The organism is Emticicia fontis (assembly GCF_054779675.1).
Genome location: NZ_BAAGXU010000021.1, coordinates 57,672 through 262,760, shown reverse-complemented (window position 1 = coordinate 262,760; position 205,089 = coordinate 57,672). Strand labels below are relative to the sequence as shown.

Below are 205,089 nucleotides of genomic sequence, written 5' to 3'. Positions count from 1 at the left end.
AGAAGAATTTCAAGATAGCTAAATCCTACCCAACTGTAGCGAATCTATTGAACCTTCACACTTTAACTAAATTCAAACCAAACAGTAGTAGTTCCTTTGCTTTTGGCGTAAATTAAGAATTTTTCGAAGTTTCGTAAATCTTTACCAAAATAATGATAGCGATAGTATTCTTCATCTTCCCCTAATGAAAAATCTGCATAATATTCTTCAACTATACGCGGGTGTGGTGGCATTAATTTGGGCAGATTTTGAACTGAATTTAAAACTGAAATTAATTTTTGAATAGTTTCAAAAACTTTATCAATATTACCCTCAAGTGCCGTTCTCTTCGTTTCTTCTTCATGCAAAAATTTTTCTTTTTCTGCATCTGATTTAATACTTTTCAAAGTAATATCTAAATGATAATCATCATAAGGAGCCTCTCCCATCTGGTATAAACAAGATAAGTCCAGACCTGATATAAGCTCCAGCTGACGAAGCTCCTGTCCATCACCTCTTACACTGTTAAGAATTAAATAGCAAAAACTTCTGCTTAAGTGGTATGGATTATAATCTCTATTTACTGGCAAATCAAAACTTTCAGGAAAAACCTGATCATAATTGTTTACTAAAACATCAATATCTAATCCCATATAAGTATATATAAAAAACAGTTAACCCTTATCACATTAATCTTATTTCAGCTCCAAAATACTAATGAAATTCAAAAAAAAACAATTATAAAATCATCGACTATATATCATTGAAATTAAAGATTTTATTCCTTTAACCAAAATCAAACATCATTGAAGTCTTTCCCATACCAACCAGGTGTGGAAACAATGAAAGCTCAAAAAAACCAGAGAAGCGAGTATAAAATAATAAGCACGGTAAGGGATTTTGAAATAGAAAGATTTGCCTGTCAGGGCTATACCTGTGAGCCATAACAGAGGAGTATAGGCAGGGGCCATAAATCCTAAAAGGCTTTTACTCCATGCACTATCAGGATAGTCAATTAAAAGTATCCATGCAATGAAATAGAGTGCTAGCCCAATCAGATAAATCCAGAAACCGGTTATTTGATAAAGTTTTTCCGTAGGTAAAGGTATCAGAAAGGCCATCAGAAAAACTAAGCCTCTTGAGATATTTTCTCCATATCCTACCCATACTGGAATATTGTGCCAAAAGATATCTGGTTGGTAAACTGCCGGTAGTTTATTGGTCAATAAGCCATTCCAGAGCATAACCGGAAGTATGAGCAGAAAACAGTTGAGCAGGTATTTTTTCATTGTGTATTTGCAATTTTAGATAAGCGCTAATATATTCGATTAAATATCACTTTACTATGATACCGCTCATATAGTAAGATTACTTAACTACTTTAACTGCACAGATAGCACATTTTTCTAATAGACTATTGAATTTTAACCAATTTGTATACTATATTAGCGGCTCATAACATCACTTCCTCCTTATTTATACAAATTGTTTAGAAATTCTTCTGTTTTTCTACTCAAACGCCAAATAGAAATCTATTAAAACACGATAACTTTATTAGTATGGAGGAAGGTATAAGTATCAGCAACACAGAATGGATTGAGCGAATTGGTTTTGACGAATCAGTGGATTATGTAGCGCTGGAAATTGATGAATTTATGGGAACATTTCGTGATTTAATTAATCGGCTGGAAGTAAATTGCACAGCTGATTGTTGTGGGGCTGATGCTTTTAGTTTTTGGGCCGCAGATATCAAATCGGTGTCTTCAAAGATGGATAAGAAAGCAATTCTGTTTGATACTAAAAAATTAAACGCGTTTATTAAGGATTCAGATGCAATGACAATTGTGAGTGTTCGGTTAAATGAGACATTTCATAAGTCCGTTTTTCTTCAATTGCTTAATCATATGATTGTGGCTTTGGAAGCGTAGATTTATGCAAACTCAAGATATTTACATTCTCTTTTAATTTGTTTTATTTCTCTATATTTGTCTGACCATAAAATAACTGAGACTTCCTGCTAAACAAGCGTTCTCTGACTAAAAAAGTACTACCTGATTTATGAAAAAACTCATCTGTCTATTGCTTCTTATCGCATTTTTTTCATGCGAAAGAAAAACTGTTAATGCTCCGGAAACAATACAAAAAATCAATAGAATTTATAGAAAATATAGCGATTTTAGTAATTTTACGCCTATTACTTATTCGGAATTCGTATATGATAATGCAGGTAAATTGTTGAAAGAAAAAGTAAGAGGTTATTGGGGAGATGTTGACTATAAATATAATTATCTAAGTGATCGACTTGATAATGTTAGTATTGAAGATCCTTTAAATAATAAAACTACGGGAATTCTTTATAAACTAAAATATGATGCAAAGAATAGGCTCATTCAGCTAAGTGATGAAAATGAAACAACTATTGAAACATTTGAGTATACTGCTGATAGCAATTTACCTAATAAGAGAACAATTACAATCTTGAGTGAGTTAAGAAAATACTCTGAATACACCGTGCAAAACGGTAATATTGTTGAAGAAAGAGTTTTTGATAAATCAAAAGAACTATTGCACATTATTTCATTCATCTATGATACTAAAACTAATTATCAGGATGATATATCACCAATTTATTATATCTCTCGTTTGGATGGCCCTGCTATCTATTTTTCTAAAAATAATATCATCGAACGCAAAGTGGAATTAAAGAAAGAAAATCCTCCTAGAAAAAGCGTAGTAAAAACACAATTGATACTTAATGAAAAAGGACAGATTTATAGGATTGCAGAAGACGATTTAATTCCAAATTCTTCCGGATTATATTATGAGATTGAATACACAAGTATTTTAAAACACTAAAAGCTATCATTCGTTTAAATATAAGCAAATGGTATATTTTCTTCATAAAAATACCTCCGCCATGGGCAGAGGTATTTCCTTAATCAAACAATTAACAATTTAACTGTCCTATGGAACGAACAGCCTTAATAAGCGTACGTTTATTAAGTTCTTTTCAACCCTTTTCAGGTTATATCTTCAATCCCTTCAGGCTTTATGACCCTGGCGATTAGATTATAGTAGCAATGATTTTATCTTCTAAACTTTGCCAAACTTATTCAATCAAGCCGAGACTACCAATTAAAAAAATATTAAGAGGGTGAAAATCAACCATTTACACCTCATAATAAAATTCTTAACTAGAAACAAAATCAACCTTCTTATTCAGTTAGAAAATAGGTCATAAACTGCTAGCAAAATTTAATATTCAATATCAGTTATCACATTTATCGTTATTTTTCGTTAGAAATGCAGATACGTACCAATAGAAATATTTAATTTGCGAGACTTTTACGTGCTTATACTAAATAAAACCTATTTTCACCATGACAAAGAAGATTTTCCTTGGCGGATTACTAATTATTTGTGCACTCCTTTTTAATTCTTGTGAGAAAGACCCCAACCGCAATTGTCCTGATATTTTTTATAATGACTTAGTCATTACAGCCATCTCAGCACCTAAGATTGTGCCCGGCAGCAGTAAGTTGAGTATGATTCTGAAAGTGAACGAAAATTCCAGTAAGTTCTTACCAGTTTCTGGCCTGACAACTGGGAATTTTAAAGTATATGAACAAGGGACGAATGATGAATGCGCCAATGCGATTTCTGAAAGTGAGGCAAACAAGCAGTTCTCACCAAGTCCGCAGAAATTCAGACATAATACTTTAATTGTGCTCGATTTAAGCGCCAGTGTTACTTCTACTGCTTTAACGCAGCTTAAAAGTTCGACTATCAGTTTTATCAATAATATCATTACTACATCGGGCGATGATTCTTATCTGGTAAGCATTGCGTGGTTTGATGGAGAAGATAAACTCAATACATTGGTTGATTTTACCTCTAATAAAAGCCAGCTGACCAATGCCGTGCAGAACTTGAGTGCGAGTATTTCTAAAGATCCATCAACAGATTTATATGGCGCAGTCATTAAATCTGTTGATAAAGCTGAGCAGCGCCTAAAAGATTTACAGAAGGAGAGTTATATTTCAGCGTTCTCGATTGTCATATTCACTGATGGAACTGACCAGGCAGCCCGTTATTCTAAACAAGTAGCACTAGACAAAGTAAGCAAAGCCAACGCTAAAATATCATTGTTTACGATTGGTTTGGGTACTGAAATTGACAAGCCTATTTTAACTTCAATCGGTAAGAATGGAGCTGTTTTCCCACAGAATAAAAATGAACTGGAAGCAAAATTCATAGAGTTGGCAAGAGTGGTTAAAGGTGAAGCCAACAGTTATTATTTATTTGAATACTGCTCACCTAAAAGAGCCGGGAAAGTGGGCTTGATATTAGTTGTAGCTTATGACGCTAAAAAAGGGACTTATACGACTAATTTTGATGCTACCGGATTGACAAGTAATTGTTATTAAGAAATACCATCTACCAAAATTATTGCCCCGACCTCATGGTTGGGGCTTTTTTATTTATTTTATTGGAAGATTAACCATAAACAAAACCAACCATTAACAGTTATATATACGTAATTATTCACACAAAACTTTAAGAATATGAAACCTGCAATTGAAATCAAGAAAGACCCGAACGGAAAAGAAATGGTGGTTATTACCTTTGAAGATGGCAAAGAGGTAATTACTGCCGTAACACCAGATGGAGATATAAAACTAATGGTGTTTAATACTTCTATCGAAATGAAACATACAGGTACTGAAAGCCTTTTAATCAAGCTGAAATAAGTGTCTGTTTCTTATTTCAGCTTGATTAAAATAGGCTACTGCTAACTATTTTCTTTATACAATCGATTTCAGGATACCACCGTCTACTCTTATGGAAGCGCCGTTTGTAGCTGATGACAATGGGCTGGCATAATACGCTACTGTATCAGCAATTTCAGATACATCCGCAAAGCGTTGTAACAGTGAAGTTGGGCGGGTTTCTTTAAAGAAATTCTGTTCTACTTCATCAGTACTGGTATTTCCAGCTACTGAAAGCTCTTTGATAAATCCACCTACCCCACGTGATTTGGTTGGGCCGGGCAGAATTGAGTTGACAGTTACGTTTGTACCTCTTGTTAATTCAGCCATTCCTCTACTGATTGATAATTGTGCGGTTTTGGTCATGCCATAATGTACCATTTCGCTGGCAGGCGAAAGACCAGTTTCGCTTGAAATAAATAAGATTCTTCCCCAGTTTTTTTCTAACATTTTAGGGAACAGGTGTCGTGATAAGCGTACTCCGCTCATCACATTGATGTCAAAGAATCTATACCAATCTTCATCCGGTATTTCAGCAAATGGTTTGGGTTCAAAAATTCCTGTATTGTTAATCAATATATCTACATAGGGCAATTGACTAATCAAGGCGTTTACTTCTTCAACTTTTTCAAAATCGGCTGCGATGCCTGATACTTTTGTATGATTAGTAAGGTCTTTTAATTCTTGTACTGCTTTGTCTACACTTGCCTGTGTTCGGCCATTAATGATTACCTCTGCTCCTTCCGTTAATAATCTTTTAGCGATGGCAAAACCGATTCCTGCTGTTGAGCCACTGATAAAAGCTGTTTTATTGTTCAAATGTAAGTCCATGATGATTATGAATGGTTAATTGTGAGTGAATGAATGAATAATTAGTTGTTTAACTCTTTTAAAATGGCCTCTCCTACTGCTTTGGCCGATTGTGGATTTTGTCCGGTTACGACGCGGCTATCAACGGCCACGTGTGATTGCCAAAGGCCTGATTTCTCGAATTTTGCACCTCTTTCAATTAATTGGGTTTCCAATGCGAAAGGAACTACTTTTTCCAATCCAACTGCTGTTTCTTCCTCGTTTGTGAAAGCATTTATTCTCTTTCCATCTACCAGATATTTACCATCACTTAGTTGAATATTTACCAATCCGGCAGGACCGTGACATACTGCTCCTACTATACCTTTGTTTTCATAGATTCTGGCAGCTATATCTGCTAAAGCCTTGTTATCTGCAAAATCCCACATGGCGCCGTGGCCGCCTGCATAAAATATAGCCGCATATTCATTGGGTTTTACTTCGTGCGGGGTCATGGTATGTTCCACTTTATGACGATACTCTGCGTTATCCCAGAATTTTCTGTTAGTAGCATCATCTAAATTAAATCCATCTACAGGAGCTTTACCACCTTTGGGGCTCACAAAATCTATTTCATAGCCTGCTTCATGCAATACTTCCCACGGATGTGAAACTTCTCCTAAATAATACCCTGTTGGCTGATTGGTGCTTCCTTTTTTGCTGTGGCTTGTTACCACGAATAAAATTTTCTTTTTCATTGTATTGATTGTTTTAGCCTGTGCCATAGTTGTCTGATTAACTCCGACTGTTAGCGCAGCAATTACTGACATTGTTTGAATAATTTTTCTCATGCTTGTGTTTGAATGACAATGCAAAATTGACAATAAAGCATGGGGTGGCACAGGAGGTATGTCACAGATTTGGTGTGATGTATGTCACACTAAGCAGAAAGGCGGCTAAGGGTTTCTCTGGAAACACCCAGATAAGAAGCAATCAGGGTTTTAGGTACTCTTTGAAATAGTGATGGGTATTGTGTTAATAGCTGCTCGTAGCGTTCTTTGGCGTTATTATTAAGCAAACATAAAATTCGACGCTGTAAAGCAACATAGCCGGAATTAGATTTTCGTCTGAAAAAATGCTCAATTTTATGCAATTCGGCACAGAGTTTATCACGGTTATGCAACGAGAGGCAAAGAACTTCTACCTCTTCAATGCAATCGATATTCAGCGTAGCCTCGGTTTGGTTGAAATAGGCCTGATAATCAGAAATCCACCAGTCTTCCATGGCAAATTGCAGGATATGTTCTTTGCCATCTTCGTTGATATAATAAGCTTTGAGTAGACCCTTTATGACAAAAAAATCGAATGGAGCCGTACCTCCGGCTTGAATCAGAAACTGATGCTTTTTGAGTTTTCTGGGAGTAAAATGTGACATGATGTATTCAAACTCCTGATCGGTAACAGGAGTTATTTTTTCAAAATGTCTTCTTAATTCTAAACTCATTTTTTATTTTCGGATTTATCATTTGTGGGGCGAACTTCTAGTTCGCCAAAATTCGGAAGAATTTTATCAGCCACAACATCATGCTACACACTGAAATAGATTAATTAACCAGCGATAATTCAATAATGGCTCCGGTACTATTATTGAAATCGCGCATGGATGAGATAAAAGGTAAGTCTATTTCTGCGCCTAATAATTTTCGTAGAATCTCATGTTGACGTTTATATTCTCTTTTCATGTATTGATTCTGCGCTATCTTCTTATCTAAATATTCATCAATCGGGTCTAATTCCTCAGACTCCTGAACAAACATATCAATTGTTTCCTGTGCAATAGAAACTATATTTATCAAATAACTCTGGTCTTCACTTAAAAGGAATTCAACAGCATCAGATACGGCCGAACAGGTATCAAGTGCATAAGAAGCCAAATCTCCTTTAAAACGCTCAACGTCGGGTGTTATCTCGCTGATTTTCTCATAGGCTGCATCCAGTTCTTCGTCGTTTACTTCTATATCCTGCAAATATTGATAGATCATTACGATAGCATCTTCCAGCACTTCAATATTTCCCCATTTCTCGGTATCGCTGAACTGTCTATAATTAGGGAGTAGTTTTTCGCAGGTCAACACGGCAAATAAAACCTGTTGTTTAAACGATAATTTTACTATTTTCTTTTCAATACTTTTCAGGAAATCGTCCATCGTATTACGCAATTAAATTTAAATCGTCACAGTTTTTCTCTGCACAAAGTATGCAAGTTAATCATAATTTGAAATTATTCGTAATTGACGAAGATTGAATGTATTGAATTATTGACGCCACAGAGGGAATAAGATAGAGTTTAGCCTTAAAAGCTTTTCAAAAACCTGAACTATACTCCTACTAACATTTATTCTAAAGATATATTCACTTTGATACGCTTCACAATGGGGCAGAAATAGGCGTAATAATTGATATTTTCGGCATTGAGATAATGAATAAAGTGCTGAAATCTCCGGGAATCGTTTTTGCGTGCAAGTGTGATAGTCACTCCTTCGCTGCTTGCATTGGGTGTAATCTCTTCATGAAGTAAGTCGTACTTCTCAAGCATAAATATCACATCACCTTTTAAACTATTCATTGTTCTTTTCATAGCCGATACTATTAAATGATTCATATCTGAAAAATTATTCATTGACCAGAAGCCCCTTGACATCATCAATCAGTAAAAGCACTTATTGGGAGGGATAGAAAGAGAAGTAAATGTAAACTATTATTAGTTAGCTTGCAAAATTGATTTTATAAATTGCACTTCCAATTTTCACCATATTTTAATGTAACAATCCATCAACTCAGTTGTTTTATTAATAGGATACCAAATCTAGCTTCAACTATGAGTTATCAGAAAATTGTTCATTACTTAGGCAAAGACGCCGATTATTTACTGCAACATACCAGTAAAACTATTGATAAAAACTTATTGCATTCTCCTTCACCCAACTATCTGGATGAGATTTTTCAGGGCAGCAACCGGAGTATACCGGTGTTGAGGAACCTGGCTGCTTTATATGGGCACGGACGTTTGGCTAATACTGGCTTTTTATCAATTCTTCCTATCGACCAGGGCATTGAGCATACAGCAGGAGCTTCATTTGCCAAAAACCCGATGTATTTTGACCCAGAAAATATTATAAAGCTTGCCATAGAAGGCGGTTGCAATGCCGTAGCTACTACCTTTGGCAATCTGGCGATTGTGGCGCGTAAATATGCCCACAAGATTCCATTTGTAGTAAAAATCAATCATAACGAATTACTTACTTACCCGACCAAATATGAGCAGATAATGTTTGGCTCGGTTGAAGATGCCTGGAATCTAGGGGCGGTAGCCGTTGGGGCAACTATCTATTTTGGTTCAGAGGGTTCAAATCGTCAGATTATAGAAGTTGCCAAAGCTTTTGAGAAAGCGCATGAGTTGGGTATGGCCACTATTCTTTGGTGTTATACCCGTAATAATGGCTTTAAAAAAGATAATATCAACTACGAAACGGCAGCCGATATTACAGGGCAGGCGAATCATTTAGGCGTTACAATTCAGGCGGATATTATCAAACAGAAAATGCCGGAAAGTAACGGTGGTTTTACGGCCATTAATTTCTCCAAAAGCGCGCCACAAATGTATACCGAGCTAGCCACAGACCATCCGATTGATCTTTGCCGCTATCAGGTAGCCAATTGTTATATGGGGCGTATTGGCTTGATTAATTCTGGAGGCGAATCGAAGGGCGAATCAGATATGGAAGAATCTGTTCGCACGGCTGTCATTAATAAACGTGCCGGAGGTATGGGGCTTATTCTGGGCCGTAAGGCATTCCAACGTCCATTTGAAGAAGGAGTAAAGATCCTGAATGCTATTCAGGATGTATATCTGGCTAAAGAAATTGAGCTTGCATAATATATATTAAACTGTTTAATTACTAAAGGCTCCGGACAATGTCTGGAGCTTTTTTTAAATTCTTACTTTGGGAAATCCGATTTTTCCGTCCGGAACACTTGTTTAACTTTTTTAATTTTTCTTTAGGAAAAGTCTAAACAATATCCTACATTTGGTATAGACTACTGCGCCCCCTCATAATCCTATTGTTTAAATCCTTTAAATTTTCTTTCCCAATATCTATAAATCACTTTTAGTGATCGTTTTCCCTTTACTTAGCTTATTCTACCATGAAGACTTACGAAGAATTTAAAAGAACTGTTTATGATGCTCTGGAGACTAGCAATATCATACCTCAGGAAATTATAGAGCATGATACAGCTATTACGGTTTCTATGATGAATGACGACGAAATGCCTGAATACTTAAAAAACTTTAGTAATATATTAGAATCCGAGCACCTTCGGTTTAAATCATCAGTTTCAGTTCCTTCACACATTCAAACCATCAGTATTTCAATATTTAATCATTAATTGAGCAGGAAGAAATAGGTATTATATCCCGTTAGCCATCAATAACCCCGTTAAATAAGTTTAGTATCTTCTGCTTGATAACTTCTGTTCTAGCTTCTATTTTTGATTCAGTTTAGTTTCCATAGCCTGCACGCTCCCTTGAAAAGGGCCATAAAACTTTTGCTAAAAAATTAAGCCATGCCGCTTAGAAACAATTAAATTCATGAAACAACTTAAAAATCTCAATTGGAGAGTTCTTCATACTTTGCAGGAGTATGAAATCATTTATGTAAAAATGGATGGCAGCTTGCAGAATAACAGCCTTACGGTCATTCTGGATCATAAAACTAATTCATCTAAACTCAAAAAACTAATCGATTCATTAAAAGCACAAAGGTTGAGTTGTCAATGCTCTTTCAACCCCGAAACCTGGGAGCTAGCAGTTACTATTTCCAAATAAATAAGATATAAACGAAAATTATTTATTAAAATGAATGATATTTTCAGCTTTATAATGATTCCAAATTAGCTAAACCGCTTGTAAAATCGGATTGAACTACTTATTTTTATTGCAAGGCTGGTACCGAATTTGATATTTTATGTTTAATTAACTTTGTTGTAATCTTCTGCCCTATTTTTTTTTAACCATCGGCTATTGGTAATTTTATTGGTAATGTTTTTATAAATGCTTGGTTACAAGCAGGGAATGCTGTTTAGAGAAAATAGTGGCATAACCTATACGTATACATTATGGTAAAAAAACTTCTGTGTGTTGATGACGATAAAATTACCCTGACATTGATTAAATTAATAGTTGGGAAAGCCGCTTTTGCTGAAGAAATTATCACAAAAATGAATGAGTAGGAAGCTCTGGACTACTATCTTGAACTACGCAATACTGACGCAACAGAAGATTATCTCAACCTGATTTTTTTAGATCTGAATATGCCAGTAATGGGTGGTTGGGATTTTCTCGAAGAATTCGTCAAAACATTTTATCAATATTTCAACCAGACTCAAATAATTATTCTTTCGTCGTCTACAGACCCGATAGAGAAAGCCAAGGCAAAGAAATACCCTATTGTAATCGATTATCTATCCAAGCCACTTGCTATTAACGCCTTAAAAAACATAACAATTTAATTATCAGCACTTTGCTGCTTTTTTCACCCTTCTTAAAAACATTTTCAGTCATATACAATTAACTTTTTCTCTTATTGAAATCTTGAAACACAATTTAAGGATTTCAATTACAAAACAACTTTTTGCTAAAATGAGTATCAATAAATTAATAACAGGAAAGGGTCTTTCGGAGCACCAATCCCAAAACATACCTAAAAAAGCCTACCCTAAAAGCCAATTAGATAGTAGCGATTTAATAAAGCATTATACCGAAGAAAGTTTTTTTGTGGTAGATGCAGATCTAAAAATTATTACTTTCAGTGAAAAATTTCAAGAAAAATATACCCGATATCTGGGCAGAGATATCATTAAAGGGCAAAATATCCTGAGCTATGCTCCTACTATGCGCCTTGAAATTGCAAAAAATATTTACAACCAAGTATTGCAAGGCCAGACACTGGAATTAGAAGTTGCACTACCCGGCCCAGACAACACCATATATTCTACAATCAATAAATATAAACCTATTTATGATAATCAAAAACATATTATTGGTGTTTTTGTAGCCTGTTCTGATATAACACCAACACGAAAGGCGCAAAACGAAACACAAAAAAGCGAAGAAAACTATCGGGCCATTGTCGAGAATTCTGTTAATGCGTTTTTTTTTAGTGATCATGATGGTTCGGTGATTGATGTTAACGATGCTGCTGTTAAAATGTTTGGATATAGCGTAGAGGAATTTAAGCGCTTAAACCGAAATGATTTAATAGACCATACTGATTCTAAGTTTGTAAAGGATTTAGAAGAACAGGAGAAAACGGGAAGTATGAAAGGAGAAGCCATTGGAATTCGCAAAAATGGTGAAAATTTTGCCGTTGAAATTTCTTCTACCTTCTATAAAGATTTCAATAATGAAATAAAAGCAGGCACATTTATCAATGATATATCGGCACGTAAAAAGGCTGAACGAAGAGTTGAACTGAATGAGAAAAGGTTCAGGTCGCTGGTAGAAAACTCTACCGATATGCTCATCATTTCAGACAAAGACGGCATAATAGAATATGTAAGCCCAGCATTTGAGAAATTGACAGGATATGAACCATCTGAAGTAATCGGAAAGCGCAATCTAGACTTCCTGCATCCTGAACAAGCCGAAGAAATAAAGGAGATAACACAAAAACTATTAGAAAATCCTGGCATCTCAATTCCCCGCCAGAACCGAATTAAACATAAAGGTGGACATTTTATCTGGATAGAAGGTTGTGTCAAGAATTTATTGCTCGACGAAAATGTACATGCTATTGTTTCTAATTATTATGATATTACCGAACGTTTGAAAGCCGCAGAAGAATTGAGACGATCTGAAAACAGCTTAAAAACGATTTTCGAAAATACTACAGAAGCCTTCTTACTAATTGACGGACACGGCAAAGTAAAAGCTTTTAATAGTAATGCCAGAATATTTGCGTTCTTGAACACCCCTAACGAAATAGAAATTGGTCAAGATGCACTGAATTTTATTGCAGATGATAGAAAAGAAGTGGTTATGGCTCTTTTCGAAAAAGCTTTTGCTGGAGAAATCATTCAGTTTGACCGCTTATATGAAAAAGAGGACAGTAAAACCTGGATAGATTTTTCAATCAGACCAGTAGTAGAGGATGACATAATAACAGGGGTCTGTGTAACAGGGGTAGATATAACAGGTCGTAAAAAAGCTGAAGAAGAACTCAGGAAGCGGGAGTTGAGATTCAGGTCTATTCTGGAAAATAGCCATGATATGCTTTTTTTATTTGATGCTGATGGTAAAGTAGAGTTTTTGAGTCCGGCTATTGAAAAGGCGTTTGGCTATACCAATGGAGAAGAAGAAATACATCACATACTCGATAGTATCCATCCTGAAGATTTACAATATACCATTGAACAATTAAAACACGTATTTGAATCTCCTGAAGTACCTGTTTCAATGACTTTCCGGAAAAAGAAGAGGGCTGGTTCTTATATTTGGCTCGAAGGCACATTGACCAATCTACTTCACATACCAGATATTAATGTAGTTGTTGCCAATTTTACAGATATAACCGAACGAAAACATTTTGAAGAAAATCAAGCATTATATGTATCAATTGTCAACTTGTCAGAAGATGCCATATTCAGCCAGTCCCTTGAGAATAAAATCATTACCTGGAATAAAGGCGCTTCCAAATTATTTGGTTTTAGCGCTGATGAGGTACTTGGGAATGACTGTCATCTGATCATACCTCAGAATAGATTGTGCGAGGAGGATGAGATTTTTGAAAAAATCAAGCAAGGGATTTCGGTTGAAAATTTTGAAACGCAAGGCAGAAAGAAAAATGGTGAATTAATCTATATCTCATTGACTGTTTCGCCAATCAGAGATAGCAAGGGAAATATCAAGGGAGCATCTAAAATTGCACGTGATATATCTGATAAAAAACGTGCGGAAGACGCAATCAGCAATAATGAAAAACGATTCAGAAGTCTATTACAGAACAGTAATGACGGCTTAAGTCTGATGAGTATTGATGGTGTAATGTTGGAGATCAGTCCGGCCGGAAAAAAGATTACCGGATTTGATGAGCATGAGATGATAGGACAAGCCAGATATGACCTCATTCACCCGGATGATTTGCAGGATGTTTCGCAGGCTTTTATTGACGTTATTGAAGACCCTGAAAAAACGAGAAATTTTGAATACCGCAGCCTCAGTAAAGATGGCACTTATAAATGGCTGGAAGCTTCGTGTACCAATCTCCTGCAAGAACCTGCCGTAGGTGCTATTGTTATCAATTATAGAGATATAACTGAGCGAAAAAATCATGAAATAGAGCGTGAACAACTGATAAAAACGCTTCATCAGAACAATAATGACTTGCGGAATTTCTCCTACATTACTTCTCATAATCTGACAGCACCGCTATCAAATCTGATGGGATTCATCGATTTATTACAGGATATTAAAATTAAAGACGCTACCCTGCGAACGATTATCGAAGGTTTCAAGACTTCTACCATTCAGCTGAATACTACAGTCAATGACTTGATAAAAATTCTGATTATAAGAGACAGCGATTCTATTGAACAGAAAGAAATTTTGTTTGGACAAATCTTTGCCCAGATCAAAGGCCAGCTGGGAAACCTGCTTGAGGAAGTAGAGCCGGAAATTGAATTTGATTTTACAGGTGCGCCTAGTGTGGTTTTTAACGAGACTTATCTTGAAAGCATTTTCATGAATTTATTGACAAATGCCATTAAATATCGGTCTTATGAACGGAATCTCAAAATAAAAATTGAAAGCCATAAAGAAGCAGATACCGTAATTCTGACTTTTAGAGACAATGGTATTGGCATAGATCTGGATAGGCATAAATCAAAAATATTTGGCTTATATCAACGTTTCCACGACCGCCCCAACAGCAAAGGTCTGGGCTTATATCTCATCAAGTCTCAAATGGAAAGCCTGGAAGGCAGCATTAACGTTGAGAGTGTCGTTGATACCGGAACTACATTTACATTGAGGTTTGCCCCCAACCCCTAAAGGCGAACTAAGACTTATACAGCTAACTTGGGTATAGGGTTTATACAAGGTTTGTACACATAATTGTATTACCTTGCGGGTCAATTGTGGCAATCTCAATCAAAATGAAAATAGTTCTTAATATATTTAAATGGATACTGATATTAGCATTGGTAGTGCAGTTAACACTTACAATCTCTTTGTTTTCGAGCGGATATGAAATATCTGCAGACAGAACTTTTCATGTTGTCCGGGATAATTTAATTCTTCTGATACTATTAGGAGGTGTAATATTATGGAAAAGAAAACTAAAGTAAATATTGATTGCAGATTGTTAAATTGGTTTATAATTCAACAATCTGCAATCGACATTCGACAATTCTTAGAAGCTAAACTGAAACATCTCTGCTAATCGGTTCTGATATTTTTTTATATCAATCCCAAATTCTTCCTGCAGGCATTTGACCAAGTCAAACTCACTCTCAAATGTAAAAAAATGCCTTCCACTTTCATTTCTTTCAAGAAACTTATGGTTAAAAATCGTTTTTCTTCCACTTTCGGTTGGTTTGGTACAAATCAGGTTTTTAACAAAGTGAGAATCTTCTGAGGTCTGTTTTAACTGACATTGTGATTCAAATTTTTCTAATGCTACTCCTGATAAACTGAATACATATCTCTCTTTAAAATTGGTTTCTGTAGCCGACATCATCAGACTGTATTTATCATCTCCCAATTCTTTAATCATGAAATAGTTTACCCCGTCGTATTGCACAACATCAGGTTTAATTTCGATTGGATTAATAAATAAATCGCCATAGCCAACGTCTAAAAGCCAATTAGATTCCATTTTGACACAGATGGCCATGTGGTCATACTCTGGTCCGGGTTGGTTATTATTAACAATCTGTGCTGAAATCATGCTGGCTTCATACCCCAATTGATTGAGCAACCAATTGAATAAAGTATTGAGTTCGTAGCAAAATCCTCCACGAAAATAATTAACTACTTTCTTATATATAGCCTCTACATCTAATGTGATGGGGATTCCCAGATGAATATCCAGACACTCAAACGGAATACTATATATGTGTGACTGATGAAGTTTAAAAAGGCTTGAAAGGCTCAGTTGATGAAAATCAGGATAACTGATTCGGGCTAAATAGTTTTCTATACGCATAAAGTGTGAATTTACGGTACTTAATTCGGTTTGTTGTTAAAGTGATGATGTTGTAATTATATCCACAAAGGTTTTTCCGGCTTAACTAACCCCTATTTATTGCAAATAGATTATTCCCTGTGCATAAATGAAGACGAAATTTTTACCCATAACGCTGTCATAAAAATGGGGGTGGTACGCAATTTTAGATATACAAGCCGAAAGAATCTACCAAAATTAAAAAATAATATTGATGGCACTCAAACTCTCTTCCTCCCAAATACTTTCTTGTATAGTTGGCTTATTTATAGTTTTACTTCTGGCCTTATTGGTTTATTCTATTAAATTGATGAACAGCAGATATGATGAATATAAACTAAGGGTAATCATGAATAGCCCTTATGAAAGCACTGCCAGAATTATTGATAAATATGGCCTTGGAGGGGGTTTTGAAATTGAATATCAGTTCAAAGGAAAGCCTTATGGTGAAGTAATGAGAGTTAAAGGAAACACTTATAGACAATATAAAACAGGAGATAAAATTCCAATTACAATATCCCGTAATAATCCGTCTTTAGTGAGTCTTACTACTGAATTGAATGTGTATAAGAAAGAAAATCATCTCTAGCTAAAGTTAATAGTCTTTCAAAATATATAGATTTAAGCTCCAAATGATGTTTTATAACTCTACCTGCATATCGATGTAGAATTAAACTTTCCTTTCAAAACAAATAAAACCATATAAGTCCCGAAAAATCACCTTTTGTTAAATATTCTTATTATTCAGATTAAGATAATATAGATATTTATGTCAGCCATTGTACGCTTGCACAAATATTAATGAACCTGATTCAATGAAAATGTTAAAAAGGTGGTTTGACTATATGTTTTATTGCATGTATTATTTCCTTCCAAGACACCGTCATAACCAATACGGAATCCCAAGTCCTATAAGTAGAGCCTTTATAATGGCTTTAATAGTTCCTATTCTATCTACGGTGTTTTTAGTGTGGATAGCTATATTTGGAGAGGAATCTGTCACCGTTCCAATAAATTGGCTAATTATACTACCAATCACAGTTCTAACAGGTGCAGTAGTTAGTTATTTTGTTGATTCTTATTTTGAAAGAGATAAAAGGTTCTTGAAAATTATAGATTATTATTCTGAAAAAGATAATGGCTTGTATGGATTTTTTGGTCTTTTATTCTTCATTCTTTTAATGTCTATGCCATTTATTATCCCGTTATGCGTGCTTTTCTTTATGGGTAAATTATAATGTTGATCACCCCATTATTTTATCAAAAAGCAAGATTTTACTTTGTCTGAATCTACCTGTTAGAATGTCTGTTTTACACCCTCTCTGAATAAAATTCAGACCTTACCTTTGCTTCATAAATCCATTAATAATCTAATACCATAAATAACCATGCAAAATCAGAGTTTAACTATTACACTTTGGGCAGATAAATCTGCTCATGAAATTTATAATGCCATTAATAATGTAAAAGAATGGTGGTCTAAAGAGTTTACTGGCGATTCTCACCATTTGAATAAAGAATTTGAGGTAAGATTTGCAGATGTACATTATTCGAGACAAAAGTTGGTAGAATTGATCCCTGACCAAAAAGTTGTTTGGCTGGTAACTGAAAGTTATCTGAGTTTTTTAGAAGATAAAAGCGAATGGACAGGCACTAAAATCAGTTTTGAAATTTCGGAAGAGAATGATAAAACAAAAATTGAGTTTATACATTGGGGGTTAACTCCTGAAATTCAATGCTTTACAGACTGTTCTAGTGGATGGAATTATTACCTACATCGTAGCCTGAGCCCATATATCAATACTGGCATTGGTAATCCGAACATATTACAAAATGAGATAGCAGAAAAATCAGCACAAAAATAGAATTGGTCGTTATTAATATGACACAAACAAATGAAACTTCTGTTTTTGAAAAAATCCCTCTGAAATGTTCGAGTCTATTTTTAGAAGTTGTTGCGGACTTAACTTATATTTTAAAAATAAAGGTGTTTTGAGTAAGCCAAGTCATATGATGAAAACATAGATGAGCTATGGAATTCTATTCTGAATGGTGGTATCAAGTATGCAGATAAAACCTGGTGTGGTTGAAGGCTTACCAGCTTTTCCCGCACCTGATTTAACAGACAATGATGCGCAATATATCAGAAACTGGTCTTTAACAAAACTTACTGATTTACCGGCGGGTAACGAGGTAACTCCAGCCAATCTGCCCAAGCCGGAAACATTTACAGAGGCCATCATGGCTGAGGCCAAAGGAATGGTTAACCTCAGCAGAAAACTGGGCGGAAACAATACCAGAAAAGTAGTTTGGCTTAAGGCTAAAATCAAGGTTGCAGAAAATCAGAAGAATGCTTTGCAATTTGGTTTCAGCGATGATGCATGGGTATTTCTCAATAACCAAATGGTATTTCTAGATAAGAATACTTATTTACAAGCTCCGATGCGTAAATATCCTGAAGGGCGTATCTCTATACAGAATGCCAGAGTAAACCTCAACTTAAAGCAAGGCGAAAACGAATTGGTAATTGCCGTTGCCAATGATTTTTATGGCTGGGGTATAATTGCAAGATTAGAAAGTATGGAAGGAGTTGAATTTGTGAAGTGATTCATATAATTTTATCTATCACAGCAAAGTAGCATTCAAACTACTTTGCTGTGATAGCATTATTATCAATACCCTATACTTGTATTATCTCCTCTTGGGTCAGAGCCTCCCTCAAGTTTACCATCAGGGCGAAGCATGATGCAATCCATACGCCCTAATGACCCAGTCATAGGTACCATATTATAACCTTTGGCTTTCAGGTTATTGAGAGTAGTTTCACTGAAAGCATTTTTCTCATAAGTCGTATTATCTGGCAACCATTGGTGATGGAATTTCAGAGCATTAACCGATTGTTGCATCGTCATGCCATGCTCTAGTACATTCAATATCGTCTGGAAAACTGAAGTGATAATAGTTGAGCCACCCGGAGTACCAACAACCATAAATAATTTACCTTCTTTTTCAACAATAGTTGGAGTCATCGACGAAAGCATTCTTTTGCCCGGCACAATTTCATTCGCTTTATTACCAATCAAACCAAACATATTGGGCACACCTGCTTTGATACTGAAATCATCCATTTCGTTGTTCATCAGAAACCCTCCTCCTTGCACTACCACTTTACTACCGAATCCGCCATTCAAAGTGGTAGTAATAGAAACGGCATTCCCATCTTTATCAACTACCGAGTAGTGTGTTGTTTCGTTGCTTTCGTAGCCCGGCACTGCTCCACCACTGATAGCTTTGCTATCTGTGGCTTTGGCAAAAGAGAAATCGCTCATACGTTTTTTCAGGTATCCTCTATCTGTTAGTTCTTTTACAGGTACTTTTACAAAATCAGGGTCGCCCAGCCATTTAGCACGGTCGGCATATACACGGCGTTCTGCCTCAATTATCACCTGAACCGTTGAATCTGAATTCCAACCCCATTTTTTTAATGGATATGGTTCTACAAACTTCATCAACTGCATGAGAGCCACGCCTCCACTTGAAGTTGGGGGCATTGTAATAATTTTAAAATCTTTATAATGGTCAACGATCGCGTCGCGCCAAACTGAATGATAATTTTTTAAATCCTCATGCGAAATAATCCCCTTGCCACGTTCCATTTCTTTCACCAATAAATCAGCACATTCGCCTTCATAAAATCCGGCACGCTTCTTTGTCTGAATCAGACTTAATATTCTGCCTAAATCTTTTTGAATGAGTGTATCCCCCCTTTTCCATTCCTGTTTATCGGGGCGAATATAATAAGGAGAATCCGGTGCATTTACTTTTACTACATCAGCTTTTACGCGGTTCAAGCCTACGGCTTCCCGTTCTGTCAATACGATTCCTTTCTGTGCAAGGGCAATCGCTGGTGCAACTACTTTATCCCATGATAATTTACCGAATTTTTCGTGCATAGTTACCATCCCATCTACCGAGCCTGGGACACCGCTTGCCAGATGTCCTAAAATGCTTAAACCTGCTATCGGATTCCCACTGGCATCAAGGTACATATCCCTATGCGCTTTCAGAGGGGCTTTCTCACGGAAATCAAGTGTAAAAGTACCGCCCTTTTTATCACGATAAACCAAAAATCCACCTCCGCCTAAATTACCTGCCCAAGGATAAACTACTGCCAGAGCAAAGTGAGTCGCTACAGCAGCATCAATGGCATTTCCGCCCGCTTTCAATATCTCAACGCCTACTTGTGAGGCTATCGGGTGAGCCGAGGCTACCATACCATTATCGGCCAACACACCTTTTTTATCATAAAATGTCTGAATTCCGGGTACATCTACCGCATATTCGCTGAGACCTTTGATTTGTTGGTTTTGTGTTGGTTTATTTTTGCAGGAAGCTACTGAAACTAGAAGAAAAAGCAGAATTTTTTTCATTAAATTGGTTTTTAGGGTAATGAGTGTATTGCCAAAAACAAATTTAAGTTTTTAGTAGAAAATGTAAATGATTGCAGCGTTTTTTTTGTAGAAACTCTCGGTTATACAACATTTTTTAATCTCAGCCTTATCTAAAAATCCTATTTCGTTTTAGAAGCCATCAGATTATCCATACTAAATCCGTAAGTAGTATTTGCACTTAACAAAAATGAGGGAGAAAGCGCCAGTCGTAGAAATAGTCGTAAGAATCTGATTGAGATAATGTTCATCTGTCTTAATATTTACTATCGCAAAAGTATCAACCGATTATCTATAATTTCTTAAACTTGTTTAAGAAACTATCCCGTTTCTTTAAATACATTGACGAGTATCCTATTTCAAACTTTGCTGACAAGCATAAATAATACTTTTTACATTAGCTGCATATTCGTCAAAATTATACGGCTTGGTTTTAAATATATTTGCCCCTTTTTTCAGGACATCTTCTTCTAAATGTTTGTTGCTGGCGGTAGTAAGAATGGCACAAAAAGTCTGTTTGTGCGTTTTATCGGCGCGTATTTCAATTAGGGTTTCAACGCCATTTTTCAGATGCATATTTACATCCAATACAATCAAATCAAACTTGTCGGATGTTTGCAAAAGGTGCATTAACTCTAATCCGTTTTTCACGGTTGTCAACAAAGTTGGTATTTGTGTGAGCTGGACGGCCTCCTGAAAGAAATCTCTGTCGTCCTCGTCATCATCGGCTAGAACAATTTTCAATATTTCCGGCATTAGTAATGTTTAAATTGATGGGCAGTTTGTAAAAAATGTTCTTCGGATGTCAGGTTAACCCTCAAATATACTAATAGAAAATCATTTTTCTTTAATCTGATCGATTTAAAGCTTTTCTATCCAAAAGGTAAAATAAACCCTAAAATCTGGCAGGCCAACAGATGCTAAGAGTGCTTTTGCAAAAAGTTAATGCGCACTACATAGTAAACGATTTTCCATCTATGTATAAATACTCTGAAACAAATTTTTCAACAAACTGGTTAATTAATTTTCAAGGCTATTATTTATCGGATAAAGTTGTTTATTAACGAGCTTTTAACCTCAAATATTTTAAGAAAAGCTTTGATATTTGGACTAATTTATTTTAAATTTCGTTAGCAATTTAATAGCCTGAAAAAATTTTGTTTATCAGTCTTACAGACTGTCTGTTTTTCATAAGGTATTGTCTGTAATCTTAGTGGCTGTAAATCTATACAGCTTGAGCACGGCAACGATAAAGCATTTCTTCAATTAACAATTTCCTGATTACTTACTGATGGCAACTGTTTTTAATCTTAAAGGCAAGGTATCAGAGGCACTCCAGTTGAGTAAACTGATGGCGCAGAATACCTTTGGTAATGACTTTTTTGTGATGATCAAAATCAAGGTTGAGGGAGAAACAACCATGAGTGCTTTGAATAAATTCAAGGATTTTTTAGAAAAAGAGCGTCTGCGTTATGTATCGTCATTCTCCTCGAAAATGGGAATTATGAATATATCGATTTATAGTTATTAGCAATTAGCAGGGGGTAAGGGCATGGGGCAGAGGGAAAGAGCTAATAAAATATTCAAATAAAAAGTGCTATATCTGGAATTCAGATATAGCACTTTTTTATGTATCACGATTTTTCAAATCGTATAATCAATTGCCACAACGCATTATATTGAAGTGAGTCAGTCAAAATTTCAAAATCAATTAATTCTATTTTCCTGCTCCGTTTTCTCCATTTTCCAATCACTTCTCCGATTTCCTTAAAGAAAAATAGAAAATACTACCTTTTCGTTCTTCGCTTTCAAGCCAGATTTTTCCGCCGTTTGATTGAATAAATTCTTTAATCAACAATAAACCTAAGCCTGTCCCCTTCTCCCCTTTTGTTCCGTAAGATACGTCAATATTGGTTCTCAGGAACTGTTGCTGTTGTTCCTGACTAATGCCGGCTCCTGTGTCTTTTACTGCGAAAACAACAAAGTCTTTATCGGTGCTTTCTTGGGTGCGTACATCAATTATGCCACTCGGATAACTAAATTTGATGGCGTTTGAGAGGAGATTCCGGATAATGAAATCGAAATGGGAGGCATCGGCAAATACACTTAAATCGGCCGGGACTTCGTTGGTGATAGTTATCATTTTATCCTTTGCCTGATTTATGAGTACGCCTATGTTTTTGTCAATAACCCCTTTTGGCTGAAAATCAACCATACTCACGGCCACGCCTTGCAATTGTATTTTTCCCCAATTGAGTAATGAGGTTAATACTTCAAACGAGGCTTCACTTTGTTGTCTGAGAATGCCCATGATTTCTCTTTGCTCTTCTATCGGAATACCGTCCATTTCAAGAATGGATAGTAGTTGAGACATATTGCCAATTGGGCCGCGCAAATCGTGGCCTATGATAGAAAACAAGCGGTCCTTTATCTGATTTGATTCAGCCAGTTTGATATTCATGGCCGTAGTTTTCTTGGCATTCGACCAGGCAAAGAAAGCGATTAATAATACGGCGAGAATGATTATGACTGCAATGGTTATTTCAAACTTACGCTCCTGATTAACAGAATCCAATTTCTCTGTTGATTCGAGTAAGGCATTTTTTGCTTGTAAACCCGCTAATTCCTGCGATTTATTGATGATGAAAAGGCTATCCAATAAAGCGTGTTGTTGCTCTAGTGTAAATAAAGCATCATCATAACGCTCTTGCTGGCGATAGATTTCTGCAATGGCCCGATATACTTCAGCCGCTAATTTGGGTTGAGAAATCTCTTTGGCAATAGAAAGCGCATTTTGGAGGTGCGCAAGACTTTTATCAGTGCTTGATTTTTTAACTATATCTGCAATCTTTATCAATACCCGTGCTTGTTCTTCAGGCAAAGAAAACTTTTGCGCTTTAGAAAGGGCATCTTTATGGTAAATCAAAGCACTATCATCATTACCAGATTGTCGGTGCACTTCTCCGGCTTGGGTCAGAAATTTAATATGTTTGTGTGCATTTTCGGCATTATCTGTCTGGGCAATGCCTTTCTTAATATGAGACATGGCTTTGTCATGATTCCCTTTTTTCAAATGGACTTTACCGATATGATGCAGAATAGTTAAATTAAGCTTGGATAATGGTAATGCCTTGTTTAGTTCTTCTGCCGTTTTGTAGTAAGATAGTGCTTTATCTGTATTATCGTTTAGCTCCTCAATACAGCCTAATCTTAGATAACTTTGCACCATATCTACTGTATCCTTGACGTCTCTACTCAGCTTTATGGCCTTATTGAGATATTCGGTGGCTTTAGATACGTTTCCATTTTTGCCCTCTATCACTCCTAGTTCTTCGTAAGACAGAATAGTATTTTTTCTATCTTTCAGAGATAAAAAAATGTCTAATGCCGCTATCAGATGCTGATGTGCTGTGGATAGGTTATCATGTTCAATATTAATGACACCCATTTGATAAAGCATTTGTCCCTGTGCTTTTTTATCATGTAAAACGGTTGCAGCTTTAAGCCCCTTGATAGCATAAAAAGTAGCTGAATCAGCTTGTTTCTGCTGGTAATACTGACTTATGGATAAATAAACAGGTATTTTATCTTTTTCAGATCTGGTTTTTCGAAGTTTGCTTTGTAGTTCCAGGATATTTGCACGGTCCGGCACCTGTCCCATGATAGATGAGGATACCCCAAACAACAAAATAAAAACTAGTTTTTTATACATTACAGACAAATGATATTTTCATATAATCAAAAATCAGCAAAAAATGTACCTTTTTTTGTTTTTTGTGGAGGAATATTTAGGAAGGGAAGTGGAATTTAATATCCTATTAATACAATTGAGGTCTCAGCTTATACTTCCTGTCCGAATTGTAAAAGGTAGCCATTATTATCATACACAGCAAATTCTCTCATACCATACTCGAAAGTTTCAAGCTCATAGCAGATTCTGGCTTTGTCTTTCAGTTGTTCCCACCAATCATATACGTTGTTTGTATTGAAATAGAAGCTACCTGTGAATGTAGGTTTATCAAAACGCTCGTGTTCATTTGGCGTTGCCAGCATGATTTCGATACCATCTAAACTTAAGGAAGCCCAACCCCATTCTTCATCATAATTATCCAGATTGAAGCCTAATATTTCTGTATAAAATTCAACTGTTTCGGCTATTTGATGAGTTCTCAGAATAGGGCGAAGTGCACTAAGTTTCATGATTTTTTCGGTTTAGCTTTATACGGAAAATCTTCTCTTGTGGTAAAATATTCCAACCCTAATACCCATAAGATAATTATGAAATGGTTGATTTTCTGAGCAATTGGCAGAATAACCAACCACTGCCCTGAATAATATACGAAAGCATTGAAATACAAGGTAATGAGGCATAGCGCAGTAATTATCTTTAAATATATCAGGCGCGACATAAAAATAAATACTGATAGATAAAAAATGGCTAACATGGCAAAGGTGACAGCAATACTTATCACTATATCGTGGTAACGGGTAGTGACAAAAAAAGCAAAAAACATGGCTATCATGCCGCAATAGCGGATAATCAAGGCGCTGCTTCGATGTTGTATTTTGGCTGATGTCCGATAGAAAAAGATGCCGAGGCTCAGACATAGAAAAAACATTCCCACAAAAGCCCAGAGCATACCCGGATTATCCGCTCCGTTTATTCCTTTGGCGTCAAACAGGTTACAGAGATAATTATTCGCCCAATCGAAACCAATGGTTTGCAGGCTTGCCTGTGAGCCACCCGGGTATAAGAAAGTAGCTGTCAGCAAAAATATTGTTGCTAACGCAAGACAAATAGCTATTGAGTGCTTCTGGAACATTTGGGCTTGTGTTTTGCTCTTAAAGTTCGTAAAGTTTTTTGGGAGTTCTGTACCCAAAATCATGGTTTTAATCTATCCTTCAAAACGTGTTTAAGAATTACTGCATACTCAAATAATGCTCATTTAGGCATTAATTCTATTTTCTTAAACTAAAGCAACCGTAGAATAAAATTATTCAATATTTCTCAATTAGCAATAGTAAATTTAATTGTCATTTTTGCTAATACAGACATTTAATTATTTTTTGAACCAGATTAACAACTTCTAAATCAATCCAATTATGGCATTAAAATTCAACGATCCAGAATTTAGTATTCTTAACCTTATTGAAAAGAGTGATATACCCCCATCTTCAGAAATAAGTGGTATAGAATTAAGATTAACCGATGTTTTTATTATTGACAACGATACACATGCTTTATTGAATAAGGCTAAAGACAAAGCTGCTAATCTATACGTATTAATTATAACAATAAATGATTTAGGAGATGTTGTTCAGACATTGAACCTTGAAGGATTCCCTAAAGTACTCGATAAGACTAGTTTGAATATCAACAGAACTATTCATTTTTGGCAGAAAACAACAAATACACCTAATCCTCCAGCTCAGATTCATACTTTTATATCTATTATAAAAAGTAAACAAAACCTAAGAGATACCGGACAAGTATTGGCTAATGCAAAAAATGACCAGGAATATTCTGCCTTAATTTCCTCAATTAAAGGTATTGTTACAAATGCAACACCTGTTGGTCAGGTAGCTGATCTGGTTTTATCACTTGCAAGCATTGTCGGAAAGCTTTTAGGTAATGTTAAAGATGTTCCGTTGTTTACATGGTTTCAAAGTTTTACTAATCTAGGGGGTGATTTTGATAAAGAAGGAATAGAATCAGTTTCTCAGAAAAACAACTTCGTGAGCGTTAATATTAATAGAATTATAAGAGACTCTGGCGATGAAGACTAATATGAAAATATTTTAGGTTTAAGAAACTGTTTGAGTTCATATAAATTATGTTCAAAATGATTCATAAAATTCAATTCAAACAGTTTCTGAGTATTTCTTAAAATAGCCTGAAAAGTACAATAAATTGACGTCCATGAGTCCGGTGTCAGAATCGAACTGACTACGTTTGGTTTGCAGGCAAATGCCCATCCATTGAGCATACCGGACTTATCAGCACATCGGGTAGGAATCGAACCCACAACTCAGGTTTTGGAGACTAACGTTTTACCATTAAACTACCGATGTGTATAAAATTCTGCCTTTATTTTTGAAATAAAAGGCAATAAAAAAGCCGCCTGGTGTTCACACCAAGCGGCTCAGTATATCTTGAGAAATGGATATAACTATCTTGCTTGATGCGGACTAAGCCCGTACCAACAACAGATAGTATTATATGCCATTTTATTTTTCATACCACAAAGGTAAAATGTTTTTTATGATACAAACAAGTTTTTTCTTAAAATTTTCTTAAAATCAAAACTACCCTAAATCCTTTGTCAGCTTGATATTCATATAGGGTATCCAGCTTTTATCCTGGCTTAACTGATCCCAGACACCTGAAATCACATTATCGTCTTCACTAAATTTTCCTTTAAATAGCATCGATTCTCCTTTAAATATCCAAAGGTCGTCTGCTAATGTTGCTGACATAAGGCTGGTCTTTCCCTTATTATCAAACGACTGCATGGTATAATGGTTGGCATCCTTATCGAAACCAATGATTTCCAAAGTCTGCACTTTCTCGTCACCTACGGTTACATCTATCTTATGAAGCAGAAAGAATTCGCCCGGGAGCCATTCATATGTGTCTGTTCCTTTCACTTCTAAGCCTGCGCTGGTGGCTGTTGGTAAAACCATTCCCTCGGTATTCCACTTACCTACAAATTTATCAAGATGGCTGTGTGCTATTTCTCTATTTTCCATTGTTGTGGGGATTATTGTTATGTACTTGCACTTAACACTTCTTCCCTATTGATTGTTTGTCAGAATATCGCTAAAATTCTGTCTTTAAACTTTTCCCATCTCCTGCACCAATGCATCTATCAAAACTTTGGCGTCTTTGTGTTTGAGCAAGGATGCAGACTGTCGGGCCCACAACGTAAGACTAAGATTTGTCTCTTTCTTGTCTGAATATTTATTGTGAACAAAACTTATCTCTTACCATTTTCCGCAATTAAAATCAGCCAGTAAATAATGACGGGCAATAAAATGGACGACACCCGGGAATCAATTGTAAATTATGCCTCAAAATTGCTTTGATAAAGCTTGGCATAAGTTTTTTGCCTTAGTAATCACTGGAGTAACAATTTTGAACTAAATCAAATTGAGTCATGCAAAATCAAAAAGACACCCAGAGAAGAGACGATGATAAAAATACGTCCACTCAACAATCAGGTAATAGAAATACCACACAACAAGGCCAACAAAGCAATAGCAATCAAGGCCAGCAAGGACAAGAAAACTGGAACCAAGGACAAGAAGGTAGCAGCCAGCAAGGAGGAAATAGGAATTCGCCTCAACAAGGCCAGCAAAATAGTTCAAGCCAAGGCCAGCAAGGACAAGAATGGGATGCTAACGGCCCATCGAACAGAGACCAGGACAGAAATAAAGAAAATCGGGATAATCATTATGACAAACCTGAGATAGAGCCTCAAACGGATACTAATCAAAGAGAAGTGAATGAGGTGTAGGAAATAAATAGAATATATAGCAAGCCATCTTTTTAGATGGCTTGTTTTGTTTTTAGTCTACTGATTAGTACGATTAAGTGTTGTATGGAATAGCTTTAATAAGCCTTAGTCCATTTAATTCTTCAACTTCTTTCACATTTTCAGGAGGAATAATACCTCTTCTAATCCAATTGGTTACAACCTGCGTATCATTGATACCGAAGTGCTCGCAGTATCTTTTTATAGTAAGCCATTTATCCAACTCAACAGGCTCACCCTTTAGCAATAGATAATTCTTTGCTTCATCAATCAAGGCGCGGCCTTCCTGTAAATCTTCCTCAATTGTTTTTCCATTTATTTTTATTTGTTCCTTAACCATTATTGTATATTAAAATTTATGTAAGGAGTTATTCTAATCCTTTTTTGAGTTTTTCAATCAGTTCTTCAATTTCAAAAAGCTCTTCTAGATAACTATTTATTTGCTCTTCGGTTAATTCATCCTGCAAGTTTTTAAGAATTTGCTTGATGTGCGCTCTCCTGAATAATAGCCTTGCAATTAGTTGTTTTAATTGTTCCACTTTATCTATTTATGATTGCTATTTAACAATATAAAGTTACACCTTGTTCCGCTACGGAACAAGTAATTTAGATTTTAATTCCTAAATGGTGCAATTAAAAGATTTGTAAAAGAACTCGAACGCCGTTGGAATGTCCAGTTTCAATTCTTAATTGGTACAATTAAAAGGTTGTAGAGGGACGTAAGTCTTTTTATAAGTGTGGCTGGTTTCAATTCCTAAATGGTATAATTAAAAGTATTATAAAATCTACTATTATTTTATCATCTGACTCGTTTCAATTCCTAAATGGTACAATTAAAAGTGTTTTTGATTACATAAAAGCCCGTTTCATAATATCAAGTTTCAATTCCAAAATGGTACAATTAAAAGTAAAGATGGAGGTGTCTCGGCTGCCAAATTAGCCTTGTTTCAATTCCCAAATGGTACAATTAAAAGCCCTTTATAAAACGGCTTTGAGAATACTATTTCCGCGCTTTTCTAAAAGAAAAACAAATAAAAAAAATCGACATTTTCTTGTCTGATGAGACTTTATGCCCTTTGGCATAGTCTTTTAAGTTATTGTTGCACAAATATCTATTTATATGATACACACAACAACAAGCCAGAATATTTTCAGGGTATTATTGGGGCTAATGCTCATTTTTACGGGTACAGGGCATCTTACTTTTTTAAGAGCTGATTTTCCGGCACAAGTGCCCGAATGGGTGCCTTTAGATACAGATCTGGTGGTAGTTTTATCTGGTGTTGCTGAGATTCTGCTCGGTTTAGCTCTGCTATTTATTAAATCCAGAAGAGTAGAGGTTGGCTGGATTGTGGCCCTATTCTTTGTACTTATTTTCCCCGGTAATATTTCGCAATATATCAATCATAGAGATGCTTTTGGCCTGGATACTGATACCAAGCGTTTGGTGCGTTTGTTTTTTCAACCTTTGTTGGTTATCTGGGCTTTGTGGAGTACAGGAGCATGGACAGCCTGGCGAACACGACAAAGAACGCATCAGTTAAGAAATGCGCATTGATAAGCGTATGAGTGAGGATTCTTCGCCACAATTTTAAAGGTTTTAGTGTAAGCCTTGCCATTCTGTTTTTGATTCAGCATCGGCATTTGGCTGGCATACAATTTTTATCGGAATCATTATTAAACCATTACAACTATGCAGAATATAGAAAATACTCCAAGAAGAGAGGACGACGACACAGCAACTCAACAACAAGGCAACCGCAACAGCAGCCAGCAAGGTCAACAAAATAGTTCGAACCAAGGACAACAAGGACAAAGCACTCAGCAACAAGGGCAGGGTGTCAATGATTCGAAACAACAAGGGGGTAACCACAATAGTGGAGAACAAGCTGACCAAAGCAGTACTTATAGAGGACAAGACGGTCAGGAATTCGATGTAGATGCCAGCGATGCGGTGAACCGTCAGGCTGATTATTCAGGTAATAGTCAGAAAGATATTGAAGATTCAACACTAGATGAAGACAGAGATATGGCAAACCAGCACGATTCAGACCAGAATATAAATCCGGGAGATACAGCTCCTAATAAGGATTTTAACAGATAAAAGAGTAGAGTTATTATTCCACACACAAGAAGATGGTGAATCCTGTAGGGTTTACCATTTTTTTTGAGTGCTTCTACAGGGTTGGCCGCCTGATTTCTGTGTAAATGTTCATAATGATTCATATACATAAAAATCTCCCAACCAAAAGGAAAGGAGATTCGGTACCTACACTATTAATTAAACCAAGCTCATTCTACCCAATGACTTACATAAATATCTGTATCAGTGCTTGTTAATTTCGTACTGCCTATCTGAACCTTATCTTCAAAGAGCCCTGTAAAAAACAAATGATTATCTGTACCAAAGGCCAAAGACGCCACTGTTCCCTGGTTTACCTGCTTATATACCATTGTGCCTGTTCTGGTATATTTGGTAAATGCATTATTATATCCTTGAGCATAAGGAGGATTAGACATGGCGGTGTATTGGCCCAGATTTTTCCATGTATAAATATCTCCGAGGCTATTAATTTTAAACCCGTCGGCATTTTCAACTACTTTTGCCCATTTAACAGCTCCACTAACGGGATCGTAGGTGACTAGAAACTGATTCTGCTCACCAGTAGCATAAATCGTAGGGCCGGCATAAAAGGTAGCTGAGCTTGAGATTGCTCCTAAGATTACTGGTTGATTAGTGGGTGATAGCTCAATTTTTATACCTTTGTCGGGTCCTGTTCCTCCCCCATTGCGTATCCACTCAAAAACACCATCTGTTTTATATTTCACTACAAAAAAATCTGTGGCATCTACTGCATTGGCTATGTTCCCGTCAAACAAGGCTGCTCCTGAAAAACTTCCGATGGCGTATACTTCACCTGTATTGCCGATAACCAGGTCAGTCGCTCTGTCTTGACCACTCCCGCCTGCCTGTTTAAGCCAGACCAGTGAACCATCGCTGTTGTATTTGCAAACCAATATGTCGTCGTCACCTGCCGAGCTCAGGTTATTTCCTTCTATGTTGATATTCCCATTGAAAAACCCTGCGTGATAAGTTTCACCGTTGGCATTAACTTTGGCTATACCACCACCTTTGGCAATTTTCTTCAACCAGGTAGCACTCCCGCTAGCTGATAATTTCAAGGCATACGCCTCACCACCAACACTACCTGTAATCGATAAAGAAGCGATGGACATTGGGCCTGAAAAATCACCAGTTACGTAAATATTCTGGCTATTGTCTACAAAAATTCCTTTGCAGGTCTGCTGCCATCCTGACCCTGATTGGCTTGAAGTGTTAACACCCCAGGCAACGGTGCCATTAGCCTGAAGTTTGACAATTTTCAGATAAGAATAGGTACTGGCATTTACGCTTGTGGCCGCGTACACATTATGATTTCCATCAACTGCGAGCGATACCCCCCCATCGGCATTATAAAAAGTATCTTTATACTCCCAGATTACAGTCCCATTCGGAGAGAACTTGGCAACGTACATAGTTGAATAATAATCACGTAGATACCCGGCTATGTATACGTTGTTGTCGCTATCGGTCAGGATATTGGTCACATAATCAGGAGCAAGGGTTGAAGCGTTCTTTTTTTGCCAGGCAAAACCTGCCAGTTTTCCGTCTCCTTCGGTTTGTGAAGTACAAAGCCATTTATTACCATTATAGTATTTCAGGCATTTAAAGGTTGTGTCGAAAGCCATCATTCCAGCTTGTGGGTCAGGAATGGACATTATCTGTTCATACGAAAGTCGCGGGGTTTGAATATTCCCCTGGCTGCCCGGGGTAATTGTGGTGGATTGAGCCAACAGCAAGGGGCTGGTTATGGTAATAATAATAATCAATAGAAAGTTTTTCATATAATTTATGGTATGGAATAGTTCTTAATACTTCTTTGACTAGGCGGTATTAAAAAAGGTTGGATAGGGATGGAAAAATTTTGGAGAAAGGAAAATGAAGAATGCAGAATGGAAGAAGGCGCTATAGAAGCTTGACTGATTTACTATAGCTGACAACCATTGTCATTTGTGTGGTGTGTATATCTGTCTTTGCTCAGACAAAATCCACACAAATTTTCTCACTTGTGTAAAAATCTACCCACCAATGATTTACGTATATTTTCTAAAAGAGTGGTATATTTTTTTAATTGATTTTATTAAAAACCATTATCATGAGAAAAAACAGCCTTTACTTATTATTCGCCAGCATTTTTTTACTTTTTCTTAGTGCCGTTTGCCTTGTTAATTTAGCCTGATAAAAAACGGGGCAGAAGTGCGCACGCTATAGTATATTTGTGTTAAAAGTTTCTCGTCAATGCAAGATTTTAACCTGAGGGTTTTATGTTCTAAAAAACAAAGGTTATTTATGTATTTTCTCCAGAATACTTTTAAACTCTTGCATAGTAATATCTCTTGCTACGATTATTCCTTTTTCGTCGACCAGAATATTAGTTGGTATGCCCTGAATTCCTAGATTTTCTGCTAGCGTTAAGCCATTTTTATCTACTTTATCAACCAATTGTTTCCACAACAATTTATCTTTGGCAATGGCGTCCTTCCATTTATTCAAATCTTCATCTGTTGAAATACTAACAAATTCAATTTTCTGAGGGTTTATGTGCATATATAAATCAATCAATTCTGGGTGTTCTTTCCTACAAGGGCCGCACCAGCTTGCCCAGAAATTATAGAAGACGTACTTCCCGATGAAAGATTCAGATGATATTGCTTGTTTATTGGTATTATTCAATACAAAAACAGGTAATGAATCGCCTGCTTTTAATAGGCCTTTTTTATAAATAATTTCAGTCAGTCTTTTGCCTGTGGGTGTATTTTTTAATTCATCGCTGAGATTGGCCAATAGTGTCTTTACTTTTTCTATTTCCATTTCGCCATAATGAATACTTAACGTATACAGGCCTAAAAAACTTTTGCTGTTTTCCTGAATCATTCGGACAATCTGCTGTTTTGATACTGCCTGAAGCGAGTCTGTATTTCTGTCAATGGCTTTTAATTTCAAAGAATCCGCAGGGAGTTTCAATTGATTTCTTTCTACTGAGTTCTGTACGAATTTCATCCGAAGCGGGTGGAAGAAATTTTCGTTGTAATAATTATTCAAATCATTTAAAGCTGAGCCGTTAACTTTACTACTCCACAATGATTCTTTCGAACCATCTAAAGTCATATTGGTATTTTCCACAAAAAAAAGAGTCCCATTTTTATCAGATTCCAGACTTAGCTTTGCCATAAAAGGCTCATCTAAATGTCGCTTAAATACAAAAGCACCGTTTTTACAATGTGTGGAGTCAATTTTCTGGTTGGTATCATAATCTGAGAGGTATACCCATTCTGTATCACAACCCTTTATCTGCCCTTGCAGATAAAAATTCTGAGCCAATAGATTAAGGCAATTCATCAAAAGGCCCACTACTAAATATATACTTTTGAAAGATGAAGAAATAGTCATTTCAGCAAATATTTTTATAGCCGCTAAAGTACATCAGTATTGATTCCCATACTAGTAAATTTATGATATTTTTGAAGTAGTATCCGGGATATATTTCCATAAATTATCTCCTTGTATTTGTAACCTTCGCCTGTATTTATGGTAAGCATATATAACAGGTACTATGATTTTATGTTACCCTACAGTTGAAGACACAAAAATGCTAAACCACGCAACTTTCAACCTTATTACGTGTATTGACTCCGTTAAAAAACTTTTGCTGCGAGATTAAAATTTCAATTGTTATTAAACTTTTATGAGATAGAATTGTCGAAGCATTTATAAAATTTTAATTCTGAAAACATCGAAACAATTTGTACCTTTGTCTCACTAACCTATTATTTGGTAGATTATTATGAAGATAGCTATACAAAGAAATGATCTTAGACATACTGTCGAAGAAGCGTTGCATAAAAGTAATATTCACTCCGAAGAGTTTATAGACAATCAGGATATCAGTAGCCTATCAGTTTTAATAAACGAAACGATTCAACCGTCACAATTAAATATGTTTGTTAAGCTCATTAACGAACAAGATCTGAAATGTAATACCAATACTTACCCTGATATGAGTGTGACTTACATATCAGTGTTTCATTAATATCTATTGGTGAATGATGCATGATAAAAAAGAGATATTAGCTTCGCGTTTTTTCTTGGTATTCATCTTCTAATGTGGTACTCTTCAAAAGCAGGTTTTACGGTTTCTGTTAATGCTTTCAATCTTTAATCCTTCACACTAAAATTCTACAGAATTAATTCAGGATTACCTTCTACATTTGTATAAAGAAAATCTATAAAAGCTTTACTTAAATAAAAAAAACGCATCTTTTTAAGTAAATCAACAATTTGCTATATCTGCAGCTCCTTACATTCGCATTGATAGTAAATCTTTTTCATCTATCCTGTTACAGGAAGACTTAAGATGCGTTTATGAATATACTCCTTAAACTCAAAATCTGGCAATTGTTTTTGCTATTAATAAGTCCACGACTATTGATGCTTCTCTTTCAAGGTAAGCCTTCATATGTCGATATACTTGCGGGTTTGAGTGCCATGCTGTACTTTGGTTTCTTTATACTTTCTTATCAATTTCTAAGACAGTTTGAAAAGGAGCCTAAAAATATTCAACGTTTTTTCTTCTTTCTACTCAATCTCATTTTTGCCTGGGTATTCATTGCCATTGCCTTAAATGGCTATACACTCAATTTTCTTGAAACCGTTCTCGTACTTCCCTTTATTATGTTATTTATGGGGTACATTTTATATGTGCTAGCCAGCAAGCTCAATACAATTGAAAAGACATTAGACGTTACCACTCAATCTACGTTCCTCTATATGCTATTATTTCTTTTATTACCTATTGGAATCTGGTTAATTGCCAGGCAGTTCAAGCAGTTAAAAGAAATACCATAGCTATGCTATTTTCACCACTACCCTTTTGCCATCGGTCATTTTCATATCCCATAGTTTTCCTATATTGTTCATTGCTATGTCTATCGTATCAACTTTCAGTTTATTGTCCAAAGCCAATTGAAACATTTCAGGAATTATACTTGTAATTAACTCCTGCATTTCCGCTTGCGTCCAGCTGCCTAATCCCGAGCCTGATAATTCTAAATCAACACTTCTGAGGATTTCTGCCGATAATTGAATTTTATCTCCGGCCATTGAGCCAATGGTTACGAATTTTGTTTTAGGCGTAAACATCCCTTTGCCTTTTAAAACTTCCAATAGCATTTCTGCCAGATGACCCCATAAATAATCCAGAATAATATCAATCGGCCTGCTTTGATGTATTTCTTTTATTCTGGCAATGAAATCTGTATCATCCTGTTTCAACGAAACAATCTCATCAGCACCCAATAGTTTCAGTTCTTCTAATGATTGCTGATTTCTACCAGTAGCAATAATCTTTTTGGCACCATAATAACGGGCAACCTGGACTGCTACTTTGCCTGTGAATCCGGTAGCGCCATTAATCAGAACAGTATCTCCTTCTTTGATTTTTGCACGGAATAGAAGTGCCATCGCAGAACCTGCTACGGCGTTGGGTAGAGCGGCGGCGACACTATCGTCTAAGCCTTCAGGTATTGGTATAATACTGTTTCTATCCACTATCACTTTTTCAGCCATCATGCCATTCATGCCAAAGGCAAAAGCTCTTGTTCCGTCAGTCAAAACTCCTACCCCGTCGCCGCCTACTATTCTTGCGTTTGAGACATCTCCCTGAGTTGAATAATGCTTACCGCTTGCTCTTGATTTATCTATGTGTTTTACAGCAGATGCCCGCATAGTCAGTAACACTTCATTTTCATTTTGAACCACCGGCTCCGGAAAATCTTCTGTGTATTGTGGCATTCCGCCTTTGTCGTACATTACTATTGCTTTCATGATATTCCTTTTTTATGTTGAAACTTATTTTATTAATATTTCAATGATTTCTTCCGGTGATTTGCCGTTTTTTATGCCTATCTGTTCTATGGATTCTTTTGAGTCTTTGATTACTATTCTATTTTTACCAAGTTTCGTTTTTGCCTGTTCATAATCAATTTGCATCACTTTGAATGAATCTGCCACAGGTGATTGGACTAGTTTTTCCAGTAATTCGCGTTCGAGATTTCCTTTTAATTTGCCTATGGTAATAAAAGCCATGGATATTATGAGAATAACGATGCTTGGTACAGCAAGCAGGCGTTTATTTGAATAATTCAGGATGCTTCTCCAGTTAACAGTGATGTGAAGAATAGCGAAAACTGCGAATATTACGCCTAAGAATTCATGCACTACTGTGGTATAATCATCAAGGAGATGAAAAAACATCAGGAGGCCGGAACAGCTGACTATCAGGAAGATAAATATGAGATATGGGGTAACAATTTCGCGCTTGATTTTCATTTTGCTTTGTTTTAAGACAAGGCAAAATTAGAGTGCCGATTTCTGGAAAACGATAACATTTGTTATTAAATACAGTTTATGATTTCTTTTTAGCCAACTGGCTTTTGATACGGCTCAGGTGAACTGTGGTAATGCCTAAATAGGAAGCAATGTAGTGTTGAGGAATGCGCTGTATTAATTGTGGCCTTTCTTTCAGCAGATTTTCGTAGCGTTGCAGCGGCGTGTCTTTAATAAACGAAAAGGCATATTTCATATACTCGAAAGTACGCTCGAAGAGGGCATCAATAAATCTGTCCCGCAATTCGGGAACCTGTTTTATTTCTTCCAGTATTTTATCCAGATCAGTTTTATGTATCCACCAGATGGTACTTGGCTCAATAGCTTCAATAGTAACAGGGCTTGGAATTTCTTTTCTGAAACTTTCGATGGAAGATACCGTACTATTCTCGAAAAAGAACTGAGAGGTAAGGTCTTTGCCATTATTATTAAACCAGACACGCAAACAACCTTTTTCGACAAAAAACATTTTTTTTGCCACTTCTCCCTCGTGCAGAAGCACTGTTTTGGCCGGAACTTTCTGCTGCTTAAAATAGCTTGCATATTGTCCCCATTTGCCATTGTTGAGGTCGAAATTATTTTTTAGTTGATCAAACATTTGGTTATTGGTTGCCTAAGTGCTTATAAATTACTGATAGCATAAATATAACTAAATACCTGGTAAGATATTGGGAAGTGGTAGCATTCAAAATTTTAAACCCTTTTGAAAATATTATAAAAATTCATTTGTGGATTGAATAAATAAATATTTACTTTGAAACAAAAAGTACTTTTTACTTATTTAAACTTTAACCTCTGATGAATTTCTATTCCAAACTTGACCAGATTCATGCTCAGCTTAGGAAAAACGTATGGCTCCAGTATTTTTCTATTTTCTGTCGGGTTGCGCTGGCGGCGGGTTTTATACCTTCCGGCTTAGTAAAGATTTTTGGCGAACGCTTTACCTCCCTTTCTATCAATCATCCGATGGGGCACTATCTGGAAGCGCTTTATTATACCGGCTATTATTACACGTCTATTGGGGTATTGCAGGTGACGGCCGCTATTTTATTATTAATCCCCCGGACGGCTACGATAGGCGCGCTAATCTATTTTCCGATTATTCTGAATATTACGATTCTCTCTTTAGCCGTTCGATTTGTTGGCTCGCATATGACTTCTCCATTAATGGTATTGGCTTGTCTGTTTTTGATTCTATGGGATTATCATAAAATCAAATACATTCTACCATTCAATGAGCCCGCAGATCATAAGATTTTAAGAGACAAAAGCGAACGCATCAAATCTTTTCCGGTCAAATTTGCTATTGGGTCATTAGCGGTTTTGGTTGTACTTATTTCTACCCTCCTGAATATGTATTCTATTGAGCCTTATAATACGATGCTCGATTGCGAACGACAAGCCCAAAAAAGTAAAAACCCAAAATTAGTAGATGATTTCTGCGATTGTATTCATAATCAAGGCAAGCCTTTGAATAAATGTCTGGATACTTATGAAGCGGCTTTGGAAGGAATGGTGAAGTAGATTTTATTATTAACTAATCTTTCCAGAATAGGCTAAATGAGGGTAATCACTCTCTATTTGTTGAATACATGCTTCCATAGTTTCAATAACAAAGGTTCTTTTTACTTTTATTGACCCTAATTTCCGTCCTTTATGTTTCTTCCAGACATATATAATTTCATCATCCACACTGATTAAATATGATATAAATCTATCCGTAGTTTCATCAATTGATAAGATACACGTATAGTGAAGACTTTCTAAAACTGATAACTCTATGTTGTTTAATAGTAAGGCTATTTTACTATTCTGTTTAAATGATAAACCCTTTGACTTTCTATGCATCATACATAATAGTTCCCAGATTTCTTCATCAGTTTTATTATTGAATAGTGGAGATGATATACTTTTAAAATTATGCTTTATCAAATGAATGTAGTATTCAAAAGCATACTTCCAAGTACTTAGATAGCATATTTCATCTTGAAAGCCTATAATATTTCCACCTAAAACAAAGTGGCAGTAAGCATAATGACTTTGAAATTTCTGATTTTCCATTTGAAGGGAATAATCTGGCATATACCTGATGGCAAAAGTGTTTTTATCTCCTATGTAAATTGCTTTCTCTATCATTGCGCCATTTTCTACTATAAAATGTAAAGATAATCATCTTCATTTTATAAAATAGGGGCTCAAAATTTTGAACCCCTGCCAGAATATTTTTTTTGAAACGAAACTCCACCAGGTTATTGAACCACTGAGTTATACGCTTATTCCGCGCAGCAATATGGGTATATATTTTTCAATTATCAGATATTTCTTATTGTGCTAAATAAGGAATTAAAATTCTGACTTCATCAACCTTTCTCCTCACTCCATGCACCCTTTCTCCATTAATTAAAATATCACTATCCCAAGAAAAACATTACCAAAATTTATTGTCTATTTTTCAGACAATACAATTTTTATTTCTACATTTGTTTCAGTCTATTATCTTTCACCTCAAATCACTCCTACCCTATGAAGAAAATCCTGAAAATCGTGCTTTGGTCGGTACTCGCAATTGTGGTAGTGCTCGGCGGGCTGCTTGGTATATTCATCTACAAGGTCAAATACGGCTTCCCTGTTTCTTATGAAACCGAAGCGCCTAAAATCGTCTTTCCGGCTGGTAAGCCTGCTATTTTACTGTTCTCAAAAACCACGGGTTTTCGTCATGGTGAATCTATCGAAGCCTCCAAACCTGTGATTGCTGATTTAGCAAAGAAGAACAACTGGTTTGTCTACGAAACGGAAGAAGGTGGGGTTTTCAACGAAGTTCAATTAGCCAAATTCAGTACGGTTATTTTCAATAATTCAACCGGAGAAGTGATTAATGATGAGCAAAAACGTGCTCTTGAAAAATATGTAGAAAATGGAGGCAGCTTGATGGGTATTCATGGTGCAGGTGACGATTCTCATCATTGGGACTGGTATGAGAAAAGCTTAATGGGTGCAAAATTCTCTCACCATCCTATCAATCCGCAGTTTCAGAAAACGGATGTAATGATGGATACTCAGGCCGATAGTTCAATTACAGTAGGTATCCCTAAAACATGGAGCCATGCCGATGAATGGTATGTTTTCTTCGAAAATCCTCGTCAGAAAGGTTTCAATATTCAATTTACTATCAATGGCGAATCGATTAATCCAAGTGGCAATATCTTATTCATCAAAGATAAAAATTATGGTATGGGCAAAGATCATCCGGTGGCCTGGTGCAAGCAAATTGGCAAGGGAAGAACTTTTTATACCTCAATCGGTCATAACCATGAAGCCTGGAAAAATGAGCATTTTGTCCGATTAATTGAGAATGCCATTCAGTGGACACAGGCAAAGAAATAGTTTCGGATACTAAAAAATAGTCATATATGAAGAAAATACTTTTCCCTATTGCATTTGTTGCGCTAAGCACCGTTTTATTGTTTTCATTCAAGGCATTTCAGCCTAAGAAAAACAAGAGGCCGAATATTGTTTTTATCATGTCAGATGATCATGCCTATCAGGCCATTTCTGCGTATGATAACCGATTGATACAAACACCAAACATCGACAGGATTGCTAAAGAAGGGATGCTTTTTAACAATGCCTGTGTTACCAATTCAATCTGCGCGCCTTCCAGAGCTGTTATTCTTACTGGCAAGCATAGCCACCTGAACGGCAAAGTTGACAATTATTTCCCTTTTGATACCAATAACGTTACATTTCCGCAGATTCTGCAAGCCAATGGCTATCAAACGGCCATGTTTGGCAAATTACACTTTGGCAATAATCCGAAAGGTTTCGATGAGTTCAAGATTTTACCAGAACAAGGTCATTATTACAATCCTGACTTTATTACTAAAAAACAGGGTAATATGAAAGTGCCGGGTTATGTAACGGATATTATTACTGACATGACACTTAACTGGCTTAAAAACGATAGAGACGATGATAAACCGTTCTTTTTAGCCTATCTGCACAAAGCACCACACCGCGAATGGTTGCCTGCTGAACGACATTACAAAGAGTTCACTAAAAAGACTTTTCCGGAACCTGCTACTCTTTTTGATAATTATGAAGGCAGAGGTCGTGCTGCCAAAGAACAGGAAATGACACTAATGCACCATATGACCTGGGGTGGTGATTCAAAGATAAAGCCTGAGAATATGGACAAGCTGGGGATTAAAGAAAATCACTGGACAGATAAAATGCTTTATAAGTCTAATCTTGCCCGGATGGATGCTGCTCAACGCAAAACCTGGGATGAAACCTACGATAAAGTAAACGATGATTTTGTAAAAAAATATCCTGAAATGACCGAGAAAGACCAATTGAAATGGCGCTATCAACGCTATATGCAGGATTATCTGGGTTGTATTGCCTCGGTGGACGAAGGGGTAGGTAAAGTACTTGATTTTCTGAAACAAAATGGGCTTGACGAGAATACGATTGTGGTCTACACATCTGACCAGGGTTTTTATTTAGGCGAGCATGGCTGGTTCGATAAACGCTTTATTTACGATGAATCGTTTAGAACTCCACTTTTAATCAAATGGCCAAAGGTGATAAAGGCGGGTTCGAAGAACTCTCAGATGGTTCAGAATCTGGATTTTGCGCAGACATTTCTAGAAGCAGCCGGGATTAAAGCACCTGCTGATATGCAGGGAGAAAGCATGGTTCCGATATTTAAGGGTCAAGGCAAAAATTTCCGCGATGCGGCCTATTATCATTACTACGAATATCCAAGTATTCATATGGTAAAAAGACATTATGGCATTGTGACGGAAGAATTCAAACTGATACACTTTTACTATGATGTTGACGAATGGGAATTATATGACCGCCGCAAGGATAAAAACGAATTGAAAAATGTTTATAACGACCCTGCTTATGCTAAAGTCAGAGAGGAATTGCATAAAAAGCTGGCGGCCTTACGCGTGAAATACAAAGACTCGGAAGAGCTTGATAAAATGTATATCGAGAAGTATAAGGAGTTAGAAAAGAAAGGAGCGATATTTAAATAAAGTCTTTTTGTCTATTACAAAGGGTTGCCATGAGATTAAACACTCAATGGCAATCCTTTTTTTGTGCTATTACTCTTCAAATTCTCAGTCTTTTTATCCAACAAGCTCCATTAGTTTTTTAAAATAACACCAAACTTTAGTTTCGTTTAATTCTTAATTCATATATTACCAATGACAAGATGATAATAACTAACCGAGGTTATTATCATTGATATAAATTATACAATTGATGGATTATACTTTTGAGAAATATTTTTTTGCCGACGATGGCACCATTCCTAATAATCACTTGCCCGTGATTGTGTATCATCAGGTAACTGATGCTGAAGATAAATCAGCCTGGCTTGAAGAGCGGTTTAAGGCAAATGACTGGACAAACAACTGGAGGGATATTGTATTGCCTTATGATCATTTTCATAGCACCACGCATGAAGTATTAGGTGTGGGTAAAGGCAGTGTCAAGCTACAAATTGGTGGTGCGGAAGGCATGGCTTTGACTGTAGCGGCAGGAGATGTGATTATTTTGCCGGCTGGTGTTGGGCACTTTTCTCTATCCGACCATAAAAACTATGAAATAGTAGGCGGCTATCCTGAGGGTAAAGACTGGGATTTATTGACTGGCACAACCGAAGAAAGAAAAGAGGCCATATCTCGCATTGAACATTTGCCTGTGCCTACCACAGACCCTGTTTTCGGAAAAGAAGGGGAGCTTTTGAAATGTTGGGATTGATGGTTTATTTTTGACAATTTTTATGACCGAATTAAGGACCAGCGAAAATATCAGAACCATTGAAAAACGTGGATGGAGAACAAGTACAGGCGTTTTAAGCTAAGATTATTCATGAAACAAATCATTTTATTACTCATAGCTACTATCTTATTTGGTAAGGCACAAGCCCAGGAGTCAAGTGTCCCGGTTTTCATTTCAGGCAATGAAGGACATAAAACGTATCGTATTCCTGCAATCATAAAAATTCCCAATGGAGATCTATTAGCTTTTGCGGAGGGCCGTGTAAATGGCAGTGCTGATTTTGGGGATATTAATATTGTGATGAAGAGGAGTTCTGATAATGGCAAGACATGGAGCGGCCTCTCAACTATTGTTGATTATGAAGCTTTACAGGCTGGAAATCCGGCTCCTGTTTTTGATGAGACAGACCCAACTTTTCCTAAAGGTCGATTGTTTCTATTTTACAATACAGGCAATAATCATGAAGGTGAAGTGAGAAAAGGGAAAGGTTTGCGAGAGGTATGGTTTAAGACCTCAATCGATGGAGGCAAAACCTGGAGTGAGGGAGTAAATATCACGATGCAGGTGCACAAGCCTAAACAACCTGAGGTCAATCCGGCTTATAATTTTAAAGAAGACTGGCGCCACTATGCCAATACGCCAGGCCATGCCACCCAGATACAAAATGGCAAATATAAAGGGCGGATATACATAGCAGCCAACCACTCAGAAGGTGAACCGCAAAAACAGGGAGAAGATTATTTGGCACATGCCTTTTATAGCGACGACCACGGCAAAACCTTTAAACTTAGCCAATCGGTTGGGATACCGGGCAGCAATGAATCTACTGCCACTGAAATTTCGGATAATGGTCTGATGCTTAATGCCCGGAATCAGAAAGGTGATAAAAGATTAAGGATTGTGGCTATCAGTAAAGATGGTGGTGAAACATGGGAAAACACCTACTTTGATGAGCAGCTTCCTGACCCTGTTTGCGAAGGAAGTATATTATCAATAGGCATCAAAAAAGGCAAACATCTATTAGCATTTGCTAATAATGACCACACCAGCAAACGGGATAACCTGACTCTAAGAATTAGTTTTGATGAAGGGAAAACATGGAGTATCAGCAAGGTGATTGATAAAAGCCCCGATGGACAAGGCAAGGATTATACGGCGTATTCAGATATAGTAATGCTCGGTAAAAAAACGATAGGCGTTTTGTATGAGAAAGATAGATATTCTCAGATTGTGTTCAGGGCTGTAGATTGGAAGTAAACCTTATTTAAGTGCGACCGGATTAAAACATTTATAGTAAACAAATCATCGGAAAATCTGGTTGTCTTAAAGAGTAAATACCATTACTTTTAATTAATTCATGACTGAAAGCAACCTAGTAAAAGAAAGGTTACCCATCACTTTGGCCATAGCTATCTTTATGCAAATGCTGGATTCTACTATTCTGAATACAGCCTTGCCTGCTATTGCCAAAGACCTCAATCAATCGGCCATTAATATGCACTATGCTATTGTAGCTTATGTGCTTACGCTGGCAGTATTGATGCCCGTAAGTGGTTTTCTGGCTGATAAATTTGGCACAAAACGGGTTTTCATTTTTGCCTTAATTATCTTTAGTCTGGGTTCTTTATTCTGTGCGCTTTCTAAAAACCTGACTCATCTCATCATAGCACGTATTATACAAGGAGCTGGTGGTAGCCTGATGACACCCGTAGGCAAACTGGCTATTATAAAAACCTTTGATACCAAAGAGATTGTAAAAGCTATGAACTTTGCCATTGTCCCTGCCTTGATTGGCCCGGTTATGGGTCCATTGGTAGGTGGCTATATGACGGTTTACTTATCGTGGCACTGGATATTCCTGATTAATATTCCGATTGGTGTGTTAGGGATTATATTGGCGCAAAACTATATGCCTAATTATAAATCAGAGTCTCCGAAGTTTGATTTGAGGGGTTTTGTTTATTTTTCACTGGCCTCACTCCTATTATCATTATCTCTTGAGTTGCTGGGCGATATACAAAATCTGACACTGGTTCTTACCATTTTTATCATAGGTATCTTGTCTTTAGTAGTATATTTTATCTATGCCCGTAAATCTCAGAATGCCATTTTTCCGACGAATCTCTTTTTGGTACGCACTTTCAGGGTTGGTATTTTAGGCAACTTTGCTACCAGATTAGGTATCAGTTCAGTACCATTGCTTTTACCATTGATGATACAAACGGTTTTCGGGCAATCGGCTATTGTATCGGGTTGGATGATTGCTCCTATGGCTTTGATGGCGATTTTTGCCAAGTCAAGGGTTATTGATATTCTTCACAAGTTTGGTTATAGAAATACTTTGGTAGTCAACACAATTATTATCGGCGTGTTAATAGCTTCACTGGCTATTCCGGGTATTCATACTTCTATTTATTGGTTTGTGCCTATCATTGTAACTATTGGCTTCTTCAACTCTATTCAGTTTACCTCTATGAATACCATTGCTATTGCTGATTTGCGTAAGTATCATACTAGCAGCGGCAATTCCTTATTGGCTGTTAACCAGCAATTAGCTATTGGTTTTGGTATTTCGAGTGGATTATTGATATTGAAATATTTTGAATATAACAAAGCGATGATGGATAACAGTATGCATACTGCTTTCAGGTATACGTTTGTTGTTATTGGGCTTATCAGTATTCTTTCGAGCTTTGTATTCAGAAGATTACATACTTCTGATGGGTCTAATTTGCAGTAATTAATCAGATTGAGATTCTTATTCATGGAAGTTTTTAAATATTAGTATTTAATGCTGATATTGCCTGCAAAACTTCCGTCGCAAATGACTAATATCAAAGAATATCTAACAAATGTTTTAAAGGAAAATAACATCAATAACTATTCTCTTGCAGTTTGGTTATTAACCGTATCAAAAGACCTTCTGAGGATTGAATTAGCCATAAAAGAATGTGAGTCGCATTTACTAAATAGATTTGAGAAAACGGAAACTTATCTTAGACAAGCTGGCCTTATCTCGTATGAAGGTTACGATATCAATATCATTGATAATACCCTTGTAAGAATTGAGTTTTTTTATGGAGTAGATGGCCCAGAAATTGATTTTTGTGAGGTACCATTATTTATGTACAAAGCATTACTGGAAGATTATTATCTGAGTATAAAACCCAGTAACTTTTATGATAATGGACAAATCAGAGTAAAAGGACAATCCTATAATTATTTACGTCAAGGTGTTTGGGTTGAGTATTATTCCAATGGTCAGATTCTTTCAAATGGAGAATATAAAAATTCGTGCAAAATTGGAACCTGGCAATACTATTATGAAAATGGGGCACTAAAAGCTATAGAATATTATGACGGGAATAACTATAGAGAAGGTCATTGGGAAACCTGGTTTGAAAACGGACAATTGCAATCAAGTCATTTTTTTAAAAGAGGGCAAATTGTAGGCGATGGCAAGTTCTGGTATGAAAGCGGACAAATAAGCAGATTTACGCCCTATTCAGAAGAAAGAGCCTTTGCAGATGGAGAATATAAAGAATGGTATGAAAACGGAAATCTGAAAACCGTTATGGTTGTGAAGGATGGAAAATCAATTCAGTATAGATATTATGATGCGGAAGGTAATTTAACAAAAGTAACTGACCAGTAAATATCTTTGAATCAAATTAGATTGAGCGTCTCTGTTTCATCCATTTCTGCATACCAAAATAAAATAATACATAAGCTAATCCTAAACAAAAGCCCCCTACTACATCGCTGGCATAATGGTAACGTAACACAATTCTGCTTATTCCAACGGCGAAGGTCGTTAAGAGCAGGAAAAAACTGATTATCCATTTCCAATAAACAGCTAAAGCTGATTCCCAGAGTTCACGAATCAGAATACAGACAAAGACAAAAGAACCCATCGAATGACCGCTCGGGAAACTATAACTATCCAGTTTATCGAATAAGGGCAAGTCGGGTCTTGGTCGGGCAAAAAATAGTTTTGAGGAATAAATGATTAGTGTACTTGTGATAGCTAATATACTTACATGAATGGCGTCTGCTCTACGTCGTAAATAGAATAACAATACAACCAAAACGATATAGGCAGGAAACAAGAAAGCACCAGACCCAAAGAAGGTAAGAAACTTGAAAAACCCAATAACCGATGTAGAAGAGTAAGTCTTAATAAAGGTGAATACGGTAGTATCAAACCAGTCTTCATGTTCATACACAATCTCATGCGCAATGATGCTGAATAGGCCCAGAGAGATAATGAATAAAAGTGGTGGAATAACGAATCGTTTCAAAAAGGCTCTGTTTTCTTTCATTCTCTATCTCAATTGTTTTATGTGGATCTGAATCAATACTGAGCAGCAAATTACCGAAATAATTCTGTAGAAAGTCTGAATTCTCACTCTAAAAAAGGAGAAGTATTAGATTTAACTCATAGTAGGAACATAAATATATAAGCAGACGTTTGATTTGATAAACGAACCAAAATTGACCGCTATATGAATCCGAATCTTTTTACTCCTCTTGAAATCAGAGGTATTACACTCAAAAATCGACTGGTTGTTTCTCCGATGTGCCAATATTCGAGCGAAGATGGCTTTGCCAATGACTGGCATCTGGTGCATCTGGGTAGCAGGGCTGTGGGTGGTGCAGCGCTAGTTTTAACCGAAGCGACAGCCGTTTCACCGGAAGGTCGTATTTCACCGGGTGATCTGGGCATCTGGAAAGATGAACATATTCCATTCTTAAAAAGAATAACTGATTTTATTCATCAGCATGGAGCGGTATCGGGTGTTCAACTGGCACATGCAGGGCATAAAGCCAGCACACAGGCTCCTTGGGAAGGAGGTAGATTTATTCCGATAGAAGATGGTGGCTGGCAGAATTTTTCATCCAGTGAAGTAATATTAGGTGACGGAAAAGGGAAAGCAGAAGCCCTGAATATAGACGGTATTCAACAGGTCATTAATGATTTTAAAGCAGCTACCCGCCGTGCATTAGAGGCCGGTTTTAAGGTGATTGAAATCCATGCGGCGCATGGGTATCTGGTTCATGAATTTCTTTCTCCTTTAATTAATAAGAGAACTGATGAATATGGAGGGAGTTTTGATAACCGTATCAGGCTTTTATTAACGCTTGTGGATGAAGTGAGGGCAATTTTACCAGAAACCAATCCTCTATTTGTACGAATCTCGTCTACAGACTGGGAAGAGCATGGCTGGACACCTGAAGAATCGGTACAACTGGCTACTATTCTTAAAGACAAAGGTGTTGACCTGATAGATTGCTCATCGGCAGGTTTAACATCTCCTGCTAATATCCCCGTTGGCTTAGGTTATCAGGTACCATTTGCTGAAAAAATAAAAAATGAAGCGGGTATTAAAACCGGAGCAGTAGGTTTGATTGTGACGCCTGAGCAAGCCGATGAAATTATCAAAACAGGTAAAGCGGATTTAGTATTTCTGGCCAGAGAATTGTTAAGAGACCCTTACTTCCCACTAAGAGCGGCTTCTGAACTGGCTTATGAAACCCAATGGCCTTTGCAATATGTGCGGGCGAAACGCACGAAGAAATAGATCAGGTATTGTAGGGGTTCAAAATTTTGAACCCCTACAATATTTCTATAAAATGTTCTAATCTCCATAATCACACTCATCCGCTAAAAGCTACATTCAACCCTTTGAATTGTCTGCTCTTCTTGTTTTCTTTGATAGAAGAGAACACTCCTCCTACCTTTGCCCATCTTTAAATGTGTATGTATGGCTAATTTATTGACAGCTAAGCAAAAATGGCAATTAGCCTTTCGCTTATTAATATTCTACTCTCCGGTTTTGTTTTATGTAAATATGCCTAATACCGAAAAAGACCCCATTTTTTCGCCGCTTTTCATCGGAATTTTAGTCATTTTTACTGCATTAACTATGGGTATGTATTTTGTCTGGATCACATTTACCGACTGGATTCAGTATCAGATAGGCATTTTATGGGGTAAAGATTTCCTGATGAAATTCAGTATAGCGGCTTTGCTGGTTTCGATTGCCATTGCGCTTGGTTTATCTATTGCCTATACTTTTACCTTGAGGTATACCATCAAAGGTATACTGAGTGTGGTTTTTCCTCTGTGGCCCTCATTGATTCCGCAAAAAAGACCTACGGAGTTTTCGCCGGATATGTGGTCTTATATCACCCGATTCAATCAGGGGTTTTCGGTGGTTATTATGTTTTCAGCCTTTTATCTTACGCTTAATTTCAGAGCCTATCAACAATTAAAAGATGTGCAAATCAAAAGTGAACAATTGGAAAAAGAGGCTGTGCTGGCACAGTTTGCAGCCTTGAAAAGTCAGGTAAATCCACATTTTTTGTTTAATAGCCTGAGTATTCTTAACTCTCTGATTCATGAAGATGCTAACCTTTCATCAAAATTTGTTCAGCAATTATCTAAGGCTTATCGATATATTCTGGAACAACGAGACCAAGAGTTGATTTTGCTTAAAACAGAATTAGATTTTATTGAATCTTACACTTTCTTACTCAAAATACGCTTCGAGAATAAATTTGATGTGCATATTCATATTCCTGATGAGATAAAAAATAAATATCAGATTACCCCACTCGCTTTACAGATGCTGGTAGAGAATGTTGTCAAACATAATAGAATGTCAGTCAGTGAGCCGCTTGTGGTGAATATCTATTATGAAGCCCCCTATCTGGTGGTTGAAAATCCTCTACAGCCACGAGATCAACCTGATGTATCAACAGGTGTAGGTTTAAGCAACATTGTCAACCGATATGCCTTGCTGACCGATATGAAAGTCAGCCATGAAATCATTAATCAATCTTATGTAGTCAAGATTCCCCTACTCAGATGAAAGTAATTATTATAGAAGATGAAGAACGCACAGCCAGAGCTTTAGTCAGAATGCTCCTGACTTACGACCCAACCATTCAGATACTGGCTCAATTGCCGTCAGTAAAAGAATCTGTGGCATGGTTTCAACAAAATTCCTTGCCCGATATTGCCTTTATGGATATTCATCTGGAAGACGGACAGGCATTTGGTATCTTTGAACAAATCAATCTCAACGTTCCGGTCATATTCACTACCGCTTATGATGAGTATATGCTAAAAGCCTTTAAGGTGAATAGCATTGATTATTTGCTGAAACCTATTGATTATGATGAACTGGTAAAAGCACTGGAGAAATTCAAGTCTCTGCAAGCAAATAATGGTTTCGATATCAATTCATTATTACAACTGGTACAAAAGCCCAGAGAATCAGCCTTCAAAGACCGGTTTATGGTAACTATCGGCACCAAAATATATAGCATTGAGACAGCGGATATTGCCTTTTTCTATTCAGAGGAAAAATCAACTTTTCTGATGACAAAGGCAGGGCAATTACTACCGCTGGAATATAGTCTGGATGGTCTGGAGAATCAATTAAACCCAATGAATTTCTTTCGGGCAAACCGCCAGTTTCTGATAGCACGAAAATCTATTAAATCTATCCAGATGTATTCACCTACCAAAATCAAGCTCGATTTAGCGCCTGAGTCACGAAAAGAAGTATTTGTGAGTGTACATAAAGTGCCCGATTTTAAAGATTGGCTCGGCAGATAAATATTCATCGGCCAATCGTCTACATTCATCCAAAAATTTCCGACACTCAGCCAATTCATTTTTCCCGTGCTTAACTCATTCATTAATTTTATTGATCAATGTAAGTGCCGCTATATATTGATTCGTTTATTAAGGTGGCTATTGTTTCAATAGTTTTGTTTTAGTTGGAAAAAGCCATCTTGTAGGTGGCTTTTTTTGTGGGCATACGCTTAGTGCTTTTACTTAAATGAACATAGGTACTAAGAAAATATCCTCTGACATTAAAATTTCAAGCCACATTCACTATCAATTAATTTTATACACCTGTTTAGTTATAGTTTTTCCACTATTTCTTATTTGGAAGGCTTTTACTTTTTTTACCTGAAAAAAAGTAAACAAAAAAGCAGGCATCATTTAAACTCACACAATTAAAAATCCGATAATATCCTCCTTTTAGAATGAATTCTTCCCCGATTTTTAATTGTGCTCAAACAAGAAATGATGTTTTAAGGATACAATTTTTAGTTGTTATTTTTGTACCTATACTTATGCCTCTTTGAAATACACTTCTATTTGCAGTATTTTGCATATCAATTATGAAAAACTATTAACGTTTAGCAAAATGCCATCAATCAAACTTATCAAAGACCATCCTTTGTTTTATTCAAAGTGGTTTACTAATCAACGCATCTTAATTAAGAAATTTAGCCTGCCTATTTTAGGTATTTTCTTATTCTTTTCCAATCATTTGATATATGCGCAACAAACCCTTGAAGCCCGATTAAGCCATGCACAATCTGAGTATGATATTCAGGATAGTGTATTGATAAAAACCCGAGACGGCGCCACTATTTCGGCAATGGTAGTGCGCAAAAAAGGCGATACTGAGCCCAAACCTGTTATTTTTCAGTTTACAATCTATGTGAGAGATAAAGGCAGAGATATGAGGTCGTTGAAAGAATCGGCGGATAGAGGCTATATAGGAGTCATAGCTTATACGAGAGGGAAAAGATTTAGCCCAAACGAGATTTATCCGTATGAAAATGACGCCAATGATACCTATGAAGTGATAGACTGGATAAGCAAACAAGCCTGGTGTAAAGGAAGTGTAGGTATGTTTGGCGGGAGTTATAATGGATTCACGCAATGGGCGGCTACCAAAAAATTACATCCGGCTCTTAAAACCATTGTGCCTTATGTAGCCAACCGCCCGGGAATGGGTTTACCTATGGAGAATAACATATTTGTGAATCCTAATTATGAATGGGCTTTTTATGTGGCGAATAATAAATATCTGGATACGCTAACGGCCAATGATAGACAAAGATTCAGAAAACTACAATCTCAATGGTGGCAGACAGGCGTTGCTTATACTCAATTTGATAGTCTGGATAATGCACCGAACAAATGGTTTCAACGTTGGATAAGCCATCCGTCTTTTGATAATTACTGGCAGAATATGGCTCCTTATAAAGCAGATTTTGCGCATATCAATATCCCTGTTTTAGCATTTGATGGATACTATAATGATTCCCAGAATTCGAGTCTGTATTATTTAAGAGAAATGGCTAAATATAGCCCTAAAACTCCACTGTACTTAATCATCGGGCCATACGGTCATTTTGGTACGCAGATTGGTGGTGAGCCTGTGGTAAATGGGTATAAAGTTGCCCCTACTGCTTTAATTGACATCAAGAAAATCACCTATCAATGGTTTGATTATATTCTGAAAAATGGTGCTAAACCAGATGCGTTAAAAGACAAAATCAACTATCAGGTGATGGGAACAGAAGAGTGGCGCAGTGCTCCTTCTCTTGAGAAAATGAGTAATCAGCATGTAACATTTTATCTGAGCAAAGAAAAAACAGGAGATTTTTATAAGGCTGATACTCAAAAGCCAACAAAGAAAGACTTTCTGGCTCAGGAAATTGATTTTGCTGATAGAGACCATAGCAATAATGATTATTACCCTGACCCAATTATCCGCCAAAATCTAAATATCGGCAATGGCTACTTTTTTATAAGCGAACCAATCAAAGAACCTATGTTGGTAAACGGCTCTTTTTCAGGTGAAATAAAAGTAGAAATTAATAAAAAAGATTTTGATTATGGTATTACCCTGTACGAAGTAATGCCCAATGGAGAATACTTTCACCTATCTTATATTGTAGCCCGTGCAAGTTATGCAAATGATATTACCGAAAGAGCCTTGTTAATGCCTAATCAGCTCACTACCATAGCCTTTTCAAATACGCATTTAATAAGCAAGCAATTAAGTAAAGGAAGCCGTTTGCTGATAGTTGTGAATGTAAATAAAAATTCATTTTCACAACTAAACTATGGAACGGGTAAAGATGTAAGTATGGAAACCATTAAAGATTCTGGCGAGCCATTGAAAGTAAAATGGTTTACTGATAGTTTTATAAAAATTCCGGTTTTGAAATAGAAAATGCACTCCGAATTTGTGATTGCATTACTTTATAAACCCTGAAAACAAAATGTTCCCTTAGAACCTGAAGTTGTAAGGGAACATTTACTTTCATTTCAGAATACCAGATAATCTAGCTTATTCATTCGTTACATTGAGCTTTACTTCGATGTTACCTCTGGTAGCATTTGAATACGGACATACCTGGTGTGCTTGCTCTACCAGTTTGGTTGCTTCTTCGTGGCTTACTCCCGGCACATTTACTGCCAGTTCAACTCCCAATCCGAAACCTCCGTTTTCAATCTGTCCGATACTTACTTTGGCTGTTACTGAGGTTTCACCGGTTTGTATTTTCGATAATTTAATTACTCGATTCAAGGCACTATCAAAGCAGGCCGAATATCCCGAAGCAAATAATTGTTCAGGATTGGTGAAATCATCATTGGCTCCACCCAGGGCTTTAGGCATTCTTACCTGTAAATCCAATATACCATTGTCGGTTTTTACGTGTCCGTTTCGTCCACCGGTTGCTGTGGCAGTTGCTGTGTATAAGGCTTTCATTACTACTGATTGTTTTTTTGTTGTCGATTTAAAATTTTATTTGTTATACTTTTTAATTGCACTAAATCTTCTTCTGAAATTCCCAGTGAATTGGTTATTCTTTCAGGAATACACAAGGCTTGATCTAAAAGCGCTACACCTTCATCTGCTAATGAAATAAAAACCACGCGCTCATCTTCCGAACTTCTTTCCCGATTAATAATACCTTTTTGTTGAAGACGTTTCAATAGAGGTGTAAGTGTACCACTATCTAGCATCAGTTTATCTCCCAGTTGGTTCACTGTCTGAATTTTCTCTTCCCATAGTACCATCATGACCAAGTATTGCGGATAAGTCAGATCCATCTCATCAAGTAATGGTCGATAATGATTGATGATTTCTCTTGATAATGCATATACCGGAAAACAAATCTGATCTTTTAATAGTATTGAATATTCCATCATTTAAAAATTTACGTATATTACATATAGTGTAAATCAAGTTGTGTGCAATATAATTTTTCAAAATATTATTTTACAACACTTTTTATAGTAAAAATGTTACAATTTTTTTGCCATAAATATTTAAAGTGAGATTTGAATACGATAATTTTCGCCGATAAAAAATTGTTAATCTTCTGATCACCTCCGCTTATACCTATTTTCATCGACATATTTCACCAATATATCTCAATTCAAGTATCTTTTTTTAATTTTTTATAGTCCAAAAATTATTTATTTTTCGTTTAAAAAGTTTTGGATTGATTTTTGAATATTTAAAAGCATTGCTATTGATTATTTAAAACCTCAGATATTTAACCAAATATCTAATCAAATCTTGTAGAAATGTCTGATAAATAGGCATTATTGCTTCATTTTAGCCTTAAATAAGAGCATCACAAGAATCTTTGGTATTAAAATTCAATTCTTTAAGGTTTACAATTAATATTCATTTTTTTACAGATTAACCTAATTTTAATACCATTAATCGAAATGCCAAAATGATATAGAATATTGATATTTAAATTTATATCAGTAAAACACAAGTATATATTCTAAAAGTCCATTTCAAGGGCATTTTTAAAATTATCATTCGGTAATAGTATTTCCTGGTCACAAACATTTATGAATGTTTAGCGTAGTTATTTTTCTACGCCTGAAAAACACGTCCTATTTGGCAGGAAATATTAATATAGCTTAGGTATTTATACAAAATATTATGAAAAATTTTCTATCTATAATTTCAAACTGTTAAGATTATGCTCACTCGTGATGAATTTGAAAAACTGCCAATTTTTGTAGCTACCATGTCTCGTTGGGACGGTGAAATTTCATCAGCTTCGTTAGCATTGGCAAAGGTGTTTAGTAAAAATAATCCGGTTTACTACATTGATTTTCCTTACACTTTAAAAAGCCTTTGGCAGGAGCGTAATTTGCCTTCTGTTAAACGAAGATTGCCCGCGCTTTTATTAGGGAAAAACTATCTGACTAATATTCCTAATCAGTCAGAAAAATTAGTGGCAGCTACTCCAAATGTAATGCTTCCGGCCGGTTCATTACCAGAAGGTATTTTGAGTACCATTTTTACCAAAATCAACAATTTTATCTTTGCCAGTTTAATCAAACGCATTTTGAAAGAAAAGAATATCAAAGATTATATCATGCTGAATTCTTTTAATCCTTTTTACTTATCAGACCTGCAGAACTATTTAAACCCTACTTATAGTGTTTATCAAAGCAGAGATAATATAGAGGCCATAAAAGAAAACGGTGCAAGCAAAGAGGATGAATGTGCCAAAAATTATAATATGATTCTGGCTACTTCGAAATGGTTGAGCAAACATATCAGCAAACGCACTGGCGAAAAAGTAGAGTATTTCCCTAATGGCGCTGATGTAAGCTTATTTAAAAAAGCCAACGACACTCAATTGCAAAGACCTGCTGATTTAGAAAACATCAAGACCCCGATTATCGGTTATACAGGCGCTATATGCCAAAGAGTTGACTATGATTTATTAGTGAAGGTAGCCAGGTCTAATCCTGATAAAACGATTGTGATGGTTGGCCCAAGAAAAGATAAAAAATTCAGCCATATTGATCTGGATACTATTCCAAACATCGTGTTTACAGGTCCAAAAACCATTGAAGAATTACCAGCTTATCTACAACATTTTGATTGCACTATTATCCCTTTTGTTTATAACAATTTTACAGCAGGTATTTACCCGCTAAAAATCAATGAATATTTAGCTGCGGGCAAACCTGTGGTAACCACTAATTTTTCAGAAGATATTTCTTCTTTCGGAGAACATGTGTATTTATGCAATACACATGATGACTTCCTGAAAAATGTATCGCGCGCTATCGAAAAGAATAATGAAGCGATTGCCAATGAAAGAACAGAAGTAGCAGAAGAAAACGACTGGACACGCAGAGTAGCTTATTTCTGGGATATGGCATGGACTTCTTATGTGTCAGGCAATGCACCTAAAACAGCTTATGTAGGTGAGCGCCAAATGGTTGAGACTTATGACTTATACTGATCTATCTACCTGATTCATTCATAAGAGGGCTATAGGCTTAAATAAACCCAATTCTCTATTTGACCATAGCCCTATTAAATTTACTGATTTTATCGAGCACTTCATCTAATTTTGCTTTGTCTGACAAAGAGTCAAAAAAAGCGTAATACTCTGGGATAAATCCTTTAAAAAAGGCTTTAAAATCATATTTACCCAGCTCATTTCTTCTTACTTCCAACCATTGGGCATAATCGTCATATCCTAATTGAGCAGCATAGACAGGTGTTCTTACATTGCCATTAGGCCCACTCATCAGGTCAATAAAATAATAGACTTTTATGTATCCCCTCTGGATAATATGCATGAAAACATGTTTTTTATCTGCCCCTCCGAATAAGTTTGTTGACACCACTTTTACCGAGACAAAATGAAGTATATCATCCTTGAGGTAAATTCCGAAGGCCTTTATATCCTCAGGCATGAAGTTTCGCTTTTTCCCATTCTCCAGCACTACTCTGATTCCATATTGAAACGAAGCAATATCGACTCCGGTAAGCACCGCAAAATTCTGTACTATTTCACATTTCAGTGTGTCAGACTCTTTTGTTACGATATAGCCTTCTAATTTTCTGGCATAGGTATTCAGGCAGAAAAGCAGGGCAAATACATTGATCAGGTATTTCATATACTTGTTATCTCCATTAAAAGATGCAAAGTACACAAAAAATACTTGATGTTTGGTTATTAAAAATAAACCATTCGCATCATTTATGAAATAGTCGGTTTTAATGCCCGCACTATTTAAACTGCTCCAACAATTCTCTTCTGTAAGTAAGCCCAACTGGCAACGAAATATCATTGATATACAAGGCATTGCCACTAATGCGGGTTACACGCTTAATGGCCACTAAATAAGATTTGTGCACCCTCACAAATTGTATCCTGGGTAATCGCTGGTCGAGTTCAGAGAGTGTCAGGGCAGTAAGATAGATTTGTGAATCAGTAAAAATCTTTACGTAATTGCCCCAGCTTTGGGCATATCTGATCTCATCCATTTCTACTCTTAACCAATCACCATCTACCCGAATCACAATCGAAGTTTCATATTGCGCCGATGGTGGAGTATTAACAGTTTTGTCTGGCAAACCTAAACCATAATGATAAAAAGCTTTATCAACGGCTTTCAGAAAGCGGGTAAACTGAATGGGTTTCAACAAATAATCTACCACATCGTAGCTATAACTTTCCAGCGCATAATCAGAATGGGCTGTGGTAAATATCACAAGTGGCTTATTTTTTAGCGTACTGAGCATTTCCAGGCCACTCATCTGAGGCATATTAATATCCAGAAACATCAGGTCTACCTTGATATTGTGCATCAGGTTGATAGCTTCCAGGGCATTGTCGCAGCTCCCTACCAATTCCAATCGGTCTATTTGCGAGATATAATGTTGCAATACCAGATGTGCGCCGCGTTCATCATCAACGATTATACACTTTAAACTCTTCGTATGTGTATTTTCAGCCATTATTTCTTCGGTTAAGGTCTAAAGTCAATCGGGTTTTGTATTGACTATCGGCTTCTTCCAATTGGAGTGTATAACTCCCCGAATAAAAAGCCTCGAGTCTCTTTTTGGTGGTAGGTATTCCTACACCTGTTGAGATTAACTTTGGTCTATGCACAGGTACTGAGTTCAGAATATCCATAATTAAAGTATTGCCGAGCATAGAAATATCAATAGATACAAAACAGCTTTTTACTGTGCCACTGCTATGCTTAAAAGCATTTTCGATGAGCGGTAGCAAGAGAAGCGGTACGATCTGATAAGTAGCTAATGACTCAAGCGGCTTAGGATATTGATAAGTAACTGTACATCGCTGTCCTATCCGCTCTTTTTCGAGATGAATATAGCTATTCAGGTATTCGATTTCTTCACTCAATTTTACTTGTTGTCGTGATGCGGATTCTACCTGATAGCGCATCAGTTGTGACAATTGCATAATCATTACGGGCATCCGGCCTGGCTCCTGAATACTGATGCCATAGAGATTATTAAGGGTATTAAACAGGAAATGAGGATTCAATTGCGCCTGTAATAATTTGGTTTGTGCCTCACTCAATTGCAACATCTGATTACTGCTTCTGATTTGTTGCCTATAAAAGTGTTCAAGCAGGAAGATGGCCTCCATTGTAATCAGACTTACGGCTGTGTTAACAATATAGAGCAGCCCCATTTTCGTCCAGGTCTGTGATTTGTGAAACTCAGGATAAAACCAGAAATAATCGGCCGCAAAGAGAAATATACCTCCTGAAATCAGAACGATAACTGTAAAAATCAAAAAGCGGTTGAGTTGGCCTTTGGTAAACAACGGAAAGACAACTATCCGATAGAATATCGCGAAGACATAGAGGATAAGGAAGTGCAAAAACCCTTCGGTGATTTCTTTAACCGATGAGAGGAAATTCCAATGGCTGAGCGACATGAGGATAAAAAAGCCCCAGAAAAAGATTAGTTCTCTGATCCAATCAATCTCAACGCTTGTCCTTCCGGTTTTTTCCATCTTTTATCCTTTTTACAAAAAAAATTAAATCATGATTTATCTCAAAAAACAAATGATGAACGTAGAATATCATCAAAAAACAAGTGTACATCATTCAAATTTTCAGAAAAAGCGTTTCAAAATTATCTTGTGGGGATAATTTTAATTCTTTTTTAAGATTAATTCTATTATATTTGTATAAATGACACTTAATAGACTTCTTTTAATGTATCAAAATGATACATTATTGTTTATCTAAGGCTAGTGACAAATATAGATGAAAAAGTTATTGACTGCTTCGCATAAGTTCAAGAGCCCTGTAAGTCAATCCAATTGAGCCATATATAGCCAAGACCGATGAATAGTGTTACATCGGATACAACATCATTAGAAAATCAGCCAGGAAACAGAAGAGATTTGAGCCTTTGCAGGTTCATCAAGACGTTAGATTCTACATGAATCTTTCATACGCTTGTAGCAAAATGCCCCTTATTTTAGGGGCATTTTTGTATACATCCGGGTTCAAAATTTTGAACCCCTACCTTAGATAATAAAACAATAAAATCTCATCGGTCAATTATATACATCAAAAAAGACCTAAGCTCGCCAGCTTAGGTCTCAGTAGGAATGTTTAAATTCCCAACCAGACCTGCGATAGGGATTCGTGTCTTATTGATTAGCATTTTTTCAGCAAAATTACTCCTGCCAGAAAGGTACATCTCTACAAGAAACGTAAAGTATGTATTGAAACGTCTATCTTCGCTAAATATCCTGGATATTTATGTCTGGGATTCTAATCAAATTAACAAAGGAGTATTAGTATTTCAAAAAATTCAACTGTTTATTTTTCAAGCGTAGCCAAAAGGTCAGAAAGCATAGCATATTGATTCAAAATTTTGAAAAACAAATTGCTCTTCTATGCGTGACACGCTCTTTTTCGGACGAGTATAAGCGTACCACACTAGCTTATATTTTTACTTGCAAAGTCAGATAAAAACTTCTTCCATCTGATGGCAAAATTCCGGGACCGGGATAACCAGTGGCGCGGCGCGTAAAATACATTCTGTTTGCCAGATTATTAAGGCTCCCCTCTAAACGAAAGCGTTTGAATTGATAAGATGCGCTTACATCCATAATATCATAGGCGGGAATCAAGCCCACAACCGCCGAAACGCCTCCATCAACTGCATTGGTAGCCTCAGAATACTGGTCTGATAAATAAGTGTATTGAAACGAAGCTTTCAGATTTTTATAACCGAGGCGTATCCCGCTTTTCAGATTCACGTTCGGCACAAATTCTACCTGTTTGCCTTTAATACCCGGCAATTCGCTTTTCTTATAAGTAGAATGGATTAAGGCTACATTGACAAATACTACTCCACTCCAGGATTCAGCTTTTGGTTGTGCGAGTTTCAATAAATCGGCTTCGGCATAAGATTCTAAGCCAAAGATAACTGCCTGCCCGATATTTCCTCTACGGCGTAATACGCGATTGCTTTCATCATAAAACTGTACTTCACCTATGCGGTTATCATAATTCAGAAAAAAGCCACTTATATCGAAATTATAGAGTGTAGTCTGTTGTGTTCTGATACCTAAATCAATCGAATAGCCTCGCTCGTCTTTCATATTCGGGTCAATTACAGACGATGGGTTGGCTGTCCGCATATCGCTGAATGTGATTGAGCGATAATTTTGTGAGATATTCCCATAAATATCCAGTTTTGAGGTAGGCTTATAACTTATCCCCACTCCTCCAAGTACAAACTGACGACCATTGTTGCGCACCTCAGGCGTTCGTGTTGCACTGATGATATTTCCCGCTAAATCGAATAAAATAGTGCCATAGAAACCGTCAGCTTTGGTATGAATGTATTCAAAACGCACACCCGGAGTGACTGAAAACTTATCGCTTAAATAGAAGATATTCTCGGCAAACAGAGATACATTATTGTTCGGAAAAACATAATCATTGGCAATGCCTTCTTCCTGATTCAGGAAATTAAAGTCAGCATCTTTGCCTCTGCTACCCAAACCTTGAATACTATGATTGAAACCATGATAATAGCGGGTACCTGCCAAAAAAACAGAGAGCTTGTCTTTAATAAAATAACGTTTCAGGTAACGCGCTTCTGCACCCCAGTTATTAAAATCTCCCTTGATTAAATCACGTTCACTATTATCATCAATACTTGCTACGCGATTGGGACGGAAACCTACTGAATAACGATAAGCAGACAGACCAAATACACGCAGGTTAAACTCATTCAGGGCATTGAATTTATGATCGAAATGCGCTGCCCACAGGTTCCAGTTTACTTTAAACCAGTTACGCTCGCGGTTAGTCTGGCGTGGGTCTGCTGCAAACATGGCGTCAGTTAAGCCTCCGGGTTGATGAGCCAGATAGCTCATGTGGGTAAAGTCTATGCCAACTGTGGTCTTCTCACCTAATTTATAGTCTATATCTGCATAATAGGTGTAACTATTAAAATCAGAATTGGCACGCCAGCCATTGCCTGTTTTGTATTGGAAATACGTATAATAACTTAATTTACCAACTGTACCACTGGCGCTCGTAAAGGCATTATAGAAGCCAAAAGAGCCTACACTTTGCCGGGCAGTGAGTTCCATTTTCCGGTCAGTTACGGGCTTTTTCATTACAAAATTGATGAGGCCACCAAATTGTGTCCCATATTGCAAAGATGCTGCTCCACGAACTATCTGAATTCGCCCAACTGCTTCAATAGGGGGTGTATAATAGCTTTCAGGATAACCCAGAGCATCAGCGCTAATATCATAACCATTCTGACGAACGTTGAAGTTCGAACTTCGATTGGGATCAAGCCCTCTCCCACCGATACTTAGTTGTAGACCTGCCCCATCATTTTCCCAGATGTTTAATCCTGCTACGCGGGCATATATCTGCCGGGCGTTGTTAGTTGCCAGATTAGCCACCAATTGTTCGGGCAAAATTACTTCTGTTTTTTTTCCTTCATAAATCCCCATGCTTTCTACTGCACGCATACGGGTAAAGCCAAAATCAGTTTGTTTATCTTTTATTATTACTTCATTGAGCGTTGCATTCAATAAATCAAGATAAATGGTCAGATGAATATCTTTCTCAATAATATTGACTTCTTGCTTATATGATTGATAATCGGCTAAAGAAGTTTGTACTTGATAAGTACCCTTAGGTAAATTTCTGAACCGGAAATTGCCGTTTTCGTCGGTGCTAGTAAAGGGTGAGCCTGCATTGAGTATAATGCGACATTCTTTGGCAATGGTGCTATCCTTACGAAAACGTACAGTACCTGTTATCTGGTATTGTGCCCAAGAAACAGAAACAATTAAACAGAGTAGAAATGTATTAAAAACCTTTGATAGTGTCATTGAATGGTAAAATCCATGATTTATGTTGAAAAGAATCTTGTTCTCTGGCCAAATCTGTGTCTGGGCTTACCAGAGGTTTACCCATCCGGCCATTGAGTGTTACATAGGAATCGACATATACTTGTGGCGATTCAAAGCCATGTTTTGCATAGTAATTGCGCAGGATATGTGCATATTGCAGTAACATATCCGGCTGTGTCGACATCATTTTTTCCTGCAAAGTTGACAAGAAATCGTTGTTGTTCACGACCATTTGCTTCCCGTTCTTATCTTTTATTGTAAACTGCGTATAGCCTGCCTTTTCCATCAGCATTACCCGCCATGAAAAACGATAGCCTTCTTCTGTCCAGAATAATTCGCCGGGATACAATAGATATCTGAACGGAAACAATATCTGAAAAGTAAAAAAGACAATAAAAACAGGTAAGATAAATGAGGAAGCAATGTATTGACGTGTATTTTCTGTGAGTTCCAGCGGAATCTTTAAGCGATGGCTGATACCGCGGATGATGCCTTTATGAAAATTGGGCGAGAAAAATATCAAAGCTGCCACAATCATAATATGCGGAAACATACCAATCGGAAACAGTAATGCCGTGAGCAAATGAAATACAATAACTGCCACGTAGGCCAGCCAACGGGTAGACGAACGCCATAGTAGGAACGGAATGCTGAGATCATAGATGCAGCCAAACCAGCTAAAGACATAAGGTACCCAATCTTTATTAAACAATGGCCCTATAATGGGCATATCATTGCGGGCAGGTAACCATATTTTCAGTGGCTGAGCGTGAAATAGCCAATCGGAGTTTAGTTTGGCAAGGCCGGCATAAAAGTATAAGATACAAATCATCAGCTTAATGGCATCGACACACCATTGAGGAATATATTGAGCTGAGATTTGTCTGTTACGATAGGCATCAAGTGAAAAATAGACATGAGCTGGTAAGAAAATCATCAGGAAACAAATCAGACTGATGAAATAGTAATGATTGAGATAAGTTGATTTATCTATCAGCTCGATATAAGTAAAGCTCAAAAATAAGCCTATACAAGCTAACCGATAAAACAAGCCCAAAGCTACCAGCAAAGCACAAAGCCCACATATAAAAAATAATGCATAGGTATAATTACCAAGCGGCTTCACGAATTCGAACCCATAGAAAGGGAAAAAGTACCTGGGTTTGATATATAAATCAAAAATCCAGCCCTTACTCCAGAACCGGATGATACTACCCAGCAACATTAACCCAAGGCCAATCCTGAAAACCGCTAAGGGTGCAGCAGATATTTTTTGTTTAAGGTATTTTTGCAATTTGAGAGAGTTTTTAACCCCACCCCAGCCCTCCGCGCGGCGGACCGTCCCAAAAATAGGAAGAGCGCCAAGAAAGCCCCTCCGCTCGGCTTCCGCTCCCTATTGTTGAGACACGGTCCGCTGCGCGGAGAGGGGTTGGGGTATGGGATCAATCCCCATCATTGTCGGTATAAGTAATTGTGATACTCATGGCTGAGGTCATATCTACTTTCAGCATACGTACTGCTTTTTGCAGTTCGTTGTAAGTAGCAACCATCGCCTGGTTATTGGTTTTTACTTCCTCATAAAAATTCGGTTTCAAAGCATCTATTTTAGTCTTGCCGGCTGCAAACTGATTATTGATAATCTCTGCCAACGACTGACCTGTAGCACTATCTTTGGCTCCTAAAGCTACCAGGTAGGTTTTAAAAGACGGGCCGTCTGCTCCAGTCTTGATATTCTTACCATTGAAGAAATCAATCACCGCCTGATGAGCAGTCTGAGCCAATGTGCGCGAAATATCTTTTTTATAAAAAGCCTCTACTTTTTCGGGAGATACCACTCCATTAAGCATGGCTCCTGATGGAATACCAAATTTACCGGAACGGATAAAACGCTCATAATGCAATACAAAACTATTGACCATCAAAGAAGTAGAAGAGCCGATATCTAAACCAGTTTTGCTGATGAAAGTATCCCGATAGCTTGTCCATTCTGTGGTTACTTTATCCAGAAGTGTATTCATCCTGCTTGTCAGGCGTTTCACGTAGGCTATTCTTTTAGCTGCATCTGGTGCTGTGGTATAGAAAGTCAGAATGATGGCATCTGAACTACCCAAACCATTTATTAGATAATCTAAAGCCGGAAAACCTTGCTGTGCATAAGAAGCCGGAACTTCCAGATTAGCAGACGGATCGGCAACATTAGCATTGATACCTTTTTCGCTGGCAGGATAAATATTGAAAAAATTACGAAGTGTTTGTCTTTCAGCCGGGCCAAAGTCAAATAGTTCAACTTTCTGCCATTCTGTATAGGCTTCAACCCACGCAGCACGAAACTCAGTTAATGTTGTCTGGTCTGGCTTAGCTGCAAAAGCATCGCCTTTTGTTACCATCAGGTCAAGTTTTGCTTTGAAATTGCCATACGCAGGAATAATGATATTATCAGCCAGATGTGTAAGAATAGTCTTTCTATCTTTGCCATCATCCACAGGTGTTGGGGGGTCGGTAGTTCCGCCGTTACCACCGCAAGCCCATAAAAATCCTGTTACTAACAATAATAATATCTGCTTTTTTCCAAGATTATACCTCATGATTTTTAAATGAAATAGTGGATTGACAGCATTTTTAGCTATCAACCCACTTATTTATAATAAAGAAACTATTAATTAGTCAATTTGAATTTCGCAGTGATGGCATCAGCCGCGGCATTGATTTTTTCATTGGTTAAATCCCAGAAACCATTTGTAGAACCAACTAATCCCGCTAGTAATGCATCTGAGAATGCAGCATCTGCACCATTAATAGAGCAATAACGCAAAGAATAGATAAATCCTAGACCTTCGCCGATAGCATGTGCGCGAGCAGCATCAGTTGTACCTGTTTTCCATTTACCCAGGTAGCCCAAAGCGGCCTGAGCAATTGCTCTTTCCATTTCTGTTCTGATAAACGTCGCCTGAGTTTTTAATTCAGCCATGTCATTATTAACGATAGCCACACGACCTTTTACAAATGCAGGGTGGATTTTCGCATAATTTGCTTTGTTATATTCCCAGATATAAGAACCTAAGAAAGACTCTGAAGTACCACGCACAGCATCAGTAGAGTTTGCCAGATAAATTGGGTTTAAAGTCAAAGTAGCGTAGGCATCGTCCCAGTTATGCTCTAACTGAGAGTATTTTTTACCAGATACAAGCGTAGTGTTATCGGCCTCTAAACCTTTAGTCAGCAATACATTGCTGATATAATCAAGCTGGTAAGCACCGATTAGAGATTTTTGTACGATTTGTGCAATTTCAATACCTTTTGCATCTACCAGATAAGTACCTGTTTTTCCGGCAATACCTTTAGCGGCATTTACTCCAACAGATTTACTTGCCTCTACCATTTGAGCAAAAGTCGCTTCTAATTTTACTCTTTCTGCCTCGGCTTCAGCAGCTGATTTAGAAGAAGCTGTCATTGAGCGTAGTTGCACGCCAGAAGCATTTAATTTAGCTCCAGAAATATTCAATGACGGAACATCAGTGAAAGGGTTTCCGGTGTTGGCATACATGTTTTTCATAACAGTTGCATCAAGTGTCTTATTATCTCTCACGGCACTACCCAGATAATAATTCAATGCCTGATAGATTCTGTACCGATTGTTACCGTCTGTTAAATCAACAGTTGTATCGCCCGTAGCACTTACAAAAAGTTTTTTGTAAGGAGTAGTAGCTGTTACGTTAGCATAATCAATTTTTGTGCGGAGCGGAGTAACCTCTTCTGAATCTTTACAAGCAGAAACTGCTGCAACAATTACCGAAGCTAAGATGATTCGTGATTTACCGAAACGTTTAAACATGAGTGGAAACAATTAGATTAAAAGATTAGATTAGGCCACAAAACTACTGTAATTAGACTTAATCTAAATAAGAATTAGTTAAATATTTTTTCAAAAATTCATAAAACATTGAAAATCAATCAATTACAAAAGTACAGAATTATAAATATCAAGTATGAATGATTGAGTTAGACATAAGATTTCCCAAAGCAGTGCAGTTGCTAAAACTGCCTGTGAGCGTAGATTTTTTTGAAAGCAGATAAACGAGTTTTTACCTGTACGGAAAAAGAGAAAGTAAGGTTGCGGGTAAGAAAAAAAAATGAATAATTAATGTGACTGAGATTAAATGGTTTTTCCAAATACTGATAGATTTTGTTAAAACTTTCTAAGTTTGTAAAAACAATTGTTTTATGCTTTACAAATCCCTTTATCACCTCTGCTATTTTATTGTCTCTTTTGTTGCTGCGGCTATTTTTGCCATGGCTATGTATACCTTTGAATGGGGAAAATTAACGATTAGTTTCTATGCTGCTTTTGCCTTGCTAGAGGGAGTGCATATAGGATTGGCCCTGAGCAAGCAATTTCAGCAAAAGCAAAGAGCTTTGATGCTTAATAACATTCATTTTATTGTATTAGCCATTGTATCAGTTTCTGTGATTGTTTTATACGCCAATCTTGATTCGTGGAGAAATAATGGAGATAATAGTATAGAATTTCGGGCTTTTTCTTATTTTTTTGACAATATCTTCCTTGTCAATTTTGTGGTATTTATTATTAATTTCTGGGTTCTATGCAGGAATTTGTTGGTTTGGGGTTTTAAAAAATAATTTAAATCGTTTTTATGATTCATCCGGAAATTATAAGCTATATCGTAGTTTATTACTCACATCTTTTCACAGAGCTGGAAAGGAAAGCCATGAGACATTATCAAACTGCATTTAAGTTAGATTTTAACCTAAGTGATTCTTCTCCAAGAGTACAGCTTTATTTTAAAAATGGCTGGCTAAGCAACGATCCTCAGGTACTTGACCTACTAAAAGATGGCTATGAGGCGTTTGAGTTTAATGTGGTTAAAAGAGTTATGAGCCAAACCCCTGAAAAGGTATACTTTAATAATTGTCCTAAGTGCGGACAATTGGCAAGAACACCTTACGCAAGGCAATGCCGTTGTGGGCATCAATGGAGAGATAAAATAGTAGCTCAGTTTCTCTTAGATGATGCTTTTCAAATAACTGGCAGACCATTTTTTATTGTCGGTAAGATTCTGGAAGGCCGCATTGACAAAGGTAATTATATAGACCTTAGAAGAATAGGGATAAATCGGAAACCAATTATTGAAGCCGTAGAAATTGTAACTAAACGAAGAGAAGGAATTGCTGAAGCGTATATTGCTTTAGGAATAAAAGACCCTAGTGAAGACGAGAAAGACCTTATAAAAAGAAAGGATTTCCGTATTAAGCCTCTTGACATTGTAAATGAACGATAAACTTCCCTACTTCCTTTTATAATAAGCAATCACCCGATCATCTACAATCACATCGCTTGGGCGGATTTCTTTGTTCAGAACAATGCCTTCTAAAGTTTTGCAGCGGCTCAGGGCTACATAAGTTTGCCCGTGGCTGAAAGCGCCGTAGCCGATATCAATCACCACGTTATCAAAGGTTTTGCCCTGACTTTTGTGGATGGTCATAGCCCATGCCAGTTTGATTGGAAATTGAGTGAAGGTTCCCTGAATATTTTCTTTGATTTCCTTGCGCTTCGCATCATATTGGTAGGTAATATCCTGCCAGGTTTCCTGTTCCATTTTATAGCTATGTCCATCAATTTCGACCCATATGTCATGGCTGGTTAACCGGCTGATGATACCGACAGTGCCATTGACCCAACGTTTCAGGCTATCATTCTTTATCATCATGACCTGCGCACCAATTTTCAGTTTCAGAAATACATTGGTCGGAAATTTGATTTCAATTTCATCTTCAAACTCACTTTCGCCGATTTTTCTATTAGCTAATTGATCCTTCAATTTCTCAAATTCTTCTCTGATTTTACCTGTCAGCACCGCTTCAAAGACAAACTCTTTTCCTTCCAGATTTTCAAGATTTTCCTTATTAATTTTCTTGACATTTTTATTAGTAGTGGTCAGGAAAATGGCGCTATTATTATCTCCTACATTATCTCTGTGGCGTGCATTTAGCAGTACAAAATCATCAAATTTTGCTTCATTTACTCTTATACGATTCAATACTTTTTTGAATTTCTCGTCTTTCTGGCGGAAAATATGCGTCAGCTCTTTTCTATGATACCTGAACCCGGCCTTAAAGACGGGGCTATCAAAGAAATAATTACCTCCATAATTAACATTAAAATACTCCTGCAAATCGCTTTTGACCACCGGAGGCAATTGAAACAAATCGCCGATAAATACCATTTGCAGACCTCCGAAAGGTTCATCAGGTCTATTGCGGTTGAGTCGTAAAGCCATATCAATGGCTTCCATCAGATTGGCACTTATCATCGATACTTCATCGATAATTACCATATCCAGGTTTTCATACAATGCGTTTTTAGCGTATTCAGGTTTTAGCTTATCCACCTGAATCAATCGTGGCGGTAGTTTGAAAAATGAATGAACTGTCTGCCCTTTCACATTCATGGCGGCTATGCCTGTTGGTGCAAGAATTACATATTTTTTAGAGGTATGCGCAGTAAAATATTGTAAAAGACTCGATTTACCTGTTCCGGCCTTACCACTGATAAAGATAGACTCGTCGGTGTCGTTGAGGATATGTAAAATATCCTTAAACTCATCGGTTAATACGAAAGCATTCTTTTGTCGGGAATATATAAAAAAGCAAACGGCTATCACTAAAACAAAAACACCTAAAACAATTAATCCTTGCATGTAGTTAGAAAATCTGAGACGAGATAATATTATGCAATTTAACAGAAATTATTGTTTTGGCAGAAGTTTTATCCAAACGCCTTGGCTATTATATTTTACTCATACGAGGTAACGTTAATGAATTAATGCAACTAACATTCACTTTTGTTGTCATCAGGTAACAAGTAACCCAATACTATAAAATTATGAAAACCGATTTTAAAAGCCTTTATTTTAACACTGTTGACACCTTTCCAAGTTTATCAATTAGTATTCTCAAATCGTCTGTATTCTTAGTTTTTGTTTTTCTTCTACTGATTCATTCAGTGGCTAGTGCGCAGAAAACGCGCATTGATACATTGGTCAATGTTGATGGGCACCAATTGCATTTTACGATTATTCCCGGAAAAGGTACCCCGATTTTGTTTGAAGCCGGAGGAGGAAATGATGGACAAGTTTGGAGCAAAATTACTAAACCTATTGCAGAGATTACACAAGCACCGATCATTACTTATGACAGGATGGGTTTGGGCAAAAGCAGTAAAGCTGATACTGATTTGAGTATTGAAAAAGAAGTAGACGGACTGAATGTTGCACTTAAAAAATTAGGTTTTGATAAAGACCTGATGCTAGTATGCCATTCGATAGGGGGATTTTATCAAACGCTTCTTGCTAATCAAAACCCCAGAAGAATAAAGGCAATGGTAATGATTGATGCTAATCTGCCTTGTTTTTTTACAGATGAGCAATTGACTAAAATGAATGCTTCTGCTAATTTTCGGCATACGATTGAGGTAATGAAGCAAAATCCGTTATCAGTAAAGATTCCTGTCATAGATATTGTATCAGAACTGACTTTGTTTGAAGGCACACCTGATGCCCAGCGTTGGAAAGACTGTCATAGCAATTTTGTAGCACCTTATGCTAACCGCTCTTCATTGATTGCATACCAAACCGGACACTATGTGTTTTTTTCTAATCCTCAGTTAGTGATTAATACGATTGTCAGGCTTTATGCAGCTAAAGTAAGACCGGGCGCTAGGGCGGCTATTTTTGAAAGAGGCTACAAGCAGGAACAGACAGCAGCCAATGAAGACCGACGCAACCTGATGCAGTATATGCATTCAGAAAATGATTTGAATGAATGGGGTTATTCGCTACTCAAAAAACAGGAAATACTGGAAGCAATAGAGATTTTCAAACTCAATGTGATGTTTCATCCAAATAGCGATAATGTATATGATAGCCTCGGAGACGCCTATGTTAAAGCAGGCAAGAAAGATCTGGCGATAGCAAGCTATCAGAAAGCATTGGATCTGAATCCGAAAAAAGAAAATTCAAAGAAAATGCTGAAACTTCTGGGCAATTAGGTGTTTGAAAACAACAAAGCCCCAGAAGGGGCTTTGTTCTATAGTTTCGCTTGAATGCTTATTTGCCGTTAAATATTTTTGAACCCGCTTTTACGGCACCTTCTGTCAGCTCAGAGCCTAATTGTTCGCCCAGGTTAAATAATTTATCGAAAGTGCGTTTAAAATCCGCATTCGCCTCCTGGTTGTCTTTACCTTCTAAAAGACTGATTGTATAATGTGCGCCACCTAGTATAAACGAAGGTGTAAAAGAAGCCATAGCGCCTAAAAAACCACCGAATTTCTTTAAATCTTGCATTGTATGAGTGTTTTTGTTTTTTCTGAAATAAGATTATGAATCAAAGGTATAGCAAAACAAAAACACTCCTGATAAAATATTTATAAGTGGTTGTGAATGTATTTGATGCAAGGAAAAAGGTTGATGGATTATTCAATTGAACTATTGAATAACCTTCAAAACGGGAAATCAGGAAGCAAATCAGTTCTGCTTCGATTATTCCGTAATTAGCTTTTTGTCTGGCGTTGTTAGATTTCTTTCACCACTCTACGGCGAAGAAACTTATCATAATAGCTTCTGCGTGTTTTTTTCACATAAACATATCGGATGGCACCAATAATCAGGCAGAGAACAGAAATGGAAATAATAGTATCAACAGTTGTCATTGTTATGATGGATTATTTAACAGTTTCATAATATTAACTAAAAAATTTGAAAGATGTTTTAGCTCACTATTTTTTTTTTCGCTGCTACCGTCTGATAAAAATTCTTGAATTGGTTAAATATCTTCATGGCTTGAAGCTATAACCAATTTTAACAACCATTTCTGATTTAAATCCTGAAGAAATTTATTTTACATACAAAACCATAATTAATCATTTTATTTTACATACATTTACTGAATAAATCATTTTGTTGAAGCCAATGAAAGGAACAAACCTGGGAGAGTTTGAAGAATTAGTGCTTTTATGTATTGCTGCACTGATAAGTGATGCTTATAGTGTAGCCATTTGTGATGAGCTAAGCCGACATGCAGGACGCACAGTCAAGCTGGGCATTGTGCATGCCGTTTTGAATAGGCTGGAAGAAAAAGGGCTGGTAAACAGCCGTTTAGGAGAAGCTACCAGTACACGCGGAGGCAAACGCAAACGCTTTTATGAAGTGACCCATGCCGGAAAAGCAGCTTTGCTGAAAGCTAAAGAAGCGCGTGAGGCATTGTGGCGCATTATACCGGGCTTTAATCTGGAGGGATCTATATGAAACGTTTCAGCACCACCCCTACCCCTCCTGACAAGGAGAAGTCTTTTGAGGAAATTGAACCGCCCAAACTGGCGCAAAGCCTGTTAAAATGGTATTGCAGGGCTGATCTGGCCGAAGACCTACAAGGTGATTTAAACGAATATTTTGAACGGAACCTGAAAGCAAAAGGCATTACCCGGGCAAAAATTATTTACTGGATTGATGTATTAAAATTCTTCCGTCTGTACACAGTCCGTGAACCCAGTTTTACCAATTTTTATATATACTTAATTATGATTAGCAGCTATTTTAAAACATTCAAACGGAGTTTAGTACGGAACAAACTCTTCTCTTTTATCAACATTTTCGGCCTTGCCGTCAGCATTTCGGTAGGCTTGCTTGTGGTAGCCTTATTGCTCGACTTGCGTTCGTATGATGATTTTCAGGTAAAGAAAGACCGTATCTATCGGGTAAACAGTAAGCTTCAGACCCCTACTCAATCACCCATGGATCTGGCTTCCACCTCTGTAAAAGTGGGCAGAAAAATGCGTGAGACTATGACGGGTTTCGAAGACCTGACTATCTTGCGTAACGGTTTTTATGGCGATGCACAGGTGGGAGATAATTACCTGCCTTTAAATGCTTACTATGCCGACGATTCATTTTTCAAAGTATTTTCATTTCCGCTACTCAAAGGCGATCCTGCTACTGCTTTAAAAGAACCTTACTCACTTATATTGACAGAAAAAACATCTAAAAAGCTATTTGGTGATGTGGAAGCCTTGGGTAAAGTAGTAAAGTTTGATACCCTTAATTATGTGGTAACGGGTATAGCCAAAGATGTGAGCAAGTTTTCGCATATGCGCTTTGATGCGCTGGTGTCATTCTCTACTGCCGACGCTAACCTTGGCAAACAAGACCCTAATTTTTATGGCTGGAACAATATCTGGCAGAATTACGTCTATATAACTCTGCCTGAAAATGCCGATAGCAAAACCATGCAGCGTAATCTGGATAGATTATCAGCACAAGAAACAAAAGCCCTGAAAGATCAAACTATTACTGTGTGGTTACAACCGCTTAAAGCCATCGCACTAGGTGGTCACCTTTCCAATTCAATCGGGCCTACTTTACCTCCGGTAGTGCTTTGGGTATTAGGTGGGCTGGCATTGGTGATTATCTTATCGGCCTGTTTCAATTATATGAACCTTTCTATTGCCCGTTCGTTACGTCGGGCGCGTGAGGTAGGTATACGCAAAATTATTGGTGCACCTGTGAGCCATATTTTCGGACAGTTTCTGAGCGAGTCAATTTTTACGGCGCTATTATCTTTGATTTTTGCTTTTTTACTCTTTCTTTTTTTACGGAGTCAATTCCTGAATCTTGACCCACACCTGAGCGATCTGGTTGCGCTTGACCTTTCGTTTAAACAGATCATTTATTTCTTACTACTGGCTGTGGGTGTAGGCGTTGTCGCTGGTTTCTTTCCGGCTATATTTTTCTCACGTATCAATGCTTTACAGGTAGTGAAGGACAATTCGAAATTCAAGGTATTCCGTCATGTTAATATCCGCAAAGCATTAATTGTGGTTCAATATACCCTATCCTTAATTTTTATTGCTACCACTATTGTCGGTTATCGGCAGTATAAGGGTTTTCTGAACTTTGATTTAGGTTTCAAGACCGATAATATTCTGAATATCAAATTGCAGAACAATAATTCTGATTTGTTGATCAAAGAATTATCCGAAATTCCGACTGTGCAAGCAGTGTCAAGAGCTGCAATGGTTACCAGTTTAGGGAGTATGCAAGGCACTAGTATTAAGTATGTGAATCCAAAAGATAAATCGAAAGACTCGTCTATGGTTTCTTTGAATATGGTGGACGGAAATTATCTGCCTATCCATGAGCATACGTTTTTAGCCGGAACGAATTTTAAGTTGCGACCAAAAAAAGGCGAAGAAAGTGAAGTAATTGTAAATGAGCAAGTGCTGAAACGTTTCAATATTGCCGGAAGAGATCCACAAAAAGCTTTGGGCGAACGGGTAATCATGGATAATAAAAGCCTGACTATTGTAGGAGTTTTGAAGGACTTCCATTATGGTACAATGATGAATAAGATTGACCCTACAATTTTCTTGTACTCTACTGAAATGCCCTGGGGTTCTGCTAATGTGAAGCTTCAAACAAATGATTTACCAGCCACTATGGCAAGTATTGAAAATGCCTGGCGGAAGGTTGACAAGGTTCATCCGATAGAAGCACATTTTTATAATGATCAGATTGAGCAGGCTTATGCACAGTTTTCAGTCATGGTAAAAGTGATAGGCTTTATCAGTTTTCTGGCTATCTGTATTGCTTCTTTAGGTTTGTTTGGTATGGTTGTGTTTACAACAGAAACCCGTTTGAAAGAAATCAGTATCCGCAAGGTTCTGGGCGCTACTGAGGGTGGGCTTATCTATCTGCTTAGCAAAGGCTTCTTATTATTATTGGGTATAGCTGCTTTGATAGCCTTACCGGGCACTTATATTTTCTTTGACAAAGTAGTGCTGACGCAGTTTGCATATCATTTACCAATGCAATTCTATGAGTTTCTGCTTCCATTATTGGTATTAGGGGCTTTAGCTTCTATACTGATTGGCTCGCAAACACTAAAAGCCGCGAGGAGTAATCCGGTGAAGAATCTGAAAACGGAATAACATTGGAGAAAGGAAAAAGGAGAACGGAACATGGAAAATGGAGAATATTTTTACTTTCTTCGTTTTCCTTGTTCCGTTCTCCTTTCTGCAAAATCTTCAGACTTCATATCTGATATATCAAAGAGTAAAACGTCTGGAAAATAATTGAGGATAATCTACCACCAACCCTTGCTCATCAACAGTAATATCTGTCTCAAAATCATTGGGTACGTTTTCATAATGATAAACGTTTTCCTCTAATCGGGTATACTTCTGCTGCACAGGCTTAAATTCATCAGCCAATAGGTCTAGGTAAATCACCTTGATTAATTGCGTTTCTCCAACAGCCAGTTTTACTCTATTGATTGGCAAGGTATTGGTAAAAGCTGAGAGCGGAATATCAACGTCTATACATCCCCCAAATTGATTGGCCACTTTGCCATTTTTTCGCCAATTCCCCTGGCAATCTCCTTCAAATTGCCAATGTTGCACACGCTGGTTTATCCTGCTTTCAATCGCAACAAACACCGTCTCCCAATCAGGATTAGTTCTAATCTGGTAATCTACCAGATAGATTTTGCCTTCATACTGCCCCACAATAGTTGAGCTTATCTCGATGCCCTCTTCTGTTGTGGTTATGAGACAGTTTTCTAACGACTCATATTCTATGCCTTTCCAGAGTATGTGCTTCTGCATCAATTTTGTTTAAGGATTTAACTTTTGCCCCGATATAAAATAAACAAACATAGATACTTATATGTTTATTACAACTTCAAGTATTCGGTTTTAAGTATCTCAGCATTTCTCTAAATGTTCAATTTTTCAATTTAAAATTCAACTTTATTTAAAAAATTCTAAATACATTAGTTTCTTAGTATGATTGATTATTAGACTATGCTAAAGAAGGTACTGACCAATTGTAACCTCAATGTCTCTATGAAAAAACTATTACTCACTTTTTTACTTACAATCTTATCTATTACGCTTGTATTTTCCCAAAAGAAAGTAGATTCTCTGGCTATCAGAATTGATGCTATTTTCAAAAAATATGAGGGGAAAGACCGTCCTGGCTGTGCCGTAGGTATTATCAAAAATGGCTCACTTATTTATAAGAAAGGCTATGGAATGGCAAATCTTGAATATGATATTCCGAATACATCAACAAGTGTATTTGATATTGCTTCGGTCTCTAAACAGTTTGCAGGATATGCCATTGCCAAGCTTCTGAATGAAAAAAAGATTGCTCTAGATGATGATATTCACCAATATTTGCCTGATGTTCCTGATTTTGGCAAGAAAATTACCATCCGCCATCTGGTGCATCATATCAGCGGATTGAGAGACTGGCCTCAAACCTTACACGCCGCAGGCTGGCGCTGGGATGAGGCCTTTTCGTTTACAGATATTATGCGCATGGTCAAAAACCAGAAAGACCTCGATTTTGAACCTGGTAACCGATATTCATACTCTAATACTGGATATAATCTTCTGGCAGCTATTGTTGAAAAAGTAAGTGGGCAATCTTTCAGAGATTGGACAGATACCAATATTTTCAAGCCTTTAGATATGAATTCTTCTCATTTTCTGGATGATTACACAGATATAGTGAAAAACCTTGCTTATTCTTATTATCCGACCGATAAGGGTTTTAAGAAAAGTCTGAGTGCCTTGACGGCCTATGGCTCGAGTTCTTTGTTTACTACCGTAGAAGATTTGAGTAAATGGGCTATTCACTTCAACAAATCTATTGCTGCTAAAGACCCGGTATTTATGCAGATGCTTGAAGAAGGTACACTGAATAACGGTGGAAAAGTAAAATACGGTTATGGTTTGTCTTATGGCAGTGATGAAGGTTTCAAAACTATTTCACATACAGGAGGTTGGGCGAGTTATCGAACAGTATTAATGCATTATCCTGACCAACAAGTATCGTTTATCATTCTTGGTAATGCTGGTGATTTTGATTTGGATGGCGCTACCAAACAAGTAGCGCATGCGCTAATAGAGTTTCGAATAAAGCCTTCTAACAAACCGGTTTCAATTGTGAATAAAGATACGCCCAATGCAAAAGTAAATGAGGATATTCTGAAAAAATATACAGGTTCATATCAATTAGGACCTGGATGGGCAGTAACTATTACGCTCGAAAACGGACAATTGCAAACACAAGCCAATGGAGAAGATAAATTTCCGATGGACACCAAATCTGATTCAACTTTCTGGATAAATGCTTATGGCGCCTCTATGACATTTGTGAAAGATGATAAAGGAGAAGTAAATCTTTTGAAGTATAAACATATTCAAGCGAAGAGATTTACTCCCTGGAAACCGGATGCCAGTAAATTTGAGCAATATGCAGGCACTTATCATTGTCCAGAACTGGGAGTAGAATATACTATCAGCAACAATAATGGTCAGTTAGTCATCAATAATTTCAGATTAGGAGAGTCTAATTTAAGTATTGATCCTATCACCGAAAATCAGTTTTCTACCAATATTGGTTCAATCAAATTCTATACGGATACTCAGAATAAAATAGCAGGCTTTAAACTTTCCGGTGGAAGGATACAGAATATTAGGTTTGAGAAGAGGTAGGAGCATGGTAGAAGCAGAATGGAGAAAGGATTTGATTATTTCTTTTAGTGAGAAGGTTTAAAAATCTATCTTCGATAAAAATTCCCTCTGTTTTTCTTTAATTTTACTAATTACCAAAATCAATAAGTATACTTTGGTGCTTTAATTAATTACCTTATTTGATTATAGCAACATGAAATTCTTATTGATTTCAACCTTTGTTTTTCTTTCAGCAATTGGGGTCTTTCAGGACTCCAAAACAAAAATCCCTTCGGTCTGGATTGAGGGAATTACCATAAAAAAGGGAGATACCATAAAACTAGGTAAGGGCTCGGGTAAAAAGGGCGTCTTTACTTATATAGAGGTAAAAGACACCCAAGGCATTCCTGCTATCTGGGCCAATAAACGTTTATTGGTAGAAGAGGTTTTCAAAGCTCCTGGAAACGATAGTGTAAAATACTCTATTAGTCTCAAAGCCTCACCAACTATTAAGTTTACAATGTCTGATTTATACTTAGCCTTACAACAAGACGAAATTGTTGGAGTAAATAAACACCTCTTTTATTGAGAATGTCGATTTTCGAACGGTTCGCTATGCGATTGCAGATTGTCGAATTAGTTTTCCATTCGACAATCTGCATCGCAACGGCGAACCGTTCGACATTCGGCAATCCCTTTATTTAATAGTCCATTGTTCAATAATATACTTCCCAACATTTCTGCCTAGTTGCAGTCCCACTTCGTTATCAGTACGGAAATGAATACCGGCATAGAAGCGTGATTCTGCGCATTCTTCGGCCATTTTATTGAACAATTCTGCATCGGCAGGAAAAAAATGTGCCATGATAACACTGGCGGTTCCGCCGCCTGCCGCATGACCCGAAGGGTATCCAGGAAATGGAGGTGTAGAAATTAAAGGTTTATAGTTAGGGTCATATTGATTAGGTCTGATTCCCCAATATGCATATTTAGCATCCATAATAGCAATGGCAGACTCGTGTGAAGCTGTGCCTAATACGGCATAAATCCTGGCAGCTAAAGGCGCATCTTCATCCATACCATTTTCAAACATTTTTTGTCCTGCCAGTTCAACCCAGTTACTAGAGGTATTGGCCCAATAATAAGCTATAGAAGCACTTCTGAAAGTCTGTTTAAAATTAAGCATTTCCTGCATATCCTTTTCAAAATCGGGTGGAGGCAATGATCTGAACTGGTTATTGGTTTGTAAAAACATAGGTTTAAGAGCCGCCAGAGTAATACCTACCGGATATTTACCTGTCCATTTTTTCGGATCCTTATTCATCTGCCCATCCCATTGCTTATCTGAGCCATCTTGTTTGGCTTTTTCGATAATTTGCATTGCCACTTGTTCTCCCAGTTTCCAACCTGCCTGCGTATCGCTCGGGAATTGTACTCCAGCGTCAATTCTTGATTGCATGGCTGCCTTCGCCAATTGCATTACAGAATCGGCTTGTTTCGGGAAGAAATAAGCTAATACATGCGCTGCTGCTGATGCCGTTACTGAATGTTCGCAAGGATACCCATAAGTTTTAGGAGCATCTATAATTGTTTTAATAGACGCATCTGTTTCGTGTGGACGTTTCCTTTTATATTTCAATTTTTCTTTCCAGGCTAATACTGTTGCATCATAGATGGATAAATTGATCCAGCCTGTCGGAATTCTGAACATTGATTCAGGATTTTTGTCGACCAGTTCAATAATTATCTGATTCCATCGATAGGAAGGCGCACCAGCATTCCAGTAACGAATGGCCTCACGTTTTTTATCATCCAGTTGGCTCATCGCTTGTTTGATACGTTGAATCTCTTCTTTGGTTTGATTTGGTGGAGGAGTAAGACTTATCTTATCCGGTTTATCCATTTGCCAGAGTTTCCAGTTTGCGGCATCATAAGAAACACTTTTTTGTGCCTGCGTAGAAATTTGTAATAAAATAAATGTAATACCGAAAAATAGTTTTTTCATAGTAATGCTTTTGAGAGTTTTAAATTGTTTTTTAGCAATGCTTATGCAATAATAAATCAATCAAATGAACCTATCTGAGCGATGTCAACACATAGCAGATTCGGGTATACAAACGGTAGATTTTCGTCAATGGCGGTATGAATGCCGTAAACGAAAACCTTTGATTTATACGCTTCTGTGCTTTCTCATAATTTTTTTGGTGGAGTTTTTTTCTGTTATTTGTAAAGGTGCTTGGGGCAGAAGGCTAAGGACATAGAGCTGGAATTTTGCATTCTCTACTAATAAACTACAGATGCTAAAAAAACTAAACATAAAAAATCTACAACTCTATTTATGGATAGGTCTGGTCTATTGTAGTCTGGCGGTGTTGTCTGATTTGGCGCGGGATTCAAAGACCATAGGCTTAATGTTCTGGAATGATGTGTGGCGAACTATTTATATAATGGCCTTAAGCATTTTGTTATATGAATACCTCATTCCTTATATTCGAAAGAAGAAAGGCGTTTTAAAAAAAATTATTCTTTCATTCGCTACCTTATTTTTCTACATTTTTCTATTTACACTCGGAATCTATGCGTGGCGTGGTATCGGTATTATCTTTCATATTTTTACACCACTTACTGAATTTGATTCTGTCTCAGAAGCCGCATCCGAACTGTTTGGACTGTGCTTATTTTCGGTATTTTTCTTTGGTATTATCCGTCATACCTATAATCATTTTCAGCTTAGGCGAATTGCGCAGCAATTGCGAATTGAAAAGCAGGAAGCAGAGCTGAACTACCTGAAATCGCAGACTAATCCTCACTTTTTATTTAACACACTCAACAATATTTATTCGTTGGCAAGAGATAAATCTGACCTTGCACCGGAATCTATTTTGCGTTTATCGAAGATATTACGTTATATGCTATACGAGACCTCGGGTGCTTATATTGCTGTTGAGCAAGAATTGAAAATCATTAATGATTATATAGCTCTCGAGCAATTGAGATATGATGAAAGCCTGAATGTTGATCTCAATTATGATATCGAAGATATGAAACAGGCGTTGCCCCCGCTCCTATTGATGCCGCTGATTGAAAATGCTTTCAAGCATGGCGTTTCTGAGACCCGCAATGAGCCTTTTATAGACATTCATTTATCTATCAGAAATCGGCAATTAAGATTTGTTGTTCGAAATTCGTCTGAACTATCGACAGAGGAAGGAAAGGTAAAAGAAAATATCGGCTTATCGAACCTACGTCGTCAGTTAGAATTACTTTATAGCGATTATAAACTTTCGGTCGAACAAGATAATTCAGTGTTTACCGCTGTTTTAAAAATCAACTTAGGGAGCCATGTCTAAACTCAATTGCATTATCATAGAAGATGAGCCACTGGCTGTAAAGATTTTAACAGATTATATTTCTGAAATACCTTTTCTATCTTTACAGGCCACTTTTAAAGATGCTATTCTGGCCACAGAATACCTGCATCAACATACACCTGACCTTATTTTTCTGGATATACATCTACCCAAACTCAAAGGCATGGCCTTTCTGAAAACACTTAGTAATCCTCCGGCGGTAATTATTACAACGGCTTATCATCAATATGCGGTTGAAGGATTTAATCTGAATGTAACGGATTATTTATTGAAGCCATTTGAGTTTGAGCGCTTTTTAGTAGCTGTCAATAAGGTCAGAACCGCACAAAGAGAGAAACCTGTTGAAGTGCAAGAAGTAAAGGATTTTATTTTTCTGAATGTGCAGAAGAAAAAAGTAAAAATCCTGTTTGCTGACATTCTTTATATTGAAAGCCAAAAGGAATACATCAAGATTGTGACCACTAAAAATACCTTCCTATCTAAAATGAGTACGCACGAAATTGAAGCTTTGCTCCCTCCCACGCTCTTCAGGCGCATTCATCGATCCTTCATTGTGTCTATCAATAAAATAGATTCTTATACTGCTGAGATGGTCGAACTCAACGGACTTTCCATCCCTATTGGGCGAGGGTATCGGGAAGTACTTGAGGGGTTGTGAGAATTGAGTGATTGAGTGAATGAGTGAATGAGTGAATGAGTGAATAGATATTTTAGTTTAAATAAGAATCAATTAGTCAAATGAATTCAAGTTTTTCCTAGCTAAAGGTAAAAATCACTCAATCACTCATTCACACAATCACTCAATTCTTACAATTTTGTGTTCCTTTTTAAAGAATCTATATAATTTACCATAGAATATTACAAATTATTACTCTACTAATTTGGTATACTATATAGGTTTTATATTTTTGCATCATCAATCAATTAATTAATCATTTTACACCAATCAGTTTGTTGTCTTAGCCATCAACTTTTAAAACAAAACACGAGTAAAATCAAAACGAAAACCGGCTACTAACAATAAATAATCACTATGCGAAAAAATTCTATGTTTATGAAGAAACTAATAAAATCCTCTTTTCTGATAGGTCTGCTGTTATTCCCTTTCTTTTTATCAGCACAAAATGATCCAATCGTCAACGCAACCATAACAGGGAAAGTAATTGATGGCAGCACAAACGAGCCACTTATAGGTGCTACAGTTTCTATTAAAGGCACAACCAATGGGGCTGCAACCGATGTAAATGGCGAATTTGCCTTGATTACAGGGCAAAAACTTCCATTTACCTTAGTCATATCCTATGTAGGGTACATCAAAAAAGAGCTGGTTATCAACGAAAGTAAGATAGAAATCAGATTGGATGCTACCCCTAATCAATTAAATGATGTGGTGATTACTTCTCGTCGTCGTTCAGAATCAGCACAGAACGTCCCACTTCCTATCTCTATTATCAGAGGTGTGAGTGTAGAAGATGCCGGAGCTTTCAATGTGAATCGTCTGAAAGAGTTAGTACCTAGTGTACAGTTGTATGCTTCAAATGCCCGTAATACAACCCTGAATATCCGTGGTTTAGGCTCTACTTTCGGTTTAACCAACGATGGTATCGACCCGGGTGTGGGTTACTATGTAGATGGCGTATACTATGCGCGTCCGGCAGCTACGGCGCTTGATTTTATCGATATTGATCAGGTGGAGGTTTTACGAGGACCACAAGGAACGCTTTTTGGGAAAAATACGACATCTGGCGCTTTTAATATCACCTCTCGTCCGGCCAGTTTCGAGCCTGGTGCCAGTTTTGAGTTGAGCTATGGTAATTATGGTTATATTCAGGCAAAAGGTTCATTAACCGGCCCATTGAGCAAAAAACTAGCGGCAAGAATCTCATTTACTGGTACCCAACGTAATGGAACGATTCTGAACGTACACAATAACCAATACATCAACGATATTAATAATATAGGTGTAAGAGGGCAAATTCTTTATACGCCAAGTGATAAAGTAAAAATAACACTTATCGGTGATATAACAGACCAGAAACCAAATGGTTATGGTTGGGCTGTGGCAGGTGTAGTAACCACCAAACGCGCCGCTTATCGCCAATTCAATGCTATTCTGGCCGATTTGAACTATCAATTGCCTTATTCGAGCGCATTTGAAAGAAAAGTTGATCTTGATACCCAATCAAAAGCAGATAATCAATTAAGTGGTGTTTCGGCCAATGCAGATATTAAAATCGGTAATGGGACATTGACTTCAACTACGGCTTATCGTTACTGGAGATGGGTGCCATTGAATGACCGTGATTATACAGGCTTACCAATTTTCACGATTTCATCGGGTAACTCTGTTCATGACCAATGGTCGCAGGAAATCAGATATGCTGGTAAAGTTTCTTCAAAAGTAAGTGGTGTTGTCGGGGTTTTCGGTCTTTGGCAGGATTTGAATTCAGACCCGGTACAAACCGAAGAAGCTGGCTCTGCACAATGGCGTTTTGCGCAAAACTCAACCAGTGCTTTATGGAAAACACCGGGCTTATTTGATAACTTCGGTATCCGTACCACCAACCGTATCCAAAGTACCAGCTTAGCTGCATTTACTCAGATTGACTGGGCCATCACTGATAAATTCCATGTATTGCCAGGTTTAAGATACAATTATGATAAGAAAATAGCTGATTATAAACGCGAAACATATGGCGGATTACAAACCACCGACCCTGCCTTGATTGCCCTTAAGAATGCTATTTACACGAATCAGGCATTTAATACTACTGCCGAAGCAGGCAATTTCTCTGGTGGATTAACTATACAGTATAAATCAAGCGATAGATTTAATGCTTTTGCTACGTATTCCGTTAGTTATAAACCAGTGGGAATTAATATCGGTGGATTGCCAACCGCCAGCGGTAGAGTACTTACCGAATTGGCTACTGTAAAACCTGAATTTGTAACGCATAAAGAAATTGGTATTAAAACAAAACCTTCGCCAAACTCGGTTGTGAACCTGACTATTTACGATACAGAAATTAAAGATTATCAGACTCAGGTACAGACACCGGAACCGGGTGTAAACAGAGGGTATCTGGCTAATGCTGAGAAAGTAAGAGTATTTGGTGCAGAATTGGATGCAAGTTTACGAGTAAATAATAACTTATCGCTTAACGGTGCTGTTGCTTATACAGATGGCAAATATGTGTCTTTCAAAAATGCCCCTGTACCACTAGAAGAAGTAGGTGGCGAACAAGCTTTTAAAGATGTTTCAGGTGGTGTATTGCCGGGTATTTCTAAATGGGCAGGTTCAGTTGGCGCAGAAGGTACTGTGAAGGGCGTTTTCTTCGGTTTAAAAGGCAACTATTTCTTAGGTGTTGATACGTATTTCCGTACACAATTCTCATCAAGCCCATCGCCTTCTCAATACCTGAACATCGACGGTTATAACCTGACTAATACACGTTTAGGCTTCAGAGCATCAAATGGTATTACCCTTTATGTTTGGAGCAGAAACTTGTTTAATACCAACTATTACGAGCAATTATTGGCTGCTCCTGGTAGTGCAGGTAACTATGCAGGTATCATCGGTGATCCTCGTACACAAGGAGTTACTTTGAGATATACGTTTAATTAAGAATTGAGCGAATTAGTGATTTAGTGATTAAAATGGCATGCCTCTACTTATTGAATAGAAGCATGCCATTTTTTGTTTTAGGGATAATTCTTAAGGAATGTTTATCTTTATTGCTCAAATAAAAATATTGAAATGCAGGTATTAGCGTATGATGAAAATAATCCACCAACAATGCTATCAATATGGGGGTTGAGAACGTTCTTCTGGTTTAGTGTTTTTCTAATAGCTATCCATGGGTATAGGTCTTTGTCTATTCGGATACCCTCAATTGAGGAGTGGTTCTTTCTTATTATTGGAGTTGTGATTTTAATTATCTCTTTCGACTTATTTGTTCTTAAAAGCATTGTTCGTCTCTCAGAAAATAGCATAACCTTAACAAGCGTTTTGGGTAGAACCAGAACCTACGCATCAAAAGATTTTGTCAAAATCTCTGTCTATAATACCTGGCTATCTGTGACATTTATTGAATTTACTGATGGCAAAAAATATCATATACTTACCAGAGAAGCTCGTTTTTCCACCTCTTACAATTCTACACACAATTATTTATTTAAGAACTTCACATCTATTGCTAAGGAATTGGATTGTCAGGTTCGTGATTATTTAAGAAAACCTGCCCCCCCTCAATAAAATACTTTTTTAGCCGGTTTTGTATTTTTCTTACATCTACCTCTCCTTTCTCCTATTCATCCTCTCGATTCGATTATTCTTCCAATCGTTAGGATATTTTTGAATTGCATTCGGGCTTGAACTACTTTTGTTTCATCAATCGAAACACAATTATCACAGCCATGAAAACAAATACTATTTCAAACCGGGTTGTACTTTTTATCTCTATCAGTTGTTTACTGACCGGGGTTATGATTTGCATAAAATTCTCTTGAACTTCTCTAGTAATTTATTTAAAATCGTTATCAGGCCTGTTCTGACAGGGATGACTATGTCAACCGAACGAATTTCATAAGAGCTATTTGGAAGTTCCACTAAACTTTCTATCCATATTTTATTAAAACTATTAAAAAAATGAAAAAATCATTACAATTGCTTTGTTTTCTTTTACTCAGTACAACTTTCGTATATTCACAATCGGCAACTATTTTACCAGACCAATCTGACTTCGTTAATGCTAGTAGTTTAACAGGAGCTTATGCAATAAAAGGGGTAATGTCTAATAAAGATGGTGGGGTGGGTTCTGTCGCGCTAAGGGGGATGAATAACAGTACTTCTAATGCTGGTATGGGAATATGGGGGTCTCATGATGGAGGTGGGTATGGCGTATTCGGTACTTCAATCACAGGCAAAGCTGTTTTCGGATCAAGCACAAGCGGGGTAGCAGTCTACGGTTCATCAGCGAATGGGAATGCAGGGGTATTTGAAATAACTGGCCAGAATAGCACCGCGCAGGGAGTTAAAATCGTTCATGCTGGTTGGGGAACAGGATTAGATATTAATTTATTGAATAGTGATAACAGTGGCAGAGGAATAAATGTTACACATAGCGGCAGCGGTACTGGTGTATTTTCTAATTCAAACGGTGGAAACGGTGTATGGGGTATTACCTCAAGTTTAGGTGCTGCCGGAGTAATAGGCGACAATATGTATGGAGAAGCTGTGGTGGGTCGTAGCAAAGGGGGATTAGGAGTTGGAGCAGTAGTGGGTCGAAGTGACAGCACGGGTTATGGCGTAAGGGGTTTCAATACTAAAAACGGTATAGGTGTACTTGGGCAATGCGGTATTAATAGCGGCACCGGAGTGGGTGGTAGATTTGAGAATGTGAATAGTTCGAATCCGTCTACGGCCTTAGAAGCTTTTACCAACGGTGCAGGCGCTGCTGCTTACTTTACAAATACGCATATTACAGGCGGCGGTGCAGGTTTGGTGGTAACAAAGAATTCGGCTTACAGTGGCGCTTATACCAATAATCCCAAAGCAGACTTGGAAGTAAGACATGCTTCGGAGATCACAACTGGGATGAGTGGGTTAAGAATTCTTAATACATCGGCCAATAAATCATGGACCTTGTATACTGTTAAAACCAATGGGAATCTGAATCTATATGCTGATGGTGTTTACAGAGGTTCATTCAATGCTGCAACAGGCTCTTATACCCCCGTTTCAGATGCACGTTTAAAAGTAGATATCCGTAATTATACAAATACACTTGATAATTTGCTGAAAATTGCAGTAAAAACTTATAAAGGTATTAACTCAGATAAAACCGAGATAGGGCTAATCGCTCAGGAAGTAGCGGTGGCTTTTCCGGAAATTGTATACAGTAATACAAACGACAAGGGTGAGCAGTTTTATACAATGGATTACTCACGTATTGGGGTGCTTGCTGTAAAAGCTATTCAGGAGCAACAATTGATTATAGAAAATCAGCAGAAAGAAATTGAAATATTGAAAAAACAGGTGAAATCCCTAGAAAGCCTGAAAGCAGAAATAGAGCAAATCAAGAAACAAATCAATAAATAAACCATGAAAATTCTCTTAACCAGTATACTACTGGTGCTGGTAAGCATTATGGTGGCAGAGGCCCAATTAGCCAGTGATAGCCCAGCACCAATGCCTGCCGCACATGCAAAAGCCCGGGTAACCTCATCAACTACAACCCATAAGTTATCATCTGATGCGCCCATTGGTATACCAAAAGATTCGGTTGCCAAGGCGCAAGTACCAAAAGTAAGCCAAGCTTCAAAACTACCTTCGGAAGTTGCTCTATCAAATAAAAAAGACTAACTTGATAGAGGTTGGTATTGGATACGTTGTGACAAAACCAATTATTGACACAACGTATCCTATTGACATTCAGGGTTTCAATCAGATTTGTTGATTTTCGCAGTTAATTCTGTTTTTATATTGATTGATAATCTCTTAAACCTTTTTGCTTTTCTACATTGCACACTCTATATTGCTCCCGATTAAAATTATCGCAAACTTCGCAGGCAGTATATGAAAAATAAGCTTTACTCTTTTTTGTCAGCAAAGGTCTCTCCTAGGCTAATTATCCTGATTTGTTTTTGCTTTGTCAGTCTAGCTCAATATGCTCAAAAAAACAAGGTATCTCTAGCCTATGAAGTTTCTATGAATGACCCTTCCACGCATCTGTACCATGTAGTTTTAGATGGCAGAGGATTTGAAGTAGGAGGCGTTCAATTAACTATGCCTGCCTGGATAACAGGGTATTATCAGTTAATGAATTTCGCCAACAATGTCGAAAATTTTCAGGCTTTCTCTACTGATGGAAGACCTTTGAATTGGGAAAAAAGTGGAGCTAATACCTGGACGATTTCTAAAGGTAAATATAGCGACATCAAAGTTACGTATGATGTCAAAGCCACAAGGAATTTTGTGGCTGGTAATTTTCTGGATGCAGAAAGAGGCTATATTTCACCAGCAGGTGTTTTTATGTATCCTGTAGGAATGTTAAAAAATGAAGTAATTATCAGCGTTGATAAAAATCCAAACTGGTCGAAAATTGCCACAGGTTTGCCAAAAGTGAAAGGCAAAGAAACCACCTATTATGCCAAGAATTTTGATATTTTGTACGACAGTCCGATTCTGATCGGCAATCTCGAATCATTTCCCTCTTTTACGGTCAAAGGTATTCCTCATTATTTTGAGGCTTATAAAGCCGGGAAATTTGACCGCCAGTTATTGATGAATGATTTACAGAAAATTGTCAGTACGGCTTCCGGTATTATTGGTGAGATACCTTATACTGACTATACTTTTATTGCAATCGGGCCTGGTGGTGGTGGTATCGAGCACCTCAACTCTACTTCTATTGCGTTTAGTGGTGATGAACTGAATAATCGGGAGGGAAAGATAAGGACATATAATTTTCTGGCGCATGAATATTTTCATCATTATAATGTCAAGCGCATCAGACCTATTGAACTGGGGCCATTTGATTATGAAAACGGTAGCCGTACAAAAATGCTCTGGCTTTCGGAAGGGTTAACAGTTTATTATGAATATCTAATTCTGAAAAGAGCAGGCTTGACAACGACCGATGAAATGCTGAAAACTTTTCAGGAAAGCATTAAAGCCTACGAAAGCAAGCCTGGTCGCCAGTTTCAGACACCTGCCGAAGCAAGCTGGAAAACCTGGGACGAAGGGCCTTTTGGCCGTACAGGCGATGAAGTCAATAAAACCATTTCACCTTATGATAAGGGCGCATTATTAGGGATATTGCTTGACTTTAAAATCAGGAATTCGACTAAAAATGAGAAGTCGTTAGATGATTTGATGCGTTTGCTCTATCATAAATATTACAAAGAAAAAGGCAGAGGATTCACAGAAGAGGAATTCAGAAAAGAGGCCGAAAAACTGGCAAGAACTTCATTACAAGATTTCTTTGACTATATCTATACCTTGAAAAGGGTCGACTACCCTACTTATCTGAACTATGCCGGATTAAAAATAGACACAGTTGCTAAAGCGCTACCATCTGCATGGGCAGGCTTGAGTGTACGAGATAGAAATGATAGTCTGACAATAAGTAATGTAGACTGGCAATCTCCTGCATGGGAAAGTGGATTAAGAAGAAGACATACCATTTTACAGGTTGATGCCAAAAAAGTTGACGCCAAAGCATTAAACGACATTGTCAGCAAGTCGAAAGCAGGAGATAAATTAAAAATCAGATTTGAAACGCCAAAAGGAATTAAAGAAGAAGAGCTTACTTTTGCTATCAGGAAAGATGCCTCCTATGCTATTGTTCCTATCGAAAACCCTACCCCACTTCAAGCCAAGATATTGAAGAGTTGGTTGGGGGAATAATTAATTTACCGAGGCTCGAATCCAATTGGTTTTTCAGTAACCATAAGCGTATCTATTTGCATATCTCTAATACTTACAATTGTAGTTTTAATAGCGTTAAATGTGCCATTATGAACTAATCTGGTAAATTGAAAATCTTTACTCCCATCATCATTAAAATCGACTGATTGTATTTCAGGCGTTTCAATCTTGAACTGTTCCTTTAGATTTGATACTTTTAATTGTCCGTTGTAATTATTATAAAGTGCAAAAAGATTGAAATCAAAAGTTCCAGGAATAAACTCTTTTGTTTCATTATCATAGAATAGAACTTTACTATTTGTATATCCGGTAAGATCCCTTAATAATATCAAGAAAATAGTTTGAGCCTCTGTTGGTAGACGAACAGTTGATATATGGCAATTTTCTTGCAAGTGATTAGAAAGATAATTCTCTTTATAATATTCATGGATAGTTGACTCAATTGTGGTCTCTATCTGATCATTCACCTGATAATTATATTTCTGATTTCCCCAATCGATTTCAGTCAACTTCAGAGGTAATCTACAATTTATAATTTTGGGGTTAAAGGATTTCTCAAAGGTTTGAGAAGTATTACAAGAAGTAAAAATAGTCAATAGCAAAAGATAGCTAAATAGTCGCATTTTGTAATTGGAAGATAAAACCTTCTCAAATTAAGAACAAAATATTAATAAAATTATTGGTAAATCAACAATACCAATTCCTTCTCTCAATTGATAATTCATGTAAAGGTTAGGCTTTGACCCTACTGAATAGTAGGACGTTTTATTGGGCATAGAAATATGGTATGAGTTTAAAATACTAAAACGCAATATTATTTCTTCTAATGGTCGATTAATCAGCAGAAACCAAGAAATCTGGTGACTAGTTTTATTTATTAATTTTAGGGGAATAATTTATTGAGTGAGCGAGTAAATGAACGATTAATGATATTCTCTCAATCAATTAATATTCTACACTTACCTATGATGTACAAGCGGCAAGAGCATAGTATAATCAGGTATTGGGTACTAAGCCTCGTTTCCTAAAACCGGATGCTGTAAATCCGGCGTTTATCCATTCTCCGTTTTCCTTGAGCCATTCACCCATTCAAATGTTTTTTCCATAAACCTTATTATAAATTTCAACTTTCACGGCATTGACATCAACGGTATCAGTAGCCATCAGGTAAAGATTGATACTGTTTTTGGTAGAATCATAAGCCGGCTGGATATAATCAGGGTCGGCAATCTGAAATCCGTTGCGCTCGTAAAACTCTATACGTTTTTTGGCTATGCTGCCCATAGAGGGAGGTTCAGTTTCCAGAACCAGCACCTTATATTGGTTTTTTAATTCTTCCAAAGCCCTTGCGCCTAGTCCGGTGCTTCTGTAAATCTGATAAATTTCAAAAAATTCTACAAACAAGAAATTGCTCATAGGCCATGTGACAAAGTAGCCCATTGCATTATTATTGGCATCAATACCAAAGATGCGAGTATGTTCGTTCTGAAACAAAGCATAAAACTGTTCTTCATTTCTTCTTTCATCAATCGGGAAAGTCAGGCAGTATTGGCTGTAGATAAATTCCCACTCCCGTTTCGGAGTGCTTTTTAAGTCTCGGAAATGCATAAGTTATATCTTTTGTGGTAGGAAAGTGCTAATTTACATTCGTTCCTGAAAATTTCAGTAATGAATCTATAAAATTAAAGTTAAAAAAACGCAAAAAAAAATCATTATCATTAATAAAGGCGGCTTAGATTAGTCAGCACTCAAGAATCCGTAAGTATATAATGATCGAGAATGAGGTTTTATATAATTTTCTCTTCCAAATTCGGTTGTATGCTTATGCTCATTCACCATGTATTAATTTATCAAATACTGCTATATTTGCTTTTTAACCTTTAACACGAGACAACAAAATGAACAAGCTATTTTTGGTTTTATTATTTAGCTGTGCACTAATCCAAACTCATGCACAAAATACCTTAACATCAGAAGAAAAAAAAGCAGGCTGGAAATTACTATTTAATGGAAAAGACCTGAAAGGCTGGCATGCCTATGGTGCAAAAGAACCCGGTTCAGCCTGGCTTATCGACCAGGGCGCTATCAAGTTAAATGTGCCCGAAAGAGCCGGGAATAAAGCCAAGAATGGTGGTGACATTGTAACTGATGAGGAAGTAAAAGGAGATTTTGAATTGAAAGCAGAATGGAAAGTAAGTAAGTTTGCCAATAGTGGTATTTTCTTTTTCGTAAAAGAAACACCCGAGTACAAAAATATGCATAATACGGGTCTGGAGCTGCAAGTTATTGACGATAAAATTTATGAAGGGGCGGCTGAAAATACCCACCGTGCCAGCGATTTCTTTGGTGTTGCCAATGCTCGCCTGCGCGAGAGCAATCCACAAGGCGAATGGAATCAGATTCATTTCATTGTTAAAAAAGGGAAATTAACTGTTTATCAGAATGGCTTTATGGTACAAGAACATGACCTGAACAGCCAGGACTGGAAAGACAAAATTGCTAAAAGTGGTTTGGCTAAAGCACCCATCGGCAAGGGCAGCTATTCCGGAAGAATCGGCCTGCAAGACTGGGGCAGCACTGTCTGGTATAGAAATATCAAGATTTTGAAGTTGTAAAATCTTCGTTGTACTATCACTCTTTTGATAAAGCCGGAAACCTGCGCAATTCAGTTGGGTTTTCGGCTTGTCTTACCAGAAAATCAGCTACATCAGCACGGCTTATTCCCCCTATTTTTACTCCTTTGAAAAGTCTGTTTTCTACCCTGTATTCTTCAGTCAATTCTCCATCATTTAAAAGTCCCGGTCTGGCAATCACCCATAGCATATTTGAGGCTGAAATGATTTCTTCCATTCTTGTTTTGTCGGCGTATACTTTTCTTAGTGCCACAAAAAAAGCTATCTGCAGAAGCAAACTATTATACCTGCCACTATTACCTGCCCCGAAACCTGTGAGTACTATAACAGGAATAGCCAACTCATTTTCTTCATGAATCTCTACTAATAATCTGGCGAAATCAGAGTATAAAGTAGTTGCCTTTATACTTTTGCCCGTGCCTAATGTGACAATCAATGCCTCTGCACTACTCAATGATTTTTTCAAGTCTTCCTTTCTTGTGGCGTCACCCTTAATTTTTATAAGATTTGTATCATTCAGCAACTGCCCCTCTGAACGTGATAAGGTAGTGACCCGGTGGTTTCTTTCCAATGCCCTCTTAACCGTCTGTAAACCTAAGCCCGACGATGCACCGATAATCGTAATATTCATTCTAATTACATGAATTGTTTTAGGCAAAGGTATAGTGGCAACCAATAAAATCTGTTAAATTGCCTCAAAAAACAAGTATACTTCAGGATACTACCTCACAATGAAAAATAAACAAAAACAAGGGCAATTACGCGATGTGCAAGATGTGATTGATATTATAGGAGGGCGGTGGAGAGGTGCAATCTTAGCAAGTCTGTGCGACAAACCTAAACGATTTAATGACTTGAAACGTGATATAGGTGAGATTACTCCACGTATTCTGACGAAAGAGCTTAAATATCTTGAAATGAACAAACTGCTAAATCGTGAAGAAGAGAAGGGCAGTGTACTTTATAGCCTCACCGACCATGGTCATTCGCTAGAACCGCTTATTGGTTCAATTGTTTTATGGGGGCAGAAACATCGTAAAGTAGTTTTAGGGGATTCAAAAGAAGCAACTATGGACGCAATGAGTACTAAAAAAGCCTCTTAATCTCTTTGCAAGAACATTTTTATCAACGAAAGCGACCTACTGTTTTTCAATTGTTCCGCTATTTCATTAACCATAATTTAATCCTCAAAATGAACGTTATAGCGCAGAAAAACTTTCTATAAATAAGGGGTTTTATTATTAATCATCAAACAAGCGCTAATAATGAAATACAATTATGTAGGAGAAACCGGATTGATGGTTTCAGAACTTTGCTTTGGTACAATGACTTTCGGTGGACAAAATGCCGGTATATGGGGAAGTATCGGTCAATTGCAACAGCAGGAAGTAAACGAATTAATAAAAGCATCTGTTGATGCCGGCATCAATTTCTTTGATACAGCCAATGTGTATTCTTTCGGTCAGTCAGAACAACTATTGGGACAATCTATTAAAGATTTAGGCTTGCGCAGAGATCAACTGGTGATTGCGACGAAAGTACTGGGAAGAATGGAGCAATCGCCTAATAGTCTGGGGCTTTCGCGCTACAATATTTTCAATTCTGTTGATGCCAGTCTGAAACGTCTGCAATTAGATTATATTGATGTTTTATATGTTCATGGAGTTGACCCAAAAACCTCTGTTGAGCAAATTGTGCATACCCTCAACGACATCGTTAATACTGGTAAAGTGCGCTATATTGCTATCTGTAACTGGCCTGCCTGGATGGTAGCCAAAGCACAGGCCATTGCCAAATATCATGGCTGGCAACAGTTTATTGGTTTGCAATATTATTATTCTGCCGTATCGCGCGATATTGAGCATGAGTTAGTTCCGATGGCAAAAGATCATCAACTGGCTATTTTCCCGTGGAGTCCGTTGGCGGGAGGTTTCTTAAGTGGAAAATTCACCCGTGAGCAATCAAGTTCAGGTTCGAGAAGAGAGAACTTCGACTTCCCTCCTATCAACAAAGAAAAAGCGTATGATTTAGTAGATGTGATGAAAGACATTGCTACCCAACATAATGCCTCTGTGGCACAAGTGGCATTGGCTTGGGTAAGGCAACAGCCTGGCATTACCAGCACGATTATCGGAGCTAAAAGTATTAATCAGCTTAATGACAATATTCAATCAACTGCAATCGATTTAAGTGCAGAAGATTTGAAGAAAATTGATGAGGTTAGTCCATTACCTTTACAATATCCGGGTTGGATGGTGCGTCAGCAAAGTGGTTATAGAAGCTAGAAATATGCCATCCCAAAGCTAAGCGTGCCACACTCTTTTGCGGACGAGTATAAGTGTGACACGCTTGGCATTATCCATTCTTTTTTCTGGCATCGGTATAAGGCATATTAAACAAACTATTAGGTTTCAAGTATACATAATTCTTCTGAAAATCCAGAATAGTATTAAAGCGCTTCAATACCTCATTACCCATGATATGTGTTTTGAATCTGGCCGGATTAGCGGTTGCTAATAATTGTACCGGAATATCGTACAATATATTTTTACCCAGATTCAGTCTTTCATTATTAACCGTGTAGACCGGAATCTCTTTGCCCTGTCCGTTTTTCATTACCACTTTTTTTATCACTTCAAGGTCCTTCGGATAATTCTGTTCATGCATCAGCAGGGTATCCATCATAATGGTTCGCTGGTAGCCGTTATCAAACAAAAAGCGGTTCTTAAATTTCTGGTCTTTTATCTGCAATTCGCCATTGATGCAAAATAAGGTATGCGTATACTCAATCGGGAATTTTGAATAGCCTTTGCCTAACTCAGGCATTCGGGTATGTACAATCATCAGGTTTTTATCATAATCTATCTCCACCACTTTGCCATCAAATAAATCCCAACCAAAACGGCCGTCTGTTCCCTGTCCTGATATGGCTACGGGAAATACTTCCAGATTACTCCAGTTTAGACTGCCAATCTGTAAATGATTTTCCGCCTTATCCGGATCCAGATTATGCGTTTTTTCTTTAATGGCATCATGAGTCAATAATAATCCGGTGGTACCTGAATCAAATTTTAAATCAAGGCTATCTCGTCTGTTGAGTACTGCTTTAAATTTGATATTGTTATAATCCGTCAGTACGAATGGAATAGTATCATGTTGCACAGGTTTCTGATTGGCATAATTCTTAATCTGAGGGCTTTCGATACTGATTCGGCAGGTATCTTTATCGGCAATTACTACCCTGAACGCTAGTTTTTCGCCGGGCTTAAGGAGTTTTTTGATTGAGTCGGTATCAGTAATAAATCGTACCCATTTGCCTTTCGGGCTTTTGGAAATACTATAATCCTGAAGTTTATCTTTCGGATTCAACAACCATTTCTGGCGCTCTTCGTTGCCTTCAATAATTGTTGCATATTTGGTTTTAGATTTAAGGATGGGTGTGGTTTGTGCGTGTGAGATAAGCGCTCCTGATAATAGAGCAAGTGTCATGAGTTTTTTCATAATTTGTTTATTTGCGAGTGAGTGGTACTTATTTTATTGGCAAGATACTCACAAACTTATTAAAGACAAAGATGGAATAAAGAGAGAACTATTTCCTCAAAATCGCCACTCTGGTTTTTCTCAATTGCCGTTCGGCTTTCCGATGTAATTTCTGGTTATGCAATAGCCAGCCTCCTGCCACTCCAATCAGACTGCCAATGAAAATATCAAGGAACCTCGTAGTAATTACCCTATTGGGGTCAACTCCTCCACCTCGGCTTAGTTCTATCAGGAAGACTGTCATTGGGGTGATAAATATCACCGCCAGTGCATAATGCCGCACTACCAATATCTCAATAATAAACTGCAAGACAATGATGCTGATACAGATTTGCAGTGTATTGAGGTTGAATTGTAATAAAAGCCATGAGAAACCCATGCCTATAAACGTTCCTACAATCCGATGAAAACTTCGCTGGCTTACCTGTGTCACATTCATACCCTGCATAATGGCCAGACAAGAGATAGGTATCCAATAAGGATTATCAAATTTGAAGATATGACCAGTCAATAATGAGATAGTAATAAATAGACCTACAATAATCGATTCAGTCAGGTTGGTATAATGTCGTTTTCTTATGCCCGAATCTTTTATTTTATCCGGGTATTTTCTGACAATATATAGGCTATATCCCATGGCAAATATAAAACCTCCGATAGTCCCGAGTGCTAATAAGCCAATTTTGGTTGGAATGGCCATCAAATCAAAAGGCATACAACTAGCCATTGAAGCAAGCATTACAAAAAAGAAATTGCCGGGCGGCGAAAGTCTGAAATAATTGGTGAGCCAGTTAATGCCAAAAGCATAGACACCCAATATTGCTGCCGACACATAATGATTAAAACTAAAGGCAATACCTACGGTAAAGCTCATGATAAACCCAAATGCACAAACCAGTAAGGTAAGCATCCGGTTTTCGAGACTGGTTGATGGTAGATAGAGAATAACCAAACCACCCATACAGGCTAGTGTCCCATAATCAAGCCTGCCCAGATAATAGCCAATCAATAAGGGTAAGCCTGTACACAGTGAAGCCAATACCGGAATATGCCATAAGCGCTCCGATTTCTTTAGCTGAAAAAATAGCTTTGCCTCTCGTTGGATAATATGTTTTAGTTGGGCTAACATAGGGCAAAGATAGCAGATTATTCACAAGTCGTGAGTCTGTATTCGAGAAGATATAATTCTATAATCATGCAATTGCATACGCAAATTAGACAGAAACTTAATACAAATAGAGCTTATAAAAACCTCGACAAAAAGTTTACAATAATTCTATCTACCTTTGCTCGCAAAAAACAAATATATGTCTGAGCAACAGGTAGATAATATTCTTGAAAAATTAAGTGAGGATACTTTGCTAAATCAAATTATAGGTATCAATCATGATGGCGATTTGCTTCATGTATTCTACAAAACTTTTACCTTATTGCACTACGAATCTCTGGTTGAGTTTTGTGCAGAGGAGGAACTGTTTTTTTATTCGGCGCCTAATAAAGACTTATTTCAGTTAACTTTATTGAACGACCCTGTCTACAATAATCAATAAATTTCTTCAATCGTTACAAAGACCAGTTTACTGTAATTATGCTTTCATAAAACATTTAGCCCTGTTGATAGCTTTATCATAACTCAATAGATGAATCTGATACTATCAATCGAAACATCTGGTGGTAATGACGCAGAAAAAAGCTAAGATATATTATAGATTATTTCTTGTGTCTATTGCCAGATGATGAGAGTTTAGCTATTTGTTATACCCTGACACAAACCATTATGATTTAACACTCGTCTCTATCAATCGCATTACTTCTGCCCCTTCAAAACCTGTATCAGGGTTCGGGCCTTTATCTAAAAAATAGTTAACAACAGCTTCAATCATAGGTTGTTGAACATGAAGAAGCGGATCAAACGTAAGTGTTTCTGCTTTACCATCCATTTCTACTGTAATGCTATCCGTGCTGAACACAGTAAAGCCAATTTTGCCTTTGGTGCCTTGTATCTCACAATAATCAGCGGCCTTTCCGGCATTGAAACACCAGGTTCCGTTAAAAACAGTGCCGTTTTTAAACAAGACATTAGCCACTACCATATCATCGGCCTCATAAAATCCTCCCTGATTTGTGGCCAGACCCGTTACTTTTTCTACTTCTCCAAAGAAATAGTACATCAAATCTAGTTGATGTGGAGAAAGGTCGTGAAACATCCCTCCACCCGCCGTAGCAGGATCTATGCGCCAGGCAGTTTTAGGGTCTGCCATTTCCTGTGGAGTCAAAGGCAATTTGGCTAATTCAAGGCGCACGAGACGAACATCGCCAATGGCCTTTTCTTCTATTAATTGTTTTACTTTCTTGAATCTTTGCTGCTGGCGGCGGTAATGTGCTACTACCAGTTTGATATTTTTATCTCTGGCAGCCTCGGCCATACGGATAGCCGCAGCATAATCGCCTGCCATAGGCTTTTCTACATAAACCGGTTTTCCGGCCTTGATGGCTGCTAGTGTATATTCTTCATGGGTTGAAGGTGGAGTAGCTACATAAATGGCATTGATTTCGGGGTCATTAATCAATTGCTGAGCATCGCTATACCATTTAGGTACACCATGCCGACGGGCATAATCTTCTGCCTTGGTGGCATCGCGGCGCATAACGGCTATTAATGATGAGTTGGGTACTTTATTAAAAGCGGGGCCACTTTTGAGCTCGGTTACATCACCGCAGCCGATAATTCCCCAGTTAATTTTTTCCATGTTGAATAGGTAGGTTTTGGAGCAAGGCAAATATCGGAGATATTATTGAAGGAAGGTATAATAGTGGTACGTAATTTTTAGCGTGCCAATAATTATATTCGCACGCTGATGTTATTAGCCTTCTAAAATCTTTAATAATCAATTAGCAGATATCGACAAAAACCTGGTTTTACAATCAAATATTCCTCCGGTTTCTACAAGAATTTTCATACACGTGGTCAATTGTTCTGGCTGATTAAGACTTATTTTATGACCACTTTTAATGATTACCTCATCAGAGTTGCCTGGTATTCTTCCACAATCCCACGAAGAACTGGAATGCCAGTTACCTGAGGTAATACTGGTACAAATATTCGATGAAGGCGTAAAACTAAAAGTATGGGTACTGGTATTAATTGCAATTTTACCAAGATTAGTAAACCGATAAATTTCATTTCCGGCTTGTTGAACCGCCGAAGTATAAGAAGACCCTATGTTTACATTAGGTCTTGCCCTAAATGGCGACACTCCATTGATAGGATCACAGCAAGAAAAAAGATATTCTCCCCAGCCAATGGCTTCATGGTTATCAATAGCTGCTCCATACCAGGCATAAAAGAAGCGATTCTGATCATAGTTTTGTTGGTTTGCCGCATTACTTGTGGTAAGAGACAACACTTTAAAAGCAATGCTTTGCTGATAATTTCTTAATTTATCAGCTTTTGTTTTCCATGCAGCTATATTGGCTTCATAATCCCAGGTATTTATCAGATAACTTTCACTCAGATAAAAGTCACCTGCATTTAATACAGTGGCAATGCTTGTTGGATTATAAGTTCCATCGACCGTATTACCAAAAACCTCATCAGGGTTCCAGCCATTGGCAACTACTTTCAAGGTCTGTCCATGTACATAATTGACCGCATCATTTTGTCTTTGACGGCTTACACCATAATCATAACCGAAATCATCAAAGAAAATCCCTGTTATGCCCATTGCTTTCCAGGCATCTACCCTTTGCTGAATCTCGCTGATAGAGAAGTTTTTGCCTCCATTGGTAACACCCAAATCAATATAGCCAAATACTTTAGTTGATGAACCCGCCATCTTGTTTAGTATAGTAATAGTTTTGGCATGGTCTCCATGCGAGGCCAATTCAAGGTCAGCACCCAATACCAGGTAATCATATTGCTTAAAATCATTAGCGACTTTATCAAGGTCTCCTTGATTAGACGCAGAATTCAATCCAGAAGGCCAGCTATAGTATACCAGAAGTTTTTTGGGTGTGATTTGACCAAAAGTCTTGGTCATAAATAATAGACAAATGCAGAGTTGGGACAAAAGTTTCATGGGTGAATTTGTTTTAATGAGAAAGTATGTGAGATACTATTTATAAATTCGGTGCATACTTACGAAATAATCAGGTAACATCAAAACATTCTTATTTATGGGTACTTTTCATTTTTAATAATCTCTTTTCTATTTTGGTAAAACCTAATAAGTAAGTTCAAAAAAACTGTTCTTCATTTCGTCCAGAAATGGACTAAAACTGTCCGTTTCTGGACACGTCCATTTTTTCTATCAATCAAAAACCCTTCATTTTGAACCGTAGAGGGCATTTTCCATTTCTGGCACCCTATTTGTTTTCTATTATTATAAGAAATCATTCTTAAGATAAAAAATTATGAAAAGAACCTTTTTAGGAGAGTTTGAAGAAGTAGTTCTTCTGGTTATTGCGGGCTGTTCGGAAGAAGCCTATGGCGTAACTATATGGGAACGTCTGCAACAGCAAACGGGGCGCGCCATTACCATGAGTGCCGTTCATGCCACCCTTTACCGACTGGAAGAGAAAGGCTATCTGGCCTCAGAACTGGGCGGGGCAACCGCCGAGCGCGGTGGTAGACGCAAACGTTTTTTTGCGCTGACAGCTACCGGAAGCAAAGCCTTGCTTGAAATACAGGAAATGCGGGCAAACCTCTGGCAGGAGATTCCGACTGGTAAGTTGCAAGTGATTATCAAATAAAAAGAAAAAGCTATTATGACCGATAACCAAACTCCCCAACCACCCCGCTGGCCTGACCGTTTGTTAGAGTGGTTTCTTTCGCCTGATCTGAAAGAAGATGTACAGGGCGATTTGCATGAATTTTATCAGAAGCGCCTTACGCAGGTTAGCCAACGTCAGGCCAATAAAGATTATTGGTGGGCTGTGCTTCAGTACCTGACTCCTTTCTTTTTCCGTAACCAATCATCTAATCATTATTCATCTATATCCCTCTCTCCTACTATGATTCGTAACTATCTGAAAATTGCCTGGCGTAATCTGATGCTTCGTAAGGCTTACACAACCATCAATATACTGGGGCTTGCCATTGGCTTAGCTTCCTGCCTGCTCATTGTTTTGTTTGTTCAACATGAATTGAGCTATGATAAATATCATGCGAAAGCCAATCGTATGTATAGAATGACGATCAAAGGGATGCTGGCAGGCAAAGAAGTAAGTGGTGCGTATTCGAGTGCTCCGGCAGGGCCTGCATTAATCCGGGAAATTCCGGGTATTGAAGCTACTACCCGACTGATTTCTCAAGGAACATTCATTGTAAAAAAAGACAATGAGAGTTTTAAAGAAGAGCGCATTACTTTTGCCGATTCCAATTTCTTTGAGGTATTTTCTATTCCATTGCTAAAAGGAAATCCTAAAACTGTTCTGAAAGAACCGAAAACAATAGTAATTACAGAAACTACGGCTGACAAATATTTCGGTAATAGTGACCCTATCGGAAAAACACTGACCTTTGGTGAAAATGATATCTATCGGATTACCGGAATTTGTGAAGATATACCAGCTAATACCCATTTCCATTATGATATATTTGGTTCTATTAATAGCATTCAGATGCGGGAGAAATGGCTGTCCAGCGCAGCTCTAACATATGCCGTACTACGTGAAGGATATACCATTGAAAAACTAAATGCTGCTATGCCTGCCTTAGTTGAGAAATATATTGGCCCCGAAATTCAGGAGTTTTTGGGTACTTCACTTACTGAATTCAGAAAAAGAGGGGATGATTTTCGGTTTGTCTTTCAGCCTATCACAGACATTCATCTGAAGTCTCATTTAGATGGAGAAGCAGAAGCCAATAGTGATATTAAATACGTCTATATTTTCTCGGCCATTGCTATTTTTCTTCTGCTAATAGCCTGTATCAATTTCATGAATCTATCCACCGCAGGCTCTGCCAATCGGGCTAAGGAGGTGGGTATCCGCAAAGTATTGGGGTCAGTACAATATCAGTTAATCGGGCAATTTCTGAGCGAGTCTGTATTGGTTACTTTTATGGCTTTATTTGTAGCATTATCGATTGTTATATTGGCCTTACCTTATTTTAATCAGCTATCGGGCAAAGCATTTGAGGCAGGCATTTTAGTCAAAGGCATGATGCTGCCAGGTATTCTGCTTGCCTGTCTGTTTATTGGCTTACTGGCAGGAAGTTATCCGGCATTTTTTCTATCGGCTTTCAAACCTGTAAGTGTATTAAAAGGCAAAATCAGCGCCGGATTTAAAAGTAGTTGGTTGCGCAGTACTTTAGTTACTACCCAGTTTGTGGTTTCTATCGGCATGATTATCGGCACTATTGTGGTTTATCGTCAGTTGAATTTTATTCAGAGTAAAAAGGTAGGGTTCGACAAAGATCAAATCCTGGTTTTACATGATACTTATACGCTAGGTAAAAAATTAAATTCTCTTAAGGATGAAATAAAGCAACTATCGCAGGTGGCGAATGTCACGATGGCAGGCTATATCCCTGCAGGAGCGTCTAATAACGGCGCCGATGGATTTATCATTGAAAATGGTTCAGATCATCCGGTTACTTATCGTGATAAGACTTATAATATTGATGATGATTATTTGACTACTCTGGGTATTGGTCTGGCTGCGGGACGCAATTTCTCAAAAAGTGTACGCTCAGATACAGCAGCAATATTGATTAACGAGGCCGCCGCCAAAGAGTTTGGTTTCAAGAACGCAATCGGCCAACGATTGAAAACCATAGGTAATGGAGATCCATCAAGCGTAAGAACGTATACGGTAATTGGTGTGGTAAAAGATTTTCATTATGAATCAATTCATAATTATATTGCGCCTCTGGTGATGTATTTTGGCGCTGATACCTATCAAATGGCTATCAGAGTACGTACTAGTGATATACCGGGGCTATTGAATATTTTAGAGCAGAAGTGGAAAGCGCAAACGGATAATCCCTTCGCTTATTCATTCTTGAATGACAGATTTAATAAGATTTATCAGTCAGAGCAACGTACGGGGCAATTATTCAGCATTTTTGCTACTTTGATTATTTTCATTTCGTGTCTGGGGCTATTTGGTTTAGCAATGTTTACAGCTCAGCAACGCACAAAAGAAATTGGTGTTCGTAAAGTATTAGGTGCTTCGGTGATGAGTGTAGTGGTCTTATTATCTAAAGATTTCATCAAACTAATCCTGATTGCTATTCTGATTGTAAGCCCGATTGCGTGGTACGTCATGAATCAATGGTTACAGGATTTCGCCTATCGTGTTGAACTCAGCTGGTGGATATTTGCAGTTGCAGGCTTATTAGCTATAGCAGTGGCGCTATTAACTGTGAGCTTCCAGAGCATAAAGGCGGCCTTGATGAATCCAATCAAAAGTCTGAGAAGTGAATAAGTTTTAGGTGGCGCGAACCTCCCGGTTCGTCGCTCGTCGAACCGGGAGGTTCGCGCCACAAATATAACTACTCGCTTTGCAAGCTTTTCACTGGGTTAACTACCACTGCTCTGATGGCCTTAAAGCTAACCGTGGATAAGGCAATAGAGATGGCCATTATGCCTGATAATACAAAAATCCACCATTCTATATCCGTTTTAAAAGCAAAATCTGCCAGCCATTTGTTCATTACAAACCAGGCTGGAGGTGAGGCAATCAATATCGCTAGTACAACCAATCGTAGGAAGTCTTTGGATAATAAAGTGACAATATTGGCTACTGTAGCACCCAATACTTTGCGGATACCAATCTCTTTGGTACGTTGTTCTGCTGTGAATGTAACTAAACCTAATCACGAAACGAATATTGCTAAGGCTGAAAAATAAAAGACTACTCGACCCATGCTTATAAAAGCATTTGTCTGAATCGCCCAGTAATGCCTTTTTCTTCTAGCCTTTGCATCGTGCGATGCACTGCTCCCAAACTCATCGGGCGTTCCAGGCGTTTGGTATCCTTTCATACTTCTGATTTACGCAATGGGGAAGTTCTATTCTTTTACGATTTTTAGTACATACGCCTTCCCTCCATCAAATAACTGAACCAAATGAACTCCTTGTGGTAATTGTTTCATATTAATGCCTTCCTGTGAAGATAGATTCCCCTGCATCAGCAATTGCCCTCTGGTATTGATTAATCTATAAGGCAAAGGTTTTTCTGAATTGAGATAAAGCCAATCTTGCGTGGGGTTTGGGTAGATAGTAAAATGATCTAAAAAAGGCTCAAGTGGAGATTCTGTATCCGTAATAATTGCTTTGGCATCAGACATCTTCCAGACCTGCCAGCCGCTGATATAAGTGAACCCATAGACATACACCTGGTTGTTATATTCGAAAACACTCCTTAAATCAATTCCCTCCGTTCCTTTCACGATTTCCGGAAAAGCAAAGAGAGCATCACTTCCCAATTGATATAATTCCATTCCGGTTTCAGGCGTACCTATAGCGGTATATACATTGTTATTGTATCTAAAAATTCCTTGTGGACCATACTCAGGTAACAGGTAACTTTCTATAAGCTCCGTTCCATTAAAATACCAGTAAGATTTACGGATACTATTGCTACGATATGACAATACGCCTTTACTATATAAATTAGTAAACGATTTTATCCCTGGGTCGAAGGCTCTCAATCTCTCTTCTACTACCGACCAATAAGCCCATCCCGTTGGCTCATAGCTTTCACTTGCACCCAAAGGAATTACAAAGAATTCATTATCTTTTAGCCCCGAATTAATAAGCCATTGATAATTATATAATTGATCTTGTAGAACCCTGATACCTCTATCTCTCGCAAAATCGTAATAGGTAATATTCTTATAACCCAATATCAACACGCCCTTATTAAATTGGATAACTCCATAGTCGGCATTAAATCCGATATTATACTCTCTCATCAAGCCATTCTTTATTATCACCAGATTTGCCCCCTGGTACATCACAATGGCATCATTCAGATATTGTATTCTTCCATTAGGGCTACTTTTAGCTTTATTTACTTCGACTTTGTTTGTAGACAAATCAATTACCGAGAAAACATTATTCTGATTGATAACCTGAGTATAGAGTAATCGAGTACCAAATATGTTAAAACTACTGATGTTATCAGGCAAAAACCGCGTAGAAGTATCGGTAGGATTTATAGTAAACAAACCCAATAGATTATCTTGCACAGCCACAACCCGTCCATAAAATAATTGATCATTATAAATAGCCAGATTAGCAATACTTTGGTCAATCAACTTAAGTGTATCTCCAACTACTTTGAATAAGTTCTGAGCATAACCATTAGTTTTAGTAATATAAACATCGTTCAGCGTCAGATAAAAATCATAATAGGCTAATATCTGAAAACTCACCAGTTTCACGTTACCGTTTTTAATAATAAGGATATTGCCTTTTCCGTCTGTATCAGCTAATCTTATAACCAATTGATTGGTATTCAACTGTACATTTTGCACACCGGTTCTAAAAAGAGGACTACTTTCATAGATTTTCTTTGTTCCTTCCTCTGTCCCATCTATCTCATAAAAAGACATTCCACCCGATACATTATAGCTATAAAAATAAATTTTAGCTCCTTGTGTAAATACATTATCTCCAAAAAAATCAAATCCTCCTTTCAAACTTACCAATAATTGCAGATCGTTCTTTTCTCCTTTACTTGCCCATACGTCGGTATTTCCAGTAGCAGGATTATACTTCCAGTAAAAAATTCGATTATTAAGTATTCGGAACTTAAAACTCTCAGTCCCATCAAGTTGATACAATTGTTTTATCGGAATAAGAGGAGTTTTTATGCCATTCATATAATTGTAAACACTCCCTGACAATAGCACAGTCTGTTTAGGGAGGACTATCAAAGAATCATATTTCAATGGATAAGATTTGACAGAAATTACCGAGTCTTTCAAAAAACTATAAGTAACTCTTACATCCGCCTGATTATCCAATACATAAGTATTGGTATCCAGCACACTAATTTTCAGGTGTGAATAATACCGCCAGAAATGTTCTACCAGATTCTTACTCTTTTTATTGGCACCCGTTTTCAGGTCAAATACATTCAGAAAATAAGAATTGATACCTTCCCCGCCTAAAGTTGAATTAAAAATAAGTTTATCTCCTACAAGCAAAAAATGCCAATATGCCGCACTATTGCCCCAGATATCATTATTGCTGAGATATATTTTGCTGATAGATACATTCCATTTCTCGGTCAGTTCATTACTTTCTGACAAGGCAAAAATTGATACCGTGCCGTAATGCTTCAGAAAATAGATATTTTGCAAACTATCCTTTATCACAAAAGGCATGAATGATTGCCCACCCCAATCTATCAATTGTACATCACTTTTACTATCATAGGGCTTCGAGACCATCTTTCTTCCTTTTTCACCCTCGAAGAAATAATAATCTATGCCATTATGAGAGAGATACTCAAACTTATTTATAATACCTGCGTTTGAATCGGCTATGATATTCTTGGTAAGAAGTCCGTTTTTAGTAAGCCTACCTATTTCATAAAGCCTTGTCTGATAATTGAATTTAAGGTAGTGCAAAGTAGAATCGATGAATTTATACTGCAGCACATTTTCATCCCATTTGGTACGGGTATTATCTTCATTCAGCCAATCGAACTCAGATATATTCATATTCTCAACGCCATTCGATTGATAATTGCGATAATACAGCAGGACTTTTCCATTGAACGCATGAAAGCCTTCAAGTTCACCTATATTTCGAATCACGCGCTCCAGTGTGTCACCTTTGGTACGATAGATATATTCTCGTTTCAGATACAGATAGCCATATTGTCTGACACTTGCTTCGCTCAAATCAGGCGACTCACCCGTGCTATCCGACAGCAAATGGGTATTTTCCGGCGTACCATCTGTTGTCCATAAATTGCTCCTCCCAGTTTCAGTTCGGTAGATATAAAAAACTAACTTACCGTTAATGGTATCCACCTTTTGCACATAGCGAAGACTTGGAATCTTCATATTTGCAAAATCAGTCACCTGCTCCTGAGCCATAGCTCCGAGCCCAACCAGCCAACAAGTAAAAATCAGTAGTTTTTTCATAGATTAGTCTTCAAAACATGAGCATGACTTGAAGAAAGGCTAATCGGTTGTAATGGTATCCCGAAAATAAACCTTTATGATGCGAACATGGAGATTAGCGCCACAAATTTGTCACCCAAAGTTTCTTATTTCAAAATAATTCCTTTTCTTCGCCATCTTATTCAACCAACCTTATATGAAATTATTCTCTGCTTTTTTTATTACATTCTTGATTTTTACTACTGCTACGTTTGCACAAAAGCGAGGCCTGCGTCCAGTTAATACTTATAGAAACCCGGTTATTGCCGGAGATTTTGCCGACCCATCAGTGATTCGTGTAGGTGATACCTATTATGCGGCAGGAACCTCGTCAGAATGGGGGCCGGCTTATCCGATGTACGCTTCAAAAAACCTGACAGACTGGGAATACATCGGCCCTGTGTTTCATGAAATGCCAGAGTGGACGATGGGTAGTTTCTGGGCACCGGAGCTATTTTATCATAATGATACTTATTTTTGCTATTATACTGCCCGTCGCAAGTCAGACAAACGCTCTTATATAGGTGTGGCCACTACTAAAGACTTGAAAAAAGGTTTTACCGACCACGGGGTAATTATAGAATGGACGAGCGAAGCCATTGATGCCTATGTGATAGAAGACAAGGGCAAACTATTCATAACCTGGAAAGCTTATGGGCTAGATAAAGGCAAGACCATAGAATTATTAGGCGCCGAACTATCTGCCGACGGATTAAAGATGATAGGCAAAGAATTTAATATCATTACAGCCAATAAAGAAGACTGGGAAGGAGGTGGTGCCGAAGGACAGGCTATTTTTAAACGAGGCAAATACTGGTATATGCTCTATTCGGGTAATTCTTGTTGTGGCAGCAAATGCAATTATATGGTTGGTTTTGCAAGGGCTGAAAAAATTCAAGGCCCATGGGTGAAATACGCCGGGAATCCGGTACTGGTAAGTGATGATGTATGGAAATGTCCGGGGCATGGTACAGTAGTTACTACACCTGATAATCGTTATTTTTATCTGCACCATGCATACAGCGCTGCCGATTTCACATTTGTCGGGCGCCAGGGTGTATTGAGTGAACTGGTGTGGGATAAAGCCACTCAATGGCCTGTTTTCAGATATGGTAAAACTACCCCTCAGCAAGCAGAAGCACCTGCTGGTACAAGTATCACCAATTATGCGGGTTTCAATATCAATTTTAGTCAGCCGGTGCCTAATCTGCGTTGGATACACGATGTGCATTATCCGGAACCAAAATATGCTGTACAAAACGGCGCATTGCAGATTGAAAACACTAATCTGCTTGAAACAGGCAATTTTATCGGGTTTAATATCAAAAAAGGAAGCTATACTTTCACGGTTGAGGTAACGCCCAAAGATGAGCTTATGCAAAGCATCGTGATTTATGGAGACACAAAAAATGCGCTGGGCTATGGTGTGCGCAAAAACACCGTAGAAGTATGGCGTATAAAAGATGGTGTACATGAAACCGTTAAAACGCAACCCATTGCCACCGGAAAAGATATTACGCTGAAACTACAAAGCTATAATGGCCGTTTCTACGAATTCAGTTATGAATTGAAAGGCGAAAAGCCTGACGCTGCCAACAAAATTGCCGAAGTAGATAATCTCTGGCTACCACGTTGGGACAGAGCCGCAAGAGTTGGTATCAATGTATCGGGCAAAGCTGCTGGTAAAGGTGAGATAAAGGCTATGCAGTTGAAGTATGAGTAGTTTTCTAGCGTATCTTAGGAATTTAAATTAATATACTCTAAATTCCTAAGATACGATTACTTCATTTAAAATGTACTAAAAGCAACCAGGGCCACAGCATATTTCCCATTTACAAGTCCTTCTATTAAAAACATGAGTGCATTGCCCATCTGAAGGTATCGGTGGTCTGGGAGGTATTGGCCTACCATTACATAAATCTCTTTCAATTTCTGTATCAGCAGCTAAAACTCCTCTTGATTCTACCCTAAGCCTCGAGTCTTCTAGAAGAGAATCTCTTCTCTCTTCTACTGAAAATTTTATTGTTTCGATTTTACTTTGGGCAATTCCCTCAATTTTACCATCAGCAATTAACTCGTTAATTGATACAATCAATTGTTCTATGGAAATATTTCTTGCAGTTTTTTTCCATATAGTTTTATTTGTATTTTTATTAGCCATATAACATTATTAAAAGTTAATTAGTAACACTTATTTTATTTGGTTTTAGGTCCTTAAATCCATTAAATAATTTTTCAAGCTCAAAATCAAGAGACAACCCAGCAAAGTTCATATTAGAAAAATTTCTTATTCCATTAGTATCAACATTAAAATACCACATTTTACCACCTACTAATCTTAGAGCATTTCCAAGTCTAAAGCCAAAACCTGTTAAAAGAGAACTATTTTCAAAAAAATCTAAACGCTTACTACTTTCTACTTTTACCAATGTCCACCCGACAAAAATCGACAGAAAATGAAATAAGTTTTTGTGCTTATAAGACCAGAAATGCAAGTCCTTATTAATTGGTCTAAGATTAACATGAAAACCTAGGTATGGCATAAATTTATAATCATTTTCTCTACCATTTGCAAATAATCGTGTGTTTACCAAGCCAAAATCAGGTACTATGGAATATGCACTTCTTGCTGCAAAATTAATAGCGAAAGAATGACCCTCTACAAGTTCTGCTACATTGAACTTCGGATCTTTAGAAATTTCATTTTTAATATCTGTAAGTAGCTTTTCAATTTCTTTTAGTATTTTCTTACTTGTTCTAAGTTCTTTCAGATAGGCGCTAATATTAATGCTTATACTAATTTGAGAAGCAAAATTCACTGAAAGGCTTCTTGAAAGAGTTTCTAGTCTTGAGAGACTATCAATTGATTTATCAATCATCTTGATTCTTTCAGAGTATTTCAATGTATCTATTGCCTCACAATATCTACAACCAATCGATAAATATCCATTAAGTGTTTTTTTATAAAAATCTATATCGAGTCTGTGCAACTCATTAATCATATTAAGTGTTTCGTTATTTAACATAAACTTTTCTCTGAATTTTTCGTCAATTGCGGCATTTGCTGAAGCAATTATTTTCAAAAAATCATTCAAGTTAGGATTACCATTAAATAATACATGCAAATTTGAAATTGCGATTGAGCTATCAAGAGAAGTCAATAATGCATCAATTTTATCATATTTAATCTTTAGACTTGCATTATACAAACTGTCTACGTTTTTCTTCGCTATGTTAATGTCAGTAGTGTAATTAAATCTTAGACCGTCAAATCTATCAGCAATCGCATCTGATAAATCGAGATATTTTTTTTCAAAGACAGAATCAGTAGTAAGACCACGTTTAAGCTTTCTGTATGAATCAAAAATTTCATATGTTTTTTCATTTGGCCCTGCAGAAAAAATAAGTGTATATCTTTTGTTTGGTTCTAATAAAAATTTGCTCTTAAAATCAACAAACAAATAGTTCTTTTTCTTCTCATCAATCTCTACTTTAAAATAACTCTTTGGAAATGTTTCGTATGCTTTTTGATTATTTAATAATCTTTGCTCAACCGATTGCTTTAAATCAAAATTCAGTACTTGCTGTACTATATAAACGAAACTAACTTTTTTACCTGTAATTGGTATTTTAAGAGTAAAAGCTTGGTCGAAAGGTAAAGGTTCTTTGGGCGTAAGCGTAATTGAGTCTATCTCAATTACTTTAGAAGGTAACTGCGCATGCGTTACAATAATTGTTAAAAATATTAGGGCAGCAGTAAATATTATTTTCATGAATATTAGATATTTTCGTCTAATTTCAGAATTTAATCAGAATATTAATATTTTTTTTATTTTACGGCTTATTTATTTAATTTAGGGATCAGAAATGCTCATATTTGACTTAATATTAAAGTTAATATTGTTTTAATTAAGCTTTATCTGGAGGAGAGATTTGACTTTAACAAATTTTTTCCATTTACCTTTGACAACTCAGAGTAAATTCATTTTAGGATAGCATAGGCTCTCTAATTATAACTTTTCCGTTGTCTATTTACAGTTTTGAATCAACCTAGTTTAAGATAGGACATTCGACAATACTTCATCTACTCAACAACTTACTTTTCACTACAATTTCTATTACCTGCTCACGCATGGTGCGGCTGATGGGAATCAGGTGGCTTTGAATGGTGATGTCGTTGTTTTCGATGCTTCCGATTTTGGCAATGGCTACCAGATAGGATTTGTGCACACGTAGAAAACGAGTTGGGTCAAGGTATTCTTCTACGGTTTTCAGGGGGAGCAAAGTCATATATTTGCCTCGGGTGGTGAAGATAATTACATAATTCTGGAGGGCTTGTACAAACAGAATTTCATCAATCAGAATCTTTTCATACTTGCTTTCGCATTTGATAAACAAGTAGTCTGGCTCTGAATTTTGTGGCTGAATATCTGTTTTCAGGTTTTTCAGAAAGTGTAATTCCTTAGCCTTGTTGGTAGCTTTAAAGAATCGATTGAATGTAATGGGTTTTAGTAGATAATCCACTACATCAAACTGAAAGCCCTCTAAAGCGTAATTGGGATAGGCCGTTGTAATAATGACCATTGGCAGATTAGTCTTGATTTTCAGAAAGTCCAGCCCTGTCATGTGCGGCATTTGAATATCCAGAAATATTAGGTCGATGCGTTCATTTTCCAGTATTTTATTCAGTTCTAGCGGATTCTCGGCAATGGCTACCAGTTCGAAGTAGTCAATTACCTCGATATACTTCATCAAGCCTTCGCTTGCCAATGGCTCATCATCTACTATGACACACCTGAGTTTCATTTTAAATCTATCGTAAGCGCTACTTTATAGGTTTTAGCATCATTTTCAACCTGAAGTTGATGGTGGTGCGGATAAATCAGATTCAATCGGCGTTGTACATTCTTTAATCCTATACCCGATGAGGGTGAAGTGGACTCCCCTCCCCGACTGTTTTCTATGTGCATTTCCAGTTGTTTATTGTCTTTTACCGCCAGGCACATCCGTATGAAATTCTTCTGTGTTTTTCCTTTAGATACGTGTTTGAAAGTATTTTCAACAAACGGAAGAAGGATAAAAGGTGAAATACTTACCCCCTGTGCCGAAGCATGGTTAATCTCAAATTGCAATTCGGTCTGGTTCTCATTCAGGCGAAGTGACTCTAATTCTATAAAATTCTCTAAAAAATGCAATTCTTTACTTAGTGGAATCTCCTGATCGTTGCATTCGTATAATTGATAGCGCAACATTTCTGAAAATGAGGCCAGTGATTCAGATGCTAAATCAGGATTTTTATGTATCAATACAAAAATAGAATTAATGGTATTGAATAAAAAATGAGGGTTTATCTGAGATTTCAGGTATTTCAATTCGGTTTCGAGGTTGTCTTTTTCTAAATCACGGCGTTTTTTCTCAGTTTCCAACCAGTTTTTGCCTAGTTTTATACTCATGGCCAATGTCATGCTGCCGACAGTAGATGGAAAGGCGTTGGAAGTAAAAATAAGCAGGAATTGGTCAGGGCGGCGGCCGAATATCTGTTCAAAAGTCAGATCAGAGAAATAGGGAGCCAGATAGTAGCCTCCTACAATAAAAGCAGAACAAACCATTATGGTAAGGATAACCAGTGCAATATAAGTTTTATACTTACCTAAATATAAAAACCTCGGTATAAGGTAATACAGATTAAAATAAGCGCCTAAGGCCTGAAAAACGATATAACCGTAGAATTTAACAGGAAAAGCTCCCAGAAAAAGATAGGCATAAGCATCATGAAGATTGCCGATGTTAATCCACATCCACAATAAATGATAGCCTATCCAGAAAAGAATGTGATGAAGCTTATATCTAAAAAACCAGTTTTGCATCAAACGGACAAGAAATTAGCGATTCAATTATTTTAAACGAATGTAGTATTAATCTTGCTTGCTCCAAAAAGCAGTTTGACGTAATGTAGGAAATAATTGATGAAATGCAGAGGTGTAGCTCATAAATCATCTCAGATATTATTTTTTATGTTTTGACGATAAAGTTAAAATATGAATAGTTAATATTGTTTTCCATTTGATGTTTAAGAGAAATGAAGTTTGATATTTATTTATCCTCACGCAATGTTATAATAATTGACCCCTTATTTCTTAATAGAAAGGTCTTAGATTATTTTATTCAATGGCCAATTGAAGAGCAAATTACGCCTGCTGAAGCAGAAAAAATCAATAAAGAGTTGTTTCCATATGGTCGTTCTATTATTGGTTTCTACTCGATAAATGACTTTGTTGAAGGTAAATATGAAATAGATGTTTCAGAAATATTCAGAATTTTCAAAGAAGACTTTGAAGAATATGATTTATCGGAAGAATGCTTATTTGGTGTGGATAGTGGTGAAATTCTGGTAATAGGGCTTGAATTTTTAAAAGCTTTGTTAGCTGAATATTCATCAAAAATTAACGACGAGTTTTCTTTAAAAGATTTATTAGGAACCCTTAATTCTCCTAAAAGTAAATTCAGGTTAATTGAAGCATTTGATATTGATAATACATTTACTGAATTTATAGGAGATGGAAGATATGCTGCAAGCCAAGATTTTATTAAAACTTCAAATTCTCTTTTTTAAAATATCAACAATCAATTGACTAATTCGCAAGCGCCTCCAATGTCTCAAATACCGGAATCATCGTTTTTCCTTTGTCTGTCAGATAGTACTCAATATGCAAGGGTTTCAGTTTAATCGTTACTTTTTCTAATAATCCTGTCTCTTCCAGTTCTTTCAGAGCTATTGCCAATGTCTGCTTGTTTGAGCCTTCTAACTGGCGCAATAGGCTACTGAAACGCAATGGTTCTTTCACAGCCAACCGAAAGATTTCGGGCTTCCATTTGCCTGATAGTAGTTTTAGCAATGTCTGCGCAGGGCATGTTTCTGAGGTTTCATCCATCTTTTTAGTAGTCATGTTTTTTTGACTTATTGACTGTGTTCGTAAGGTTTCAGACCTTTGTGCAATCATATAAAATAATTCAACTGAAAATGGTTCAACAAATTCAGACATGAACATTAAAACAATATTATTTCTCTTAATTGCCGGCATTTTTAGTTGCCAGGCACAAACCAAAAAACAAATGACAACAAATAATAATCCACTACTTTGCGACCCTGAAACAGGTATCTGTGAAATTCCCGGAGTGGCAAATACTACTGATAATCAAAAGATAAATGCGGTAAATAAGCCTGTAAAGATTATCTATTTCACAGACCCTATCTGTTCTTCATGCTGGGGGATTGAACCACAACTGAGAAGACTAAAACTGGAATATGGGCATGACGTTGAAATTGAATATCATATGGGCGGGCTTTTGCCTGACTGGAGTTATAATAGCGGTGGTATCAGCAAGCCTTCTGATGTGGCGCATCATTGGGATGAAGTAAGTCTGCATTATCAAATGCCGATTGATGGGGATGTTTGGCTGGAAGACCCTCTGGATTCGTCTTATCCGCCTTCTATTGCTTTCAAAGCAGCACAATTGCAGGATGAGAAAAAAGCGATTGTCTTCTTAAGAAATATGCGTGAAATGGTGTTTCTGCAAAAGAAGAACATTACCAAATGGGAAGTATTGAAACAGGCAGCCATAAAGGCAGGTCTGGATTCGGAGAAATTAAAACAAGATTATGAGGGCATAGGTAAAGAACTTTTCCAGGCTGATTTAAGTCTTGCTAAAAAAATGGGTGTCAGAGGGTTTCCTTCGATTTTTGTTACTAATAGTGCTGGTGATTCTGAGTTTATCTATGGCACTAAGCCTTACTCAGCTTATGAAACCTGGATTAATAAAATCTATCCTAAAACTGTCAAAATCACTTATGCAAAAGACTGGGAAAGCCTGTTTCATAAGTACCCTACGCTTACTTTAAGAGAATTTTCAGAATTGGCGGAGGTTTCTTTTAAAGAAGCAGAGAAAACGCTGGAAAAGCTGGTAGCGGAAAACAAACTTAAAAAGTTTACCACTAAAAACGGGGCAATCTGGATTAAGCAATAGATTGGTTTGATTTTGCATCGGGGGCTTCCGCAAAGCCCCTGATGCAAAATCAAATATTAACAAAAAACTCTATTGATGCGAGCATACCCTCTATTCCTATAAAGTCCCCCTTTAAGAGTCAGGAACAGTCTTCTTACATTCTCCCTCTGTATATTTCATTATCCCTCTGGCTTCTGCTTCGCACGAATTACCGTAGGTTTTGTTATTGCAACCGCATACAGGTTGATAAATGGCCGTACACATTCTGCCGTCGCTGGGCTTTTCAGTACATTGTCCTACTGAACTTGCTTTTTTATTACAGCACAAACAAGTCAGCAATATCGCTCCTATAAGAATGGATTTTCTGGTTTTCATGGTTTTTCTGTTTTGTTAAAGCAAATATAAAAAACCCATGCCACCGCAATAGTATCTATTGTTTCTTTTTAACCGCTGGTTTTGATTTATTTGCCGCAGGTTTGGGCTGATTATTTGTCGATTTAGGTGGATTAGTGATTGATTTAGAAGTATTGGTTGTGGTTCTGGCAGTATTGCTGACATTGCCGGATGTATTTGTTGAAGCTTTCCTTCTTATTTTAGAAAGGAAAAAGTATTTCACCCAGATACTATGATACTTAAAATCGGTAACATCTAAGGCATCCCGCTGATAGCCCAACATGATTTCGGGTTTGGGTTTAAAACCTACACCGAATCGCTGAACACCTGTGGTGCTGAAATTAAAGTTTTTTACACTCACGGCTCCATTTACATAAATCAGGTCTTTATATCTGAAAGCTATATCTGCTGCCAACAATTGTCCGGGACTTGTGGGGCCATATCTTTTATTTACATCAACCTGCAGATAAGCCGACGGAATAAACTTTATATCGTGCGACATATAGAAGGTGTACCCTCCTTGCAAAATCAGAGCTTTGTAGGGTGCATTAGTAAATTCGCCTTTCTCAACGGAAGTGACTATATGTGGAAACGAAAGCCCGATATAATTCTCTTTATTTTTATTCTGCAAGGCAACTCCTAAGCCATATCTGAATATTTTTCCCTCTTTAAATTCCAAAGGGCTATACATACCCAGATTTGCGCCGATTGCCAGGTTGGTATGCCTGCTGATGGGCATTTCGTAGGCGTAATCGAGCACGAGGGAGTTACTGGCCTGTTGTTGTCCCCAGATATATCCTCCAAAATGATGTGGACTTTTATCAGGGTGATAGGTACCAGAAGCCAGAAACTGATAATTGTTAAAGGAATAAGAACTGCCGGGATACTTAATTGTATAGTTCCCCGGAGAAAACGATAATAAGGCATTATTGGCTGTTGCATTTACCAATAAAGCGGGATTGATGATTTGTTTATCGAGATACCATTGCCTGAACTCGGTAATGGTTTGTGCGTTTACGGCACGAGCGGTAATCAATAGTAAAATGATTAGTCGTTTCATTGGGTATGTACGAATGTCAAGTTTGTGGTTATTATTCTAAACAACTCGTAGAAGTTTATATTGTTTAAGGAGAGAGATAATTGAGGGATTGAGGGATTGATTGAATGAGCGATTGAGTGAATGAGTGATTAGCCAAATGCACTCATTCACTTAATTCATTTATGCTTTTTTTACGAATTCGGATTTTAAACCCATGGCTCCGAAACCATCGATTTTACAGTCGATATTATGGTCTCCATCCGTCAGGCGAATGTTTTTTACTTTCGTACCAGCTTTCACGGGTTTAGGCGCACCTTTTACAGGCAAATCTTTGATAACTACCACGGTATCACCATCTTTCAGCTCATTTCCATTGGCGTCTAAAACCTTTGAGCCGATCTCTTCGGCCACTACTTCATCAGGGTTCCATTCATAAAAACATTCCGGACAAATCAACAGGCCATCACTAGGATACACGTATTCACAATTACATTTCGGGCAAGGTGGGAATTCTGACATAGTATTTTTTTAATTATTGAGGATCACAAAAGTACGGATATTTTTTAAGAATAAGGGTGGAACACCTAGAGCGACTCATATTTTCATTCTCAATTGTATACATTTCAACCCCGCATTCCTGCACATCAGCACCCGCATCCTACATTTCATGGCAAGAAAGATTTTCATTGGCAATGGTGGGTCGTAGTTTTGACCCAACAATTATGAAAAGTAGCTTATTTACCTAAGCTGAGTACTAAAAATAAAATTATGAAAAAGAAACAACTATATCTCACAAAAGCACACAATCTCATTACCTCATCTTATTTCAATATCATCTCTAAAAACAATTGATAGCCATGTCAATCTTATACATTTTCCGTTCTATCCTCGTTTCTGCTTGTTTGTTCGCAAGTGCAACTGCCTGTACTACACCAGAAGACAATGATCCAAGCCCCAATCCTGACCCAGGACAAGGTCAGGCTGGGTTTCTGACAGGGAAAGTAACCGACCCTGGCGGCAAGCCACTTGCAAAGGCTACTGTTTATATCAACAATACTGTTATCAAAGATAGAAGCGCCGAAACTACTTCGTCAGCCGATGGCTCTTATAAAATAGCAATGGTCGCTGGATTAGGCCAATGGGTAGCCAAAGGGTATATTCTGAAACAATATAATGGCCGTGTATATAAATTATTGCTTGACCCTGAAAATGATGAATCTTTTACGCAAGAAGAAAAGCCTGTCAGAAATTTTCAGTGGAAATTGCAGGGGCATGTGCCTGATTTAAGTCTGAATCTGTATTATGGGGGTTTGGCAGAATTATACAAAGACCCGAATGAAGAAAATATGAATGATACCGAGAATGTGGAATTTACATTTCAACCGGAAGGTGCGCTGATTGATGGCTCGCAGGGAAAAACCCTGAAATTGAGAGGTGGAAAAGCGGGCACACAAAATCGTAATAAATTGATTGATATTCCGATTGGTCGGTATAAAGTATCAGCCGTATATCTACCAACAGGCAAAGCGCTTAGAGTAAAAGATGCCTGGAATGATGATACTTATGCAAGCTCAGCTATTATCGAATTTCATGGTACTGAAGAATCTTATAGAGCCAATCAGATGGGGATTGCATTTAGGGAGTAGGCTCCCCCGCCCCTGAAGGGGAGCTAACACAGTGTGGCGCGCCGCGTTAGGGTGTACCACGCTGACTAGGTAGGTGAAAATCAGGCACTTTTTCCTTGTCCCGTTTTCCATTCTCCTTGTTCCATTATCCATTTTCTGACTCTGGAACAGTTTTTTTGTAGTATTTATTACCAAATGATATTACTATGAAAATGATGCAGTTATTGGCTTTTTCGCCTGCGCTGATGTATAATGCCAGATTTCTTAATTTTTTTCTGAATCCGGGAGATGGTACTTCTTATAATGGTGGCGAGGTAGATGATGAAGATGTGCTGGAAGACGAGAATCTGGAAGATGAGGAATTACCGGATGAAGAACCTACGCCTAAAGAAGATGATTTCAGCTATGTAGCTGACGATCAGAAGACTCCCCCTGAAAAAGAAGAAAGTAATTTTGAGCCTAATAATATTGATGAGAAATAGTGTTTAAGGGGTAATTTTAATGAGAGCGTCTCAAAAGTTTTTTGTACCAAATAATATTTGGCAGCGCTCAACCCCACACCCTAAATCCCTCTCCCCAACAATGGGAGAGGGACTTTTAAGCCCTTCCCCATTGTTGGGGAAGGGTTGGGATGGGGTGGACGCCGCGAGGTCTTTTTCCAAATATTATCGCTACGGCGCACCGTTTGGCGTACTTTACTTTTGATACACTCTCCAATACTCATTTATTTCTTTTTCTTCTCAATATCAGGTAAAAAACCTGTCAGAATACCTATTAATGGCAGATAAGAGCAGACGTCGAACATGAAACTGATGCTGGTGTGGTCGGCTAGTGTGCCTAATAGGGCTGAACCAAGCCCACCCATGCCGAATGCCAGACCAAAGAATAAGCCTGAAATCATACCCACTTTACCGGGCATCAATTCCTGGGCATATACCAGAATGGCTGAAAAAGCCGATGAAATCAACAAACCGATGAATATAGCCAGCACAGGCGTAAAAAACAGGTTGGCATATGGCAATAATAAAGTAAATGGCGCTGCTCCCAAAATAGAAATCCAGATGATATACTTCCGTCCGAATTTATCGCCTAATGGTCCGCCTGCAAAAGTGCCTGCAGCAACCGCAGCCAGAAAAATAAATAGCTGTATCTGCGCATCTTTTACGCTCAGCTGAAATTTATCCATCAGATAAAAGGTATAATAACTGGTCATACCTGCCATGTAGAAAAACTTCGAGAATATTAATAAGAGTAATATAAACAGGGAAATAGCTATGCGATTTTTGCTTAAACCTACACTTGTTTCTTCTACTGCCTTTTTTACTTTCGGCAGGGCTACTGTTTTATACCATTTACCTATATTAAATAGTAAGATGATTCCAATCAGTGCAGCAATACCAAACCAGAGTACACTATGCTGCCCATAAGGCACGACAATTAAAGCAGCCAACAAAGGCCCTAAAGCGCTTCCGGCATTGCCTCCCAGCTGGAAAATTGCCTGCGCCATTCCGCGTTTTCCTCCTGAGGCAAGATAGGCTACACGCGAGGAATCAGGGTGGAAAATAGACGAACCCACACCAATGATACTGACCGATAGCAGAATCCAGTAAAAATTAGAGGCATAAGCCAGATTAAACAAGCCAAACAATGAAATAGCCATACCGATAGCCAAAGAAAAAGGCTTTGGGTAGCGGTCGGTATAAAGTCCGACGAAGGGTTGCAGGATAGAGGCTGTCAGCTGGTAAGCTAAAGTAACCAGCCCAATCTGAGAAAAATCGAGGTGAAAACTTTCTTTAATGAGTGGATAGATAGCGGGAATAACCGCCTGAATCATATCGTTGAGCAAGTGCGCAAAGCTGATTGAATATAAAACTGTATAGACTGTCTGCTGAGCAAGTCCCGGCGCTGAGTGGGTGGTTGGTTTTGTTGTATTCATCATATCATCTGATGATTTATTATAAAAAAATTTAATTCAATCCATTGCTCAATGTCTGAGAATCAGAGTAGCATAGTGCAATGCTTTTTCAGCGTTGCGGTCTTTGATGCTCTGAAATAAAGAGGCGTGCAGGTCGTTGGTCTGGATAAAAGCTTTGGTATCGGCATGTATATTTAAAAACCAGCTTTTCAGATGGGTTGAGAATGCCTCGTACATATCAGCCAGAATTTCATTGCCAGATGCCTTTGCAATGCTCACATGGAAATTAATGTCAGCTGTTATACATTCTTCTAATAAACCGGCACGTGCTTTCTGGATCCGTTGGTTCAGATACATTTCTATCTGAGTCAATTGTTGAACATTGCGATTTTCTGCGGCTTTCTGGGCTATTTTAATCTCCAGCATCTGCCTTACTTCATCAATATCTTTGGCTTGTGCCCGTTTCAGTCTTTGATTCAGGGTTTCATTGCCAGATGAATATTCTTCGATGAATGTACCTACACCCTGTTGCACACGCAATAGCCCCGAGTTGGCCAACATACGTACGGCTTCACGGATGCTGGAACGACCCACACCAAATTGTTTCATCAGTTCGGGTTCGGTAGGCAATTTTTGATTTACCACATAATGACCCGACTGAATATAGGCACTAATCTGATTGGCTACCTCTTCGGCTAATGAGCGTTTATGTATCTGCATAGTCATCATATCATCTGATGACAAAGGTAATACTGATTATGAAAGTAAGCAAATACTGTGGATTAAAATTCTGTTTCATTATAGCCATCAGGTCATGAAGCAAAAGGTTGAGCCTCTGGACACCACCTTTTACGTCCAGTTTACTCAACTATGTCCCCTTAGTTAAATGAAGCCCGGAATTCTAAAGGTGTAATGTGGGTCTTGCTCTTGAAAAGTTTATTGAAGGATTGAGAATATTCAAAGCCCAGATAATAGGCAATCTCGCTTACGGTGAGGTTCGATGAGGCCAGCATTTCTTTAGCCTTCTCAATCAGTTTATTATGGATATGCTGCTGGGTGTTTTGTCCTGTCAGATTACGTAATAAGTCGCTTAGATAATTGGGAGAAAGGTTCAGTTGGTCGGAGATATACTTGACTGTTGGCAGACCCTGTTCTTCTATTTTGATGGTATTGAAGTAATCGTTCAGAATCATTTCAAGCTTAACCAATAAATCGCTGCTGACGTGTTTGCGGGTAATAAACTGGCGATTATAGAAACGATTCGCATAACTCAAGAGAAGAGATAGGTGCGAAAGAATAATGTCCTGACTAAAGTTATCAATATTGGTATGGTATTCTTCGTGAATGTGTTTCAATAGCCTTTCTATCATCTTTTCTTCCCGCGGTGATAGATGCAAGGCTTCATTGACGGCATACTGAAAGAAACCATATTCTTTTATTTTCTGCTCCAATACATGGCCTCTCAGAAAATCAGGGTGAATGCTGATTGCCCAACCGGTTGCGGGCATTTCATCGTCTTCATTCCAGCTCAGGATTTGTTCAGGTGCAAAAAACGACATCATGCCCTGGTCATAATCATAGTCGTTTTGCCCATATTTGGTTCGGCAAGTACATTTCCGTTTGACCGCAATTGAATAAAACTGATTAGTAAAATACCCTGTTTCTTTTACGGTAGTTCCATTTGAATCCTCAAATCTGCTGATACTCATTAAAGGATGTTGCGGTTGCGGCAAACCCATGAGTTGGTGCTGCAAAGCGATGGAGTCAATCGTAAACAGTTTTTTGCTTCTCGTTTTCATCACTGCGTCTTTTGTAAGGTTGAACGCGCACTATTCGCAATAAATTTCATAATCATTGAATTTGGTATCAAAGCGCCCACTTTTGCCCCAATCTTATTCATTAAGCCAGATACTACAATTCTTTTATTGCTTTTCAAACCTTTCATGACTTCTTCCACAACCATTTCGGGCGTTTGTATGTTCGCCTTGCCAAGTAAAGCTTTTTTATCCTCCTGACTTATTTTGGCTGTTTCAAAAAACCTGGTTTCAGTTGCTCCCGGGCATAGCAGCATAATGCGGATATTGAAAGGACGATTTTCTTCTGTTAATGCTTCTGTAAAAGACTTTACAAATACCTTACTCGCCGCATAGGCAGCCATAAATGGTGCCGGCATAAAAGCCGCCATTGAGGCTACGTTTATGATAGTCCCACTGTTTCGCTCACGCATTTGCACGAGATAACGATGGGTTAAAGAAACTAAGGCTACAACGTTCAATTGAATCATGGCTTGTTCGTCGGCAAGTGCAATCTGTGTAAAATCACCTGCCGTGCCTATTCCGGCATTGTTTATCAGGCATTCTACAGTTAACTGGCGTTTTTCTGTTTCTTCAAATATACGCAAATCAGCATTGGGTTCAGATAAATCCATGGCGATGTATTGCGCTGTAATACCATATTTCTGGCTCAATTGTGTGCATAAGGTTTTGAGTTTATTTTCAGAGCGTGCCACTAACACAAGGTTATGTTTTTCAGCCGCTAATCTATCTGCCCAGGCCTCACCTATCCCACTTGAAGCCCCGGTAAGCAATGTAACTTTCATATTATTCTGATTGATGTTTAATACTTTGCAAAGGTCTTGAATCTGACCCAAACAAAGGTATCCAAATCCCTGCGTGTTGTATCCAAAATAAGGAAGATGAAGAAAGGACCAAGGGAAACGTTGAAAGGAGGATAAATGGGATTTAAAACTGAGTTCATCTGTCAATCATTACGCTTCATCAACTATCATTTACAGTTTATCAACTCTTAAATTAGTGTATATAAGGCAAGCGTAAATTCATTGAAAAATTAAAGAAACAATGAAAACGCTATTACTACTATTGACAACACTTTGTTCGGTCACGGTCTTCGGGCAAATAACAGGTAAAGTAATTACAGCTAAGGCAGAGGCTGTTCCTTTTGCCAATGTGGTTTTACTTTCGGCACAAGATTCTACCATTATCACTGGGTCGGCCAGTGATGAGAATGGAAACTTTCAATTAAGTCCTTCCAAAACGGGTGAGTTTTTCCTGCGGATCAGTAGTATAGGTTATCAGAATTACCAATCGAAAGCCTTTACTTATACTAATTCATCTATTCAAATCTCTCCTGTCAGTCTGATAGAAGAAAATAATGCACTTAATGAGGTGACTGTTTCGGCCAAAAAAGAACTTATTCAAAATACGCCTAATGGCAAAGTAATCAATATCCAGAGTAGCCTGATGACCAAAGGCAGCAGTGCACTACAAGTATTAGAACGGCTTCCGGGGGTAATAAGTGACCGACGCAATAACCAGTTCAGTCTGAATGGGCAAAGTGGGGTAACTATCCTCTTTAATGGCAGAAGAGTACCTATGTCGATGGAAGAATTGATGAATTTATTAGAAAGTACCGTAGCAGATAATATTGAGAAAATAGAGTTAATTACCTCGCCTACTGCGCAATATGACGCCGATGGCGGCGCAGGCATTATCAATATTATATTCAAGAAAAATGAAAACGAGGGTACCAGACTGAACCTATCTGCCACGGCAGGCTATGGCTATCGTGAAAAAGCGCTTACCTCACTCAATTTATCACATGGCTTTAAGAAAGCTAATATCAATGCTTCGTACTCGTTTGGCCATAATCATGATTACTCGGGTTATAAAGGGCACGGCACTTCTATTTTCCCTTTTATGGGTGGTTTTAATAGTACCATTTTTGGGGGTATGACTGACCGTGTGCAACAAGTACATAATCTGAATCTCTTGGCTGAGTTCAGGCCTACGACCAAAACTTCTTTTGGTGGTGAAATATCACTTTCAGCAGGCAATACGCATAATCTGGTTGATATTACCGGAGACCGTACTATGCCTGATGGCAGTTTTTTAGGTTCAAGAGGCTTATCAGATGGAACTAACGAGAGACAGAACTTTATTTCATCTCTTTACCTCAACCAGAAACTTTCAGGTAAATCGCAGCTAAACTTTGATTTGAGTCATATAGGTTATACCAATGATAGTCCGAATCTGGTTACTTATCAATACTTCGACGAACAGGGCAATATCATCCCTCCTACCAATGCGATATTCAATTATGGTAATCGGGGACAAAGTCATTCAACGATTCATGTGGGTGTTCTGAGGGCTGATTATGTTTTACAAATCAATGCTAAAATACAGGCAGAATTGGGGGTAAAAGGTAGTTATACTACCAATGCTAACGAGAGTAATGTGGAGCGTAAAGTAAGTGACGTATGGGAGATTGACCCGCGTACACAAAGTAATATTCATGGTGACGAAAAAATCTTTGCGGCCTACTCACAATTCCGTTTCCTGCTTAATCCTAAATCTACTTTGCACGCAGGCTTGCGTTATGAATACTGGCAGCGGGAAATCAATATTTATACAAATGGATTTATTATTGCACAATTGTTTCCTTCTTTACTTTATACTTATGCCATTAACGATAAAAGCAATCTGAATCTAAGTTATAGCCGGCGTATCACCCGCCCTGCTTATACTGATTTAATTTCTAACCTTTTCTACACTGATGCTACTTTTGTTTTCTCTGGGAATCCGCTACTAAAACCAACTATTACTGATGTTGTAAAAGCAGAATTTAATAAGAAAGGATATAATATTGGCTTATCATTTCAATATGATTTGCACCCGATACTGCGCTATCAGATTACGGCCAATCCTCAGAATGATATTGGCGTATCCTCACCACAAAATCTTGATTATCAAAAAGGCGTCAGCTTATTTATGAGTGCACCTTTGCAGATTGCTTCCTGGTGGAAATTGACTTTGGGTAGCAATACCGCCTTGCGCAAATACAAGATTTCGTATAGTTTAAATCCGGCAGAAAAAACCTATCTTTTTCAGAATCTGAACTTTACACAGACTATTTCACTCCCTAAAAACTTTGAAATAGAACTATCCGGCTGGCAGACTTTCCCGTTTTTTGATGGAGCCAATCGTCTGAATGGCTTTGGTGTGGTTAATATGGGAATTGCCAAAAAACTCAAAAACGATAGAGGCACGTTTCAGTTATCATTACCAGATTTATTCCAGACTACTTCATACTATACACACATAGGCAGCATGACCCCTATTGCTTTTAATATCAGAAGTGAATCGAAATGGAAAGATGAAACTGCGCTTTATAGAGTTATTAAACTTACTTATTCAAGAAGCTTTGGTAGAAATACCCGCAGTATCAACCGAAATACGGATGATGAAGAGAGAGAACGGGTAAGGAAATAAAGGAAGGCATATTTTTACGAGCAAATAGAAATAAAACATAGCGAGTTTGCCCAAAGACAAACTCGCTATCTTCTATTCAGAAACTGGTTTTATAGTTTTCTATCTAACCAATGCATAATATTTAAAAGGAATTGCGCATTTTGTCTGGCATTAGGATGATTCATACCTGCTTTTACTTTTACAGGCCCGGATAATAGCGCCGAAAACATAGCTGCCTCTCCCATTACGACCAATCGGCCTTTACCATAATTCATAAATGCTCCATTAACAAGATTCTGCCCTGATATGCGTGGAGTTGCTTCATTAAATCCCCAGGCTTTCGCTGGCATTAATACTTCATAATTCTCATTAAGATTTGTCAAAATTGTTGCTTCTTTGGGTGCAATAAATCCCTGACCTGTAAAAACCATCAACGAATCAATCTGTTCATCCTTTGTTCTGCCTTTCGTAATGATATTCTGATTAAGGTTATTTCTTTTAAATGAAAAAACCTCTGGCTTTTTATCTTTTCTTAGTGCAAATCCATCTATAAAGTTAAAACCAAAAGCCATTGAGAGTTGTGCGGCACAGCCGGAAAATGGCATATGATCAGCAATAAGCATCAGGCTTCCGCCCTCTTCTACCCATTGTTTCAAAGTCGTAATTTCATTTTCTGTAAAGGCCGATTTAGAAGGCAATTTCCATTCGATAGTGCTATCAGTTAAAGCATTGGCAATGACTAAAATTTTAATATTGGCTAAATAATCGGAAGTAAATCTTTCATTGCCAGATTGCAACATATAACCGTCACTCTTTAATAATTGTCCGAAAGGGGCATATCTACCCGCCAATGTATGATAATTGAAATGTGCTTCATCTAATACAATGGTCGAACCTTTACCGGCTTCATACATCGTTTTTTTAATCGGATAATTATATTCCATATCTGCCACTTGTTGCGCATGTAGAGGAACAATAGAAAAGGAAAAAACCAGCAGGAAACTCAATAAAGTAAGATGTTTCATAGTTGACAGGTGATAAGAGTGGTTATGGTAAGTTTGAATAAATAGTTGATTTATATAAAATTAATCAGCCCCTTGTTCGGGGGCTGATTAATTATTTTTTCTATATGATTCTTAACAATTTAATTTCCTGATAAAATGATGGATGACCTGATAAATAATTCTGAAATATATCAAGGTCTTATTCTTTAAACAAGTAACTGTGGAGTAAAATTGTATATTAATTTTAGTTTTTAAATAGAAAGGTATTTAACATGATGTTCTCCAGTCTCTAAATCTATTATCAATAAACCCTCGTTGCTGTCATTTAAAGCTCTCACCAATTCTCCTTTAGCATTCCAATATCCAGTTCCACCGACACTCTCGAAATTATCACAATAGCCTACGCAATTGACCATTAATACTGGCATCTGGTATTGTTGGGCAATTATTGGGTAATGCAAGTAAGCTTTATCTACTCCTTTTTGAGATTTTGCTACACTTGCCAGATAAATCTTTGCATCGAGTTTATGGGCATTTTCTGCATGATTGGTTTGCAGAGATTCATAGCAAATGGCAGGAGCCACTTTCAGGCTATCAGGCCAAAGCAAAATCTGTTGGTTTCCTTCAACAAAATACGGTAGTTCATCAGTATGCAATTGTTGTTTGGCATAGGTTTGTAAAGGTTGATTTGGCTGGAAAATCAGCATCATAATTTCTATCCCTTTGGGAGTTCTGATTGGCATACCAGCACCAATTGTAATGATATGCTTACTACTTATTTGTTGAAATATCTCAAAACGCGCATCTTCAGGTGTTGTGGCTAGTGAGTCGGCTAATTCAGGTTCATATCCTGTCAATGAAAGCTCAGGAAAGAATATAGCATCAACCATTTGGGCAATTGCCTGATTGATGAGTCGACAATGATTCTCAATATTAGCCTGAATATCTCCTTTGATTGATTTTGTTTGTGCCAGACAGATTTTCATAATGGGTGCTCCTAACCCCTGAAGGGGGATTTACTTTTACTCTAGAAAATATAAAGATATGTTATTTAAAAGCAAGACTCAAAAAAGTATGCAAAAGTCCTATCCAAAAATAGTCTCTCCTCTTTTGAATAAAGTATATTATTTTTGTAACACTATTTCATCAGCAAAAACCACTTATGACTTTATTTAAACGTTTACTTTTTATACAATTACTTACTATTTCTACCGCTTTTGCACACTTGGGTATAATTGTAGGTAAAATAACTGATAGCAAAACCAAACAGCCAATCCGTGGGGCAAGCATTGTGCTGACGGGATTGAACCGTGGAGCTATTTCGGATGATGCCGGGTATTTTCAGATTAATAACCTTTCTCCCGCTCCGTATACTGTCGAAGTATCTTTTATGGGGTATATAGCACAGGCACAGACAGTAATCGTTAAAGCTGATGAAGCATCTGTGATTAATTTTATACTCGCCGGTACTGAGTTATCCTTAGAAGAAGTAAAGGTGTCTGCCGCTAATCCTCAGCATCAACAGGTGATCTCCAGCCTGGATATTAAACTGCGCTCTATCAACAACTCGCAAGAGGTGCTTCGGATTATTCCGGGTGTGGTTATAGGCCAACATGCCGGAGGTGGTAAAGCTGAACAGATTTTCCTTCGTGGTTTCGATATTGACCATGGTACTGATATTCGGCTTACAGTAGATGGTATGCCTATTAATATGGTTTCTCATGCACATGGACAAGGCTATGCTGATGCGCATTTCATCATTCCCGAACTGATTGATGGAGTTGATTTCAAAAAAGGTTTATATGATGCCGACAAAGGAAATTTCAGTACAGCAGGCTGGGCCAATTTCAGAACAAAAACAGTTTTAGACCAGAATTTCGTAAAGGCAGAAGTAGGGCAATTTAATACTTTCCGATTGGTAGGTGGTGCCAATATGCTTGGTCAAAAATTACCTGATAAAAATCAGAATGCCTATCTGGCTGGAGAATATAATTATTCAGATGCCTACTTTGAAGCGCCACAGCGTTTTAAGCGGCTGAATCTTTTAGGGAAATATCATGGGCATATCAGCCAAAACACCAACCTGACTTTTACGGCGTCTACCTTCTGGAGTAAATGGGATGCGTCAGGGCAAATTCCAGACCGGGCAATAGAAAGTGGCATGATTGGTTTCTTTGGTGCGATTGACCCTAATGAGGGCGGAGAAACAAGCAGAACAAATCTGAATGCCCAGTTTGTAACACTCACCAAACGTAATCATGTCTGGAAAAATCAGTTTTATTATTCCAATTATAATTTTGAGCTCTATTCTAACTTTACTTTCTTTCTGGAAGACCCAGTAAATGGCGACCAGATCAGACAAAAAGAAGCACGTAATTTATGGGGTTATAATAGCAATTATTCTATTGCACATGGAATCGGGCAAAAACAGTCTACGTTTAATATAGGCGTAAATTATCGCCATGATTTAACTAATAATTCAGAACTATCTCATACCAGAAATCGCTCCGAATTATTAGAAGCTGTCAAATTGGGAGACATCAACGAAGCAAATGTTGGCTTATACGCTGACGAAACTATTCAGCTGAGCAATAAATTATTAGCAACAGTGGGTGTCCGTTTTGATTATTTTCATAATCAATATCTCGACCACTTGCAGGCAGATACCAAAAGTAAAGCAAAGGCTACTATCCTATCGCCTAAGTTGAATCTATATTATACACAAAACAACCGATTACAATTTTATCTGAACTTAGGTAAGGGATTCCACTCTAATGATACGCGTGTAGTAGTAGCGCAAAATGGCTTGGATATTCTACCACCAGCCTATGGTGCTGATTTCGGTACAACCTGGAAACCTTTTCCGAAATTATTGATTAATGCCGCTTACTGGTATTTATGGCTACAACAGGAATTTGTCTATGTAGGAGATGCTGGTGTAGTTGAACCATCAGGGCAATCAGTCAGAAATGGTTTGGATGTATCGGTGCGTTATCAGCTGACTAAAAATCTCTTCGCCGATTTCGATGCCAACTGGGCAAAACCACGTGCCGTTGGTGAAGCAGAAGGACAGAATTACTTACCACTGGCCGTGAAGTTTACAAGTATTGGTGGACTGACATTTAAAAATAAAAATGGTTTCAGCGGAAGTCTGCGTTATCGCTACGTTGGTGACCGTCCTGCTAATGAAGATGGCAGCATTATAGCCAAAGGGTATTTCGTAACCGATGCTCTAGTGAGTTATACCAAAGGTCGCTATACAATGGGCTTAAATATCCAGAACCTATTTAATACCCGTTGGAAAGAAACACAATTTGCCACCGAAAGCCGTCTGAAAGATGAAAAAGAGCCAGTAGAAGAAATACATTTCACACCGGGCACGCCTTTTAATGCCAGAGCATTTTTCCAGGTAAGTTTTTGAAAAACAGCCCCTAGCCGATAAGTCGGACCTCCCTAAAGGGTAATTATACTCAGGAATAGATAATTATGTACCCTAAACCATTATCCTTGTAGCCAAAAGTTTTCGCATTTTTAAAGTTCCCTTTAGGGGTTAGGGGTAGCAGTTTAACGAGTTTTAGGATACATTTTTCTAGCCTCAACATATCCTCCCTTGGTTTTCATCACTCTTTTCGATTTCCGAAGCGGAAATTTAAATATCAGATAGTTTATATAAAAGAGCCGTCAATCTAATTCATGATTGTACGGCTATTTTGTTATTTTACGGTGAGAAAACACCCCTAACCGATAAGTCGGACCTCCCTAAAGGAGGAATTTATTAAAAACTTTCCGACATAAAAACTATCGGAATTCTCTCATTTTACTTTTCATAATTATTGAAAAATCTCTGTAACCTTTTTTCAAAGTCAGAGTATCCACAAAAAACACTTTTAATTTATTTATGAAAAAGCTAATTACTGTATTGTTGCTGATTACGCAACTGGGATTTGCACAATCGAGAGAAAAACAAGTAGAAGATTTTTTGCTCCGGCAGATGAAAGACTTCAAGATTCCAGGTATGCAGGTGGCCGTGATGCAAAAAGGTAAAATTGTATTAAACAAGTCATTGGGTACAGCCTATATTCAGGATAATATTGCGGTAGATAATCAAAGTATTTTTGCTATTAACTCCTGTACTAAATCTTTTACAGGTGTAGCTGCTATGCAACTGGTTGAAGAAGGTAAACTTGATCTTTCAGCTCCTATTTCACAGTATATAGATAGTTTACCAGTCCAATGGCAACCAGTCAAAATTCAGCAGTTATTAGCACATATTTCAGGTTTGCCTGATATTCTGCGCCTTGAAAACTCACCGGGTGGCTATAATGAAGCCCAAAACTGGCAAAAGATAATGACTTTACCAATGGATTTTCCAACCGGAGACCAGTTTAGTTATAATCAGACTAACTATGTACTATTAGGTAAGGTTATCAGCAAGTTAAGAGGAAAACCCTTTGTAAAGGTATTTCAGGAAAAACAGTTTGATGTAGTAGGAATGCCTCATACCGTCTTTGGAGATTCGCGCGATATTATTCCGCATTATGCGCCTACCTATGCTTTCAAAAAAGCGATGGATGGTCAGGTATTACCGGAAGAAAAATTGACCATCAATTATGCAGAGTTTCAACCTTCCAGGCGAACGGGTTCTGGATTGAACAGTACAGCTGAAGACATGGCGAAGTGGTTGATTGCTTTGCAACAAGGTAAATTGCTCAAGAAAGAGACACTCAAAACCATGTGGTCGCCTATTACTTTCAATAATGGCAAACCTACCAACTGGGCCTTGGGTTGGGGTGTAAACAAATTCCGTCCGAAACATTGGGCTGTCGGCATGAGCGGTGGTGGACGCTCAGCCTTCTTATTATATCCTGACGATGACCTGGCCGTAATTGTATTGACAAATTTACAAGGCTCTTCTCCTGAAAACTGGTTAGAGGAATTAGCAGGCTACTATAATCCTGAAATCCCGGCCTCTGACCCTATTACCATGTTAAGAATTGAGCTGGATAAACGTGGTTACGACAAAGCTATGCAGGTGATAGAAGAAGCCCGTAAGAAAGACCCAAGCCTCAAACCAGATGAAAATGAGCTTAATGAATGGGCTTACCGGGTTATGAGTAAAGATAAATATAAAGAGGCATTGGAACTCTTCAAACTAAATGTAGCGCTTTATCCTGATAGCTGGAATGTGTATGATAGTTTAGGAGAAGTCCTGTTAAAATTAGGAAATAAGGAAGAAGCCAAAAAGATGTATCAGAAATCGGTAGAGCTTAACCCTAATAACAATGGAGGAAAGCGGGTATTGGAGCGATTGAGTAAATAGATAATTAATCTCGTACCAGCTAAAATATCTGTGTGCCTCAGTGCAATTACTCTATGCAACTCTGTGATTAAAGGGTTGCATAGAGTAAAAAGCCCCAATTTAAATAGTTTATTTTATGTGATTCATTAAAGAAATATAGCTTCTTTTCTTTATCTTTGTCAAGACTCCACTCTATTGACGCTAAATAAAGAAAAATGAAAAACCTCACTCTTATCCTCCTGATTATCATTAGCTTAGGCTGTAAAAAAGAATCTGCCGACCCTAAAACTCCTACTGCTCCCGGCAAAAGATTCGCCAGTCTTACACTTAATAATAAGCCCTACGTCACTTTCGAATTTCAGAAGGGTTTATTGGTAAAAGAAAACTCCTTTACCTTTTGTGAAACCAATCCTTCTGATGAATATACTTATGAATATAACGCAAGCGGACAGTTAAGTAAACTGAAGACCACTACGCGTAGCATTTATTCAAGTATATCTGCTTTATGCAATCCGGCTTTAGGATTAAAAGGCGAAGAGGTATTTACCTATAATAATCAAGGAAAATTAATGAAAGTTACCCGAAGTATGGACGGTGTCTCTGGTACAACTACTGAATATGTTTATAATTTAAAAGGCTTTGTTGAAAAACAAACCATACTGGCGGGGCAAAATTCATTAGTTACCAGTTTTGAATACGATTCAAAAGGTAATTTAATTAAAGAAACAGATTCGGACGGTCAGGTTGCTTATTATGAATATGATGATAAAGTGAATCCTTATTACGAAATCAATCAAAGACCGGCATGGGTAAGTGCTTTTAATAAAAGCCCGAATAATGTAATCAAGGCTACTGGTAGATATAATTTTACCCGCACTTTTAAATATGATGCAGATGGTTATCCAACTGAAGTATCAGAAGATAATGGGTTTACTTATAAGTATAATTATACTACCCCTAACCCCTAAAGGGGGATTTTTTCACAATTTCACACATCATATACTATTAAGTTGTTGTATATATTGTTGAAAAGCGACTCACTCTATTAAAGCTTAAATCTGGCTAAAGGTTGATTATTCAATAAATTGTTAGCATATACTTGGTATTTTTCTAATATTTTCTTTGTAAAACCTATTGCTTATGTATAAATCTTTCCTCGCCTTATTTATGGTTGCGTTGGCTTTTACTGCAAATGCCCAAAGTACTAATCCGAAGTTCAGACAAGCTTTAGCAGATTCATTAGGTGCTGATGAATATGGGATGAAAATGTACTCATTAGTCATTCTGAAAACAGGGACTAATACAACTACTGATAAAGCTGTATTAGACAGCCTTTTCAGAGGCCATATGACGAATATGGGAAGAATGGAATCGGCAGGAAAATTGGTAGTAGCAGGGCCACTAAGTAAAAATGATAAAAATTATAGAGGTATATTCATTCTTAATGCTAAAACCCCCGAAGAAACTAAAGCCTTGTTAGAAACCGACCCAGCTATAAAAGCCAAGGTGTTAGAAGCAGAAATCTATCCATGGTATGGATCTGCGGCGCTTCCACTCTATATGAAACATCATGATGAAGTGAAGAAGAAAGATTTCTAGTCTTAATCTAACCCCATAGTTGCTCTTCTATGATTCAATCCCCAATTAAGCATACTATCTATTACATCAGATAATCTTTTTGCTGACTCTGTCAATTCATACTCTACCAGTACAGGCGTGGCATCATAAACCATCCGCTTCACCATGCCATTGAGTTCCAGTTCCTTTAGCTCTTTTGATAACATACGAGGTGTTATTTTCGGGATATTCCGCTGAATATCTGTAAATCTTTTGATACCAAACATTAATGAGCCTAAAATAGGCAATTTCCATTTGCCAGTCAGTACATTAAGCGTATCGTTCAGAGCCAGAACAAATTGTTCGGGGCATGATTTTGCATCGGCAAAATCCATTATTTTTTTGGTTACCGTCATGTTTTTTCAGATTACTATACTTTTGTATAGCACTATACTTTTGTATAGCACTATACTAAAGTATATCACTATATTTTATATAGCAAATATAACTACTTTTGCATCAATAAAACAATTTCTATTAATAAAAACACGAAACAATGATTTTAATAACAGGTGCAACAGGACATTTCGGTACTGCAACCATAGATTTTTTATTAAAAAAAGGTACTCCAGCCAAAGATATAGCAGCCTTGGTAAGAGATGAGGCCAAAGCCGGAGATTTAAAAGCGAAAGGCATTACCATTCTAGTGGGTAATTATGATGATTATGATTCTCTTGTAAAGGCATTTAACGGTATTGATAAATTACTTTTTGTATCAGGCAATGATGTGGTGAATCGTGGACTGCAGCAAGACAATGTGGTTAAGGCTGCAAAAGAAGCCGGTGTCGGACAGGTAGTGTATACCAGTTTTGTCCGTAAAAACGAAACTGAGACTTCTCCTATTTATCTGGTAGCTAAATCTCATTTATCAACCGAGAAAGCATTGAAAGAAAGTGGTTTAACTTATACCATTCTCCGCAATAATATCTACGCCGATTATATTCCGATGTTTGTGGGACATAATGTAACTGAAACAGGTATATTTTTCCCTGCAGGAGATACTCCTGTGGCATTTACCCTACGCAATGATATGGCAGAAGCAGCCGCTAATGTATTGATTAACGAAGGACACGAAAATAAGGATTATGCCATATCAAATACAGAAGCCGTTACATTCCACGATATTGCCAAGTTTATTAGCGAAGCTGTTGGTAAAGAAATAGGCTATGTAAGTCCTGAGCCTTCGGCGTTTATTGAAGTATTAAAGAATGCAGGACTTCCGGCCGAGCTTATTGGCGTTTCAGCAGGTTTTGCTGAAGGTTTTAAACAAGGAGAATTTGCTTCAACTGAAACTGATTTAGAAAAACTTTTAGGTAGAAAACCAGGTTCGGTGAAAGATTTATTAACTGGTATCTATAAAAAATAACTTATCCTGAACTTTGATTTAGCTGATTTAATGATTGCGCTGATAAAAATTATCAGGGCTATGATTACTAAAATCAGCTAAATCAAAGTTCAGGATTAATCTTCATCTTCTAAGGGCAATTCGCTATCTCAGCCTTAAATGTCTCACTCGCCCCTGCCTGAAAGCCCGGATTCAGTAATATAGATTTTCCTGCATAATAGTTTACACCTGTAGCCACATTGGCCGTACTGGTTATTGATTGAGATGCCCGATAATTGCCAGCAACCTGAGCACCCGACATCGTAAGATTTATATTGATTGTAGCTTGCACCGGAACTCTGGCAGAAGAACAACCATTTACAGTACAACTTACATAATAAGTGGTAGTGTTTGAAATACTAGGCGTGGTATAAGTCCCTCCTGTTCCTACTGAGGTTCCTCCTGTAGTAACTGTATACCAACTTATGCTTCCTCCGGCACATCCTGTGGCAGTCAGCGTTACTGTTCCCGGGCCACATCGGCTAGCACCTGATGGCGTTGGAGCTCCGGGAATAGCGTTGACAGTAGCCGTCGCTGACACTCTCGAAGAAGTACAACTACCAACGGTGCAAGCTGCAAAATAAGGAGTGGTGCTAGAGATACTTGGCGTAGTAAAGCTTGTACCAGTCCCTAAAGACGCTCCTCCACTGGCTCCGGCATACCAGTTAATGGTCCCTCCTGCACAACCTGAGGCAGTCAATGTGACTGTTCCGGTGCCACATCGGCTATTGCCTACAGGTGTAGGTGGAGACGCGGTATTTACTGTAATAGTTGCCACTGCTGAATAAACCTGAGCACAACTGCCATTTTTTACTACTGCTCTATACCTGGTTGTCTGGGTAAGATTTGAGAAGTTTAAGGTAGTAGTTGTATTGGTAATTGATACTATATTACTTGCAAAATTATCGGTAGAAGACTCCCATCTGACAATTGAGCCTGTATGTCCACTTAAGGTAAGCGTACCAGCATTGGTTGGTGCACAGACTGTTGTACTGCCCGCAATTGTGCCACCCACAGAAGGAGGATTGATTATAAATGTGGTTTTCGTACGGCAGCCTGGGTACTTACTATTTTCAACATAAAAATTAGTTGAACCTGGTGTAGCTGTATTAGGTACTCCAGAACCAGCCACCCCTACCGGATTAAAAACGTTACCTGAAAATATAGAAGCCCCACCAGAACTGGCCGTAAACCAATTATTGGTGAGTGGGAAAACAGGTACGCTTGCCCGTAAAGTATAACCTCCGGTCGTTCCGGCTCCATAAGTAGCAACTACTACATAATAGGTAGTTCCTGCTGTCAGATTATACCCTATTTTTGAGCCATATATTTTATCAGCCCTGTCATCATCTCCTATTAAGAAATTGGTAGCTGGTGTGGCTGGCGTAAAGCTATTCTGATAAAGTGACACGTATGTATCAAACCTACAACATCCGGTAAGGGATCCGTCAATGGTTTCAATGACTACCCGACCAGTTATTGGTGAAACAAAACTTGTAGCTTGATAATAAACATTAGTGCCGGAGGCCACATAAGTAGTGGCACTGTCTCCCTTAGCTCTATTATAAGTAGAGCCGGAAACTATCGTTCCTGATAAGTTATAGGTATAGGTAGAAGATACAGCTAACCCTTGTCCAGACGGTACTGAACTATCTTTACAAACTAAATAAGTACCCACCGATGCAACAGGTGCCGGATTAACAGTCACCCAAACTTCTTGCTTGACCGGACAATTACTTGGTGTCAATGTAAAATAATAAACTACAATAATTGGTTCGGTAGTCGTATTTATCAAAGTCTCATTGATAGTAGCAGAGTTACCGCTTCCAGCAGCATTACTGATTCCCGGAACGGCCAGACGGCTCCAGGCAAAAGTAGTACCACTGGCAGAAGAAGTAGCAGTATAGGTAAATGCACTACCTGAGCAAATAGTTGCTGTTTTGACAGAAGTCAAAACTCTGTCTGCAAATGGTGTAAAATCTTCTGTTACTATACGGTCATTGGTAGATGCGCCGGTTGAAGCGAATCTTCCTAAACCCCGTCGGGCAAATGCTTTCCATATAGCACATTTGTATCTTTTATTAAATAAAAGTGAATCAGCCGTCAGGATAGCATCACGTGCCTGAACAAAACTTGGGCTACAGGGCTGTAGTCTAAGTCCTTCATTTACTAACTTAAGCGCCGCAATGTTCCCTCTCATATCTGCAATATTAGTCGGCACTGTATAAATATTATTAGCAATCTGACCGTCCTGCATAATAATTTCCCAGGTCATATCCCATAACATGGTTGCCCATATTGATCCTATACCATGAGGTATGGCAAATTTGGTATCACCTACTTTACCATAGGTCACAACTGAGTTTATATTAGCCATATCATACGAATAACGATAGTTTCGGATACCTGTTCCATTGGTTTGTTTTGCCAACGAATAGGTACCTATCCCCCGTGGAATAATCGCACTGGCAAATGTCGGTGTCAGTTTTGACCAATCGGTGGTTAGCATTAAGGCCAGAAAGTCACTCCAACCTTCACCTCCTTGCTCGCTGTTATTCAAACAACTCGAATTAGCCGCGCCTCCTGTTAATCGGGTAGACCATCCATGTCCGTATTCGTGGGCAATAACACCATTATCAAAATCAGAATCGGGCTCATAAGCAGGTGTACCTCCTGCGGTCCATAAATACATCTGCATCCGTGGATTAAAACCATCAATGGGTGTATAGAAATTAGCATTATCAGTACCTGAGCCATCTTGCGCGTCGGCATTGACAAAATCATTTCCCAACCCTAATCCTGTCTTATTGGTCCTCTGAAAATTTCCTGAAGGTTCGTCAAAACCATATCTATACAAAACATCATGCACCACGTTGTTCCAATAAAAAAGGTTTGTAATAGCGGCATCAAGGTTTGCATTAGCAGTACCTACTCCGTTGTTATAATCATAGTTAAAATCCAGTGTAGCAGAAGTCGGGCTATAGCCTCCTGTATCGTTATCATCTCTATCTTCTTTGGCAAATACATTGTTACCTCTTGTAGTTGTATAAGTACTGACTGAGTCATGATGCCACCCGTTGGTTGCGCCCGGTCCTTTACCTGCTGGTAAAAATCTGGTATATGGGCTTATAACAACTGTTTGAGAACCATGGCTCGGGCTTTCTAAAGGATAATCAAATACTTTATAACTATTAGCGGCGAAGGGTTGAGAAATGCCAAAACTTTCTCTTGTCTGCGATGTTGGCTCATGACTGATAATCGGACCATAATCGTGCTTATGCTCAGGTGTTCCGAAATCACAGTGGATAACCATATCTTTGGTATCAATAATATCACCTGTTAGGGCATCTACCTGTACACTCCAATTATTTTTATGATCTTTTGTATAAATCTGTACATTCCATACCAGATTTATTTTGGATACCATTTGCTGTCCAACCAACGTATCGTAAGGAAACCAGTATAGTTTCACGTTTATATTATCTTTCGATAAATCTGCATTGGTATAGACTGCCTTTTCAATCTGCCCATTAGGTAACCTGTTTACACTTACTTGCTGTGTATTGGCATCATTACCGGGCAATTTCAGACTTGTGGCAGCTTTACTAATGGCATCAGTAGGAGATACAGGAATAAGTGTAATCTTGGCTGGTATTTTAGAAGCAATATCAGTTACAAAGGTATTAGCCACGTTCGCTACATTTTCATTTACCAGAATAGTATTCAGAATCCCGTTATAAACTTCAATTGCCTGGTACTTCTGAACAAAATATACGTGATACCATCCGGTAGATGGTGATAGGTAGGCGCTCGAAATATCCATTTCATCAATATCTTTATTAGATAAATGATATTGCGCAGCATTGGCTTTCAGATAGGTTTTCACTTTCTCTACTTCTTTTTGGGCAAAAGCACCAACGGATAAACCAAGTGTGAGCAAAAGCAGGTAGTATTTGTGAAACCTTCGACGATTAGAAAATAAAAGTTTAAGCATAGGAATAGAATTAAGTAAGGAGTAAAATGGGTACTTATTAAAAATACTGGCTAAAATTGTGGATTCAAATGCCTTTAAATAAGTATTTGTTCACTATTTAAAGGAAGCATAAGCTTAGTTATAAAGATTTTATTAAAGAAGCGGGATTACTTATCTGATGGGTGAATTTTATGCTCAAATACTGATTTAGGTGTATTTTGTGGTTGTTCATGACGTATAGCTAAGTAAGTAAAATTCTTGCACATTTTAAGGCAAAACCATTATAAAACCTACAATAATTTACTGAATGGTCAGCGAAAGGTGATTTTTTAATACGAAGGATAAATCGCATGGAGCAGAGGGCTGGGGGCATGGGAGGAAAAAGCAGTAGAAAATTCTTATTTCTTGAAATGAATTACTATTCTGAAACACAAAAAATGGTAAATTTCTTATATCTCGACTTTCTTCTGCCTTATGTCCAACTTGGTCGTCATGTTTATTAAATACAACTTTAATCACATTTTAATAAGCTCCATATAATACGCACTAAATACCAATATATCTATTTGATTATAAACTAGATATAATATTAAAAAGTAATATTAACTCCATCACAAACCCCTCTATTCTTCTCCAAAAAAATCTAACAATTATTTGAATAATTATATCATCAAACAACCTCGTTTAAACGTAATTTGTTTAAACAAATATAGTCTATACATTTGTACCACTTTTGAAAGAAGATATGGGTAAACAGTATAAAAATCAATACCACGAGCTGATAGCCAACCTGCACATAACGGATGGCTACATCTTTAATTATTTCGATCAGAAACTCGCTCCTTTTAAATTATCGGTTCAACAATACTCTGTACTACGCCAGTTACAGGAGGTTTTTCCGGGAAGCCTTAATGCAGGAGAGCTTAAAAACAAAATGCACGAGCTAAATTCGGACATGACGCGACTGACTGATCGCCTGATAAGCAAAAACCTGATTGTACGAGAAGTTGACCCAGAAAATCGCCGTCGGGTAAAATTACGTCTCACCGAAGAATCAAACGAATTTGTAAAAAAAGTAGCTCTGGAGTTTCAGAATTTCGAATCAATTGTCAGTCATCTGACCGACGAAGAAGTAAAAACATTAAACACACTTTTGACCAAAATCAGAAACAAATAACAATGAAGAAGTACATTACAGCCATTGGATTATTCGGATTGAGCATAGGAAGCGCCCTTGCTCAGTCTACTCCAATGCCACTGAGCCAGGCCATTGATATGGCTATTCAGAATAACAAAGGACTGAAAGCAGCCAACCTGCGCGTGCAAGGTGCTGAAGCACGTGCGCAAGAAGTAAAAGACCGCAACTTACCTCAAGCCAGTGCATCCCTCTCCTACTCCCGCTTTAGCCTGATTACGCCGTTTGCCTTTGGAGAAGGCGAAGATGGCAAGCCATTATTCGGGCTTCCAGCCGGAGGATTCAGCGCAACTATGGGAGCTGTCTCTATCAAAAAAGAAATATTCGGAGGTTTTGCTGAGAAAGCTGCCCAACAATCGGCTGACTTATTATTACGCGCCAGCAAACTGGATGTGCAACGTAACCGTCAGGAATTGGTGTATACTGTTACCGATGCTTATTATAATATTGTAAAGCTTATCCGTTCGAGAGACGTTATCAACCAGAACATTCAGCAGTTTGATGAACGCGAGAAAGATGCCCGTAATTTAGAAAAAGAAGGGGTTATCTTGTCAAACGAAGTATTGAAACTACAATTGCAAAAACATAATCTGGAACTGAGCCGCTTGCAGGTTGAAAAAGCCAAAGAAACCGCTCTTTTCAATTTTGGATTGCTGATTGGTGCTGAAAATGCATCTACTATTGCAGTGGATACTACACTTGCCAATCAGGTAATTGCACTTGAGGCAATAAACAGTTTTATAGATCAGGCCATTCAGGTTCGCCCTGAATTACAGGCAATTGCTCTACGTCAACAATCAGCTGATGCGCAACTGCGTCTGGTTAAAAGCAATAAATATCCGCATGTAGGTTTATCTGCAGGCTATAATTATGTAAACCCGAATGCAAGCCTTATTCCTGAAGCGAATACTTTTATCAATGCCTGGAATATAGGTTTAGGGATTTCATATAATATCGGTTCATTATATAACCTGAAAGGACGTCTGAGCAGTGCTAAAACGGCTATCAACGAAAGCATTATCCAAGGACAACAACAAACTGACCAGATTCGCTCAGAAGTTGTAGCGGCTTATCATAATTATGAATTAGCTATTGAGCAACAAAAGGTTATTAAAACAGCATTAGAGCAAGCACAAGAGAATTATCGTCTGACAGAATCCCGTTTCCGCAACGGTTTGGTAGGTTCTACTGACCTACTTGATGCTAATACATTTTTATTACAAGCACAATTAAACCTGATTAATTCAAAAGTAGACGGGCAACTAGCTTACCAGAGACTTTTGAAAGCTACGGGAAAAAATTAACCCCCTCACCCCAACCCTCTCTCCAACAGTGGGTATGGGAGAAAAAAATCGACTATTCACGTAAAACAATCGTAAATATAATTCCCTCTCCACTGTTGGGGAGGGTTAGGTTGGGGTCAACATTAACATTTAAAAACACATTATTTCATAATAAACAATCATGAATACCAAGATAATTATCAGAGTAGTGGGTGCCATTGCATTGATTGCCGCACTTATTTATGGATGGAAAGAAATCCAGTACTTACAACGTTACGAAACCACAGACGATGCACAAATTGATGGAGATGTAAATGCGGTTACACCTAAAATTGGCGGTTATATCAAAGCTATCCGCTTTCAGGATAACCAGGCAGTAAAAGCAGGTGATACACTTTTTATTATTGATGATGCCGACTATAAGATTCGTGTAGCACAAGCAGAAGCAGGTTTACAGACAGCATTAGCCACCGGAGGAGTGAGCCAGTTTAATATTGGTGTGGCATCAGCTACTATACAGAGTTCACAAGCCAACGTGCAAACAGCCCGTAATCAGGTTGCTACCGCACAAGCCAATGTAGCTGCTGCACAAATTCGTTTGAAAAAAGCTACGACCGATTTCGACCGTTATAGCCGTTTATTAGCCGAAAAAACTATTCCACAACAACAATTTGACAATATACAGGCAGAACGTGATGCTGCTCAGGCGGCACTACAAGCAGCACAATCGCAATTAGAGACTGCTCAATTGCAGGTTAATGCTGCTACGACACAAACAGGTGTAACAAGCTCGCAACGCAAAGCTGTTGAAAGCCAGATTGGTGTGGCGCAGGCAACTGCCAAACAACGTCAGGCAGAGTTAGATTTAGCTAAATTACAATTGTCTTATACTGTAGTGGTGGCTCCGGCCTCTGGTGTGGTGTCAAGACGTTCGGTACAGGTTGGCCAGTTAATTCAACCAGGGCAAGCGCTTTGTTCGATTGTAAATACAGATAAATTGTGGGTAACAGCCAATTTTAAAGAAACACAATTGACTGAAATGCAATTAGGACAACCGGTTGATATTGATGTAGATGCTTATGGAAAAGAGAAATTGACTGGTAAAGTGGAATCTTTTGCCGGAGCAACCGGTGCAAAATTCTCATTGATTCCACCAGATAATGCTACAGGTAACTATGTAAAAGTGGTACAACGCGTGCCGGTGAAAATAGAAATTGATAAAAGTAGTCCGGTTTTTGCCAAATTACGCCCGGGTTTGAGTGTATCGGTAGCCGTTGACACACAAAAGAAATAAACAGATGTTAAAATTAGGATTTGATAAATGGATAATCGTAGCGACTGTTACCACAGCAGCCCTCCTACAAACCATCGACTCATCCATCGTAAACGTTACGTTGAATCAGATGATGGGGAATTTGGGAGCATCGCTTGGGGACATCAGCTGGGTTGTGACGGGTTATGCCGCCGCCAGTGCCATCATGATTACCATGTCGGGCTGGTTAAGTGCTAAACTCGGCCGCCGGAACTACTTTGCCGCTTCCATCATTTTATTTACGGTTGCCTCCGTTTTCTGTGGGCTTTCAACCAATGTATGGGAACTGGTATTCTTCCGTGTGGTGCAAGGTATCGGCGGTGGTGGACTATTAACCACCGCTCAGGCTATCCTGATTCAGACATTCCCTAAAGAAGACCTTGGGCTCGCCAATGCCATTTTCGGTATGGGGGTTATCATCGGGCCATCTATCGGGCCTACTTTAGGAGGATATATAACCGACCATCTTTCGTGGAGTTGGGTATTCTATATCAACATTCCATTCGGGATATTGGCAACATTCCTCACTTTTAGTTATATCAAGGAACCCTCCGAACCTGTACCCGCGGGTAAGATGGACTGGCTGGCGCTGGTAATGCTGGTAATGGGTGTTGGTGGTTTGCAGATTATTCTGGAGAAAGGCCATGAAAATGACTGGTTTGAATCAAGTTTTATTGTCTTCATGACAATTGTAGCTGTGGTTGGGTTGCTGGGCTTTATCTGGCGACAAGTGATTGCGCATATTCCTATTCTGGACTTAAGACTATTGGCTAACCGACGCTTTGCAGTAGCTAATCTCTTTAACTTTATTTTAGGCTTTGGTTTGTTTGCTTCGGTATTTATTGTTCCGGTTTTCTGCCAGACTATCTTAGGGTTCACGGCTAGTCAGACAGGTTTATTGATGATGCCCGGTTCGATTGTCACAGGTTTTATGATGTTGATAGTAGGTGTGCTTATGCGTAAAAACTTTATATCTCCTATCTGGTATTCGGCCATTGGTTTTGCGCTGTTTGTGGCATTTTGTTATTATTTATCAGGTTTGAGTCTTTCAACAGGCCCGGATGATTTTTTCTGGCCGTTGATGATACGCGGGATAGGTATGGGATTAATCTTTATTCCATTAATGACTATTACCGTAGCTGACCTTGAACCGGCAAAGATGGCACAAGGCTCTGCCCTATCAAGTATGATTCGTCAGTTGGGTGGTACATTTGGTACAGCTATCATGACTACTTATATCTCAACCCGTACAGTCTTTCATACGGCGCGTTTGAGCGATAATATCTCTGCTTATAATCCTATCTCAGCCGAGCGTATGAAACAGTTTGTAGGTTTGTTTATGTCGAAAGGAGATGCGCTGGTAACAGCCACAGAAAAGGCTTACAAGATGATGCAGGGAACGGTAATAAGACAAGCATTGGTATTGACTTATAATGATACCTTCCTGGTAATTGGGGCGTTCTTTCTGGTTTGTTTGCCTCTTCTTCTGCTATTTATTGGTGGCAAGAAAATAGAAGCATCCGAACATTCAGAAATGATGATGGAATAGTTTTAAGTATTTAGATAAATTACGAAAGGCACAGGCGCAGGCTTGTGTCTTTTTTTAATTTTAAGATTTGAGAAATATATAAATGCCCCATTGACAAAAACCATATTTATTTAACCCCTAATTTGTCCCAAACACCCCCATCAATTGTCGTTTCAATACATTTCTCAATTATAAATTTTCCACTTACTTTGTAAATAAAAAAGCTCATGGAAAATCAGCAACTTGTATTTAAAACCGAATTATTATTAGCCGGAAAAACAGCCACTGGCGTTGAAGTTCCGGCAGAGATAGTTGAAAAGTTAGGTCAGAGTAAAAAACCTCCGGTAAAAGTTACTATTAATGGCTATACTTATCCAAGTACGGTTGCGGTGATAGGTGGAGTTTTCATGCTACCGGTCAGTGCTGAGGTAAGAGATAAAGCGGGTATCAAAAGTGGTGAAATCATTGAAGTAAGTGTAATACTTGATAATCAGCCACGAGTGGTGGAAGTCCCTGCTGATTTCCTGAGTGCTTTAGAGCATAGTCCGGCTGCCAGACAGTATTTTGAGACGCTATCCAATAGTAATAAAAAATATTTCATTGGTTCAATAGAACAGGCAAAAACAGAAGAAACGCGTAAGCGAAGAATCGAAAAAGCTATTGTAGATTTGGAACAACAGAAGAAAGTATAAAACTCTTATGGAACCTACTATCGTTTATTCAGATTTTAGCACTCTCCGTGCTGCCTACATAGAAGTAAAAAAGTTTGCTAGTAAAGAAGTGGGGGTAAAAAAAATTTCGCTTAAAACTACCGTAGCTAAAGATTTAGGCTGTGCTGGTGATGATAATTTTGAACTCCTGGAAAAATTTGTAACTAAGTATGATCTAGATTTTATAGATTTTGATTATTCAAAACATTTTCTTTCAGAAGGAGAGCTGATGCGCCCGGGTCTAGGCATTGTAAATATTCTACTATTATTTTTTTTCCTGATAACATGGGTAATTAAAATCATCACATTTAATAAAATTGACTTTACCGATTTTCAATTATTGCCTAATCTGCATCGAAAAACGCTTGATATGACCTTTGGGGATATGCTAACTTGGTATCTGACTGGGAAATATAGCTTAAGAACTGATGTTAATTTTAAGATTAAATCCTCAATCTAAATCCTATAATCGCCAATAGTGTAGGTTATTTAAATGAGCAAGCGTTATCATTTCCATAGTAAAAACCAATAGCTCTTACCGAATCAGGGCTATTGGTCTACACAAGCTGAAGTTTCAAGTGTTTCTCTTGCAATTAAGCCAAAAAACTTTTAAAATTTGTGGTCAAATTCCATGGGTACATGGATTGATTTATTTATTGTAATACTATTTGAAAAATCGTGTGATTTTATCGCGCGATTTTTTTTATTTACGATAAATAAACATGATTGGTTTTTAAGCGAAGTATAATTGTGATGCCATTTAGGCGAATAAAACTAAAAGTTACTAAATATCGCAGCCGAATGTCACTTGAAAGCCATTCAGGTCTTTAAAAACAATTTCCTTTTTCCCATACTCAGTTCCGGGATTTACCTCTGTTATTTCTGCATTAGCTTTGATTGGCTCAATCAGTTCGTCAATTGAATCCACAATAATGTATATGCCCGCGTCTTTTGTAATTGTAGCATCTTCTCTACCTTCTGGATATAGCATAAACTGCGCACCCGCCCAATCAAGTAAGGCCCAATTCAAACCGCAACCAGGCTCGGCATGCGTACCCAGACATTTAAACCCTAATTTCAGATACCATTCAATTGTGCTTTCAATATCGGGTACGCGCAGAAAAGAAAGACAGATAGCCATTCTATCAGATATTTATGTGAGATTTGCAGATAAAGATAATTTAGATTTAACAGATTATTTGCTCACTAAGTGTATTAAATTATTTTAAATCAGGCAATAAAAAAAGCCTCTTGTCAAGAGGCTCGTATGAATAATAGCTTAATTCCATTTATTCACCAACTGGAGGTTCAGGTGCAGTTGGTGATTCAGAAACTGGAAAAGCAACCGTGCATGATTGACCCCCAAAATTAATTACAAAAGACGCAGCTCCACCTGCGGATGGTGTCCCTGCAACTGCGTAAGTAATCATACCAGAACCTACAGCCAAAGTACCCGGCACTAAAATAGCTGAAAGACCTGTTACTCCTGTTGAAGATACGCCATTGTCTGAGGTATAACTACTGCCATCTCCCCCACTGTAGGGCACTGTAAACGTTCCATTATAAGTAACACCTGCTTTAGCTAAACCTGTAAAGACTGCCCCGGGACAAGTCAGGTTTGAAATAGTAACTGGTTCTACGGAAACAGCTTCTTTTTCCTTCTCACAAGCTTGTAAGCCTAATAAGGCTAGCAAACCTAAACCAAATAATTTTATCGTTTTCATGACATTAAATTTTTATGTTGTATGGATTCATACAAACGGGAAAATTTTATGCCATAAGAATGTGGGGGTAGGTATTCTACACTTTAAGCTAATAGCAGATTAACAGAACCTGGAATCTATATATTACCTCTTAACTATTTGAACCCCTTGAGGTACTTATCTAAAAAATACTTGATATTCGTACCAAAAACAAAGTTGCGAGGATCTAACTCTGTATAGCCTTTTCTGATAGCTTTCACATCTTCATCAGTGAGCCAACCAGCTTTGTTTAAGGAAGTAATATATAATTCGTTAATCTCTCCAAGTCCGAATTGCAAAACCGATACGATTTCGCCCTTGATATTATAGATGGGTGTTCCGGAAAATCCAACTTTCGAGGAGCCAAACATCACTAATTGATACGACTCCTTGACGTTGTTATAAAATTGAGGTAGTAGATAGATCAATGTATCATTCCTGAGCTGGTTTTCTACATTGTCAAAAGCCATAGTAGGCAATTGGGTATACTTACGTAAATTGGCCTCTGTATTAAACTCACTCGCTTTAACGGGAATTGTCTTCTTCAACTTCAATACAATAAAATCTGTTTCTAATTTTCCTTCCTTAAATACATGCTTTGAGAAATCGTACTGTTTGCCAACATATTTATAGAGTAGGTCTATATCAACTGAGTCATATTTTATATTATTATTGGCATCTAAAGTATAATTATAGTAGACCACCATTCTCTTTGGCTTTTTGCTGAAACCAGATGGACGATAAACGCTATAAGTAGTAGCCAAATATTTGCCGTTTACGGTAAATCCACCGCCGTAAATGGTATATTGTTTTCCCTTATCGTCCACTACAACAGATTTCACTCGTATTAGTTTTTTAAAGAGAAAAGCACTGACCTCCTGCGCAGAAAGGGCAAAAGAAAGAAAGGTGAGTCCCAGCACTAAAGAAAAAAATCGCGTCATAAAAGTATAGGTAAATGGCATTTGTGGATCTATCTTTCTAATAACCACCTCCAAAATTAATTGTTCGGGTTAAGACTATAAAAGTTTTTAGGCTTTATTTTGAGTTTGACAGATATTTAGGACTTGTATTTCTGTATTTTTACTTATCAAAATACGAAGCATGAAAATCACCTGGACTTTTTATCCTAAAAATCAGCCCTCGGTATGTCTTGAATTAATTTATGACTATCGGTTAGATGCTTTAAAGCTGGATTGTGGAGGTATTATCGATAGAATAAAAAATATAGCGGTAGTTGACTGGAAAACCTTTTCGGTTTTCAACAAAGGTGAGAGTAATGAAAAGAAAGCTGCCTTTGCTAAATTAGCTGATGTGGCAGATTTTGTACACGAGAATATTGATAAAAATACCCTTTTACCTTAAATCACTCAATTCTGTTCAAGCTAAAAAGTACTAGTGTAATTACTCCACCCACACAATAGGCAATTGTAAGAGGCACAACTGAATGTACGAGTAAACTATCAATTACAGAGCCACCAAAGGCACCAACTACCAGATAAGAAGTGCCGTAGATAGATGCAGCCATTCCTGCCTTATCACCCATAGGCTCTAGTGCTAACGAACTGCTATTTGGCTCAATAGCTATATTCACGCTTTGCAGCAAGCCCACAATCGTAAATAAAACGTATAAGTGAATCGGCTCTTTCGAAGTAAGTGTTAAAATCATTAACAAAATAGCCAGACAAACATAGATAATTAAAAGTGAACGTAAAGTACGACGCGCTCCAAAACGTTGCACAAGCCGGGCATTGATGAAGGTAAAGACACTCATGCAGAATCCGATAATGCCGAAGATATAGACAAAGAGATGTGGTTGCCCGTAGATAGTCCCTACAATCCGCTCAGAACTACTGACATAAGAACTAAAAGCGGCAAATAGAATGGTAGTTATGGTTGTGTATCTGATAAAGGTACGATTGGCAAATACCTCTCTGAAAGACCGAAAAATGGTAAGTAAATTAACTCTGGGTTGTTCAACTGCTGGTCGGGACTCTTTTAAGCGTAGCGACCAGATAAAAACAATTGCGGCAAAGAATGCAGGTGTAAGAAATACGACCTGCCAGCTACTCACCGATAATATGGCAGCACCCAACAAAGGTGCGACCACTGGAACAATCAGAAAGATTGTAAAAATCAAAGACATGGCACGAGCCATCTCATTACCCACAAACCTATCTCTTACGGAAGCTAAAACACCTACAAACATAGCCGAAGAGCCCATACCCATCACAAAACGAGCTATTAATAACCAGAACATACTTGGTACTAGCACTGTGGCAATACAACCACTTAAATAAAGTGCAAATCCAGTGCGTATCACAGGAATGCGACCGTATTTATCAGCCATTGGGCCAAAGATTAACTGAAATAATTGTCCGAAAAAGAAAAAAGTAACCAGGCGCGCCGTAGCCGTTGATTCCGCGCCTAAATGAAATTCCTGTCGGACGGCATCAAAGGTGGGTAACATAATATCAATAGCCAATGCCGTGAGTAGCTCTATGCACGCCATCATGACTATAAACTCAGTGCGGCCAATATTCTTTGTGGTGGATTGTGGTTGATTCACTTCAATTGCTTGCATGAATGGGAAAGTAGTTTTCTGATAGGCAAAATTACAACCTCATTCCCATATAACAAGGGTATAGAAACGCCAAAAAGAGGGGTAAATCGGACATTTATTTCTTGCTGAAATAATAGTATGTATTTTTGCCTCCTTTCAGCATGCCCCACTCTTCTTTTATAAAATCAAATTGCTGATTCGTCTGGTAGAAACTCTTTAACTCTCAACTGCTTTATGGTGGGTTGTATGGGCATATTAGCTGTCGTAGATTAGGAATTGTGTGCATGGATTTATCTCAAATTCCATTAAGATTTCTACCCCTGAATTTCTTCTTTTTCCGGGGTTTTCACAAGAGTTAATCGATGAAGATTATTTAATGTAGTATTGATTGGATTTAGAATATAGCACCTACCTACAAAAAATCCCCTAAAACAAGGGGACTTTTGCTTTAATTACAATTTATTTTACTTTTTAACTAAAAGTCTTGCTAAAATAGTCATATAAAACGAATTAAAATTAAAAAATTACAAAATTCCGCATTAATTATTAAAAAAATTTAAAAATAATGAAAAAGCATGGGGCATGGTGCAAAGGGCTTGGGAAAATAAATCTAAACTTTTCCTTTTGCCATTCGCTCCATGCCCCATGCTCTCTGCCCTATGCTATTCGCTCTTCAAACTCTTCACCGGATTCATTAAAGCCGCTTTAATGCCTTGAAAGCTAACCGTTAATAAAGCAATAATAATAGCTAATACACCTGCTAAGGCAAACATCCACCATTGTAAATCTATTTTGTAGGCAAAATCCTGTAGCCATTTATTCATGGCATACCATGCCAATGGAGAAGCTATCAGAATGGAAATAAGCACCAACATCAGGAAGTCTTTTACTAGTAGTTGTACAATGCCACTCACAGAAGCACCCAATACTTTTCTGATACCCACTTCTTTTTTGCGTTGCTCCATCATAAACGTTGACAAGGCAAATAAACCCAGACTGGCAATGATAATAGCCAATACTGCAAAGGCCGAAAATATCTGTTGCGTGCGTAGTTCGCTGGCATAAAGGGCGGCAAATTTCTCATCCAGAAAATAGTACTCCATTGGCCCTCCCGGATTAAAGCTATCCCATTGTTTTTTGAGATGGTCTATAAATCCGTTTACATCTTTGGTATTGATTTTGATAACCATACCACCATAATTCTGCCCTAGCACCATCATAGCCGGGGCTACTTTTTGTTTTACTGAAGCATAATTAAAATCCTGCATTACGCCTAAGACCTTAAACTCTCTGTTTCCAGAGCGCACAATGCTTCTGCCAATCGGGTTTTTATTGTTCCAGCCCAATTCACGTACAGCCGATTCGTTAATAATTACTCCTGATGAATCTGTTGAAAACTCTTTTGAGAAGGCGCGACCTTGTTTAACTTTTATGCCCAAGGTATTCATGTAATCATAGTCGATATTAAAAATATCAATATGTATTTCTACTCCATTACCATTCTCATTTACGGGGTGAATCTGGGTTCCGTTCAAGTTATTGTTGCCCGGCACCATGCGTGAAATACTCGCTGAAACCACCCGGTTATCTTTCTTCAATTGCTCCTGAAAAGCCATTTGATTAGTGCCCAATAGTCGGGCATCAGGCATGAATATCACCTGGTCTTTATCATAGCCCAGTTTTTTATTCTGCATATGTTGCAATTGTTGATAGACCACAATTGTGGCAATAATCAGCAAGGTGGATACCGAAAACTGAAAGACTATCAAACTACTCTGGAGTGGGTTTTTATTTTTCCCCGCAGCAAATAATCTTCCTTTCAGGGTTTGGATGATACCGAATGAAGACAAGAAGAATGCCGGATAAATACCTGCAATGATACCCGACATAAAGCTCACCAGAAATAGTGCAGCAATTACTTTATAATCCAGGAAGAACCAAAAACTCACGTTTTTATTAGCCAACTCGTTGAAATAAGGCAAAAACAAAAAGATAAGTGCATACGCAAATAGCATAGCAAGAGAGGTCAGCAGGATAGATTCAGCCAGAAACTGCAAGACTAATTGTTTTTTGATAGAACCCAATACCTTGCGGATACCCACTTCTTTAGAACGTTTAGCTGATTGTGCCGTTGATAAGTTAGTGAAATTGACACAAGCCAGAAGCAGAATAAAGACAGCTAAAGCTGAAAAAACATATACATATTGAATATCTCCACCTGGCTCGATTTCATATTTGGTTTCGCCATATAAATGTATGTCAGTAAGTGGCTGTAATAAAAAGCGGAAAGTCTCTACCGATTTCTGTGCTTCTGCCAGACTGATACCCATGTCTCGTTGTACTTCCGGCACTACATATTTCATCACCAGTTGCTGAAACTTTGCTTCCAGTTTCTTTACATCTGTATTCTTATTTAATTCAAGATAAGTATAAGGCCCCAAGTTACTCCAGGTCGGGTTTGTTATATGCCAGGTAGACATACTCAAAAAGGCATCAAAATGAAAATGCGAATTATCGGGTACTTTATCAAATAGACCTGTTACCTTGTATGCCGCCTGTTGCGTGCCAATAGCTAAAGATTTACCGATGGGGTCCTGGTCGCCAAAATATTTGGTCGCCATTGTTTTCGAAATCACAATGCTATTTGGTTCTACCAAAGCTTTGTCAATATTGCCTTCTAATAATGGAATGGAGAACATTTTCAAAAAATTGGCCTCAGCAAAAGCCATGTGCTGCTCTTTAAACTGGTTATTTTCATATTTCACAAAATCGACTGCCTGAGAGACCTGTGTGAAGTCTTTTATTTCGGGGAAAGTATTCTTCATACCTATCCCTACTGCATAGTCGGCATTGGGGTAAGTAATGATATTGCCGTTTCCGGTTACAGCCAGATTGACACGGTATATCTGGTTGGCATTAGCCACGTGCCGGTCATAACTTAATTCACTATACACAAATACAGCTATCAGCATAAAGCAGCTGATGCCAATGGCTAAGCCGAAAATATTAATGGCTGAAAATGCGGAGTTCCGACGCAAGTTCCGCCAGGCGATGGTAAAGTAATTGCGAATCATAAGTAGTGAAAGTATTGATACAGAATTAGAATAATTATCTTGATAAGAAGCACCTAAACGACGCTTCAGAAAATAAGGCCGACAAAACCGAAGTGCCTCCCATACATATAGCCATCGGGCTTTTTTAAGGCCAAGTTCTTCCACCTGCACCTCAAACTGCTCGTGCATATCTCCTTGTAGTTCTTCTGCTAAATCCTCAGGCAGAAAAGCATTCAGGAGTTTGTCTGCCCATTTGGGAGGAGTTGGATTGCTTGGCATTTTTCTAATGTTTTTGAACTATTTTCTTTATTCACTTCTCAAGCTCTTCACCGGATTAACCAATGCGGCTTTAATTGCCTGAAAGCTTACTGAGACTAAGACAATAAAAATGGCAGATAAGAGGGTAACAATAAAGACTCCTACGCCAATGGAAATGCGATAATTATAACCTTTCAGCCATTGTTCCATTGCATACCAGCCAATTGGGGCTCCAATGGCAAAAGCAACCAACAACAGGCGAATAAAATCTTTGGTTAAGAGTTGTACCACACTTATCACTGGGGCACCTAAGGCTTTGCGGATACCTATTTCTTTGGTACGTTGCTGGGCTGTGTAAGCTGCCAGGCCAAACAAACCTAAGCAGGCGATAAAGATGGTAAGCCCTGTAAATAGACCCGTTAAAGTGCCTGTGCGTTGCTCGTCTTCAAATTTTGCTTTATACGATTCATCGGCAAACATATATTCGAAAGGATAAGCCGGATTATATTTATTGAAAACCTTTTCTAAGGTTGCCAGATTATCAGCAGTCGAATTGGCAGGGTTCAGGCGAATGCTTATCCAACCTAAACCAATCGGACCACCAGGGCCTTCAATTAATGCCGGATTAATCGGGTCGAAAGGAGAAGCATAAACAAAGTCTTTCACTACTCCTACCACATGCCAGTCTGCATTACCAAATTTGATATTCGTACCTACAGGGTTCTTCAGATGCATGGTTTTTACGGCTGTTTCATTCAGTACAACTGCATTTGAATCAGTTGCATATTTATGTATATCTATTTCTCTTCCTGCTACCAGATTTGTACCCGTTATTTTTGTAAAATTGGCGTCAGTTCCAAATCTGTCAAACTCAATATCCTTATCAATGGATGTACTGCCTGGCCAGGTAACACCCCATTGGCGTAGGTTAATATTGGTAATGGGGCCTAAAGATTTACCCATAGAAACCACAGCACCACTTTCGAGTAATTCCGCTTGCAAAGCCTCATAGTGTGAGGCTAGGTCGCCCGGTAAGTCTGTAAAAAGTAAATTATTCTGATTGAAGCCTTTGTCACGGTTCTGTGCATAATCAATCTGTCGGCTGATAATCAGGGTAGACACAATCAGCACAATGGCAAAAGTAAATTGTGTTACTACCAGAATTTTGCGAGGAGTAAAAGCGGCTCTTTGTGAGCGAAGTCCACCTTTGAGTACTTTAGAAGGCTGAAAATTAGCCAGGAAAAAAGCAGGATAGGCGCCGGCAAGAAGGGCTGTAAATAATAGAACACCCATGCCAGCCAACCAGAAATAGCCGGAAGTAAAATTCAATGAAAGGATTTTGCCAGTCAGCTGATTAAACATGGGTAGGCTTAACAAAACAATGAATAGCGCTACAATGCCTGCAAAAAAGGTTAATAAAACCGACTCACCTATAAATTGTAAAATCAATGATATTTTCTGGGCGCCTGCTACTTTTCTTACGCCTACTTCCTTCGCTCTTTTTTCGCTTCGGGCGGTGCTTAAGTTAATAAAATTAACAGCGGCTATCAGAAGAATAAAAGCAGCAATTAAACCGAATAGGCGTACAGTTACGATTTTTCCATCAACCAGTTGCCCATTTTCCTGTTTCGAATACAGATGCCATTTATTGGCCGGATGCAAATAAATCTGACGATTTTTCACATCATCCAGGATGCCTTTCAAATGTTCAGCTGTTACACTTTTAATTTTCTCGTTTACTACCGCTTCATCGGCATGCTCTTTCAATAATACATAAGTAAAATCATTATTTGACTCCCAGGCATCAGTGCCCCAACCCAGGTTAATAAAATAATTATAAGGCAATAAATATGAGATATAATTGAATTTGCTGTTATTAGGTAAATTTTCCAACACACCTGTTACTGAAAAGCTTTCCTTATTATTAATCTGTACTATCTTGCCAACTGCCAGCGTAGTACCGAATAATTTTTCGGCTAGTTCTTCAGTAATCACAATACCATTATTACCTGACAACACACTTTGCGCATTACCCGATTTAAGTGTAAAATCAAATAAATTCAGGAAAGAAGGGTCAACGAAAGCGCCGCTGGCGTTCATTTTTGTATCCCCTACACTTAAGGTAAATCCTGTTGACCGGAATCTTGTTGTTTCCTCTATTTCTGCATAATTCTGTTTCAGGGTTGGTGCCAGGAGCCTTGGAGTTGTCTCCCAGGTTTGCGGTGTTCCACTGAAAATATCCTTGTTATAGACCTGATATAACCGATCGGTTTTGCTGTAGAATCGATCATATTGTAATTCATCTTGTATCCAGAGGATAATCAGCGTACAAGCAGCCAGACCAACTGCCAAACCACTGATATTGATAAAGGTATAGCTTTTGGCACGCATCAGGTTGCGAAAAGCGATTTTCAGATAATTTCTTAGCATAATAAGGTTTATTAAAGAGTAAATATTATTTAAATCATCAGCCTGTGCTGATAAACGACGTTTCAAAAAATAAGGCCGGCAAAATCGTAGCACTTCCCACACATACAAACATCTGGCTTTGAACAATCCAACCTCCTCTACCTGTATCTCAAACTGTTCATGCATATCTCCCTGCAACTCTTCCGACAAATCAGGCGGAAGCATCGCTTGAAGCAGTTTATCTGCCCATTTGGGAGGAAGGCTTGTTTGATTTTTCATATCTACTTGTTTATTGAGTGAATGAGCGAATTAGTGATTGAGTAATTATTTTTAAACCAAACTATAAGGCTAATCACTCATTCGCTCAATCACTAATTCACTCAATCCTCTACTCACTTCTCAGGCTTTTTACAGGATTCATCAAAGCGGCTTTGACACTTTGGAAGCTTACCGTTAATAAGGTTATCAATAAGGCTCCGATACCTGAAGCAGCAAAAATCCACCAGGATAATTCGGTATGGTATTGATATTTTTGTAACCAGTCACTTAAAAAATACCAGGCGATTGGTGCGGCAATGGCAAATGCAATTACTACGAGAATGGCGAAATCTTTAGATAATAAACTCCAGAGATTCAGCGCGCTGGCACCCAGTACCTTGCGCACACCAATTTCTTTCGTACGTTGTTCGGCTACAAATGAAGCAAGACCGAAAAGGCCCAGACATGAAATAAAAATGGTGAGAATAGCAAAGGCTAAAGCCAATGTTCCTATACGTTCTTCGGCTGCAAATTTTCTATCATATTCCTGATCGGCAAACTTATAGTTGAAAATGGATACAGGGCTATATTTCTTAAAAATGGTCTCAATTGTACTGACTGCTTCGCTGGCACTTACATTCGGATTGAGTTTAAAATTCATAAAATTGCCATTGTATTTAGTCAGATAGAAAAATGTCTGACGCGCAGGAGTGTAAGGAGATTCCATCACCATATCTTTAATAACGCCTATTATTTTATATTGCAAGGCATCTTTTCCACTTCCCTCTCTTACAATGGTTCCCACCGGATTTTTTAGACCCATAAATTTCACAGCTGCTTCATTGACTATCAGGCTCGATGAATCTGAACTATAATCTCCCCTGAAATCTCTTCCGTCTTTCAATTGCCAGTCAATTGTTTTGCCGAACTGCGGAGATATGCCAACTACAGCAAAATCAGGACTTTGGGCGGGGTCTTTCCCTTCCCAATCAAAGCCCCCGTTCACATGCCAGACATTGGTTAGCGGACTTTCTGATTCAGCTATTTCTGTTACCATTCCTGAAGCTTTCAGTTCATCCCGAAATGCATTAAAATGGTTATGAATATCAGCAGTAGTGGTTTGGGCATACACCAATCCATTCCGGCTATAACCTATCGGGCGGTTTTTAGCAAACTGAATCTGTTTATAAACAATGATGGTTCCGATAATTAAGGTAACTGATACCGTAAATTGAACAACCACCATCACTTTACGAGGTACAGCCGCAAAACGTCCTACCCGAAAAGTACCTTTGAGAATGCTAACGGCCTGAAAAGAAGACAGGTAAAAAGCAGGATAGCTTCCGGCAATCAATCCTGTAAGTAGGCAGAAAGTCAGGCTGATAAGCCAGAAAACAGGATTTGTCCAGAGCATTGTCATTTGTTTATCTGCCAATTCATTAAAGAATGGCAGCAATAACTGCACACCTAGTAGAGCAATAGCAAAGGCCATGAAAACGACTAATAGAGACTCACTTAGAAACTGACCAATCAATTGCCCACGAACTGACCCGACAGCCTTGCGAACCCCCACTTCTTTCGCCCGTTTTTCGGAGCGGGCTGTGCTCAGGTTCATAAAATTGATACAAGCCAATAGTAGCACAAAAACACCGATAATACCGAAAAGCCATATAAATTGGATCTGTCCACCTATATTAATTCCGTCCTTAAATTCTGAATACAAATGCCATCTGCTCATGGGTTGCAGGAAGATGAGAGGCTTAAAAGACTTCTGAAAATTATCCACTTTCCGGAGTTTAGCATCTTTTATACGGGTAGAGACAGTAGCCATATCGGCTTTATCAGCCAATTGCACAAATACCTGAAATGAGTTATTATCCCATTTATCTTCTGAATATTTCACCCACTCTCTCATGGCTACATTCACCTTCCAGGGTACCATGTAATCCATATTGTGGAACTGGGTATTATAAGGTAAATCTTCATATACACCTGTCACTTTCACAGGTATTATATTATCAATCTTGACTGTCTGATTCAAAGGATCAGTATTACCGAATAAATCTTCAGCCATACTTTCAGAAATCAGCATCGAATTAGGTTCTTGCAGGCCGGCTCTTGTACCTTTCACCATTGTAAGCGATAGCATTTCAGTTGCAGCTGGTTCTATATAATTTCCATCTTTCCAGACTTTTTTATCTCCTATCGAAATCGTATGCCCTTCTGTCCATGAAGACAGAATGATATGTTTGAAGTCATTACCATAGCTATTACGAAGTTCGTTAGCTATCGGGATTGGTACCGCTACACCTGTTCCAATTACACCATTGACCGTCTGCGATTGCATGACCTGTGCAATGCGGTCATAATTTTTAAAGGATTTGTTGTAAGAGAATTCATCGTAAATCCATAAACCAATGAGCATCGTTACGGTCAGGCCAACGGCCAAGCCCCCGATGTTTATGAGCGAATAGCCCTTGTGTATGAGCAGATTCCTCCAGGCGATTTTTAAGTAATTGCTTATCATAATGAGTGAAAATATAGAAACAGGGTTATAATTCTCAGTTTTTCGTATCCAGCGACGCTTTAAATAATAAGGCCTACAAAATCTTAATGCCTCCCACACATACAAACATCGGGCTTTGAACAATCCAACCTCTTCTACCTGCACCTCAAACTGCTCGTGCATATCTCCTTGCAGCTCTTCCGCCAAATCTTCTGGCAGAAAAACTTTTAGCAGTTTATCTGCCCATTTGGGTGGGGTGAGTTTTTGAGATTGTTTGGGCATTTTATGCTATTTATTGAGTGATTGTGTGATTTAGTGAATGAGTGATTGTCGCTCTAATCAATAATCTTTCCGACTTTAGATAACTCACACTTTTAAATCAGGTTACATACCATTTATTCACTTTTAAGACTCTTTACCGGATTGACTAATGCAGCTTTGATGGTCTGGAAACTGACAGTCATCAGGGCAATCAATAAGGCACCTAAGCCTGTGATAGCAAAAACCCACCATGATAGACTAATGCGATAAGGATAGTTTTTGAGCCAGTCGCTCAGGAAATACCAGGCCGTTGGGGTAGCTATCAAGAAAGCAATCAGTACCAATAAGATAAAATCTTTTGAAAGTAGCCCCCAGAGACTTGTGATACTTGCCCCTAATACCTTGCGTACACCAATTTCTTTGGTGCGTTGCTCGGCAATGAAAGAGGTTAATCCGAATAAACCCAGACATGAAATAAAAATGGCTAAGCTAGCTATCAGTAGTGTTAAATTGCCGATGAGTTGCTCATAGCTGAATTTCTTGGCATATTCTACATCAGCAAACTGGTATTCAAACGGAAAAGCCGGATTGTATTTTCCGAGAACATCACCTATTTGAGTGATAGCTTCGCTAGCGGATAAAGTTGGATTTATTCTGATATTGATGAAGTTGGTTTCTTTATCGAAAACAATCGTTAAAGGGGCAATGGCCTGAAAAGGTGAACCCATTTGCATATCGGCTATTACTCCGATTACGCGCAATGGCTTGCCTTCAAACTTTAATAATTCTCCCAACGGGTTTTTCAGATTCATTCTTTTTACCGCAGCTTCATTCAGAATTACTCCTGATGAATCGGAAGAGAATTGTCTTGAGAAATCGCGACCTTCCAGTAATTTTATTCCTAATGTCTGGGCATAGTCAAAGTTTGTTTCTATTCTATTAAAAGGTACGCCTTTATCGGCTTCGGTAGAGTTTTTCCACTCCCAGCCTACTCTATCTCCCCATATTTGTGTGGGCGGAGAATTGGTCTTCGCCATTGACAGCGCCAATCCTTTAGAAATCAACTCCTGCCGAAGCGGTTCGAAATTCTTTATTAAATCTGCCGAAGCATTTACTGAAATAAGTCCCTCGCTTGTGAAGCCAATAGGTCTGTTTTTGCCATGTTCAATCTGTTGGTATATCACAACCGTGGCGATAATCAGCACAATTGAAAAACTAAATTGTATCACTACCAGCACCTTTCGAGGCATAGATGCATTTTTGCCGATATATACAATACCTTTCAGAATTCTGATTGGATTAAATGATGATAAGTAAAGGGCTGGATAGCTCCCAGCCAATAGGCCGGTCAGACAGGTAAATAACAAGGCAATACCCCAGAAAGTCGGGTTTGTCCAGGGCAATTGCATGGTTTTCTGCGTCAGGCTATTAAAATAAGGTAGAGAGATATAGCTGATAATCAGGGCAATAGTTAATGCAAAAAAAGCAAGCAAAAGAGATTCGGATAAAAACTGACCAATTAACTGTTTTCTTAAAGAACCCATTACTTTACGAATGCCTACTTCTTTCGCTCTTTTTTCGGAACGGGCCGTGCTTAGGTTCATAAAATTGATGCAGGCGATTACCAGAATAAAAGAGCCGATAATGGCAAATAGAATCACATATCTGATAAAACCACCTGTATTTTTGCCATTAGCGAAGTCAGAGTAAAGCCGCCAGTCAGACATGGGATGAATAAATACCTCAGGCTTTACACTGGTGCGCACCAAAGAATTAGCCTCTGCATGACTGAGCATTTCATCTTTTATTTTGGCATTCACTTTAGCAGGGTCAACACCATTTTTTAACTGCGCATATATTACAAATACATTATAATCCCAGTGGTCTTTGGTAAAGGTAATTACATCAGGATTAAACGTTTTTATCAGTTCCCAGGGCATCAGGTAGTCAAATTGAAAGCTGGCGTTGGCAGGTTGCTTGGCTACAACGGCAGCTACTTTTACATCAATTTTATTATCTACTTTTACAATCTTTCCGATGGGGTCTTGATCTCCGAAAAGGTCTTGTGCTGTTTCATCTGTTAATACAATGGCATTGGGTTCTTTTAATGGATTTTTATCTCCTTTCATGATATTGAAAGAAAACATATCTATGGCCTCTTTACTTATCAAGCTTCCTTGTTTCTGAATCTTTTTATCGCCTATGCTGAGTACTCTTTCAGCACCCCAATCACAAATGGCTACTGCCTGAAAATCGGGGTAATTTTGCCGTAAGGCATCTATCATCGGCAATGGTGATGCCTCCATTGTAGACCTCACATCTGAATAGGTCTGATGAGACATGATTTTATAAAGGCTATTATAATTGGCATGATGCTTATTAGCCGAAAGTTCATCCTGCATCCAGATACCAATCAGGATTGTAACGGCCATACCAATAGCGAGTCCACTGATATTAATGGCTGAATACGTTTTATTTTTAGCAAAATTGCGCCAGGCTATTTTCAGATAATTTCGTATCATATGAGGGTTTATTAAAAAGTAATAGGCATTATCAGAATTATTTTTTGCTAATAGGCGACGTTTGAGAAAATAGGGTCGACAAAACTTTAATGCTTCCCAAGCGTACAAAATCCGGGCTTTGGTCTCTCCTATCTCCTCCACCTGCCTTTCAAATTGCTCTTGCATATCACCTTGCAGTTCTTCCGCTAAATCTTCCGGCAAAAAAACTTTTAGCAGTTTATCTGCCAATTGGGGCGGCATGTTAGTTTGACTCTTCATATTCAATTGTTTATTGAGTGATTTAGTGAATGAGTGATTTTTAGAAAACCAGATTATTACGCTGTATTTATTAATCACTCTTTCACTAAATCACTAACTCACTCAATTCCCCTATTCACTCTTCAAACTCTTTACCGGATTCATGGTAGCCGCTTTAATGGCTTGATAGCTGACAGTCAATAGGGCTACACCCAGAGTAAATGCGCCTGCTACTACAAATACCCACCACTCAATATCAATACGATAAGCAAAATCTTTTAACCAACGTTGCATCAGGTAATACGAAATGGGGAAGGCTACCAACATGGCTATCCCTACCAATACAATAAACTCTTTCGTCAGTAAAGTATAAACACTCTGGATACTGGCACCTAATACTTTTCTGATTCCTATTTCTTTGGTGCGCAACTCGACCGCATATAATACCAACCCTAACAAACCTAGTGAGGCTATCAGAATAGCCAATGCCGCAAAACTGGTAGCAATCTTGCCTGTCTTCTGGTCGCTTTCGTATTGGCGGTTGAAATCTTCGTCCATAAAACTATAATTCAATGCCTGCTCAGGTACCCGAGCTTTCCATTTGGACTCTATCTGACTGATTAGGCCGGGCAGATTTTTTGAAGAAATTTTTAGCGACATACTTCCATTATCTCTGCCATATAAAAGTGAGAGTGGCGTAATTTCATCGCGCAGACTACTAAAGTTGAAATTTTTGATAATACCAACTACAGTATATCCAATGATTTCTTTGGTATCGATATCTTTGAATGTATAGACTTTTTGCCCTAGTATAGCTTCACCTCCGAACTTCTTAGCCGCTACTTCGTTCAGAATAATAGCAGTGCTATCAGTACCAAATTCTTTCGAGAAATTCCTTCCTTTTTTTAGTTTGATGCCCAAAGTAGGAATATAATCATCGTCTACTGTCCAGTTTTGCATAGAGACAGATCCATCCAGACTACCAGTTGGATTGTTCATGTAGGTATTATTGGAACGACTAAAATTGACAGGTAGGAAGCCACTCATTGAAGCCGCTTCAACTCCTGAAATACCCAATAATTCATTTTTAAAACTTTGAGTCTGCTCGCCCAAAGCACCTATGTTCTGTAAAACCAATACCTGCTCACGGTTATAGCCCAAATCTTTGTGCTTAATAAAATCTAATTGACGATAAATAATGATTGTACCCACCAGCAAAATAATAGTGATACTAAACTGGAATACTACCAGAGAATTACGGAACCAACCCGACTTGAAGCCTTTGGTAATTTTTCCTTTTAAGACCTGACTCGGTACAAATGAGGAGATAAAAAAGGCAGGATACGCTCCAGAAAAAAGTGATAATAAAACCATTAAAACCAATGAAGACCCAATAAGTTGAGGCTTTCGAATTTCTTCAAAAGACAGTGCTTTATTGGCCAGCCCGTTGAAAGAAGGAAGAAGCAAAAACAACAGCGCATAAGAAATAAACAAAGCAATAAAAGAAATAGCGAAAGACTCTGACAGAAATTGCGCAACAATGCTGAGTTTGGTACTCCCCATCACCTTACGCATACCTACTTCTTTCGCTCTGTTAGCTGCAACCGCCGTAGAAAGATTGGTATAATTGAAGCTTGCCAGTAGCAAAATCAGAAAACCAATCACCGAAAAAATGTATACATTGTCAGGATTTCCGTTGCCGTTCAGTTCTCCGATTTTATTAGATTTCAAATGAATATCTGTCAAAGGCATTAGGCTGATATTGGCCGCTCCGCCAGATTTCAGAACTTCCTCTAAAGTCTGGTTAACAGCAGCCTTTAATTCCAAGGACAATTTCTCATGGTTCAGTTTAAACATTTTTGATTGTAAAACTGCCAGATTAGCATCTTTGCGTAGCAACACATACGTATTAAAATTTTCGCTCAACCAGGAGGTCAGCTTACTGCTCTCGTCGTCGGCCATTGGTACAAACACATCAAAATTAAAATGCGATTGCTTAGGCATATCTTCAAAAACACCCGTGATTTTATACGTTTTCTGGTCGGTAACAAAACTCTGGCCTACAATATTAGTCGTATTGAAAAACTTCATAGCCTGTGTTTCATTCAGCACAATAGCATTGGGTTCATTCAACGCGGTGGCGGGATTTCCTGCTAAAAACTTAAAATCAAAAATATTGAAAAGTGTAGAATCAGCATAAGCTACCCTATCAACCGGACGAGATTGCCCATCTTTCTTTAACAAGACAGTCCCCTTCCACCGCACACGTGTATAATTTTCAATCTCAGGGAAAGCAGCCTGAAACACCTGTCCCATTAGTGGCGGACACACCGCCAAATCGAAATAATTCCCGCTGAATTTTATTTCATTGTCAATTCTATAGATTCTGTCCGCTTTCTTGTTGTATCGGTCATAGCTCATCTCATCGTTTACATACAGAAATATCAGCAAACAAGTAGTGAGTCCGGTTACTAATCCGAAGAGGTTAATAAATCCAAAGGTTTTGTTTTTCAGGAGATTTCTCCAGGCGATTTTTAAGTAATTGCTTATCATATAGGGGTTTATTAAAAAGTACCAGGCATTAATAGAATCGGGATTTGCCGAAAAGCGGCGTTTCAGAAAATAGGGTCGGCAAAACTTTAATGCTTCCCAGACATACAGCCATTTGGCTTTGGTCTCTCCTATCTCTTCCACCTGTATATCAAATTGCTCGTGCATATCTCCCTGCAATTCCTCAAATAAATCATACGGTAGCACCGCCGACAGAAGCTTTTCAGCCCAGCGAGGTGGTTGTGGTATTGAAGGGATTTGCTTTTTCATAATTTATCAATCTAATCGTGAATTAGCGAATGGTGAATTAGTGACTATGACTAAAATACTATTACAAGCTATTCGCTAATTCGTTATTCGTTATTCGCAATTTCTTACGAGAATGATAATTTCGGAATGGCGCTCCATAAATCGTTGCGTACATCGCGCATTTCATCAAGGGTGCGTTTGCCTAATCCTGTAATGCTGAACAATCTCTTTCTGCGACCTCCGCGTTCATTTGTTGCGCCACCTAATGCTGAACTTACAAAACCTTTTTCTTCAAGACGGTATAACGCGATATGCACTCCACTCAGACTAATGGTGCGGTCGGTACGCTTCTTGAGCTCAGCTGCAATCGTCACTCCGTAAGCACCGCCTTCTAATACTGCCACGGTCAGCAAAACCAGTTCTTCAAATTCTCCTAAATATGGTCGTCCCATTGTCTCTATATTTAATCAGGTTATTTCCTTATCATTTGCTAAACAAATCAAGCCAGACATTCCAAATTTCTCAGTACATATCTACTTGATTTATTTTATTATTATTTGCTAAACAAATCAGGCCGAATGTCTGCGATTATATAAATTACCAAGCCATGATTCATTTCATTATATTTTGTTAAACAAATGGAATGCCAATTACAAAAAACGCCTCAGGAGCACATTAAAGAGGTTTTTTATCAAGCATGAGTGTCCGAAATCGTACAGTTGATTGTCCGTTTTTGGGCGATGATTAGCCGCTAAAAGAATGAACTTCTTCAAACGAAAAGACTAAAGACAGGGTTTATAAGGATAATAAAATCAAACAATAATGAGCAGAAAAGTCGCACAAAAAATGGGTATAAATCCATACAAATTCTCATGCATAGGGTCATGTTGAAAGTACAGACCCAAGTAGTAATTCTGACTGGTCATTTAATAAGTTCACTCATCCAAAAATGAAAAGGTATAACGTAATTATTCTTATTTGAAGGAAAGAACGACAAGCCGCAGAGATAACATAATCAAAGTTCACCTTTCCCTAATAAGATACCTAATAATAAAAAAGCAAGTAAATAAACTTATTGCTATGGGATTTAAGCTACTTTTGTTTATTCACTCAAATCATAAACAATCTAGCTATGACTTCTCTTCGTACAATTCTCCTTTTACTATATTTCTGCATTCTTAGTTTTACAACCTTCGCTCAGAATGTAACTATTCTTCCAGGTGGCATTACCCCTAATCAAGGAAGTACATATCCCAGATTAAGTTATGATGAGATTGCCTCGCTCACGTCTCCCCAAGATGGAGATATAGCCTATGATGTAACTTTTAAATGTATGAGGCTTTATAATGGATCGAAGTGGGTGAGGCTGGTTAGTGATGATGATTTGAATATACCGTCTATGACTGGTTGGTCGGCAGGGGGAGGTGGACCAGATGAAGGAAAATCTGTAACTACAGACCCTCATGGGAATGTATATGTGACTGGCTATTTTACTGGTACTGCTAGTTTTGGGACAACTATTGTAACAAGTGATGGAGGCCAGGATATTTATATAGCAAAATACCAAAGTAACGGAACGCTAGAATGGGTTAGAACGGCAGGAGGGTCTAGTGATGAAATTGGAATGAAAATGGCCGTGAATAAAAATGGTGATATATTTCTAACTGGTGCCTTTGTAGGGAGTTCAAATTTTAGTGGTACAATTATTAATAGCGTAAGTAACACAACTGATGTCTTTGTAGCCAAATATGATAAAGATGGCTTATTCCAATGGGTTCAACAAGGTGGAGGTAATAGTGCTGATGTTTGTACTGGTCTGGTCATAGACTCAACTGATAATGTTTATATTTCAGGTTATTTTAAATCAACTGCTACATTTGGTCCTGTAAGTATTACAAGTGCTGGGGAAGAGGACGCATTTATTGCCAAGTATAACGCCAATGGAATATTACAATGGATTCAACGAACCGGAGGAGCAAATACAGATTTTGGGCGTAATATTGCTGTTGATAAAAATGGATACGTTTACGTTACAGGATTTTTTGTAGGAGCTTCTACAATAGGTAACAACTATTTTCCCGGTTCTGGAGGGGCTGATATTTTTATAGCTAAATACAACCCTTTTACAAGTTCGTGGGTTTGGTCGGGCAATGGAATAAGTTCAGGTGATGATTCGGGTGTAGACATAATAACTGATGCGGATGGAAACTTCTATCTAACCGGATACTTTGGTAATACTTTAAATCTGGGTGGAGGAATTTTAAATAATTCGGGTAATTTGGATATGTTCGTCGCTAAATTTTCTACAAATCTTGGTTTGATATGGTTAAAAAAAGCAGGTGGCAGTGGTCAGGATATTGGGATGGGTATAGAATTAGATAAATCTGGTAATGTTTATATAGCAGGTGTTTTTCAAGAAACAACTTCCTTTGAAAATACTTCACTTACTAGCAATGGAGACTATGACGTATTCATAGCTAAATATAACAATGTAGGAGTAATGCAATGGGTGCAAAAAATAGGTGCCACCTTAGCAGATCAAACTAACGATATATCTGTTGACAGCAACGATAATGCCTACGTAACAGGATATTTTCAAAATACTGTAAAATTTGGTAATGCTAATCTAACAAGCGCAGGAATCGGTGACATCTTCGTAGCACGAATCAAAGAATAGCTCTTGATAATACTTGCCATATCAGAAGGGTATGGCAAGTATGCTATTTGCACTATATAAATCAGACAAATAGCATAAGTAAAGCATCATCAAAAAAATATTTTTCTTCATTCGTTGATTATTTTGATGTAAATGATTGTTGAGCAAATTGCAATTATAAAATGAAATAAATCCCGTATAAAAGCAATTCTATTTAGAATCAATCTAAACAACAAAACTAAAGGAGTATTCCTGAGAATACAAGAAAAATAAGAAGAATTTCAGGATTATATCATGATCACTAATCATGCAGTAATTTTCAAGTATGATTAAAACGTCCGTTTCATTACCTTAAAAATCTTGTGCACATCATTCAAAGAGAGTTTGAAATCACAGTATTCGGGGCTGTCGTTGCGGCTATGGCAGGTGATAGTAGCGGTTGATCTATCAAAAGCGATAATGTCTTTAAACAATACATTGCGTTTGGTCAGTATAATCCATCCGAATCTTGATTCGCCAAAGCCATCCATCCACAAATCCATTGAAAGCTCTTTCCCTAAAACAGTTGCTCTGTCGGGTGTATCATCAATTCTTCCTCCATTCATACTATCTCCCGAAATACGGAAGGCCAGAAAATTGCCTCTATCTATTTTATCTACTACAAAAGGTACTCTTTCTTCAAACTGAAAAGTACCTGCATCGCTTAACTCATCGAGATAACGGGCAAAGGCTTCGGTTGTCAACAGAGGCACTTCTACAATGAGATCTCCATCTGTATTACTGATAAATTTATTACCATTATTATTAACATAAGCATTTTCTAATCCGGCCTTTTTATAATTCAGAAATACTTCTCTGATGGTTTTTTCTGCGAGGCTCGATACATTCCTGTCACCACTTTCCCAAAGTTGCACAGCCCGCATCGATACACCAACAAGTTCGGCGAACTCTGTCTGTGAAAGCTTATTTTTCTTGCGAAAATTCTTAATTTCTGTTCCACTCACCGGAGGTATGCCAATAGTCATGAGGTGTATTCGTTTAAAAAATAAAAATAATTTCTGATTTCACTTGTTTAATACGAATTTGTTCGCTATTTTTGTTTCATCAAATACGAACAAATAAGTTTTTCGAAACAAAAATAGTAAAAGTTCGTAATTGTGCAATAAAAATTTTAAAGATTCAGCAAAAATTGAATCCACACAACAAAAAACATATTTAATAAATACAAAAGTCTTAGTTGAATCGTCGAATTACCTAAATCCACACATAGGCATTCTCATAGCGATTCAAGCTAAAGTTATCAAAACCAATAATCTGAAAAAGAAAATATCGCTTAGCCTGATTGTGCTGCGAGAGTCTGGTGACCTTCGCTAAGGTGATGGCTATTGGTAGATTAAAAATTTATTGATGCGTATGTAGTGTTTAAATCCTCCTCTTTTTTGGAGGAGGTGTTTTTGAACACGCCATCAGAAATGTATCGTGCATTTATTTCATGACTAATATTTATTAGAAAAGCCTCCTCTGAATGGAGGAGGTATTTTTTGAAGACATTGATTAATTGCTGTGACTATTTATATATTGATTTTTAGGGTTAGATAGAAGAGTAAAACCCTCCTCCAGATGGAGGAGGTGTCTTTTAAAGACATTGATTAATTGCCGTGACTATTCATATTTGATTTTTAGGGTTAGAATAGAAGGGTTGAAACCCTCCTCCATCTGGAGGAGGCGTTTTTCAGAAGAATAGATCACAATCATAAAGGCTTATTTAGTAAGGTTAGGAATATCAAGTAAAACCCTCCTTCGCCTGAAGGAGGTGTTTCTCAAAAGAAATTTAGTTTGTTAAACACGTTTAGTAAAATAGTTAAAAGCCTCCTTCAGTTTGGAGGAGGTATTTTTTGTTTTGCTCTGCATATAATTGAATTGTCAGGATTTGAACACGAAAAATAACTGGAATCTTTACTGAAACAGGAAAAGAATCATAGTTATTCATCTCATATAAACAGATGTCTAGGTTTAGTATTTTAGGAGGATCATCAAACCCTCCTCCGTTTGGAGGAGGTGTTTTTTAAGTCCAAAAACCACGAAAATATTAGCTATTTCTTGCTCAATAAACAGAGCATAGAAAACGTTTAATATTACATCTCTATCGATACTATTATAATTCTGACAATCTGCTTTAGTTTTAAAAAGGAATCAGCAGGAATATTTCTTATCCCAAAAAACTATTCTTAAGTCAGGAACGCATTTTTTCAGTAGTAAACAATCCCAGATTATAACAAATTAAACAAAATGTCAGAACAGTTAACTACCAAAGATTTTTTTGGCAAAACCTCGGTGAAACAGAAATTTGAAGAATTACTAGGCAAACGAGCTCCCGCTTTTATGACTTCAGTGCTTCAGATTGTAGCCAGCAACGAATTACTGAAACGAGCCGACCCAACCAGTGTGTATCATGCAGCAGCTACGGCCGCTACTTTAGATTTACCCCTGAGTAATAATTTAGGCTTTGCTTACCTGGTACCTTATAATGACAGAAAGAGCGGCCGACAACTTGCCCAATTTCTGATAGGTTATAAGGGTTTTAAACAATTAGCCATTCGGAGTGGGCAATACCAGACGCTTGATGCCAAAATAGTTTATGAAGGACAAAAGATTGACGATGAATCGTTTCAGGGTTTCCATTTTGAATGGGATAAGAAAATCAGCGACAAGGTAATTGGCTATGCGAGCAATTTTAAGCTGCTCAATGGCTATGAAAGTACTTTTTTCATGGATGCTGATTCGGTGCATCGGCATGGGAAACGCTACTCGCAGACTTTCAAAAATGGTAAAGGGCTTTGGGCGGAAGATTTTGACAAAATGGCTTTGAAAACTGTTACGAAGCTCCACCTGAATAGTGGCGACGCACCGCTCTCAGTTGAAATGCAGAAAGCAGTTATTACTGATCAATCTGTGATACATAATGTAGAAGGTACCGAGGTAGAATATATTGATAATCAGGCTGAAAATGCTGACCCGGAAGAAACCAGCAAAGAAAGAGAGCTGCAACGCATTGCCAATTTTATTTCTAATGCCATGACCGTAGAACAACTGGAACTGGTTGATGAACACGTCTACGACTTTGGGCTGGTTGAGATGTATGAATCCCGAAAACAGGAATTGTATCGAAAATCAGCTTAAGATACACACTATTGAATCCACACAATTTTTCATATAAAATACAGTCTTATAAACACGCGCCCAATTACGTATATTCAACAAAGTTACTTAAGCATTTCAGGCTTACTTTATTTCACCTCATCCACCACCCGCTTACCTGAAAACTGCGAATGGCTTGTGCGCCAAACAAGACTTTGAAATGTATCTCCCTGTCTTTTTTGAAACGAAATCCATGGGTCTAAGCCTGGTACATAGAAAGTCTTATCATCTAATTGCAGGATATTATATTCCATTTCATTTTGTAATCTTAAATAAGGCATATTCTCTTTCAGGAAAATTTCTACCGGGCCTATTTTGTCGATAGTGTATTTACCAACGATCGACTTGATTTGTTTTGTATCAACTTTTTCTGCTTGTGGCTCTGTGATAACCGGCTCTTTTTTACCTTCCACAATATCTATTAGTGCTGCTGTAAGTTGTGGTCTGACCCATTGTGGTATATTTGTATTACTCACAAAAGCAATGGTGAACTGCTTTTCAGCATCCCAGTAAATGAAACTATAAAATCCGGCTACGCTTCCCCAATAATAATAGGCATTACTATTTCTACCCTGATACCAACCACCCAAACGCAACTGAGAGAGTTTTCCCTGAATTGTTACCCACGAAGTAATGATGCTCATAAGGTTTTCATTTAAAATAGGCTGGTGGTAAAAAGAACTCCCCCATCGGTATAAATCATTTGCCGAAAACCAGATATTACTTCCGCCATAAAAACCTTCGCGGTCGCCGATGTCGGCTATTTCTAACACATCATTCTCATAAGTATATCCTTTTATCCTTTCTCCCGGCCATTGATTCAGTAGTGCAGGTCTTATAAATGATTGATTCATTTTCAGTGGCTCAAAGAAATACTTGCTCAGAAAAGTCTGGTACGACTCTCCACTCACACGCTCTACAATAGCCGCAGCCATATCAAAACCCGGACTATTATAACTGAAATTGGTATAGGGCGAATATTGCAAGGCTGGTTTCTGCTCTTTCAAGACTGCAAGCATTGTTTTGGCATCAAGCACATAAGAGGCGGGTATTTTGCCAAAATAATAATTGTAATCCGGCAGTCCTCCGGTGCTATGTGTTAATAGATTCCAGATTTTGGTATTTGAATAAGGGTAATCGGGGATGTATTGTTGAACTGAATCTAAAAGACTTAGTTTTTGTTGTTCGGCCAACAATAAAACGGCCGTGGCGGTTAGTGTTTCGGCTATTGAACCACCATCTGATGGTGTATTTACCGTAAAAGGCGCATCATTTGAAAAATTAGCATATCCATAGCCTTTGCTTAATAAAATACTATCTCCCTGCCCTACTACTATCGCACCATTGAAGAGATTTTTCTGATTCAATCGATTAAGAAGCGTATCAATAGCTACTGCTTTACTTTGTGCTGATAGCTGCTGACAAACAAGGAGAACAGAAAAAAGTATCAGAAGATAGGTGTGCTTCATAAATTGTCTGGCCAGATAAAATAAACGCTGAATATACAGCATTTTTTTTAATCTGCTGAGAGACTCTAGATTTTGTTGCTCAAAACACCCAATCCACAATAGCTGGCCCCCAGTAGAACTTAGTGAAATAATATGTACCCAAAAGTAAGAAACTGGTCATTCCTAATAGAATTATCGTAAAAACCAGATTTAGCCACATAGAAGTCTTGCGGTTATTCTGTGAGCGGATGAATATCTCGGCCACCAGCAGATTAGGGATATAAAAGAAGAAAGCCATCACATAGTCGAACGGCCCAGAGAAGGTATTGTTATGCCCGGCTTTATCGGCCAATAAAAACCAGAAACCGTAATCCATTCGGTATAGCCATGAGCCGATTGCTAATGCATATAGGCGCAATGCCCAGGCTCTGTGGGTATCAACATTTTTTGCTACCGCGTGCCGATACGTTTCAACGGCTGCTACCAGCATCAGGATACCATACAAACCAAAGCCTATATTCATAACCATACCACCAATGGTCCCTTTGGCAATAATAAAGGTAAGCCCACCGATGGCTACTAATACAGAAGCTACCACATAGATACGCCCTACCCAACGGTGAAAAGTCAGGTATTTGATTCTGATGGCATCTATTAATTGAATACTCCCTAATATCAGAATGATTCCTCCCATGGCAAAGTGTAAACCTATACCGGTTGTGGCTTTCTGAGTACTTTTATCATATAATCCTGGCAATATTTCATTCCATCGTTCCAGATTTCCCTGATACAAAGCTGCTGCGTAGAAGGCCAGGATATAAAGTCCGAAAAGTCCTGCACTTACCCATACGGTAGTCATGAGCAAAATACGTGTCCAACGGAAAATCGTGGCAATGATTTTTTCTGGTTTAGATAAGTTAAGCGGTTGTGCATTGGCAACCGTGCGTGCGTCTGTCATAGGAATAAAAGCTAAGGAGTGTTCTTAAAAAGAGGTTGATGTAAAATTAAGAATTTTGCCGAAGAAATAAATACAAAACTTTATTAAGCGTGTTTCTGATTGAATGAAAAGCTTTTGTGGATTCAATACCAATTTCCATGTTTAATCTTTAATATTGCCACATAAAACGGCCTAATCATGAAAATGTATATTTTAGTGCGAGACGATGTGCCCGATAATTTTGTACCTGTCATTACTGCACACGCTTCTTTGGCCTGTTATAGGAAATACGAAACTGACCCGGAAATGCAGACCTGGATTAACAGCATTTTCAGGAAAGTGGTTTGTAAAGTCAATCTCAAAGAGTTTGAAAATGCTAAAAACGAAGCAAAGAACCTAGTCCTTACCGAATCAGCCTTGAATAATCAGAAGGTATGTATCGCTTTTTGTCCGAGAGAAGAATATTCCAAGCCATTTCGTTTTTTTAAGATGTGGACACCGAATCAGGCTGCAATCTAGAAGATTTAATCAGAGCTGATAGAATCCATACTCAAACTGCTAAAAGAGTTTTAGCTGAAATTCCTAAACCTTGATGAAGTTTGCGTATCATTTCTAAAGTAAGAGGTCTTTTTCTGTTCAATACTTCCGAAACCCTACTACTACTGCCAAAGTAAGGTGCTAAATCTTTACGTTTTAAACCCTCTTCTTCCATTTTAATTTTTATAGCCTCAATTGGATCCGGCGCTTCAATGGCATAATGTTTCGATTCATAATCTTCTACCAGAATAGACACTAATTCTAAAGTCTCTTCCTCTAGAGTGTCTTCTTCACAATCAATCAACGAATCAATAATTTTTAAATATTCCTGATATTGTTCTTTAGTTTTTATTGGTTTTAAACCAATTTTTATCTCTTCTAAATTTTTCATTTTGTGGCTTTTAAATATTCTTAATATCTTCTATCAAATCATACTCTTTATGAGTACCTATAAATCTTATATAAACTGTTTTAAGTTTATAGCGGAACAAAGCAATTAAACGATATTTATTTCTGCATATATTAAAAACTACTCTATTGTTTCCAACCGTATCTGTTCTTGGATTATCTTCTATTACTTCATTAGGTGTCTTATAGTCAGCATTCTTTATTTTATCATACCAATATTTGAGTTCCTGTTCAGAATCAGGATACAATTCCCAAAAATCTCTAAGAGTACCTTTTGTAATGATTCTCATAAACTAAACAATTATATTTCAAGAAAGATTACCAATTTGGTAAATTATATACAAATATGGTATTTTTTTTATTATTTTAAAAATCATTTTTAGCAAAGAATAGTTTTAAGAATTACCCTCGCTGCATATACCAGATTTGTAAAATCCACTAAAATCCCCTACCTTTGCATCAAAATAAAATCATACTCAATGTAAGATACTAAGTAAGAGAGCACTTTGGCTCTCATAGATTCCAATCGGAATGTTTTGATAAAACCCATTGTCAATTCACCAGCAATACATTTTCTGAGTGTTGCGGTCAAACTTAGTAATCATGTAATACCCTCTCATATTTTAGCCTTTTGGGCTCATCTGACGGCAAACATCCTTTCGGTTCGTTTGGCTTGTCCTTCTATATTTTATTTTTCACAAGCTATTTACACATTGAGATATGAGTATTATCCTCAAATCATTATCCTATATACATTCAGACAGAGAAACACTGTTTCAACAGATTAATTTTTCCATTAATGCAGGAGAAAAGGCCGCTTTAGTTGGCAATAATGGCACAGGAAAATCAACCTTATTACAAATCATTGCCGGACATTTGGCACAATCGTCAGGAGAAGTAATGCTTACCGAGAAGCCCTATTATGTGCCACAACATTTAGGGCAGTATGATTATTATACTATTGCACAAGCTTTGGGAATAGAGTCAAAACTCGACGCTTATGAAGCCATTCTGCAAGGTGATGCTTCGGCTGAAAACTTTGAATTATTAAACGATGACTGGGCAATTGAAGAGCGGGTTCAGAATGCTTTTGCCTATTGGCATATCCAACATTTAGCACTCAGGCAACCAATCCATTTATTAAGTGGAGGGGAGAAAACCAAGGTTTTTCTGGCAGGTATCCTGATTCATGAGCCGGGAATTATCTTGCTTGATGAACCGTCGAATCATATGGATGTAGAGAGTCGTAAATTACTTTATGACTTTATTAAAAAGAGCAAAGAAACTATCCTGCTAGTAAGTCACGACAGAACTTTATTGAATATTCTTGACCTTACTCTTGAACTAAGTAAAAATGGTGTAGAAGTTTTTGGTGGTAATTATGAATTCTATAAGGCGCAGAAAGAAGGCAAATTGGAAGCACTTGAAGCAAAGCTGGATGAGAAAGAAAAAACACTGAAACAAACCCAGCAAAGAGCCAGAGAATTAGCTGAGCAACGCCAGAAACAGGAGATACGTGGTAAAGCACATGGTGAAAAACAGAATCTACCTAAAATAGTTGCAGGTAACCTGAAAAGCAAAGCCGAAGTGAGTACGGCTAAGGCAAAGGATATCCAGCAAGAGAAAATGAATGATATTACTGATAGTCTGCGACAAATCAGGAAGCAAATACAAGAACAGCAGGTTTTGAAAATAGATTTAAAGAAATCGGATTTACATAAAGGCAAAATTCTGATAGATGCCCAAGGGATCAATTATGGGTATCAGGACATTTTACTTTGGGAGAATCCTGTGTTCTTTCAAATCCGGTCGGGAGATAGAATCAGAATTGAGGGGAATAATGGCACAGGTAAAACCACGCTGCTCAAATTGATTACTGGTGCTTTGGAGCCATTAGCCGGTGAAATTTATCGGGCTGATTTTAAATATCTATATGTTGACCAGAATTACTCCATCATCAATAATCAACTGACCGTTTTTGAGCAAACCCAGCAATTCAACGAACGGCACCTGCCGGAGCATGAATTAAAAATGCTATTAATTTACCACCAGTTTCCAAAAGAACTTTGGGATAGAAAATGTGTCGGATTGAGTGGAGGTGAAAAAATGAAACTGCTTCTTTGTTGCCTTGCCATCAGCAATCATACACCGGATATGCTGATACTAGATGAACCAACCAATAATCTGGATGTGTACAGCCAGGAGATATTGACTCAGGCTATTAAAGATTTTAATGGTACTCTATTAGTTATTTCTCATGATAAGCATTTTATCCAAGAGATTAATTTAGATGATATAATTAGTATGCATAAAGCTAATTATGTTATATGTCTTAATTGATATTTGAACTGAATATACGCCTTGGAAGTGCATAAAAATAGAGACAGGGAAATACCCTGTCTCCACAATATTCGGAATTTCTCAAAAAGATTATTTTCTGAAATTTCCACAAAAAACAATATAACCTATACTTTCCAGCCTTCGCGGTAAGTTGTTCTGCCTACAAATTGGTTGGCTTCTTCAAGGTTAGTGATACGCATATTTTCACCATCCCACAATAGTTTTTTGCGGGCGTAGAACTCTGCTTGTCCTTTGGCGTTGTCTCTTTTCAACAAGTAGCTTCTGATAGCCAGATTACCCATCAATACGGTTTCTGTCATTGGGCCAGCATAATCAAAAGAAGAGGTTAGTTCTTTATGCTCTTTGCTATTGAAACCTGCTTTACAAGCATCTACCCATCTGCGTTGATGTCCGTATTCTGGCTCAATATCTTTTGGTAAATCAGGACCTACTTCTCTGGTACCGTCGTTCAGGAATAATTTCGGCATCATTGGTGAGCTATCGTTGATATTGGTTGTGATAATTCCTTTTTCACCAATAATCATTACACCATTGCTGCTGTTTGTGCCACCGATATCTTCGTTTGCAGGAATAATATCAGGGTGAGAAGGTTTGATACCACCGTCACTCCAGGTCATTTCAATCGGAGCCTGGCTTTTCTTAGTAGCATCAAAATGAAGTGTGATGAACGAAGAAGCCGGACAACCTTCAGGATTATACTCAGGAGCCCACATTTTGGTATAAACCGCTGCCACACTAGCTTCAGCATCTTTAGGGTATTTCAAGCCTAAAGTTCTGAAAGGAATATCTATTAAGTGACAGCCCACATCTCCTAAAGCACCTGTACCGTAATCCCACCAACCGCGCCATCCGAATGGATGCAGATTCGGGATATATGGTTTGTACTCGTTTGGTCCTAACCATAAGTTCCAGTCTAAATCTTTTGGCTTCAGGCTATCATCTGGTTTTGGCATTGCATTACCTTGTGGCCATACTGGGCGGTTTGTCCAGATTTGTACTTTGGCAATTTTACCTAATTTACCAGAATCAACCCAGCCTTGAACTGTTTTCAATAATGGGTTTGATGCGCCCTGGTTACCCATCTGGCTCACGATTTTGTGTGTTCTGGCCATTTCAGTCAGCATACGTGCTTCACGGATATTGTGCGTCATTGGTTTTTGCACATATACGTGTTTGCCGCGCTCCATCGCAAATTTGGCAGCAGGACCATGTACGTGGTCTGGAGTAGAGATAGTTACGGCATCGATGTCTTTTTCTTTGTCTAACATCTCGCGGTAGTCAGCATATAATTTCGCGTTCGGAAATTGTTTAACTGTCTGAGCGGCAGAACCCGAAAAGTCAACATCGCAAAGGGCAACTACACGTTCTCTACCTTTTACAGAAGCATTGGTTATATCGCTACGGCCTTTACCTCCTGAACCGATAGCAGCCAGATTCAACTGGTCGCTTGGAGAGATAAAACCGACACCACCCAATACATTTCTAGGAACGATAAAGAAAGAAGAAGCAATAGCGCTTTTTTTGATAAACGATCTTCTGGATTCGTTTGATTTCTCTTTCATGTTTAGATTGATCTATTTAGGATTGAAAAATTGTGCTTGAAGAACCCGTGTTCAGGTACATTGCAGTACGTTATGAAGGTATTTCTTTTGCGGTCGCTAAAGTAAATAATTTAGAGGCAAATCCATTGGAAAGCAGTATAAATTTATTGCAAATTTTGCAATCTCGTATTTGATCAAGATATGAGGCTAATATATTATTGGTAAATAGAAAGCGGTGAATTATTGTCTTAGTTCAGAAAATATTAGTAATTGCCACTTGAAAACACTATTTTATTCACCTCTTTGGAACAATTGAGATTTAAAATAAAAATGAAACACAAGGTCAAAGACATATTTGTAATGTCATACGACAGTACTATATTTATAATCGATGATCATGAAGAGTTGCCTGAATCACTTCGTGGCGAATGGCAAATATCAAAAGATTACTTTCTTTATGAAACCATTACTATTATAGCTGAGAATATACCCGTACCACGATCTGGAAAAATTAGAGTTCTAGAAACAAAAACACCATTGGATAGGGAGGATTTAGATACAGAAAAACATCTGATTGAATTGTCTATCGTTGAAGACAAATAATTGAATTTGGTTTTCGCACCTCCCAATCAGCGTTTGAAATTCGATAACAGAAAAAACAGACCCGGTCAATAACCAGGCCTGTTTGTCAGATAGGTTCCATGTTTGAAGTAAAAATAGTTCTTCAAATAATAAAGTTGAGAAATCTAGGGCAACGATTTACAATTATACGCATATTAAAGGTTTAAAAATCCGGGATTTGCTCCTCAGATAATTTTTGTTAAAAACTCACTTTTTCTTTGTTGTTCACATTTGCAGTTGACTTGTTATATATATTCATTAAGGGTACTGATGGGTTCAAGGCGAGTTTGCTTGACAGCGAACGATTGAAGACTCCCTCAAAAAACGAACGTTGTCTGGTTATGGTTACCAGCATATCTGTTTCATGAAAATTCAGGTATTTTGTAATCCCATCCTTGACACTTCTGGCGCAAATGGTATAATCTATTATCTCTATATCATTAAAAAAATAATGATACTCATAAGTAGGCAGAGGTTTAATACAATCATGATTGCTTTTTACTACATTTAATAAAATAAGGGAAGCCGCGTTCTTTTGTAAAATTGTCTTTAAATCAGAAAGCTCTTTCAATGGGTAATCGGCCTGTCCTTCAATCGCCATTAATACATTGTTAAGAGGTTTATTATTTACCTTTTCTGGTACAATTACAGAGTTGGCAGGTACATTCCGTACTATATCTGTAGCTATATTTCCAAAGAAAGTATTTTCCTGCTTACTGGTAGTACCCGCAACTACTAAGTCAAAATCTCGTTGATACCTTAGAAAATGCAAAACTCCAGCAGGTGATAATGGTAATAAAATACTTTTAAATGTATGAATATGATTGTTATCTAATTCTTGTGCTTTTAAAATAAGTTGCTTCATTTTAGTCTTTGAACGACTGTAAATCGTTTCAAAAGATTGGAAAGATGCTTCTGCAAGATTATCACCCTGAAAAGAATAATAACTGTGCAAAAAGGTAAATTCGCTGGCATGGTTACCTAATAAATTAAGTATATATCTTATTGCTTTTTCTGATGCTATAGAAAAGTCAGTTGTAAAAAGTATTCTTTTCATAAATCTCACCCAAAAAAAATGATTAAAATTATCTCCTAAAATCTTAAAAAAAAGACAAGGCATTGCCTTGCCTTTTTTTAATCACCTAACCACTTGATTATCAATCCTAATAAATCAATAAAACCAATTCTATCTGAATGTCATGAAGATGTGTGAAAGTGTATTTTAAGATACCATAAACAGGTTTGGCAACAATAGACCAGCTATTTAGATTATTAAATAAATTAATATTTTTAAATTATTAGAAATTACCACGCTGATTTATGAGCCCCAAAAAAGCATATCAGATACAATCTGATTCAACAGCAGTTTGTACGTATTTCTTTTAAAATCTTAGTTTTCGATGGGGTAAAATCTGGTGTGATGTCAGAAGGCAAAAAAACTAGTCATTAGACCCACAATCTGATATGGATTATGGATTATTCTCAATAGTATTAAATTACCATAGACACGAATTATTTAAGTCATCAAGCCAACCTCGTTTGAGGAAAATACTGAGACATAATGGCAAAATTCATAGACATAACAGGCAAAAGTATAGAAATTTTATAATAGTTAGTACGTGGAGACAAATGTATGGTAAATTTTAGAAAATAAAATATTTTTTGATTTTATTTTTTTTTCAGGAACAAAAACAAAAAAATACGTATATATAATATAGTTCAAATAAACGCTTATTTCTCTACTATTTAATAATGAATTATGCCTATATTTTGGTAAATCAAGAGAGACTGCAAAGGCTTCATAAAAAAATCGGGACACTTACAATAATTCTTTAATACCTATCGGTAATTTAATCAATAAATAACTTATATTTACTTATTATTTGTGAGTAAAAACCTGAACAGAATTACCCGGTGAGGAACACTTCCTCATCCCTATCCTGATATTTGCCTTAAGCATCTTATCGGGGTAACTCAAAGCCTATAAATTAGATTTCCAGCCAATTTCTAATTCTTTGAATAAAGATAAAATAAGTCGAGCTACCAGTCGTTGAATAATTATAGATTTTTGATTGGAAAAGTCTAAACAAAAACTTATATTTACATCAATCCAGCAACTGCACCATAAATTTCTGTCCCAAACGGTTTCCCCTTTTTTTAAGTGTTTTCCAATTAGATAAGCAAATTTTTGCCGTTAATCAGTTTTTACTTTAATTAGACAAGCAATGAAAACTTTCAATGAACTCAATAATGACATCACGCACGCACTAAGGCGTTATGAGATTACTTATGCCGACATCAGCACCAGTGCCTTGCAGACTGCTCTTACGGTTTCGATCAGCAAGGAAGTGTGCCAGAATAAAATGAATGATTTTGTAGATTATCTGAATGATTTGAAAGTGATGTACCAATCGTCTCTTACGCCTGGCTCAGGATTTATCAAACTGACGATTTTTAGCAATTTTATGATTTGATGCGTAGCCGATGTCTCAGGTTGTTTTATATTTTCTTGCATTAAACGAGAAGGGCATTCAATAGAACTCCCTTTGTGTATACACTTTGTTTCTACATTTAATACGCTCTATTGTCTGGCTCTTTTATTCTGAATTAATTCTTCTGCATACTACGCTAATATCAAATAAAAAAAGTGCCCCATAGGAGGCACTTCTGTCAGACAAATTAAGCGAACAAACGGAGACATCGCTTTGTATTTTTACATTTACTATAATCCGCCATAATCTCTTTTTCTATCTCTGTAAACTGAACGATACTGCACCTCTGCCGGGTTTACTATGGCTGGTCTCACAATAAACTCTATCCAGAGGCTTGGGCCGTCTATTCGTACATAATCACCGATTTGATTAAGAGTAGCATTACCCGAATAAGAAATATAGGTATTTTCCAGCTCTTGTTCGTAGATTTTAAGCATAGCCTCTGCTGTTAAATCATCTGCGTCTAATGTCCACGGTTTAATAGCTGCGAGCACCAATGCTTTTTGCGTAGCATTTAAAGAACTGACTGGTATACCAACTTTAGTAGTTGGAAATTGTCCGTCTTTACCTGCACCCAAACTTACTTCAGTAAAAGCAGTTGTTAATTTAGCTGAAGATAGCTGCGTGGCGGTCAATCCTGCCAGCATGGCAGCCATAGTGTTTTTTTCATTATCTAATGGCGCGTAAGCTGTAGTAGCTTGTAGCCATGTGCGCGGTTCCACTGCCTGAAATGACGGCGTAGTGCCTACCACAGCCCCATTACTGAATGTAATATTCTGGGTATAATTATGTCCTCCAATCTGCAATATCCAGGTTCCGGTCTGGCTTGGTGTACCTATAAAAGCAATGCTATATTTCTTTGACGAGTAATTGGCTTCTGAATTAGCAGCCAGTATATCTTCGGCCATTGTAATCTGTAAAAACTCACTATATCCCTCATCAGCAGTAGTACCTGTGGCGGCTTCTATCACTTTTTTGGCTGCGATAATCTGCGATTCTGTCAGGGTACTGAATTCTAAACCATTACGTGTCACATTTCCTGATTGCACCGACCAGTTGATTGCATTTGGTTTCGTATAAGGTAATTGCAGGGCTGTCCATTGAGCTGCGCTCAATGTAGTTTTAAAAGTATCTATGGCAGCCAATACTCTGCTTACCGAGCCTGTAGAAGGTTTAGGCGTAGTAGTATCTGCCGAAACTGATAGTTCTATATTACAGGTTTGCCCACCAAAAGTAATAGGAAAAGAGGCCTTTCCTGCTGAAGTCGGGGTGCCAGTAATAGCATAAGCAATCGTTCCATTGCCATGCGTTAAAAAACCTGCCACCAGGTGCGCTTTTAAACCTGTAACACCTGTAGAAGCGATACTATCATTTGAGGTATAAGCAATGCCGTTTCCACCAGAATAATTGATGGTAGCTCTTCCAGTAAAGGAGACGCCACTCATAGGAGTAGCCGAAATACTAGCAGTTGAACAGTTTAAGCTTGAAATGAGCGGAGTAGTAACAATCTCATCAGGCTCACATGCCTGAAAAATTATCATTGATATCAACAGGAGTCCTACCCAATAGAATTTATACGTTTTCATGGTAAGTAAAAAAATTAAAGTTGTATGGATTGTTCGCTTGCGCACATTGATTGGTTAATCTCTTCATAAGATTAATAAGCAACGTTTATAAATAGGGAATGCGGAAGCTAAAAAGGTGAAGCGTAAAGGTTAACTGGGTGAGTTTGTATTTAAAACGAGTAAAGAAGCTATTTAGTTTAAAACAGAAGATTAAAATTAAAAGCAAGCCTGAAAAACATATACCATTGCTAAAAAAATGAAGACCAATGGTAAAATCAGTTATCTATTAATTTCTTTATAATTATTCGATTTTGATCAGATGCTGGGCTATTATAATGTTGTTTATGATAGCTAAGCAAAGAAGAATGGAACAACCTGTTCTATAAACATCAAGACCTTCATTTAAGTCAGTTTGAATCATAAAAGAAAAAAACAAATGAAAGTTAAGCAAATGTAAAATTATAAGAGAAGGGCATTTGTTGCGACGAGACAAAAAAAAAGCAGGACAAAATCCTGCTTTTTTAAGTATGTTTTGCTGTGACTAAAAAAGTTTACAAATTTTGCAATAATTAATCATAAAAGTCAAGTCGAAGGGCAAAAAGTTTAATTAAAATTCCATTAGAATTTAAAAAGGCTCTAAAATATCAGGCTTTATTAGTGTAAAAATGAAGATTTTAAAGAAAATAGCTTTTAAAGTGATGAAGCAAGATTAAAAAACAGGTATATACCCATATACTAAAATAAGGGAATCGGCGAATCTACACCTTATCTGCCCCGTAACTATCTTTTCCACACAACAAACTAATTCTTTCCTACTGCCGTTTTAAAGCAAATACTAAAACACAAAATATCCATGCGAACAATTTTTGGGATTATCACTATTGTCTTTATGCTTACTTTAGTCTCATGCACTAAATCTGATTCATTTACTGGCATAATCGAAAGCATTGAGAATGGTAAAGATGGTTATGTGGCTACGCTAAAAGACAAAAAAGGAGAGAAATTTGAGGCCATTTTTTCAATTCCGAATATGGGCACACATTACAAGCGCTGGGAGATAGGTGATGAATTGAGCATTAAAGGAGATACCCTCGGCATTAACAATACCTATCGTGTTATTGCCAGAGAGGCTGAGAAGAAATGATTATTTGTTATAACTTTGATTTAACTAAGATATTAATTTGTTAAATCAAAGTTATAAAGCTTATAGCGTTGTTTCTGCATATCTTTTGAAATTATTCAGAATAGCCTGCCAACCTTGTTGCTGCATTTCGACAGGGTTTTGATTTTCGGCATCGAATGTTTCTTCCACCAGAGTCTCCAGCCCATTGTTTGAAAAAGTAACGCTTACCTTGCGCCCATCTCCAATAGTATATTCAATTTGCTGGTATTCAACTACATTATCATATTTTCCGCCAAAATCAAAACTAAAACTACCATCTTTAGCTGCCATTGTATAAGAAAACTCCCCTCCTACTCTTAAATCATTTGATGCTTTAGGAGTGTGCCAGTCATGAGAGGCGTTGTTCCATTGCATGATGGCTTCGGGTGTAATGAAATCCTGCCAAACCTTTTCAATAGGAGCATTGATAGTGGCACTTACTGTAATTTTTGTTGGTTGATTACTCATAGTATATTTGTTTATGGATTGCTTTGGGCTTAAAATCTATCAATAGGCATTTATTTCCAAGTGATAAATGTATTACAAGTTAAACATTAATTTTAGACAAAATTATTTGCTTAGTAGTATTAACAATTAATTGATTCTCACTCGCGAGTTTTGTACCGATTATACGTCAGATAGTAATATTTTATTAAAGAAGGGTATCAAATGGGTAATATAGGGACAGTGGTCAGTTTATTGAATAGAGCGTTGAAATAGAAAATTATTAATCAAAGTATGTGTGGTTATTTTTGGGGCACGATGGCGGGTGTCACGGCTGCGCATTTATCTCAACACCCTAAAAACCAGATCCTCTAAATATGCAGCAACATAAACCGAGGCAGCTTCATCGGTTTTTACATCTGTCAGTCTTTTCAGATGGGAGCTAAAAAACTGTTGATTGTGTGAGGTTTCTATCAGCATACTGCTTAAAGAATGCGGGTATGGATACTGTGGGTCAATTTCAAGTACAATATGGGCTATGGTATTACACAGATCCTTGAAAGGATTGAATACATTGGCCTGATTAACTTCTTTTATTTCTTTGATCATATATCCTTTACTGCTTTCAGTAATAACGATCTGATTCAGGTAGGGAATGTCATATTTCATCTTGCCCGAGTCGATGGGCATTTCGCGGGTAAGGAGTTGTATTATTTTCTTGATTTTCAATCGCGGGTCGCTGATATTCTTCAGCTGATACATCACCAGAAACTCCTGATAACTCCAATACCAGTTCAGAATGTAAACCAGAAGCAGGTGTTTATTCTTAAAATAGCGGTAAATACTGGCCTCGGTTGTGCCAATTTCCAGCGCCAGTTTTTTGAACGTGAAATGCTCATAACCAAGCTCATAGATTAATTCTATGGCTTTTCTTACAATTTCCCTTCCTAATTCACTACTTTCGGGATCCCTGATGTATATTTTATTGTTTACGCTAAAATTTAACTGGTATTCCATATTAAGAAAATTTAAACAAAGCTAAATAATAATAGTGACTATACAATAAATAATAACTTTACATCATTTAATAATAGTATTACTATCATCAAAAAAAGTTTTATTATCTTTGCAAAAATTATTGAAATCAAATGGCTGATAATCATACAATTCACCCCTTTATAAGGATTATCAATCTGCTAAGGCTTGATAAAGAGGATATTACTTCGCTTTACTTTTATGCTATACTTGCCGGAATCATACAGTTAGTATTACCGTTAGGTATTCAATCAATTATCAACTTTGTAATGTACAATACCGCCTCAACTTCACTAGTTGTGTTGATAGGTCTGGTTATTGTCAGTGTTTTCTTTGCAGGTTTTTTACAGATTAATCAGATGAAACTCAGCGAAAAGATTCAGCAGAAAATCTTTGTCCGCTATGCCTTTGCTTATTCTGACACATTGCCCAAGATACGGCCGGAAGCTACAGAGGGTTATTATATGCCTGAGTTGACCAATCGTTTTTTTGATACAGTTAATCTTCAAAAAGGTTTATCCAAGCTTCTGCTTGATGTACCAACGGCATTTATTCAGATACTTTTCGGAATCCTCTTGCTGTCATTTTATCATACGATATTTATTGCTTTCGGAGCATTACTTCTGCTAATTGTTTACATGATTTTCAGATTGAGTTCTGAAAAAGGTCTGGAAACGAGTTTGAAAGAGAGTGATTTTAAGTATAAAGTAGCTGCCTGGTTACAGGAAATCAGTCGTACGCAGAATACTTTCAAAAACTTTGAATATACTCAGTTAAATATCCAGAAAACAGATGAATATACACAAGGGTATCTGCAAAATCGTACCCGACACTTTGGTATCCTTACTACTCAATACTGGAGTCTGGTAGTTTTTAAAGTTGTGCTCACTGCCGCCATGCTCATTATCGGCTGTGTCCTTTTGCTCAATAATCTGATTAATATCGGGCAGTTTATTGCGGCTGAGATTGTGATTATTGCTATCATGGCTTCGGTCGAAAAACTGATTACCAGTATAGATATTGTATATGACGTGCTCACAGCCGTTGAGAAACTGAACAAGGTATTACAAACACCAACAGAATCAAACGGGAATCTGGCATTAAACAATACAAGTCCATTAAGAGTTGAGTTTAAGAATGTAGGTTTTTCTTATACGCATAAAAACTTTTTGCTTAATGGGATTTCATTTCTGGTAAAACCCGGAGAAAAGGCTCTTTTGAATAAAACTACCTCAGGTGCCGGCACTAGTACAATTCTGAAACTGATTAGTAATAATCTATCTGAACATACGGGAAGCATTCTTATCAATGATATTCCGATAGATAATTATGATATGCTGAGTTTCCGGAAAAACGTCAATTACCTGAGCGGGCAAAACGAAATCTTTAATGGCACACTCTGGGAAAACATCACGATTGGCAACCCAAATGTAAAGCCCGAAACAGCCAATCAGCTGATTAAAGAATTAGGTTTTAATGGATTTATCGAGGAATTTGAAAAAGGTTTTGCCACAGTATTATTTACCAAAGGAGCAAAACTACCCTCTCACCTGATTCAGGAAATTCTTTTGTTACGTGCTTTTGTTCAGCCTTGCCAATTGATGATTCTTGATGAACCATTCAAAAGTCTGAATAAAGCCAAGCGTGAAAAAATAGCTGAATATATCAGCCGTTTGCCTATGACGGTTATAGTTGCCGCCGAGCAAGACGGCATTCAGACACATTTTAATAGAATTATAGAATTAACATAATTAAGGGATTTAGCGAATTAGTGATTGAGTGATTAGTCAAGATTTTGCAAATAGTAAATAGTATAAGCAACGGTTGTTTTTAATCACTCATTCACACAATCACCGCAGCGGCGGACCGTACATTCACTCAATAGACATTTGCACATATGAAATATATAGAAACTGTTTTTGAACAAGAAGATTTAGGCAAGCAGCCTAAATCGTTCAGAGATATTTATTTTATCGACCGGCAAAGCAAAGTAAAATACTGGACTTATGGACTGTTAGGGCTGTTGGTACTGGCAGCATTTTTACCCTGGACACAGAACATTAAAAGTCGGGGGAAGGTAACTACTCTCCGACAGGAACAGCGTCAACAGGGAGTATATAGTGCCATTACCGGAAAAGTAATACAATGGTATGTGAAAGAGGGTGATATGATTAAGAAAGGTGATACCATTGCACGCCTGCAAGAGGTAAAGGTAGAATATCTTGACCCGAATCTGATCGACCGAACACGCCAACAGATTACGGCTAAAGAACTGGCGAATGAAAATTATCTGAGTAAAGCTAATACAGCTAATGAACAAACCCGGGCAATGGAAGAAGCGCTGCGCCTGAAAATTGCACAGATAAATAACAAAATATCACAGACTAAAGCCAAAATACAGGCAGATAGTATGGATATGCTAGCAGCCAGAAATGATTTTGCTATTGCCAGCGAACAGCTGAAACGCCAGAAACAAATGTATGATCAGGGCTTGGTATCGCTTACCCAATATGAACAACGTAATCAGGCTTTTCAGAATGCATTGGCCAAACGGACAGGAAGTGAGATTAAATTTATGAATTCAAAACAGGATTTAATTAATCTTTCGCTTGATCTGAATGCTACTAATCAGGAGTATATTGAGAAAATTTCTAAGACCAGAGGCGAACGTTTTCAGTCACTTTCGCAGATTGCCAGTGGTGAAGCAGACATTGCCAAACTCGAAAATCAATACAATAGCTACAAACTTCGTAATGAATTATATTATGTGATTGCCCCACAAAGTGGACAAGTAACGAGAGCCAATAAAGCAGGTATAGGTGAAATTGTGAAAGAAGGAGAAGAACTGGCTCAGATTGTACCAGACCAGAGTGAAATGGCCATTGAGATATTCGTAAAGCCGCTTGATATTACCCTATTGCAACCGGGTAGAAAAGTAAATGTGATTTTCGACGGGTTTCCGGCTATTATATTCAGCGGCTGGCCTACGCAATCATATGGCACTTTCAGAGGGGTTATTACAGCCATTTCTAATAATGTTGATCAGGCCACCGGAAATTTCAGGGTTTTAGTAAAACCTGATGAAAGAGAACGTCCGTGGCCTAAGACTTTGCGCTTAGGTACAGCCACCGACACATTTATTTTATTAAAAGATGTACCTCTTGGCTACGAAGTCTGGCGTAATATCAATGGTTTCCCGCCAGAATATTATATCGAGGCAAATGCTGATAAAGCAGCCAAGAAATAGTAAAAACAGAATACTGTAGAGAAGGCAATGATTAGTTAAATGATGATGATATCATACAATCAGCACATTGTAGCGACCCAATCACTCATTCACTCAATTATTTACAATGCAAAAAATATTATTATATATAGTCACATTCCTGAGTTATATGCCAATTGCGCAAGCGCAAGAAAAACTGGTGTATGATGAGTTCATGAATATTGTCAGGAAATACCACCCTGTTGCACAACAAGCTTATCTGCAAACCGATATGGCAAAAGCGGAGCTACTAAGTGCACGAGGAGCATTTGAGCCATCAGCTTATTTCAATAAAAACGAAAAACAATTTGGCGGCAAGCATTATTATACCTATCTCACCTCAGAACTGAAAATACCTACGTGGTATGGCGTAGATTTTAAGGCGGGTACAGAAAATAATGAGGGACAATATACCGCTACCGAATTGACCAAAGGAAGAAGCAGTTTTGTAGGTGCGTCGGTCTCTTTAGGGAAAGGTTTATTGATAGATAAGCGTAGAGCGGCTGTGAAGCAAGCGCGTGAAATGGTGGCTTATTCGGATGAAGAGCGTCGTTTGATGCTGAATCAATTGCTTTATGAAGCCACTGCGGCTTATTATGAATGGCAGAATGCTTTTTTTCTGAAACAACTGGCTGATAGCCTTCTGCAAATCAACCAGGAGCGCTACCAGTTTATTAAAAATGGCGTAACACTCGGCGACCGTCCGGCTATAGATACCGTAGAGACGCTGGCGCAATTGCAGAGTTTTGAATTCTCACAGACCGAAGCACAGCAGACGCTCAATAATGCCAGTTTTGAATTAGGGAATTTCTTATGGCAAGATAATCAACAGGCTTATCAATTACCTGCTTTCGTTCAGCCAGACCAGGCACGTATCAATAAACCATTAATGCCTCTGAGCGATTATCTGAATGCGGCAATCACCCACCCGAAATTACAACAGGCGCAAATCAAGAGCAATGTATTGGATATTGAGAGGCAACTCAAATTCCAGAGTTTGTTGCCTACGCTTAATCTGAATTATAATATGCTGAATAAAGATTATACCTTCTTTGCCGAACCTAATCTTTTTCAGAACAACTATAAATGGGGCTTTACGATTGGTTTACCCCTATTTCTTCGTGAGGCACGCGCTGAATATCGCAAGGCTAATCTGAAAATAACCCAACAAGCCTGGGAAAACAGAATCCTGTTTACTGAACAACAAAACAAAGTAAATCAGTATTTCAATGATGCCGTGCAATTGCAACGCCAATTAGAAATTTACCAGCAAACAGTCAATAACTATCGCCGACTTTATCAGGCTGAACTTACCAAATTTATTAATGGTGAAAGCAGTCTGTTTTTAGTCAATAGCCGTGAAAACAAACTCTTTGAAGCCCAACAAAAATTGATTTCTCTCCAAACCAAAGTAGCGAAGTCTATTATTGGCGTTGATTATGCCGCAGGACGCTTAGCCCAGTAAAAGCTTTTTGTATTCAGAAACAATGGGCAAATTATGACTCAAACAATTCTTGTGAGCCTACTGCTCACAAGAATTGTTTTTTAACTCTCCTTCAGGGGTTGGGGGCTTGTTTTACAATCTTATACCTAAACCCCTTATCTCCATTACCCAATATACTTACCGCAATCGTTTGAGCATCAAGTGCTTTATACTGAATCTTTTTGGGGAAATCGTGGCTTAAGTTTTCAAATGATAATAGGTCTTTTACGTTTGTATTCAGTACAAACGTAATTGTTTCTCCGTTGTTCTGATTGGGCACTCTGGCCTGATAAGTAAGCTTGCCATCAATCATTTTTAGTGTCAGATGCTCAGTTATTACTTTTTCTCCTGCTTTCATTTTATAAGAATAGCCTTCCATTGTACCATCGGCATTCTTTTTCCATACTTCGTAGGTTTCTTTACCTTCTATTTTCCAGGTTCCTTCTAAAAAGCTTGCCTGATCGAGGCCATCTTTTAGAGTATAAGAGAATAAAAGGAAGGTACCTAATAGGCTAATAAATGTTTTCACCTTGCTTGTGTTTAAATGGTTTATCTCGTTTCTATCAACAAAAATGAAACATACATAATAGTCAAAATTGTAAAATTGCGACAAGCTATTCTTTATCTATAAATAAGGCTGACATCCGGAGATTATTGGCATAAAACTTTTTCGGGCTTACTCCTGTAAACGCTTTAAAATCTTTGATAAAATGTGCCTGATCATAATAATTCCCCTCATAGGCAATAGCAGTGAGGCTTTCTGAATTTTGTGCGGATAGCATTTTAAGCGCTTGCTGGAGTCTGATGATTTTGGCTAATTGTTTCGGACTCAAACCTATCACCGACGAAAATTTTCTTTCCAGTTGTCTTCTGTTGATTTGCAGATTATCTGATAGTTCATCAACCGACACTTGTCCGCCCAGATGGATAATCATTTCAATACTTGATTTAATCAGTTTATTAATTGATTCAGGCGTACTTAATATTTGCCATAGAAATGACTCTATCAAGGCAATTCTGTCTTCTGTAGTTGTAGCCTGTAGAATATCTTTTTCCAGGGTAGTTCCGGTTTCTCCAAATAATTCATTCAAGGATACGGCACGGTTTTCCATCTGGCTCACAGGTATAGTGGCAAAAGCGATAAAGCCATCCGGCTGAAAACGTACCGAGAAAATATTGGTTTCTCCGGTTGGCTCAATATCTAAGGGTTTTGTGATTTGTCCGAATACAAAACTTCTGGGTTGAATCAAGCAGCTCCCATCTTGCAGGTATTGTTTATATAAATCTCCGCAATGAAAAACCATTTCCATACAGCCGTCAGGTACTATTCTTTGCTTTTGAGGCTCTGACTCTTCAGGTGCAAGCAATGTCCAGTAGCATTTAATAAAAGGCAATAAATCAATAGACGGTGTATAGATTTTATAATCCATCGAAACTATTTAAAATGGGATGATATAAAGATAAGTTTCTCGACCCCTTTTTCATATAGTCATCAGGTTAATTTTTCATTATCAAAAATCCTATATTCCTTAGTTTGCTGATTGGCATTCACAAAATACATTCTATGTAACTCAATCTTTCAATTTCTTTCGAAAACAACCTCACAACATACAATCAATCATCAATAAAAAGAAGTTAAATTCTGAACTACTCTCCTCTTTGAGAAATCAGTCTTTCGTGTGTCAGTTTTACAAAACGATAGCCCTTTGCTTTTAATTCAGGAATAGCCATTTGTAATGCCTGCAACTCATACCATTGCGGATGATTAAAGTGCATGATTACGATGGCGCCGGGTTTGGCATTTTTGATAATATTGTCTTTGATAACTTTTGGGGGAGTAAAAGGGATGGCATCGCCACTTAGAATATCAAAATTAATGACTTTCATGCCTAGTTGATTGGCAAGTTTGGCACAGGTTTCATCGGTATAAGCTGTAGCTGACCGAAAGAACTGAGGTCTTTTGCCTGTCAGTTGGGCTATTTTTCGTGAATTGAGCTCCATTTCGTCTATCACTTCCGAAATGTTCTGGGTTGAAGCTATTCCATATTTGGTTTCGCCATCAACTGAGCAAAGCCGATGCAATAAGCCATGATTACCGATTTCAAAGAGCGTATCAGCGGCCAGTTTTCTGAAAGTATCCATATTATCGTCAATCCAGAGACCACTGGTAAAGAGCGTGGCTGGGATATGTTCTTTGCGAAGAAAATCTATTAATGGGGCATTATAATCATTTCTTTTACCGATACAGGCATCAAAAGTAAAGGCAATTACTTTATTCTTGTCGTCTACATCTTCAAATACATCCTTAATCACCATGCCAAATCTACCGGGTTTCGCATCAGGAAATTCGCTCATAATCTTATCCCTGAATTTCAGGTATTCGGGGGTATAATACGATTGTATTTTTGTCTTGTAATTCGTCTCAGCAATCTTTGCGTTTTGAGCGTATGCTAAAGCAGGTGCAAGCAATACAAGCAAAAGGTATTTTTTCATAAATGAATAGGTAAAGAGGTTCAAATCGATTCTTTAGATTAAGCATATCTGAAACGGAATCAAATTTACAAATTTCTCTGAATTGGGATTGCTTTTGAGAGTTCTGTTAATTATCTAATTGCAAAACAAACTAAACTTAAACTGATTCTTTCATTATCTTTGAAATACCAATTCAACCTGAACCCTACCCATGTCTTTAAGCAATAATTCGCCTACCGATCTATCCGAAATCGTTAATCTGTTTGATTTTGAACCAATGGCTGCTTCCAGAATGTCGCGCATGGCTTATGAATACGTAGCCAGTGGTGCAGCAGACGAGATAACACTCAGATGGAACAGGGAAGATTTTGATAATATTAAACTCAATACTACTGTATTGAATGATGTTACTAAACTTGATACTTCTCTCTCTTTATTTGGGCAGGAATTAGCTCATCCTATACTCATTGCGCCTACTGCCTTTCATAAAATTATGCACCCTGATGGAGAAATCGGTACTGCTAAGGGGGCTGGATTGGCTTCGGCTACTTATGTGGTGAGTTCATTTACCACTACTCCACTCGAAGATATAGTTCAGGCAGCTACCGAACCTTTGTGGTTTCAGTTATATGTAAGAGACGACCGTGCCTACACCAAAGACCTGATTCAGAAAGCTGAATCGCTGGGTTTCCAGGCGCTTTGTGTTACGGTTGATACTCCGACACCGGGTATCCGCGACCGTCAGGTGAAAGTGGGTTTTGCCTTGCCGGAAGGCGTGATGGCTCATTATTCGCTTGGAGAGATAGGTGCACCTAAAAATCCAATCACCTGGAAGGATATTGAATGGCTGCAATCATTTACCAAAATTCCTATTTTATTGAAAGGCATTCTGAACCCTGAAGATGCGGTAAAGGCTGTTCAAGCTGGGGTCGATGGCATTATTGTATCCAATCATGGGGCACGGAATCTGGATACTGTTCCATCAACTATTGAGGCATTGCCTCGTATTGCTGAGAAAGTAGATCAACAAATACCTATATTGCTGGATGGGGGAATCAGACGGGGAACTGATATTATGAAAGCCCTTGCTTTGGGTGCAAAAGCCGTATTGCTTGGCAAACCCATCTGTTATGGCCTGGCCTGCGGTGGTGAAGCAGGGGTAGCCAAAGTGATACAGATTTTAAAAGATGAATTTTTATTAGCTATGATCCTTACCGGAAGAACTAGTTTAGCGAGTATTGACCGATCTGTGATCTGGGAGTAATGTGATTTCGTAAAATTATTATACATCGCATAAATCTTTCTTATTTATCTGATAAATCGCTTGCATTATAACCTCCAAAAACCCTCAAAAAGTGCCCTAATTAATCGATTTTACCATTCGATAAAAATTTTTGACCGTCTGATACATTAGCCATATCTTACCAGCCAATTACAGCAAAAGTTGTTTTGGATAGGGCTACTTATTTTTAGTAGCTCCTATTTTCTGTGAAACCCATTTGCTGTTTTAAGCTTATTTTTTTATCAATTCTGTCTTTCTCCAATACAATAGCATAAGCCATCAGGGGCAACTACAAAGAATACCTTCCATAGGGTTGTGCCATGACTTTGAGAGCTGAAATCGGCATCAATCTTTTCAAATCCCGATGCTTTCAGTTCTTCGAATGCGTCTTGTACATCATTCACTTCAAAGAAACAACCGTCCTGGGTTGGGTCTCCGCCATTTTCGGCCAGACCAATTTCAATGTCATTTCTTTTTAAGACAACTGATTTATAAGGAGTAGTGCTTTCTGATACTTTTTGAAAACCCATAATGGTTTCATAAAAAGGTAACGCTGAATCTACGTTTTCAACCGGTAAATTCATTTTATCCTGTTGATAAGGCCAGGCATTTTTGTAAATTACTTGTGATGGTTTCATAGTTTTATTTATGGAAAATGGGATACGGAACACGGAAAAAGGAGAAAGTAATTGTTTATATTTTTAGAATTTAATTATCATTTATTTAATTGCGTAACCTTGTGCTTTATCGTGTACATTGTGGCAAAATAGGTATTAAATTTTTCCACAATGTACACCAGGTACTTAAAGTTACACAATTTAAAACTATACTTTAGTATGCTGAAATAGCCTTTAATTATGTTCTGTGGCTTTTGTCCAACGCATTACCCCTCCTACTAATACCAGCCAACTCACTAAGCCAAAAATAAAGATTCGGAAGCCGTAAACACTGATGAAATTGAAATTGGTGAAGACGCCTATTAAGCCAAAGGCAATGATGATAAAACCATAATACCCTATCCATTTGGGCAATCGGGCTTGCATGACAATCATTACAGACCATAAAGCGATGGCAAAAACACAGGCCGAAATAAAGATGTAATCCATGGCAGCATTGATATACCTGCCATAGCCGATGATGGCTTTCAGGACAGACTCATCGATGTCTTTATTATAATATTTTTCTACAAAATACGGTAATACAATTCCATTGATTGAGCCTGCTATCATGATAGCGATTAATCCGGCACAAAAAGTAAAGAAAGCCAGCATAGAAATTCTATTGGGGGTTTGTAACAATACAGATAATCCCCAACTACCAAAACCTATAAAAGGCAAACAAAAAATGGCTAATGCATGTGAGAAAACAATGGCAGTTTTGATATGATTGATATGCTCCAGACTTCCGCCGCTTGGGTGCAGAATCATGGTAATAGTGGCTAATAATGAGCCTGTCAGCAGGCATAGGGCGGCAGTTTTTCTGAATTGAATTTCCATGTGATTGTTTGTCAGATTTGAGGCACAAAAATGCTTCATCAGGCGCAAACCATCACTTGATTCAAATCAAGAAATACCTCGTATCAATACATTCCTCTTACTCTGCTCAGTGTTTCAGGGGTAATTTTGAGGTATGAGGCTATCATTTTGAGGGAAAACTGCTGGAGTAATTGTGGTTTGGTTTCTAGGAGGTAGTTATATTTTTGCAGAGGTGTGAGCGCATTATCGAAATAATGGATCCGGGCCATGCCTTGTTCCATTACCTTGCCCAATTGAAAAAACACAGGCGAAACTTCTATCAGATGATGTACTACATGAATGGTAAGCTCTAAAACTTCACAATTGGTATAGGCTTTGATTTGTGTAGTGGAAGGTTTCTGTCCAACGAAGCTTGGATAATTCATTATCCATTCATTTTCAAGATATAAATCAATCACGTTTTCATCAATATCATTCATCGAAAGCTGATATGCTGCTCCTGAAATCAAAAGATAAGCAGATTGAGAAATGGCTCCTTCGGCTAATAATAATTCATTCTTTTTGAATTGCCTCTTTATTAATAGTTTTTCGGCTAAAGTAATGTCTTCATCAGAAAATCTCCCTATTTTTTTTAATGCTGCCTGAAGCATGATTTTATTTTCCAATTATAAGAATCAGCAGAAATATACTGTCAAAGTATGCTTTAACTAATTCAGCATGTGATTTAATGAGAATCGTTATAGGTTTTGGAAACTATTTTCCAATTATTGATTGATTTGTCCCAAGAGTAATTCTTTGTGAAAATTACAGAATTTGAGGTATCATAGATAAGTTCTCTCTTTTCTTCTCCAATAATTGCCTGAATATCATGATTCCATCTATAATTAATTTCAGAAATCAGGTGTCCATTTTTAAATGTTCTTTCAAGTTTTGAAGAGTTTCTCATTTCATGTTTTTTTTCATCCCAATAGGACAAGAAAACAGTTTCTTTCTCGCCTTCATACATTATTTCTGTCTTGTCAATTATATGCAAAACAGGTTTATTGTTTTTGTGGGAATGGATTTCTAAAATCATTTTACCGGCGTCGTTATAAGTCTTTTCATACTGTTCGAGCTTACTCCATTTTTTTAACTTACTATCCCACTCATAAGCAATTAATAAACTTATCTTTCCTTGTGTGTTATATGCCCGTTCAAATTTGGACAAAGGAGACAACACAACTACAATTCCATCATAACCATTAATAGTATGTGAGATTTCTTTGTTATTCTCATCAAAAGAAAAATCTTCCTTTCGCGTCTTTATCCATAGTTTTCGTGCAAAATCAAATCCATATTTTACTTCCGAAACCTTGTTATTGTTCTTATCATAAACAAACTCAAACTTTGTATCATCAATCCAGTTGTCATTCCCACTAAATCCTCTCCATTCCATTCTAAATATTTCGTTATTATGGGCATCATAAGTATGTTTACTTTTTTTACTCTTTTTCCACATTTTCCTATCCTCATTCCAATAATGACTTTCGAATGAAGCTATTTTATTGGCGACATTGTAAGTTGCTGATTCCTTATAAGTACCTTTCCAGCCGTAGTGCCATTCATATTGAGACTCTACTATTTTATTTCCATTGGTATCGTAGGCATATTCCGTTTTCTCTTTAAGCGTCCATCTGCCTACTTCACCGCTTGCCTGATATATTGTAGTAAGCAGGAGATTCTTATTCGCATCAAACTTATTTTCAGTCTTGGCAAATTCATACCAGGCGTTTTTTTCCTCATACCACTGGTATCTGGCATTCAAGGTTTGCATCCGGTTTTTATCAAGCACCTTTTCATACCTTTCAGAGTTCTCCCAGATTAGTTTTGAAGTATTCCATTTTTGTGAAATTGATACATTGATGGTATCCTTTTCAATACTGTATAGTGTTCTCAGGCTGGCAATAGAATCTTTATCTGAAGAAAAATTATAGATAGTGCTTGATTTATAACGGCTGTCTATGTTTTGTGCAATTATAGATGTAGTACATAAGCAACACAACAGGAATAAATACTTTTTCATATCACAAGTAATGTATTGGGTTAAAATAATCAAACAACAGTTTTTATTTTAGGAAATATTGACCATTTATTTTGTTAATCAGGCAATTATTCGTGCGGCTCCACATGAATCAGTATCTGCTCTAATTCCGGTATTTCTGCTTGTAGATAATCTTTCAAATTATGTGCTACTGTATGCCCTTCTTTTACACTCATATTGGCATCTACCACGATATGTAAATCTACATGGTATTTCATACCAGCTTTTCGTACAAAACACTTTTCGGTATCTATTACGCCTTTTACTTCTAAAGATTTTTCTCTGATCGTAACGATTATGTGATCATAAAGATTTTCGTCCATGATTTCGCTTAGAGCCGGGCGGAAAATCAGATAGCAATTATAAAGGATAAATCCGGCAGCAAATAAGGCTGCCCAATCATCGGCCGATTCGTAGCCTTTGCCTAGAATTAAGGCTATAGAAATTCCGATAAACGCCGCTACTGAAGTGATGGCATCGCTGCGATGATGCCAGGCGTCTGCTTTTAATGAAGAACTATTGGTTTCTTTACTCCGGCGTATAACTATCTGGTAAGAAGTTTCTTTCCAGATTATGATCAGGCCCAGCACAATCAATGTCCAGGCTTTGGGTAATTCATGTGGTGTCTGGATTTTTTCGATACTTTCATAAGCAATCAATGTTGCCGAAATTATCAGGAAGCCTACTACCATAAAGGTAATCAGTGGTTCGATACGGCCATGCCCATAGGGATGATTCTTATCAGCAGGACGGCTTGCATATTTTATTCCTAGCAATACAAAAAGCGAAGTAAAAATATCTGTAGTAGACTCAATAGCATCGGCAATCAGGGCATAAGAGTTACCAAAAAAACCGGCCAGCCATTTTGTCCCAGCCAGCACTATATTACCAAAAATGCTAAAGTAAGTAGCCTTTATCGCTTTTTCTTCAGGAGTATTTGACATTTATATGGGATTGTTGAAGAGTAGAATCTTTGGTCAATGTTTCTGCAAAGGTAGGGCAAAAGATTGAATATTGTCGAATTGAAAATTCTTTATTCGACAATCTCCATCGCAACAGTTAACCGTTCGACATTCAACAGTATTCTTTACTTCAACACATATCCCATTCCAAAAACCGTATGAATTAGTTTTCTATCAAAGTCTTTATCAATTTTCTTTCTCAGATAATTGATATACACCTCCACATAATTGGTACCTTTATCGAAGTTAATATTCCAGACATTATCGGCAATCTGAACTTTAGATAGTACCCGTCCCTGATTCCTTAAAAAATACTCAAGCAACTTAAATTCCTGTGCTGTCAGTGTAATTGGCTTATCTTCCCGCCTGGCACTTTTGTCTGTAAGGTTTAGCTCCAGGCCATCGTATTTCAGTATTTCTTTGGTAACAAGTGTTTCGCACGAACGTCTTGTCAGCGAGCGAACTCGTGCCAGAAGTTCTGAAACCTGAAAGGGTTTTACCAAATACTGGTCGGCTCCTGCATCAAATCCTTTGATTTTATCTGCTGTTTCGCCCATTGCAGACAGAATCAAAATAGGGGTCATATTTCCTGCCTCCCGTAGTTCCTGAATTAACATAAATCCATTGATACCTGGCAGAATAATATCTGTAATAATACCTGCATAAGAATTGCGCATAGCCAGTTGTTTGGCTATCAATCCATCATAGGCGATGTCCACTTCGTAGAAATGGTCTTCTAAGGCTTGCTTAATTACCTTGGCGGTTTTGGGCTCATCTTCTACCACTAATAGTCTCATTGAAAAAAATTTAGCCCTCTAATGAAATTCTAATAATCTCTTAAGCCATTTCTAATACTAACAATAGAAATTTGCTTTGATCAATTAAAATTGTAGTTCATTATTAAAGTTAACTATCAATATCAATTGCCAATTCTAAGCTTATTATAGTGGAGGTATAAATGCTTCTAGTTAATAGAGGAGGCTTCTTGTTTTAAATAAAGTGGAGTTTATTTACAGCAAACAATCTAGTTCCGGTTAGCAAAGATAATAACTATTTTTTAATTCGATTATTTTCCTGTGATTTTCTGAAATTTCTTTTGCTTTAATTCAAAAACAAAAATCCTACCTTCGGGTAGGATCTTTTCAGAAATCTTACATTGAATCACTAAAAAGGCTAATGCCTTATCAAGTGCTGGTGCTCTAGTGTCTGAAACATCAGCGCACCGCATTGGTCTACCTCAGGCAATAATATGGGTCTTTATCAGATGTCTCATCTGTTGCCAGGTAATATCCCACGAATGTGTTTTCAGGAATTCATCAATATTTTTCTTCCATTCTTTGCGTTTATCGTGCAAAAGGACCTCTTCAATGGCTGTTTCAAATTCAAATACGTTCTCGGCTGTGTTCACTAAACCCATTTCCTGATATGGGCTGATAATGTCAGGTACCGGAGTAGAAATAATAGGTTTAAATGCTGCAAGATATTCTGGTGTTCTGGTGGGTATATGCGCCTGCGACGCTATTGATGTTGATACGAGTAATAGGGCTGCATTCCAGCCACTGATATAAGAGGGCATTTCCTGATAAGATTTTGTACCCAGATAATGAATATTCTCTGCCTTTGGTAGTTTATCTTCATCTATGCCTACTATCGGGCCTATCAGAACAAACTGCCAGTCTGGGCGGCGGTCTGAAAGTGCTCTTAGTAGTTCTACATCAAAGCATTCATCAATTGCCCCGTACAGACCCAATCTTGGTAACAGGATTTCTTCCTGATCAGCTGGTTCAGGCAATTCTATGCGGGCTTGCATGAAATGCTCTTTATCTATGCTACTCGGGAAATTATATACCTGCGGGTGCCAGTTCTGCTTGGCTTCGTAGAGTGATTTGCCATTGGTAAATACCAGATCGCTTTGCGAGATTAATTCATTTTCAATGTCTATCAAGGCAGGCTGTGTGCTTCTGATAGGCGTACAACAATCATACACGACTACTCTTGGATATAGTTCGGAAGTATATTGAATGACCGTCGGCGAATAATACCATGTTCCATAATTCAGAATTTTATAATCAGCACAAAGCCTGGCTAATAACTCCTGCATGATTTTATCAGTATCTTTCTTTGATAAATCTTTGGAAAGTTTCGGGCTGACCACCAAAAGATTTTTATGTTTTTTGAGTTCTTTGATACCCAACTCTGGTTCTTTGATTTTTTCTTCAAAAGATGGATCTTCTATATAAAAGACTCTCCACTTTTTGGCGGCATGGCTCATCAGATGCTGTGGTCGCTGAAAAACAGACTCCCATTTGATAGGAGAAAAACAAAGCAGCGTATCTATATTATCTTCCTCATGTACTTCTACAATCTGCGTATCGTGAGGAAACGGGAAATCTTTGGTATCGAAACTTTTCATAATTAATCTACTTTTGGCTGTATATATACACTAAATAAATGTACCTGAGGTAATTCAAATAAATTGATAGTATCCAGAGAATTAATAGTGATAACTTGTGGAATATTGGGGCTTAAAATACCCGTGGATAAATGTGATATGTATGGTTATTTTATCCGGTTTAAAAGGGTCGGTTGAATGATAAGGAATGAATTGCTAATCAATTTTCGAATAAAGGCATCTGGTATTGACGTTTTACCCTTATTTAGTTGCTCTTCCGACCGTTCAGTAAATTATGGCATAGGTTTTGTCATTACTCTATCAGTATAGCTCTCAAAATGCTGTTATCATTAAAATTATTAAAATCATGTCAACACAACAAAACGAACATAAGAAGCTATTGGAAGATGCACATCTGCGGCTCTTGAAAACCAAAGCCTTGATTCTTGATGCGCAGATGCAAGTAGTGAAAATGAAAGCTTTAGCTTTAAGAGCACGTATGCAAGCGCTTAAAAATCTGACATTAATCGGGCGTGTAGATTTTCATACAACGCATGAGTAAAAAAAATAAGCTTTGCATTACACAAAGCTTATTCTGACCAAACTTTCTTTCTTATTCTTACACTTGTTTTCTTATTCCTGAGCGGCTTCTTCGTTGATATGCGATTCTGCCAGATTTGTTAATTTTTTATCTGCCGCACCTTCTTCGTCCAGTATCTGCTGCAATACCTCTGCTGCATCATAATGCCCTAGCATACGAGCCAGCGTTCTGAGTGTACCATAAGAAGCGATTTCATAATGCTCTACTTTCTGTGCAGCCATAATCAGACCGCAGTCGCGCACTTCGGTACCTTTGTCTGTAGAACTAATAATCTCTTCTCCTTCTTTTATCAGACCTTCCATAGCCGCACAAACCTTTGTATGTGCCTTTTCGCCAATAAGGTCAAAAACTTGTTCAACTTTTTCAACGTGGCCTTCCGTTTCGCTCAGATGTGATTCGAAGGCATCTCTCAGATCTTCTGATGTGGCTGCTTTTGCCATTTTTGGCAATGCTTTTGTGAGATGTTTTTCTGCCCAATAGATGTCTTTCAGACCATCCACAAATAATTCTTTTAGTTTTTCACCTTCTTGTTCTGATGCTGCATAATTTTTCATAGCAATTTGGTTGTTTTAAGAGTTTAATAAAAAGAGGAATTGCTATTTAATGCAAAAAAAATGTGCCACTTCAATATTAAGAAATGAACCATATTTTCTGGGAATTATGTTACCTGTAAAACGAGAAGAGTTTTTAAAAGCGAGGTAAAAAAGTTACATAATTTAATCTAATGTGAAGCCGCAGAAAGGTATATCTTTTTATAGGTTGTCATTAAAAAGATACCAAAAAGTGTCATTTTAATTAAATTTCAGTTAAAAAATCATTTTTTTTATCGATAAAGACAATTTTTGCATAAAAAATCCTATTTTTATAGAACTTACTAAACCCAACATAACACATGAATCAATTGAATCGAAAAAGAAGTTTTAATTAGCCATAGAAAACAAAGCTTCGCCTCTTATCACCCCATTGCGAAAGACTTGAATGATGGTTCTAACAGAGCCATCCGAATCATGTAAAATCCGGAACTGCGTAAGCAATCAGGCAGATTTTACGGAATATTTATGTGTCAGTCTTATCAAGAATATTTACAAATACTATAAAAGACCTTACTATGCACGTATCATTAAATGTAGTCCTGGCGGAAGACGACAAAGACTATCAGGAAATATTTAACAATGCACTCACAGAGGTGAACATCCCAACCACGCTTACGGTTGTAAGCGATGGTGTAGAACTCATGAAAACCTTACAAACTCCTGGCTCACCCGCTTATAATATTGTTGTTTTAGACATTAATATGCCCAAAAAAGATGGGATTGAGTGCCTGAGAGAAATCAGAAAAGATAGAAATCTGAGTAGTACATTTTCGGTGATTCTAACGTCGACTTTTGATCCGATTATCAAAGCAAATGCATATGATGCCGGAGCCAATCTGTTTCTGACCAAGCCTGAAAATTTTGATGAATATGTCGAAACTGTCAGAAAAATATTGACTTCTGACTGGCAAATGAATCTGCCTATTTTCTTTTAAGCGATAGTTTTTATTACGATATTTTTAAGGGTGATAAGGCATCATTTATGCCATTATCACCCTTATTTTTTTCGCACAAAGCGTTTTATTGACTACTTTTCTACCTCAATCTATACTAAGTACGCTACTTTATCTGTTATACTTACATACTGCATCATATAATCATAATCTCTCACCCTTTATATTTTTAACCTAATTAAATACGCTTAGAAAAATTTCTAAGCCATAACACTTACCGATTATGATACTCATGACTCAAATCAATAATATAAGAGAGTTTATCAAAGATGCTTTGCAGCAATTTGGTATACACTACGAAGAAATCACGGCAAGCAGCACAGATGAAGGGAAGACTATTGTTTTAGCCCGGAAGAATTGCCCTGAGATGTTCGACGATTTTATTCAGTTCATTACGAAACAAGGCTTTAAATATAAATCGTACTTCTGCCCGACGAGGAATCGGATTAAGGTAGATGTGTCGATGTGAATTATGAATGTTGAATTAGTGAATCGAGAATAACTATTCGCTGATTCACCATTTGTTTCCAAACTCATCACTCACCAGCATCGAATGGTATCTCTTGAAAAACCTGTTTTTTTGACTAAATCTCCTATCAACATAAGCAGACTATTTAAGAGCATGTTTAAAAATTATGATCCGACCTACAAAACTCAAATTTTTCGGTCAGAATAAAAAAATTTAAACATGCTCTAAGATTTTCTGACTATTATTTCTTTATTTTCAATCCCTTCTGTAAATATACAATTTATACTGCACAACTCTTCCTGATTTTATTAAATGCCTTTTCACTATTGCCTGTCAGTTTAAAGATTGATTTTTCTCATATTATCGCCAAACATTCTCCGCTATTTTTGGTATTTATTTAATACTATCAGTAGTTTTTAGATACCTGATTAGCTCAAGCTAATATCCATCATTAGTCTGATAATTAACGGATTATCAATCCGTGCCACCCTATCTGAATCGTTTTATGACACATACTTATTACATTCAGGGCATGTCTTGCGACGGTTGCCGTACAAAAGTCGAGAAAGCCCTCAACACAATTGAAGGAATACACGCTCATGTAAGCCTGGAGCCACCACGTGCAACTATAGATATGCAAAAGCATATTCCTACCGAACAATTACAGGAGGTTCTTACCGCTATTGGCAAATATAAAATTAGCTCTGACAAACCCCTGCCAGAAGTACACACCCATAAAGACTCACAAGTCATTCATAAACATAAACAGACACCTGAAAGTAGCAAAGGCAAATACTATTGCCCGATGCATTGCGAAGGCGATAAAGTATACAACCAGCCCGGTAATTGTCCTGTATGTGGTATGAATCTCGAAAAACTACCTGAAATATCTGTTGATACTCAATATACTTGCCCGATGCATCCAGAGGTTGTTCAGGATTCCCCGGGCAATTGTCCGATTTGTGGAATGGACTTAGTACCCCTTGCTCCCTCAGAAACAGACGATAATCAGGTATATCTTGACCTGCGAAGGAAAATGACTGTGGCATTGATATTCACTATCCCGGTTTTCCTGATTGCTATGATAGAAATGATACCCCAGAATCCATTACTTCATATGATGGACATACATTACTGGAACTGGGTTCAGCTGGTATTATCGCTTCCTGTTGTATTTTATGCCGGCTGGCTATTTTTTCAGAGAGCAGGGCAATCAATCATCAATCGGCATCTCAATATGTTTACTCTGATAGGATTAGGCACGGGTGTCGCATTCGTGTTCAGTATTGCAGGTGTATTTTTTCCTGGTGTTTTTCCTGATGAGTTTAAAACTGAACACGGCACTGTCACCCTCTATTTTGAAGCAACAACTGTTATTCTAAGCCTGGCCCTTTTAGGGCAATTAATGGAAGCGCGGGCACATACCCAGACCAGCAGTGCTATCAAAGAATTACTCAAGCTTAGCCCAAGCCAAGCCACCAGAATTATGGATGGACACGATGAAAAAGTATCTGTTCATGCCATTCAAAAAGGTGATTTATTACGTATCAAACCCGGCGAAAAGATTCCGGTTGATGGCAGGATAACGGAGGGAGAAAGCAGCATTGATGAATCGATGATTACGGGTGAGCCGATTCCGGTAGATAAAAAAATCAACGATGTGGTCAGTTCGGGCACTATCAATGGCAATAAATCTTTTGTCATGATAGCTGAAAAGGTGGGCTCTGAAACTATTCTTGCACAGATTATCAATATGGTCAATACTGCTGGCCGTTCTAAAGCCCCAATTCAGAAACTAGCTGATGCTATTGCAGGCTACTTTGTTCCTATTGTAATGATTATTGCAACTATCACGTTTGTGATATGGGCCAATTGGGGACCAGAACCACCCCTTAGCTATGGTCTGATTAATGCCATTGCTGTATTGATTATTGCTTGTCCGTGTGCTCTGGGGCTTGCTACACCTATGTCGGTTATGGTAGGTGTAGGTAAAGGAGCCCAATCGGGTGTCTTGATTAAAAATGCTGAGGCACTCGAAAACATGAATAAGGTAAATGTATTGATTATTGATAAAACCGGAACCATTACAGAAGGGAAACCATCAGTAGAAAAGGTTTTTGTACAGCAATATCCTGAAGATGAGATTTTATCTTACCTTGCTTCGCTGAATCAGAATAGCGAACACCCACTTGCACTTGCAGTAGTGAATTATGCTAAAGCCCGTAAGCTTTCATGGCCAAAAGCTATAAGTTTTTCTGCCGTAACTGGCAAAGGCGTAACCGGAATTGTAGCAGAAAAGCAAATAGCTTTAGGCAATAACGCGCTTATGAAAGAAATCAAAGCCCAAATTAATCCGGACATTGAGCAAACCATAATAGCAGAGCAGAAACTCGGCAAAACGGTATCCTATATAGCCGTTGATGGCGCCTTGATAGGTTTTGTAAGTATTGCAGACGCTATTAAACCTGATAGCAAATCTGCTATAAATGCATTAACAGATGACGGAATCGAGGTAATAATGCTCACAGGAGACAATGAAAACACGGCTGCCGCAGTTGCTAAAGAGTTGAGCCTATCGGCATATAAAGCATCTTGTTTGCCGGAAGATAAGCTCAATCAAATAAAGCATCTGCAAAAGACAGGTAAAATAGTGGCAATGGCAGGCGATGGCATTAATGATGCTCCGGCTTTAACACAGGCCAATATCGGAATCGCGATGGGTACAGGCACAGACGTAGCTATTGAAAGTGCCCAGATTACTTTAGTGAAAGGAGATTTACAGGGCATTGTACGAGCCAAGCGACTAAGCCATATGGTGATGAAAAATATCCGCCAGAACTTGTTTTTTGCCTTTATTTACAATGTTCTGGGAATTCCGTTGGCAGCAGGTTTATTGTATCCTTTCTTTGGCATCCTGCTTTCGCCTATGATAGCCGCTTTGGCTATGAGTTTCAGTTCAGTATCTGTTATTGGTAATGCTTTGCGTCTAAGGGCAAAAAGTATATAATAAATTGATTTTATTAGTGGCTATTTCCAGATAAATAAGCTGGAAATGGTAATTATTTTAATCAGCTGCGGTGTCAGGTGTCTTATTCTTAAATCTGTACAGATAAGGGGCTTTATTGGCTGCTCCGGTAAATTTCTTTTCCAGCCGTTCCAGTATATCCAGATCCAGTATCATTTTCTGGAAATTATTCCGGCGGAAAGGTTTATCCAGCACATTTTCGTATAAATCCTGTACTTCTTTCATGGTAAAGGTTTCGGGCAATAGATTAAAACCTACGAGTTTATGGTTTAGCATCAATCGCAAGTAATCAAGGGCTTTTACTACAATTTCAGCATGGTCAAATGCCAAAGGAGGAAGCTCTCTTATATCAATCCATTCACAGGATTCATCTAGTTCCGAAATCACCGGCACTACTTTATGAATATCTACCAGTGCATAATAGCCTATCGAAATAAAGCGGCGTTGAAGCCATTGCAGGTCGTCAGGGCTTATTCCAGTCTCAGCAAATTTATCTTCATGAATTTCCATTACATTCTTCATCAATTCGGGTGAAGAACGTTCCAGACTTCCGAACACCCTGAATTGCTCCAGATAAATGTCTTTTATACCTGTACGCTCGGCAAGGATTCTCAGGGCAGCATCGTCCAGGCTTTCGTTTTGTAATACGAAACCGCCAGGCAATGTCCAGACATTTAAGAGTTTAAGTTTAGGCAATAAGACTCTTAATTGTCTGTCCTGAAATCCAAAGATGACACAGTCAATTGAAACCTGTTCTATATAATTTTCCTTCCTGAAAATGTCCATAAAGTGTTGCTTGGTGTTTAGTATAAAAGTAAGGGCAAATATAATTTTTTTCTAATTTTTCTAAAATGTGTACTATTTGTTCTGTGATAGATACAAAAGTAGTCAAAATTTCATTATTGTCTTAAAAAAAGACAATATATCTTGTTTTCTATTTTTTAAGTATTCACATTTGTAGCCTGAATAGTATGCCTATTTATACTATGCTAATAAAATTCAATTACTCAATCATGATGAAACGCTTAAAGACTATTACCCTTCTTTTGGCTTTGCTTCTCTCTTACGCTGGATTACAGGCGCAAGTCAAAAAGCCCAATCTTTTAGTTTTCAGCAAAACTGCTGCTTTCAGACACGCCTCTATTGAAGCAGGAAAAAAAGCCCTAGCCAAAATGGCCGTTGAAAAAGGCTTTGCTGTAACTTTTACGGAAGACGCCGAGGCGTTTAATGAAACCGATTTAAAGAAATACAACGCTGTGCTTTTCCTGAGCACTACCGGCGATGTATTGAACGACAAACAACAAGCTGTTTTCGAGCGTTTCATTCAGGCTGGTGGCGGATACGTTGGTATTCATGCCGCAACTGATACGGAATATGACTGGCCCTGGTATGGTAAACTGGCAGGGGCTTACTTCCTTGACCATCCGATGGTACCAAGCAATGTACAAAAAGGTAAATATACGGTTGTACAAAAAAACTGGGCTACACAAGGTATGCCAGAGACTTTTGAAAGAAGTGATGAATTTTACAGCTTTAAAGATATTTCGCCTAAAATCAATGTATTGATAACCATTGATGAAAAAACCTATCAAGGTGGTAAAAACCCTGATTATCACCCAATGAGCTGGTATCAGGAGTTTGACGGTGGTCGTTCGTTTTATACAGCCATGGGCCATACGGACGAAACTTTTGTAGAACCTTTATTTTTAAATCACCTATATGCCGGTATAAACTATGCAATGGGTGGGCCAAACCCTAAACCTTTGAATTACGCCAATGCTCGTCCGGAAGAGAACCGTTTTGCCAAAGTGATTCTGGAAGAAAAACTGGACGAGCCAATGGAATTAAGCGTGTTGAACGATGGACGAATCCTTTTCATAGAGCGTAAAGGGGCGGTAAAAATCTACAATACCAAAACCAAGCAATTAAAAACTATTGCGACGATTCCGGTGAGCATGAAGTATAAAAACAAAGAAGGCAAGGAATCAACAGCAGAAGATGGTTTACTGGGGCTAAGCAAAGACCCGAACTTTGCACAGAATCATTGGATATATTTGTATTATTCAACTCCTGAGAAATCGTCTAATATTCTGACTCGCTATGAATTGAAAGGTGATGAACTGGTACTTTCTTCTAAAAAAGTATTATTAGAGATTCCGACTCAACGTGAAGAATGTTGCCATACGGCAGGTTCGATTGCCTGGGATAAAGTAGGCAATCTTTACCTATCGACAGGTGATAATACCAATCCGCATGGTTCAAGCGGGTATAGCCCAAGTGATGAAAGACCGGGCAGAGAATCTTGGGATGCGCAGAAATCATCAGCTAATACGAACGATTTAAGAGGAAAAATCATCAGAATTAAACCAACTGCTGATGGTAGTTATACTATTCCGGAGGGCAATTTATTCGCGAAAGGCACAGCAGGTGCTCGTCCTGAAATCTATACGATGGGACATAGAAACCCATTCAGAATTTCGGTAGATAATAAAACAGGTTTTGTGTATTGGGGAGAAGTTGGCCCTGATGCCAGCAAACCTGCGGACGACAGAGGCCCAGCCGGACATGATGAGGTAGGACAAGCGCGTAAACCAGGCAATTTCGGTTGGCCACACTTTGTAGGTGATAACAAAGCATACAACAAGTTTGATTTTGTAAACAACAAATCATTGGAAAAATGGGATGTAAACGCCC

The 205,089-nt window shown here is 37.7% G+C and carries 178 protein-coding genes, 2 tRNA genes and 1 pseudogene (1 of these 181 cut by a window edge); 85 read left to right on the top strand and 96 right to left on the bottom strand.

The window, feature by feature from the left end; genetic code table 11:
* Window positions 1-62: 62 nt before the first annotated feature.
* Both ACYVFA_RS13295 and ACYVFA_RS13290 read right to left on the bottom strand, forming a co-directional pair.
* Entirely contained in the window at window positions 63-632 is a 570-nt protein-coding gene (locus ACYVFA_RS13295; RefSeq protein ID WP_460472317.1) for a hypothetical protein, read from the bottom strand.
* 150 nt (window positions 633-782) lie between these two features.
* On the bottom strand, window positions 783-1,268 hold the full coding sequence (locus ACYVFA_RS13290) for a hypothetical protein (RefSeq protein WP_460472316.1): 486 nt from the start codon (window positions 1,266-1,268) through the stop codon (window positions 783-785).
* A gap of 270 nt (window positions 1,269-1,538) precedes the next feature.
* On the opposite strand from ACYVFA_RS13290, the gene ACYVFA_RS13285 reads away from it, so the two are divergent.
* From ACYVFA_RS13285 to ACYVFA_RS13270, 4 genes are all read left to right on the top strand, one after another.
* Complete coding sequence (locus tag ACYVFA_RS13285) at window positions 1,539-1,907, top strand: DUF6331 family protein (protein WP_460472315.1); 369 nt, start codon at window positions 1,539-1,541, stop codon at window positions 1,905-1,907.
* Between the two features lie 130 nt (window positions 1,908-2,037).
* Window positions 2,038-2,835, top strand: a complete 798-nt coding sequence (locus ACYVFA_RS13280; RefSeq protein ID WP_460472314.1) for a hypothetical protein — start codon at window positions 2,038-2,040, stop codon at window positions 2,833-2,835.
* A 524-nt stretch (window positions 2,836-3,359) separates the two neighbouring features.
* Entirely contained in the window at window positions 3,360-4,406 is a 1,047-nt protein-coding gene (locus tag ACYVFA_RS13275; protein ID WP_460472313.1) for a vWA domain-containing protein, read from the top strand.
* A 138-nt stretch (window positions 4,407-4,544) separates the two neighbouring features.
* Window positions 4,545-4,730 (top strand): hypothetical protein, encoded by a 186-nt coding sequence (locus ACYVFA_RS13270; protein WP_460472312.1) that lies wholly within the window; start codon window positions 4,545-4,547, stop codon window positions 4,728-4,730.
* 54 nt (window positions 4,731-4,784) lie between these two features.
* Here the strand turns inward: ACYVFA_RS13270 and ACYVFA_RS13265 are convergent, their stop codons facing one another.
* The 5 genes from ACYVFA_RS13265 to ACYVFA_RS13245 form a co-directional block, all read right to left on the bottom strand.
* Window positions 4,785-5,579, bottom strand: a complete 795-nt coding sequence (locus tag ACYVFA_RS13265; RefSeq protein ID WP_460472311.1) for an SDR family NAD(P)-dependent oxidoreductase — start codon at window positions 5,577-5,579, stop codon at window positions 4,785-4,787.
* Between the two features lie 41 nt (window positions 5,580-5,620).
* Window positions 5,621-6,388, bottom strand: a complete 768-nt coding sequence (locus ACYVFA_RS13260) for a type 1 glutamine amidotransferase domain-containing protein (RefSeq protein ID WP_460472310.1) — start codon at window positions 6,386-6,388, stop codon at window positions 5,621-5,623.
* A gap of 89 nt (window positions 6,389-6,477) precedes the next feature.
* The gene (locus tag ACYVFA_RS13255; protein WP_460472309.1) at window positions 6,478-7,041 is read right to left on the bottom strand and encodes a Crp/Fnr family transcriptional regulator; all 564 of its coding nucleotides are present in this window, start codon (window positions 7,039-7,041) and stop codon (window positions 6,478-6,480) included.
* 100 nt (window positions 7,042-7,141) lie between these two features.
* Complete coding sequence (locus ACYVFA_RS13250) at window positions 7,142-7,744, bottom strand: YjaG family protein (RefSeq protein ID WP_460472308.1); 603 nt, start codon at window positions 7,742-7,744, stop codon at window positions 7,142-7,144.
* 188 nt (window positions 7,745-7,932) lie between these two features.
* Window positions 7,933-8,175, bottom strand: coding sequence for a hypothetical protein (locus ACYVFA_RS13245; protein WP_460472307.1), 243 nt, complete (start codon window positions 8,173-8,175; stop codon window positions 7,933-7,935).
* Window positions 8,176-8,415: 240 nt separating this feature from the next.
* Between ACYVFA_RS13245 and ACYVFA_RS13240 the strand changes: the two genes are divergently transcribed.
* The 5 genes from ACYVFA_RS13240 (at window position 8,416) to ACYVFA_RS13220 (ending at window position 14,646) form a co-directional block, all read left to right on the top strand.
* Window positions 8,416-9,474 (top strand): class I fructose-bisphosphate aldolase, encoded by a 1,059-nt coding sequence (locus ACYVFA_RS13240; RefSeq protein ID WP_460472306.1) that lies wholly within the window; start codon window positions 8,416-8,418, stop codon window positions 9,472-9,474.
* 269 nt (window positions 9,475-9,743) lie between these two features.
* Window positions 9,744-9,986, top strand: coding sequence for a hypothetical protein (locus tag ACYVFA_RS13235; RefSeq protein ID WP_460472305.1), 243 nt, complete (start codon window positions 9,744-9,746; stop codon window positions 9,984-9,986).
* Between the two features lie 202 nt (window positions 9,987-10,188).
* Complete coding sequence (locus tag ACYVFA_RS13230; RefSeq protein WP_460472304.1) at window positions 10,189-10,425, top strand: hypothetical protein; 237 nt, start codon at window positions 10,189-10,191, stop codon at window positions 10,423-10,425.
* A 410-nt stretch (window positions 10,426-10,835) separates the two neighbouring features.
* The gene (locus ACYVFA_RS13225) at window positions 10,836-11,108 is read left to right on the top strand and encodes a response regulator (protein ID WP_460472319.1); all 273 of its coding nucleotides are present in this window, start codon (window positions 10,836-10,838) and stop codon (window positions 11,106-11,108) included.
* A gap of 130 nt (window positions 11,109-11,238) precedes the next feature.
* Complete coding sequence (locus ACYVFA_RS13220) at window positions 11,239-14,646, top strand: PAS domain S-box protein (RefSeq protein WP_460472303.1); 3,408 nt, start codon at window positions 11,239-11,241, stop codon at window positions 14,644-14,646.
* Between the two features lie 361 nt (window positions 14,647-15,007).
* Here the strand turns inward: ACYVFA_RS13220 and ACYVFA_RS13215 are convergent, their stop codons facing one another.
* Window positions 15,008-15,802, bottom strand: coding sequence for an arylamine N-acetyltransferase family protein (locus ACYVFA_RS13215; protein WP_460472302.1), 795 nt, complete (start codon window positions 15,800-15,802; stop codon window positions 15,008-15,010).
* Between the two features lie 232 nt (window positions 15,803-16,034).
* Here ACYVFA_RS13215 and ACYVFA_RS13210 point away from each other — a divergent pair, with 232 nt between their 5' ends.
* The 4 genes from ACYVFA_RS13210 to ACYVFA_RS13195 all read left to right on the top strand — a co-directional run bounded on the left by ACYVFA_RS13210 (window position 16,035) and on the right by ACYVFA_RS13195 (window position 18,427).
* Window positions 16,035-16,409 (top strand): hypothetical protein, encoded by a 375-nt coding sequence (locus ACYVFA_RS13210; RefSeq protein WP_460472301.1) that lies wholly within the window; start codon window positions 16,035-16,037, stop codon window positions 16,407-16,409.
* Window positions 16,410-16,749: 340 nt separating this feature from the next.
* Complete coding sequence (locus ACYVFA_RS13205) at window positions 16,750-17,058, top strand: hypothetical protein (protein WP_460472300.1); 309 nt, start codon at window positions 16,750-16,752, stop codon at window positions 17,056-17,058.
* A 150-nt stretch (window positions 17,059-17,208) separates the two neighbouring features.
* Complete coding sequence (locus ACYVFA_RS13200; protein WP_460472299.1) at window positions 17,209-17,685, top strand: SRPBCC family protein; 477 nt, start codon at window positions 17,209-17,211, stop codon at window positions 17,683-17,685.
* A gap of 199 nt (window positions 17,686-17,884) precedes the next feature.
* Complete coding sequence (locus ACYVFA_RS13195; RefSeq protein ID WP_460472298.1) at window positions 17,885-18,427, top strand: hypothetical protein; 543 nt, start codon at window positions 17,885-17,887, stop codon at window positions 18,425-18,427.
* Between the two features lie 65 nt (window positions 18,428-18,492).
* Here ACYVFA_RS13195 and ggt read toward each other — a convergent pair whose 3' ends face one another.
* Complete coding sequence (gene ggt / locus ACYVFA_RS13190) at window positions 18,493-20,250, bottom strand: gamma-glutamyltransferase family protein (RefSeq protein ID WP_460472297.1); 1,758 nt, start codon at window positions 20,248-20,250, stop codon at window positions 18,493-18,495.
* Between the two features lie 372 nt (window positions 20,251-20,622).
* Window positions 20,623-21,024 (bottom strand): response regulator, encoded by a 402-nt coding sequence (locus ACYVFA_RS13185; RefSeq protein WP_460472296.1) that lies wholly within the window; start codon window positions 21,022-21,024, stop codon window positions 20,623-20,625.
* Between the two features lie 535 nt (window positions 21,025-21,559).
* Here ACYVFA_RS13185 and ACYVFA_RS13180 point away from each other — a divergent pair.
* Window positions 21,560-21,799, top strand: a complete 240-nt coding sequence (locus ACYVFA_RS13180; protein ID WP_460472295.1) for a hypothetical protein — start codon at window positions 21,560-21,562, stop codon at window positions 21,797-21,799.
* A 219-nt stretch (window positions 21,800-22,018) separates the two neighbouring features.
* On the opposite strand, the gene ACYVFA_RS13175 is transcribed toward ACYVFA_RS13180, so the two are convergent.
* The 3 genes from ACYVFA_RS13175 to ACYVFA_RS13165 form a co-directional block, all read right to left on the bottom strand.
* A complete protein-coding gene (locus ACYVFA_RS13175; protein ID WP_460472294.1) occupies window positions 22,019-23,980 on the bottom strand; it encodes an ATP-binding protein in 1,962 nt (653 codons plus the stop codon).
* Between the two features lie 128 nt (window positions 23,981-24,108).
* The gene (locus ACYVFA_RS13170; protein ID WP_460472293.1) at window positions 24,109-24,468 is read right to left on the bottom strand and encodes a VOC family protein; all 360 of its coding nucleotides are present in this window, start codon (window positions 24,466-24,468) and stop codon (window positions 24,109-24,111) included.
* Window positions 24,465-25,154, bottom strand: coding sequence for a hypothetical protein (locus tag ACYVFA_RS13165; protein ID WP_460472292.1), 690 nt, complete (start codon window positions 25,152-25,154; stop codon window positions 24,465-24,467). Before ACYVFA_RS13165 ends, ACYVFA_RS13170 begins: the two co-directional genes overlap by 4 nt.
* Before the next feature lie 217 nt (window positions 25,155-25,371).
* On the opposite strand from ACYVFA_RS13165, the gene ACYVFA_RS13160 reads away from it, so the two are divergent.
* The gene (locus ACYVFA_RS13160; protein ID WP_460472291.1) at window positions 25,372-26,055 is read left to right on the top strand and encodes a hypothetical protein; all 684 of its coding nucleotides are present in this window, start codon (window positions 25,372-25,374) and stop codon (window positions 26,053-26,055) included.
* A 136-nt stretch (window positions 26,056-26,191) separates the two neighbouring features.
* Here ACYVFA_RS13160 and ACYVFA_RS13155 read toward each other — a convergent pair.
* The 3 genes from ACYVFA_RS13155 to ACYVFA_RS13145 all read right to left on the bottom strand — a co-directional run bounded on the left by ACYVFA_RS13155 (window position 26,192) and on the right by ACYVFA_RS13145 (window position 27,018).
* A tRNA-Cys gene (locus ACYVFA_RS13155) sits at window positions 26,192-26,262 on the bottom strand.
* Between the two features lie 7 nt (window positions 26,263-26,269).
* Window positions 26,270-26,340: transfer RNA gene (locus ACYVFA_RS13150), tRNA-Trp, on the bottom strand.
* 234 nt (window positions 26,341-26,574) lie between these two features.
* A complete protein-coding gene (locus ACYVFA_RS13145; RefSeq protein WP_460472290.1) occupies window positions 26,575-27,018 on the bottom strand; it encodes a DUF1579 family protein in 444 nt (147 codons plus the stop codon).
* Between the two features lie 407 nt (window positions 27,019-27,425).
* On the opposite strand from ACYVFA_RS13145, the gene ACYVFA_RS13140 reads away from it, so the two are divergent.
* The gene (locus ACYVFA_RS13140; protein WP_460472289.1) at window positions 27,426-27,785 is read left to right on the top strand and encodes a hypothetical protein; all 360 of its coding nucleotides are present in this window, start codon (window positions 27,426-27,428) and stop codon (window positions 27,783-27,785) included.
* A 73-nt stretch (window positions 27,786-27,858) separates the two neighbouring features.
* Here ACYVFA_RS13140 and ACYVFA_RS13135 read toward each other — a convergent pair whose 3' ends face one another.
* Together ACYVFA_RS13135 and ACYVFA_RS13130 are read right to left on the bottom strand one after the other, a co-directional pair.
* Window positions 27,859-28,143 carry a BTB/POZ domain-containing protein gene (locus tag ACYVFA_RS13135; RefSeq protein WP_460472288.1) on the bottom strand — a complete coding sequence of 95 codons (285 nt, stop codon included), beginning with the start codon at window positions 28,141-28,143 and terminating at the stop codon, window positions 27,859-27,861.
* A gap of 28 nt (window positions 28,144-28,171) precedes the next feature.
* The gene (locus tag ACYVFA_RS13130; RefSeq protein ID WP_460472287.1) at window positions 28,172-28,342 is read right to left on the bottom strand and encodes a hypothetical protein; all 171 of its coding nucleotides are present in this window, start codon (window positions 28,340-28,342) and stop codon (window positions 28,172-28,174) included.
* A gap of 581 nt (window positions 28,343-28,923) precedes the next feature.
* Between ACYVFA_RS13130 and ACYVFA_RS13125 the strand changes: the two genes are divergently transcribed.
* Both ACYVFA_RS13125 and ACYVFA_RS13120 read left to right on the top strand, forming a co-directional pair.
* Window positions 28,924-29,361, top strand: coding sequence for a DoxX family protein (locus tag ACYVFA_RS13125; protein ID WP_460472286.1), 438 nt, complete (start codon window positions 28,924-28,926; stop codon window positions 29,359-29,361).
* 135 nt (window positions 29,362-29,496) lie between these two features.
* A complete protein-coding gene (locus ACYVFA_RS13120) occupies window positions 29,497-29,907 on the top strand; it encodes a hypothetical protein (RefSeq protein ID WP_460472285.1) in 411 nt (136 codons plus the stop codon).
* 188 nt (window positions 29,908-30,095) lie between these two features.
* Here ACYVFA_RS13120 and ACYVFA_RS13115 read toward each other — a convergent pair whose 3' ends face one another.
* Together ACYVFA_RS13115 and ACYVFA_RS13110 are read right to left on the bottom strand one after the other, a co-directional pair.
* A complete protein-coding gene (locus ACYVFA_RS13115) occupies window positions 30,096-31,709 on the bottom strand; it encodes an NHL repeat-containing protein (protein ID WP_460472284.1) in 1,614 nt (537 codons plus the stop codon).
* A 499-nt stretch (window positions 31,710-32,208) separates the two neighbouring features.
* Window positions 32,209-33,315, bottom strand: coding sequence for a thioredoxin-like domain-containing protein (locus ACYVFA_RS13110; protein ID WP_460472283.1), 1,107 nt, complete (start codon window positions 33,313-33,315; stop codon window positions 32,209-32,211).
* 972 nt (window positions 33,316-34,287) lie between these two features.
* Between ACYVFA_RS13110 and ACYVFA_RS13105 the strand changes: the two genes are divergently transcribed.
* Window positions 34,288-34,770: a hypothetical protein gene (locus tag ACYVFA_RS13105; protein WP_460472282.1), complete on the top strand. Its 483-nt coding sequence runs from the start codon at window positions 34,288-34,290 to the stop codon at window positions 34,768-34,770.
* On the opposite strand, the gene ACYVFA_RS13100 is transcribed toward ACYVFA_RS13105, so the two are convergent.
* The 3 genes from ACYVFA_RS13100 to ACYVFA_RS13090 all read right to left on the bottom strand — a co-directional run bounded on the left by ACYVFA_RS13100 (window position 34,771) and on the right by ACYVFA_RS13090 (window position 36,907).
* Entirely contained in the window at window positions 34,771-35,748 is a 978-nt protein-coding gene (locus tag ACYVFA_RS13100) for a quinone oxidoreductase family protein (protein ID WP_460472281.1), read from the bottom strand.
* Window positions 35,749-35,772: 24 nt separating this feature from the next.
* On the bottom strand, window positions 35,773-36,252 hold the full coding sequence (locus ACYVFA_RS13095; protein WP_460472280.1) for a DUF4405 domain-containing protein: 480 nt from the start codon (window positions 36,250-36,252) through the stop codon (window positions 35,773-35,775).
* A gap of 76 nt (window positions 36,253-36,328) precedes the next feature.
* On the bottom strand, window positions 36,329-36,907 hold the full coding sequence (locus ACYVFA_RS13090; RefSeq protein ID WP_460472279.1) for a Crp/Fnr family transcriptional regulator: 579 nt from the start codon (window positions 36,905-36,907) through the stop codon (window positions 36,329-36,331).
* Between the two features lie 200 nt (window positions 36,908-37,107).
* Here ACYVFA_RS13090 and ACYVFA_RS13085 point away from each other — a divergent pair, with 200 nt between their 5' ends.
* The gene (locus ACYVFA_RS13085) at window positions 37,108-37,833 is read left to right on the top strand and encodes a DoxX family protein (RefSeq protein ID WP_460472278.1); all 726 of its coding nucleotides are present in this window, start codon (window positions 37,108-37,110) and stop codon (window positions 37,831-37,833) included.
* A gap of 9 nt (window positions 37,834-37,842) precedes the next feature.
* On the opposite strand, the gene ACYVFA_RS13080 is transcribed toward ACYVFA_RS13085, so the two are convergent.
* Window positions 37,843-38,445 (bottom strand): hypothetical protein, encoded by a 603-nt coding sequence (locus ACYVFA_RS13080; protein ID WP_460472277.1) that lies wholly within the window; start codon window positions 38,443-38,445, stop codon window positions 37,843-37,845.
* Between the two features lie 387 nt (window positions 38,446-38,832).
* Between ACYVFA_RS13080 and ACYVFA_RS13075 the strand changes: the two genes are divergently transcribed.
* From ACYVFA_RS13075 to ACYVFA_RS13050, 6 genes are all read left to right on the top strand, one after another.
* Entirely contained in the window at window positions 38,833-39,693 is an 861-nt protein-coding gene (locus ACYVFA_RS13075) for a ThuA domain-containing protein (protein ID WP_460472276.1), read from the top strand.
* A gap of 26 nt (window positions 39,694-39,719) precedes the next feature.
* A complete protein-coding gene (locus ACYVFA_RS13070) occupies window positions 39,720-41,354 on the top strand; it encodes a sulfatase family protein (protein WP_460472275.1) in 1,635 nt (544 codons plus the stop codon).
* 229 nt (window positions 41,355-41,583) lie between these two features.
* Window positions 41,584-42,084 (top strand): cupin domain-containing protein, encoded by a 501-nt coding sequence (locus ACYVFA_RS13065; protein WP_460472274.1) that lies wholly within the window; start codon window positions 41,584-41,586, stop codon window positions 42,082-42,084.
* Window positions 42,085-42,195: 111 nt separating this feature from the next.
* Window positions 42,196-43,362, top strand: a complete 1,167-nt coding sequence (locus ACYVFA_RS13060; protein ID WP_460472273.1) for a sialidase family protein — start codon at window positions 42,196-42,198, stop codon at window positions 43,360-43,362.
* Between the two features lie 100 nt (window positions 43,363-43,462).
* On the top strand, window positions 43,463-44,845 hold the full coding sequence (locus ACYVFA_RS13055) for an MFS transporter (protein WP_460472272.1): 1,383 nt from the start codon (window positions 43,463-43,465) through the stop codon (window positions 44,843-44,845).
* A gap of 84 nt (window positions 44,846-44,929) precedes the next feature.
* Window positions 44,930-45,760 carry a toxin-antitoxin system YwqK family antitoxin gene (locus ACYVFA_RS13050; protein WP_460472271.1) on the top strand — a complete coding sequence of 277 codons (831 nt, stop codon included), beginning with the start codon at window positions 44,930-44,932 and terminating at the stop codon, window positions 45,758-45,760.
* A 16-nt stretch (window positions 45,761-45,776) separates the two neighbouring features.
* Here ACYVFA_RS13050 and ACYVFA_RS13045 read toward each other — a convergent pair whose 3' ends face one another.
* Window positions 45,777-46,427 carry a phosphatase PAP2 family protein gene (locus tag ACYVFA_RS13045; RefSeq protein WP_460472270.1) on the bottom strand — a complete coding sequence of 217 codons (651 nt, stop codon included), beginning with the start codon at window positions 46,425-46,427 and terminating at the stop codon, window positions 45,777-45,779.
* 183 nt (window positions 46,428-46,610) lie between these two features.
* On the opposite strand from ACYVFA_RS13045, the gene ACYVFA_RS13040 reads away from it, so the two are divergent.
* From ACYVFA_RS13040 to ACYVFA_RS13025, 4 genes are all read left to right on the top strand, one after another.
* On the top strand, window positions 46,611-47,687 hold the full coding sequence (locus ACYVFA_RS13040) for an NADH:flavin oxidoreductase/NADH oxidase (protein WP_460472269.1): 1,077 nt from the start codon (window positions 46,611-46,613) through the stop codon (window positions 47,685-47,687).
* A 183-nt stretch (window positions 47,688-47,870) separates the two neighbouring features.
* Window positions 47,871-48,980: a sensor histidine kinase gene (locus tag ACYVFA_RS13035; protein WP_460472268.1), complete on the top strand. Its 1,110-nt coding sequence runs from the start codon at window positions 47,871-47,873 to the stop codon at window positions 48,978-48,980.
* On the top strand, window positions 48,977-49,732 hold the full coding sequence (locus tag ACYVFA_RS13030) for a LytR/AlgR family response regulator transcription factor (RefSeq protein ID WP_460472267.1): 756 nt from the start codon (window positions 48,977-48,979) through the stop codon (window positions 49,730-49,732). Before ACYVFA_RS13035 ends, ACYVFA_RS13030 begins: the two co-directional genes overlap by 4 nt.
* A gap of 601 nt (window positions 49,733-50,333) precedes the next feature.
* On the top strand, window positions 50,334-52,157 hold the full coding sequence (locus ACYVFA_RS13025; protein WP_460472266.1) for a CocE/NonD family hydrolase: 1,824 nt from the start codon (window positions 50,334-50,336) through the stop codon (window positions 52,155-52,157).
* A gap of 120 nt (window positions 52,158-52,277) precedes the next feature.
* Here the strand turns inward: ACYVFA_RS13025 and ACYVFA_RS13020 are convergent, their stop codons facing one another.
* Together ACYVFA_RS13020 and ACYVFA_RS13015 are read right to left on the bottom strand one after the other, a co-directional pair.
* Complete coding sequence (locus ACYVFA_RS13020; RefSeq protein WP_460472265.1) at window positions 52,278-52,700, bottom strand: organic hydroperoxide resistance protein; 423 nt, start codon at window positions 52,698-52,700, stop codon at window positions 52,278-52,280.
* 2 nt (window positions 52,701-52,702) lie between these two features.
* A complete protein-coding gene (locus ACYVFA_RS13015; protein ID WP_460472264.1) occupies window positions 52,703-53,143 on the bottom strand; it encodes a MarR family winged helix-turn-helix transcriptional regulator in 441 nt (146 codons plus the stop codon).
* 794 nt (window positions 53,144-53,937) lie between these two features.
* Between ACYVFA_RS13015 and ACYVFA_RS13010 the strand changes: the two genes are divergently transcribed.
* Window positions 53,938-55,221: a glycosyltransferase family protein gene (locus ACYVFA_RS13010; protein ID WP_460472263.1), complete on the top strand. Its 1,284-nt coding sequence runs from the start codon at window positions 53,938-53,940 to the stop codon at window positions 55,219-55,221.
* Window positions 55,222-55,276: 55 nt separating this feature from the next.
* Here the strand turns inward: ACYVFA_RS13010 and ACYVFA_RS13005 are convergent, their stop codons facing one another.
* The 7 genes from ACYVFA_RS13005 to ACYVFA_RS12975 all read right to left on the bottom strand — a co-directional run bounded on the left by ACYVFA_RS13005 (window position 55,277) and on the right by ACYVFA_RS12975 (window position 64,984).
* The gene (locus tag ACYVFA_RS13005) at window positions 55,277-55,885 is read right to left on the bottom strand and encodes a hypothetical protein (protein ID WP_460472262.1); all 609 of its coding nucleotides are present in this window, start codon (window positions 55,883-55,885) and stop codon (window positions 55,277-55,279) included.
* A gap of 112 nt (window positions 55,886-55,997) precedes the next feature.
* Window positions 55,998-56,729, bottom strand: coding sequence for a LytR/AlgR family response regulator transcription factor (locus ACYVFA_RS13000; RefSeq protein WP_460472261.1), 732 nt, complete (start codon window positions 56,727-56,729; stop codon window positions 55,998-56,000).
* A complete protein-coding gene (locus ACYVFA_RS12995) occupies window positions 56,722-57,762 on the bottom strand; it encodes a sensor histidine kinase (RefSeq protein WP_460472260.1) in 1,041 nt (346 codons plus the stop codon). Before ACYVFA_RS12995 ends, ACYVFA_RS13000 begins: the two co-directional genes overlap by 8 nt.
* Window positions 57,763-58,707: 945 nt before the next feature.
* Complete coding sequence (locus ACYVFA_RS12990; protein WP_460472259.1) at window positions 58,708-61,131, bottom strand: TonB-dependent receptor domain-containing protein; 2,424 nt, start codon at window positions 61,129-61,131, stop codon at window positions 58,708-58,710.
* Window positions 61,109-62,446, bottom strand: coding sequence for an HTTM domain-containing protein (locus tag ACYVFA_RS12985; RefSeq protein ID WP_460472258.1), 1,338 nt, complete (start codon window positions 62,444-62,446; stop codon window positions 61,109-61,111). Before ACYVFA_RS12985 ends, ACYVFA_RS12990 begins: the two co-directional genes overlap by 23 nt.
* Before the next feature lie 148 nt (window positions 62,447-62,594).
* Window positions 62,595-63,737, bottom strand: a complete 1,143-nt coding sequence (locus ACYVFA_RS12980; RefSeq protein ID WP_460472257.1) for an imelysin family protein — start codon at window positions 63,735-63,737, stop codon at window positions 62,595-62,597.
* A 71-nt stretch (window positions 63,738-63,808) separates the two neighbouring features.
* Window positions 63,809-64,984, bottom strand: coding sequence for a DUF4856 domain-containing protein (locus tag ACYVFA_RS12975; RefSeq protein WP_460472256.1), 1,176 nt, complete (start codon window positions 64,982-64,984; stop codon window positions 63,809-63,811).
* Window positions 64,985-65,373: 389 nt separating this feature from the next.
* Here ACYVFA_RS12975 and ACYVFA_RS12970 point away from each other — a divergent pair, with 389 nt between their 5' ends.
* Both ACYVFA_RS12970 and ACYVFA_RS12965 read left to right on the top strand, forming a co-directional pair.
* On the top strand, window positions 65,374-65,790 hold the full coding sequence (locus ACYVFA_RS12970; protein WP_460472255.1) for a hypothetical protein: 417 nt from the start codon (window positions 65,374-65,376) through the stop codon (window positions 65,788-65,790).
* A 14-nt stretch (window positions 65,791-65,804) separates the two neighbouring features.
* Window positions 65,805-66,449 (top strand): hypothetical protein, encoded by a 645-nt coding sequence (locus ACYVFA_RS12965; protein ID WP_460472254.1) that lies wholly within the window; start codon window positions 65,805-65,807, stop codon window positions 66,447-66,449.
* 6 nt (window positions 66,450-66,455) lie between these two features.
* On the opposite strand, the gene ACYVFA_RS12960 is transcribed toward ACYVFA_RS12965, so the two are convergent.
* Window positions 66,456-67,868: an ATP-dependent DNA helicase gene (locus ACYVFA_RS12960; RefSeq protein WP_460472253.1), complete on the bottom strand. Its 1,413-nt coding sequence runs from the start codon at window positions 67,866-67,868 to the stop codon at window positions 66,456-66,458.
* Between the two features lie 185 nt (window positions 67,869-68,053).
* Between ACYVFA_RS12960 and ACYVFA_RS12955 the strand changes: the two genes are divergently transcribed.
* Window positions 68,054-69,217, top strand: coding sequence for an alpha/beta fold hydrolase (locus ACYVFA_RS12955; RefSeq protein WP_460472252.1), 1,164 nt, complete (start codon window positions 68,054-68,056; stop codon window positions 69,215-69,217).
* A gap of 58 nt (window positions 69,218-69,275) precedes the next feature.
* Here ACYVFA_RS12955 and ACYVFA_RS12950 read toward each other — a convergent pair whose 3' ends face one another.
* Together ACYVFA_RS12950 and ACYVFA_RS12945 are read right to left on the bottom strand one after the other, a co-directional pair.
* Complete coding sequence (locus ACYVFA_RS12950; RefSeq protein WP_460472251.1) at window positions 69,276-69,512, bottom strand: hypothetical protein; 237 nt, start codon at window positions 69,510-69,512, stop codon at window positions 69,276-69,278.
* 227 nt (window positions 69,513-69,739) lie between these two features.
* Window positions 69,740-69,877: a hypothetical protein gene (locus tag ACYVFA_RS12945; protein ID WP_460472250.1), complete on the bottom strand. Its 138-nt coding sequence runs from the start codon at window positions 69,875-69,877 to the stop codon at window positions 69,740-69,742.
* Window positions 69,878-70,136: 259 nt separating this feature from the next.
* Here ACYVFA_RS12945 and ACYVFA_RS12940 point away from each other — a divergent pair, with 259 nt between their 5' ends.
* Both ACYVFA_RS12940 and ACYVFA_RS12935 read left to right on the top strand, forming a co-directional pair.
* Entirely contained in the window at window positions 70,137-70,472 is a 336-nt protein-coding gene (locus ACYVFA_RS12940; RefSeq protein ID WP_460472249.1) for a PadR family transcriptional regulator, read from the top strand.
* Window positions 70,469-73,150 carry an ABC transporter permease gene (locus tag ACYVFA_RS12935; protein ID WP_460472248.1) on the top strand — a complete coding sequence of 894 codons (2,682 nt, stop codon included), beginning with the start codon at window positions 70,469-70,471 and terminating at the stop codon, window positions 73,148-73,150. The genes ACYVFA_RS12940 and ACYVFA_RS12935 overlap by 4 nt, the downstream gene beginning before the upstream one ends.
* A 117-nt stretch (window positions 73,151-73,267) precedes the next feature.
* Here ACYVFA_RS12935 and ACYVFA_RS12930 read toward each other — a convergent pair whose 3' ends face one another.
* Entirely contained in the window at window positions 73,268-73,825 is a 558-nt protein-coding gene (locus ACYVFA_RS12930; protein WP_460472247.1) for a putative glycolipid-binding domain-containing protein, read from the bottom strand.
* Window positions 73,826-74,065: 240 nt separating this feature from the next.
* On the opposite strand from ACYVFA_RS12930, the gene ACYVFA_RS12925 reads away from it, so the two are divergent.
* Together ACYVFA_RS12925 and ACYVFA_RS12920 are read left to right on the top strand one after the other, a co-directional pair.
* Window positions 74,066-75,724: a serine hydrolase domain-containing protein gene (locus tag ACYVFA_RS12925; RefSeq protein WP_460472246.1), complete on the top strand. Its 1,659-nt coding sequence runs from the start codon at window positions 74,066-74,068 to the stop codon at window positions 75,722-75,724.
* Window positions 75,725-75,896: 172 nt separating this feature from the next.
* On the top strand, window positions 75,897-76,271 hold the full coding sequence (locus ACYVFA_RS12920) for a hypothetical protein (protein WP_460472245.1): 375 nt from the start codon (window positions 75,897-75,899) through the stop codon (window positions 76,269-76,271).
* Window positions 76,272-76,379: 108 nt separating this feature from the next.
* On the opposite strand, the gene ACYVFA_RS12915 is transcribed toward ACYVFA_RS12920, so the two are convergent.
* A complete protein-coding gene (locus tag ACYVFA_RS12915; protein ID WP_460472244.1) occupies window positions 76,380-77,687 on the bottom strand; it encodes a phosphatase PAP2 family protein in 1,308 nt (435 codons plus the stop codon).
* Window positions 77,688-77,979: 292 nt separating this feature from the next.
* Here ACYVFA_RS12915 and ACYVFA_RS12910 point away from each other — a divergent pair, with 292 nt between their 5' ends.
* The 7 genes from ACYVFA_RS12910 to ACYVFA_RS12880 all read left to right on the top strand — a co-directional run bounded on the left by ACYVFA_RS12910 (window position 77,980) and on the right by ACYVFA_RS12880 (window position 87,463).
* Window positions 77,980-79,032 carry a sensor histidine kinase gene (locus ACYVFA_RS12910; RefSeq protein WP_460472243.1) on the top strand — a complete coding sequence of 351 codons (1,053 nt, stop codon included), beginning with the start codon at window positions 77,980-77,982 and terminating at the stop codon, window positions 79,030-79,032.
* The gene (locus ACYVFA_RS12905) at window positions 79,025-79,711 is read left to right on the top strand and encodes a LytR/AlgR family response regulator transcription factor (RefSeq protein WP_460472242.1); all 687 of its coding nucleotides are present in this window, start codon (window positions 79,025-79,027) and stop codon (window positions 79,709-79,711) included. Before ACYVFA_RS12910 ends, ACYVFA_RS12905 begins: the two co-directional genes overlap by 8 nt.
* 396 nt (window positions 79,712-80,107) lie before the next feature.
* The gene (locus ACYVFA_RS12900) at window positions 80,108-82,678 is read left to right on the top strand and encodes a TonB-dependent receptor (RefSeq protein ID WP_460472241.1); all 2,571 of its coding nucleotides are present in this window, start codon (window positions 80,108-80,110) and stop codon (window positions 82,676-82,678) included.
* Between the two features lie 132 nt (window positions 82,679-82,810).
* Window positions 82,811-83,308 carry a hypothetical protein gene (locus ACYVFA_RS12895; RefSeq protein ID WP_460472240.1) on the top strand — a complete coding sequence of 166 codons (498 nt, stop codon included), beginning with the start codon at window positions 82,811-82,813 and terminating at the stop codon, window positions 83,306-83,308.
* A 393-nt stretch (window positions 83,309-83,701) separates the two neighbouring features.
* Window positions 83,702-85,153, top strand: a complete 1,452-nt coding sequence (locus tag ACYVFA_RS12890; protein WP_460472239.1) for a tail fiber domain-containing protein — start codon at window positions 83,702-83,704, stop codon at window positions 85,151-85,153.
* A gap of 3 nt (window positions 85,154-85,156) precedes the next feature.
* Entirely contained in the window at window positions 85,157-85,417 is a 261-nt protein-coding gene (locus ACYVFA_RS12885) for a hypothetical protein (protein ID WP_460472238.1), read from the top strand.
* Between the two features lie 345 nt (window positions 85,418-85,762).
* Window positions 85,763-87,463 (top strand): M61 family metallopeptidase, encoded by a 1,701-nt coding sequence (locus ACYVFA_RS12880; RefSeq protein ID WP_460472237.1) that lies wholly within the window; start codon window positions 85,763-85,765, stop codon window positions 87,461-87,463.
* 5 nt (window positions 87,464-87,468) lie between these two features.
* Here the strand turns inward: ACYVFA_RS12880 and ACYVFA_RS12875 are convergent, their stop codons facing one another.
* A complete protein-coding gene (locus ACYVFA_RS12875; RefSeq protein ID WP_460472236.1) occupies window positions 87,469-87,993 on the bottom strand; it encodes a hypothetical protein in 525 nt (174 codons plus the stop codon).
* 580 nt (window positions 87,994-88,573) lie between these two features.
* Window positions 88,574-89,092 carry a GNAT family N-acetyltransferase gene (locus ACYVFA_RS12870; RefSeq protein WP_460472235.1) on the bottom strand — a complete coding sequence of 173 codons (519 nt, stop codon included), beginning with the start codon at window positions 89,090-89,092 and terminating at the stop codon, window positions 88,574-88,576.
* A 290-nt stretch (window positions 89,093-89,382) separates the two neighbouring features.
* On the opposite strand from ACYVFA_RS12870, the gene ACYVFA_RS12865 reads away from it, so the two are divergent.
* On the top strand, window positions 89,383-90,099 hold the full coding sequence (locus ACYVFA_RS12865) for a 3-keto-disaccharide hydrolase (protein WP_460472234.1): 717 nt from the start codon (window positions 89,383-89,385) through the stop codon (window positions 90,097-90,099).
* Between the two features lie 16 nt (window positions 90,100-90,115).
* Here the strand turns inward: ACYVFA_RS12865 and ACYVFA_RS12860 are convergent, their stop codons facing one another.
* Window positions 90,116-90,748: an NAD(P)-dependent oxidoreductase gene (locus tag ACYVFA_RS12860; RefSeq protein ID WP_460472233.1), complete on the bottom strand. Its 633-nt coding sequence runs from the start codon at window positions 90,746-90,748 to the stop codon at window positions 90,116-90,118.
* Between the two features lie 100 nt (window positions 90,749-90,848).
* Here ACYVFA_RS12860 and ACYVFA_RS12855 point away from each other — a divergent pair, with 100 nt between their 5' ends.
* Window positions 90,849-91,220: a winged helix-turn-helix transcriptional regulator gene (locus tag ACYVFA_RS12855; protein ID WP_460472232.1), complete on the top strand. Its 372-nt coding sequence runs from the start codon at window positions 90,849-90,851 to the stop codon at window positions 91,218-91,220.
* 162 nt (window positions 91,221-91,382) lie between these two features.
* Window positions 91,383-92,402 carry an aldo/keto reductase gene (locus ACYVFA_RS12850; RefSeq protein WP_460472231.1) on the top strand — a complete coding sequence of 340 codons (1,020 nt, stop codon included), beginning with the start codon at window positions 91,383-91,385 and terminating at the stop codon, window positions 92,400-92,402.
* 70 nt (window positions 92,403-92,472) lie between these two features.
* On the opposite strand, the gene ACYVFA_RS12845 is transcribed toward ACYVFA_RS12850, so the two are convergent.
* Together ACYVFA_RS12845 and ACYVFA_RS12840 are read right to left on the bottom strand one after the other, a co-directional pair.
* The gene (locus tag ACYVFA_RS12845; protein ID WP_460472230.1) at window positions 92,473-93,618 is read right to left on the bottom strand and encodes a hypothetical protein; all 1,146 of its coding nucleotides are present in this window, start codon (window positions 93,616-93,618) and stop codon (window positions 92,473-92,475) included.
* Window positions 93,619-93,706: 88 nt separating this feature from the next.
* Window positions 93,707-94,786: an FUSC family protein gene (locus tag ACYVFA_RS12840; RefSeq protein ID WP_460472229.1), complete on the bottom strand. Its 1,080-nt coding sequence runs from the start codon at window positions 94,784-94,786 to the stop codon at window positions 93,707-93,709.
* Between the two features lie 178 nt (window positions 94,787-94,964).
* Here ACYVFA_RS12840 and ACYVFA_RS12835 point away from each other — a divergent pair, with 178 nt between their 5' ends.
* Window positions 94,965-95,207: a hypothetical protein gene (locus ACYVFA_RS12835; RefSeq protein ID WP_460472228.1), complete on the top strand. Its 243-nt coding sequence runs from the start codon at window positions 94,965-94,967 to the stop codon at window positions 95,205-95,207.
* Window positions 95,208-95,432: 225 nt separating this feature from the next.
* On the opposite strand, the gene ACYVFA_RS12830 is transcribed toward ACYVFA_RS12835, so the two are convergent.
* Complete coding sequence (locus ACYVFA_RS12830; RefSeq protein WP_460472227.1) at window positions 95,433-96,407, bottom strand: Gfo/Idh/MocA family protein; 975 nt, start codon at window positions 96,405-96,407, stop codon at window positions 95,433-95,435.
* A gap of 138 nt (window positions 96,408-96,545) precedes the next feature.
* Window positions 96,546-97,736, bottom strand: a complete 1,191-nt coding sequence (locus ACYVFA_RS12825; protein ID WP_460472226.1) for a hypothetical protein — start codon at window positions 97,734-97,736, stop codon at window positions 96,546-96,548.
* Window positions 97,737-98,070: 334 nt separating this feature from the next.
* On the opposite strand from ACYVFA_RS12825, the gene ACYVFA_RS12820 reads away from it, so the two are divergent.
* Both ACYVFA_RS12820 and ACYVFA_RS12815 read left to right on the top strand, forming a co-directional pair.
* Entirely contained in the window at window positions 98,071-98,409 is a 339-nt protein-coding gene (locus ACYVFA_RS12820; protein WP_460472225.1) for a PadR family transcriptional regulator, read from the top strand.
* A gap of 15 nt (window positions 98,410-98,424) precedes the next feature.
* Window positions 98,425-101,088 carry an ABC transporter permease gene (locus tag ACYVFA_RS12815; RefSeq protein WP_460472224.1) on the top strand — a complete coding sequence of 888 codons (2,664 nt, stop codon included), beginning with the start codon at window positions 98,425-98,427 and terminating at the stop codon, window positions 101,086-101,088.
* Between the two features lie 67 nt (window positions 101,089-101,155).
* Here the strand turns inward: ACYVFA_RS12815 and ACYVFA_RS12810 are convergent.
* Window positions 101,156-101,509: pseudogene (locus ACYVFA_RS12810) on the bottom strand (ABC transporter permease); the annotation flags it as partial.
* Between the two features lie 165 nt (window positions 101,510-101,674).
* Window positions 101,675-104,767: a T9SS type A sorting domain-containing protein gene (locus ACYVFA_RS12805; RefSeq protein ID WP_460472223.1), complete on the bottom strand. Its 3,093-nt coding sequence runs from the start codon at window positions 104,765-104,767 to the stop codon at window positions 101,675-101,677.
* 175 nt (window positions 104,768-104,942) lie between these two features.
* On the opposite strand from ACYVFA_RS12805, the gene ACYVFA_RS12800 reads away from it, so the two are divergent.
* The gene (locus tag ACYVFA_RS12800) at window positions 104,943-106,508 is read left to right on the top strand and encodes a glycoside hydrolase family 43 protein (RefSeq protein WP_460472222.1); all 1,566 of its coding nucleotides are present in this window, start codon (window positions 104,943-104,945) and stop codon (window positions 106,506-106,508) included.
* Window positions 106,509-106,583: 75 nt separating this feature from the next.
* On the opposite strand, the gene ACYVFA_RS12795 is transcribed toward ACYVFA_RS12800, so the two are convergent.
* The 4 genes from ACYVFA_RS12795 to ACYVFA_RS12780 all read right to left on the bottom strand — a co-directional run bounded on the left by ACYVFA_RS12795 (window position 106,584) and on the right by ACYVFA_RS12780 (window position 110,652).
* Window positions 106,584-106,946: a hypothetical protein gene (locus ACYVFA_RS12795; protein ID WP_460472221.1), complete on the bottom strand. Its 363-nt coding sequence runs from the start codon at window positions 106,944-106,946 to the stop codon at window positions 106,584-106,586.
* Window positions 106,947-106,962: 16 nt separating this feature from the next.
* Complete coding sequence (locus ACYVFA_RS12790) at window positions 106,963-108,558, bottom strand: hypothetical protein (RefSeq protein WP_460472220.1); 1,596 nt, start codon at window positions 108,556-108,558, stop codon at window positions 106,963-106,965.
* 307 nt (window positions 108,559-108,865) lie between these two features.
* Complete coding sequence (locus ACYVFA_RS12785; RefSeq protein WP_460472219.1) at window positions 108,866-109,591, bottom strand: LytR/AlgR family response regulator transcription factor; 726 nt, start codon at window positions 109,589-109,591, stop codon at window positions 108,866-108,868.
* Complete coding sequence (locus ACYVFA_RS12780; RefSeq protein ID WP_460472218.1) at window positions 109,588-110,652, bottom strand: sensor histidine kinase; 1,065 nt, start codon at window positions 110,650-110,652, stop codon at window positions 109,588-109,590. Before ACYVFA_RS12780 ends, ACYVFA_RS12785 begins: the two co-directional genes overlap by 4 nt.
* Before the next feature lie 212 nt (window positions 110,653-110,864).
* Here ACYVFA_RS12780 and ACYVFA_RS12775 point away from each other — a divergent pair, with 212 nt between their 5' ends.
* Window positions 110,865-111,398 carry a hypothetical protein gene (locus tag ACYVFA_RS12775; RefSeq protein WP_460472217.1) on the top strand — a complete coding sequence of 178 codons (534 nt, stop codon included), beginning with the start codon at window positions 110,865-110,867 and terminating at the stop codon, window positions 111,396-111,398.
* Between the two features lie 19 nt (window positions 111,399-111,417).
* Here ACYVFA_RS12775 and ACYVFA_RS12770 read toward each other — a convergent pair whose 3' ends face one another.
* A complete protein-coding gene (locus ACYVFA_RS12770; protein ID WP_460472216.1) occupies window positions 111,418-111,732 on the bottom strand; it encodes a winged helix-turn-helix transcriptional regulator in 315 nt (104 codons plus the stop codon).
* A 166-nt stretch (window positions 111,733-111,898) separates the two neighbouring features.
* On the opposite strand from ACYVFA_RS12770, the gene ACYVFA_RS12765 reads away from it, so the two are divergent.
* Window positions 111,899-112,810 carry a ClpXP adapter SpxH family protein gene (locus ACYVFA_RS12765; protein WP_460472215.1) on the top strand — a complete coding sequence of 304 codons (912 nt, stop codon included), beginning with the start codon at window positions 111,899-111,901 and terminating at the stop codon, window positions 112,808-112,810.
* Between the two features lie 111 nt (window positions 112,811-112,921).
* On the opposite strand, the gene ACYVFA_RS12760 is transcribed toward ACYVFA_RS12765, so the two are convergent.
* The 3 genes from ACYVFA_RS12760 to ACYVFA_RS12750 all read right to left on the bottom strand — a co-directional run bounded on the left by ACYVFA_RS12760 (window position 112,922) and on the right by ACYVFA_RS12750 (window position 114,740).
* The gene (locus tag ACYVFA_RS12760) at window positions 112,922-113,164 is read right to left on the bottom strand and encodes a Kazal-type serine protease inhibitor family protein (RefSeq protein ID WP_460472214.1); all 243 of its coding nucleotides are present in this window, start codon (window positions 113,162-113,164) and stop codon (window positions 112,922-112,924) included.
* 55 nt (window positions 113,165-113,219) lie between these two features.
* On the bottom strand, window positions 113,220-114,242 hold the full coding sequence (locus ACYVFA_RS12755; RefSeq protein WP_460472213.1) for a PorP/SprF family type IX secretion system membrane protein: 1,023 nt from the start codon (window positions 114,240-114,242) through the stop codon (window positions 113,220-113,222).
* Between the two features lie 159 nt (window positions 114,243-114,401).
* A complete protein-coding gene (locus tag ACYVFA_RS12750; protein WP_460472212.1) occupies window positions 114,402-114,740 on the bottom strand; it encodes an alkylphosphonate utilization protein in 339 nt (112 codons plus the stop codon).
* A 338-nt stretch (window positions 114,741-115,078) separates the two neighbouring features.
* On the opposite strand from ACYVFA_RS12750, the gene ACYVFA_RS12745 reads away from it, so the two are divergent.
* Together ACYVFA_RS12745 and ACYVFA_RS12740 are read left to right on the top strand one after the other, a co-directional pair.
* Window positions 115,079-115,867 carry a carboxypeptidase-like regulatory domain-containing protein gene (locus ACYVFA_RS12745; RefSeq protein ID WP_460472211.1) on the top strand — a complete coding sequence of 263 codons (789 nt, stop codon included), beginning with the start codon at window positions 115,079-115,081 and terminating at the stop codon, window positions 115,865-115,867.
* A 185-nt stretch (window positions 115,868-116,052) separates the two neighbouring features.
* Complete coding sequence (locus ACYVFA_RS12740; RefSeq protein ID WP_460472210.1) at window positions 116,053-116,328, top strand: hypothetical protein; 276 nt, start codon at window positions 116,053-116,055, stop codon at window positions 116,326-116,328.
* Between the two features lie 242 nt (window positions 116,329-116,570).
* Here the strand turns inward: ACYVFA_RS12740 and ACYVFA_RS12735 are convergent, their stop codons facing one another.
* From ACYVFA_RS12735 to ACYVFA_RS12720, 4 genes are all read right to left on the bottom strand, one after another.
* On the bottom strand, window positions 116,571-117,785 hold the full coding sequence (locus tag ACYVFA_RS12735) for an MFS transporter (RefSeq protein ID WP_460472209.1): 1,215 nt from the start codon (window positions 117,783-117,785) through the stop codon (window positions 116,571-116,573).
* 45 nt (window positions 117,786-117,830) lie between these two features.
* The gene (locus ACYVFA_RS12730) at window positions 117,831-118,505 is read right to left on the bottom strand and encodes a FadR/GntR family transcriptional regulator (RefSeq protein WP_460472208.1); all 675 of its coding nucleotides are present in this window, start codon (window positions 118,503-118,505) and stop codon (window positions 117,831-117,833) included.
* A 134-nt stretch (window positions 118,506-118,639) separates the two neighbouring features.
* Entirely contained in the window at window positions 118,640-119,560 is a 921-nt protein-coding gene (locus tag ACYVFA_RS12725) for a helix-turn-helix domain-containing protein (RefSeq protein ID WP_460472207.1), read from the bottom strand.
* Window positions 119,560-120,360, bottom strand: coding sequence for an SDR family NAD(P)-dependent oxidoreductase (locus ACYVFA_RS12720; protein WP_460472206.1), 801 nt, complete (start codon window positions 120,358-120,360; stop codon window positions 119,560-119,562). Before ACYVFA_RS12720 ends, ACYVFA_RS12725 begins: the two co-directional genes overlap by 1 nt.
* Window positions 120,361-120,619: 259 nt before the next feature.
* On the opposite strand from ACYVFA_RS12720, the gene ACYVFA_RS12715 reads away from it, so the two are divergent.
* A complete protein-coding gene (locus tag ACYVFA_RS12715) occupies window positions 120,620-123,049 on the top strand; it encodes a TonB-dependent receptor domain-containing protein (protein WP_460472205.1) in 2,430 nt (809 codons plus the stop codon).
* An 89-nt stretch (window positions 123,050-123,138) separates the two neighbouring features.
* Here ACYVFA_RS12715 and ACYVFA_RS12710 read toward each other — a convergent pair whose 3' ends face one another.
* Window positions 123,139-124,053 (bottom strand): hypothetical protein, encoded by a 915-nt coding sequence (locus tag ACYVFA_RS12710; protein WP_460472204.1) that lies wholly within the window; start codon window positions 124,051-124,053, stop codon window positions 123,139-123,141.
* Window positions 124,054-124,283: 230 nt separating this feature from the next.
* Window positions 124,284-125,018 (bottom strand): carbon-nitrogen hydrolase family protein, encoded by a 735-nt coding sequence (locus ACYVFA_RS12705; RefSeq protein WP_460472203.1) that lies wholly within the window; start codon window positions 125,016-125,018, stop codon window positions 124,284-124,286.
* A 176-nt stretch (window positions 125,019-125,194) separates the two neighbouring features.
* Between ACYVFA_RS12705 and ACYVFA_RS12700 the strand changes: the two genes are divergently transcribed.
* The 4 genes from ACYVFA_RS12700 (at window position 125,195) to ACYVFA_RS12685 (ending at window position 130,930) form a co-directional block, all read left to right on the top strand.
* Window positions 125,195-127,453: a TonB-dependent receptor gene (locus ACYVFA_RS12700; RefSeq protein WP_460472202.1), complete on the top strand. Its 2,259-nt coding sequence runs from the start codon at window positions 125,195-125,197 to the stop codon at window positions 127,451-127,453.
* A gap of 477 nt (window positions 127,454-127,930) precedes the next feature.
* The gene (locus ACYVFA_RS12695; RefSeq protein WP_460472201.1) at window positions 127,931-129,352 is read left to right on the top strand and encodes a serine hydrolase; all 1,422 of its coding nucleotides are present in this window, start codon (window positions 127,931-127,933) and stop codon (window positions 129,350-129,352) included.
* Window positions 129,353-129,546: 194 nt separating this feature from the next.
* Complete coding sequence (locus ACYVFA_RS12690; RefSeq protein WP_460472200.1) at window positions 129,547-130,299, top strand: hypothetical protein; 753 nt, start codon at window positions 129,547-129,549, stop codon at window positions 130,297-130,299.
* A 172-nt stretch (window positions 130,300-130,471) separates the two neighbouring features.
* The gene (locus tag ACYVFA_RS12685) at window positions 130,472-130,930 is read left to right on the top strand and encodes a YciI family protein (protein ID WP_460472199.1); all 459 of its coding nucleotides are present in this window, start codon (window positions 130,472-130,474) and stop codon (window positions 130,928-130,930) included.
* 2 nt (window positions 130,931-130,932) lie between these two features.
* Here ACYVFA_RS12685 and ACYVFA_RS12680 read toward each other — a convergent pair whose 3' ends face one another.
* Window positions 130,933-131,304 (bottom strand): winged helix-turn-helix transcriptional regulator, encoded by a 372-nt coding sequence (locus tag ACYVFA_RS12680; protein WP_460472198.1) that lies wholly within the window; start codon window positions 131,302-131,304, stop codon window positions 130,933-130,935.
* A 140-nt stretch (window positions 131,305-131,444) separates the two neighbouring features.
* On the opposite strand from ACYVFA_RS12680, the gene ACYVFA_RS12675 reads away from it, so the two are divergent.
* The gene (locus ACYVFA_RS12675; RefSeq protein ID WP_460472197.1) at window positions 131,445-132,314 is read left to right on the top strand and encodes an SDR family oxidoreductase; all 870 of its coding nucleotides are present in this window, start codon (window positions 131,445-131,447) and stop codon (window positions 132,312-132,314) included.
* A 109-nt stretch (window positions 132,315-132,423) separates the two neighbouring features.
* Here the strand turns inward: ACYVFA_RS12675 and ACYVFA_RS12670 are convergent, their stop codons facing one another.
* Window positions 132,424-136,326: a M36 family metallopeptidase gene (locus ACYVFA_RS12670; protein WP_460472196.1), complete on the bottom strand. Its 3,903-nt coding sequence runs from the start codon at window positions 136,324-136,326 to the stop codon at window positions 132,424-132,426.
* A gap of 712 nt (window positions 136,327-137,038) precedes the next feature.
* Here ACYVFA_RS12670 and ACYVFA_RS12665 point away from each other — a divergent pair.
* The 6 genes from ACYVFA_RS12665 (at window position 137,039) to ACYVFA_RS12640 (ending at window position 142,793) form a co-directional block, all read left to right on the top strand.
* A complete protein-coding gene (locus tag ACYVFA_RS12665) occupies window positions 137,039-137,482 on the top strand; it encodes a MarR family winged helix-turn-helix transcriptional regulator (RefSeq protein ID WP_460472195.1) in 444 nt (147 codons plus the stop codon).
* A gap of 2 nt (window positions 137,483-137,484) precedes the next feature.
* Entirely contained in the window at window positions 137,485-138,804 is a 1,320-nt protein-coding gene (locus ACYVFA_RS12660; protein WP_460472194.1) for a TolC family protein, read from the top strand.
* Between the two features lie 160 nt (window positions 138,805-138,964).
* Window positions 138,965-140,077, top strand: coding sequence for an HlyD family secretion protein (locus ACYVFA_RS12655; RefSeq protein ID WP_460472193.1), 1,113 nt, complete (start codon window positions 138,965-138,967; stop codon window positions 140,075-140,077).
* A 4-nt stretch (window positions 140,078-140,081) separates the two neighbouring features.
* On the top strand, window positions 140,082-141,644 hold the full coding sequence (locus ACYVFA_RS12650; protein ID WP_460472192.1) for an efflux MFS transporter permease: 1,563 nt from the start codon (window positions 140,082-140,084) through the stop codon (window positions 141,642-141,644).
* Window positions 141,645-141,850: 206 nt separating this feature from the next.
* Window positions 141,851-142,315 (top strand): YdeI/OmpD-associated family protein, encoded by a 465-nt coding sequence (locus ACYVFA_RS12645; RefSeq protein WP_460472191.1) that lies wholly within the window; start codon window positions 141,851-141,853, stop codon window positions 142,313-142,315.
* Between the two features lie 7 nt (window positions 142,316-142,322).
* On the top strand, window positions 142,323-142,793 hold the full coding sequence (locus ACYVFA_RS12640; protein ID WP_460472190.1) for a hypothetical protein: 471 nt from the start codon (window positions 142,323-142,325) through the stop codon (window positions 142,791-142,793).
* 324 nt (window positions 142,794-143,117) lie between these two features.
* Here ACYVFA_RS12640 and ACYVFA_RS12635 read toward each other — a convergent pair whose 3' ends face one another.
* From ACYVFA_RS12635 to ACYVFA_RS12625, 3 genes are all read right to left on the bottom strand, one after another.
* Window positions 143,118-143,474, bottom strand: a complete 357-nt coding sequence (locus ACYVFA_RS12635) for a VOC family protein (protein WP_460472189.1) — start codon at window positions 143,472-143,474, stop codon at window positions 143,118-143,120.
* Between the two features lie 148 nt (window positions 143,475-143,622).
* On the bottom strand, window positions 143,623-144,057 hold the full coding sequence (locus tag ACYVFA_RS12630) for a hypothetical protein (RefSeq protein ID WP_460472188.1): 435 nt from the start codon (window positions 144,055-144,057) through the stop codon (window positions 143,623-143,625).
* A gap of 134 nt (window positions 144,058-144,191) precedes the next feature.
* Window positions 144,192-145,016: a hypothetical protein gene (locus ACYVFA_RS12625; RefSeq protein WP_460472187.1), complete on the bottom strand. Its 825-nt coding sequence runs from the start codon at window positions 145,014-145,016 to the stop codon at window positions 144,192-144,194.
* 160 nt (window positions 145,017-145,176) lie between these two features.
* Between ACYVFA_RS12625 and ACYVFA_RS12620 the strand changes: the two genes are divergently transcribed.
* Window positions 145,177-145,437, top strand: coding sequence for a hypothetical protein (locus ACYVFA_RS12620; protein WP_460472186.1), 261 nt, complete (start codon window positions 145,177-145,179; stop codon window positions 145,435-145,437).
* A 1-nt stretch (window position 145,438) separates the two neighbouring features.
* On the opposite strand, the gene ACYVFA_RS12615 is transcribed toward ACYVFA_RS12620, so the two are convergent.
* The 7 genes from ACYVFA_RS12615 to ACYVFA_RS12585 form a co-directional block, all read right to left on the bottom strand.
* Entirely contained in the window at window positions 145,439-146,656 is a 1,218-nt protein-coding gene (locus ACYVFA_RS12615; protein ID WP_460472185.1) for a multidrug effflux MFS transporter, read from the bottom strand.
* 641 nt (window positions 146,657-147,297) lie between these two features.
* Window positions 147,298-149,967 (bottom strand): ABC transporter permease, encoded by a 2,670-nt coding sequence (locus ACYVFA_RS12610; protein ID WP_460472184.1) that lies wholly within the window; start codon window positions 149,965-149,967, stop codon window positions 147,298-147,300.
* A gap of 27 nt (window positions 149,968-149,994) precedes the next feature.
* Window positions 149,995-152,634: an ABC transporter permease gene (locus tag ACYVFA_RS12605; protein WP_460472183.1), complete on the bottom strand. Its 2,640-nt coding sequence runs from the start codon at window positions 152,632-152,634 to the stop codon at window positions 149,995-149,997.
* Window positions 152,635-152,743: 109 nt separating this feature from the next.
* Window positions 152,744-155,401 carry an ABC transporter permease gene (locus ACYVFA_RS12600; protein ID WP_460472182.1) on the bottom strand — a complete coding sequence of 886 codons (2,658 nt, stop codon included), beginning with the start codon at window positions 155,399-155,401 and terminating at the stop codon, window positions 152,744-152,746.
* A gap of 113 nt (window positions 155,402-155,514) precedes the next feature.
* Entirely contained in the window at window positions 155,515-158,142 is a 2,628-nt protein-coding gene (locus ACYVFA_RS12595) for an ABC transporter permease (RefSeq protein ID WP_460472181.1), read from the bottom strand.
* 129 nt (window positions 158,143-158,271) lie between these two features.
* The gene (locus tag ACYVFA_RS12590; protein WP_460472180.1) at window positions 158,272-160,959 is read right to left on the bottom strand and encodes an ABC transporter permease; all 2,688 of its coding nucleotides are present in this window, start codon (window positions 160,957-160,959) and stop codon (window positions 158,272-158,274) included.
* Window positions 160,960-161,063: 104 nt separating this feature from the next.
* On the bottom strand, window positions 161,064-161,390 hold the full coding sequence (locus ACYVFA_RS12585; RefSeq protein WP_460472179.1) for a PadR family transcriptional regulator: 327 nt from the start codon (window positions 161,388-161,390) through the stop codon (window positions 161,064-161,066).
* A gap of 680 nt (window positions 161,391-162,070) precedes the next feature.
* Between ACYVFA_RS12585 and ACYVFA_RS12580 the strand changes: the two genes are divergently transcribed.
* Window positions 162,071-163,615 carry an NHL repeat-containing protein gene (locus tag ACYVFA_RS12580; protein WP_460472178.1) on the top strand — a complete coding sequence of 515 codons (1,545 nt, stop codon included), beginning with the start codon at window positions 162,071-162,073 and terminating at the stop codon, window positions 163,613-163,615.
* A gap of 308 nt (window positions 163,616-163,923) precedes the next feature.
* On the opposite strand, the gene ACYVFA_RS12575 is transcribed toward ACYVFA_RS12580, so the two are convergent.
* Window positions 163,924-164,619, bottom strand: a complete 696-nt coding sequence (locus ACYVFA_RS12575; RefSeq protein ID WP_460472177.1) for a helix-turn-helix domain-containing protein — start codon at window positions 164,617-164,619, stop codon at window positions 163,924-163,926.
* Window positions 164,620-165,883: 1,264 nt separating this feature from the next.
* Between ACYVFA_RS12575 and ACYVFA_RS12570 the strand changes: the two genes are divergently transcribed.
* Window positions 165,884-166,774, top strand: coding sequence for a recombinase RecT (locus ACYVFA_RS12570; RefSeq protein WP_460472176.1), 891 nt, complete (start codon window positions 165,884-165,886; stop codon window positions 166,772-166,774).
* Window positions 166,775-166,881: 107 nt separating this feature from the next.
* Here the strand turns inward: ACYVFA_RS12570 and ACYVFA_RS12565 are convergent, their stop codons facing one another.
* Together ACYVFA_RS12565 and ACYVFA_RS12560 are read right to left on the bottom strand one after the other, a co-directional pair.
* Window positions 166,882-168,303 (bottom strand): serine hydrolase domain-containing protein, encoded by a 1,422-nt coding sequence (locus ACYVFA_RS12565; RefSeq protein WP_460472175.1) that lies wholly within the window; start codon window positions 168,301-168,303, stop codon window positions 166,882-166,884.
* Between the two features lie 37 nt (window positions 168,304-168,340).
* Complete coding sequence (locus tag ACYVFA_RS12560) at window positions 168,341-169,198, bottom strand: DUF2306 domain-containing protein (RefSeq protein ID WP_460472174.1); 858 nt, start codon at window positions 169,196-169,198, stop codon at window positions 168,341-168,343.
* A gap of 177 nt (window positions 169,199-169,375) precedes the next feature.
* Here ACYVFA_RS12560 and ACYVFA_RS12555 point away from each other — a divergent pair, with 177 nt between their 5' ends.
* Complete coding sequence (locus ACYVFA_RS12555; protein WP_460472173.1) at window positions 169,376-169,696, top strand: peptidyl-tRNA hydrolase; 321 nt, start codon at window positions 169,376-169,378, stop codon at window positions 169,694-169,696.
* A gap of 31 nt (window positions 169,697-169,727) precedes the next feature.
* Here the strand turns inward: ACYVFA_RS12555 and ACYVFA_RS12550 are convergent, their stop codons facing one another.
* Both ACYVFA_RS12550 and ACYVFA_RS12545 read right to left on the bottom strand, forming a co-directional pair.
* Window positions 169,728-170,105 carry a helix-turn-helix domain-containing protein gene (locus ACYVFA_RS12550; protein ID WP_460472172.1) on the bottom strand — a complete coding sequence of 126 codons (378 nt, stop codon included), beginning with the start codon at window positions 170,103-170,105 and terminating at the stop codon, window positions 169,728-169,730.
* A gap of 10 nt (window positions 170,106-170,115) precedes the next feature.
* Window positions 170,116-170,412, bottom strand: a complete 297-nt coding sequence (locus tag ACYVFA_RS12545) for a type II toxin-antitoxin system HigB family toxin (RefSeq protein ID WP_460472171.1) — start codon at window positions 170,410-170,412, stop codon at window positions 170,116-170,118.
* A 430-nt stretch (window positions 170,413-170,842) separates the two neighbouring features.
* Here ACYVFA_RS12545 and ACYVFA_RS12540 point away from each other — a divergent pair, with 430 nt between their 5' ends.
* On the top strand, window positions 170,843-172,462 hold the full coding sequence (locus ACYVFA_RS12540) for an ABC-F family ATP-binding cassette domain-containing protein (RefSeq protein ID WP_460472170.1): 1,620 nt from the start codon (window positions 170,843-170,845) through the stop codon (window positions 172,460-172,462).
* 125 nt (window positions 172,463-172,587) lie between these two features.
* On the opposite strand, the gene ACYVFA_RS12535 is transcribed toward ACYVFA_RS12540, so the two are convergent.
* Window positions 172,588-174,045, bottom strand: a complete 1,458-nt coding sequence (locus ACYVFA_RS12535; protein ID WP_460472169.1) for a Gfo/Idh/MocA family protein — start codon at window positions 174,043-174,045, stop codon at window positions 172,588-172,590.
* 339 nt (window positions 174,046-174,384) lie between these two features.
* Here ACYVFA_RS12535 and ACYVFA_RS12530 point away from each other — a divergent pair, with 339 nt between their 5' ends.
* Window positions 174,385-174,627 (top strand): hypothetical protein, encoded by a 243-nt coding sequence (locus ACYVFA_RS12530; protein WP_460472168.1) that lies wholly within the window; start codon window positions 174,385-174,387, stop codon window positions 174,625-174,627.
* Between the two features lie 217 nt (window positions 174,628-174,844).
* Here ACYVFA_RS12530 and ACYVFA_RS12525 read toward each other — a convergent pair whose 3' ends face one another.
* Entirely contained in the window at window positions 174,845-175,702 is an 858-nt protein-coding gene (locus ACYVFA_RS12525) for a universal stress protein (protein ID WP_460472167.1), read from the bottom strand.
* A gap of 1,168 nt (window positions 175,703-176,870) precedes the next feature.
* On the opposite strand from ACYVFA_RS12525, the gene ACYVFA_RS12520 reads away from it, so the two are divergent.
* Complete coding sequence (locus ACYVFA_RS12520; protein WP_460472166.1) at window positions 176,871-177,119, top strand: hypothetical protein; 249 nt, start codon at window positions 176,871-176,873, stop codon at window positions 177,117-177,119.
* A 248-nt stretch (window positions 177,120-177,367) separates the two neighbouring features.
* Here ACYVFA_RS12520 and ACYVFA_RS12515 read toward each other — a convergent pair whose 3' ends face one another.
* Entirely contained in the window at window positions 177,368-178,723 is a 1,356-nt protein-coding gene (locus ACYVFA_RS12515) for a DUF3500 domain-containing protein (protein ID WP_460472165.1), read from the bottom strand.
* An 832-nt stretch (window positions 178,724-179,555) separates the two neighbouring features.
* Between ACYVFA_RS12515 and ACYVFA_RS12510 the strand changes: the two genes are divergently transcribed.
* The gene (locus tag ACYVFA_RS12510) at window positions 179,556-179,846 is read left to right on the top strand and encodes a hypothetical protein (RefSeq protein ID WP_460472164.1); all 291 of its coding nucleotides are present in this window, start codon (window positions 179,556-179,558) and stop codon (window positions 179,844-179,846) included.
* Window positions 179,847-179,906: 60 nt separating this feature from the next.
* On the opposite strand, the gene ACYVFA_RS12505 is transcribed toward ACYVFA_RS12510, so the two are convergent.
* Both ACYVFA_RS12505 and ACYVFA_RS12500 read right to left on the bottom strand, forming a co-directional pair.
* Window positions 179,907-180,332 carry an SRPBCC family protein gene (locus tag ACYVFA_RS12505; RefSeq protein WP_460472163.1) on the bottom strand — a complete coding sequence of 142 codons (426 nt, stop codon included), beginning with the start codon at window positions 180,330-180,332 and terminating at the stop codon, window positions 179,907-179,909.
* Between the two features lie 318 nt (window positions 180,333-180,650).
* Window positions 180,651-181,325 (bottom strand): TetR/AcrR family transcriptional regulator, encoded by a 675-nt coding sequence (locus ACYVFA_RS12500; protein WP_460472162.1) that lies wholly within the window; start codon window positions 181,323-181,325, stop codon window positions 180,651-180,653.
* 131 nt (window positions 181,326-181,456) lie between these two features.
* On the opposite strand from ACYVFA_RS12500, the gene ACYVFA_RS12495 reads away from it, so the two are divergent.
* The 3 genes from ACYVFA_RS12495 to ACYVFA_RS12485 all read left to right on the top strand — a co-directional run bounded on the left by ACYVFA_RS12495 (window position 181,457) and on the right by ACYVFA_RS12485 (window position 186,073).
* Window positions 181,457-183,094: a peptidase domain-containing ABC transporter gene (locus ACYVFA_RS12495; protein WP_460472161.1), complete on the top strand. Its 1,638-nt coding sequence runs from the start codon at window positions 181,457-181,459 to the stop codon at window positions 183,092-183,094.
* 146 nt (window positions 183,095-183,240) lie between these two features.
* Entirely contained in the window at window positions 183,241-184,590 is a 1,350-nt protein-coding gene (locus tag ACYVFA_RS12490; protein ID WP_460472160.1) for an HlyD family secretion protein, read from the top strand.
* Window positions 184,591-184,696: 106 nt separating this feature from the next.
* Window positions 184,697-186,073, top strand: a complete 1,377-nt coding sequence (locus ACYVFA_RS12485; protein ID WP_460472159.1) for a TolC family protein — start codon at window positions 184,697-184,699, stop codon at window positions 186,071-186,073.
* 91 nt (window positions 186,074-186,164) lie between these two features.
* Here the strand turns inward: ACYVFA_RS12485 and ACYVFA_RS12480 are convergent, their stop codons facing one another.
* From ACYVFA_RS12480 to ACYVFA_RS12470, 3 genes are all read right to left on the bottom strand, one after another.
* Window positions 186,165-186,620, bottom strand: a complete 456-nt coding sequence (locus ACYVFA_RS12480; protein WP_379790719.1) for a DUF6265 family protein — start codon at window positions 186,618-186,620, stop codon at window positions 186,165-186,167.
* A gap of 85 nt (window positions 186,621-186,705) precedes the next feature.
* Window positions 186,706-187,521, bottom strand: a complete 816-nt coding sequence (locus ACYVFA_RS12475) for a DUF6597 domain-containing transcriptional factor (protein ID WP_460472158.1) — start codon at window positions 187,519-187,521, stop codon at window positions 186,706-186,708.
* Between the two features lie 217 nt (window positions 187,522-187,738).
* On the bottom strand, window positions 187,739-188,584 hold the full coding sequence (locus ACYVFA_RS12470; protein ID WP_460472157.1) for a polysaccharide deacetylase family protein: 846 nt from the start codon (window positions 188,582-188,584) through the stop codon (window positions 187,739-187,741).
* A 190-nt stretch (window positions 188,585-188,774) separates the two neighbouring features.
* Between ACYVFA_RS12470 and ACYVFA_RS12465 the strand changes: the two genes are divergently transcribed.
* The gene (locus tag ACYVFA_RS12465) at window positions 188,775-189,827 is read left to right on the top strand and encodes an alpha-hydroxy acid oxidase (RefSeq protein WP_460472156.1); all 1,053 of its coding nucleotides are present in this window, start codon (window positions 188,775-188,777) and stop codon (window positions 189,825-189,827) included.
* Between the two features lie 260 nt (window positions 189,828-190,087).
* Here the strand turns inward: ACYVFA_RS12465 and ACYVFA_RS12460 are convergent, their stop codons facing one another.
* From ACYVFA_RS12460 to ACYVFA_RS12430, 7 genes are all read right to left on the bottom strand, one after another.
* The gene (locus ACYVFA_RS12460) at window positions 190,088-190,483 is read right to left on the bottom strand and encodes a VOC family protein (protein ID WP_460472155.1); all 396 of its coding nucleotides are present in this window, start codon (window positions 190,481-190,483) and stop codon (window positions 190,088-190,090) included.
* Window positions 190,484-190,696: 213 nt separating this feature from the next.
* Complete coding sequence (locus ACYVFA_RS12455; RefSeq protein WP_460472154.1) at window positions 190,697-191,341, bottom strand: hypothetical protein; 645 nt, start codon at window positions 191,339-191,341, stop codon at window positions 190,697-190,699.
* An 83-nt stretch (window positions 191,342-191,424) separates the two neighbouring features.
* On the bottom strand, window positions 191,425-191,970 hold the full coding sequence (locus tag ACYVFA_RS12450; protein WP_460472153.1) for a Crp/Fnr family transcriptional regulator: 546 nt from the start codon (window positions 191,968-191,970) through the stop codon (window positions 191,425-191,427).
* A 74-nt stretch (window positions 191,971-192,044) separates the two neighbouring features.
* Window positions 192,045-193,382 (bottom strand): hypothetical protein, encoded by a 1,338-nt coding sequence (locus ACYVFA_RS12445; RefSeq protein WP_460472152.1) that lies wholly within the window; start codon window positions 193,380-193,382, stop codon window positions 192,045-192,047.
* An 86-nt stretch (window positions 193,383-193,468) separates the two neighbouring features.
* A complete protein-coding gene (locus ACYVFA_RS12440; protein WP_460472151.1) occupies window positions 193,469-194,344 on the bottom strand; it encodes a cation diffusion facilitator family transporter in 876 nt (291 codons plus the stop codon).
* 143 nt (window positions 194,345-194,487) lie between these two features.
* A complete protein-coding gene (locus ACYVFA_RS12435) occupies window positions 194,488-195,159 on the bottom strand; it encodes a response regulator transcription factor (protein WP_460472150.1) in 672 nt (223 codons plus the stop codon).
* 440 nt (window positions 195,160-195,599) lie between these two features.
* Window positions 195,600-196,775: a glycosyltransferase family protein gene (locus ACYVFA_RS12430; protein WP_460472149.1), complete on the bottom strand. Its 1,176-nt coding sequence runs from the start codon at window positions 196,773-196,775 to the stop codon at window positions 195,600-195,602.
* 346 nt (window positions 196,776-197,121) lie between these two features.
* Here ACYVFA_RS12430 and ACYVFA_RS12425 point away from each other — a divergent pair, with 346 nt between their 5' ends.
* On the top strand, window positions 197,122-197,316 hold the full coding sequence (locus ACYVFA_RS12425) for a hypothetical protein (RefSeq protein WP_460472148.1): 195 nt from the start codon (window positions 197,122-197,124) through the stop codon (window positions 197,314-197,316).
* A gap of 71 nt (window positions 197,317-197,387) precedes the next feature.
* Here the strand turns inward: ACYVFA_RS12425 and ACYVFA_RS12420 are convergent, their stop codons facing one another.
* Window positions 197,388-197,909: a YciE/YciF ferroxidase family protein gene (locus ACYVFA_RS12420; RefSeq protein ID WP_460472147.1), complete on the bottom strand. Its 522-nt coding sequence runs from the start codon at window positions 197,907-197,909 to the stop codon at window positions 197,388-197,390.
* Between the two features lie 554 nt (window positions 197,910-198,463).
* Here ACYVFA_RS12420 and ACYVFA_RS12415 point away from each other — a divergent pair.
* From ACYVFA_RS12415 to ACYVFA_RS12405, 3 genes are all read left to right on the top strand, one after another.
* A complete protein-coding gene (locus ACYVFA_RS12415; RefSeq protein ID WP_460472146.1) occupies window positions 198,464-198,883 on the top strand; it encodes a response regulator in 420 nt (139 codons plus the stop codon).
* Window positions 198,884-199,124: 241 nt separating this feature from the next.
* Window positions 199,125-199,370 (top strand): hypothetical protein, encoded by a 246-nt coding sequence (locus tag ACYVFA_RS12410; RefSeq protein WP_460472145.1) that lies wholly within the window; start codon window positions 199,125-199,127, stop codon window positions 199,368-199,370.
* A 505-nt stretch (window positions 199,371-199,875) separates the two neighbouring features.
* Window positions 199,876-202,377, top strand: a complete 2,502-nt coding sequence (locus ACYVFA_RS12405; protein ID WP_460472144.1) for a heavy metal translocating P-type ATPase — start codon at window positions 199,876-199,878, stop codon at window positions 202,375-202,377.
* A gap of 57 nt (window positions 202,378-202,434) precedes the next feature.
* Here ACYVFA_RS12405 and ACYVFA_RS12400 read toward each other — a convergent pair whose 3' ends face one another.
* Window positions 202,435-203,181 (bottom strand): NUDIX hydrolase, encoded by a 747-nt coding sequence (locus tag ACYVFA_RS12400; protein ID WP_460472143.1) that lies wholly within the window; start codon window positions 203,179-203,181, stop codon window positions 202,435-202,437.
* Window positions 203,182-203,408: 227 nt separating this feature from the next.
* On the opposite strand from ACYVFA_RS12400, the gene ACYVFA_RS12395 reads away from it, so the two are divergent.
* Window positions 203,409-205,089: the start of a ThuA domain-containing protein gene (locus ACYVFA_RS12395; protein WP_460472142.1), read on the top strand. The gene runs 2,042 nt beyond the window's last position; 1,681 of the gene's 3,723 nt are visible here — the first part of the coding sequence; it begins with the start codon at window positions 203,409-203,411; its stop codon lies beyond the right edge, outside the window.

Excerpts from the sequence above, each read along its gene's own strand:
- ACYVFA_RS12830 (WP_460472227.1), bottom strand. The coding sequence starts at position 96,407 with ATGGAAAAAATTAACTGGGGAATTATCGGCTGCGGTGATGTAACCGAG.
- ACYVFA_RS12525 (WP_460472167.1), bottom strand. The coding sequence starts at position 175,702 with ATGAAAAGAATACTTTTTACAACTGACTTTTCTATAGCATCAGAAAAA.
- ACYVFA_RS13160 (WP_460472291.1), top strand. The coding sequence starts at position 25,372 with ATGGCATTAAAATTCAACGATCCAGAATTTAGTATTCTTAACCTTATT.
- ACYVFA_RS13110 (WP_460472283.1), bottom strand. The coding sequence starts at position 33,315 with ATGACTATTTCTTCATCTTTCAAAAGTATATATTTAGTAGTGGGCCTT.
- ACYVFA_RS12435 (WP_460472150.1), bottom strand. The coding sequence starts at position 195,159 with ATGAGACTATTAGTGGTAGAAGATGAGCCCAAAACCGCCAAGGTAATT.
- ACYVFA_RS12515 (WP_460472165.1), bottom strand. The coding sequence starts at position 178,723 with ATGAAAACGTATAAATTCTATTGGGTAGGACTCCTGTTGATATCAATG.
- ACYVFA_RS13060 (WP_460472273.1), top strand. The coding sequence starts at position 42,196 with ATGAAACAAATCATTTTATTACTCATAGCTACTATCTTATTTGGTAAG.
- ACYVFA_RS12570 (WP_460472176.1), top strand. The coding sequence starts at position 165,884 with ATGTCAGAACAGTTAACTACCAAAGATTTTTTTGGCAAAACCTCGGTG.
- ACYVFA_RS13290 (WP_460472316.1), bottom strand. The coding sequence starts at position 1,268 with ATGAAAAAATACCTGCTCAACTGTTTTCTGCTCATACTTCCGGTTATG.
- ACYVFA_RS13080 (WP_460472277.1), bottom strand. The coding sequence starts at position 38,445 with ATGATAGAGAAAGCAATTTACATAGGAGATAAAAACACTTTTGCCATC.
- ACYVFA_RS12485 (WP_460472159.1), top strand. The coding sequence starts at position 184,697 with ATGCAAAAAATATTATTATATATAGTCACATTCCTGAGTTATATGCCA.
- ACYVFA_RS12805 (WP_460472223.1), bottom strand. The coding sequence starts at position 104,767 with ATGAAAAAACTACTGATTTTTACTTGTTGGCTGGTTGGGCTCGGAGCT.
- ACYVFA_RS13210 (WP_460472301.1), top strand. The coding sequence starts at position 16,035 with ATGGCACTCAAACTCTCTTCCTCCCAAATACTTTCTTGTATAGTTGGC.
- ACYVFA_RS12430 (WP_460472149.1), bottom strand. The coding sequence starts at position 196,775 with ATGAAAAGTTTCGATACCAAAGATTTCCCGTTTCCTCACGATACGCAG.
- ACYVFA_RS12855 (WP_460472232.1), top strand. The coding sequence starts at position 90,849 with ATGAAAAATAAACAAAAACAAGGGCAATTACGCGATGTGCAAGATGTG.
- ACYVFA_RS12755 (WP_460472213.1), bottom strand. The coding sequence starts at position 114,242 with ATGAAACGACTAATCATTTTACTATTGATTACCGCTCGTGCCGTAAAC.
- ACYVFA_RS12795 (WP_460472221.1), bottom strand. The coding sequence starts at position 106,946 with ATGGCTAATAAAAATACAAATAAAACTATATGGAAAAAAACTGCAAGA.
- ACYVFA_RS12455 (WP_460472154.1), bottom strand. The coding sequence starts at position 191,341 with ATGGAAATTCAATTCAGAAAAACTGCCGCCCTATGCCTGCTGACAGGC.
- ACYVFA_RS13100 (WP_460472281.1), bottom strand. The coding sequence starts at position 35,748 with ATGAAAGCAATAGTAATGTACGACAAAGGCGGAATGCCACAATACACA.
- ACYVFA_RS12445 (WP_460472152.1), bottom strand. The coding sequence starts at position 193,382 with ATGAAAAAGTATTTATTCCTGTTGTGTTGCTTATGTACTACATCTATA.
- ACYVFA_RS13135 (WP_460472288.1), bottom strand. The coding sequence starts at position 28,143 with ATGGTTAAGGAACAAATAAAAATAAATGGAAAAACAATTGAGGAAGAT.
- ACYVFA_RS13230 (WP_460472304.1), top strand. The coding sequence starts at position 10,189 with ATGAAACAACTTAAAAATCTCAATTGGAGAGTTCTTCATACTTTGCAG.
- ACYVFA_RS12565 (WP_460472175.1), bottom strand. The coding sequence starts at position 168,303 with ATGCTGTATATTCAGCGTTTATTTTATCTGGCCAGACAATTTATGAAG.
- ACYVFA_RS12595 (WP_460472181.1), bottom strand. The coding sequence starts at position 158,142 with ATGCCGCCCCAATTGGCAGATAAACTGCTAAAAGTTTTTTTGCCGGAA.
- ACYVFA_RS12405 (WP_460472144.1), top strand. The coding sequence starts at position 199,876 with ATGACACATACTTATTACATTCAGGGCATGTCTTGCGACGGTTGCCGT.
- ACYVFA_RS13075 (WP_460472276.1), top strand. The coding sequence starts at position 38,833 with ATGAAGAAAATCCTGAAAATCGTGCTTTGGTCGGTACTCGCAATTGTG.
- ACYVFA_RS12930 (WP_460472247.1), bottom strand. The coding sequence starts at position 73,825 with ATGCAGAAGCACATACTCTGGAAAGGCATAGAATATGAGTCGTTAGAA.
- ACYVFA_RS13165 (WP_460472292.1), bottom strand. The coding sequence starts at position 25,154 with ATGATTTTGGGTACAGAACTCCCAAAAAACTTTACGAACTTTAAGAGC.
- ACYVFA_RS13055 (WP_460472272.1), top strand. The coding sequence starts at position 43,463 with ATGACTGAAAGCAACCTAGTAAAAGAAAGGTTACCCATCACTTTGGCC.
- ACYVFA_RS12600 (WP_460472182.1), bottom strand. The coding sequence starts at position 155,401 with ATGCCCAAACAATCTCAAAAACTCACCCCACCCAAATGGGCAGATAAA.
- ACYVFA_RS12735 (WP_460472209.1), bottom strand. The coding sequence starts at position 117,785 with ATGATGAATACAACAAAACCAACCACCCACTCAGCGCCGGGACTTGCT.
- ACYVFA_RS13295 (WP_460472317.1), bottom strand. The coding sequence starts at position 632 with ATGGGATTAGATATTGATGTTTTAGTAAACAATTATGATCAGGTTTTT.
- ACYVFA_RS12820 (WP_460472225.1), top strand. The coding sequence starts at position 98,071 with ATGAAAAGAACCTTTTTAGGAGAGTTTGAAGAAGTAGTTCTTCTGGTT.
- ACYVFA_RS12590 (WP_460472180.1), bottom strand. The coding sequence starts at position 160,959 with ATGAAAAAGCAAATCCCTTCAATACCACAACCACCTCGCTGGGCTGAA.
- ACYVFA_RS12470 (WP_460472157.1), bottom strand. The coding sequence starts at position 188,584 with ATGAAAAAATACCTTTTGCTTGTATTGCTTGCACCTGCTTTAGCATAC.
- ACYVFA_RS12630 (WP_460472188.1), bottom strand. The coding sequence starts at position 144,057 with ATGAAAACGATAAAATTATTTGGTTTAGGTTTGCTAGCCTTATTAGGC.
- ACYVFA_RS13250 (WP_460472308.1), bottom strand. The coding sequence starts at position 7,744 with ATGGACGATTTCCTGAAAAGTATTGAAAAGAAAATAGTAAAATTATCG.
- ACYVFA_RS12625 (WP_460472187.1), bottom strand. The coding sequence starts at position 145,016 with ATGACGCGATTTTTTTCTTTAGTGCTGGGACTCACCTTTCTTTCTTTT.
- ACYVFA_RS12490 (WP_460472160.1), top strand. The coding sequence starts at position 183,241 with ATGAAATATATAGAAACTGTTTTTGAACAAGAAGATTTAGGCAAGCAG.
- ACYVFA_RS12965 (WP_460472254.1), top strand. The coding sequence starts at position 65,805 with ATGATTCATCCGGAAATTATAAGCTATATCGTAGTTTATTACTCACAT.
- ACYVFA_RS12980 (WP_460472257.1), bottom strand. The coding sequence starts at position 63,737 with ATGAGGTATAATCTTGGAAAAAAGCAGATATTATTATTGTTAGTAACA.
- ACYVFA_RS12635 (WP_460472189.1), bottom strand. The coding sequence starts at position 143,474 with ATGGCTATCTGTCTTTCTTTTCTGCGCGTACCCGATATTGAAAGCACA.
- ACYVFA_RS12960 (WP_460472253.1), bottom strand. The coding sequence starts at position 67,868 with ATGCAAGGATTAATTGTTTTAGGTGTTTTTGTTTTAGTGATAGCCGTT.
- ACYVFA_RS12990 (WP_460472259.1), bottom strand. The coding sequence starts at position 61,131 with ATGACACTATCAAAGGTTTTTAATACATTTCTACTCTGTTTAATTGTT.
- ACYVFA_RS12940 (WP_460472249.1), top strand. The coding sequence starts at position 70,137 with ATGAAAGGAACAAACCTGGGAGAGTTTGAAGAATTAGTGCTTTTATGT.
- ACYVFA_RS13010 (WP_460472263.1), top strand. The coding sequence starts at position 53,938 with ATGCTCACTCGTGATGAATTTGAAAAACTGCCAATTTTTGTAGCTACC.
- ACYVFA_RS12410 (WP_460472145.1), top strand. The coding sequence starts at position 199,125 with ATGATACTCATGACTCAAATCAATAATATAAGAGAGTTTATCAAAGAT.
- ACYVFA_RS13050 (WP_460472271.1), top strand. The coding sequence starts at position 44,930 with ATGACTAATATCAAAGAATATCTAACAAATGTTTTAAAGGAAAATAAC.
- ACYVFA_RS12725 (WP_460472207.1), bottom strand. The coding sequence starts at position 119,560 with ATGAAAACGAGAAGCAAAAAACTGTTTACGATTGACTCCATCGCTTTG.
- ACYVFA_RS12870 (WP_460472235.1), bottom strand. The coding sequence starts at position 89,092 with ATGCATTTCCGAGACTTAAAAAGCACTCCGAAACGGGAGTGGGAATTT.
- ACYVFA_RS12750 (WP_460472212.1), bottom strand. The coding sequence starts at position 114,740 with ATGTCAGAATTCCCACCTTGCCCGAAATGTAATTGTGAATACGTGTAT.
- ACYVFA_RS12860 (WP_460472233.1), bottom strand. The coding sequence starts at position 90,748 with ATGAATATTACGATTATCGGTGCATCGTCGGGCTTAGGTTTACAGACG.
- ACYVFA_RS13085 (WP_460472278.1), top strand. The coding sequence starts at position 37,108 with ATGAATTTCTATTCCAAACTTGACCAGATTCATGCTCAGCTTAGGAAA.
- ACYVFA_RS13180 (WP_460472295.1), top strand. The coding sequence starts at position 21,560 with ATGGCAACTGTTTTTAATCTTAAAGGCAAGGTATCAGAGGCACTCCAG.
- ACYVFA_RS13275 (WP_460472313.1), top strand. The coding sequence starts at position 3,360 with ATGACAAAGAAGATTTTCCTTGGCGGATTACTAATTATTTGTGCACTC.
- ACYVFA_RS12475 (WP_460472158.1), bottom strand. The coding sequence starts at position 187,521 with ATGGATTATAAAATCTATACACCGTCTATTGATTTATTGCCTTTTATT.
- ACYVFA_RS13270 (WP_460472312.1), top strand. The coding sequence starts at position 4,545 with ATGAAACCTGCAATTGAAATCAAGAAAGACCCGAACGGAAAAGAAATG.
- ACYVFA_RS12640 (WP_460472190.1), top strand. The coding sequence starts at position 142,323 with ATGGAACCTACTATCGTTTATTCAGATTTTAGCACTCTCCGTGCTGCC.
- ACYVFA_RS12905 (WP_460472242.1), top strand. The coding sequence starts at position 79,025 with ATGTCTAAACTCAATTGCATTATCATAGAAGATGAGCCACTGGCTGTA.
- ACYVFA_RS12660 (WP_460472194.1), top strand. The coding sequence starts at position 137,485 with ATGAAGAAGTACATTACAGCCATTGGATTATTCGGATTGAGCATAGGA.
- ACYVFA_RS12780 (WP_460472218.1), bottom strand. The coding sequence starts at position 110,652 with ATGCAAAACTGGTTTTTTAGATATAAGCTTCATCACATTCTTTTCTGG.
- ACYVFA_RS12500 (WP_460472162.1), bottom strand. The coding sequence starts at position 181,325 with ATGGAATACCAGTTAAATTTTAGCGTAAACAATAAAATATACATCAGG.
- ACYVFA_RS12415 (WP_460472146.1), top strand. The coding sequence starts at position 198,464 with ATGCACGTATCATTAAATGTAGTCCTGGCGGAAGACGACAAAGACTAT.
- ACYVFA_RS12790 (WP_460472220.1), bottom strand. The coding sequence starts at position 108,558 with ATGAAAATAATATTTACTGCTGCCCTAATATTTTTAACAATTATTGTA.
- ACYVFA_RS12460 (WP_460472155.1), bottom strand. The coding sequence starts at position 190,483 with ATGAAACCATCACAAGTAATTTACAAAAATGCCTGGCCTTATCAACAG.
- ACYVFA_RS12800 (WP_460472222.1), top strand. The coding sequence starts at position 104,943 with ATGAAATTATTCTCTGCTTTTTTTATTACATTCTTGATTTTTACTACT.
- ACYVFA_RS12605 (WP_460472183.1), bottom strand. The coding sequence starts at position 152,634 with ATGAAAAATCAAACAAGCCTTCCTCCCAAATGGGCAGATAAACTGCTT.
- ACYVFA_RS13030 (WP_460472267.1), top strand. The coding sequence starts at position 48,977 with ATGAAAGTAATTATTATAGAAGATGAAGAACGCACAGCCAGAGCTTTA.
- ACYVFA_RS12955 (WP_460472252.1), top strand. The coding sequence starts at position 68,054 with ATGAAAACCGATTTTAAAAGCCTTTATTTTAACACTGTTGACACCTTT.
- ACYVFA_RS13025 (WP_460472266.1), top strand. The coding sequence starts at position 50,334 with ATGCCATCAATCAAACTTATCAAAGACCATCCTTTGTTTTATTCAAAG.
- ACYVFA_RS12720 (WP_460472206.1), bottom strand. The coding sequence starts at position 120,360 with ATGAAAGTTACATTGCTTACCGGGGCTTCAAGTGGGATAGGTGAGGCC.
- ACYVFA_RS13205 (WP_460472300.1), top strand. The coding sequence starts at position 16,750 with ATGGCTTTAATAGTTCCTATTCTATCTACGGTGTTTTTAGTGTGGATA.
- ACYVFA_RS12400 (WP_460472143.1), bottom strand. The coding sequence starts at position 203,181 with ATGGACATTTTCAGGAAGGAAAATTATATAGAACAGGTTTCAATTGAC.
- ACYVFA_RS12885 (WP_460472238.1), top strand. The coding sequence starts at position 85,157 with ATGAAAATTCTCTTAACCAGTATACTACTGGTGCTGGTAAGCATTATG.
- ACYVFA_RS13240 (WP_460472306.1), top strand. The coding sequence starts at position 8,416 with ATGAGTTATCAGAAAATTGTTCATTACTTAGGCAAAGACGCCGATTAT.
- ACYVFA_RS13200 (WP_460472299.1), top strand. The coding sequence starts at position 17,209 with ATGCAAAATCAGAGTTTAACTATTACACTTTGGGCAGATAAATCTGCT.
- ACYVFA_RS12775 (WP_460472217.1), top strand. The coding sequence starts at position 110,865 with ATGAAGTTTGATATTTATTTATCCTCACGCAATGTTATAATAATTGAC.
- ACYVFA_RS12520 (WP_460472166.1), top strand. The coding sequence starts at position 176,871 with ATGAAAACTTTCAATGAACTCAATAATGACATCACGCACGCACTAAGG.
- ggt (WP_460472297.1), bottom strand. The coding sequence starts at position 20,250 with ATGAAAAAAATTCTGCTTTTTCTTCTAGTTTCAGTAGCTTCCTGCAAA.
- ACYVFA_RS13105 (WP_460472282.1), top strand. The coding sequence starts at position 34,288 with ATGAATATACTCCTTAAACTCAAAATCTGGCAATTGTTTTTGCTATTA.
- ACYVFA_RS12970 (WP_460472255.1), top strand. The coding sequence starts at position 65,374 with ATGCTTTACAAATCCCTTTATCACCTCTGCTATTTTATTGTCTCTTTT.
- ACYVFA_RS12575 (WP_460472177.1), bottom strand. The coding sequence starts at position 164,619 with ATGACTATTGGCATACCTCCGGTGAGTGGAACAGAAATTAAGAATTTT.
- ACYVFA_RS13000 (WP_460472261.1), bottom strand. The coding sequence starts at position 56,729 with ATGGCTGAAAATACACATACGAAGAGTTTAAAGTGTATAATCGTTGAT.
- ACYVFA_RS12865 (WP_460472234.1), top strand. The coding sequence starts at position 89,383 with ATGAACAAGCTATTTTTGGTTTTATTATTTAGCTGTGCACTAATCCAA.
- ACYVFA_RS12440 (WP_460472151.1), bottom strand. The coding sequence starts at position 194,344 with ATGTCAAATACTCCTGAAGAAAAAGCGATAAAGGCTACTTACTTTAGC.
- ACYVFA_RS12540 (WP_460472170.1), top strand. The coding sequence starts at position 170,843 with ATGAGTATTATCCTCAAATCATTATCCTATATACATTCAGACAGAGAA.
- ACYVFA_RS12715 (WP_460472205.1), top strand. The coding sequence starts at position 120,620 with ATGAAAACGCTATTACTACTATTGACAACACTTTGTTCGGTCACGGTC.
- ACYVFA_RS12560 (WP_460472174.1), bottom strand. The coding sequence starts at position 169,198 with ATGACAGACGCACGCACGGTTGCCAATGCACAACCGCTTAACTTATCT.
- ACYVFA_RS12450 (WP_460472153.1), bottom strand. The coding sequence starts at position 191,970 with ATGCTTCAGGCAGCATTAAAAAAAATAGGGAGATTTTCTGATGAAGAC.
- ACYVFA_RS12880 (WP_460472237.1), top strand. The coding sequence starts at position 85,763 with ATGAATGACCCTTCCACGCATCTGTACCATGTAGTTTTAGATGGCAGA.
- ACYVFA_RS13035 (WP_460472268.1), top strand. The coding sequence starts at position 47,871 with ATGGCTAATTTATTGACAGCTAAGCAAAAATGGCAATTAGCCTTTCGC.
- ACYVFA_RS12710 (WP_460472204.1), bottom strand. The coding sequence starts at position 124,053 with ATGAAACATCTTACTTTATTGAGTTTCCTGCTGGTTTTTTCCTTTTCT.
- ACYVFA_RS13090 (WP_460472279.1), bottom strand. The coding sequence starts at position 36,907 with ATGTTTGATCAACTAAAAAATAATTTCGACCTCAACAATGGCAAATGG.
- ACYVFA_RS12465 (WP_460472156.1), top strand. The coding sequence starts at position 188,775 with ATGTCTTTAAGCAATAATTCGCCTACCGATCTATCCGAAATCGTTAAT.
- ACYVFA_RS13175 (WP_460472294.1), bottom strand. The coding sequence starts at position 23,980 with ATGTATAAAAAACTAGTTTTTATTTTGTTGTTTGGGGTATCCTCATCT.
- ACYVFA_RS12815 (WP_460472224.1), top strand. The coding sequence starts at position 98,425 with ATGACCGATAACCAAACTCCCCAACCACCCCGCTGGCCTGACCGTTTG.
- ACYVFA_RS13245 (WP_460472307.1), bottom strand. The coding sequence starts at position 8,175 with ATGAAAAGAACAATGAATAGTTTAAAAGGTGATGTGATATTTATGCTT.
- ACYVFA_RS12785 (WP_460472219.1), bottom strand. The coding sequence starts at position 109,591 with ATGAAACTCAGGTGTGTCATAGTAGATGATGAGCCATTGGCAAGCGAA.
- ACYVFA_RS12740 (WP_460472210.1), top strand. The coding sequence starts at position 116,053 with ATGAAAATGATGCAGTTATTGGCTTTTTCGCCTGCGCTGATGTATAAT.
- ACYVFA_RS12685 (WP_460472199.1), top strand. The coding sequence starts at position 130,472 with ATGTATAAATCTTTCCTCGCCTTATTTATGGTTGCGTTGGCTTTTACT.
- ACYVFA_RS12495 (WP_460472161.1), top strand. The coding sequence starts at position 181,457 with ATGGCTGATAATCATACAATTCACCCCTTTATAAGGATTATCAATCTG.
- ACYVFA_RS12995 (WP_460472260.1), bottom strand. The coding sequence starts at position 57,762 with ATGGAAAAAACCGGAAGGACAAGCGTTGAGATTGATTGGATCAGAGAA.
- ACYVFA_RS13045 (WP_460472270.1), bottom strand. The coding sequence starts at position 46,427 with ATGAAAGAAAACAGAGCCTTTTTGAAACGATTCGTTATTCCACCACTT.
- ACYVFA_RS13280 (WP_460472314.1), top strand. The coding sequence starts at position 2,038 with ATGAAAAAACTCATCTGTCTATTGCTTCTTATCGCATTTTTTTCATGC.
- ACYVFA_RS13095 (WP_460472280.1), bottom strand. The coding sequence starts at position 36,252 with ATGAAAATCAAGCGCGAAATTGTTACCCCATATCTCATATTTATCTTC.
- ACYVFA_RS12900 (WP_460472241.1), top strand. The coding sequence starts at position 80,108 with ATGAAGAAACTAATAAAATCCTCTTTTCTGATAGGTCTGCTGTTATTC.
- ACYVFA_RS12945 (WP_460472250.1), bottom strand. The coding sequence starts at position 69,877 with ATGACAACTGTTGATACTATTATTTCCATTTCTGTTCTCTGCCTGATT.
- ACYVFA_RS13070 (WP_460472275.1), top strand. The coding sequence starts at position 39,720 with ATGAAGAAAATACTTTTCCCTATTGCATTTGTTGCGCTAAGCACCGTT.
- ACYVFA_RS12845 (WP_460472230.1), bottom strand. The coding sequence starts at position 93,618 with ATGAAAAAACTCATGACACTTGCTCTATTATCAGGAGCGCTTATCTCA.
- ACYVFA_RS13115 (WP_460472284.1), bottom strand. The coding sequence starts at position 31,709 with ATGAAAAACTTTCTATTGATTATTATTATTACCATAACCAGCCCCTTG.
- ACYVFA_RS12510 (WP_460472164.1), top strand. The coding sequence starts at position 179,556 with ATGCGAACAATTTTTGGGATTATCACTATTGTCTTTATGCTTACTTTA.
- ACYVFA_RS12645 (WP_460472191.1), top strand. The coding sequence starts at position 141,851 with ATGGAAAATCAGCAACTTGTATTTAAAACCGAATTATTATTAGCCGGA.
- ACYVFA_RS12850 (WP_460472231.1), top strand. The coding sequence starts at position 91,383 with ATGAAATACAATTATGTAGGAGAAACCGGATTGATGGTTTCAGAACTT.
- ACYVFA_RS12655 (WP_460472193.1), top strand. The coding sequence starts at position 138,965 with ATGAATACCAAGATAATTATCAGAGTAGTGGGTGCCATTGCATTGATT.
- ACYVFA_RS13145 (WP_460472290.1), bottom strand. The coding sequence starts at position 27,018 with ATGGAAAATAGAGAAATAGCACACAGCCATCTTGATAAATTTGTAGGT.
- ACYVFA_RS12745 (WP_460472211.1), top strand. The coding sequence starts at position 115,079 with ATGTCAATCTTATACATTTTCCGTTCTATCCTCGTTTCTGCTTGTTTG.
- ACYVFA_RS12585 (WP_460472179.1), bottom strand. The coding sequence starts at position 161,390 with ATGGGACGACCATATTTAGGAGAATTTGAAGAACTGGTTTTGCTGACC.
- ACYVFA_RS12580 (WP_460472178.1), top strand. The coding sequence starts at position 162,071 with ATGACTTCTCTTCGTACAATTCTCCTTTTACTATATTTCTGCATTCTT.
- ACYVFA_RS12545 (WP_460472171.1), bottom strand. The coding sequence starts at position 170,412 with ATGAGAATCATTACAAAAGGTACTCTTAGAGATTTTTGGGAATTGTAT.
- ACYVFA_RS13040 (WP_460472269.1), top strand. The coding sequence starts at position 46,611 with ATGAATCCGAATCTTTTTACTCCTCTTGAAATCAGAGGTATTACACTC.
- ACYVFA_RS13120 (WP_460472285.1), top strand. The coding sequence starts at position 29,497 with ATGCAGAATATAGAAAATACTCCAAGAAGAGAGGACGACGACACAGCA.
- ACYVFA_RS12770 (WP_460472216.1), bottom strand. The coding sequence starts at position 111,732 with ATGACTACTAAAAAGATGGATGAAACCTCAGAAACATGCCCTGCGCAG.
- ACYVFA_RS12650 (WP_460472192.1), top strand. The coding sequence starts at position 140,082 with ATGTTAAAATTAGGATTTGATAAATGGATAATCGTAGCGACTGTTACC.
- ACYVFA_RS13260 (WP_460472310.1), bottom strand. The coding sequence starts at position 6,388 with ATGAGAAAAATTATTCAAACAATGTCAGTAATTGCTGCGCTAACAGTC.
- ACYVFA_RS12675 (WP_460472197.1), top strand. The coding sequence starts at position 131,445 with ATGATTTTAATAACAGGTGCAACAGGACATTTCGGTACTGCAACCATA.
- ACYVFA_RS12895 (WP_460472240.1), top strand. The coding sequence starts at position 82,811 with ATGCAGGTATTAGCGTATGATGAAAATAATCCACCAACAATGCTATCA.
- ACYVFA_RS13220 (WP_460472303.1), top strand. The coding sequence starts at position 11,239 with ATGAGTATCAATAAATTAATAACAGGAAAGGGTCTTTCGGAGCACCAA.
- ACYVFA_RS13140 (WP_460472289.1), top strand. The coding sequence starts at position 27,426 with ATGCAAAATCAAAAAGACACCCAGAGAAGAGACGATGATAAAAATACG.
- ACYVFA_RS12425 (WP_460472148.1), top strand. The coding sequence starts at position 197,122 with ATGTCAACACAACAAAACGAACATAAGAAGCTATTGGAAGATGCACAT.
- ACYVFA_RS12615 (WP_460472185.1), bottom strand. The coding sequence starts at position 146,656 with ATGCAAGCAATTGAAGTGAATCAACCACAATCCACCACAAAGAATATT.
- ACYVFA_RS13065 (WP_460472274.1), top strand. The coding sequence starts at position 41,584 with ATGGATTATACTTTTGAGAAATATTTTTTTGCCGACGATGGCACCATT.
- ACYVFA_RS12835 (WP_460472228.1), top strand. The coding sequence starts at position 94,965 with ATGTCTGAGCAACAGGTAGATAATATTCTTGAAAAATTAAGTGAGGAT.
- ACYVFA_RS13215 (WP_460472302.1), bottom strand. The coding sequence starts at position 15,802 with ATGCGTATAGAAAACTATTTAGCCCGAATCAGTTATCCTGATTTTCAT.
- ACYVFA_RS12550 (WP_460472172.1), bottom strand. The coding sequence starts at position 170,105 with ATGAAAAATTTAGAAGAGATAAAAATTGGTTTAAAACCAATAAAAACT.
- ACYVFA_RS12935 (WP_460472248.1), top strand. The coding sequence starts at position 70,469 with ATGAAACGTTTCAGCACCACCCCTACCCCTCCTGACAAGGAGAAGTCT.
- ACYVFA_RS12420 (WP_460472147.1), bottom strand. The coding sequence starts at position 197,909 with ATGAAAAATTATGCAGCATCAGAACAAGAAGGTGAAAAACTAAAAGAA.
- ACYVFA_RS13265 (WP_460472311.1), bottom strand. The coding sequence starts at position 5,579 with ATGGACTTACATTTGAACAATAAAACAGCTTTTATCAGTGGCTCAACA.
- ACYVFA_RS13255 (WP_460472309.1), bottom strand. The coding sequence starts at position 7,041 with ATGAGTTTAGAATTAAGAAGACATTTTGAAAAAATAACTCCTGTTACC.
- ACYVFA_RS12890 (WP_460472239.1), top strand. The coding sequence starts at position 83,702 with ATGAAAAAATCATTACAATTGCTTTGTTTTCTTTTACTCAGTACAACT.
- ACYVFA_RS12705 (WP_460472203.1), bottom strand. The coding sequence starts at position 125,018 with ATGAAAATCTGTCTGGCACAAACAAAATCAATCAAAGGAGATATTCAG.
- ACYVFA_RS12505 (WP_460472163.1), bottom strand. The coding sequence starts at position 180,332 with ATGAGTAATCAACCAACAAAAATTACAGTAAGTGCCACTATCAATGCT.
- ACYVFA_RS13125 (WP_460472286.1), top strand. The coding sequence starts at position 28,924 with ATGATACACACAACAACAAGCCAGAATATTTTCAGGGTATTATTGGGG.
- ACYVFA_RS13170 (WP_460472293.1), bottom strand. The coding sequence starts at position 24,468 with ATGAAACTTAGTGCACTTCGCCCTATTCTGAGAACTCATCAAATAGCC.
- ACYVFA_RS12975 (WP_460472256.1), bottom strand. The coding sequence starts at position 64,984 with ATGTTTAAACGTTTCGGTAAATCACGAATCATCTTAGCTTCGGTAATT.
- ACYVFA_RS12695 (WP_460472201.1), top strand. The coding sequence starts at position 127,931 with ATGAAAAAGCTAATTACTGTATTGTTGCTGATTACGCAACTGGGATTT.
- ACYVFA_RS13285 (WP_460472315.1), top strand. The coding sequence starts at position 1,539 with ATGGAGGAAGGTATAAGTATCAGCAACACAGAATGGATTGAGCGAATT.
- ACYVFA_RS12760 (WP_460472214.1), bottom strand. The coding sequence starts at position 113,164 with ATGAAAACCAGAAAATCCATTCTTATAGGAGCGATATTGCTGACTTGT.
- ACYVFA_RS12690 (WP_460472200.1), top strand. The coding sequence starts at position 129,547 with ATGAAAAACCTCACTCTTATCCTCCTGATTATCATTAGCTTAGGCTGT.
- ACYVFA_RS13005 (WP_460472262.1), bottom strand. The coding sequence starts at position 55,885 with ATGAAATACCTGATCAATGTATTTGCCCTGCTTTTCTGCCTGAATACC.
- ACYVFA_RS12530 (WP_460472168.1), top strand. The coding sequence starts at position 174,385 with ATGTCATACGACAGTACTATATTTATAATCGATGATCATGAAGAGTTG.
- ACYVFA_RS12840 (WP_460472229.1), bottom strand. The coding sequence starts at position 94,786 with ATGTTAGCCCAACTAAAACATATTATCCAACGAGAGGCAAAGCTATTT.
- ACYVFA_RS12950 (WP_460472251.1), bottom strand. The coding sequence starts at position 69,512 with ATGCAAGATTTAAAGAAATTCGGTGGTTTTTTAGGCGCTATGGCTTCT.
- ACYVFA_RS13015 (WP_460472264.1), bottom strand. The coding sequence starts at position 53,143 with ATGATGGAATATTCAATACTATTAAAAGATCAGATTTGTTTTCCGGTA.
- ACYVFA_RS13235 (WP_460472305.1), top strand. The coding sequence starts at position 9,744 with ATGAAGACTTACGAAGAATTTAAAAGAACTGTTTATGATGCTCTGGAG.
- ACYVFA_RS12915 (WP_460472244.1), bottom strand. The coding sequence starts at position 77,687 with ATGAAAAAACTATTTTTCGGTATTACATTTATTTTATTACAAATTTCT.
- ACYVFA_RS12825 (WP_460472226.1), bottom strand. The coding sequence starts at position 97,736 with ATGAAACTTTTGTCCCAACTCTGCATTTGTCTATTATTTATGACCAAG.
- ACYVFA_RS13185 (WP_460472296.1), bottom strand. The coding sequence starts at position 21,024 with ATGCCGGAAATATTGAAAATTGTTCTAGCCGATGATGACGAGGACGAC.
- ACYVFA_RS13195 (WP_460472298.1), top strand. The coding sequence starts at position 17,885 with ATGCAGATAAAACCTGGTGTGGTTGAAGGCTTACCAGCTTTTCCCGCA.
- ACYVFA_RS12610 (WP_460472184.1), bottom strand. The coding sequence starts at position 149,967 with ATGCCAAGCAATCCAACTCCTCCCAAATGGGCAGACAAACTCCTGAAT.
- ACYVFA_RS13020 (WP_460472265.1), bottom strand. The coding sequence starts at position 52,700 with ATGAAAGCCTTATACACAGCAACTGCCACAGCAACCGGTGGACGAAAC.
- ACYVFA_RS12535 (WP_460472169.1), bottom strand. The coding sequence starts at position 174,045 with ATGAAAGAGAAATCAAACGAATCCAGAAGATCGTTTATCAAAAAAAGC.
- ACYVFA_RS12680 (WP_460472198.1), bottom strand. The coding sequence starts at position 131,304 with ATGACGGTAACCAAAAAAATAATGGATTTTGCCGATGCAAAATCATGC.
- ACYVFA_RS12920 (WP_460472245.1), top strand. The coding sequence starts at position 75,897 with ATGAAATTCTTATTGATTTCAACCTTTGTTTTTCTTTCAGCAATTGGG.
- ACYVFA_RS12910 (WP_460472243.1), top strand. The coding sequence starts at position 77,980 with ATGCTAAAAAAACTAAACATAAAAAATCTACAACTCTATTTATGGATA.
- ACYVFA_RS12700 (WP_460472202.1), top strand. The coding sequence starts at position 125,195 with ATGACTTTATTTAAACGTTTACTTTTTATACAATTACTTACTATTTCT.
- ACYVFA_RS12555 (WP_460472173.1), top strand. The coding sequence starts at position 169,376 with ATGAAAATGTATATTTTAGTGCGAGACGATGTGCCCGATAATTTTGTA.
- ACYVFA_RS12925 (WP_460472246.1), top strand. The coding sequence starts at position 74,066 with ATGAAAAAACTATTACTCACTTTTTTACTTACAATCTTATCTATTACG.
- ACYVFA_RS12765 (WP_460472215.1), top strand. The coding sequence starts at position 111,899 with ATGACAACAAATAATAATCCACTACTTTGCGACCCTGAAACAGGTATC.
- ACYVFA_RS12620 (WP_460472186.1), top strand. The coding sequence starts at position 145,177 with ATGAAAATCACCTGGACTTTTTATCCTAAAAATCAGCCCTCGGTATGT.
- ACYVFA_RS12670 (WP_460472196.1), bottom strand. The coding sequence starts at position 136,326 with ATGCTTAAACTTTTATTTTCTAATCGTCGAAGGTTTCACAAATACTAC.